Raw genomic sequence first — 227,972 nt, 5'->3', positions numbered from 1 at the left:
CGACCCAGTAGTTCGGATCGCCGTGCGGCGCGAGATGCACGATGACCGGATGATTCGCCGGCCTACCCTTCGCCGCGTAAATCCGCGCAACCGCGTCGGGATTCTCCGCGTCGCCGCCGAGCCCGTACACCGTCTCCGTCGGAAAAGCGACCAGCTCTCCCGCGTCGAGCAGAGCCGCCGCGTGTTCGATCTGCGTGGCGCTCACAGGCAATGCGCCTTCGACGGGTTTCTGTTGATCCGGCATGGCGCTCGTGTCAGCCCGTGATGATATGCAGGAGACGCGCGCAATCGCGCGCAGCCGTGCGAGCTTCTTCGAGCGTAGCCGCCGTGAAGTTCACGTGACCCATCTTCCGGCCACAACGCGCCTCCTCCTTGCCGTACAGATGCAAACGCGCGGCCGGCATCGCGGCGACTTCCTGCCACGGCGGCGTGACAGCCGGGCGCTTCGGGCCGTCCGGAAACCACACGTCGCCGAGAATGTTCAGCATTACGGCCGGCGAGTGCTGGCGCGTGTCGCCAAGCGGCATGCCGGTCATGGCGCGCACCTGCTGCTCGAACTGGCTGGTCGCGCAGGCGTCGACGGTGTAATGGCCGGAGTTGTGCGGACGCGGCGCCATTTCATTGGCGACTAGCGAACCGTCTTCGAGGATGAAAAACTCGACGCACAGCACGCCCACGTAGCCGAGCTTGTCGGCGATTTGCAGCGCGGCCTGTTGCGCTTGCTGGACCAGTGTCGGGCTCGCGTCCGGCGCCGGGACGATGGTGTGCGACAGCACGCCGTCGCGGTGCGTGTTCTGCGCAAGCGGATAGACCACCGAGGCGCCACTCGCCGCCCGCGCGATCAGCGCGGACACTTCGAACTTCAACGGCAAGCGCTTTTCCAGCACGCAGGGCACGCCGGCGAGCGAAGCATGCGCCTCGCGCACTTCCTCGGCGTTGCGCACGCGAATCTGGCCTTTGCCGTCGTAGCCGAGGCGCGCGGTCTTGAGAATACCCGGCAGCACGGCTTCGAGCCTGGCGTCGTCGAGCGCGGCCAGCGCGTCCGACGATTCGATCACCACGTGTGGCGCGACCGTCACGCCCGACGAGGCGATGAAGCGCTTCTCGGCAATGCGGTCCTGGGCCACGGCGACGCAGCGGCCAGCCGGACTCACGAAGGTGGTCCGGGCGAGGAAATCGAGGCTCGCGGCCGGCACGTTCTCGAACTCCGTGGACACTGCGGCGCACAGCCGCGCGAGTTCGGTCAGCGACGCTTCGTCGGTGTATGCCGCGCGCAGATGGCGATCGGCGACGGCGCCCGCCGGACTGTTTTCGTCCGGATCGAGCACGGCGACGCGATAGCCCATGGCCTGAGCGGCAAAACAGAACATGCGGCCGAGCTGGCCGCCACCGACCATGCCAAGCCATGCGCCGGGCAGAATCGGTGAAACGGGTGTGTTGTCTGGGTTCATCTTAGTGGTCGGTCGCGGCCGGGTGCTGTGTGCAATGCTTGCTTGCAATGCGATGGCAGGCACCCGGCCGGGGGTCGGACAGGGAACGTCTTCAAGCAATCCATCTGTGCGCTTACAGCGCTGGCAGCACCATGGCGTGGGCCGCTTCATTCTGGCGCGCGCGGAATGCAGCCAGCTTTTCCGCATACTCGTTGCTCGTGCCGCTCAGGAGCGACACGGCGAACAGCGCCGCGTTCGCCGCGCCGGCTTCACCAATCGCAAACGTGGCAACCGGCACGCCCTTGGGCATCTGCACGATCGAATGCAGCGAATCGACGCCCTTCAGGTACTTGCTCGCCACCGGCACGCCGAGCACCGGCACCGTGGTCTTGGCGGCCAGCATGCCCGGCAGGTGCGCCGCGCCGCCCGCACCCGCGATGATCGCGCGAATGCCGCGCTCGCGCGCGCTTTCAGCATAGGCGAACATTTCGTCGGGCATGCGGTGCGCGGACACGACCTTGGCTTCGTAGGGCACGCCGAATTCCTGCAGAATGGCCACGGCGTTTTTCATGACTTCCCAGTCGGAACTGGAGCCCATCAGCACGCCGACAACCGGCGCGCCATGCGTGTGGGCGGTTTGAGCTTCACTCATCTTACGGCTTCCTTGTTTCTTGAGAGCGCCCCCGGAACCGTCGCTTCGCGCCGGGTTCCGGGAGGGCGATCCCTCAATCCCTCAAGGCGTTTTCCTTCGGGGCGAGGGACTTTCTTTGGCGAGGGACTTCCCGCGCAGCGGCACCCCTGGGCCGGCCTTTTCTCAGGCTGCGCAAATCCAGGCGGTGCGCGTAATCAGGCGAGCTTATGTCCGGTCAGGCGCTCGAGCGCTTCCTGATACTTCTCGCCCGTCTTGGTGACCACCTCGTCTGGCAGCTTGGGCGCCGGCGGCTCTTTCTTCCACGGCTGGGTTTCGAGCCAGTCACGCACGAACTGCTTGTCGAACGACGGCGGGTTGGTGCCGACCTGGTACTGGTCCGCCGGCCAGAAACGCGACGAATCCGCGGTCAGCGCCTCGTCCATCAGGTACAGCTTGCCGTGGTTGTCCAGACCGAACTCGAACTTCGTATCCGCGATGATGATGCCGCGCGTGGCCGCGTAATCAGCGGCTTCCTTGTACAGCTTGATCGAGATGTCGCGGATCGTGGCCGACAGTTCGGTGCCGATGCGGCGCTCCATCTCGTCGTATGTGATGTTTTCGTCGTGGTGGCCCATTTCGGCCTTGGCCGCCGGCGTGAAAATCGGCTCGGGCAGCTTCTGCGCGTTCTGCAGACCCGGCGGCAGTTCGACGCCGCACACCGAACCGGTTGCCTGGTAGTCTTTCCAGCCGCTGCCGGCCAGATAGCCGCGCACCACGGCTTCGACGAGGATCGGCTCGAGGCGCTTCACCACCACCGCGCGGCCCTTGACCTGCTCGACTTCGTCTGCCGCCACCACGGATTCGGGCGCGACGCCCGTGAGGTGGTTCGGCACCACGTGCTTGAGTTTTTCGAACCAGAAGTTCGCCATTTCGTTGAGCACGCGGCCCTTATTCGGAATCGGCTCGCCCATGATGACGTCGAACGCCGACAGACGGTCGGTCGTGACGATCAGCAACTGGTCGTTGCCCACCGCATAGTTGTCGCGGACTTTACCGCGGCCGAGCAACGGCAGCGAGCGGAGCGTGGATTCGTAGAGGGTAGACATCGTCGTGGTTCGCTAAAAGTGAGGCAAAAAGTGTGACCGGAACAAAAGGGAAACGCCGTTCCCCGGATGATGCGGGAACGGCGATCTAACGACAACCTGGCCAAACGGCCAGGTGCAGCGCATGTTGATAGCTTAGCGGACGACTTGCGCGAGCTCGCCCGATTTGTACTTCTCCGCGATTTTATCAAGCGTGACCGGCTTGATCTTGCCGGCCTGGCCTTCACAGCCGAATTGCGTGTAGCGCTCGATACAGATCTTCATCGCCGCTTCGCGCGCAGGCTTCAGGTAGTCGCGCGGATCGAACTTGCCCGGGTTGGTCGCCATGTAGCGGCGGATCGCGCCGGTGATCGCCAGACGCAGGTCGGTGTCGATATTGACCTTGCGCACGCCGTTCTTGATGCCTTCCTGGATTTCCTCGACCGGCACGCCGTAGGTTTCCTTCATGTCGCCGCCGAATTCGCGGATTTCAGCCAGCAATTCCTGCGGCACCGACGACGAACCATGCATGACCAGGTGCGTGTTCGGAATGCGCTGGTGGATTTCCTTGATGCGCTGGATCGACAGAATGTCGCCCGTGGGCTTCTTGCTGAACTTGTACGCGCCGTGCGACGTACCGATCGCGATAGCCAGCGCGTCGCACTGGGTCAGCTTGACGAAGTCGGCAGCCTGCTCCGGATCGGTCAACAGTTGCTCGCGCGTCATCGTGCCTTCCGCGCCGTGGCCGTCTTCCTTGTCGCCCTTCATGGTTTCCAGCGAACCGAGCACGCCCAGTTCCGCTTCCACCGTGATACCGATCGAATGCGCCGCTTCCACGACCTTGCGCGACACCTCGACGTTGTACTCGTACGATGCGACCGTCTTGCCGTCGGCTTCGAGCGAACCGTCCATCATCACGCTGGTGAAGCCGCTGCGGATTGCGGCCATGCAGACCGCCGGCGACTGGCCGTGATCCTGGTGCATCACGACCGGAATATGCGGATACGATTCGACCGCGGCTTCGATCAGGTGGCGCAGGAACGCCTCGCCCGCGTACTTACGCGCGCCCGCCGATGCCTGCATGATGACCGGTGCGTTGACCTTGTCGGCCGCCGCCATGATCGCCTGCACCTGCTCCAGGTTGTTCACGTTGAATGCCGGAAGGCCGTAGCCATTTTCAGCGGCATGGTCCAGCAGTTGACGCATTGATACGAGAGGCATGCTTAACTCCTTAGATTGAAACGAATTCTTGTGCCGTCGGCATCTTTTGGGCGATTTTATCGCGAAGCAAGCCGCATACCCGTTCACACCTTCCCTAAAGCGCGGAGCGGTCCTACCCGCTGCGACGCGCGATTGGAGCCGGTGCGCCGCCTCTCGCGGGGCATGGCAGCCTGCTTCGCCCAATCAACTGCGTGCCGATCGAGCCATGTGGGTCGATCCGATCAATACGGCTCGCCCACCCGTACGATCTTCAGCGTATTCGTACCGCCGGCCTGCCCCATCGGCTCGCCGACAGTCAGCACCACCATATCGCCGCGCGACGCGTAACCCTTGCTCACCACGGTTTCCAACGCCTGCTGCAACGCCGTGTCGCGGTCGGTGTTGGTGTCCAGATGCAGCGACGTCACGTTGCGATACAGCGCCATGGCCCGTTCGCTGCCGACCCGCGGCGTGAGCGCGAAGATCGGCACGTGGGTCGAGTGACGCGACATCCACAGCGCGGTCGAACCGGATTCCGTCAACGCTACGATCGCCTTCGCGCCCAGATGGAACGCCGTGAAGAGCGCGCCCATGGCGATCGACTGGTCGATCCGCGTGAACGTGCGGTCGAGGAAATCCTTGTCCAGCTCCGACTGCTCCGACTTCTCGGCTTCGATACAGATCGCCGCCATGGTCTCGATGGTCTGCACCGGATACTTGCCCGCCGCCGATTCCGCCGACAGCATCACCGCGTCCGTGCCGTCCAGCACGGCATTCGCGACGTCCGACACTTCGGCGCGGGTCGGCACCGGCGCGTGGATCATCGACTCCATCATCTGTGTGGCGGTGATCACGAACTTGTTCGATTCGCGTGCCATACGAATCATGCGCTTTTGCAGCGCCGGAACTGCGGCATTCCCCACTTCCACAGCCAGATCGCCGCGCGCCACCATGATGCCGTCTGATGCGTCGAGAATCCCTTGCAGCGCCGGAATGGCTTCCGCACGCTCGATTTTGGCGATCATCTTCGGCTTGATGCCGAACGGCGCGCCGGCGATGTTCGCCAGCTGGCGGGCCATTTCCATGTCGGTGGCGTTCTTCGGGAACGATACCGCGACATAATCGACGCTGAGCGACATGGCGGTGCGAATGTCTTCCATGTCCTTGGCGGTCAGCGCGGGCGCGGACAGGCCGCCGCCCTGGCGGTTGATGCCTTTGTTGTTCGACAGCTCACCGCCGATCTTGACGACCGTGTGGATCTCGTTGCCGATCACGCGCGAGACGTCCAGCACGATCAGGCCGTCGTTGAGCAACAGCACGTCGCCCGGTTTCAGGTCGCGCGGCAGGTCCTTGTAGTCGAGACCGGCGCGTTGCTCGTTGCCGAGTTCGCAGTCCGCGTCGAGCACGAACGGCTCGCCGGCGACCAGCATGATCTTGCCGTTTTCAAATTTGCCGACCCGGATCTTCGGGCCTTGCAGGTCCGCCATGATGGCGACTTCGCGGCCGGCCTGGCGGGCCGCCTCGCGCACGAATTCGGCGCGCTGGCGGTGGTCGTCGGCGGTGCCGTGCGAGAAATTGAGCCGCACCACGTCCAACCCTGCCTGAATCATTTGCAGCAGGATTTCCGGCGTATTGGAAGCCGGTCCGATGGTAGCGACAATCTTGGTGGCGCGATGCATGAGTCTCCTCGTCTGGGTGAGATCGCTGGAAAAAGCGCTGCGAGTCGGATGCGGAGGCTGCGCACCGAAGGATGCTGCCGGGGGCTGCGCGCCGGTTGAAACCAGCGTCGCTTTATGGGGTGAAGCGGTATTCGAGACCAGCACGGGGCGCGCTGGTGGGGGGGCGAGTTCTTCATCGGGGAGTTCTGCGGACGGCGAGGCGGTCTCTCCAGCATCTGCGCTGGACAATTCTGCTGCCTCACTGACAGTGGTCAACTCCGCGAACGCGAGGGACGCCCCGGATACTTCTTGCTGCTGGCTAGCTGAACCGACCGCGACATCAACCGCGGACTCGAGCGCTGCCGGCGTGGCGGCGGAGCGCGCCGCGCGCTCCCCTGCCGATTCTGCCGCGAGATTGCGCGGCTTGCCGCCGCGCGCTTTTGCAGACTTTGCCGTTGGGGAGCGCGTCGCCACGTTAAGCCCGCGATTCCAGAACTTCGACCGCCGGCAGCTTCTTCCCTTCGAGGAACTCGAGGAAAGCGCCGCCGCCTGTCGATATATAGCTGACCTTGTCGTGGATGCCGTACTTGGCGATCGCAGCGAGCGTATCGCCGCCGCCGGCAATCGAAAACGCCGCCGATTTGGCGATGGCGTCCGCCAGCGTCTTCGTGCCGTTGCCGAACTGGTCGAATTCGAACACGCCGACCGGACCGTTCCACACGATCGTGCCGGCCTTTTCCAGTTGCGCGGCGAGCACCTTGGCCGTTTCCGGCCCGATGTCGAGGATCAGGTCGTCGTCCTGAACGTCGGCGACTGCCTTGACTTCGGCCTTGGCGGTCGGCGAAAACTCCTTGGCCGTGACCACGTCGGTCGGGATCGGCACGGAAGCGCCGCGGGCTTTCGCGGCGTCGATGATGGCTTTGGCTTCGTTCACCAGATCGGCTTCGGCGAGCGACTTGCCGATTTTCAGGCCCGCGGCCAGCATAAACGTGTTGGCGATGCCGCCGCCCACGATCAGCTGATCGACCTTGTCGGCGAGCGACTTCAGAATCGTCAGCTTGGTCGACACTTTCGAGCCGGCGACGATCGCCACCAGCGGACGCTTCGGCGCGCCGAGCGCCTTGCCGAGCGCTTCGAGTTCGGCCGCGAGCAGCGGACCGGCGCACGCGACGGGCGCGTACCTGGCGATGCCATGGGTAGTGGCTTCGGCGCGGTGCGCCGTGCCGAATGCGTCGTTCACGTAGATATCACAGAGCTTCGCCATTTTTTGCGCGAGCTCGTCGGAATCTTTCTTTTCGCCCTTGTTGACGCGGCAGTTTTCCAGCAGCACGACCGAGCCCGGCGCGACGTTCACGCCGTTTTCGACCCAGTTCGCCACCAGCGGCACGTCACGACCGAGCAGTTCGGCCAGACGCCTGGCGACCGGCGCGAGCGAATCTTCCGGCTTGAAGTCGCCTTCGGTCGGGCGGCCCAGGTGCGACGTGACCATCACGGCGGCGCCTGCGTCGAGCGCTGCCTTGATAGCCGGCACGGAGGCGCGGATACGGGTGTCTTCGGTGATGTTGCCTTGATCGTCCTGCGGCACGTTCAGATCGGCGCGGATGAACACGCGTTTGCCGGATAGCTTGCCTTCGGCGATCAGGTCGGAGAGACGCAATACCTTGTTCATGGGCGTGTGTGTGCGAGTTGATGGAAAGGCGTTGGCGGACGGCGCGCGGCACTCGAACGCGGCGAACTCCAGCGCTCAGGCACGGTAGCGGCTCCACTGAATCGGGTGCCGGCGGCTGGGCCGCGGCTTCGCGCGCCTTGCAGTGGCGCGGTTATCCCGGAAACGACCATTTTAACTGATCCACACTGCCTTCTGACCCGCGACTCGGCGAATGTCCCGTATTTGAAGGATGCGACGCGCATGCCGCGCTGCAACATTTCCTGCCTCGCCAGCTACATGAAGAGGCGCAATAAGGTGAACACGACCATTCCGACGACAATCGTGCCGAGCATGGTGCGCCGCCACAAAAACCACGCGAGACCCGCCAGCGTGGCGTAGAACTCATGGTTCGACAGCGCGAAAGATAGGCCGTCGGGCGTTGCCAGCACATCCGGCAACACCACGGCGGCCAATGCCGCCGCCGGCGCATAGCGCAGCATGCGCTGAACCCGCGCCGGCAAAACGGTGCGCTCGCCGCCGATTAGAAACATCGCGCGTGTCACGGCGGTGACGAAGGTCATGCCGAAAATGGCCAGCCAGATCTGCGTGGACGTCATTGGGAACCTCCGGCGCTGTTGCGAATGCGGCGCAGGTCCGCGCGCTCGACCATCAGGTCGGCGGCGCTGCCCGCGACGATCGCCGCGATCACCGCGAGCGGCAGCGCGAGCCGGTACGGCAGGTCGAACGCGAGCAGCGACACCACGCCGGCAATCGTGACCGCGACCAGCGTGGAGCGCGTCGCGATCGCCGACACCATGATGGGCAGCAACGCCAGCGTGCCCGCGAGCGCGAGGCCCCAGTTGTCCGGAATCAGGCTCGCCAGCAGAATCCCGGCGATCGACGACACCTGCCACGACAGCCAGCTGCACAGCGCCATGCCCCAGTAGTACGCCTCCTTGCCGGGCACGTATCCGGTCGGAAAGCTTTTCTTCTGGAACAGCAGGTAGATCACGTCACCGTTGAAATAGCCCAGCACGATGCGCCGCCACATCGACAGATAGGAAAAATGCGGCGCCAGACCGACGCTGAAGATCACGAAACGCGTATTGACCATCGCGGCGGTGAGCAGCACGGTCCAGACCGGCAGCTTGGCGGCGAGCAGCGGCAGCACCGCCAGTTGCGACGAACCGGCATAGCACAGCAGCGACATGGTGAGCGCCTGCGGCAGCGTCAGCACCGACTTGCTCATGGCAATGCCGGTGACGAGGCCCCAGGAGAAAATCGCCATCAGCGTGGGCGAATAGTCGCGCGCGCCCTGGCGGAAGGCACGGCGATCTGTTTCTGACAGGCGAGCGAGCATCAAGCGAAACGCGGGCGCCAAAGGCGTCGCAATGAAGGGAAGTCGGCGCCAGGTCGTCAAGCACCCGCTGGCGCATCCGGATTTGATTTATGCGTGCGCTGGATTATAGCGTCCGGAATGCGCCCAAATGCCCGTTCCGTGTGCAAAAGACGCTAAAATGCTGGTCTTGGCGATACCTGCCATAGCTACGCCTAACAACGCACCTGCTGGAGAATCGTATGTCAATGGCCGACCGTGACGGCAAGATCTGGATGGATGGCAAGCTCATCGACTGGCGCGATGCCAAGATCCACGTGCTCACCCATACGCTGCACTACGGCATGGGCGTCTTCGAGGGCGTACGCGCCTACAAAACGGTAGACGGCAGCACCGCGATTTTCCGGCTGCAGGAACACACCAAGCGTCTGCTGAACTCGGCCAAGATCTTCCAGATGGACGTGCCGTTCGACCACGCAACGCTCGCCGCCGCGCAATGCGAAGTGGTTCGCGAAAACAAGCTCGAGTCCTGCTATCTGCGCCCGATCATCTGGGTCGGTTCGGAAAAGCTCGGCGTGTCGGCCAAGGGCAACACCATCCACGTGGCGATCGCGGCCTGGCCGTGGGGCGCGTACCTCGGTGAAGACGGCATCGCCAAGGGCATTCGCGTGAAGACCTCGTCGTTCACGCGCCATCACGTGAACGTGTCGATGGTCCGCGCCAAGGCGTCGGGCTGGTACGTGAACTCGATCCTCGCCAACCAGGAAGCGATCGCCGACGGTTACGACGAAGCGCTGCTGCTCGACGTGGACGGCTACGTGTCGGAAGGCTCCGGCGAGAACTTCTTCCTCGTGAACAACGGCAAGCTGTACACGCCCGACCTGGCGTCGTGCCTCGACGGCATCACGCGCGACACGGTCATTACGCTGGCGCGCGACGCGGGCATTCAGGTGATCGAAAAGCGCATCACGCGCGACGAAGTCTATACCTGCGACGAAGCGTTCTTCACCGGCACCGCCGCCGAAGTCACGCCGATCCGCGAACTCGACAACCGCACGATCGGCTCGGGCGCACGCGGGCCGATCACCGAAAAGCTGCAATCGGGCTTCTTCGACATCGTGAACGGCAAGAGCGACAAGTACGCGCACTGGCTCACCAAGATTTAACGCGCGCGGCGCCGGTGCGAACCGGCGCAACGCACGCCCCCTGCATACAACGAGAATCCCTCATGAGCGAAATCAAGGAAATGCCGCTGGTCGAACTGTCGGCAAAAGACCTGCCGGCTTACTGCCCGAACCCGGCCATGCCGCGCTGGAGCGCCCATCCGCGCGTCTTTATCGACGTCACGCACGGCGAAGCCAAATGCCCGTACTGCAGCACGCGTTACAAGCTGCGCGACGGCGAAGTGGTCAGGGGTCATTGAACACGGCGCACTGAGCATTGATTGCTTGTGGCGCTGCTTGCCCGGCCGAGCGCCCGCTTCGTTGCGCGCGAGGTGGCAGGCGGTCTGGCGCGATTGCGCTGCGGGGTTCGCTTCGTAGCCGGCTGCACGTCTCACGATCTCGTTCGTGGTTCGACGGGCCCGCGCCGGTCATGCAAGCGACGGTGACCACGCCGGCGCGAACGCGCGGCCCGGGCCGAAAGCAGGCACGCCACAGCAGGGCCGCCGCCGCGGTGCTTCCGGCCATGCCGGAAGCACGCCACGCGGTTCGCGGCCTTTCCCTTTTTACCTATCCGAATGCCACGCGCACAATTCGCGCGGGGCTTCGTTTCGACACCGGACACTCATTCTGATGCGTCGCGCGTTGGTTATCGCACCGAACTGGATCGGTGACGCATTGATGGCGCAGCCGCTGTTTGCGCGCCTCGTTAAATTGCATCCGCGCATCGTCATCGACGCGGTCGCGCCCTCGTGGGTCGCGCCTGTCCTTGAACGCATGCCGGAAATCCGCGACGTCTACGCCACCGATCTCGCGCACGGCAAGCTGCAAATGCTGCGCCGCTGGCAGTTGGCGAGCGACCTGCGCGACGTGGGCTACGACGCCGCCTACGTGCTGCCTAACTCGCTCAAATCGGCGCTGATTCCGTGGATGGCGGGGATCGGGCTGCGCATCGGCTACACCGGCGAAAGCCGCTATGGCCTGTTGAACGTGCGCCACGCGAATCCGCGCAAGGACGAGCGCCCGCCCATGGTCGGCCAGTACGCCGCCCTCGCCTACGCGCCCGGCGCCAAGTTGCCCGACGACCTGCCGATGCCGCGCCTCGACGCGGACCTGAACGAAGCGTCGCGCGTCTCGGCGCGCTTCAATCTGGATACGCGCGTGCCGCTGCTGGTGTTCTGTCCGGGCGCCGAATACGGCCCCGCCAAGCGCTGGCCGCCCGAGCACTTCGCGGCGCTTGCGCAGATGGTGGGTCAGTCGTTCCCCTACACGCAGATCGTCGCGCTCGGTTCGCCGAAAGATGCGCCGCTCGCGCAGGCTATCGCCGAGAAAGCGCCTAACGTGCGCAACCTGTGCGGCCAGACCGCGCTGGGCGAGGCATGCGCGCTGATTTCGCGCGCCAATGCGGTCGTCACCAACGACTCCGGGCTGATGCACGTGGCCGCCGCGCTGCGCCGGCCGCTGGTGGCCGTGTACGGTTCGACCGATCCGCGCCACACGCCGCCCTTGTCCGAGCTTGCGAAGGTACAATGGCTTCATCTCGAATGCAGCCCCTGTTTTGAGCGCGAGTGTCCGCTCGGTCATCTGAACTGCCTGAAGCAGTTGAGCGCCGAGCAGGTATTTGGCGATTTGCGCGGCATGTTGCTGGCGCAACGCTAAACGCCGCTGATACTTGCACGCAACACCGCACGCCCCTGAGCGCGTCGCGTCATGTTCGCGCCTTGCGGCGCGGGCATTCTGGCGCTCGGGTGCGATTGTCCGGTTCCGGGCTGTCCCGCTGACCGCTGCCTTGCAACCGCGCGCCGCGCACAAGAGACTGACGAGCCATGCCACGTTTTGCCCATATCTTCGAAGCCGCCGCCGATACGCTGAACGCCTATTACCAGGCCGTCGCCGAGGTCAATATCGACAGCTTGATGGGTCTGTGGATCGATGAAGAGTTCGTCAGTTGCATCTGCGCCGACGGTTCCCACCTGCACGGCCTCGACAGCATTCGCGCAGGCTTGCAGGTCCAGCTCGAAGCCGCGCCCGTTTCCATCGAACCGCTCGACATCCGCGTCTACGACAGCCTCGGCACCGTGGTCTACGCGATTGCCGAAGCGCACCGCCCGGCCGATCCGAAGGCCACGCCCGCCATGGTGTTCACCACTTACGTGATGGTCCACGAACGCGGCGAATGGCGCATCGCGCATATTCACGCGAGTCCTATGCCCAATGAGGCCGCCAGCCAGTTCGCCACGAAAATGCGGCATGGCCAAGGGTCACTGCACTGACGCGCGCCGCGCGTTTTACTTTTCGCGTTTTGAAGCAGGTATGAGCACGCCCCGCAGGCAGTCCCCGGCACCGACGGAAGTCCCCTCGCGCAATTCGGGAACGGCGCACGATAAATCCGCTTCTTCCGGCACCGCGCGCGCCTCGGCCGCCGTCGAGGCTGCCGTTGACGCCGCGGTCGAGGCCACCGTCGAACTGCTCTACCGTGCGCCGCTCTGGCTGCCGAACCGGCACGCGCAGACTATCGTCCCGTCATTGTTCGCCCGCCGCCCCGCGGTCTCGTTTCGACGCGAGCGCTGGGACACGCCCGACGGCGACTTCATCGATCTCGACTGGGTGGAGCACGACGCGCAGGCCCGATCAGCGCTCGCGCCCGGTGCTGCGCGTCGGGTTCCCGCCGACACCGCCCCTCTCTTTGTGCTGTTTCACGGTCTGGAAGGCAGTTCGGGTTCGCACTACGCCGCCTCGTTGATGGCGGCCGCGCGCGAGTGCGGCTGGCACGGCGTCGTGCCGCACTTTCGCAGTTGCAGCGGACCGCTGAACCGGATGCCGCGCTTCTACCATCTCGCCGACAGCAACGAAGTCGATTGGATTCTGCGGCGTTTGCGCGCCGCGCATCGCGGGCCGGTCGTTGCGGCCGGCGTGTCGCTCGGCGGCAATGTGCTGCTGCGCTGGCTCGGTGAGCGGCGCGAAGACGCGGCGTCGGTAATCTCGGCCGCAGCGGCGATTTCGACGCCCATCGACGTGCATGCCGGCGGCCGCGCGTTGTCACAGGGCTTCGGGCTCGTCTACACGCGCAGCTTCCTGAAAACGCTCAAACAGAAGGCCGAGCAGAAGCTGATCCAGTTTCCGGGTCTGTTCGACCGTGACGCGATGCTGGCGAGCCGCACCATGTACGAGTTCGACAACGTGGTGACCGCGCCGCTGCACGGCTTTCGCAATACCGATGAGTACTGGAGCACGGCGACCACGCGCCCGTTGCTGCCGCATATTCAGGTGCCGACGCTGGTGCTGAATGCGCGCAACGACCCGTTCCTGCCGGCTGAAGCATTGCCGTCGCGGCATGAAGTGTCGGCGGCGGTGGAACTCGACCAACCCAGGCACGGCGGCCACGCCGGCTTTATGACCGGGCCGTTCCCGGGCCGCATCGACTGGCTGTCGCGGCGCGTGTTCGGCTATCTGGAGCGGCACCTCGATCATGGATGACATCGTCAAGCAGGCCTTGGCCAAGTGGCCAAACGTACCGAGTTGCACTGGGTGGCTGATGCTGGATAGGCGCGGCAACTGGCGCATGCGCGACGAGGCCGCCCAGGCAAGCGGAACGCCCGGCACGCCGATTCGCCACGAAGCGTTGCTCGGGTTCATCAACCGCAATTACGCCGCCGACGAGCAAGGGCAGTGGTTCTTCCAGAATGGCCCGCAGCGCGTGTATGTCGAACTGGGCTATACGCCGTGGGTGGTGAGGTTGTCGGCCGATGCCGGCGGTGCGCTCGCATTGCAGGATCAGGCCGGCGGCGCTTTCGAGCCCGCAGCCGTGTTCGTGGATGAAGAAGGCGGGATTCTGTTCACCGACGGCTCAGCGCCACCGAAAGTCGCTGTCTTGCACGATCATGATCTGGAGGTATTCTCCGATCATGCGACGTTGGCGGATGACTCGATGAGCGGCGAGTTTCGCTGGAACAATCAGGTCGTTTTGCCGTTGCAAGCGGTAAGGCGGGGCGATGTCGCCGGGCACTTCGGGTTCGTGCCGAGTCCGGCCGCCTCAGCCGCTTAAGCACCCTACCGGCTCGCGCCGCAGCTGATTCCTGCGAGCGAGGCCGGATCAACGCGGCGAAGCTCAAGCAAGACCTAACTCTTTTCGTCCAGCCGCTCCTCCTTATAGCGGCTCTCCATCTCATGCAGTCGCGCGTCGACGGTTGCGAGGTCGTAGTAGCCAATCGCCTTCAGATCGCGCGCGTCCTTCAGTTGGCGGATCGCAGAAGGCCACGCGCCCTCCAGCGCGAACTTCTCAGCCATCGCGCGATGCTGCGTCAACGCATCGCCCGTGCCGGCACTGGCCTGCGCGAGGTAGAGCCACCAGGCAGGCTGATCGGGCTGGGCCCGCGTCTCTTTCTGCGCGAGCGCCTGGGCATCGGCAAAGCGGTGCAACGTCAGCAAGGTGCGGATATGCATGTCGATCGCGGCGTTCGACTGCGGCCAGCGTTTCTGCGCGAACTCGGCCAGACGAGCGGCCTCGTCGTCGCGCCCGGCACGCCGCGCGATGTCGGCGGCCAACACGTCGAGGCTCGGCGAACTCCGCGCAACTCCGCCCTCGGCCCGCTCGCCTGCCGCGAACGTGGCGCGACACGACGCCAATGACACCGCTGCATCGTCGTAACGCTCAAGCAGCATCTGCCCATACGCAATGCCGTACCAGTTCGCCGCCACGTTGACCGCCGTGCGGTCCTCGATCTCGGAACGCAAGCGCGAAATCTCATCCCCGTACTCGCTGCGCGACTGGTCTTGCAGCAAACGCGAGCGAGCGCGCACAAAACCGTACTCGGCCGATTGATGCGGTTGCCGGTAAGGCGCGCGGCGCGCACGGTCTTCCATGTCGGCGATCCGTTCGCCGGTCAGCGGATGAGTCCGCGCGTAGGCCGGCACGCCGGTGTCGCTCATTGCGGCGCGATCAAGGCGGCTGAAGAAGGTCGTCATCGCGTAGGGATCGTAGCCGGCGCCGGCGAGCAGCAGAAAGCCGACGCGATCCGCCTCGTGTTCGGCGGAACGCGAGAAACGCAACTGGTTGTCGACCGCATACGCCTGGCCGCCGATCGCGATTGCGCTGCCCAGATCGCCACTATGCGCGAGCACACCGGCGAGCACGCCGAACAGGAGGCCGGCGAGCGCCGCGTAGGTGCTGCGTTCGCCGGCCGTGATCATGCGCGAAATATGGCGCTGCAAGACGTGTCCCATTTCGTGGCCCAACACCGACGCGAGTTCGGATTCGGTCTGCGTCGCCACAATGAGGCCGGTGTTCACGCCGATAAAGCCGCCCGGCAGCGAGAACGCGTTGATCTGCGTGTCGCGCACCGCGAACAGATCGAAGTCGGGACGATACCCGCCGATATAGAGCGCGCTCGCCGCCGCGGCAAGTTTCGCGGCGACTGAGTTCAGGTAGTCGCGCACCAGCCAGTCGTCGAGATAGTCGGGGTCGCGGCGCAGTTCACGCATCACGCGCTCGCCGAGCTTGCGTTCAGCCTGCGGCGTGAGCGAGCCTGAACCACCGTTGCCGAGATCGGGCAATTGCTGCGTGACGATCGGCGCCCGCCAACTGGTGTTCGCACCGGAATTGCCGGACAAGCGGCTCTGCGCCCCGCCGTACACGCCGAACACGCCTTGCGCGATATCGGACGGAATGAGCGGATCGCCGTAGACATCGGCCGGGCCGCTGACCAGCGGCGGCTCGGCGGATAGCGTGCTGGGCGCCAAGCCCGAAACACCCTGAGATTGCGCAAACGCGCCCGGCGCCGTCGCCAGCGCGACAGACAGCAACGCAGCAAGGAACCGTTTCGGACGCATCACGAGGTCGATATGACGAGGTCGAAAAACGAAGCCCGCCGCTCGGACTAAGATAGCGGGCATAGAACGATTGTAATCAGTCGTCACGCGAATTCGGGTGATTCACGTCAGGTGATTCGCGCGGACCTGGCGCTCCCAACCGCTCGCTGGGCGGCATAATCAGCATGACTGTCGCCGATGACACCCTTGCATATCGGCCCGCACAAACCCGCTGCGGCCGCCGTCGGGCTGGCCCGCTGCTATGATAGGCGCCCTCTGAAGGAGCCCAACCATGCCTGAACTCACTCATTTCGACGCCGCCGGCCAGGCGCATATGGTGGACGTCGGCGGCAAGCAGGAGACCAAGCGCATTGCGGTTGCGCGCGGCTCGATTCGCATGCTGCCGGAGACGTTCGCCCTGATCCGCGACGGCAACGCCAAGAAAGGCGACGTGATCGGTATCGCGCGAATCGCCGCGATTCAAGGTTCGAAGCGCACCGCCGATCTGATCCCGCTCTGTCATCCGCTCGCGCTGACGCGCGTGAAAGTGGATTTCGAACTCGATGAAACGCTGCCGGGCGTGCATTGCACGGTTCAGGCCGAAACGCTTGGGCGAACCGGCGTAGAGATGGAAGCGCTGACCGCCGTGCAGGTCGGGCTGCTGACGGTGTACGACATGTGCAAGGCGGTGGATCGGGGGATGACGATTACTGACGTGAAAGTGCTGGAGAAGCACGGCGGGAAGTCGGGGGATTGGGTGGCGGGGAGTTGACGCCTGTTGCCGGCGGCGCGACCCTGAAAATAGAGAACTCAATATTTTGGAATATCCATAAGCCGCTGAAAGCTTTTCTCGTAGCAAGCGGCGATTGCTTCTTGAGTTGCAGACGCAATATGAAGATTCTTTCTCGCAGGACCGCTTGATGGCGACCACATTTTGTCATGTTTGATATGCCCAGCCGCAAGTCCCAGTTTGTCGTCATCGCAATTGGCGCGACGCAAACCAAAACATTGGTCAATCAGATTAGCGGGTAACAGATCGACAGAAGTCTCCCATGGGTCTTCCACGGTGCCAGCATCGGCATCGATCACTCTCGTAACTAGAATTTTGCGCCAGCTATCTTCGGGGTTGGCGTTCGATGTAATTCGGTGAACGACTGCGCAACCGGCATAAACAACAAACGGCAATGGATTTTATTTTCATGGTGGCGCCCGAATCTGGTTTGAATTGTCGTCAGGTAAGGCGCATATCATTGAAAGAGCAATCTGCCACCACTGATTTGTCAGTTAAAATTAGCTGATCAATCGAACGGGTTTCGAACATGCCGGTTTCTTGCCCTAGCTTCAAAGACGCGTTTCAGAAGAACATGGCAACACTAAACCTGCCCGCTCCCGACAGTCTGTTCTCGACCTACACCACAGCAATGACTAACTTGTCGGCGATGCTGAATGCACTGGCCAAACTTGGTCCTGGTGCAACGGCCGCGGAAATGATTGGTGCAACGACAGGACTGGAAATTCTCGCCGCAATAGCCGGGATCACGGCAGCGGCTTATACAGGTGCGGTGATTGGCAGCCTGATCGTTGCCGCAAACTCATCATCGGTCTGCACAACAAGCGCCCAAGTCGCGCCGACCGTATGTCGATGGGCGGCTAGCAACGGCATTCGCATTTCCCCAGTTATGCTGACATTCTTGCAACGCCACCCAGAAGTCATGATCGCCGGTTCTCCGGCGCGGATGAACTACGCTTTCCGCAATCGCGTGACAAGAGCGACGCAAAAGGCGGCGACAGCATGAACTGGATTCTCGACCGTATAGCATTGCTGCTGGCTGCTGTCGCCTGTGCAGTCGGTGCATGGACGTTCTACCGGTACACCGGAGAATGGTCGGGTGCGATCATCATGACGGCGGTGATTATCGGGCTGTTTGCCGAGAACCATCGTCTTCGCAAGTTACTGACGGAACATGGCATTGAATCTCGCCCGCGTCGGCGTCGCAACACGTAACAGGGTCGTCACACGAGGCGACGACTGAGGATTCAGACATGTGCGAGGCGGTGGATCGGGGGTGACGATCACCGACGTGCGCGTGCTGGAGAAGCACGGCGGGAAGTCGGGGGATTGGGTGGCGGGATGACGACGTGCACGTCATCATCCCGCTCGACCTTTGATGCTAAGAAGCTATGAAGCTGTGAAACGAACGCAGCGGCTCAATCCTCGTCACTATCGTCGTCTTCATTCACGTCGCCCGGCGGCATACCGTAGCGCTTGACCAGTTCCGCCTTGAAACCGGTCAACGTTTTCTGCTCGTCGCAGAGCTGGTAGAGATAGCCCAGTTGCGACGGCCAGTCCTTCAGTTCCATCGCAAAGATCTTCAGGCGTTCGACGGTGTCGAACGCTGCCGCCTGATCGCCGCTCAACGCCTGCAGCACCGCATAGCGGCGCAACACCGTTTCGCCCGGTAGCAGCGCGATCGCCTGCCTATGCATGGCGAGCTTATGTTGCAAGTCCATCGAATTCATCGGCAAAAGCGTCGCCATGCCATAGCCGCCCCACGCCTGGAACAGGAACGACGGGTCCGCTCGATACTGGTCGGCGGGACGCGAGCCGTAGTACAGCACCTCGGCGCGCGCGTAATCGCGATACACCGGATACAGCGCCGCCAGTCCGCCGAACACCACCACGGCAAACGCGCCGAACGACACGCGTGCCGGCACGAGGCGCAGCGACCGGGTTTCCAGCAGGCCAAACACGAACATGGCCGGCAACAGGAAGAACATGTATTGCTGCGGATATTCGACCAGTGCGTGCATGACCAGCACACCGATCAGCGCAATGCCAAACACGCGCGCTGAGCTTTGCGGAGCGCGCACCACCCGCACGAGCCATGTGATCAGACCGAACAGCACGATTGCCAGACCGATCAGGCCGGTCTTCGCGAGCAGGTCGATGAAGATGTCGTGTGAATTGTTAGCGATCTCGACAGCGCCCAGCGATTTCACGAACTCGTACTGGTAGCTCGGAAATTCACCCCAGCCGACACCCAGCAACGGATGCGTCTTGAACATCGTCCAGCCGTACTTCCACAACGCGAGACGCGGCGCGATCTGCCCGGCGTCCTTGAAACGTTCTGCCGCGGACTGCCCAAGCTCCAGGTGATAGCGAACATTGGCCCAGCGAATCAGCGCATTGACCACGAAAAACAGCACGGCCAGCGCGATCGGAATGATCCACTCGCGATTGCTGCGGCGCAGTTGCAGCTGATTGCGGGTCTGCGCGAAGGCCATCCAGAAACCCGCCACCACGATCACGCCCATCTGCAGCCACGGACCCCGCGAGACGGTCAGGGCAAGGCCAACCGCGAAAATCGTCGACACGAGAAACCAGATGCTGACGGCAATTCGCCGCGTCTGCACGAGGAACAACGCGCCCGCCATGGCGAATGCGATATAGGTGGCGAGGTGATTGGCCTGAGCCATATTGCCGAACGGCCGGCGCTCGACGGTCACGTTATAGGCGACGACGAGGGGCGAGACGCGCGTTTCGAGGTGAAACAGCTGGATAACCTGGCAGAACACCGCAAACAGCCCGCCGACGATCAACGCGCCGGCCGCCCAGCGCAACGCGGTCTCGTTGAGTTTGACTCGCGTGAACCCATAACCGGCATGCGTCGCCATGAAGGCCGCTAGCAGATAGCCGCCGCCGAGCCAGTTCATCGACGGCTGCGAGACCGGCAATAGCACCGATTGCGCCACGAGCAACAGCCCGAACAGCAACGGCACCAGCGCGACTACCGGCGACGCGAACGTCACGCGCGGCCTCGCGCTCGCGATCAGCAGCACGACACCCGCGCCGGTCAGCAGATACAGCGCGAGTGCGGTGAATTCGGCGTAAAAGGTCGGAATCGGATACGTATGGTTGACAACTGCATAAGGCAGCACCAACGCGAGAGCCAACAGAATGAAAGACAGGTAGCGCGCGAAAGGGGTGGGCATCGAGTAACCGGTGGGCGTCAGCAACCGGCGCACTATACAAAAAAATTCTCCTGCTGTGCGCCGGCCGGGCTGAAATATCCCGGAAATCAGCCTTTTACGTGCGAGCGAATACGATTTGGCCCGCGCTGCCCATCATTTCGCCGTTACTCAAGAACGGCACTCCGGCGGGGCGAGATTCGACGCCAGGCTAGGCGCATCGGTGGGTGCCGGTCCGCCACCCGGCGCCGGCAGCGAGGATACCGTTTTACCGCCCGCGAAACATTCCCACGTGAGCGCTCCCGCCTGCACCGCGCCCTTGCTCAGCGCCACGCGCGCAGTCGGCGCGTCCGCATTGTCAGGAACCGATGGCACGAGCGTGAGCGTGTTCGAACCCGCGGGCGCAACTCGCGTCGTGAAGGCGACGGTAATCTGGCCGGTGTCGTCGTCGACCCGGATCGACTCGACATTGCGGGTGGCAGGCGGCGACGCGTAACCGCCACTGAACGCATTGCCGCTCGCAGCGTTTTCAGCCACGGCCAGCCGCGCGGACGCCGCCAGCGAAAGCCCTTCGCCGACGCGGCTGCGCGCCAGATAGTCCTGATACGCGGGAATCGCATAGGCGGCGATCACGCCGACGATTGCCAGCACGATCATCAGTTCGATCAGCGTGAAGCCGGAACAAAGGCGTCGGCAGGCACGCGCCAGCCGCGCAGGCCAGCCCGCCCGGCCGAATCGCGCGCGCGAGGACAGCAAGGACTGGGAGTAAGGGGAATACGGCAAAGTAACGATCATCGGCAGGCTCCTGAAACGAAAAACGCCTGCTCCGCGGATTGGGAACAGGCGTTTCAATCGTAGCCAGCAGCGCTCTCGTCACACAGTCAGCCGAACGGCTAACGTTGCGGCGTGGTCCGGTTCAGCTTCGCAGCGGCGCGTGAGACGCGCTCGCATGGGCGCCGAAGACTCACGCCGCCGCGCGATTGGCATTGCGACGCTTGAGCAGATAACCGAGGATCACGACGAATAACGCACCTGCGATGCTCATGCCGTATTCGGCCCACGGCGTATCGAGGATCGGCCAACGGTCGCCGGCCGGGTCGTTGATGATCAGGCCGCCCGCAATCCAGCCCAGCAACGCGGCGCCGAGTGTGATGACGATCGGGAAGCGATCGAGCAGTTTGAGAACCAGCTGACTGCCCCACACGATCAACGGAATGCTCACCACGAGGCCGAAAATCACCAGCGCGAGACGGTGTTCGGGATCAGCGGACTCGGCCGCGCCCGCAATCGCGATCACGTTGTCGAGGCTCATCACCGCGTCCGCGACAATGATGGTCTTGATCGCCGACATCAGCTTGTCAGCCGGCTTGACGTTTTCATGCGCGTCGTGCGCCGGCGCCATCAGGCGCACACCGATCCACAGCAGCAACAGGCCACCGGCGAACTTCAGCAACGGCACATCGAGCAGCACGACTGCGAACGCGATCAACGCCACACGCAGCACGATTGCGCCTGCCGTCCCCCACAACACGCCCTTCGTGCGCTGCGACGGCGGCAAATTGCGGCAGGCCAGCGCGATCACGACGGCATTATCGCCACCCAGCAGGATGTCGATGACGATGATCTGAATGACAGCGCCCCAATGGAGCGTGGCGAAGAACTCGAGCATGGTTGAAAGAATAAGAAAAAGTCCGGCGCGCGGCCAATAAAAAAGCGGAGGAGTCTACACTCCCCCGCTTTTTGAACCGCACGCTCACGAAAGGGTTTCGTAAGCGTATCAAAAAACACGCCGTGACTGCGCGTGAATTTCGACTTACAGCATTGCCTTCAGAAGACGCGCCATTTCCGACGGGTTCTTCGTGACCTTGATGCCGCACGCGTCCATGATTTCCAGCTTCGCTTCGGCCGTATCCGCACCGCCCGAGATCAGCGCGCCAGCGTGGCCCATGCGCTTGCCCGGAGGCGCCGTGACACCAGCGATGAAGCCGACCACCGGCTTCTTCATGTTGTCCTTGATCCACTCAGCAGCATTGGCTTCGTCCGGACCACCGATCTCGCCGATCATGATGACGGCGTCCGTTTCCGGATCGTCGTTGAACATCTTCATCACGTCGATGTGCTTCAGACCGTTGATCGGGTCGCCGCCGATACCGACTGCCGACGATTGGCCGAGGCCGATCGCCGTCAATTGGCCGACTGCTTCGTACGTCAGCGTGCCCGAACGCGACACGACGCCGATGCGGCCCTTGCGGTGGATGTGACCCGGCATGATGCCGATCTTCAGTTCGTCCGGCGTGATCGTACCCGGGCAGTTCGGACCGAGCAGCAGCGTCTTGCGGTTTTCAGCGCGCATACGAGCCTTCAGCTCGATCATGTCACGGACAGGAATGCCTTCCGTGATACAGATCGCCAGATCCAGATCGGCTTCGACCGCTTCCCAGATCGCAGCAGCAGCGCCTGCCGGCGGAACGTAAATCACCGACACGGTTGCGCCCGTTTCAGCCTTGGCTTCAGCGACGCTAGCGTAGATAGGAATACCTTCGAAGTCTTCGCCTGCGCGCTTCGGGTTCACGCCTGCAACGTACGCTTCGCGGCCGTTTGCATATTCACGGCAAGCACGCGTGTGGAACTGGCCGGTCTTGCCGGTGATGCCCTGCGTGATGACCTTGGTGTCTTTGTTAATCAGAATCGACATGTATTGACCTCTGTTCGTTTGGCGTCGCGCCATTGCGCCGCGCGGCAAGGCATTCTTCGCCCGCGCCGCTCATGCGCCATTCACGCGCCGCCATTCGTAATCCTGGTAAACGCGCTCGGGACGAGGCTTACGCCTTGCCCGCAGCGGCCGCGACGACCTTCTGAGCCGCTTCTTCCATGCTGTCTGCCGCAATGATCGGCAGGCCGGATTCAGCGAGCATCTTCTTGCCGAGGTCTTCGTTCGTGCCCTTCATGCGGACCACGAGCGGCACCTTCAGCGAGACGGCCTTCGACGCCGCGATCACGCCTTCCGCGATCACGTCGCAGCGCATGATGCCGCCGAAAATGTTGACCAGAATCGCGGTCAGGTTCGGGTTCTTCAGCATGATCTTGAACGCTTCCGTGACCTTCTCGGTCGTGGCGCCACCGCCCACGTCCAGGAAGTTCGCCGGTTCGCCGCCGAACAGCTTGATGGTGTCCATCGTTGCCATTGCGAGGCCGGCGCCGTTCACGAGGCAGCCAATGTTGCCGTCGAGCGAGATGTACGCGAGGTCGAACTTCGAGGCTTCGACTTCAGCCGGATCTTCTTCGTCCAGATCGCGATACGCGACGATTTCCGGGTGACGGAACAGTGCGTTCGAATCGAAGTTGAACTTGGCGTCCAACGCGATGACCTTGCCGTCGCCGGTCAGGATCAGCGGGTTGATTTCCGCGAGCGATGCGTCGGTTTCCCAGAATGCCTTGTACAGGCCTTGCAGGATCGCGCGCGCTTGCGGCAACGAAGCGGCGGGCACACCGATCTTCGTGGCCAGTTCGTCGGCTTCAGCGTCTTTCAGACCGGTTGCCGGGTCGACAGCGATCTTGTGGATCAGCTCAGGCGTCTTTTCCGCGACTTCTTCGACGTCCATGCCGCCTTCGCTCGATGCCATCACGACGATCTTCTGCGACACGCGATCGATCACGAGGCCGACATACAGTTCCTTCTTGATGTCAGCGCCTTCTTCGATCAGCAGACGATTCACCTTCTGGCCTTCCGGGCCGGTCTGGTGCGTGACGAGCTGCATGCCGAGGATCTGTTCCGAGTACTCGCGAACCTGATCCAGCGACTTGGCGACCTTCACGCCGCCGCCCTTGCCACGGCCACCCGCATGGATCTGAGCCTTCACGACCCATACCGGGCCGCCGAGCTCTTCCGCGGCCTTGACCGCATCATCCACCGAGAAGACCGGCTTGCCGCGCGGTACCGCGACGCCGAATTTCCGCAGGATTTCCTTACCCTGGTACTCGTGAATCTTCATGCGTGATTCCCTTCAGTCTGAGAGTTGGATTGAACTTCGTTTCCGCTGCCGTCGTTCATGCCGGACGCGTTGCCGCCCTCGCCTGCCTGGCGGACTGCCCCGTCGCCTGACGATGCCGCGCGATCCGCTGTATACGGAGCGCGGCCATACCAGCGCGGATAAAACTGCTGCACCGCCTCGCCGTCGAAACGCAGCGCGTGGCAGCGTCCCAGCTGGAATGGCGGTTTGTCGTTGGAATGCTCGCCTGTGCTGTTAGACGATTCGCCCCCTGAACCCGCGTTCGCGCCCGGCGTGCTGTCACCGGTGTTCCACACGTCGCCGGCGAATGCCTGAATCGCGGCGGTCGGCAGGATCGCGCACAACTCGGTGAGATGCGTGCAACCCACCGTGCCGCCGAGCAAACGGGCAGATTCACGACGGAAGTTTTGGCGGAGATTGAGCCCGATGAGGGCACGGTAGGCGGGATTGCTGGCTTGGCACAACCCTGGATAGGGCACCCAGTCGGACGACGCCTCGGCGTCGACGACATTGAGCTTGCGATCGATGGTGATGCGAAGCCAGAGTTCATGGATCGGCTGACCATTGGGCCGGACGCCCGACGCAAGCACCACATCACGCGGTTTTTCGTCGGTCAAGCACGCTTCCACATCCCACAGGCCATCGGCTCGCTCGTAGGCTTCCGCTCTGATTGCGCGACGATGGCGCAACTGACGGGACACTGGCGGGGAGAGCGGCATGCGGGAAGGAAAGGCCGGATTGGAAAACCCATGAATTTTAGCATACTGGGTATTTGAGACAGGTCGGAATGCGCGGCGGCGCGCCACAGGCGGCTGAGCGCGGAAGACGCCGTCCCACCGGGCCTGTACGCGGGGCACAGACCGATGCGGCTAGTCGCCGGCCCACTCCTCGTCGATCCCCTTGAGGATTTTGCCGATCGTGGCGCCCGAAAACCCACGCGAGGCCAGAAAGCGCGCCTGTTTTGCCCGCTCGGCTGGCGTTTCGGGAAGCCGGCCGAATTTCTTGCGCCAGACGGCTTGGGCACGCGCGAGTTCGGTTTCGCGCAATTGCGCACTCGCCTCTTCGACGAGCATCTGGTCGACCGCATGTTGCTTCAGTTCGCCGACGATACGGCTCGCACCCAGCCGCGACGAGCGGCGATGGATCAGGCTTTCGGCGAAGCGCGAATCGGACAGCCAGTTTTCGGCTTCGAGCGAATCGAGCAAAGTATCGAGCGAATCGGTTTCCTCGACGAACGGCTTCAGCTTGCGCGCGAGTTCGGTGCGGCTGTATTCGCGGCGGGACAAATAGCCGAGCGCGCGCCCTTTCAGCGACCGTGCCGGACGTTGGGATTTTTTGGCTTCGTCTTGCCCGGGTTTCGCCTCACCTGGAACGCGACGCGAGCGGGTGTAGGTGGTCTCGGAGGGATCCGAGCCGGATGGCGGGGAGGATTCAAACTGAGCGCGCTGTGGGCTACGGCCCGCAGCGCGATCGTGTGCGTCGAACGATTCGAATGGATCGAACGACTCGTTGTCTTCATCACGCGGGCCGTCCGCGTGGCGTCCGGTATCGGACAACGGCCGGCCCTTGCGTATCACGTGATGGTTACTCTTCTTCGTCTGCGACTTCTGCGCCTGCGCCGGTCACCGCTTCAGCCATGGCATTCACGCCCAGCGACTCACGGATACGGTTTTCGATCTCGCGAGCGATATCCGGATTTTCGCGCAGGAATTCACGCGCGTTGTCCTTGCCCTGACCAATACGTTCGCCGCTGTAGCTGTACCACGCGCCGGCCTTGTCGACGATCTTGGCCTGCACGCCCAGGTCGATGATTTCGCCCTGACGCGAGATGCCTTCGCCGTACAGAATGTCGAAAATTGCTTCCCTGAACGGTGGCGACACCTTGTTCTTGACAACCTTCACGCGCGTTTCGTTGCCGATCACTTCGTCGTTCTTCTTGATCGAACCGATACGGCGAATGTCCAGACGCACCGACGCGTAGAACTTCAGCGCGTTACCGCCCGTGGTGGTTTCCGGATTGCCGAACATCACGCCGATCTTCATGCGGATCTGGTTGATGAAGATGACGAGGCAGTTCGTGCGCTTGATCGTGCCGGTGAGCTTGCGCAGCGCCTGCGACATGAGACGCGCTTGCAGACCCGGCAGCGAGTCGCCCATTTCACCTTCGATTTCAGCCTTCGGCACGAGTGCCGCGACCGAGTCGATCACGATCATGTCGATCGAGCCCGAACGCACCAGTGCGTCCGCAATTTCGAGCGCCTGTTCACCTGTGTCCGGCTGCGACACCAGCAGGTCGTTCACGTTCACGCCGAGTTTGCCCGCGTACTGGATGTCCAGCGCGTGTTCCGCGTCGATAAAGGCCGCCGTGCCGCCGATCTTCTGCATTTCGGCAATGACTTGCAGCGTCAGCGTGGTTTTACCGGACGATTCCGGGCCATAAATTTCGACCACACGGCCACGCGGCAAACCGCCGACGCCCAACGCGATGTCGAGGCCGAGCGATCCGGTTGAAACCACCTGGATGTCTTCGACTACCTCACCTGCGCCGAGCCGCATGACCGACCCTTTGCCGAACTGCTTTTCGATCTGCGCGAGTGCGGCAGCGAGTGCCTTGCTCTTTTCAGCAGTCAGTCCAGCCGAGCCTTTCTTGCTTTCTTCCATGAATCGTCCTTTGCTATGATGAACGGCGTCTGAGGCAGATGTGCAGGTCACTTTTGAAGGACAGCACACGAAACTCAGACACTGTATAAAAAAACAGTAGTTTTGGCAAGCGCGATTCTCATGCGAACACGCATTTTTACCGTCGCGCCAACCCACTACCCACAATAATTTTCGGAGACCGCTGTGCGCCGGGGGACATCCCACGGTGCCGGCAAGGCCAGGCTGGCGCACCATGCGAATTCTGATTGCCGAAGACGACAGCATACTCGCGGACGGTCTGGTTCGATCACTCCGCCAATCGGCCTATGCCGTCGACCACGTGAAGACCGGCGTCGAGGCCGACACCGCGCTGTCCATGCAAACTTTCGACCTGCTGATCCTCGATCTGGGCCTGCCGCGCATGTCCGGGCTGGAGGTGTTGCGCCGCCTGCGCGCGCGCAACTCCAATATGCCGGTGCTGATTCTGACCGCCGCGGACAGCGTCGACGAACGCGTCAAGGGTCTCGACCTCGGCGCCGACGATTACATGGCGAAGCCCTTCGCGCTGAACGAACTCGAGGCACGCGTGCGCGCCTTGACGCGGCGTGGCGCGGGCGGCGGCCCGACGGTCGTGCGGCACGGATCGCTGTCGTTCGATCAGGTCGGCCGGATCGCCTACATCAACGAGCAGGTGATCGACCTGTCCGCGCGCGAGCTGGGATTGCTCGAAGTGCTGCTGCAACGGATCGGCCGGCTGGTCTCGAAGGAACAGCTCGTCGATCACCTGTGCGAATGGGGCGAGGAAGTCAGCAACAACGCCATCGAGGTCTACGTACACCGCCTGCGCAAGAAAATCGAGCCGAGCGGCGTGCGCATCATCACCGTACGCGGGCTGGGCTACTGCCTCGAGAAAGCGGCTGCGCCGGCTAACGCGAGCACCAACGCCATGAGCACGTCCCCGCCCGCCGAGCCTGAACCGCCCGCCTCGCCGTCGTCCGGCTCGATGCCGGCGAGCCACCACTACAAATAGAAGACGCCCATGTCCGCACGCGCAGACCGCGCTACGGCGCACGCGGCGGACCTCGACGAGGCGCGCGACGAGCGCTACGCCAACCCGTTCGCCCCGCCCGACGAAACCGAAGCCGCCGCCGAAGCACGCCCGCGCTCGCTGTTCGGCGAGATTCTAGACTGGATGCTGGCGCCGCTTCTGCTGCTTTGGCCGATGAGCCTCGCCGTCACGTATCTGGTCGCCAAGTCGATCGCGAACGGCCCGTTCGACCGCGCGCTCGAAACCGACGCTTACGTGCTCGCCCGCCAGATCCATCCGGTCAACGGCGTGGCCGAGCTATCGCTGCCCGATTCCACTCGCGATTTTCTGCGCACCGACAATGTGGACAGCGTGTTCTACCAGGTGCTCGGCACGCGCGGCGAACTCGTGGGCGGCGAGCGCGATATGCCGCTGCCGCACGAGGAAGACCGGCCGCAGCCGGGTCTCGTCGAATTCCGTGACGACGTGCTGCGCGGCAACGACATTCGCGTCGCCTACACCACGGTCGAGTTTCCGCAGACGCCGGGTGCGCAGCCGGTACTGGTGCAGGTCGCCGAGACGCTCGACAAACGCAGCCAGCTCGCCAACGACATCATCAAGGGCGTGATCCTGCCGCAGTTCGTGATTCTGCCGCTCGCGATCCTGCTCGTGTGGTTCGGCCTCTCGCGCGGCCTCGCGCCGCTGCACGCGCTGCAGGCGCATATCCGCGCGCGCCGCCCGGACGATCTTTCGCCGCTCGAAGCGCGCCGCGCGCCGCCCGAAATCGAGCCGCTCGTCACCTCGTTCAACGATCTGCTGACGCGCCTCGAACAGAACATGGAGCTGCAAAAGCGCTTTATCGCCGACGCCGCGCATCAAATGAAAACGCCGCTTGCCGGCCTGCGCACCCAGGCCGAACTGGCACTGCGCCAGGACGCCTCCGCCGAAGTTCACCGCTCGCTCGAACAGATCGCCACCAGTTCGGAGCACGCCGCACGGCTCGTCACGCAGTTGCTGGCGCTGGCGCGCGCGGAGAACCGCATGTCGGGCCAGATTTTTACGCCGGTCGAAGTGACGGAAGTGGCGCGCAGCGCGGTGCGCGACTGGGTTCAGGCCGCGCTCGCAAAGGAGATGGATCTCGGCTACGAGGGGCCAGACGAGCTCGTCGAAGTCGACGGCAATCCGGTCATGCTGCGCGAAATGCTGTCGAATCTGATCGACAACGCCATCCGCTATACGCCGCCGGGCGGGCGCATCACCGTCAGGGTGCGGCATGATGCGCCGGCCCGCCTCGTCCATCTGGAAGTCGAGGATACGGGGCTCGGCATTCCGGTCGCCGAGCGTTCGCGGGTGATCGAGCGCTTCTACCGGATTCTCGGCCGAGAAGGCGACGGCAGCGGCCTCGGGCTCGCGATCGTGCGCGAGATAGCGACCATGCACGGCGGCGAGCTGACGATCGACGATAACGTGTATCAAACCTCGCCGCGGCTTGCCGGGACGCTCGTACGTGTCAGCTTGCACATTCACGAGCGGGACGGGACTTACCCTAACGCCTCCTGAAAGCGCACACGCGCTATCTCAATATTAAGAAACGTTGACTGTGCATTGCGCGATTTTGAATATTAATTGACGCGCGTTGAATGAAATCGCGCTGCACGCCGCAAGCTGCGATTTCACCTCCCCACGTCAGTACACCGTAAGTTTCCACTCCAATAATCGGTTTCACGGGAACGCCGTTACCGGCGGACCGCGTGCATATCAATATTGGAGACGACATATGGCTACCGTTGGCGGGCAAATCTCGCACGTGCCGATGACGAGTGAAGAGAAACGGGTGATCTTCGCATCGTCGCTGGGTACGGTTTTCGAGTGGTACGACTTCTATCTGGCCGGCTCGCTCGCGGCCTTCATCAGCAAGAGCTTCTTCTCCGGCGTCAATCCGACGGCCGCCTTCATCTTCACGCTACTCAGCTTCGCCGCCGGCTTCGCGGTCCGGCCGTTCGGCGCGATCGTGTTCGGGCGGCTCGGCGATCTGGTTGGGCGCAAGTACACGTTCCTCGTGACGATCGTGATCATGGGCCTGTCGACGTTCCTCGTCGGCTTTCTGCCGGGCTACGCATCGATCGGTATCGCCGCGCCGGTGATCTTCGTCGCCATGCGGATGCTGCAAGGTCTGGCGCTCGGCGGCGAGTACGGCGGTGCCGCCACGTACGTGGCCGAACACGCGCCGGCGGGTCGCCGCGGCTTCTACACGGCCTGGATCCAGACGACTGCTACCCTCGGCCTGTTCCTGTCGCTGCTGGTGATTCTCGGCGTGCGCACGGCAATGGGCGAAGAAGCGTTCGGCGACTGGGGCTGGCGCATTCCGTTTGTCGCGTCGATCCTCCTGCTGGGCGTGTCGGTGTGGATTCGTCTGCAACTGCATGAATCGCCGGTGTTCGAGCGCATCAAGGCAGAAGGCAAGACCTCCAAGGCGCCGCTGACCGAAGCTTTCGGCCAGTGGAAAAACCTGAAGATCGTGATTCTCGCGCTGATCGGCCTGACCGCCGGCCAGGCGGTGGTCTGGTACACGGGCCAGTTCTACACGCTGTTCTTCCTGACGCAGACGCTGAAGGTGGACGGCAGCAGCGCCAACATCATGATCGCGATCGCGCTTCTGATCGGCACGCCGTTCTTCCTGTTCTTCGGCTCGCTGTCGGATCGTATCGGCCGCAAGCCGATCATCATGGCCGGCCTGCTGATCGCCGCGTGCACGTACTTCCCGCTGTTCAAGGCGCTGACGCACTACACCAACCCGGCGCTGGAAACTGCAACCGCGAAGGCGCCGATCGTCGTGATTGCGAATCCGGACGAGTGCTCGTTCCAGTTCAACCCGGTCGGCACCTCGAAGTTCACGAGTTCCTGCGACATCGCCAAGAGCGCGCTCTCGAAGGCCGGCCTGAACTACGAGAACGTCGCCGCGCCGGCTGGCACGCTGGCGGAGATCAAGGTCGGCGATACGGTGATCAACACGTATGACGGCAAGGCCGCCGACGCCAAGGATCAAGGCAAGGCGTTCGACAAGACGCTCGCGACGACGCTGAAGACCGCGGGTTATCCGCCGAAGGCCGATCCCTCGCAGATCAACTGGCCGATGAGCGTGGTGATCCTGACGATCATGATGATCTACGTGACGATGGTCTACGGCCCGATCGCGGCGATGCTGGTGGAGATGTTCCCCACGCGCATTCGCTATACGTCGATGTCGCTGCCGTATCACATCGGCAACGGCTGGTTCGGCGGCTTCCTGCCGGCGACCGCGTTCGCGATCGTGGCGGCGAAGGGCAATATCTTTTCGGGACTGTGGTATCCGATCGTGATCGCGCTCGTTACCTTCGTGATCGGCATGCTGTTCGTCAAGGAAACCAAGGACTCGGACATCTACGCGAAGGACTGAAACGCCTGATAGCCGCGGCAACTTGAAAAAGTTGTGCGCCGGGGGTTGACAGCCTCCGGCGGCGTCCGCATAATCTCGCTTCTTTCGGCGAATTAGCTCAGTTGGTTAGAGCGACGGAATCATAATCCGCAGGTCCGGGGTTCGAGTCCCTGATTCGCCACCAGTTGCAAGAAAAAGCCGCTGATCCGCAAGGTTCAGCGGCTTTTTTGTTTTGGCTTTCCAAACTGCAACTACAGCAACTTCAAGGAGGTTTCTTGATGACGTTCCGCACCGCCACACTTGCCGTGGCCACCGCTTCCATCGTGCTTCTCGGCGGCGCTGCCGCGTCGGCCGTTCAGGCCCAGACCCCGTCCGACAGCCAATGGCGCACGAGCGCGACCACGCTATCCACGCTGCTGCAGAACGGCTACAAAATCGTCGCTGTCGTGAACGGCGCTCAAGGCAGCGCCGGCCTGGCCGACACGATTTTCGTCCAGCGCGATCAGAGCGCCTTCAAATGCTTCGACCCGCAGCAGCCTGACGCGAAAACGAAAACGTCTGTCGCGCCGCCTGCCTGCTTCGAACTGGTTCCGCCGTCTGGAGCGACGGGGACTCCCGAGTCGAAGTAGCCGTCGCGCGGGGCAACCGCATGCCTCGCACGGCCGTCGTGCGGGAAAACGCAATGACCTGATTCATGTGGCGCCCCTGATCGCGGGGCGATCGCGACGCGGGCGCCACCGCCCGACCAGGGCACCGCTCCGTTGCGCCATGTCGTGCATCCGCGCGACGATCGGGTCGAACGGCTCGGTGCCGCGCGTCGCGGATCCCTCGATCGAGCCGCGATATCAATGCATCACCGGTCCACCAACCGGCTCAGATTGCCCCGCACCCGCTGCAACAGGGCGATCAACTGCTTCGCTTCTTCATCGGTGAAACCGCTCAGCGCTTCGAGCGCAACTTCGTCGCCGACCTTGCGCGCCCGGCCGAGGGTGCGCTCGGCCTTCGGCGTCATGCGGACCTGCCGTTCGCGGCGGTCCTGCGGGTTGGCGATCCGCTCGATCCAGCCACCCTCTTCCATGCGGTCGAGCAGACGGCCCGCCGATATCGGTGCGACCTCGAGCAGGTCAGCAAGCCGAGCCTGATTGGTGTCGCCGTAATGCGCGAGATAGGCGAGTACGCGACATTGCGCGCGCGTCAGGTCGACTGAGGACTTCGCAAGGTCGTCGAAACGCTTGCCGGTCAGACGGCCGACGTCGGAAATCAGAAAGCCGAAGCGCTCATCGAGTTGGGTTTTCATGGGCGGATTATACGAAAGGCCGCCGTTTTTCAGCGCTGAAGCCCGCGCAATTCAGGCTCCGCATAATTCCCGATGGCGCGCACTTGCGCAACCGATATACTAAGCATGCTTACTATATCGACGATCCTCGCTCATTCATGTCTTCCAATACCCCGGCGGCAAACACCGCCGCGCCGCTCAACCGATCGATGATCACCATTTCGATCATGCTGGCGACGCTGATCCAGACGCTCGACAGCACGATCGCCAACGTGGCGCTGCCGCACATGCAGGGCACGCTGTCCGCGTCGCAGGATGAGATCACGTGGGTGCTGACTTCGTACATCGTCGCCGCCGCGATCGCCACACCGCTCACGGGCTGGCTCTCGGACCGGTTGAGCGTCAAGCGGTTGCTGATCGTCGCGATCGGCGGCTTCACGGTGTCGTCGGCACTGTGCGGATTGTCGGAGACGCTCACGCAGATCGTGGCGTCGCGCTTGTTGCAAGGCGTTTTCGGCGCGTCGCTGGTGCCGTTGTCGCAGTCCATCCTGCTCGATATCAACCCGCGCGAAAAGCAGGGCCAAGCCATGGCTGTGTGGGGCATGGGCGTGATGGTCGGACCGATTCTCGGGCCGACGCTCGGCGGCTGGCTCACCGACAGCTACAACTGGCGCTGGGTGTTTTTCATCAACGTGCCGATCGGCGCGTTCGCGTTGTTCGGCGTGGCGACCTTCCTGCCTTCGCGCGAGCCGAAGCACGACGTGAAGTTCGATGCGTTCGGCTTCGCCACACTTGGTCTTGCCATCGGCGCATTGCAAGCCATGCTCGATCGGGGCGAGCAACTCGATTGGTTCGGCTCGAACGAAATCGTCATCGAAGCGCTACTCGCCGCGATCAGCTTCGCGTTCTTTCTCGTGCATACGGCAACGGTCGGCAAGAAGTCGTTCTTCAAGTATGAGCTGCTGAGGGATCCGAACTTCGCCACCGGCACGTTCTTTATCTTCGTGATCGGCGCGGTGATGTATGCAACGCGCGCCTTGCTGCCGCCCATGTTGCAAAACCTGATGAACTATCCGGTCGCGACCACCGGGCTCGTCACGGCGCCGAGCGGCGCCGGCACGATGGTCGCCATGCTGTTCGCCGGGCGGCTGCTGAAGCGGATCGACGCGCGGATCTTGCTACTCGCCGGCTTCCTGATCTCGGCGTTCGCGCTGTGGCAGATGATGCATTACACGATCGTGCTGTCGGCGTCGGATATCGTCTGGCCTGGCGTGATTCAAGGTTTCGGCCTCGGCCTCGTGTTCGTGCCGCTGAGCGCTTTGACCTTCTCGACGCTCACTCCCGAACTGCGCGCGGACGGCACCGCAACGTACAGCCTGATGCGCAATATAGGCAGCAGCATCGGCATTTCGATCGTGCAGACGCTGATGACCCGCAACACGCAGGTCTCGCACGCCGACCTTGCGGCCAATATCTCGGCGTTCAATCCAGCGGTCCAGCCCATGCTCAATAGCGGCTCGAACTACGACATGGCCGCGCTGAACGTCTCGATCACCCAGCAAGCGTCGATGATCGCGTATCTGAACGACTTCAAGCTGATGTTCATGGCGACGCTGCTGGTCATTCCGCTCCTGCTGCTGATTCGCCCGTCGCACAGGGCGCCGGATGCGTCGGTGGCGCACGCCGCGATGGATTGAGGCGCGGCGGCTGGCATGTCGCCGCGAGTCCGGCGGGCTCCGAACCGGCAACCGAGGAACGTTATGGCGCGGCCGCTGAACCATCACCGCCGCGCGACCCTACATGCAGCGCCGCGGGCCGCCTAGGCCTCGATCCGCGCGCGTGTCACACCTAACAGTCCCGCCATCGCCGCGCGCGCCGCGGCGGCATCGCGATCACGAATCGCTTCGAATACCGCCGTGTGCTCGGCCAGCGATGCATTGAACACGTCCGCGCGTTTTGCATTCAGACGCAGTTGCGCTTCGAGCGTGCGCTCGATCAGCGTACCGAGCGGAATCAGCAACTCATTGCTGCACGCAATCAGCACGCTCAAATGAAACTGCAGATCGGCGCGCACCCATTCGTCGACATTGCGCGCGGACACCATGGCCGCATGAGCCGCCGCGAGTGCGTGGAAGGTGACGTCCGTGTGCGAGTCCGCCGCGAGGCCCGCAGCATACGGCTCGATCATCTCGCGCATTTCCTGCAGCTTGAGTGCGAACGCCATCGGCTCGGCGACCCGCGAGTACCAGTCGAGCACGTCGACATCGAGCAGGTTCCACGCATGTTTCGGACGCACGCGCGTGCCCACGCGCGGACGTGATTCGATCAAGCCCTTCGAAGTGAGCGTGCGCAACGCCTCGCGCAACACCGTGCGACTCACGCCGAAGGTCTCCATCAACTCCGCTTCGCGCGGCAGGATCGAATCGGGCGCGTAATCTCCGCGCAGAATCGCGGTGGCCAGCAGATGGGCCACACGCCCATGCAGATCATGCTGAATAGCTTTCTCCCAGCGGCCTTGCGGCGCTATCGATATTGGAACTGAGCCCGGAAAAGAGCGCGATTATCGGGTATCTCCACCTTGATATCACCTGCTTCGGCTACGTCGTGTCGAGGCGGGGTCTCTCCACTATCTGGCGAATAGTACTATTAATAGTACTTAAATGCGCTTTTGTTGTAGCATGTGAATCCTCAAATATTCCGCACGGGATGAGGGAGCGCTAAAGCGCTAACTCCGGCCGACACACAGGAGACGTACACCATGAAAATCACCAAGCTCGAAACCTTCATCGTTCCGCCGCGCTGGTGCTTCCTGAAAATCGAAACCGACGAAGGCATCGTCGGCTGGGGCGAGCCGGTGGTGGAAGGCCGCGCGCATACAGTGGCGGCCGCCGTGGAAGAACTGTCCGACTATCTGATCGGCAAGGATCCGCTGCTGATCGAAGACCACTGGCAGGTGATGTACCGCGCAGGCTTCTACCGTGGCGGTCCGATCACGATGAGCGCGATCGCCGGCGTCGACCAGGCGCTGTGGGACATCAAGGGCAAGCATCACGGCGTGCCGATTCACGCGCTGCTCGGCGGCCAGGTGCGCGACAAGATCAAGGTGTATTCGTGGATCGGCGGCGACCGTCCGAGCGACGTGGCCAATAACGCGCGTGCCGTGGTCGAACGCGGCTTCAAGGCCGTGAAGATGAACGGCTCCGAAGAGTTGCAGATCATCGACACCTTCGACAAGGTGCAAGGCGTTATCAACAACGTGGCGGCGGTGCGCGAGGCGGTCGGACCGAACATTGGCATCGGCGTGGACTTCCACGGCCGCGTGCACAAGCCCATGGCGAAGGTGCTGGCGAAAGAACTCGACCCGTACAAGCTGCTCTTCATCGAAGAGCCGGTGCTGTCGGAAAACGCCGAGTCGCTGCGCGACATCGTCAACCAGACCAACACGCCGATCGCGTTGGGCGAGCGCCTGTATTCGCGCTGGGACTTCAAGCACATTCTGTCGGGCGGTTACGTCGACATCATTCAGCCGGACGCGTCGCACGCGGGCGGCATTACCGAGTGCCGCAAGATCGCATCGATGGCCGAAGCCTACGATGTCGCGCTCGCGCTGCATTGCCCGCTCGGCCCGATCGCGCTGGCAACCTGCCTGCAGATCGACGCGGTGAGCTACAACGCGTTCATCCAGGAACAGAGCCTCGGCATCCACTACAACCAGGGCAACGACCTGCTGGACTACATCAAGAATCCGGAAGTCTTCAAATACGAAGACGGCTTCGTGTCGATTCCGCAAGGTCCGGGCCTCGGTATCGAGGTCAACGAAGAGAAAGTGCGGGAGATGGCGAAGGTCGGCCATCGCTGGCGCAATCCGGTGTGGCGCCATGAGGACGGCAGCGTCGCCGAATGGTAATCGCATGACGCAACGCCGCCCCAGGGGCGGCGTTTTTGATTTGCGCGGACGCGCTTTGGTATTCGCACTCTTGCCTTTGCGCTTTCGTATTTGCGTTTCGCCCTTCGCGCCGCCATGAGACACGGTTGACGCGTTACGTCGACGTGACGCGCACAGCGTCGCAGTAACGTAACATCCCGGACCGAACGGACTGAAACAGGCGTTTTGCGGCCCTTTCCCACCCTGCCACCATCCTCGCAAAGCCTTATCCAGAAAGGCTTTCACGCGATCTGTTCGGCATCGGACATACGCATGGCCCACTCCTTGCTCAAATGCATTCAAACGACAAATGCATCGGGGTACATCATGGGCGAATTCCTTCCGGACTATCTGCTGCGCGAACAGGCCGCCGTCGGCGCGCTGGTGATGTTCGGCGTGCTGCGCATTATCGGCGCGGCGCTGGCATACGAACGCGGCTGGCGCATCTCGGTCGTCGAGAAATGCTTTATCGGCGCCGCGGTCGTCTACTGCCTGCCGCAACTATTCGATCTCATGACGCATACATACGGTATGCGCGCCGCGGGAGCCGAACTCGAAGGCAAAGCCGCGGGCTGTGCCATCGCACTCTTTTGCGCGCCAATCCTCGGACATCGGCTCGGCCTCGAATAATCGGAGGCTGATCATGCGGCTGGCCAAGCGGCTCACGAGGCGGGCGAGACCCGCATATCGAGCGGGCGACGTGCTGAAGCTCAAATCGGGCGGCCGTCCGATGACCGTGACCTGGAGCGGGCCGGTACTGTTCGCGTCGGGCAACTGGCTGATCTGCCAGTGGTTCAACGCGGCTGGCGACTTGCAGCAGGAGATGTTTCCGGAGGAGACCCTGGAACGGGCGAGCCACGCGCTGGCCGCCTGAAGAGCAGTAGCGGATTGCCGGCCAGCGCCGGGCGACCGTGTGTATTGCGCCGCACGCTTTTAACGTGCGGCGCTTTTTTTGACGTTCAGGGCGCCTGCGGGACGTCGCAGACTTGAGTCACCGTGGACACGCACGGCGCTCAGATGGCGGCAGCCGCGGCGCTCGTTTTGCGGCTCGTTTTGCGGCTCGTTTTGCGGCTCGACTGGCGGCTCATCCCGCGCCGAGGGGTCAACCGAGCGCGGCAAACGCCGGCACGCTATGCGACAGCGCGGCCGCCGCGACGAACGCGCCGATCATTGCCAACGCTTCCAGATACAGGACGTTGACGAAGGTATGGGCGTCCATTGTCGAGGCCGTCCGGCGTAGACGCGGCAGCGCCGAAAAGCGGTTGAGTCCGCCGAGGACCAGCGCGAGTGCGATGAGCGCGAGCTTGAGCATCAGCACATGACCCCACGTGCTGAGTTCGATCGCCTCGAACGAGCCGCCCGAACCGCGCACCGCGTTGAAGATGCCGGAGAGCAGCACCAGCGCGACCGCCACCACCGATACATTCGACACCTGCGTCGCCGTGCGGATCAACAAACCGCGCGCGGTCGAGGTGCCGAGCGCCGGCAGAACCGCGAGCCCCGCCGCCATGGCCAGCCCGCCCCACACGGTGGTGACGAGCACGTGCAGCGTTTGCATGGCGACAGCGGCCGAGGCCGGCCCGGCATCGGCCGCATGCCCGAGCGACGCCTTGCCCGCGGCCACCGCGATCACGGCCAGCCACAGCAGCGCGTTGCGCAGCATGCCGGTATGACTGGTCATGGCCGTGCCGAGCAGCACCAGCGCGCCGGCAAACGCAAGGCTCCAGCCATAGCCGACGTGGGTTTGCATGAGCACGGTCGGCACCACGCCGAGCGCGGCCGGCAAGCCGACGCCGCTCATCGATGCCGCCTGATACAGGAGCCAGCCGAGATCCGCAAGCACCAGCACGACCGTGGCGGTCAGCATCGAGCGTTGCGCGCGCAACCATGCGAGGCGCGCGGGCGAGACCTTCTGCTGGGCGTCCTTCGCGAGCCACGCGCCGAGCAACGCCGAACCGACGGCAAACGCGAACGCAACGTTCATGAGCGCGGCCATGGCGACCTGCCCGATCCAGAGTGCGTCGATGCTCATTTGACGATGAACGTAAAGTTGCCCTGGGTACGGTGGCCGTCTGTGGCTACCGCTGTCCAATGCACCGCATAGCGGCCTGCGCTCAACTGCGGCAGCGGCAAACGCATGACCTTGGCATCGCTCCCGTCGACTTGCGACGAAACCTGCGCGGCCGCGTTACCGCTCGCGTCGGCAAGGGCGATCTTGCTGAAAGCCGGCTCGAGCGGCTCGGTGAAACGGATCGTCACTTCGGTGGGCGCAACGACTTCGGCGTTTGCCGCCGGCACGCTCGATGCCAGGTGCGCATGGGCGAATGCGGTGGACGCCGCAACCAGCGCCGCGACGCCGAGCATCGACGCTCGTAGCGCCGGACGGGAAAAATGGAGTAGCTTCATGTATGGCCGATAGCGGATCATCAGGAGAACGGTGGGCGCAAACCCGGGCGCATCCGGGCCGGATAGGTCCGGCGCGCCCGGAAGTGTACGCTTCGATGGTTCGCGCGGGCGTCGGTTCAACCCGCTTTGAGAATAGATCGCCCGCGTTAGCCGCTTGTGCCCTTGATTGCTCAGGCAAATTTGAGATGATCGACAGGCAGTCCGAAGCAGCCCTGCGCGTCAAACTGTCGCATGGTGGTGACAGCCGGAACCTTCTCTAATGTCTCAAATAGTCACCATCACCCTTCGATGATAGAATGCTGCGTCGCCGCAGCGCCGGCTGCCCTTCACACCGAGCCGCTCGAAGTTCGGTCAGGTCCCCGATTTTGATGGAGTTACGCGTGTCTTCAAGACGCATTTTCCGCCCGCTGCTCGCCCTTCTGCTGATCGGCTCCGCGGGTGTCTATAGCGCTGCGAAAGCGCAGACTCAACCGAAGGCCCCCGACACGATGGAAGCGCGCGTGCAAGGCTGCACGGCCTGCCACGGCACTCACGGCCAAGGTACCGACAACGACTACTTCCCACGCCTCGCGGGCAAGCCGGCCGACTATCTGTACAACCAGTTGCAGAACTTCCGCGAAGGGCGCCGCAAGTATCCGCCCATGAACTACCTCGTCACGTATCTCTCGGACGACTACCTTCATCAGATCGCCACGTACTTCTCGCAGCAGCGTCCGCCGTATCCGCCGCCGGCCAAGCCGACGGTGTCGTCGAGCACGCTCGCGCGCGGCCAGCAGATCGTGCTGAACGGCGACGCCTCGAAGCAGATTCCGGCTTGCGCGGCCTGCCACGGCAAGACGTTGACCGGTATGCAACCCGCTATTCCGGGTCTGGTTGGCCTGCACTCCGACTACATCAGCGCGCAGCTGGGCGCATGGCGCTCGGGCTCGCGTCACGCCATTGCGCCTGATTGCATGCACACCATCGCCACGCGCCTGACTGACGAAGACGTGAACGCCGTTGCCGCATGGCTTTCCACGCAACAGGCTCCACAAAACCCCGTGCCGGCTCCGGCCCGCTCGATGAAGACTCCGCTTGCCTGCGGCAGCGAACCGCAATAAGGCACCGGGAGAGACACTCAAATGAAACGCAAGTCTTTGTTCGCCCTCTCGGCAGTCGTCGTCGTTGCGGCTGCCGCACTCGTTCCCGTCCTGTGGTCGGGCGGCGACAACCTGCATAACGGCTCGGCCATGGCGGCAACGCCCGCCGACCAGGCCGCGCTGATCAAGAAGGGCGAGTACCTCGCCCGCGCCGGCGACTGTATCGCCTGCCACACGGTGCGCGGCGGCAAGCAATTCGCCGGCGGCCTGCCCATGGCTACGCCGTTCGGCACGATGTTCACGCCGAACATCACGCCTGACGACCAGTACGGTATCGGCAAGTGGACGCAGGACGACTTCTACCGCGCCATGCACACCGGCCGTTCGAAAGACGGCAGCCTGCTGTATCCGGGCTTCCCGTTCACGAGCTACACGAAGGTCACGCGCGCCGACTCGGACGCGATCTACGCGTACCTGCGTTCGGTCACGCCGGTCAACGTGGCGAGCCGTCCGCACGAACTGAAATTCCCGTTCAACCAGCGCAACATGCTGATCGGCTGGCGTACGCTGTTCTTCCGTGAAGGCGAGTACAAGCCGGATCCGACCAAGTCGGTCGAATGGAACCGTGGCGCCTACCTGATCGAAGGCCTCGGCCATTGCGGCATGTGCCATACGTCGATCAACGCCATGGGCGGCCCGGTCAATTCGGCGGCATTCGCCGGCGGCCTGATCCCGCTGCAGAACTGGTATGCGCCGTCGCTCACGTCGAACAAGGAAGCCGGCCTCGGTGACTGGGAAACCAAAGACATCGCCGATCTGCTCAAGACCGGCGTGTCGAACCGCGGTGCGGTGTTCGGCCCGATGGCTGAAGTGGTTCACAACAGCCTGCAGTACATGTCGGACGAGGACATCAACGCGATGGCCACGTACCTGAAGACGATTCCGCAAAAGAGCGAAGCACCGGAACCGCTGCAGCTCGAAACGTCCGAGAAGTTCGGTGGCGAACTGTTGAAGCAAGGCCAGAAGATCTACGCTGACAACTGCGCGAAGTGCCACGCGGAAAATGGCCTCGGCATGCCGCCGGCCTTCCCGCCGCTCGCGAACAACCAGTCGATCCAGATGCCTTCGGCGGTCAACCCGATCCGTATGGTGCTGAACGGCGGTTACCCGCCGAGCACGGACGCCAACCCGCATCCGTACGGCATGCCGCCGTTCGCGCAAGCGTTGTCGAATCAGGAAGTGGCTGCCGTTGTGACGTACATCCGTATGTCGTGGGGCAACCACGGTACGGCCGTGTCTCCGCAACAAGTGTCCGATCTGCGCTCGGCGCCGCTCGACTAAGCAGCGTTCGTCGCACCCGGGGCGCGGCCAGCGAAATTCGCGGCCGCGCCCTTCGTTTTTTCAGGACCGGTATCATGTGGACGTTCTGGTCCTTATGAACCGCGCAGGAGGAAAGAGTCGTGCATGTCGGTGAGCGTTTCAACAGCATTACCCACCTCGTCGGCGCCGTGCTGTCGGTGGCGGGTCTTGCAACGCTCGTCACAATGGGCGCTCTCGACGGCGACGCATACAAGGTGGTCAGCTTCAGCGTCTACGGCGCGATGCTGTTCGTGCTGTATGCTATCTCCACGCTTTATCACAGCGTGCGCAGTCCGCGCGTGAAAGCGGTGCTTCAGAAGTGCGACCATTCGGCGATCTACCTGCTGATCGCCGGCAGTTACACTCCGTTCACGCTCGTTACTTTGCGCGGACCGTGGGGCTGGTCGCTATTCGGCGTAAGCTGGGGGCTTGCCGCTCTCGGCATCGTGCAGGAACTGACGCTCGGGCGACGCACCCGCAGCGTTTCGATGGTGCTGTATGTATTGATGGGATGGCTCGCGCTCGTTGCCGTCCGCCCGCTGGTGCAAGCCTTACCGGCAGCGGGTACCGCCTGGCTCGTGGCCGGCGGGATCATCTACAGCGCCGGCATCTACTTCTTCATCAACGACGAGCGCATCCGGCACGGACATGGTATCTGGCACCTGTTCGTACTGGCGGGCAGTCTGTGTCAATTCGTCAGTGTTGCGCGCTACGTCGCGTGACATCCCACGGCGGCGAAATGCAACTTAAGGCCAGTCAACGTGTCTGCATAGCGCGTTGAAGCATTCGGCACGCGCTTCCCGCGTGCCGCCGATTTCTCTGCGACCGGGAACTGGGCTTCGGGCCTCGAACATGCCATGTGGGTGTGTTCATGCCGCGTTGATGCCTGCCTGGGCCCATGTGCGCCGTTCGCGAAACTGCATTGCAAAGAGCTTTTATGTCTTTTGATTCTCTCGGCTTGTCCGAACCGTTGGTCCGCGCTGTCCACGAACTTGGCTACACCACGCCGACTCCGATCCAGACGCAAGCGATTCCCGCCGTGCTCAATGGCGGCGACCTACTGGCCGGCGCGCAAACCGGCACCGGCAAGACCGCCGGTTTCACGTTGCCTATCTTGCAACGTCTGAACTCCATGCCCGCCGTTGCGACCGGCTCGGGCAAGCGCGCGGTGCGCGCGCTGATCCTCACGCCCACGCGTGAGTTGGCCGCACAGGTCGAAGAAAGCGTGCGCGCCTACGGCAAGTATCTGAAGCTGAAGTCGACCGTGATGTTCGGCGGCGTCGGCATCAATCCGCAGATCGGCGCGTTGAGGAGCGGTGTGGATATCGTCGTCGCGACGCCGGGCCGTTTGCTCGACCACATGCAGCAGAAGACCATCGATCTGTCGCATCTCGAGATTCTCGTGCTCGACGAAGCCGACCGCATGCTCGACATGGGCTTCATCCATGACATCAAGCGCGTGCTCGCCAAGCTGCCGCCAAAGCGTCAGAACCTGCTGTTCTCGGCCACCTTCTCCGACGAGATCAAGACGCTCGCCGACAATCTGCTCGACTCGCCGGCATTGATCGAAGTCGCACGCCGCAATACGACGGCGGAAACGGTCGCGCAGAAGATTCACCCGGTGGATCGCGACAAGAAGCGCGAACTGCTCACGCATCTGATCAAACAGCACAACTGGTTCCAGGTGCTGGTGTTCTCACGCACCAAGCACGGCGCCAACCGGCTTGCTGAACAGTTGACGAAGGACGGCATCAACTCGCTGGCGATTCATGGCAACAAGAGCCAGTCGGCCCGTACCCGCGCGCTCGCCGAGTTCAAGGACGGTACGCTGCAGGTGCTGGTGGCGACCGACATCGCCGCGCGTGGTATCGATATCGATCAATTGCCGCACGTGGTCAACTACGATCTGCCGAATGTACCGGAAGACTACGTGCACCGCATCGGCCGTACGGGCCGCGCAGGCGCGACGGGCGAAGCGGTTTCGCTGGTGTGCGTCGACGAACTGCAATTGCTGAAGGACATCGAGAAGCTGATCAAGCGTCCGGTGCCGCAGGAAGTGATCGCCGGCTTCGAGCCGGACCCGACCGCGAAGCCGGAGCCGATCCTGCGCCGCGGCCAGGGTGGTGGTGGCGGCGGTGGCGGTCGTTCGCCGCGCCAGGGTCAAGGCACACCGAAGCGCGACGACGCACGGCGCGATGGCGGCGGTGCTGCGAAACCGGCACAACGCTCGGGTCAACGCCCGGCGAACGGTCAGCAGCAACCGAAGCCGCAGGGTGCGAAGCCGACCGGCAACGGCGGCCAGGCACGTCGTGACGGTCAGCGTCACGACGATCGGCCCCGTGCCGTCGCGCATGAAGGCAGCGCCGCGCAGCATGCGCCGCGTAAGCCGCAGGGCGCGAAGCCGCAAGGCGGCAATCCGGGTGCGTTGCTGGGTGGCGCGAAGCCGCGCAACGACGCGCCGCGCGGTGGCCAACCCACGCGCAGCGGCCAGCGCGGGCGTTGAGGTTTTGCGTTGAGGTTTTGCGTTGAGGTTTTGCGTTGAGGTTTTGCGTTGAGGTTTTGCGTTGAACCTCTGCGCCAAGCCCCTGCGCCAAGCCTCCAAGCGGCGGCCACATCGGCCGCCGCCTTCTCGCAAACAACGACTAGCGGCCAGCAGCAGCCGCAGCTTGCTTCAGGTGTTCGATCTGCCGCTCCCATCGGTCGAGCACCGCCTTTCCCTCCCCTTCCAGGGCGAACGTAATGCCGCTAGTCAGGCGCGCATAACGAACGCTTTGCGCCTCAGCCGTGTCAATCGAACCGTGCAGATAGACGAGCCCGCTGGCATCGCCGGCAACACTCGCTAGCGGCGTCATCAGCAGCTGCACCTGATAAAACGCTCCGTCGCAAACAAAGGTAAGTGCCGCCCGGCCGCTTTGCGTAATCGCGCGCGTCGCCCTAGCTTGCGGCCACAACGCGATGCATAGCGTGCGCGAATCAGGCGCATACAACTCGCCGACGCCAAGCAGCGACGTGCGCACATGGCCATTCGTATCGACGCTCAGCAGCGACGCCGTAAACCCCGTCTTACTCGCAAGCGATGAACCGTCGAACAACGCGCGCACGGCGTCGGGCCATTCATCGAACACGTTGTGTTCAAGCGGGCGTTCGGAGGCGGGGGAATCGCTCATCATGTCGATCCGGTTGGAAGTGGCCAATCACGCATCATGCCTTGAAAAACAAATGGCCCGCACGAGCGGGCCATTTTCAAAGCGAGCCGTTGACGCAGGCCGACGGCAGGCCGATCCGCGCGGTCAGCGGAAAAATACGTGCTGCGTAATCTTGGCGAGTGGGTAATGCACGCCCGGCTGAATCCTCGCCGGCAGATCGAGCGGCTTGAGCAGCATCTTCACGCACATATCCGCCGACAGGTTACGCCGCACCAGCGCATTGATACGCGCTGCGCGTTCGCGGTTATAGGCCGAGTCATGCACGCGTTCCGGATAACGAACCGCGAAGACATGCCGCAAAGCGATCTCCGAGTCTTCGTTCTTGATCTCCATTACGCGGCGCATCAGCGCGCCCAGCACTGCGAGACGGCCGTTGCCTTCGATCCTGTTGTACTTCTTGAAGTACTTGAAAAAGTGCTTGTAGTGACGGACTTCGTCGGTGCGAATGTTGTCGGTGATCTGCTTGAGCACCGGCTCGTCCGAGCACTCGCCGATCGCGCGATACAGCGTAGCCGTGCCGGTCTCCACCACGCAGCGCGCGACCATTTCGAGCGCGCGGGTCTTCTCGAAGTCCTCCACCGAACAGGTCAGCGAGTACTCTTCCATGAAATTGCGAAATGCCGTGTCCCAGTCGAACTCCGGCCACACGTAAGCGATATACGTCTTGAGCGCGCGGCCATGCTGCAACTCTTCCGGCTCCCACTCCTGGTTGAGCCAGGCCGAGACTTCAGGATCGCCGTTAAAGAACGTACTCAGATTGCTGGTGTAAAGATCGGAGCCGCTTTCAATAAACGAAGACGCGCACAGCAGCAGCAGCAAATCTTCGTTAGCGACGGCCTTTTGCCGATCAATGCGGGTGAGGTCGATATCCTCGATCCGCCAGGGCATGACATGGTTCAGCTCTGTGTGCATCGTGTCTTGCTCCGAAAACTGTATCGACTCGTGGAGCATGCTCGAAACAGCCCGCTCTCGCCCGAGCGGTCCGCCGTGTCAGATACAGCGCCTTGATTAGAGTTAACCCCTTGTATCTTGCATCTTAGCCGGTGTTTCGCAACTCTGCAGATAACCCAGCACAGACCATGCCGAGACGCGGCAGTTCCAATTTTCGGGTAGTCAAAACATTCGGTCGGATAAAAGCGCGGCGCGCGAGGCAGAAAAAAAGCCAGCTCGAAGAGCTGGCTCAAGTCTGCGACGATCATCGTCGATGAGGCCTGGCAGGAGCGGGCAATGTGCCGATTCGAAGCAACCGGCCCTGGCCGGTCAGGCAGGCTGAACACCTTGCGGCGCACGGACGCGGCGCACGCGCCAGGCCACGACGATAAGCGAGAGACCCGACAGCACCGCGGCAATCAGCACGTAGTAGCTGGGCGCGAGTTTGTCGCCGGTCAGGTGAATGAACGTTTCGACGATCGTCGGTGCGAAGCCGCCGAAGATCGTCACGCCGATGCTGTAAGCGATTGAAAGACCGGTCGAGCGCACCTGCGTTGGAAAGATCTCGGACATCAAGGCGGGCATCGGCCCGGAATAGGCGGCCTTGAAAATGCCCGCCGTGCCTTGCAACAGCAGCAGCCAGCCGATGGTCGGATGAGTCTGCAACAGTGCGAACATCGGATAGATCAGCGCCCCCATCAGGATCGACGTGGTTAGCATGATGCGAATCCGGCCAATGCGATCGGACAACGCACCCATCACCGGCGAAAGCAGAAACTGCAGGCCGCCATTGAGCACCACCACGCCGAACGATGCCGCCGCCGGCATATGCAATTGCTTGACGGCGTACATCGGCATATAGAGTTGGAGCACGTACACGCCCACCGTGGATTGCGCGACGATGCCAACGGCAAGCAGCAGGTTGACCCACTGGCTGGAGAACGACGCGTCCTTCTCTTCGCTCGCCGCCGCGCGAGTGCCGCGCGCCTCACGCGCGGCGCGCAGCGCCAGAAATTCGGGCGTCTCGTCGAGGTGCGAACGGATGTAATAGCCCACCGGGCCGACCAGCAACCCGAACACGAACGGAATGCGCCAGCCCCAGTTATTCAGTTGCTCGGGCGGCAGCCACGCGGTCAGCAGCGAGCCGAACGCGGCCGCGGTGATCGCGGCGAGCCCCTGGCTCGCGAACTGCCAGCTCGCGTAATAGCCGCGGCGCGACGCGCTATGTTCGACCATGAAGGCCGTCGCACTGCCGAACTCGCCGCCCACCGCGAAGCCTTGCACGAGCCGCGCGAGCAGAATCAGGATCGGCGCCGCAATGCCGATCGACGCGTACGGCGGCATCACGGCCATCGTGAAGGTGCCGACCATCATCAGCGCGATGGCGAGCGTCAGCGCGGCCTTGCGTCCCTTGCGGTCGCCGTAGATGCCCAGCACCACCGCGCCCAGTGGCCGCATGAGGAACGAGATGCCGAAGGTGGCGATGGCGAGCAGCGTGGAGAGCCACTCGTCCTGCATCGGGAAAAACTGTTTGGCGATGATGGTCGCGAAGTAGCCGTAGACCAGAAAGTCGAACCACTCGAGTGCATTGCCGACCGACGACGAAAACACGATCCGCCGCACCATCGCTTTGGAAAGCGGCGCCGATGGAGAATGAGCGGAAGTTGTCGCCGTGGGCGACGCGGGGGTCTGCATGAAGTCTCCTGCCTGTCTGAGGTCTGATGCCCGATGCCGGGTGTGCCGGAAGCGCCGTTGGCGTCCGGCAATTCTGATTGTTGCGATGCCGTGAAATGGCAGTCGGTCACGCGCGCCGCCGACTCCGCGCACGTTGCCGCGCGTGCGTGGCTGCGCGCGTAGCGACGCGGCCGGCTCGATGGGCGGCCGCCGCGCGCGTGGATGCTTCTAGAACCCGGCGGCCAGCCCGTCACGGCGGCTGTCGCTCGCCGCCACATAGCCGCGCTCCGGATCGTTGCGATCGAGCTTCCAGATGTACTGGCCGGAGCCGAAGTCCATGTACGGATCGTCCACCGATTTGATGACGTGGCCGCGCTTCTGCAAGGCCTCGGCGGTCTTCGGATCGAGCGTCGACTCGATGTCGATCGTGAAGTCGCGATTGACCTTCCAGCGCGGCGCGTCGCACGCGGCCTGCGGCTGCTGACCGTAGTCGAGCATCCGCACGACGGATTGCAGATGACCTTGCGGCTGCATGTCGCCGCCCATCACGCCAAAGCTCATCACCGCTTCCTGCTGGCCGTTCACCTGCTGCGTGAGGAACGACGGAATGATCGTATGGAACGGACGCTTGCCGCCTTCCACCACGTTCGGCGACTTCGGGTCCATGGAAAAACCGCAACCGCGGTTCTGCATGGCGATGCCGCTGTCCGGCACCACGATGCCCGAGCCGAAGCCCATGTAGTTCGACTGGATGAAGCTGACCATCATGCCGCGCTCGTCCGCCACCGACATGTAGATCGTGCCGCCTGCCTTCGGCATGCCGAAGTCGAACTGTGTGGCGCGCTTGTGATCGATCAGCTTGGCGCGCGAGGTCAGGTACGCGTCGTCGAGCATCTGCTCGGGCGTGACTTCCATCGAACGCGGATCGGCCACGTAGCGATAGACATCGGCGAACGCGAGCTTCATGGCTTCGATCTGCAAGTGCGGCGACTCGACGTTGTCGACCGCCAGTTCCTTCACATCGAATTTTTCGAGGATGCCCAGCGCGATCAGCGCCGCAATGCCCTGCCCGTTCGGCGGAATCTCGTGCACCGTGTAACCGCGATAGTCCTTGCCGATCGGCTCGACCCAATCCGCTTTGTAGTTGCGCAGATCGTCGGTGGTCAGCGCGCCGCCGCCTTCGCGCGAAAACGCGGCGATCTGCTCGGCGATCTCGCCCTCGTAGTACGCGCGCGGGCCCTGCTCGGCCAGCTTGCGCAGCGTCTTCGCGTGGCCGGGAAAGCGCACCAGCTCACTTACTTCGGGCGCGCGGCCGCGTGGCATGAAGGTTTGCGCGAACCCCGGCAGGTCCTTCAGTTCCGGCACGGCCGCCGCCCATTTATAGGCGACGATGCTTGCCACCGCATGACCGCGCTCGGCGATCTCGATGGCCGGCTCCATCAGGTCGGCGAACGGCAGCGTGCCGAATTTCTGATGCAGCGCTTCCCAGCCGGCAATCACGCCCGGCACCGTCACCGCGTCCCAGCCACGCGTGGGCTGCTTCGCGAGACCGTTTTCCTCGCCGTACTTGCGCTTGAAATAATCGACGTTCCATGCCGCCGGCGACACGCCTGACGCGTTCAGGCCATGCAGCTTCTTGCCGTCCCACACCAGCGCGAAGGCGTCGCCGCCCAAGCCGCACGATACCGGTTCGACCACCGTAATAGCGGCCGCTGCCGCAATGGCCGCATCGACGGCATTGCCGCCCTTCCAGAGCATGCGCAGCCCGGCTTGCGCCGCGAGCGGATGCGAAGTCGAAACGATGTTGCGCGCGAATACAGGAAGACGCGGCGTCGGATAAGGGTTTTGCCAGTTGAAGCCAGTCATGTCGAACACTCTTGAAAGCGCGGCCCGGCTTGCGGAACGCGGAACCATCGGAAACGGGCGAATCAGGAAAACGCCGGCGAAGCACGAATCAAACGAAGAACCCGGGATTGCATCGTGATCCGACCCAAAAAACAAATTCATTTATGAACTGAATAAATGCGTAAACAACCTGAATGCGTCTCGCCGAGCCGCCGCACCGTCGTCTCACATCTTATGCATGTCGCACGAGTTGGCAGACAAGGCGCGCGATGGTCTTACAATACGCTCACCCCGTTCACGCCCCGTTCACGCATTACCCGCTTACTGGCCAAGCCTGACGCGCCGGCGGCGGGTCACGCAGACAAAAATCCCACGAACCGAGACACATGACCCGAGACCCCCGCCTGACTCTCAATGCCCGGCAACAGGAACTGCTGGAGTGGGTGCAACGCGACGGCTTCGTGACCGTGGACGACCTCGCAGCCCACTTCGACGTGACGCCGCAGACGATCCGCCGCGACGTCAACTGGCTCGCCGACATGAACCTGCTGCGCCGCTATCACGGCGGCGCCAGCCTGCCGACCAGTTCCGAGAACGTCTCCTACACCGCGCGTCAGCGCATGTTCCATGAAGAGAAGCGGCGCATCGCGGCGCTAGTGGCCACTCACATTCCCGACCAGGCGTCGCTCTTCATCAACCTCGGCACCACCACCGAAGAAGTGGCGCGCGCGCTCAACCGCCACCGCGGCCTGCGGGTGATCACCAACAACCTGAACGTCGCCAGCATGATGAGCGGCTATCCGGATTGCGAGGTGCTGGTGACGGGCGGCATCGTGCGGCCGTGGGACAAAGGGATCGTCGGCGAACTGGCGATCGATTTTATCCGGCAGTTCAAGGTGGACTTCGCGATCATCGGCACGTCGAGCATCGAACCCGACGGCACGCTGCGCGATTTCGATACGCGCGAAGTGCGCGTGGCCGAGGCGATCATCCAGCATGCGCGCACCGTTTTCCTCGCCGCCGACAACTCGAAATTCGGCCGGCCCGCGTTGGTCCGTCAAGGCCATCTCGATCAGATCGACGCGTTGTTCACGGACATGGCGCCGCCTGTCGAGATGACCGAGACGCTCACCGCCGCCAACTGCCAGGTGTATGTCGCCGAGTAATTCCAGGCGTTCTCCGCCATGTTGCAGCGCACGCGAAACCTCGAGTGAAATCAAGAATCTGGCCGCGACTCCCAACCGCCGCTGAGGCGCCCAATTGTCAAAGGGAGAATTTACTGGGGCCGATTTGGTGTTTAACGTGCGGTTGACTACACTCCAGTTCCCCGGCGTGCATTGCGCGTTCCGCGTAGCGCCGGTTGCGTGAAACTGTCGTGTTAGCCGTACCTCCCGCCTGATTCTTTGCGGACTTCACTGGTTTGAGCCAGTCGCCGGCAAGGCCGTCCGCGTTTGCTTGACATGGAGAGAACGATGCTGAGTCCGCATGAATTCGCCACGTTGTTGCTCGTCAAGGACGCTCCCAATCAAGTCGACATGGAGCGAGAAGAACTCGACGCACTGCTGGAACGCCAGCTCGTGCAACTCGAACGGCTCGCGTCGGGCAACGAACAATGGCGCGTGACTGAAACGGGCGATAGCGCATTGCGAGCCATCAAGCGACTTTCCTAGTTTTCCCGGTCTTACCGCGATTTAACGGGTTTTACCGCGTCTCACCGCCGGACTGTCAGTCGATGTCCGGCGCGGTGACGCGGGCAAGCGGCGCGTGCATGCGGTGCGGTGAGATCTCGCCCGAATACCATTCGAGTGAAAGGCAGGACGCCGTCCCGCGTCCGCTTTATTGTGCGCAACTCATTTACGCAGTAAATTGACGCGACGGACTTCTCGCCTTCGCGCATGCCCAAAACGCTTTCCCCCGACGACATCCAGCAATTTCGCGAGGCCATGCGGCGCGTGGCCGAGAACGCGTTTGCCACGCGCGGCGCGGAGGGCGTGACGATGCGCGAACTGGCCAAGGAGTTGGGGTGCAGCGCCATGACGCCCTATCGCTACTTCCGCGACAAGGACGAGATTCTCGCGATGGTCCGCGCGGCCGCCTTCAATCGCTTCGCAACGCGCCTCGAAGCGGCAGCCAAAGCCGCCCCGGAAACGGATCATTCTTTGGTGAGCGAAGCCTACGTCGCTTTCGCACTCGACGAACCGCATGCCTACCGTTTAATGTTCGATTTGACTCAACGGGACAGCGTCTACCCGGAACTCGCCGCCGCCTCGCAGCGCGCGTGGCGCATGCTCGGCGCACACTTCGAGCGGCTCGTGGCCGCGGGCATTCTGGAAGGCGATCCCCAGTTGATCGGCTACGCCTACTGGGCGAGTCTGCATGGCTTCACCATGCTGACGCTAGCCAATCAGTTGCCGCTGCCTCAGGCGCAGCAACCGGCCGTCCACGATACGCCGACGCGCGAAGCCGTATTCGCTCAGATTCGCCGCATGTTATGGCGCGGCGCGCAGCCGCAGCGCGGCTAGCGCAGACCACACTTGCATCCGTTCAGCCGCCGGCAGCAAACGTTGTGGAAGACAGCCCCCCGCATGAAGCTCAGCCGTTGCGCAAAGTCGGATCGACAGCCGCGCGCCAGCTCAACGCGCGGGCCCGCTGGTCGGTGAAGAACGTCACCCACTGATTGCGTACTTGCGGGTCCGCGCTCATGCCCTGGCTCGTGTAACGCTGCGCGATCGACGTCTGGAACGCGCAGAAATCGTCCTTCGACAACTTGCCATGCCGGTTCGCCACATAAGCATCGAACATGGCCGCGTAGACGCCTTGCGCGTCGTTGCCGTAGTCGACCGTCTGGGCACTGCACATCTGTTGCAACGACACGAACGACGGTGCGCCCATTGTTCCCGTCAGGCTCGGCGAGCTGACGCATCCCGGCAGAAGCGCTGCGGCGCCGATCATCAAAAGTCCACGCATGAATTCACCTCGAAATGGCTGCTGCCGAGAGTATCGTCCGTGGCCGCGCGTTGCGCCACTACCCGCACACCGGTTAGAGGGTCAGCCAAACGATCCGAACTTTACTTTTTCGAATATGTTCATTAAAGTTCGAAAACGAACACTATCGATTCGATAGATTTTCCAAACGGCTTTTCATATCTCAGATACACAGCGCAGGGGACACAGCAGGTGACGCAAGGCTCAAGATACGATTTGCTCGTCGTGGGCGGTGGGATCAACGGCGCCGGCATCGCTCGCGATGCGGCAGGCCGCGGCCTGTCGGTGCTGCTGTGCGAACAGGACGACCTGGCGGCGCACACGTCGTCGGCCAGTACCAAGCTGATTCACGGCGGCCTGCGCTATCTGGAATACCGCGAGTTCGGGCTGGTGCGCAAAGCCCTGCAGGAGCGTGAAACGCTGCTGCGCGCCGCGCCGCACATCATGTGGCCGCTGCGCTTCGTGATGCCGCACATGCCCGATCTGCGCCCGGCCTGGCTGATCCGCGCCGGTCTTTTCCTGTACGACCATCTCGCCAAACGCGAACTGCTGCCGGGCTCGCGCGGCATTGTGATGCGCAACCATCCGGCGGGCGTACCGCTGGTCGATTCGATCAAGCGCGGCTTTGTGTACTCGGACGGCTGGGTCAACGACGCGCGTCTGGTCGTATTGAACGCACTGGACGCCAAAGAGCGCGGCGCGAAAATCCTCACGCGCACGAAACTGCTGAGCGCCGTGCGCGCCGGCGGCGAATGGCGCGCCCAGCTCAAGCGCGACGACGGCACGATTCTGGACGTGCGCGCCGCATCCATTGCGAACGCCGCGGGCCCGTGGGTCGGCGAACTGCTGCAAGGCGCGCTCGGCCGCGCGGCGTCGCACAGCGTGCGGCTCGTCAAAGGCAGTCACATCGTCACGCGGCGGCTGTTCGAGCACGATCACGCGTATATCTTCCAGAACCCGGACAAGCGCATCATCTTCGCGATTCCCTACGAACACGATTACACGCTGATCGGCACGACGGATCTCGAGTATCGCGACGACCCGTCGAAAGTAGCGATCAACGTGGAAGAAACGCAGTACCTGTGCGACTCGATCAACCGCTATTTCAAGCAGAAGATCTCGCCCACCGACGTGCGCTGGACCTATTCGGGCGTGCGTCCGCTGCTCGAAGAGGAAGGCGCGGACAACCCGTCGGCGGTCACGCGCGACTACTCGCTCGAACTCGACGCGCCTGCCGGTGAAGCGCCATTGCTGTCGGTGTTCGGCGGCAAGATCACGACCTTCCGCAAACTGGCGGAAGAAGCCGTCGACAAACTCGCGCAAGCGCTGCAAAACGGCGCGTCGTCATGGACGGCCGGTGCGCCGCTGCCCGGCGGCGATATGCCGAACGCCAACTTCGAGCGCTTTCTCAGCGAATTCAAGCAGCAGCATGCGTGGCTGCCGGCCGATCTGGCGCGCCGTCTTGCCCGCGCCTACGGCACACGTGCCAAGCATGTCATCGGCGACGCGCGCTCCGTGGCCGATCTCGGCCGCGCTTTCGCGCCCGGCCTGTACGAAGCGGAACTGACTTATCTGCGCGACACCGAATGGGCGCGCAGCGCGCAGGACGTGCTGTGGCGCCGTTCGAAACTCGGCTTGCATGTCGAACCGGGCACGCTCGATTCGATCACACGCGATATCGATACGTGGTTCGCCCGCGAATCCGCGCGACAGAGCGCATAGTCAGATATCGCTACGCAGCGCACCGCTGCATCCGAAGGAACCGGATCGCTTCACCTCTCGGCTGGACCAGGCTGGGCCGCATCGTCACACGTGTTGCAGCCCGCTTAAAACAACAAGCCGTTCCCGTCGCCGGCTACCCGTCCGGCGATTCATAAAACGCATGGAGAAGAGACAATGCAGGATCAGTACATCCTCGCGCTTGACCAAGGCACCACCAGCTCGCGCGCGATGCTGTTCGACCGGCTCGGCAATATCGTGTCGACCGCTCAAAAGGAATTCCAGCAAATCTACCCGCGTCCGGGCTGGGTCGAGCACGATCCGCAGGAAATCTGGTCGACTCAGGCGGGCGTCGCCGCTGAAGCCGTGACGCGCGCCGGCATGAACGGCACCTCGATCGCCGCGATCGGCATCACCAATCAGCGCGAGACCACCATCGTGTGGGATCGCGAAACCGGCCATCCGATCTATAACGCGATCGTTTGGCAGGACCGCCGCACTGCCGACTTCTGCGACCAGTTGAAGGAGCAGGGTCTCGAAGAAAAAGTCCGCGCGAAAACCGGCTTGCCGATCGACTCGTATTTCTCGGCGACCAAGATCCGCTGGATTCTCGACAACGTAGAAGGCGCGCGCGAAAAGGCCAAACAGGGGCGCCTTGCATTCGGCACCGTCGATAGCTGGCTCGTGTGGAATTTCACCAAGGGCGGCCTGCACGTCACCGACGTCACCAACGCGTCGCGCACCATGCTGTTCAACATCCACTCGCTGAAATGGGACGACGAGCTGCTCGAAGCGCTCGACATTCCGCGCAGCATGCTGCCGGAAGTGCGGGCTTCGTCGGAAGTGTATGGGCCGACCAAGACCACCGTGTTCGCTTCCAAGATTCCGCTCGCGGGCATCGCCGGCGACCAGCACGCTGCCCTCTTCGGCCAGATGTGCACCGAGTCGGGCATGGTGAAGAACACCTACGGCACCGGTTGCTTCCTCGTGATGAATACCGGCGACAAGCCGATCGAATCGAAGAACAATCTCGTCACCACGATCGCCTGGCAGATCGGCGATCAGATCAATTACGCGCTGGAAGGCAGCATCTTCATTGGCGGCGCCGTGGTGCAATGGCTGCGCGATGGCCTTGGCATCATCAAGAACGCCGCTGAAATCGAAACGCTGGCACGCAGCGTGCCGCATTGCGACGGTGTGTATCTGGTGCCCGCCTTCGCCGGTCTCGGCGCGCCGCACTGGAACGCACGCGCTCGCGGCACGCTGTTCGGCGTGACGCGCGGCACGTCGTCGGCGCATATCGCACGCGCCGCGCTCGACTCGATCGCCTATCAATCGCTCGACGTGTTGAAGGCAATGGAAGCCGACTCCGGCATTCGCATCGGCGAATTGCGAGTGGACGGCGGCGCCTGCGCGAACAATCTGCTGATGCAATTCCAGGCGGACATTCTCGGCGTCGACGCCGTGCGCCCCAAGGTATCGGAAACGACCGCATTGGGCGCGGCTTATCTGGCCGGTCTTGCGGTCGGCTACTGGAAGGATGTCGACGAACTGCAAAGCCAATGGAAGCTCGACCGCCGCTTCACCCCCGCGCTGCCGCATGCCGACGTGAAGGAATGCCTCGACGGCTGGATGCGCGCGATCCGCGCCGCAAAGGCCTGGGCCGACACGCCCTGACAAGGTTTTCTAACACTCGCCTCTCGACATAAAGAAGCCGCTTATCCCGCGGCTTCCCTGACAACTATATTTCGGATACCCAACGATGCATCCTTACATTGCAGAATTCATCGGCACGGCGCTCGTGGTGCTGCTCGGCGACGGCGCCGTCGCCAACGTGCTGCTCGCGCGGACCAAAGGCAAAGGCGCGGCCCTGATCGTGATCGTGATGGGCTGGGCGATGGCCGTGTTCATCGCCGTCTATGTCACCGCTTCGTTCAGCGGCGCGCACCTGAATCCTGTCGTGACCGTCAGCCTCGCGCTGGCCGGCAAGTTCGCGTGGGCCAAAGTGCCGGGCTATGTGGCCGCGCAGATGCTCGGCGGCATGGCCGGCGCGCTGCTCGTGTGGGTCGCGTATCGCCAGCACTTCGCGAAAGAAGGCGATGCCGACGTGAAGCTCGGCGTGTTCTGCACCGCGCCGGCGATTCGCAGCGTGCCGCATAACCTGCTCACCGAAATGATCGCCACGTTCGTGCTGATTCTCGGCGTGCTGTATCTGGCGTCGCCTCAAGTCGGCCTCGGCGCGCTCGACGCGCTGCCGGTCGGCCTGCTGGTCCTCGGCATCGGCATCTCGCTCGGCGGCCCGACCGGCTACGCAATGAGCCCCGCGCGCGACCTGTCGCCGCGTCTGATGCATGCGCTGCTGCCGATTCCGGGCAAGCGCGACAGCGACTGGCACTATGCGTGGATTCCGGTGTGCGGTCCGTTGCTGGGCGGCGCGGCGGCTGCGTGCCTGTATCTGTATCTGCACGCGCATTGATCTGACGGCGTAGTCAAGAACCGCAGCGGCAAGAGCCGCCTCGAACGCCCACCCAGGACGTTCCGAAGCCGTGACGGAGAACGGCGGCGCCGCGCAGGCGCCGCCAAAGCACGTATCATGACGCTTTCACTCTCCGCGCATAAGCTTGCAATTGCCTGCCCATGCGCTTCGCTTTCCGTTTTCAGCCATGATCGACCACCTCATTTGCGACTGCGACGGCGTGCTCGTCGACAGCGAAATCATCGCTGACCGCGTCATGTTCGAAACGCTGACCGCCACGTTTCCCGGCCTCGATTTCGAACCCATCGTCAAAACGGCTTTTGGCCAGCAAACGTCGCGTTTTCTCGAAGGCATCGAGAAGTCGTTCGACATCACGCTCCCCGCGAATTTTTTCGACACCATCGAACACAACGTCGAGATTGCGCTTGCAGCCTCGCTCAGCCCGATCAACGGCGTGCGCGATGCCTTGCAACGTGTCACGTTGCCGGCCGCCGTCGTCTCGAACAGCCGCATGGCGCGCGTGAACGCGTCGGTACGGCGCGCGGGTTTGCAGCAGATTTTCGGCGAGCGTATTTTTAGCGCGGAACAGGTGGCCCGGCCGAAGCCTTATCCCGATGTCTATCTGTTCGCCGCTCAGACGCTGGGTGTGGAGCCGTCACGCTGTGTGGTGGTGGAGGATAGCGTGGCGGGTTTGAATGCCGCGCGTGCGGCGGGTATGAAAACGATCGCCTTCGTCGGCGCGAGCCATATTCCCGATGGCTACGCGGACGCGCTTCGCAAGATGGGTATGACTCGCATCATGCAGCATATGGACGAATTGCCCTCGCTGGTCGAAGCCGGCGTACGCGGCGAGTTCGGCGACGTGCAGTCGTAGTTTGTTCGCGTCAATCGGGTATGCCGGCTGTCGAGCCGGCATACGCGGCGACGTACGAACGTAGGCATTTGCGGCAACTGGAAAGCCGGCTGGAAGAGCCGGCTTTTTTGCGTCCGAACTGGAGCGAGTGCGCGCCTCACCTCACGCGCGCGCACCCTTCCCGCACTAAGCCTCGTCAGCCACGCATTCGCGCGCTTGCGCCAACGCCTGACGAAACTCCACCAGTTCGGCAATGGTCAGCATCGGCAGATTGTGTTGCGCGGCGAAGCGCTCCACGTCCGCGCCGCGCGTCATCGTGCCGTCCGGGTTCATCAGTTCGCACAGCACACCGGCCGGCTTGAGACCCGCGAGAATAGCCAGGTCCACCGTGCCTTCGGTATGGCCGCGACGGGCGAGCACGCCGCCGGGTTGCGCACGCAACGGGAACACATGGCCCGGGCGCACGATATCGGCGGGCTTGGCCGTATCGGCGATCGCGGCGCGAATCGTCGTCACGCGATCGAGTGCGGATACGCCGGTGGTCACGCCGTCGCGCGCTTCGATCGAGACGGTGAACGCGGTGCCGTGACGGCTTTCGTTGTTGACAGCCATTGGCGGCAATTCAAGCGCGCGGATCTTCTCGTCCGGCAGGCACAGGCACACGATGCCGCTACACTCGCGAATCAACAACGCCATGGTTTCGACGGACAGACGCTCGGCGGAGACGATCAGATCGGCTTCGTTCTCGCGGTCGTGGTCGTCTTGCAGCACGACGGCGCGGCCATCGCGCATGGCTTGCAAGGCGGCGGCAATACGTGGCGGAACGGGCTCGGTGTCGAGCAAGGGGAGATCGAGGAATGCGCTATCCGCAATCGTCGACGGAGCAGGAAAAGTAGCAAAAGACATAGTTGAAACGCTCATCGCAAAAGTTGGGCGAAAAACGTTTCAGGGCATTGCAAACAGACAAAGACGCGCCGCTGAACGCCGCTTCAGGCGGCGTTCGCGCACCGCCCGGACCTGCAAGCGGCGCCACGGAAACGAACATGACTATCTGCACATCTTCTTCCATCCGGACTCTAACCGTCGGCTCTGGCTTCTCACCAGATCTGCTGACCCCATGTCGACCAGCGTGATCGCTTTGGCGATTACGCTGGTCCCATGCAACGCAGTTGCACAGGTCCAAACACACTGACGACGCGGGCGCTCGCGGGCTCACCGGCTCACGCTTTCGCGCTGCCGGCATACCGCCGGTGGGGAATTTCACCCCGCCCTGAAGACGCACTGATTACCGGATCGACCGGCTGGCAAAGCATACAACAGCCGCGCCGCCCATGCAGCGCAACCCTACTGATCAGACGGAAATCCCCAATTCCTGGCTCACCCGTCTGCGAAACGTGATCAAACCGGCGCGGCCTCGCGCGCGGTCTCGCCGTGCGCGGGCACGTCCCAGCGCGGCGGCGTCTCCGCCTTCAGCGTCACGCGAAACGCGCGCGCTTCCGTGTCTCCGGGATTGCGCAGGCTGTGCGGCTGGTCGGCGTCGAACACGATCGCGTCGCCGGTGGCCAGCAACTGGCGCTGATCGTGCACGCTGACTTCCAGCGTGCCTTCGCTCACCACCAGATTCACCGTCGTGCCCGGCGCGCGGCGCGTGCCGGCCTCGGTGTGCAACGGCGCGATACGCAGTTCGTGAAACTCGGCGGCGGTCGGCTCGGCGTCGGGATAAAGCGGCCGGGCCGAATAGCGCCCGTTCGAGCTGACGACGCGCGACGAGCGCTCCGCCGGCAAATGCTCAAAGCCGTTAGTCGCATGACGGCGCAAGAAAGCCGCGACCGACACCTTCAACGCAGCCGCCACCTTGCACAGCACCTTGATGGACGGCACGCTGCGCGCCGACTCGATTTGCGCGAGCATCGCGCGCGACACGCCGGACGCGCGGGCCAAAGCGTCGAGCGACAGTTGCCGTTCGGCGCGCAAGCGGGCGAGATTCACGCCGACCAGATGTTCCAGTGCATCGAAGGGTTCTGCGGCACGCGGCGACGCATCGGTGTCAGCCGTGGGATCGCGAACCAGCGCAAGCGGGGAATGCATGATTGCCTCCAGAAGCGCCGCCGGACGGCGGGCAAGCGGTTAGTGCAAGCACGATAGCATCGCGTCCCGCCGCGCCCAACGAAGTTATCTTCACACTGTTATCAGCATTGCGGAGGACGTTTTCCGCAATGCTTGTGCGAATTTTTCATAAGGGCGCGCACGTGCGCCGACTCGCCGGCTGACACACCCACACCTTCACGCGCGCTGCACCGCGCTCGAGGCCGGTGCGTCCATGCGCGCCGCGAACCACGTGAGCAGCAGCGCCGCCACGCTGACCGCCGCCGCGACCCACGGCAGGGTATCGAGCGAATGGCCATGGTTGATCACGAGCCCGCCGAGCCACGCGCCGCCCGCATTGCCGACGTTGAACGCACCGATGTTCAGCGTCGAAGCCAGATTCGGCGCCGCAGCGGCCTTCTCGACCACGCGCATCTGCAAAGGCGGCACCGTTGCGAAGGCGGCAATACCCCACACGAAAATCGTGATCGCCGCGGCCACTTGCGAATGACTGGTGCGCGCGAAAATCGCCATGACCACCGCCAGCGCGACCAGAATGCCCATCAGTGAGGGCATCAGCGCGCGATCCGCCAGCTTGCCGCCCACCGTGTTGCCGATTGTCAGGCCCACGCCGAACAGCACCAGGATCAGCGTGACGCCGCGTGGCGAGAAGCCGCTCACCTGTTCGAGAATCGGCGCGATATAGGTGAACACGACGAACACACCGCCGAAGCCGAGCACCGTCATTGCGAGCGCGGTCCAGACTTGCGGGTCCTTCAGCACACGCACTTCATGACGGAGACCGATCGGGCCGGCGTCGTGACGATTCGGCAACAGCGCCGTGATGCCCGCGAGCGACAGCACGCCGAATGCGCTGACGATCCAGAACGCCGCGCGCCAGCCGAACTCCTGCCCGATGAACGTGCCGAACGGCACGCCGAGCACGTTCGCGAGCGTCAGGCCGGTGAACATCAGTGCAATCGCGCTCGCGCGCTTTTCCGCCGGCACGAGCGACGCCGCCACCACCGCGCCGATGCCGAAGAACGAACCGTGCGCGAACGAAGTGACCACCCGCGCGACCATCAGCACGGAATAGCTGGACGCGATCGCGCACAGCGTATTGCCGACGATGAACACGCCCATGAGCAACTGCAACGCCAGCTTGCGCGGCATCTTGCTGGTCACCACCGCGAGCAGCGGCGCGCCGACGGCGACGCCGAGCGCGTAGCCGCTCACCAGCAAGCCCGCTGATGGAATCGACACGGCCAGATCGTGCGCGACCTCGGGCAGCAAGCCCATGATGACGAATTCGGTCGTGCCGATCGCGAATGCGCTGATCGCCAGCGCCAGTAATGGAATGGGCATTTTTCTACTCCAGCAATTAAGGTTGAGCGTGATGCAGCGCCGTCACGAATTCGACGACGACGCCCGGCGCGAGCGCCACGAAGAGTTGCGCCTGAGCTTCCTGCGGGCCCATCTGCGGCACATGCGCCGTTTGATAGTCCACGCCGTGCGCACGCAGGCGGCCGAGTAGCGCCTGCCATTCGGCGGCGCTCTCCATGCGGAACGCGATGTGATCGATACGCGGCGCCATCCTGCCGGCAGCGGCAGGCACCGTCGCGTCGATCAGATGAATCAGCGGGCTGCCGTTCGCATACAGCCAGTAGCCGCCGACTGAAAACGGCGGACGCGCACCCTCGGTCAGCCCGGCGACATCGACGAAGAGATGTCGGGCGGAATCGAGGTCGGCGGTGACGATCGTCGCGTGATCGAGGTGCATGGTTCGGGCGGCATCAGGGATTTCGATGCTGGGATTGTCGAGGACACGCGTCGATTTGATAATTGGCGTAGCATTTGAAGCATTTTCAAATCTGATTTGAAAGAACTGCCATGGACAACCTCGGTGACATTCGCCTGTTCGTTGAAGCGGCGCAGCAAGGCAGCCTGTCGGCGGCGGGCCGCAAGATGGGCCTGACGCCAGCCGCCGCCAGCGCGCGCCTCGCCAAGCTCGAAGCCGGCCTCAAAGCGCGCCTGTTCGAACGCACCACCCGTCAACTCCGACTCACCGACGAAGGCCGCTTGTACCTGAATTGCTGCCGTCAGGCGCTGCAATCGCTCGACGACGCCGAAGCCGCCCTGCAAGCCGGCCAGGGCGTGGTGCGCGGCAAGGTGCGGGTGTCGGCCACCTCGGACTTCGGCCGCAATCTGCTGATGCACTGGCTCGACGAGTTCAACGCGCTCTATCCGGAAGTGACCTTCGCGCTAACGCTCTCGGACTCGCTGTCGAATCTGGTGCAGGAGGATATCGATCTGGCGATCCGCTTCGGCGTGCCGCAGGACAGCTCGCTGGTCGCCCGCAAACTGGCGCCGAACCGCCGCGTGCTGTGCGCGTCGCCGGACTACATCGCACGCAAGGGCGAACCGAAGGATCCGCACGATCTGGCGAATTTCGACTGCATCGTGCTCGGCACCGCATCCGGGCCGGTGAACGAATGGCGCTTCACACGCGGCGACGAGGTGCAGCACTACACCGTGCCGTTCGAAACCGCCCGTGAGACCAACGACGGCGCGGTGGCCCGCGAATGGGCGCTGCGCGGTTACGGCATCGTGATCAAGTCGATGTGGGACGTGGAAGCCGACCTGCGCGCCGACGGCCTGAAAATCCTGCTGCCGGAATGGCATTATCCGGATGCGCCACTGCACGCGCTCTACCATCGCAACCGCTTCATGGCGCCGCGTGTGCGCGTGCTGCTCGACTTCCTGAGTGAACGCTTCGCGCGGGTGTCGGATGAACTGGAAGGGTTGCTGGGCTTGCCGCCTGAGCCGGCGGGCCGCAAGGCGGCCACGGAAACCGCATCGCGCGAAGGGCTATAATATTGAGCTACGCTGCAAACGTGCCCCGAAACCCGCCCGCCAGTGGCCGAAAGCGCCGCCACTCGGCCCGCGCGCACGTTTCGCCCCTCTTCACCTTTTAAACGACGCCCCCAGGTTAACCACTGCGACCGGCGAAATTCGATGACCAAGAAAGTTTATGTAAAGACCTTTGGCTGCCAGATGAACGAGTACGACTCCGACAAAATGGTCGACGTACTCGGCGCGGCTGAAGGACTCGTCAAGACCGACACGCCGGAAGACGCGGACGTCATTCTGTTCAACACGTGCTCGGTGCGCGAAAAGGCCCAGGAAAAAGTTTTCTCCGACCTCGGCCGCGTGCGCGAGCTGAAAGAAGCGAATCCGAATCTGATTATCGGCGTGGGCGGCTGCGTGGCGAGCCAGGAAGGCGCGTCGATCGTTGCGCGCGCACCGTATGTCGATCTGGTGTTCGGCCCGCAAACGCTGCACCGTCTGCCGCAAATGATCGACAAGCGCCGCGAAAGCGGCCGCGCACAAGTGGACATCACGTTCCCGGAAATCGAAAAGTTCGATCACCTGCCGCCGGCTCGTGTGGACGGCCCGAGTGCATTCGTGTCGATCATGGAAGGCTGCAGCAAGTACTGCAGCTATTGCGTCGTGCCGTACACGCGCGGCGAAGAAGTGTCGCGCCCGTTGGACGACGTGCTGACCGAAATCGCCGGCCTCGCCGATCAGGGCGTGCGCGAAGTCACGCTGCTCGGCCAGAACGTGAACGCCTACCGCGCCGGTCTCACGCTCGGTTCGTCGGAAATCGCCGACTTCGCCACGTTGATCGAATACGTCGCGGATATTCCGGGCATCGAACGGATTCGCTACACCACGTCGCATCCGAAAGAATTCACGCAGCGCCTGATCGACACCTACGCGAAGGTGCCGAAGCTCGTCAGCCACCTGCATCTGCCGGTGCAGCACGGCTCGGACCGCATTCTGATGGCCATGAAGCGCGGCTACACGGTGCTCGAATACAAGTCGGTGATCCGCAAGCTGCGCGCGATCCGCCCCGACCTGTCGCTCTCCACGGACATGATCGTCGGCTTCCCCGGTGAGACGGAAGAAGACTTCGACAAGATGATGGCGCTCGTGCACGAGATGAAGTACGACACCAGCTTCTCGTTCATCTACAGCCCGCGCCCCGGCACGCCGGCCGCGAATCTGCACGACGACACGCCGCGTGAGGTGAAGCTCAAGCGTCTGCAGCATTTGCAGGCCACCATCGAGGAAAACGTGCAGCGCATTAGCGATTCGATGGTCGGCAAGATCGAGCGCATTCTGGTCGAGCGCCCGGCGCGCAAGGACCCGAATGAACTCGCGGGCCGCACCGAAAACAACCGCGTAGTGAATTTCCCGGCGCCGGTCGCGTCGCACTCGCGGCTGATCGGCCAGATGGTGGACGTGAAAATCGTCAAAGCGTACCCACATTCGCTACGTGGCGAGCTCGTGCTGGTGCATGACGACGCACCGGCCACGACCCACTGAGCGACGCCAACCCGCGACGCAAATCCGCGAAGTAACCCGCGTATCGAAACCGACAGGATCGAACCACCGCCTTGAAGACCACTCAGCAGCATCTGGAATTCACCGCACCGCGTGAAGACAACGCGCGGCTCGCCAACCTCTGCGGCCCGCTCGACGAAAATCTGCGCCAGATCGAGCAGGCGCTCGACGTGACGCTGCAACGCCGCGGCCACCGCATTACGATTCGTGGACGCGGCGCGAAACTCGCGCTCACCGCACTCGAAAAGTTTTACGACAACTCACAGAAGCCGCTGTCGGTCGACGACATCCAGCTCGCGCTCGTTGAAGTGCGTCAACCGGCACGGCATCGCGCGAACGGCAACGGACACGGCACGGAAGCGATCGACCCGCGTTTCCCGGGCAATCCGGATCATCCGTTCGACCAGCCCGCCGACGCCGTGGACGACGACGTCGAAGAACTCGGCCCGAAGCTGTACACGCGGCGCGCGGATCTGCGCGGCCGCACGCCGGCGCAGCGCGAGTATCTGAAGCAGATCATCTCGCACGACGTGACCTTCGGCATCGGCCCGGCCGGCACCGGCAAGACCTATCTGGCGGTGGCCTGCGCGGTGGACGCGCTGGAGCGCGATCAGGTCAAACGCATCGTGCTGACGCGTCCGGCTGTGGAAGCGGGCGAGCGCCTCGGCTTCCTGCCGGGCGATCTGGCGCAAAAGGTCGATCCGTATCTGCGTCCTTTGTACGACGCGCTGTACGATCTGCTCGGCTTCGACAAGACCGCCAAGATGTTCGAGCGGCAGATGATCGAAATCGCGCCGCTCGCGTACATGCGCGGCCGCACGCTGAACCACGCGTTCATCATTCTCGACGAGGCGCAGAACACCACGCCCGAACAGATGAAAATGTTCCTCACGCGGATCGGCTTCGGTTCGAAGGCGGTCGTGACCGGCGACACGACCCAGGTCGACTTGCCGCGCGGCCACAAGAGCGGTCTGATCGAAGCACAGCAGGTGCTCGCCGACGTACGCGGCATCGCGCTCACACGCTTTACGAGTGCGGACGTGGTGCGGCATCCGCTGGTCGCGCGAATTGTGGAGGCGTACGATGCGCATTCGCAGAAAACCGCCAGTCCGGCGGATTCGCGCTAATCGCCCGCAACCGCAACGAACGCAAAAAACGCAACACGACGAAAACGCATGAGCCGCGCCCCGAAACTGACGTTGAACCTGCAATTCCCCGCTGCCAAGGCCTGGCCGGAACACAAGGCGCTGCTGCCGCGCGCCACCGTGGCCGGCTGGATCAAGGCAGCGCTCTTTGCGGACGGTGAACTGACCGTGCGTTTCGTCGACGCCGAAGAAGGCCGCACGCTGAACCGCACCTATCGCGGCAAGGATTATTCGACCAACGTGCTGACCTTCGCCTACGCCGAGTCGGAAGACGATCCGGTGACGGGCGACCTGATCCTGTGCTGCCCGGTGGTCGAGAAGGAAGCCGCCGAGCAGGGCAAGCCGCTCGTCGCGCACTACGCGCATCTGCTCGTGCACGGCACGCTTCACGCCCAGGGCTACGACCACGAAGTTGAGGAAGAAGCCGAGGAAATGGAAGCGATCGAAACGGAAATCCTCGGCAAGCTCGGGTTTCCCGATCCGTACCAGTAGGCGCAGCTCAATAACGCGCCGCCAACGCCCAACCCGCACAAAAGCCCATCGTGAGCACCTCGTCCCCTGAAGCCGACACCCGAACGCCCTGCCCGGACTATCCACCGGTGCTCGGCGAATCGCGGCTGCTGACAGACGAGGAACTGCGCGCATCGCTCGATTGCACGCTGCGCGACTGGGACCGCAAGAGCGATCTATGGCTGTTCGGCTATGGGTCGCTGATCTGGAATCCCGGCCTGCCCACCGTCGAAGCAACCCGATCGCGAGTTCACGGCTACCATCGCGGACTCTATCTCTGGTCGCGCGTGAATCGCGGCACGCCCGAACAGCCGGGCCTCGTGCTCGCGCTCGATCGCGGCGGCTCGTGCACCGGCATCGCGTTCCGGCTCGCGGCCGAAGGCTCGGCGCCGCATCTCGAGGCGCTCTGGCGCCGCGAAATGGCAATGGGCTCGTATCGGCCGGCGTGGCTGCCATGCGTGCTCGCCGACGGCCGGCGCGTCGACGCGCTGGCGTTCGTGATGCGCCGTGACGTGCCGAGCTACACGGGCAAGCTGCACGACGACATCGTCAAAACCGTGTTCGGTTGCGCCAGCGGTCGCTACGGCACTACGCTCGATTACGTTAGCCGCACCGTGCATGCGCTGCGTGAAAGCGGCATGCCTGACCGCGCGCTCGAAGCGCTGCTCGAACGATGCCGCGAGGAAAGCCGCGAGGCGGACCTGAAGGCGGGCCGGAAAGTGGGCGCGAAGGCGGACGCCAAAGCTAACGTCAAAGCGGACCTCAAGACCGACCAGGAATAATCGTCACGAACGGCGCTTTTTTTCCTGGAAACGCTTTTCCGCGCGTAATCAGTTAGGATTGACCCACGCCCGCCCTTCACGGCGAAGCCGCTTCACCCCAGCTTCACTCATCGCCCAGCCCGGCGGGACACGGTCCTGCCATGTGCCTGGTGTATCCTTAATGCTCTGCAACAGCGCGCCCAGTCTTGCCGGGCGCACTACCATGAACGACACGTATCCCAGTCGACGCCATACCGACAAACCGCAGGAAAAGCGCTCACTCCTCGAGCGTCTGACCGACTTCATCTCGCCTGAGCCCGACTCGCGCGCCGAACTCCTGGAAATTCTGCAGGACGCGCACGAACGCAACCTGATCGACGCCGACTCGCTGTCGATGATCGAAGGCGTATTCCAGGTCTCCGAACTCAGCGCGCGCGACATCATGGTGCCGCGTGCGCAAATGGACGCGATCAACATCGCGGACAATCCCGCCGAATTTATCCCGTACGTGCTGGAAAAAGCGCACTCGCGCTATCCGGTCTACGAAGGCAATCGCGACAACATCATCGGCGTGCTGCTCGCCAAAGACCTGCTGCGCTACTACGCCGAAGAAGAGTTCGACGTGCGCGGCATGCTGCGCCCGGCCGTGTTCATCCCCGAGTCGAAGCGTCTGAATGTGCTGCTGCACGACTTCCGCGTGAATCGCAATCACCTCGCGGTGGTGGTCGACGAATACGGTGGCGTGGCCGGCCTGATCACGATCGAAGACGTGCTGGAACAGATCGTCGGCGATATTGAAGACGAATACGATTTCGACGAGGAAAGCGGCAACATCATCGCCTCGCCGGACGGACGTTTCCGCGTGCGCGCGCTGACCGAAATCGAACAGTTCAACGAAGCCTTCGGCACCCATTATTCAGACGACGAAGTCGATACGATCGGCGGACTGGTCACGCATCACTTCGGACGGGTGCCGCATCGGGGCGAAAAAGTCCGCCTCGACGATCTGATCTTCGAGATTCTGCGCGGCGACGCCCGCCAGATTCACATGCTGCTGGTGCGCCGCGATCCGCTCGCCGGCCAGCGCGAGCGCGAAGCGCAGCACGTGCAAACCTGATCCGGTTGCGGCCGGTTTTCTCGCCGCTTCTTCAGGTCGCTTTTCGGCTTGCTGCTCGACCCGCTTTTCAACCCGCTTTTCAACCCGCTTCTCAACCCTTCACGCCGACCGCGCAACAATGGCCGACCCGATGACTTCCCGTTCGCGCCGCGGCGTGAACGCTTCTGCCGCCGAGCAAGTTCGCGGCCGCACGCTGCCTCGCTGGCACTACCTCGTCGCGCTGGCCGCCGGCGCGGCCAACACGCTTTCGTTCGCGCCGACGCCGCACGGCGGCTGGCTCGAACTCGCGATCTTCGCGTTCTTCTTCGCCTGGCTCACGCGCACCACCGGCTGGAAAAGTGCCGCTCTGACGGGCGGCGCATTCGGCTTCGGCAATTTCGTGACCGGCGTATGGTGGCTCTACGTCAGCATGCATTTTTACGGCGGCATGGCGGCGCCGCTCGCCGGCGCGGCCGTGGTGCTGTTCTCGCTCTATCTGGCGATTTATCCGGCGCTGGCGGCCGGTGTCTGGTCGTTCTGCGCCGGTCACGCGCGCAATGGCGCAGCCGCGGACGACACACCGTTCTCGCCCACATGGCACGGGGCGCTGGCGTTCGCGAGCGCATGGGCGATCGGCGAATGGCTGCGCGGCACGGTGTTCACGGGCTTTCCGTGGCTTGCCAGCGGTTACGCTCAAGTGGACGGCCCGTTCGCCGGTTTCGCACCGGTGGCGGGCGTATACGGCGTCGGCTGGATGCTAGCGCTGGTGGCTGCGCTGATCGTGCAGGCGCTGCTGCCGCTACTACGCTCGCGCAAGCCGCGCGGCAACGCCGACGGCGACGCCGGCCGCAACGGCGCGAACCCGGGTGTGTCGCGCGTCGCCGCGCCTGGCGCGATCGCGCTGGCGCTGATCGCGGCCGGACTGCTGCTGCCGCTCGTGCAATGGACCGTGCCGGCCAACGCCCCGCTGACCGTGCGCCTGCTGCAAGGCAACGTCAAACAGGAAATGAAGTTCGAGGAATCCGGCATGCGCGCCGCGATCGACCAGTATCAGCAGATGATCACCTCGAAGCCGGCCGATCTGATCGTCACGCCGGAAACCGCTATTCCGGTACTCGCGCAACAATTGCCGGCGCCCTTCGCGTCGGCGGTGCGCAACTTCTCGGACACGACGGGCAGCACAATCCTGTTCGGCGCGATCGGCGGCACGATCACGCCGGAGGGCCAGGTGATCGACTATACGAATAGCCTGTTCGGCGTCACGCCCGGCACGCGCGACGTCTATCGCTACGACAAACACCACCTCGTGCCGTTCGGCGAATTCGTGCCGTGGGGCTTCCGCTGGTTCGTCAACCTGATGAGCATCCCGCTCGGCGATTTCTTCCGTGGCGCGCCGGTGCAGAAGCCGTTCATGGTCCACAACCAGCCGGTCGCGGTGGACATCTGCTACGAGGATATTTTCGGCGAAGAGATTGCGCGGACCATTCGCGAAAGCGACACGCCCGCCGGGGTGTTGGTGAATTCGACCAATCTGGCCTGGTTTGGCGACACGATCGCGCTCGACCAGCATCTGCAGATCGCGCGCATGCGTTCGCTGGAAACCGGCCGCCCGATGCTGCGCGCGACCAACACCGGCATGACCGCCGCAATCGATGCCAACGGCAAGGTGCTCGGGCGCCTGACGCCCTACACGGTCGGCTCGCTCGACCTCACGGTGCAAGGCACTTCCGGCAGCACGCCGTATGTCACGAGCGGCAACAACACCGTGCTGGCGGTTTCACTGTTTCTGCTGGCGTTCGGCTTTGCGTTCGGGCCGGGTATCAGGCGTCGCAAGAACGGCAAGCAGTAAGACGCCGGCCTAGTTGACGGGCACCGTATCGATGAACGACTGGCGCAGCGAGAGCTTCTGGAAGTGTTTGTCCAGATTCGGGTACGGCTCGCGCCAGTTCAATTCGGGCATGCGGAAATCCAGATAGCCCAATGCGCAGCCCACCGCGATGTCGGCGAGCGTGTAGTGATTGCCTGCGCACCAGGTCTTGCTGCCTAATCCCTGCGCCATTGCGATCAGGGCTTCGTCGATCTTGCGCTGCTGGCGGGCGACCCACGCTTCCACGCGCTGCTCCGGCGCGCGCTGCGTGCCTTCGAGGCGAATCAGCACTGCTGCGTCGAGCGCGCCGTCGGCGAGCGCTTCCCAGCAACGCACCTCGACGCGCTCACGTCCCGACTGGGGAATCAGCTTGCCGACCGGCGACAGCGTATCCACGTATTCGCAGATCACCCGCGAGTCGAACACCGCTTCGCCATCTTCCATGACGAGGCACGGCACCTTGCCGAGCGGATTGAAGGTGTGAATCCGGGTGTCCGGCGCCCAGACATTCTCGGGCACCAGTTCGTAGTCGATTTTCTTGTCGGCCAGCACGATGCGCGCTTTGCGCACGAAGGGGCTGCCGAGCGAACCGATGAGTTTCATCATTACCATCTGCCTTTTCCTGAATCCGGCGAAAGTATAAGTGCTCGGCGGCTTTAGCGAGCGTTCACGCGCGTCGTGGCGACGCTTCGCGAGCCGCATGCAGCCTCGCTGTGGGCGGGTTGCAACGGCGCCGCGGACACCTTCGCCCCCGCTCGCGTCAGTATCCCGCGCAAAATAACTCCGTGCATGGGCGCTACAATCGCACGATGAACCAGCCGACCGAACCCACCATCGCCATCGACGTCTACCGCACGCGCCGTGAGCGCGTACTCGCCGCGCTTCGGGCGGCGGGCGGCGGCGTCGCCATCGTCCCCACCGCACCGGAAGCGCTGCGCAACCGTGACGCCGATTATCCCTATCGGCACGACAGCTATTTCTACTACCTGACCGGCTTCACGGAACCCGAGGCGTTGCTGGTGCTCGACGCCAGCGCCGCGCCCGGCGCGCCGGCTTCGGTGCTGTTTTGCCGCGAGAAGAATGTCGAGCGCGAGACGTGGGAAGGTTTCCGCTTCGGCCCGGACGGCGCGCGCGCGGCATTCGGTTTCGACGCGGCGTTCGCCGTCGGCGAAATCGACACGCAGCTGCCGCGTCTGCTCGCCGACAAGCCGGCGCTGCACTATGCGCTCGGCACCTCGCCGCAACTGGACGAACGGGTGCGCGGCTGGCTCGACGCGGTGCGCGCTCAGGCGCGCGGCGGTGTCGCCGCACCGGCCGCCGCCCACGATCTCGTTCCGTTGCTCGATGACATGCGGCTCATCAAGGACGACCACGAACTCGCCATCATGCGCCGCGCCGGGCAGATCTCGGCCCACGCGCATCGTCGTGCAATGGCCGCGTGCCGTCCCGGCGTGCGTGAATATGAACTCGAAGCCGAACTGCTCTACACGTTCCGCAAATTCGGCGCGCAGGCGCCGGCTTATACGTCGATCGTCGCCGCCGGCGCGAACGCCTGCGTGCTGCACTACCCGGCGGGCAGCGCCATTGCACAGGACGGCGACCTGATCCTGATCGACGCGGCCTGCGAACTCGACGGCTACGCCTCCGACATCACGCGCACCTTCCCCGCGAGCGGCCGCTTCACGCCGGCGCAGCGCGAGCTGTACGACATCGTGCTGGCCGCGCAGCAGGCCGCCATCGACGCCACCCGCGCCGGCGCCACCTTCGACGACCCGCACCAGGCCGCCGTGCGCGTACTGTCGCAGGGCTTGCTCGACATCGGCATCATCGAGCGCGCAAAGTTCGCCTCGCTAGAAGACGTGATCGCGGAGCGCGCCTACGCGCCTTTCTACATGCACCGCACCGGCCATTGGCTCGGCATGGACGTGCACGATGTCGGCGACTATCGCGAACGCGGCGCGCCGCGCGACGAAGCGGGCGCGTTGCCGTGGCGCACGCTGCAAGCATCGATGACGCTGACCATCGAGCCCGGTCTGTATATCCGGCCGACCGAAGGCGTGCCCGAGCGCTACTGGAACATTGGCATCCGCATCGAGGACGACGCCATCGTCACGCCCACCGGCTGCGAGCTGATAACGCGCGAAGTGCCGGTCGCCGCCGACGAGATCGAAGCGCTGATGCAGGAAGCCCGCGCGGCTCGCGAAACAAGCAAGTAATAGGGAAGTAATCCGCAATGAACGATGTTTCCCAGTCGACGGTGATCCTGAAGCCCGCCGCGGCCGGCCAGCCTTTCGATTTCGACGTGACGATCGTCGGCGCCGGTCCGGTCGGGCTGGCGCTGGCCGGCTGGCTGGCGCGCCGCAGCGCGACACGGGAGCTGAAAATCGCGCTCATCGACGCGCGCGAGCCGGAAGAGTCGATCGCCGATCCGCGCGCCATCGCCGTATCGCACGGTAGCCGGATGATCCTGGAGCCGCTGCGCTGGCCCGCCGACGCCACAGCGATCCAGCGTATCCACGTCTCGCAGCGCGGCCACTTCGGCCGCACGCTGATCGACCACAGCGAGCACGGTCTGCCGGCGCTCGGCTACGTGCTGCGCTACGGCTCGATCGTCCACGGTCTCGCCGAGGCGGTGCACGCCACCTCCGTGCACTGGTTCCGCTCCACCTCGGCCGGAGCGCCGACGCAGGAACGCGACGGCGTCACGCTGCCGATCGAAACCGCGGGCGTCACGCGGCAGTTGCGCACGCGCATTCTGGTGAATGCCGAAGGCGGCCTGTTCGGCGACCAGAAGTCAGGAAAAGGCCCAGTCAAACGGAACGACCAGGGAGCCGGCGTGAATGTGGGCGAGCACGCCGGCCACCATGCGAACGGCGAAACTCGCGACAACCGAGCCGCCGGCACCGAGGCGACAAGCGCCGGTCAGCATACCGGCCGGAACGGCGCGGCCGCACGGCGCGCTGGCCGAGCCGCGGTCGAACCGGGCTCGCGGGACTACGGCCAGACCGCACTCGTCGGCACGGTGACCGTGTCGGCGCCGCAACCGCACGTCGCGTGGGAGCGCTTCACGTCGCAAGGTCCGATCGCGTTGCTGCCCATGGGCGGCGTGCGCGGCGCCGATTACGCGCTGGTCTGGTGCTGCGCGCCCGAGGAAGCCGCGCGCCGCGCGCAGCTCTCCGACGAAGCCTTCCTCCAGGAACTCGGCGCCGCGTTCGGCGACCGCATGGGCCGTTTCACGCATATCAAGGGACGCGCGTCGTTCCCCTTGGGACTGAACGCCGTGGAAACGCTCGTCAACGGGCATATCGTCGCGATCGGCAACGCGGCGCAGACGCTGCATCCGGTGGCGGGTCAGGGGCTGAATCTGGGATTGCGCGACGCACACTCGCTCGCCGACGCCCTCTCGGCGGAAGGTCCGACGCCGCTCGCGCTGGCCACCTTCGCGCAACGCCGCGCGCTCGACCGCCGCATGACGATCGGCGCCACCGACACCCTCGCGCGTCTCTTCACCATCGACTTCGCGCCGCTCGCGATCGTGCGCGGCCTCGCCCTGACGGCGCTCGAATTCCTGCCACCGGTGAAAACCGCGCTGGCACGGCAAATGATGTTCGGACAACGCCGCTAGGCGCGCTGCTCGCCTGCGCCGCGCCGCCTTTTTGCCACACGCGGAAAGTGTCGCGCGGGCGGCGCCGGTTCTATGAATCGGCGCACTTTCATAGAAGATTTAATGGGTTACGACAGACACATGTCGGGTACCGGCTATCCGTTAACGCTAAAATAGCGGTTTTCCCTCGCATTTCGCGAGTGCTCCGATTGACAGAAACTGAACAATCGGCCGCGCGCGCGTTCACGTCATGCCCACTCTCGGCTCCCACAATCTGCGTAATAACCTGTTCGTCGCGCCCATGGCCGGCGTGACCGACCGTCCGTTCCGCCAGTTGTGCAAGCGGCTGGGCGCGGGCTATGCGGTGTCGGAAATGGTCGCCTCGAACGCGCAGTTGTGGAAAAGCGAGAAGACCATGCGGCGCGCCAATCACGCGGGCGAGGTCGAGCCCATCGCCGTGCAGATTGCCGGCGCCGATCCGGCCATGATGGCCGAAGCGGCCCGCTACAACGTGGCGAACGGCGCGCAGATCATCGACATCAACATGGGCTGCCCGGCCAAGAAGGTGTGCAACGTGGCGGCGGGTTCGGCCCTGTTGCAGAACGAGCCGCTGGTGCAGCGCATTGTCGAGGCGGTGGTCGGCGCGGTGGGCGTCGGCCCCGACGCGGTGCCCGTCACGCTCAAGATCCGCACGGGCTGGGATCGCGAGAACAAAAACGCGCTGAACGTCGCGCGTCTGGCCGAATCGGCCGGTATTTCGATGCTGACCGTGCACGGCCGCACGCGCGCCGACCTGTATCACGGCGACGCCGAATACGAGACCATTGCCGCGGTGAAAGCGGCGGTGCGCATTCCGGTGGTCGCCAACGGCGACATCACGTCACCGCACAAGGCCCGCGAGGTGCTGGCCGCGACCGGCGCCGACGCCATCATGATCGGCCGCGCTGCGCAGGGGCGCCCGTGGCTGTTCCGCGAGATCGAGTATTTTCTGCAAACGGGTGAAATGCTGCCGCCGCCGCGCATCGACGAAATCCAGCAGGTGATGAACGAGCATCTCGAGGATCACTACGCCTTCTACGGCGAATTTACGGGCGTGCGCACTGCGCGCAAGCACATCGGCTGGTACACTCGCGGCCTTTCTGGCGCCAACGTGTTCCGGCATCGCATGAATACGCTGGACACCACGCGCGAACAACTCCTCGCCGTCAACGAGTTCTTCGACGCACAAAAGGCGATCTCCGACCGCCTCGTCTATGTCGACGAAACGCTCAACCCGGGCGAGGACCCAACCGACCGACTAGCAGCATGAGCAAGAACAATATCGAACAATCTGTCCGCGACAGCCTGGGGATATATTTCCAGGACCTCGACGGCTCCAATCCGCACGACGTCTACGATATGGTGATTTCGTGCGTGGAAAAACCCCTGCTCGAAGTGGTGCTCGAGCAGGCTGGCGGCAATCAGTCGCTGGCCGCCGAGTATCTCGGCATCAACCGCAATACGCTGCGCAAGAAGCTGCAACAGCACGGTTTGTTGTAGCGCGTTGTAGTTTCTCGCGCCCTGCCACGTTTCCCTTCGGCTTTTCGTCTTCATCATGATCAAGCAAGCGCTCATCTCCGTTTCCGACAAGTCCGGCATCGTCGACTTCGCCAAATCGCTGTCGGACCTCGGCGTCAAGATCCTGTCGACCGGCGGCACCGCGAAACTGCTCGCGGACGCAGGTCTCTCCGTCACCGAAGTCGCCGATTACACGGGCTTCCCGGAAATGCTGGACGGGCGCGTGAAAACGCTGCATCCGAAGGTGCACGGCGGCATTCTCGCGCGCCGCGACCTGCCGGAACATATGGCAGCGCTTGAAAAGCACGACATTCCGACCATCGACCTGCTGGTCGTGAATCTGTACCCGTTCGTGCAGACCGTGTCGAAAGAGGAATGCTCGCTGGAAGACGCGATCGAGAACATCGACATTGGCGGTCCGACCATGCTGCGCTCGGCCGCGAAGAACCATCGCGACGTGACGGTGGTGGTCGATCCGGCCGACTACGCGGTCGTGCTCGACGAGATGCGCGCGAACAGCAACGCCGTGTCGTACAAGACGAACTTCCGCCTCGCCACCAAGGTGTTCGCGCACACCGCGCAATACGACGGCGCGATCACGAACTACCTGACGAGCCTGACCGACGAGTTGCAGCATTCGTCGCGCAACGCTTACCCGGCCACGTTCAACCTGGCGTTCAACAAGGTGCAGGACCTGCGCTACGGCGAAAACCCGCATCAGAGCGCGGCGTTCTACCGCGACCTGGCGGTGCCGGCGGGCGCCCTGGCGAACTACAACCAGTTGCAGGGTAAGGAACTGTCGTACAACAACATCGCGGATTCCGACGCAGCGTGGGAATGCGTGAAGACCTTCGACGTGCCGGCGTGCGTGATCGTCAAGCACGCGAATCCGTGCGGCGTGGCAGTCGGCGCGGACGCCAACGAAGCGTACGCGAAGGCGTTCCAGACCGATCCGACCTCGGCGTTCGGCGGCATCATCGCCTTTAACCGCGAAGTGGATGAGGCAGCGGCGCAAGCGGTGGCCAAGCAGTTCGTCGAAGTGCTGATCGCCCCGTCGTTCAGCGCCGCAGCGCGCCAGGTGTTCGCGGCGAAGCAGAACGTGCGTCTGCTCGAAATCGCGCTGGGCGAAGGCCATAACGCATTCGATCTGAAGCGCGTGGGCGGCGGCCTGCTGGTGCAGTCGCTCGACTCGAAGAACGTGCAGCCGCGCGAATTGCGCGTGGTCACGAAGCGTCACCCCACGCCGAAGGAAATGGACGATCTGTTGTTCGCATGGCGCGTGGCGAAGTACGTGAAGTCGAACGCGATCGTGTTCTGCGGCAACGGCATGACGCTCGGCGTCGGCGCGGGCCAGATGAGCCGCGTGGACTCGGCGCGCATTGCGAGCATCAAGGCGCAGAATGCCGGTTTGACGCTGGCGGGTTCGGCCGTGGCGTCGGACGCGTTCTTCCCGTTCCGCGACGGCCTCGACGTGGTGGTGGCGGCGGGCGCGACCTGCGTGATCCAGCCGGGTGGCTCGATGCGCGACGACGAAGTGGTCAGCGCGGCAGACGAGCACAACATCGCGATGGTGCTGACGGGCGTGCGTCACTTCCGGCATTGATTTGGGGTTGAGCGGCGGTGCGTGTTTCTTGGTGAAACTGCGTTGCTGGGTCAGCTCTAAGTTTTAGAAAAAACGGCCTGGCGGATTTTCCGCCAGGCCGTTTTTTTCGGATGCAGCGTTTGTGACGCGCCTGTGCCTGTGCCTGCCTGTGCCTGCAACGCTGTACCGCGTCTAGCCCGTTGCCTGTGCCGCGCACGTGCCACATTCGCGCCGCCCCCTCACGCGCCGCTTAGTCGTCAACTTCCTTTCTCGCATAACCTCCGTTCACCTCCGCGTGCTGGCTGATATAAGTGCCGAGCCCCTGCCCACGCCGCGCAAGACGCTTGAGCGCGGCAACGTGCCATTCGCCGACACTCGCTTCCGTGTACCAATACACAACCCCCGGCCTGAAGCGGACCGCGACAAAATCGTCGCCGATTTCATAAGCCTCGACGCCCGAGTCGCCGCTGAGATTCCGATAGCGCTCCATTCGCGAATACCTCCCTCCACGCCGCCTTACACCACACACAGCAGTTTTTATTCCGCTGACATCGCCGCGCGCCGTCCGCCGCGCAGCGCGCGTGTTGTAGTATCGCAAGCACCTGGTTTTTACCGCTCCTGCGGCACCTCATGAGAATTCTCGGCATCGACCCCGGCCTGCGCGTGACCGGCTTCGGCGTGATCGACCAGAGCGGCCACACGCTCAGCTATGTCGCAAGCGGCGTCATCAAAACCGCCGACGCCGATCTGCCCTCGCGTCTGGGCACCATCTTCGAAGGTATTTCGACGCTCATCCGCCAGCATTCGCCGGATCAGTCGGCAATCGAAAAAGTGTTCGTCAACGTCAACCCGCAGTCCACCTTGCTGCTTGGCCAGGCGCGCGGCGCGGCCATCTGCGGACTGGTCGCGGGCGGCGTGCCGGTTGCCGAATATACAGCCCTGCAATTGAAGCAGGCTGTGGTGGGCTATGGCCGCGCCACCAAGGAGCAGATGCAGCAGATGGTGGTGCGCCTGCTCAATCTCTCCGGCGTACCCGGCACCGACGCCGCCGACGCGCTCGGCATGGCGATCTGCCATGCGCACGGCGGCACGACACTGAGCACGTTGGGCGGCATCGCGCCTTCGCTGGCCAAGAAAGGTTTGCGCGTGAGACGCGGACGCCTGGTCGGATAGCGGCCGATGCGGCATCGCGCACATCAACCGCGATTGCGCATCACTCGCAGGCCACTCGCCGCTCACTCGCTGCGCTACACTCGCCCTTTCTCTCAAGATTGAATCCGCCATGATCGGTCGCATTGCCGGCGTTCTGCTGGAAAAAAACCCGCCGCATCTGCTCGTCGATTGCAACGGCGTCGGTTACGAAGTCGATGTGCCGATGAGCACGTTCTACAACCTGCCCTCAGCCGGCGAACGCATCGTGTTGCTCACGCAGATGATCGTGCGCGAAGACGCGCACCTGCTGTACGGATTCGGCACCGCGGAGGAACGCTCGACTTTCCGCGAACTGCTGAAGATCTCCGGCATCGGCGCGCGCATGGCGCTGGCGGTGCTGTCCGGCATGAGCGTTCACGAGCTCGCACAAACCGTCACGATGCAGGACGCGGCGCGTCTAACGCGCGTGCCGGGCATCGGCAAGAAAACGGCGGAGCGGCTGCTCCTCGAACTGAAGGGCAAGATCGGCGCCGACCTTGGGGCGATGGCGGGTGCGGCGTCGGCATCCGACCACGCCTCCGATATCCTGAACGCACTGCTCGCATTGGGTTACTCCGAAAAAGAAGCATTGGCGGCCGTCAAAAACGTGCCGGCCGGCACCGGTGTTTCCGAAGGCATCAAGCTGGCGTTGAAGGCGCTGTCCAAGGGCTGACGTTCGACCGTCGTATTCGGCAACGAGGCAACGAGTGAAGCTTCGCACATGCCGGCGAGCCGCGCACCCTGGCCATTCGGCCGAGTTTCGCGGCGAGCGGCTCGCGGTACAATGACCGCATGATCGAAACCGACAAACTCGCCGCCGAGCGCATCATCGCGGCCACGCCCGTCTCGCCGAACGAAGAAGCGTTCGAGCGCGCGTTGCGCCCGCGCCAGCTCGAAGAATATGTCGGGCAGGAAAAAGTCCGCGGCCAGCTGGAAATTTTTATCGAGGCCGCCAAACGCCGCTCCGAATCGCTCGACCACGTCTTGCTGTTCGGGCCGCCGGGCCTCGGTAAGACCACGCTCGCGCACATCATCGCGCGGGAAATGGGTGTCAATCTGCGGCAAACGTCGGGGCCAGTGCTTGAGCGCGCTGGCGACCTCGCCGCGCTACTCACCAATCTCGAAGCCAACGACGTTCTGTTCATCGACGAAATCCACCGGCTCTCGCCGGTCGTCGAGGAAATTCTGTATCCGGCGTTGGAGGATTATCAGATCGACATCATGATCGGCGAAGGGCCGGCCGCGCGCAGCGTGAAGCTGGACTTGCAGCCGTTCACGCTGGTCGGCGCGACCACGCGCGCGGGGATGCTGACCAACCCGCTGCGCGACCGCTTCGGTATCGTGGCGCGGCTCGAGTTTTATAACGCCGAGGAACTGGCGCGCATCGTCACGCGTTCTGCGTCGTTGCTGAATGCGCAGATCCATCCGGACGGCGCGTTCGAGATCGCCAAGCGCGCACGCGGCACGCCGCGGATCGCGAACCGCCTGCTGCGGCGCGTGCGCGACTTCGCCGAGGTGAAGGCAGACGGCAACATCACCGCGCAGGTGGCCGACGCCGCGCTCAAGATGCTCGACGTGGACGCGGTCGGCTTCGACCTGATGGACCGCAAGCTGCTCGAGGCGATCTTGCACAAATTCGACGGCGGCCCGGTCGGCGTCGACAATCTGGCGGCGGCGATCGGCGAGGAGCGCGACACGATTGAAGACGTGCTCGAACCGTATCTGATCCAGCAAGGCTTCCTGCAGCGCACGCCGCGCGGCCGCGTCGCCACGCTGCTCACCTACCGGCATTTCGGCCTTGCCGCGCCCGACTCGTCGAGCGCGCTGCCCAGCCTGTGGGATTCGGCCGCGACCTGAGCCGACACGCGTAGCGCGAGACCGAATCAGGATGTCCGACCAAACCAGGCAGCCCAACTCGCGTAGCGGTTTCTCGCAGTTTCTCACCCGCAGGCTCCGCTCGAAGCTGGCAGCCGGTGTCACGCATCTGACTAGCGGCAGCGGCCCCACGCTCGACTATTCGTCGCCTCCGGGCGACCCCGGCCTGTTCGGCCCGGAATCCGTGTGCTGGAAAGTCCACGCCGATTTCACGTCGATGATGACGGGCGGCATCAGCGCGCTCCTGCTTCAGGCGTTGCATCCGCTCGCGCTCGCGGGCGTGTGGGACCATTCGTCGTTTCGCACCGACATTCTCGGCCGCCTGCGGCGCACCGCGACTTTCATCGCGGGCACGACGTATGGCAACCGGCACGACGCGCTGGCTCTGGTGGAACGTGTGAAGCGCATCCATCTCGGCGTCAGCGGCGTTGCGCCCGACGGCCGGCCATATCGCGCGAGTGAGCCAGCGCTGCTCACATGGGTGCATGTCGCCGAAGTGTCGAGCTTCATGACCGCGCACTTGCGCTATGTGAATCCGCTGCTGCCCATTGCTGCGCAAAATCAGTACTTCGCGGAAACCGCACGGATTGCCGAAATGCTCGGCGCGTCCAACATTCCTCGCTCGCGAGCGGAGATCGACGCTTACTTGCTGGCAATGCAGCCGGAGCTTGCGGCGAGCGAGCGCACACGTGAGGTCGTGAGGATTTTGATGAACACGCCCGCCCCGAGTGCGTCGATGCGGCCGGCCGGCGTGTTGATGCTCAACGCCGGCGTCGACCTTCTGCCCGACTGGGCGCAGGCAATGTTGGGGCTACAGCGCTACGCGGCACTGCGCCGAGCGGTGGCAAGGCCCGGCGTGCGGCTGGTCGCGCCGGTGATCCGCTGGGCGCTGGTGAACGGCGTGTCAAAGCGGGCGCGCCGCCGGGCGGCCGCGGGTGGGCGCGAGCCGGAATAACGCGGCCGGACGCGGCTCGCACGAGCGCAAACAACTCACGTCGGCAGGTTGAGTCTCGCCGATGGAATATGTGCGCAAACCGCGAGTCGATGGCCAGCTCAGCGAACCGCGACCGGCTCGCATGCAAGCTGACTCACGCGGATGGGATACGCGTGCAAACCGCGAGTCGATGGCCGGCTCAGCGAACCGCGCACGGCACGCATGCAAGCTGACCTGCGAACGCTTGGCAACGCCAATGCGCGCCGGGTTCGCGAACGGTCCAAGTCGGCCGCCGCGCAAACTCACACCACCCAACCGGGCACGCGCCGATCAACGCCCCGGCTCTGCCGGCTTCTTGAAGCTGTCGTCCTCGCTCGGCGCGTCGAGATGCGAGACATCCGCCCATGCCACGATCGTCGCGTGGCCGTCGCTGAAATCCACCGTATTCACGCTCGTGTTCAGCAGCGGGTAGTCACGCGGCGCATCGAGCGGCAGACCGCAGGCAAAGCGCCGCACGCAATCAAGCACACCGCCATGCGCGACGCAGGCAATCCGCCCACCAGGATGCGCGGCCACCAGCGGTTCGATCGCGTGCAGCACGCGATGGTAAAGCGCGCGTTGCGACTCACCGTCCGGCGGTGAGAAGCCAGGATCGCGAGTTTGCCAGTGCGCGTATTCGTCGGGGAAACGCAGCGCGATCTCGTCGCTGTCGTGGCCCTGGAAAGCACCATACGAACGCTCGCGCAGGCCTTCGCGCAACTGCAGCGGCAAGCCCAGTGTGTCGGCGACCGGCTGCGCGGTTTGCTGCGCGCGTTGCAGGTCGCTCGAATAGATCGCGTCGAGCCGCGCGCCCTGCTTCGCCTCATGAGCGAAGCGGCGCGCGAGTCGTTGCGCCTGTGCGAGGCCCGTCGTTGCAAGCGGAATGTCGATGTGACCTTGAATGCGCTTGATGCGGTTCCAGTCGGTCTCGCCGTGCCGGATGAACAGAATCTGCGTCGTCATGGGATGAAAGTGGGCGCCATTGGCCGGTTATGCCGAGCCGCTATTGTCGCAAAAAGCGGCTGGAGGGCTGAAAGGTCGCTGCGCGCCGCAGCACGCATGCGGGAACGACGGCAGAAGATCAGGCGTTGGTCTGCAACCAGAACGTGACCGGCCCGTCGTTGACGAGCGACACCTGCATATCGGCGCCGAATTCGCCGGTCTCGACGATCGGATGTTTCGCGCGCGCTACCGCGACGAAATAATCGAAGAGGCGCTTGCCTTCATCCGGCGGCGCGGCCGGCGTAAAGCTCGGACGCAGGCCGCTGTTGGTATCCGCGGCCAGCGTGAACTGCGACACGAGCAGCAGGCCGCCCGCGCGCCCGGCGCCGTCGAGATTTTGCACGGAGAGATTCATTTTGCCGGCCGCGTCGCTGAAGACGCGGTAGCCGAGCACCTTGGCGAGCAGCCGGTCGGCCGCCGCCTCGGTATCGCCGCGTTCGGCGCATACCAGCGCCAGCAGGCCGGCCTCGATCGCGCCGGTCACCCGGTCGGCCACGCGCACTTCCGCGCGCCGCACGCGTTGAATCAGCGCGATCATCGGTTCGACGCCAGAGGCGATACTCGACTCATCATGCCGTCAGCGTAACGCGGGCAAAACGGCGTTTGCCGACCTGCACGACGTACTCGCCGGCTTCGACTTTCAGGCCCTTGTCCGACACGGTCGTGCCATCGATCTTCACGCCGCCCTGCTCGATGTTGCGCAGCGCTTCACTCGTCGACGGCACGAGGTTGGCCTGCTTGAGCAGTTGGCCGATCGCGAGCGGTGCGCCCGCGAGCGTCACGGCCGGGATATCGTCCGGCACGCCACCCTTCGCACGATGGTTGAAGTCTTCGAGCGCGCGTTCGGCGTCGGCTTGCGAGTGGAAGCGCGCAACGATTTCCTGGCCGAGCAACACCTTGAAGTCGCGCGGATTACGGCCGGCTTCGATTTCCTTCTTGAAGCCGGCGATTTCCTCCATTGGCCGGAACGACAGCAGTTCGAAGTAACGCCACATCAGCACGTCGGAAATGCTCATCAGCTTGCCGAACATGTCGGTCGGCTTTTCGCTGATGCCGATGTAGTTGTTCTTCGACTTCGACATTTTCTCGACGCCGTCCAGCCCTTCGAGCAGCGGCATGGTCAGAATGCACTGCTGTTCCTGGCCGTATTGCTTCTGCAATTCACGGCCGACCAGCAGGTTGAACTTCTGGTCAGTGCCGCCGAGTTCGAGGTCCGCATTCAGGGCGACCGAGTCGTAGCCTTGCATGAGCGGGTACAGGAACTCGTGGATCGAGATCGGCACGCCGCCCTGAAAACGCTTGGTGAAATCTTCGCGTTCCAGAATCCGCGCCACCGTGTAGCGCGACGCGAGCTTGATCATGCCGTCGGCGCCGAGCGGCATCGACCATTCGCTGTTGTAGCGAATCTCGGTCTTGTCGCGGTCGAGCACGAGCGCGGCCTGCTCGAAATACGTCTTGGCGTTCGATTCGATCTGCTCGCGCGTGAGCGGCGGGCGCGTGGCGTTACGGCCCGACGGATCGCCGATCAGCGACGTGAAATCGCCGATCAGAAAAATCACCGTGTGGCCGAGATCCTGCAACTGGCGCATCTTGTTCAACACGACCGTGTGGCCGATGTGGATGTCCGGCGCGGTCGGATCGAGCCCGAGTTTGATACGCAGCGGCTTGCCCGTCGCCGCGCTCTTCGCGAGTTTTTGCGCGAATTCGTCTTCGATCAGCAGTTCGTCGACCCCGCGCTTGGTGACGGCGAGGGCGTGACGGACTTCGTCGGTGATCGGGAAGGCAGGGCTGGGCTTGGTGGACTCGGTGCTCATGCTGGAAACTTGAAGTCGCGAAAAAAGGAGATTGTCCCATAGATGCGCGCCGCCGCGCCCATCGACGCAGCCGCAGGCGGGCCGCGGACACGCGATTTCCGCGTCCGGCGCCGTGCCGCCGGCATTGCTGCGCTTTATATTCGGCCGCGCTTCACCCGATAATCTGCTACAACGGATCGCAACGAACCATCGAGAGGAGCAGCAACGTGGCGCAAGACCCCGCAGACGGCGTCTACTTTGGATTGATGTCCGGCACGAGCATGGACGGCGTGGACGGCGTGGCCGTCAGGTTCGCGCAAGGCAAGCCGCCCGTCGTGCTGGCCGAAGCGTTTGTCGGCTTTGCCGCGGGCCTGCGCGAGGCATTGTTCGCGCTCCAGCAACCCGGAGACAACGAGATCGAGCGCGAGGCGCTGGCCGCCAATGCACTCGCCACGCGTTACGCGGTGTGCTGCCACGAACTGCTGCACGGCAGCCGCGTACCCGCCGCGGAGGTGCGCGCGATCGGCGTGCATGGGCAGACGGTGCGGCATCGGCCGGAAAAGGGTTACACGCGGCAAATCAACAACCCGGCGCTGCTCGCGGAAATGATGCATATCGACGTGATCGCCGATTTCCGCAGCCGCGACGTGGCGGCCGGCGGCCAGGGCGCGCCGCTCGTGCCGGCGTTTCACGCCACCGTGTTCGGCGCGAAGAACGAAACACGGGTGGTCTGCAATCTCGGCGGGATCAGCAATATCACGATTCTGAACGCGACCGGCAGCGTGCGCGGCTTCGATTGCGGGCCGGCTAACGCACTCCTCGACGAATGGGCGCAGCGCCATCTGGGCAAACCGTTCGACGAAAATGGCCACTTTGCGGCGGGCGGCCAGGCGGATCGCACGCTGCTGAACGCCCTGCTCGACGAGCCCTTTTTCAGCCAGCAGCCGCCGAAAAGCACCGGCCGCGACCTGTTCAATGCGCAATGGCTCGACGCGAAGCTGCAGCCGTTTGGCGCGCTTGCTCCCGCCGACGTTCAAGCGACGCTGGTTGCGCTTACCGCGGTGACGGTCGCGCGCGAAATCGAGCGGCATGCGTCGGACGCGCGAGCGGTCTATGTGTGCGGCGGCGGCGCGCGCAATCCGGAGATCATGCGGTCCTTGCAGCAGGCACTGGAGGACAGCGGCGTGAGCGGCGTTCCCGTCATGACGACCGAAGCGCTCGGCGTGCCGCCGAGCCAAGTGGAGCCACTGGCGTTCGCGTGGCTCGCGATGCGCTGCGTGGCGCGTCGTCCGGGCAATTTGCCGGCGGTGACGGGCGCGTCCGCCGAGCGCGTACTCGGGGCAATCTACCCGCGTTGAGCGCGGCGCAGACTTTAGCGCAGGCGATAAAAAACGGGGCCGAAGCCCCGTTTTTCACAATCTGATGCTCGACAAGCGGCCGTTAAACCGAGAACGATGAACCGCAACCACAGGTGGTCGTGGCGTTCGGGTTCTTGATGACGAACTGCGCGCCGTTGATGTCGTCCTTGTAGTCGATCTCAGCGCCCACCAGATACTGGTAGCTCATCGAATCGATCAGCAGCTGGACGCCGCTCTTGTTCATGACGGTGTCGTCTTCATTGACGGCTTCGTCAAAAGTAAAACCGTACTGAAAGCCCGAGCAGCCGCCGCCCTGCACGAAAACGCGCAGTTTGAGGTCCGCATTGCCTTCTTCTTCGATCAGTTGCTTGACCTTGTCAGCCGCTGCGTCGGTAAAAACGAAGGGGGCGGGCATCTCGGTCACGGGTGTATCGGTGACTGCGTTCATTCGAACTCTCCAAAAAGCTTCTAACCGCTATTGTAGGGCTGATCTCGATATCGTGCCGAAGCCCACAAAGTCAATGGGTTCTTACAGAAATCAACGACAGGCGCATTTGCCCCCACCAGCCCGTCAGAGCGGGATAAATCGCCACTCCGGCGACGAGTTCGTTGCCGCAATTACCGCACCAGCAGCGAGCCGCGAACCCATGAAAAAAGCCGCCTTCGCGAAAGCGTTGGCGGCTTTTGCAGCGCACCGGCCCGAAAGCCGGTTTGCACCCGAAACGATTAACGCTTCGAGAATTGCTTCCGGCGACGTGCCTTGTGGAAGCCGACCTTCTTACGTTCCACTTCACGAGCGTCACGCGTGACGAAACCAGCTTTCGACAGTTCCGGCTTCAGCGTTGCGTCGTAGTCCATCAGCGCGCGAGTGATGCCGTGGCGAACCGCACCGGCTTGACCCGTTTCACCGCCACCCGTCACGTTGACCTTGATGTCGAACGTAACGCCGTGGTTCGTGAGTTCCAACGGCTGACGCACGATCATCAGCGACGTTTCGCGCGAGAAGTAATCGGCGATAGGCTTGCCGTTCACAACGATATCGCCCTTGCCTGCCTTGATGAAGACGCGTGCGACGGCGCTCTTGCGGCGGCCCGTGCCGTAATTCCAGTTACCGATCATGTGGGCTCCCCTTAGATCTCGAGCGCTTTCGGCTGTTGTGCCGAATGCGGATGCGTTGCTTCAGCGTAGACCTTCAGCTTCTTGATCATCGCGTAGCCGAGCGGGCCCTTCGGCAGCATGCCCTTGACCGCTTTCTCGAGCGCACGGCCCGGGAAGCGTTCTTGCATCTTGCCAAACGTCGTTTCATAGATACCGCCCGGGTAGCCCGAGTGGCGGTAGTACTTCTTGTCAGTAGCCTTGTTGCCCGTGACCTTCAGCTTGCCGGCGTTGATAACGATGATGAAATCACCGGTGTCGACGTGCGGAGTGAATTCAGGCTTGTGCTTGCCGCGAAGACGGTGTGCCACTTCGCTGGCGACACGCCCGAGAACCTTATCCGTCGCGTCAATCACGTACCATTCACGCGTAACCTCATGGGCTTTTGCGGAAAACGTCTTCATGATCGATCCAAAAAAATTGCTGCGCCCAATGTGTTTTTTCCTGCTTGTAGTGTGCGCATCGAGGCGCGTGCAGGCTCTCCCTGGTTCTTCCTCCGCGGGCGCGGATGCGGAAAAGCCCTGAATTATAAAGGAATTTGCTACGGCAAGTCAAAACGTACGGGACTTTGCGTGAGATTCCCGGCAATCCGGCAGCCGGGGAGCGCGTTTCGGAGCCCTTTCGTGCCTGATTCGGCTTGCCCGGAAGGGACAAGACGCGGACGTCATGCGGCCTCTCGGACGAAACGCGCGGGCGAAAAAAAACCCGAACTAGCGGTTCGGGTTTAATCCACCAAAGGAGGAGGTGGAGGAGACAGATCGAATTATATGAGCGCACCTTGTGCGACGCAAGAACATTTGCATTGCGAAATGCTATTTCATAATGCGGCAATTATCATTCTCAGCCTCAAAGCAACGAATTCTCTTTTAAATCAGTCACTAAAGGTGGGCCGACCTGATATTCAGGTAGACATCGTCTAGAGTAAAACCCCTAAACTCGTCAGGGCATTCCCGAATCGGCTGAACATGCCGCAGCGCAACACGCAAGCCGTCATCACGCATAACTTTCGACAAAAGTCGCCTCGGGCGGACGCTCAAACACCGGGCTACAATGCCGTCTCGATATAGCGAAGCGCGGTGGAGCACAGCATGGAATGCAAAGTGAGCTGGATGGGGCAAGACGGGATGGCGTTCGCAGCCGAGACGGGCAGCGGCCATCTGGTGGCGATGGACGGCGCGCCCGAAGGCGGCGGCCGCAACCTCGCGCCGCGTCCGATGGAAATGGTTTTGCTCGGGACGGGCGGCTGCACCGCCTACGACGTCGTGATGATCCTGAAGAAAAGCCGTCAGGAAATCAGCGATTGCTCGGTGACGCTGAAGGCCGAACGCGCCAGCGAAGACCCAAAAGTGTTCACCAAGATTCATTTCCACTTCACCGTGACGGGCAAGAACCTGAACCCGGCCACCGTGGAACGCGCAATCAACCTGTCGCACGACAAGTACTGCTCGGCGTCGATCATGATCGCGAAGACCGCTGAGCTGACGCACTCGTTCGACATCGTGGCGAACTGAGCGCAGAGCTGCGGCTGCGGCGCGGGTTCAAACGCGCGCCGCCCGAAAACGGCCTGATAAAAGAAAAATGCCGGCGTCCAGAAGGACGCCGGCATTTTTTGTTGGGTGGCAAAGCAGGCCGATAAGCCGGATTCTGTGCACGCGCCACGTCCGAAGACGCAACACGCGTGGCAGCCATTCCTCTAGGCGCGCCATTGCTGACGCGCTCAAGCTTCCTACCCGCAGACGTGACGGGGGCCCCGCCCTGCATCTCGAAGATGCTAGCCTGCCTACTTGGAATTGCTCCGGGTGGAGGTTACCGTGCCGGTCTGCCTTGCAGCAGCCGCGGTGCGCTCTTACCGCACCGTTTCACCCTTACCTGATCCCGGCTTGCGCCGGGCCATCGGCGGTTTGCTTTCTGTTGCCCTGTTCCGCGTGTCGCCACGGATGGCCGTTAGCCATCACCCTGCCCTGTGGAGTCCGGACTTTCCTCGCCCTCGTTGGCCGAAACCTCGGAGGCCGCGACTGCCTGGCCTGCTTTGCTGCGGCGGATTTTAACACCTGCGGGAGCCCCGAGCCGAGCCGACGGCTGAAATAGCCGAATGGCCAAGATTAGATGCGACCGAACCCAACGCGCTCAACGCGCGCGCCGCCCGCAGCGAAATACGGTAGTGTCGTCGTAGAACGCGGGAGATTCGTTCTCCGGCCACCAGCCCGGAATGCCCAGCACTGGAAGCGGCGCGAACATGCGGCTCGTGAGTGCGTCGGTATTGAGCAGCGCTTCGGCGACGGACTTGTCGAGCCACGCGTCCCGTTTCGTCGCGTCCCATTCAAAATACGCAGCCGGCACATCGACGATCCACGCGTGGCCCGTGCAGGCCTTGAACGGCGCGATCAGCTTTTCCAGCAACGCATGGCCGAAGCAGCGCACTTCGCAACTCGTGCCCCACGCATCACGCCGCGCCACCAGCAGCGTGTGCCAGTCGAAACCGCGCAAGGCCGCGCTCAACGCGGGATCCGCGCATGCGAACAGCAGCGCGTTCTCGTCGAACAGGGTCAGCGTATCGCGCACGCCGCCGCGGGTCGGGCCGACGCCCAGCACGTCGATGGCCGCCGACTGACGCACGTTCAGCGCCGCCTTGATGCGCGGAAACGCAAACCACATCGACGCATTGAAGAAGTCGTGCAGATTGTGGCGGGTCGGCACGCAGCCGGTGGACGCGATATGCGCCTCGTACGCCGCGCCTGGCGGCAGATCGTCCTGTGCGATGAACGCAAGGCGCTGGCCACGCCCCGTGGTTTGCCGCGTTTCACCGGCATCGGCGTTCATCTCGGCGAGCAGGGTCTCGTAGCCCGTCAGCGCGGCCTGCTGCCAGCGCCTGCCGCGTGCGGCGAACGGCGCGAACCACGGCCTTGCCCAGTCGATAGCGGCGAAGCCCGCCGGCTTCGCCTCATGCGCCTGCATCTACCGCAACCTCAAACGAGACGCCAGCCGATCGACTCGCCACCGCGCAACGGCACGACCGGCGTGTCGCCAACCGGCAACTCGGCCGGCAGCGTCCATTCCTCGCGACGCAGCGTGACCTTCTCCTCGCTGCGCGGCAGACCGTAGAAGTCCGCGCCGAAGAAGCTCGCGAAGCCTTCGAGCTTGTCGAGCGCGTTGGCTTTGTCGAACGCTTCCGTGTACAGCTCCAACGCGTGCAGCGCCGTATAGCAACCCGCGCAGCCGCAAGCGTGCTCTTTCAGCCCCTTCGGATGCGGCGCGCTGTCCGTGCCGAGGAAGAAGCGCGGATTGCCCGACGTCGCCGCCTCGACCAGCGCCACGCGATGCGTCTCGCGCTTCAACACCGGCAAGCAGTAATAATGCGGACGAATGCCGCCCTGGAAGATCGCGTTGCGGTTGTACAGCAGGTGGTGCGCGGTGATCGTCGCGCCCAGCAGCCCCGGCGCCACGCCGGCTTCGCGGATGTAGTCGACCGCGTCTTTCGTGGTGATGTGCTCGAACACCACCTTTAGCGCCGGAAACGCGCGGCGCAGCGGCGTCATGACCCGGTCGATGAACACCTTCTCGCGGTCGAACAGGTCGATCGACGAATCGGTCACTTCACCGTGCACCAGCAGCGGCATGCCCACTTCCTGCATCACTTCGAGCGTTTTGGCGCACTTCATGATGTCGGTGACGCCCGCGTCCGAGTTGGTCGTCGCGCCCGCCGGATACAGCTTCACGCCATGCACGAAGCCGCTTTCGCGCGCACGGCGGATTTCGTCGGGCGGCGTGTTGTCGGTCAGGTACAACGTCATTAGCGGTTCGAACTTCGCGCCTTCGGGAATCGCCGCGACGATCCGCTCGCGATAAGCCTGCGCCATCGCGGTGGTCGTGACCGGCGGCTTCAGGTTCGGCATGATGATCGCACGGCCGAACTGGCGCGCGGTGTCCGGCAGCACGGCGGCCAGCATCGCGCCGTCGCGGACGTGCAGATGCCAGTCGTCCGGGCGGGCGAGCGTGATGGAGTCGAGGGAAGCGTTGGAAGCAGTCATGGCGGCAGGGGACGAGATTCGACGACAAAAGCCAATCTATGCGGTCAAACCGCAACGTTGCGGCATAAACACACGTCAATTTTGCTATTTGGCGTTTCTGGCTCGGTGATATGCTTGGAAAATCATCATTGTAACGGCTCGACCCGTTCACAGGCTTACCCGCAACATGTGCCAACTACTCGGAATGAACTGCGCCGCGCCAACGGACGTCACGTTCTCGTTCACCGGCTTTGCGGCGCGCGGCGGCGTCACCGATCACCATGCCGACGGCTGGGGCATCGCCTTCTTTGAAGACAAAGCCTGCCGCCTGTTCATCGACCATCAATCGTCGGCGACCTCGCCGATCGCCGAGATGGTCAAGCGCTACCCGATCAAATCAAAGAACACCATTGCGCATATCCGCAAGGCGACGCAGGGGCATATCCTGCTGGAAAACTGCCACCCGTTCATGCGTGAATTGTGGGGACGCCACTGGATCTTTGCGCACAACGGCGACCTCAAGGATTATTCGCCGGTGTTATCAGGCGTGTATCAGCCGGTCGGCACGACCGACAGTGAGCTCGCTTTCTGCGCGCTGCTCGAAGGTTTGCGTAAGGCTTTTCCCGGCGCGCAGCAGCCGCCGCTCGACGAACTGTTTGCCGCGCTCGAAACCCTCACGCGCGAAATCACGCAGTTCGGCGTGTTCAATTTCCTGATGTCGAACGGTCAGGCGCTGTTCGCGCATTGCTCCACGCATCTGCACTACATTGTGCGGCGCTGGCCGTTTTCCACCGCGCATCTCGTCGATGCGGACGTGTCGATCGATTTCGCCAAGTACACCACGCCGGAAGACCGCGTCGCGGTCATCGCCACCAAGCCGCTCACCGACAACGAAGTCTGGAGCGCATTCGAACCGGGCGATCTGATGATGTTCCAGCACGGCGAGGTGATTGGCCGCGTCAACGTGCCGGTGCCGGCTTCGGTACTGGAAAAGCTGCGCAATCCCGCTTTGGATGCGTCGGCTTCGGCCAGCACGATCGCGGCTTCGATCGAGCCCATGCCCGAGCGGGACGCCGAGGTGGACCTCGAAGCTGCGGACGACGCGGCAGCGTTCGAATCATGAGCGCTTGCGCACATCACCTGACCATTTAAAGCCCGCTACCTTCGCTCAAGCCGGATCGCCATACACAGAAAAGCCGCTCTTTCAGAGCGGCTTCTTTTTGCCAGTGTCGTAGCACCGCGCCGCCTGAACGGCGCAGCTTCAAAACACACTCAATGCAGGATCTTGGCCAAAAAGTCCTTCGCGCGATCCGACTTCGGATTGGCGAAGAAGTCTTCCTTGCGGTCGTCTTCCACGATCAAGCCCTTGTCCATGAAGATCACGCGATGCGCGACCTTCTTCGCGAAGCCCATTTCGTGCGTGACGCACATCATGGTCATGCCTTCCTGCGCGAGTTCGACCATCACGTCGAGCACTTCGTTGATCATTTCCGGATCGAGCGCCGAGGTCGGCTCGTCGAACAGCATGGCGATCGGGTCCATCGACAACGCGCGGGCAATCGCCACGCGCTGTTGCTGACCGCCCGACAACTGCCCCGGGAATTTGTCCGCATGCGCGCGCAAGCCCACGCGATCGAGCAGTTTCAGCCCTTTCGCCGTGGCTTCGTCTTTCGAACGGCCCAGCACCTTCACCTGAGCAAGCGTGAGGTTCTGCACGATCGACAGATGCGGAAACAGTTCGAAGTGCTGGAACACCATGCCGACCTTGGAGCGCAGCTTCGACAGATTGGTTTTCTTGTCGGTCAGCGACTGACCGTTGATGATGATCTCGCCCTTCTGGAACGGCTCGAGGCCGTTGACGGTTTTGATCAGCGTGGACTTGCCCGAGCCCGACGGCCCGCACACCACCACCACTTCACCCTTTTTGACTTCCGTCGTGCAGTCGGTCAGCACTTGAAACTGGCCGTACCACTTCGAAACATTCTTGATAGAGATCATCTTGCGACCTTTTTCTGAAGACCTTTGACGAGGCTCGACGCGATCACGCAGATCACGAAATAACACGCGCCCGCGAACAGTACCATCTCGACATTCGTACCGTCACGGTCGCCAATATTCGTGGCGGTGCGGAAGAAGTCGGCGAGGCTGATCACGTAGACGAGCGACGTATCCTGAAACAGCACGATACCCTGCGTGAGCAGCAGCGGAACCATGGCGCGGAATGCCTGCGGCAGCACGATCAGGCGCATGGCCTGCGCGTAGTTCATGCCGAGCGCGAATGCCGCGTTGACCTGCCCGCGCGGCACGGCCTGAATGCCGGCGCGGATGATCTCCGAATAGTACGCCGCCTCGAACAGCGAGAACGCGACCATGGCCGACGCGAGGCGAATGTCGATATCCGCCGACAACCCGAGCACGTTCTGCAGCACTTGCGGCACGATCAGGAAGAACCACAGCAGCACCATCACCAGCGGGATCGAACGGAAGATCGTTACGTAGCCCTTCGCAAACCACTCGAACGGTTTGAACGACGACAGCCGCAACATGGCGAGAACCGTGCCCCAGACAATGCCGAACACGATCGCAATCAGCGTGATCTTGAAGGTGACGACAGCGCCGGTCCACAGCGTAGGCAATGCGCCCGGAATACCGCTCCAGTCGAAATGGTGCATTACTTGCCTCCGATATAGCCGGGCAACCGGGTCCTGGCTTCGACCCAGCGCATGAGTTGCATCACGACCAGATTGATCAGCATGTACGCCAGCGTGACCGCGATAAACGACTCATACGTCTGCGACGTGTAGTCGACCAGTTGGCGCGCCTGAGCGGACAGATCGAGCAGACCGATCGTCGACGCCACCGCCGAGTTCTTGAAGATATTCAGAAACTCGGACGTAAGCGGCGGCACGATGATCCGGTACGCGACCGGCAGCAGCACATAACGATACGTCTGCCACTGCGTGAAACCCATGGCCAGACCCGCGGCGCGCTGGCCGCGCGGCAGTGCGTTGATACCCGAGCGCACCTGCTCGCACACGCGCGCGGCGGTAAAGAGCCCGAGACAGATGATCGACGACGAAAAGAACTGCGCGCTCGGCGGCAGTTGCTTGAACCAGTTGCCCACCGAAACAGGCAGCAACTCCGGTATCACCAGATACCAGATGAAGAACTGCACGATCAGCGGAATGTTTCGGAAAATCGCGACATAGACCGTGCCGATACCCGACGCCCACTTGTTCGGCACGGTGCGCAGCACGCCGAACAACGACCCGACGATCAGCGCGATCACCCATGCCGACAGCGACACGGTGATCGTCACCCAGAAGCCCGACAACAACCAGCCCAGATAGGTGGTCGGCTCGCCGGTGGAGACCGGACTCAGCAAAATGCCCCAGTTCCAGTGATATGACATGACCAAGACTCCAGCAAAAAGAAACGGAAGAAGCGCGTGGCCCCTTCCGTTTCGTTCAGCGTTTCAAAAAAACAGCTAAGGTTTAATCGATTGCCTTGTCATTCGGGCTCTTGTAGAGCGCCTTGATGTCATCGCTTTCCGGGAAGTTCAGATTCAGGCCCTTCGGCGGAATCGGCGATTCGAACCACTTCTTGTAGATCGCGTCGGCCTCGCCCGAGGTTTCGACCTTGGCGATTGCCTCGTCGACCACCTTCTTGAATTCCGGATCGTTCTTGCGAATCATGCAGCCGTACGCTTCATGCGATTGCGGCGCGCCGACGATCACGAAATCGCCCGGATTGTTCGACTTGGCGCGTTCGCCCGCGAGCAGTGCGTCGTCCATCATGAAGGCAGCGGCGCGGCCCGTGGAGAGCGTCAGGAACGACTCGCCGTGGTCCTTCGCGCTGATGATGTTCATGCCCATGCTCTTGTCCTGATTCATCTTGCGAAGCAGGCGCTCGGAGGTCGTGCCGGCGGTCGTGACGACCGTCTTGCCCTTCAGGTCGGCCCAGTCCTTGATGCCGGAGTCTTTCTTGGTCATGAGGCGCGTGCCGATCACGAAGATCGTGTTCGAGAAGGCAACCTGCTGCTGACGTTCAGCATTGTTGGTGGTCGAGCCGCATTCCATGTCGACGGTGCCGTTCTGCACCAGCGGAATACGGTTTTGCGACGTGACCGGCGTGAGCTTGACCTTCAGGCCAGGCATGTTCAGCTTCTGCTTCACCGCTTCCACCACTTTCAGGGCGAATTCCTGCGAGTAGCCGATAACGTTCTGCTTGTCGTCGTAATACGAAAACGGGATGGACGATTCGCGATGGCCCAGCGAAATGACGCCCGTATCCTTGATCTTTTTCAGCGTACCAGCGTCTTGCGCATGCGCGCCAACCGTAAACAGTCCGAGAGTCGCGAGCAGCAGCGCAGCTTTTTTAACCTTCATTTTTGATCTCCTTGGCAAGAACCGGCGCCAGTTTAGCAAAGTAATTATTCTGAAAGTATCGCTATAAACCATGTTGTTGCGTGGCCGCCGCTACTGCTTCGCGGCCCTTCGGGACGGTCGGTCAACCTTTCCGCATATAGAAAGGCGGGCGGCATCGATACGATGCTGCCCGCCGGGTCCAACACGCCGTCTTGTGGACCGCGTTGAAGCAAGGATTGCCGGCGGATCCGCGCGATAACGGAGCCGCCGTTCGAACCGCAAAGATCAGGGATACAGGCCGCGCAGTTCGCGCGCTTCCAGGATCCGCTTACATGCGACGATAAACGCCGCCGTCCGCACGGACACCTTTTGCTCGCTCGAAACCTGCCACACGGCGGCGAATGCTTCACGCATCACACGCTCCAGACGCTGGTTGATCTCGTCTTCCGTCCAGAAGAAGCTCGAGAAGTCCTGCACCCATTCGAAGTAAGACACGGTCACGCCGCCGGCGTTGGCCACCACGTCCGGAATCACGAGAATGCCGCGATCGTGCAGGATGTCGTCCGCAGCCGTGGTGGTCGGGCCGTTGGCGCCTTCCACGACGATCTTCGTCTTGATCTTCGCCGCGTTCTTTTCGGTGATCTGATTTTCCAGCGCGGCCGGAATCAGAATGTCCGATTCGACGGTCCAGAATTCTTCATTGCTTACGGCGTCCGCTTCCGGGAAGCCGCCCACGCCACCATGTCTGGCCACATGTTCGAGCAGTGCGACGGCGTCGATACCCGTCGACTTGTACAGCGAACCGGTGTGATCCTGCACCGCGACCAGCTTCGAACCCGCTTCCTGGAACAAACGCGCCGCGATGCCGCCCACGTTGCCGAAGCCCTGCACCGCGATGCGCGCGCCTTCGATTTCCACACCGATACGGCGTGCGGCTTCGGAGGCCACCACGAACACGCCGCGGCCCGTTGCCTCGCGGCGGCCGAGCGAACCGCCCAGCGTGATCGGCTTGCCCGTCACGACGCCCGTGGCCGTTTGGCCCTGGTTCATCGAGTATGTGTCCATCATCCACGCCATGATCTGCTCGTTCGTGTTCACGTCCGGCGCGGGAATGTCCGTATTCGGTCCGATGATGATGCCGATTTCGCTGGTGTAGCGGCGCGTCACGCGCTCGAGCTCACCACGCGACAACGTGCGCGGGTCGACACGGATGCCGCCCTTCGCGCCGCCGTACGGCACGTTGACCGCAGCATTCTTCACGGACATCCACGCCGACAAGGCCATCACTTCCGACAACGTCACGTCCTGGTGATAACGCACACCGCCCTTGCCCGGACCGCGCGACACGTTGTGCTGCACGCGATAGCCTTCGAAGTGAGCGACCGTGCCGTTATCGAGTTCGATAGGCACGTCGACGACCAGAATGCGCTTCGGGCGCTTCAGGGTTTCGAGCCAGCGGGACAGGGAGCCGAGGTACGGCGCGACGCGATCGACCTGGCGCAGGTAGTTGCCCCACGGGCCGAGGTCGTCTTTATTCAGGTAGGAAGGAACCGACTGCAACGTTGCTGCGGATTGTGCGACTTGTGCTGCCTGTTGCTGGGATGACATGAACGCTCCGGCGTTGATCGAATGACAGCATTGTCGAAAAACGCCGATTTGAAATCCAATGCCGTTTCCTTATCCGATTATGTTTTTTTTGCATAACCATCAAGAAGCCGCAAATTCGCGTCGTAGGGAGGCAGGATTTCAGGCCGCGCCTTGCGCCAGTTCCTCCGAGACCACGTCCCACAACTGACGCACGAGTATCTGTCGCGCATCGTCGCTCTTCGCCGCGAGCTTGTCGCGATAGAGACGAATCTCCATGGTCAGCGTGAGCTGGCCCTCGGGCGTGCCGCGTGTCGCGCGGTCGAGGCGGATCAGCTTGCCGTCGGCGACCGCATCTTCCACCGCGCTATGCGGCAGGAAGGCGATGCCGTGGCCGGCCAGCGCCATCGCTTTGAGTCCTTCGGCCATGTCGGTTTCATACAGCCGGTCGAGATACAGACGCTCCGGCGCGTTGGCCAAGATCACTTCGGTCATGCGGCCCAGATAGGCGTTCGGCGTATAGGACAGGTAAGGCGTGGGCGCTTCGGCGGTGCCCGGCAGCGTATGACGCGGCCGGCCGGCACGGCCGGGCGCCGAGAACGGACTGATCGGCTCGATGCCGAGCGTCAGCATGTCGTAGCGGCCCGGATCGAGCGCGACCGGGTGACTCGGGTGGTGATAGCCCATCATCAGATCGCAGCCGCCTTCCACCAGCGAGAGCGCCGCGTCGTGCACATTCAGCGCGCGCAGCCGCGTGTGGATCGGACCCATCTGCGCTTCGATACGCTGCAGCCAGCGCGGAAAGTAAGTCAACGACAGCGTATGCGGCACCGCGAACTCGATGGTTGCCTGCGGCGTCGCCGTATGGCCGCGCAGCAGCGCGCGCGCTTCATGGAACTGCGACAGCATCGCGAGCGCCTGCTCGTTGAACACCTGACCGGCCGCCGTCAGCCGCGTCGGGTAAACCGAACGGTCGATCAGTTCCGTGCCGAGCCACGCTTCCAGGGCCTGAATCCGCCGCGAGAATGCCGGCTGCGTCACATGACGCAGTTCGGCCGAACGACTGAAACTACGCGTTTCCGCGAGCGAAACGAAGTCTTCGAGCCATTTCAGTTCCATGCGGGGCCTGCCACCAGCGGAGGAGAGAAGTCAGCATTCTAGATGGTGTCGCGAAGCGGACCCGCCTGACTGCGGAAATCGGGGCTGTCGGCGTCCGGTGGTAAAATTCGCGTTTTCCCGCAGTTTGTTCCGCGTTTTCACCCTTGCGCTTAGCCCTCACCCGGCCCCCATCATGTCCGACACCCGCCCCGACACTCTGTTCGCGCTGAACGCGCTCTCCCCGCTCGACGGCCGCTACGCCTCGAAAACCGAAGCCCTGCGCGACTGGCTCTCGGAAGCCGCGTTCATGCGCAATCGCGTGACGGTCGAAATCCATTGGCTGATCGCGCTTTCGCACGCCGGCTTCGCCGAAGTGCCGCGTTTCTCCGCAGCCTCCGAACAATTCCTGCTGCAACTGGCCGAGCGCTTCACCGCGCACGACGCCGCGCGCATCAAGGAAATTGAACGCGTGACGAACCACGACGTGAAAGCGGTCGAATACTGGCTGAAGGAATCGGTCAAGGGTCAGGAAGAACTGGAACGCGCGAGCGAGTTCATCCACTTCGCCTGCACTTCGGAAGACATCAACAACACCTCGCACGGCCTGATGCTGGCGGGCGCCCGTGAACACGTGATCCTGCCGGCGCTGCGCTCGGTGCATCAGCGTCTCGTCGCACTGGCTCACGCGCACGCCGATCAGGCGATGCTGTCGCGCACGCACGGCCAGCCGGCCAGCCCGACTACGCTCGGCAAGGAAATCGCCAACGTCGCGGCGCGTCTGGAACGCGCGATCGACCGCATCGCGAAGGTCGAACTGCTCGGCAAGATGAACGGCGCGGTCGGCAACTTCAACGCGCATCTGTCGGCGTATCCCGAGTTCGACTGGGAAGCGTTCTCGCGCGAAGTGGTCGAGCAGCGCCTCAAGCTCACCTTCAACCCGTACACGATCCAGATCGAACCGCACGACTACATGGCGGAGCTGTTCGACGCCGTGTCGCGCGCCAACACGATCCTGCTGGATCTGGACCGCGACGTGTGGGGCTACATCTCGGTCGGCTACTTCAAGCAACGCACCAAGGCCGGTGAAATCGGTTCGTCCACGATGCCGCACAAGGTCAATCCGATCGACTTCGAAAACTCGGAAGGCAACCTGGGTCTGGCGAACGCCACGCTGCGCCATCTCGCCGACAAGCTGCCGGTGTCGCGCTGGCAGCGCGACCTGACCGATTCGACGGTGCTGCGCAATATCGGCGTCGCGTTCGGTTACTCGCTGCTTGCGTACGACTCGCTGATCCGCGGCCTCGACAAGCTCGAAGTGAATGCGCAGCGTCTGCACGAAGACCTCGACAACTGCTGGGAAGTGCTAGCCGAACCGGTTCAAACGGTGATGCGCCGTTACGGCATCGAGAATCCGTACGAACAACTGAAGGAGCTGACGCGCGGCAAGGGCATCACGCGTGAAGCGCTGCAAACGTTCGTCAGCGGCCTGGCGATTCCGCAGGACGCGAAAGATCGCTTGCTCGCCATGACGCCGGCTTCGTATATCGGTAAAGCTGCAGAACTGGCCAAGCGCATCGCCTGATCTGCGTTGGCCGCTACTGACCTCGTTGCACGAGGCATAAAAAAACCGCTCCGAGGAGCGGTTTTTTTATCTGCAGCGACCGGGCAAATTCACTTACGCGCTTCGACCTGGATCAACACGCTTTCGACGATCTCTTCCGGCGACAGTTCGATGCTCACCGTGATCGCCTCATCGGCGCCCGGCTCTTCGAGCGTATCGAGCTGGCTTTGCAGCAGCGACGGATCGAAGAAATGGCCGGTGCGCGTGGTCAGCCGTTGCTCCAGCACCTCACGCGAACCCTTTAGGTAGACGAAGCACACGTCCCTGTCGCCATCGCGCAGAATGTCGCGATACGAGCGTTTCAGCGACGAACAGGTGAACACCGCCGTCTCGGCCGCCGTCTGCTTCTCCTCGATCGCGGCGCGGATCGTTTTCAGCCACGGCCAGCGGTCTTCGTCCGTCAGCGGAATGCCGTGGTGCATTTTCTCTTTGTTGGCGGCGCTGTGAAACGCGTCGCCGTCGGTGAACGCGCAGTGCAGGCGCTCTGCCAGCATTTCGCCAATTCTCGTCTTGCCGGCGCCCGACACGCCCATTGCGATCAGAATCATCAAAAACTCCTTACAAGACCGCCGCGAGCGCGAAGGTCAAACCCAATCCCATCAGCGAGATGATGGTTTCGAGGAGCGACCATGTCTTGAAGGTCTGCCCCACCGTCATCCCGAAGTACTCCTTGATCAGCCAGAAACCGCCGTCGTTCACGTGCGAAAAGATCAGCGAACCCGAACCCGTGGCCAGCACCAGCAGCTCCGGCTTCACCTGCACCGCGCCCGCTGCCGCGATCGGCGCGACGATGCCGCAAGCGGTGGTCATCGCGACCGTCGCCGAACCCGTTGCCAGACGAATCAGCGCCGCGACGAGCCAGCCGAACAGCAACGGCGACAGATGCGCCGATGTCGCCGCATTGACGATTTCCTTCGAAATGCCGCTATCCATCAGCACGCGGCCGAACCCGCCGCCCGCGCCGACGATCAGCGTAATGCCCGCGATCGGCGCGAGACACTCGCCGCAGAATTTCTGGATCTGCTCGCGATTGAAGCCGCGGCTTGCGCCGAAGGTCCAGAAGCTGACAAGCACGGCGATCAGCAGCGCCACATCCGAATTGCCGGCGAAGCGCAGCAGATCGTTCGGCAAGGTTTTCGGCGTGAACACGAGGTCGGCCCAGCTGCCGACCAGCATCAGGATAACCGGCAACAGGATCGTGAACAGCGTGATGCCGAAGCTCGGCAGTTCACGCCTGGGCGCCGCCTGTTGCGCACCGTTGTTCGCGCCATTCGCGTCGCCAGCGCCGAGAAACTGCGAAGCGAGCGCGTTGTCTTTCGGCAGCTTGATATAGCGGCTGATCAGCAACGCAAACAGCGGACCCGCGACGATCGCGGTCGGCACGCCGACGATCAGGCCATACGCAATGGTCCGGCCGATATCCGCGTGATACGCCTGCACCGCGAGCATCGCGGCCGGGTGCGGCGGAAGCAGGCCGTGCACGACGGACAGACCCGCGACCATTGGCAAGCCGACTAGCAGCAACGATTTGTTGGTGCGCTTCGCAACGTTGAAAGCGATCGGAATCAGCAGCACGAAACCGACTTCGAAGAACACCGGCAAGCCGACGATGATCGCCACGATCATCATTGCCCAATGGATGTTCTTCTCGCCGAAGAAGTCGATCAACGTAGTGGCAATGCGCTCGGCGCCGCCCGATTCGGCCATCATCTTGCCGAGCATCGTACCCAGACCGACCACGATGGCGATGTGCCCAAGCGTATTGCCGTTACCCGTTTCGAACGATTTGACGATGGTGCCGATCGGCATGCCGGATGCGAGCCCGAGCAGCAGCGACACGATGATCAGAACGAGGAAAGGGTAAACCTTGTAGCGCGTGATCAGCAGGATCAGCAATGCGATGGCGATCACCGCGAAGACCAGCAGCGTGCTGCCGTGGACAGCTTCCATGAAGCTCCTCCTTTTGCGTTATTGATTTGAGTGCCCCCAACCTGGCGCTTTGCGCCAGCCCCCGAGGGGGCCGCAAAAAACTTGGGGCGGCCCAGCGTTTTCTTGTGAATGCGGACAACGGTCAGCACCCTGTCTCACGGCGACCTGTGCGGCGCCTCGAAACCGGGCTGACCGCACGGACGCTGAATTTTACTGTGTGTTGCAGACCCACGCGCGCCGCTCGCGTATGCATATTGAAAAAAGAGCCTCGCCGCGACAGCTCAGGTGGCTGTATCGACGAGGCTCCTTTTGCGTAGGGCCTTGAAGACCGCTTAACGTGCGGGCCGCTTCGACTTAATGGGCGGGCGCGGCCAACTGGCTCGCGGCGCGCGCGAGACGCGTGATCTCTTCCCAGTTGTGCGAAGCAAGCGCGGCTTTCGGCGTGAGCCACGAACCGCCGACGCACACCACGTTCGGCAGCGACAGGAAAGTCGAAGCCGATTCGGCCGTGATACCGCCGGTCGGGCAGAATTTCAGATTCGGGAACGGGCCGTGGAAAGCTTGCAGCATCGGCACGCCGCCGGCCTGCTGGGCCGGGAAAAACTTCACGATCTCGTAGCCGAGTTCGAGCGCCGTAATGATGTCGGTCGGCGTCATCACGCCCGGCAGCAGCGGCAAGCCTGCGTCCTGTGCGGCCTTGTGCATGTCTTTCGTCAGACCCGGCGAAACGCCGAATTGCGCGCCCGCCTTTTTAGCCTGAGCGCAGTGCTCGGGCTTCGTAATCGTGCCGACACCGACCACGATGTCTTCAGCCAACTGGCTTGCGCGTTCGATCGCTTCCAGACCGGCGGCGGTGCGCAAGGTAATTTCCAGCACCTTCACGCCGCCTGCATGCAGCGCGCGCGACACCTGCTCACCCTGTTCGACCGAGTCGAACGCGAGCACCGGAATCACCGGGCCGAGGCGCACGATATCGCTTACTGTTTTCGACGTCATAGTCAGACTCCTTAATCTGCAGCGCTTAGCTGGCTTGAGTGGTGCTTGTATGTTTTCCGGTGTGAGCTTTGGCCGCTTCGCCGTGATGCGCCGCATGCTCGCCCACCATCGCGCCGAATACCGACGCACCCTGCTCCGCCGGCGCCGCCGCCGCGCGAAACACGCCGAACAATTCCCGGCCGAAACCCACTTCGTTTGCCGCCTGATGCAGCGGCACGGCGTTCGGCCGCGCGGCCCATTCGGCCGCTTCGATTTCTATGTCGAGCACGCCGGCTTCGGCGTCGATCACCAGCATGTCGCCTGTGCGCACCTTGCCGATCGGCCCTTGCAGCAAGGCTTCAGGCGACAGATGAATCACCGCCGGCACCTTGCCCGACGCGCCGGACATACGGCCGTCCGTGACCAGTGCGACGTGGAAACCCTGATCCTGCAACACACCGAGCAGCGGCGTCAAACGATGCAGCTCGGGCATGCCGTTTGCACGCGCGCCCTGGAAGCGCACCACAGCGATGAAGTCGCGCTTCAGTTCGCCTTTGTCGAACGCTTCCTGCACGGCTTCCTGCGAATCGAACACGATCGCCGGCGCCTTCACCTTGCGATGCGCCGAGGCGACCGCCGAAATTTTGATCACGCCGCGGCCGAGCTTGCCCTGCATCAGACGCAAGCCGCCATCCGGCTGGAACGGTTCCTTGATGCCGCGCAGCACCGCCGTGTCTTCGCTCGCTTGCGCGCCCGGCACCCATTGCAGCTTGCCGTCGATCAGCTTCGGCTCTTCGGTGTAGTGCTTGAGTCCCTTGCCCGCCACCGTGTTGACGTCCTCGTGCAGCAAGCCGCCTTCCAGCAGGTTGCGCACCAGGAACGCCACGCCGCCGGCCGCGTGGAAGTGGTTCACGTCGGCCTTGCCGTTCGGATAGATCTTCGCGAGCAGCGGCACGGCTTGCGACAGCGCGTCGAAGTCGTCCCAGTCGATCACGATGCCCGCCGCGCGAGCAATCGCCACTAGGTGCAGCGTGTGATTGGTCGAGCCGCCCGTCGCCAGCAACGCGACGATGCCGTTGACGATCGCTTTTTCATCGACCACGTGGCCGATCGGCGTGTAGTTGCCGCGCTCCACCGTCAGGTCGAGCACGCGGCGCGCGGCCTGCGCGGTCAGCGCGTCACGCAGTGGCGTATGCGGATGCACGAAAGCCGAACTCGGCAGATGCAAACCCATCACTTCCATCAGCATCTGATTGCTGTTGGCCGTGCCGTAGAACGTGCAGGTACCGTGGCTGTGATAAGCGGCGGCTTCCGCTTCGAGCAGCGCGTCGCGGCCGCATTGGCCGGTGGCGAAGAGCTGGCGTGTCTTGGCTTTGTCGTCGTTGGACAGGCCGCTGCCCATCGGGCCGGCCGGCACGAAAATGGTCGGCAGATGTCCGAATTGCAGCGCGCCGATCAGCAGACCCGGCACGATCTTGTCGCAAATGCCGAGGCACAGTGCCGCGTCGAACATGTTGTGCGTTAGCGCGACCGCCGTGCTCATCGCGATCACTTCTCGCGAGAACAGCGACAGTTCCATGCCCGCATTGCCTTGCGTAATGCCGTCGCACATGGCCGGCACGCCGCCCGCGAATTGCGCGACGCCGCCGTTTTCACGCGCGGCCTGCTTGATGATGTCCGGGTAGTTTTTGTACGGCGCGTGGGCCGACAACATTTCGTTGTACGAGGACACGATGCCGATGTTCGGCTCGCGAATCTGTTTGATGACGAGCTTGTCGTTGCCTTCGAGCCCGGCGAAACCGTGGGCCAGATTGGCGCAGGAGAGCGCGCCGCGCGCCGGGAACCGGCCTTGCGCCTGATCGATGCGGGCCAGATACGCCTCGCGGGTGGGCTTGCTGCGCTCGACCACGCGTTGCGTGACCTTCAACAATTGCGAATGCGGGGAAACCATCGGAGCTCCTTCGTCGCTGGCGGGGGCGGGCGCGCACTGTGCCAGGTAGGTATCGCGGGGTGTCGGATCAACTGACTGACGCCATCTTAGTAGAAAAACTACACGATCGCAACGACGAACCCTGCTGCGCTGCGGCATACGGAGACAGCCGGAAACGCCCGACCAGCCTTGCTCTTGCATCCAACGACCGAAACCTAGGGATTACACCTACCGCCTCAAATGTAGTTTTTGTACATCTTCAGCAATCAGATATAGTCCACGCATTCTTCAGCATAGTGCGAGTTTTCCAATGATGCTGTCCCAGGTGGAAGAGATGCGCGACCAGTTGCGGCCGTCCGAGCGCAAACTGGCCGACTACGTGATTGAAGCGCCGCGCGAAGTGCTCGATCTTTCCATGACGGAAGTGGCCGCCCGCGCAGGCGTGAGCCAGCCGACCATCGCGCGGTTTTGTCATGCGCTCGGCTTTTCGGGGTTTCGCGAATTCAAGATCCGGCTTGCGCAAGGGATTGCGTCGGGTGTGCCCACCGTCTATCGGGACGTGCGGCCGGACGAAGGCGCTCCCGGCCTCATCGCGAAGGTATTCGACCGGACCATCGGCACGCTGATCGAAGTGCGCAACAGCCTGTCGCCGGATAGCGTCGAAGCGGCCGTCGTGCTGTTAGCGAACGCGGCGCGCATCGAGTTCTACGGCGCGGGCGGCTCGGGCATCGCCGCGCAGGATATTCAGCACAAGTTTTTCCGCCTCGGCATGCCGAGCGTCGCCTACTCCGATCCGCATACCTATTCGATGTCGGCGGCACTGCTCGGCCCCGGCGATGTGGTGGTGGCGGTATCGAATACCGGCCGCACCCGCGACATCATCGAAGCCGCGCGTTCAGCGCTCGCTCGTGGCGCGAAAGTGATCGCGATCACGCATGGCAGCTCACCGCTCGCGCGGGTCGCGTCGATCTGTCTGTTCTCGAACGTGGCCGAGGAAAACGATGTGTTTTCGCCGATGACATCGCGCATGTCGCATCTGGCGATCGGCGACATTCTGGCGGTCGGCGTCGCGCTCAAGCGTGGTCCCGAGTTAGTGGAGCGCGTGGGACAGGCGAAAGGCGTGATCGGCCGGCTGCGGGTCGACGACGAGGCTTGAGGCGTTGCAGATGAAAAAGGCCTGCGCGATGGCAGGCCTTCGTGGTCGAGCGATGTGTGCTGCGCGTTACTCGGCGAATACGCGGACGTCGACGCGGCGGTTCTGCATGCGGCCTTCGGGCGTCGCATTCGACGCGACCGGATCAGTACTGCCCAGACCTCGTGCGACGAACTGCTCGGCGTGGAGGCCACCATCACGCAGGTATTGTGCGACGGCGTCGGCGCGAGCCTCGGACAAACTCAGGTTATGGGCTTGCGAGCCTGTCGCGTCGGTGTAGCCCACCACCGTCACGCGATGCAGATTCACGCCCCGGTTCACGCTCATGAAATGGTCGAGATTCCTCTTTGCAATTGAGCCAAGCACCGCGCTATCCGTCGCGAAGTTCGCGTTGCCTTGCAGCAGCAGGCGAACCTGCGGCGCCACCTGTTTTGCTTGCGGCTGCGCAGCGGGCTGTTGCACCGCCGGCTGCTGGGGGAGCTGCTCTGCAACAACCGGTTTGCCGCACATGAAGGTCAATTCGCGCGCATCCTTCTTCAGCGCGCCGTCGCTTACGCGATCAACGGCTTCGAGCCATGTCACCGGTTGATTCTTGCAGGTCTCCCCCGCCACACGCACGCAACTCTTCGAGCTTTCGAAGAGTCCTTCGCAACTGACCCGATAAATCGGCGCCTGCTGATTCGGCACGCTCACCGCGTGAAGCGTATAGGTTGGGCCGGACTGCGTGCTACACGCAGCGAGATACATCACACTCGCGCCGAGCAATAGCGCGCGCGAAGACTTGGAAAGCGTTAAGTTCATTTTCAGGGATTCAGTCAATTGAGGCGGCGCCCCTGCCATGTGTTCCTCGGACAAGGGCGCGCAAGCGGTTGAGTCAAAACAGATCTGGCTGACGGACGAGGCTCACGCCCCATCCGTCATGGCACTTACCACTGGTAGGAAGCACCCACGCCCACCGTCGTGCCTTGCGAGCTCGTACCTGCGCCGGCCTTCATCTTCAGGTTCTGGGTGATGCGTGCCGAGACGCCGAGCGCCACGGCCTGCGAACCCTTATACGAGCCGCCGCCGACACCGACCGCGATCGTCTTGCCTTGATCGACGTCCGGGATCATCGTCAGTGCCGTAGCGGCCGCGATACCTGCGTACGCATTTTTCGCGACCTGGTTCAAGCCGTTCTGCACCGCGTTGATCTGCTGGTCCGTGTAGTCCTTCGCCGAGGTACCGGCCGGCAGGTTGCCGACCGACGCGCCGATCGCTTCGTTCAACTGGCCGACGTTGACTGCGTCGGTGGTTGCCGTGCCGGCCGCGACGTTGGTGATCTGGCGTTCGTTGCCCGCCGAACCCACCGACACCGTGTTCTCGCGATCCGCCACCGAGTTCGCACCCAGCGCCACCGAATTCGCCGCGCTCGCCTTCGCGTTCGCACCCATTGCCGTGGCGTGCGTGCCGCTGGCAACGGCCGATTCCGTGTCACGGTTGCCGTCTGCCGCGAACATCGGGTTGCCGGCCGAACTGATGATATTCGTGACGTTGGAGATGGCCGCGTTCATCTGGCTGACGTTGACCGCATCGTCAGCGGCCGTGCCTGCCGCCACGTTGCGGATCGTCGTGCCGCCCGCCACGCCGTTACCCATTGTGACGCTGCTGTAGTTCGCCGACCCGTCAGCGTTGTGGTCGTACGTCACGGCAGCGTTGGTCGTGCCATCCGTATTGATCACGCCCGACGCCTTCAACTGCGCGACGTTCACCGCGTCCGTATCCGCCGTACCGGCCGCCACGTTGGTGATCTGGCGTTCGTTGCCCGCCGAACCCACCGACACCGTGTTGGCACGGTTAGCGACGGAGTTCGAACCCAACGCGACCGAGTTCGCTGCCTGCGACTGCGCGTTACCGCCGATCGCCACCGACTCCGCACCGCTTGCCTGCGAATCGGCCAGGGCCGAGTTCACGTGGACGTACATGACGCCACCGCCGGTGGTGATGCTGTTCAGCGTGTTGTTGATCGTGCTGATATTGGTGGTGTTCTGCGTCACACGGTTGTCGAGGTTGGTGATCGCGTCGCCCGCGTTGTGGACGGTCGCGCCGTTCACAACGTAAGTCGGGGCCGAGATCGAGCCATCCGTGTTCACCGTCGAGCCACCGCCGATCGCATCCGCCACGCTCTGCGACACGCCGTAGAGCTGCGCGCCGTTCACCGCATCCACGCTTGTCGCGGTCACTGCGCCGGCGGCCACACCCGTCAGCTGACGCGCGCCTGCTGTCCCGGCAAAGTCGACCAGCGCGCCGTCGGTGCCCTTCGCGACCGTGATGGTGCGCGACGTCGGGTCCTGCTGCACCAGGCCGACCGAACCGTTGTTCATGTTGTTCGTCAGGTTGATGATGTCCGCGGTGTTCTGCGTCACCTGCTGGTTGGTGGCAAACAGTTCGCTGCCGTTGACCGCATCCGTGCTCGTCGCGCTCAGGCGGCCAGCCGCCACGTTCGTGATCGTGCGCTCGCTGCCCGATGCACCCACGCTCACCGTGCTCGACGGAGCCATGCCTGCAAACGTGTAGGTGATGCCGCCGATCGTCGTGCCGGAGGTGGCGACCGCCGTTGTGGTCGTCGAACCTGCGCCTAGTGCTACTGCGCCAGCGTTGGACGCTTTCGCGCCGTTACCCAGTGCGACTGCGTCCGTGGCGGCCGCCAACGCCGCCGGGCCGGCTGCCAGGCTGTTGGTGCCCGTTGCCGATGAATCCGCCAGCGACGAGTTCGCGTGGAAGTACTTGATGCCGTTGCCACCGTTGGTGATGTTGTTCACGGTGTTGCTGATGTTGGTGACGTTGCCCGCGATATTCGTGACGTTGTTGCTCAGGTTGGTCACGTTGTTGTTGATCGTGTTGACCTTCGCGTCTTCCGACTGCAACTGGCTGACGTTCACCGCGTCCGTCGCGGCCGAACCGGCTGCCACGTTGGTGATGCGGCGTTCCTTGCCTGCTGCGCCGACCGACACTTCACCATTGGCTGCCGATGCCGTGCCCAACAGTGTTGCCGTGCCCGGGTTGTAGCCCGTTGTCGACAGGTTTGCCGTCGTCACCGAATTCGAGCCCAGTGCGACCGAGTTCGCTGCCGTTGCCTGAGCGCTGCCACCAATGGCGACTGCATCCGTACCCGTTGCCGACGAATCCGCCAGCGTCGAGTTCGCGTGGAAGTACTTGATGCCGTCACCACCGTTGGTGATGTTGTTCACGGTATTGTTGATGTTCGTGACGTCGTTACTCAGACTGTTGACCGTGTTGCCGACGTTCGACACATTCTGGTTCGTCGCATACAACTGCGAGCCATTCACCGCATCCACGCTCGTTGCGCTCACATCACCTGCCGACACACCCGTCAGCTTGCGCGTTCCCGCCGTACCCGAGAAGTCCACCGCCGTGCCGTCGCTGTCCTTCGCCACCGTGATGTTGCGTGAAGTTGCATCCTGCTGCACGAGACCGACTTCACCGTTGTTGATGTTGTTGGTCAGGTTCGTGATGTCAGTCGTGTTCTGCGTCACGCGACCGTCGATGTTCTCGACCACGTCGCCCACGTTGTTGAACGTCTTGCCGCCATTCAATACATACGTCGGGTTGGTGATCGCACCCGTCGTCGTGTTGTAGGTAGAACCGCCGCCCAGTGCAGCCGCTGTGCCTGAACCCGCGGCATTGACCTTTGCGTCTTCCGATTGAAGCTGGCTCACGTTTACTGCGTCCGTTGCGGCTGAACCGGCTGCCACGTTGGTGATACGACGTTCTTTGCCTGCGGCGCCCACCGACACCTCGCCATTAGCTGCCGATGCCGTGCCGGACAGAGCCGTCGTGCCCGGGTTGTAACCGGCGGCAGATAAGTTTGCCGTGGTCGTCGCGTTCGAACCCAGTGCGACAGAGTTCGCTGCCGTCGCCGATGAATTGCCACCAATGGCGACTGCATCCGTACCCGTTGCCAACGAGTCAGCCAGCGTCGAGTTCGTGTGGAAGTACTTGATGCCGCTTCCACCGTTCGTGATGTTGTTCACCGTGCTGCTGATGTTGGTTACGTTGCTTGCGATGTTCGTGACGTTGTTGCTGAGGTTGGTCACGTTGTTGTTGATCGTGTTGACCTTCGCGTCTTCCGACATCAACTGGCTGACGTTCACCGCGTCCGTTGCGGCCGCGCCCGCTGCCACGTTGGTGATACGACGTTCCTTGCCTGCGACGCCCAACGACACCTCGCCATTAGCTGCCGATGCCGTGCCGGACAGAGCCGTCGTGCCCGGGTTGTAACCGGCGGCAGATAAGTTTGCCGTGGTCGTCGAGTTCGAACCCAATGCAACCGAATTGGCCGTCGTCGCGCTCGCACCGGAGCCGATTGCTACCATTTTCCCAGAATTGGCAAACGCGTTTTCGCCAACGGCGATTGCACCACCGACGCCGCCTGTAATAGCTGAATAGCCGAGCGCAATGCTGTTCGTACCATACATGTTGATTGTGGCGTTCTGGCCCATCGCGATCGCGCCGGAGCTGTAGGGGTTTATTGTTGCGCTCTGGCCGATCGCAATCCCGTTGGTCGAAGATCCTGGTGTGGTATTGCCCGTTCCGATCGCGATTCCGTTGTTCGAATCCACCCGTGTGGCGCCGCCGATCGCAATCGAGTCTATGCCGTTCGCGGCAGAGTCCGCCAGCGTCGAGTTCGTGTGGAAGTACTTGATGCCACCACCATTGCTGATATTCGTGATGCTGGTGCTCAGGTTGTTCACGTTGTTATTAACCGTGTTCACCTTCGCGTCTTCCGACATCAGCTGGCTCACGTTCACCGCGTCCGTCGCGGCCGAACCGGTTGCCACGTTCGTGATGCGACGTTCCTTGCCCGCCGAGCCTACCGACACTTCACCGTTGGCTGCCGAAGCCGTACCCGACAGGGCCAACGTACCCGGGTTGTAACCCGCTGCCGACAGGTTTGCCGTCGTCGTCGAACCCGAACCCAGCGCCACTGAATTGGCCGCCGACGCGGTCGAGTTGAAGCCCAGTGCAACTGCGCTAGTTCCCGTTGAAGTCGAGATCTTGCCCATTGCCAGCGAATAGTCGCCAGTCGCGGTCGAGCCGTTGCCCAGTGCTACCGCCGACTCTCCCTTCGAATAGGTGGCATTGCCCAATGCGACACCGCCAGACCCCACCACCGTCGAGGTATAACCCAATGCTGTTCCGTTGGCCCCAGATACGTTAGCGCTGTTGCCCATCGCAACCGAGTAAGCAACCGATGCGGTTGCGTTATTACCCACTGCAATCGCGCTTCCTCCCGATGCATTCGCAACGGCACCAATCGCAACAGCGTTTGCCCCACTGGCTGAAGAATCTGCCAACGTCGAATTTACGTGGAAATACTTGGTACCCGTATTGGTGATGTTGGTGACTGTGGTGCTCAGGTTGTTCACGTTGTTATTAACCGTGTTCACCTTCGCGTCTTCCGACATCAACTGGCTTACGTTCACTGCATCCGTTGCGTTCAGACCTGCCGCCACATTCGTGATGCGGCGCTCCTTGCCCGCCGCGCCAACCGACACTTCACCGCCGAGCGCCGTGGCCGCCGAGATCGCCGTGCCGCCGACCGGCGTGAAGCCTGCCGTCGTCAGTGTCGTCGAATTCGCCACCGAGTTCGAGCCCAGTGCCACCGAGTTCGCAGTCGTCGCCTGTGAGCTATCGCCGAGCGCTGAAGACCATGCGCCAATCGCTTTTGCAGCCGAACCGAACGCGACAGAATCTCCGCCCGCAGCTGTAGCAACAGCTCCGACTGCGACATCAAAATAGCCGGCTTTCGCAGAAGAGCCGACAGCCGTTGCCCATGTATTCGTGCCGCTCGCACCGGAGCCGATTATCGTGCTGTCATTGCCGGCTGCCGCAGCCCCGCCCCCAATGACGACGGCATGCAGTCCCGTTGACGTTGCCCCTGTACCAATCGCAATCGACAGTTGATTTGTCGCCGTAGCGTTGTTGCCGATTGCGATACTTGCGTTATAGCTATCGGCGCTCGACGATACTGCGCCGGTGCCATACGCAAGGTCTAGGCTCTGGCTTACCGTGCCGCCGTCGAGCGCGCCCGCGCGTGCATCCATCGATGCCACGCTGCCAGCTCCAGCCGCCATGAGTGCCACCATAAGTGTTCTGGAAGAAGGACTCTTCTTCCCACGGCTCTTTGCTACTTCAGGTGCCGCGACGTAGGTACCGGTGGTCTCATTCCAGACTGTTTTGTATGATTTATTCACAATTTCGCCTATTTAATTTGCGGTGACATACTCAGCATTGCGTTGTCGCCTCTGAGGGTTGCTCGGACATCGACCAACAGCGGAAACGGTCTAAATTTCATCCGACCACCTCAATAAACCTTGAAGCAAGGTCGCAAATATAGGCACCGCCGAATAGGCGTTGAATAGGACACCTCCTAAACAACAGCGAATTTTTAAGACTTTCCGAATCTTCTCTAGGCGCTCTTAGCAGCGGATCACCTTCAGCAGCGGGAATTCCCACCACACAATACTTTCGCGCTCGCGATCTTGCATATTTATCAATAGCCGCAGACTAGCTAGATGGACTTCATCGTGAACGAAGAAATTAGGATTTCTCCTACAATCAAACCTCAACAAAAATACTAGAATTTTTACAATTGCTTGGTCTATCGCGCACTCCGCGCCTTTATTTTCTAAAGACCGCGAAAGCAATTTGCTTAATCATCGGATATCTTCGCAAAAGCGCATTTATCGTTCCAACGCCAATTAATATTGATAATTTTATCTATTATGAAATCCCGCTCCTATCTCGCGCTAACTCTCCTAACACTATGCTTTACCGCACCCCGCGCATTCGCTGCCGATAACGACGAAGCGACATTGAAGGCAATGGAGCAAACCTGGATCCAAGCAATCCTAACGACCAACCGCGCCACGATGGACAAGCTTCTTGACGATTCATTTGTGGAAACTTCTCCTAACGGCCAGCGCCGCAGCAAATCCGATGTGCTGCTCGCGCCGCCACCGCCGCAGGGGTCATCGCAAGTCTTGATGGATGTGGACGTGCATGTGAACGGCGACATGGCCATCGTCATCGGCACCAATCATTTCAAGCCGGGCCCTACCGTTCAGCCGGTGGACTATTCGTTTACCGATGTCTTCGTGCGCAGAGTCGATGGCTGGCGTGTCGTGTCATCGCAAATGACTCGTCGATGAGTCAAACGCGGCGGCCTGAGCGCCGCCGCAAAACCGATGCGCTTGTAGGTGGCGATCCAAGGTGATCTGGCAAACCAACCTAAGAGACCTAGAGTCGCCCATTCAGCGGATATAGATCATGAAACACCTACCTTCCTGGCTGTCCTCAGCCTATCATTCGCGGCGACCGCGCGACGCTCGACCAACTGCTCGACGATTCGTTCGTCGAGACGATGGCTAACGGTGCGCGTCGTACGAAGGCCGACGTCCTGCTCGCGCCGATGTTTCTGCCTAGGTCCGCGCAAAACGCTCGGCGAACTGAAGGTGCGAGTCTTTGGAAATGTCGCGATGGTTTCCGGAGTCAGCCACTACACACCGAGCGCCGGCATGAAAACAACCGCTAATGCTTTCACCAATCTGTATGTGCGACGCGGAGATGCATGGCGTGTGGCGTCGTCAACTACGACGCGCTGAGATAGCGCATAGGCGTTCAATAGCGCTGAGCCAAGGACCTAACAGGCGCGACCGGTCGCGCCTCTTTTCATTTATAGAGCTAATCGACAGTCAATCTCAGTGCGCCGTCACATCGGTTTTACTCTCCGCCGATCTGCGCGTCGCTGGCACGCCCCGTCCAACGATCGGCTTGTCTTTTTTCGGTTTCTGCCCCGCCTCCGCCAGCAACTTCGCCGCTGCACCCGCCGTAATCCGCCGATGCGCGACACCCTTCGCATCGAGCGCAATCACCTGATACAACTCGCGGTCGCCTTCCACTTCCCGCTCGTACTCCTCGCACGTTTCAACCAGCAGTTCGAGCAGCACTTGTCGGTTGCGTCGTTCGTGATGGGTCAATGCAGGATTCCTATATATCGAGGTCGCAAGCGTGGCCAAACGGTTAAGTTGAGTCAACTGCCGGTCGCAGGAACCGAATGCGGACAACGCGAGCTTTTCGTACTGCAAGGCATCGACTGGCGGGCGTGAGGCGGGTTGATTTTTGATGGACTTGCTCATGGTGCGATCTCCTGAAACTTAACTGGATCGCCCGACACTCGCTTGCAAGGAGGGTGAGCGGGCACGTAGCGGGTTAGCAGACCGGGCCAAAAACATACCGGCGAGCCTTTCGGCTCCCCACCACGGCCCGCCCATTGAAATTAGACGTGCAGAGGCAGACGCACGCCCGCCTGGGCGGGGTGCGGTTTTTGGCACTGGCTGCTAAACCAGACCATCGGTTGGTGCCAATGGTGCGGAAATTATAAATCAGCCCACACGCGCATTGGTCGTCCCAATATAGCCTCACAACTACGCTATCCGTTCAGCCTAAGACAATGCGTCGCACATCGAAACCAACAATAAAAAAAGGCGGTTTGCCGAACCCAGCAAACCGCCCTTCCACAATTCCGCGCCTGCAACCTGACCAACGCAGCGAACGCTCGCCCACGCGTTAAAACGGCTTGATCACCACCAACGCCACCGCCGCCAGCATCCCCAGCACCGGCAACTCGTTGAACATCCGATACCACTTGTCCGACCGACGATTCTCCCCGCGCTCGAACGTCCGCAGCAGCACGCCGCAATACGCGTGATAACCGATCAGCAGCACCACCACACCGACCTTCGCGTGAATCCAACCCTGCCCGCTGCCGATACCAATTACGAGCCACAGCCACAGTCCGCACGCCAGCGCCGGCACCGCGATAAACGTCATGAAGCGAAACAGCTTGCGCGCCATCGTCAACAGACGCGCCGTGGCCGCGGGTTCCGTTTCCATCGCCAGATTGACGAAGATGCGCGGCAGATAGAACAGGCCGGCGAACCACGAAGCAACCAGGACGATATGAAACGTTTTGACCCAAAGCATCGACGATCCTTGTGCAGCGTAGTGGCGTGAAGAGAAGCGCGCACATCAGCGCGATTCTACGAAAGACGAACCGGCGAAGCCGCCCTTATTGACGGCCTTCGCCGTGCCCGAGCACGACGTACTTCATCGACGTCAGCCCTTCGAGTCCAACCGGACCGCGCGCGTGCAGCTTGTCGTTCGAGATGCCGATCTCCGCGCCCAGACCGAATTCGAAGCCATCGGCAAAACGCGTCGACGCATTGACCATCACGCTCGCCGAGTCCACTTCGCGCAGGAAGCGCATCGCGCGATCGTGGTCTTCGGTGACGATCGCGTCGGTGTGCTGCGAGCTGTACTCGTTGATGTGCTCGATTGCCGCATCGAGATCGTCCACCACCTTGATCGCCAGCACCGGCGCGAGATATTCGGTGCGCCAGTCTTCTTCGGTCGCATCGACAAGCGGGCCCACGCCCGCATCCGCCAGCACGGCGCGCGCCGCGGCGTCCACCCGCAGTTCGACTTCCTTGTCGCGATACAGCTTGCCCAAAGGCGGCAGCACTTGAGCCGCGATACCGCGTGCGACCAGCAGCGTTTCCATCGTATTGCAGGTGCCGTAGCGGTGCGTCTTGGCGTTGTCGCAAACGGTCAGCGCCTTGGTCAGATCCGCGCGATCGTCCACGTACACGTGGCAGATGCCGTCGAGATGCTTGATCATCGGCACGCGCGCTTCGTTCATCAGACGCTCGATCAGGCTCTTGCCGCCGCGCGGCACGATCACGTCGACGTACTCCGTCATGGTGATCAGCTTGCCGACCGCCGCGCGGTCCGACGTGGCGACCACTTGCACGGCGTCCTGCGGCAATCCGGCGGCTTCGAGACCTTCGCCGATCAGCTTTGCCAGCGCCGTATTGCATTCGAGCGCTTCCGAACCGCCGCGCAGAATGGTGGCGTTGCCCGACTTGAGGCAGAGCGCCGCGGCGTCGATCGTCACGTTCGGACGCGATTCGTAGATGATGCCGATCACGCCAAGCGGCACGCGCATCTGACCGACCTGAATGCCGCTCGGCCGGTACTTCAGATTGCTGATCTCGCCGATCGGATCGGCCAGCGCGGCGACTTGCCGCAGACCTTCGACCATCGTCTTCAGCGCTTTGTCCGACAGCGTCAAACGGTCGATGAACGCGGCGTCATGGCCTTTCTCGCGAGCCTTGGCCACGTCGCGCGCATTCGCTTCTTTCAGCGAGGCGGCGTCGCGCTCGATCGCCTCGGCGACGGCTGCGAGCGCGGCGTTCTTCGCCGCCGTCGACGCCCGCGCCATCGCCCGCGATGCTTGGCGGGCGCGACGGCCGAGGTCGGTCATGTACTGGTCGATATCCATGGAAATTCTCGTGGTGCCGCGCACATCGAGGTGCGGCGGACGGACAGAATGAGCGAATGATTCAACGATTGTAAGTCGAGCGAAGGCGCTTTGCTTGCCGCCGGGCGGGTTGTTCTTCACCCCGGCGCACGAGGAACGTAGCAGGCTTGCCGGTTCACTCGCGCTTCAGGAAGACATCACGATGCGATCCAAGAGCGTCTCATGAGCGACTCAAAAGCGCCCCCACAGCTTGCCGGCTGGCCTGGCGTTGCCGTTCAGGCCGGCCTTCGTGCCGGTGCAGCAGTTCCGGGCCGAGGTCGTGGCGGTGGCACGGGCGATGTTTTCGGCGAAGCCACCGTCATGGCCAATTCGAACAGGCCATCCCACGGATCAGGCGGCGGATCGTTGCGATGATTGCCCGGCGTGCCGCCCGACAAACCTTTGACCTGCCGATCCAGCCGCGCCGCCAGCGCAAGCGCCTTTTCCAGCGCGCCCTCGCTGACCCGCGACAGGGCCGGACCGATCAACCGTTCGCGCGGACCCCATACGCGGTTCTCGCGCACCAGCACGGCAAGCGGCTTGCCGGCCGCTACGCCGCGTTTGATGCGCAGCAGCGTGCGGATTTCTTCCACCACGGCCCACAGCACCAGTACCGCGGCCTCGCCTTCACCGCGCAAGCCGTCAAGCATGCGCGACAGGCGGCCGACGTCGCCGGCCAGCATCGCTTCGTTCAACTTGAAAACGTCATAACGGGCGACGTTGAGCACGGCGTCCTGAACCTGCTCGAAGCTCAGCGACCCGGCCGGATACAGCAGCCCGAGCTTCTGGATTTCCTGATGCGCGGCAAGCAGATTGCCCTCCACACGCTCGGCGATAAAGGCCAACGCGCGCCGCCCTTCTTCTCCGGCGGCTACACGTTGCCCTTGGGCAGCGAGCCGCTGGCCAACCCAATTCGGCAACTGCGCACGCTCGACCGGATCGATTTTCAGCGCGACGCCCGCGTCGGACAACGCCGTGAACCACGCCGACTTCTGCGTGGCCGCATCGAGTCGCGGCAGCGTGATCATGGTGAGCACGTCGTCGTTCACGGCGGCGGCCAGCGCTTTCAGCGCGTCCGCGCCTTCCTTGCCTGGCTTGCCAGACGGAATGCGCAACTCGACCAGTTGACGGTCGCCGAACAGCGACATCGACTGGCTCGCGCCCAGCAGCGAACTCCAGTCGAACCCGCGCTCCACCGTGAACACCGAGCGATCGGTGAAGCCGGCCGCGCGCGCGGTGGCGCGAATCCGGTCGCACGCTTCCTGCGCGAGCAGGTGCTCGTCACCGTACACGACGTACAGTCCGGCAAGTCCCTTGGCGAGATGCGCTTCGAGCGCGTCAAGTCGCAGTTGCATGGCTACCGATCGGCGAGGTTGAACAGGTGCGGCACATTAAGCGAAACAAAGAACGCGGCACGACGCTCACAGCGGCGGCGGCGGCAACGGCGCGCGCGGCGCAATCGACGGCACTTCCTGGCCCGGCGCCGGATGCATCGTGCGAACGACAGACAGACGTCGCGTGAGCTGGTCGATCGCGTCGTTTTCCATATCGGCGAAGAGAATTTCGCTTTCGGCGGCTTTCGCTTGCGAATATTGATCGCTATAGGTCATCGCGCGGTTCAGCGCGATCACGCTCGGCGGAATCAGCAGCGTGCCGTCCTTGGCCGTTAGCGAATAGGTCATCGAAAGATTCAGTGCGTACTCTTCGACCGCGCCCAGCGAGTTCAGCGTCAGCGTGCTGGTGCCACGGCCTTCGGTGATCTGCAAGGTGGCGTCGGCATTCGCGACCGACGTGACCACGACCGTGTCGCTGCCGCCTTGCACGATACGCGTCAAGCGCGCGGCCGCCGATGGAGATCCGCCGGCGATAAAGAGGCGTTTGAATGCGTAGTCCTGCTGGCCGCGCAGCTGGAAGCCGCAGGCGGACAACATCAGCACGCTGCAAGCCAGCGTCAAAAACGATCTGCGAGTCACATTGGCTCCTGGTTCGCAGTAGATTCCGCAGCGCGGACAAGCGCCGCCGCGCGCGGCGGCGTCCTGCCTGCTGTCATGTCTTCGTTGATCCTCACACGACCACGTTCACGAGACGGCCCGGCACCACGATGATCTTCTTGGGCGCCTTGCCTTCGCTGAACTTGGCGACCATCTCGTGAGCGGCCGCAAGCTGTTCGATCGCTTCACGCGAGGCGTCTTTGGCCACCGTGATCGCGCCGCGCACCTTGCCGTTCACCTGCAGCACGAGTTCGATCTCGGACTGCTCCAGCGCCTTCTCGTCGACCTTCGGCCACGGCGCGTCGAGCAGCGAGCCGAGTTCGTCGGCGTAACCGAGTTCCTGCCACAACTGGAACGTGAGGTGCGGCACGACCGGATACAACACACGCAGCATCACACTGCAGGTTTCGCGCAGCACGGCCGGGCGGGCGCCCTTCGCGCTGTCGAGCGCGTTGAGCATCTTCATCGCGGCCGACACCACCGTGTTGTATTGCAGACGCTGATAGTCGAAGTCGGCCTGCTTCAGCACGCTGTAAATCTCGCGGCGCAAGGTTTTTTCGACGTCGCTCAGTTGCGCGGCGTCGAACGTGCCGCCCTGGCGCAACGCGGCTTCGTTCGTTTGACTGAAACTCCACACACGGCGCAGGAAGCGGCTCGCGCCTTCCACGCCCGAACCGGACCATTCGAGCGACTGCTCGGGCGGTGCGGCGAACATGACGAACAGACGCGCGGTGTCCGCGCCGTGCTGATCGATCAGCAATTGCGGATCGACGCCGTTGTTCTTCGACTTCGACATTTTCTCGACGCCGCCGAGCACCACCGGCTGGCCGTCCGCGTTGAGGATCGCGCCGACCGGGCGGCCCTTGTCGTCGAACGAGACGGTCACGTCGGCCGGGTTGTACCAGGTTTTCTTGCCCGCTTCGTTTTCACGATAGTAGGTTTCGTTGAGCACCATGCCCTGCGTCAACAGATTCTTGGCCGGCTCGCCGAACTTGATCAGACCGAGGTCGCGCATCACCTTCGCCCAGAAGCGCGAGTACAACAGGTGAAGAATCGCGTGCTCGATGCCGCCGATGTACTGATCCATCGGCGCCCAATAATCGGTGCGCTCGTCGACCATGGTCTTCGCACCCGGCGACGCATAGCGGTAGAAGTACCACGACGAATCGACGAAGGTGTCCATCGTGTCGGTTTCGCGTTTGGCCGCGCCGCCGCAGGTCGGGCAGGTGCAGTTCACGAACGCTTCGGACTTGGCGAGCGGATTGCCCGTGCCGTCCGGCACGAGGTCTTCGGGCAGCACCACCGGCAGATCTTTTTCCGGCACAGGCACGTCGCCGCACGTCGGGCAGTGAATGATCGGAATCGGCGTGCCCCAGTAGCGCTGGCGCGACACGCCCCAGTCACGCAGACGCCACGTGATCTGCTTGTCGCCGAGGCCGAGTTCCTTCAGGTCGGCGGCGATGCGGTCGACTGCCTGTTCGTAGTTGAGGCCGTCGTACTTGCCGCTGTTGATCAGCGTGCCGGTCTTCTCGCCGTACCATTCCTGCCAGGCATCGGTCGAGTAGTCCTTGCCTTCAATGGCGACCACCTGCTTGATCGGCAGACCGTATTTCTTCACGAATGCAAAGTCGCGCTCGTCGTGCGCCGGCACGCCCATCACCGCGCCTTCGCCGTAGCTCATCAGCACATAGTTGCCGATCCACACTTCGACCTGCTCCTGCGTCAGCGGATGCGTGACGGTGAAGCCGGTGGCCATGCCCTTCTTTTCCATGGTCGCGACGTCGGCTTCAGCCACGCCGCCGCGCTTGCATTCCTCGATGAAGGCCTGCAGTTCTGGCTTGTCTTGCGCAAGGCGCGTGGCGAGCGGATGCTCGGCGGCAATCGCGCAGAAGGTGACGCCCATGATCGTGTCGGCGCGCGTGGTGAACACGCGCAGCAGCTTCTGTTCACCGTCGATCTCATACGGGAAGCCGAAGTTCACGCCGAAGCTCTTGCCGATCCAGTTCTGCTGCATGATCTTGACGCGCTCGGGCCAGCCGAGGCCGTCGAGGTCGTTCAGCAGCTCGTCCGCGTACTGCGTGATGCGCATGTAGTACATCGGGATTTCGCGCTTTTCGACGAGCGCGCCCGAACGCCAGCCGCGGCCGTCGATCACCTGCTCGTTGGCGAGCACGGTCTGATCGACCGGATCCCAGTTGACGGTGCCGGTTTTCTTGTACGCGATGCCCTTTTCCAGCATCTTCAGGAACAGCCACTGGTTCCACTTGTAGTAGTCAGGGCTGCAGGTCGCGACTTCGCGCGACCAGTCGATCGCGAGGCCCATGGACTGCATCTGCTTCTTCATGTAAGCGATGTTGTCGTAGGTCCACTGCGCGGGCGGCACGTTGTTGGCCATCGCGGCGTTTTCCGCCGGCATGCCGAACGCGTCCCAACCCATCGGCATCAGCACGTTGTAGCCGTTCATCCGCAGATAGCGGTACATCACGTCGTTGATCGTGTAATTGCGCACGTGACCCATGTGCAGCTTGCCCGACGGGTACGGCAGCATCGAAACGCAATAGAACTTGGGCTTGTCGGTGACTTCCGTCGTCTTGTACGCGTCGATGGCGCGCCATTGCCCTTGCGCGGCGGATTCGACGTCGGAGGGAACGTATTTTTCGTGCATGGTGTGATGGGATCGCTGGGTTCGGTGCTTTCGCACCGGGCCTGGTGCTCTGCTGGATGAAATGGCGTTGATTCCCCTTCTGCGGGGGAAAGGGCTGATTATACCGTCCGCGGACGGGTACGCCGCGCCTACGGCTTGGCAGCCGGCGGCGGCGGGTCGGTCACGAAACCGATCCGCTCGAGGCCGGCCTGCTGCGCCGCGCCCATGACCTGCGCGATCACCTCGTAGCGCGTGGAGCGCTCGGCGCTCAGATGGATCTCTGGCTGGTCGCTCTGCTTGCCCGCTTGCGCGAAGCGCGCGCGCATCTGCTCAAGCGTGATGACGGTGCCGTTCCAATAGAGTTTGCCGGCGGCGTCGATGGAAAGGGAAATGGTTTGCGACGTCTCGCGCGCGGGCGCGGCCGCGACTTTCGGCAAATCGAGCCGGATCGCGTGCGTGAACAAAGGCGCGGTAATGATAAAAATCACCAGCAGCACCAGCATCACGTCGATCAGCGGCGTCATGTTGATCTCGGCCATGGGCGCGGCCGTCTGCTTTTTCTCGAGTCCGCCGAATGCCATGTCGCCTCCTTCTGCCTGAGCGGCGCGCCTAGTGGGTCGAGGCCTGGTGGGCGCGCGCGTGCGCTGGAACCTGTTCCGCTGGCGCGCACACGTAGGCGTGCAGGTCGTGCGCAAAGCCGTCGAGCTCTTCCGACAACTGCCGCACCAGCCGGCCGAGCACGTTGTACGCGAGCACCGCCGGAATCGCGACCACGAGGCCGAAAGCGGTCATGATGAGCGCCTCGCCGACCGGCCCGGCGACGTTTTCGATCTGCGCCTGACCGCTCGCCGCAATGCTGCCGAGCGCGTGATAGATGCCCCACACGGTGCCGAGCAAGCCGACGAAAGGCGCCGTGCTGCCCACCGAGGCCAGCAGCACCTGGCCGAATTCGAGCCGCCGCTGTGAAGCATTCAGCGCCTGGCGCAACGCCCGCAGCACCCGCTCGCCACGCTCGACGCGGGCGAGCAGCGCGCCCGGAATATCCACCTCAGCCGCATGAAGCGCCGCTTCGGCGAGCGGTGTGAAGACCCGTTCGCGGTCCGCGCGCCTGAGCGCCGCGACACCTTCGGACAACGTGGGCGCCTGCCAGAACTGCGCGATCGCGCGCGTGGCCTGACGTTTCGCGCGCGTGAGGATCCAACTTTTGACGATCAGAAAGCACCAGCTTGCAATCGACATGGCCAGCAGCACGTAAGCGACGCCATGCGTGATCGCGTCGCTGGTTTGCAGGTAATGGATGATGCCGCTGCTGCCTGCCATCTGACCTCGCCGTGGAGTAGTGATTTCAGGAGGGTGCCGGGAGACGTTGTGTTCCCGGCCTTCGCTCAGAATACGTCGGACACAGCGTTGAATTCAGCGTTCAACGCAGGCCGAGTACGTCTTGCATGTCGAAAAAGCCGGTGGAGTGGCCTTCGAGGAAACGGACAGCACGAAGCGCGCCTTGCGCATACGACAGACGGCTCGCCGATTTGTGCGTGATTTCGATGCGCTCGCCGATGCCCGCAAACAGCACCGTATGGTCGCCGACAATGTCGCCACCGCGAATCGCCGAAAAACCGATCGTGGACGGGTCGCGTTCGCCGGTGACGCCTTCGCGGCTGTAGACCGCGCAGTCGTCGAGATTGCGGCCGAGCGCGTTGGCGATCACTTCGCCCATGGTCAACGCCGTGCCGGACGGCGCGTCGACCTTGTGACGGTGATGCGCCTCGATGATCTCGATGTCGTAGCCCGTCGCGAAGTGCTTCGCGGCGTATTCGAGCAGCTTCAGCGTAACGTTCACGCCGACGCTCATGTTCGACGCAAACATGATGGCGATCTTGTCAGCCGCGGCGCGCAGTTGCGCCTTCTGTTCGTTGTCGAAGCCGGTGGTGCCGATCACCATTTTCACGTTGTGACGCTGCGCCGCTTCAAGATGCATCAGCGTGCCTTCGGGGCGCGTGAAGTCGATCAGGTAGTCGGATTCGGCGAATACGCGCTCGACATCGTCGGTTAGCATGACGCCCGTCTGTTTGCCGAGAAACGCGCCGGCGTCCTGGCCAAGTTGCGGGGAGCCCGCACGATCGAGTGCGCCGGACAGCGTGGCGTCGGTATCGTTGAGGACTGTTTCGATGAGCATGCGGCCCATACGGCCCGATGCGCCAGCAATGGCAATTTTCATGGCTACGAGGGTTCGAAAAGGCAAAACCCGGCAAAGGCGGGCGAAAGCGGCGGCGGGCAGCACCCGTGCGCCGCGCATGACTGAAAAAGCAGAGAACCGCACGAACACCGCGCACTGCGGCTGCCCGTGCGCGGCGTTCGTCTTAAGCGTGAGTCTTAAGGATGAGTCTTAAGACAGGGACAGCGCAATTAGCCGCCCGTTCCCGTAGACGATGACGAGGTCAGCGGCGCGTTGTGCGTCGGGCCGCCGTTGCTGCTCTGCGGGCCCGTCGGTCCGACCGGATTGCTGTTGTCCGTACCCGGATTCTGCGGCGGCGGCGGACGATGGAACTGGAACTGCGGCTGCCCATTGCCCGTGGGGCTTTGCTGCGGGATGCCGCCGCCGTTCGCCGTCGGCGCGCTCGGCACATTCGGACGCGCGGGCGACAGTTGCACCGCATTGGTCGCACGATTGGCGGCTTGCGCGGCTTCCGCGTTGGCGTCCGTTGACGGCGTTGCTGCGCCAGCAGCGCCGGGGACGGACGGCGAACGCACGGTGTCCAGCGTGACCGGCGCCGCGGCGGCGGCTGCACCGCTCGCGCCACTCGCGCCGCTCGCCACGGCTGTGGCGGCCTTCTTCTTGCCCAGCTTGTCGCCGTCGATTTCGGCCAGCAATTCGAGGTTGGACGGCAGATCGTCACCACCCGACCAGCTGGCGACGCGGTCGCCCGCGAACATGACCACGAAGTCGCGCTGCTGGACGACACTCGTCGAGCCGCGCTTGAAATAGAACACATAGTCCCAGCGGTCCGCGTGGAACATGTCGGTCAGGAGCGGCGTGCCGAGCAGTTGCTTGACCTGCGCGCGGGTCAAGCCGACCTGCATCTGTGCAGCCGCTTCTTTCGAGACGAAATTGCCTTGCACCACCGTGATACGGTACGGCGTGATGCTTTGGGCAATACGCTGTGTCAGGCTGTCGTAAGTGGAACATCCGGCAAGAACCGCGACAGTCGCAACAGCGATCAAGGTACCCCGCATGCGGCTCCCCCGGTAGATCAATTGAGATTTTGAAATCATTTCACTCACCGTGCGGGCCCGCTGACGAGCCGCGCGAGTTTCATTCCATCGAAGATGACCAGAACGCCAAAAACACATTACTATGAGAGCCCAGCATTGTACTCTAGGGATCCCTTGTCATGACCAATCCAACCGATCTCAAGAATATCGGGCTCAAGGCGACCCTTCCGCGCCTCAAAATCCTTGAGATTTTCCAGCACAGCCCGGTGCGTCACCTGACCGCCGAAGATGTGTACCGCAACCTGCTGCACGAAGAACTCGATATCGGGCTTGCAACCGTGTATCGCGTGCTGACGCAATTCGAGCAGGCCGGCCTGCTCTCGCGCAGCAATTTCGAGTCGGGTAAAGCGGTGTTCGAACTGAATGAGGGGTCGCACCACGACCACCTCGTGTGTCTCGATTGCGGGCTCGTCGAAGAGTTTTTCGACTCCGAAATCGAGAGCCGTCAGCAGTCCATCGCGAAGGAACGCGGCTTCAAGCTGCAGGAGCACGCGTTGGCTCTGTACGGTGCCTGCACCAAGGAGAACTGCCCGCATCGCAAGCATTGACGCGAGGCCGGCCGCGCTGGGGTGCGCGGTCCGGCGGGCAAAAAAGACCCGGCCGATGTAATTCGGCCGGGTCTTTTTGCATCTGCGACGCGATTCTGTACGCGCGCCGTTGACGCCCCTAGCCCACCAGCTCGGCGCTAGCTTCGAACGTCAGCCGCCACGGCTCTACCAATGACAATTCGTCGCAATTGGGCTGCTCGCCGCCCCGATCGACCACCACGAAATCGCTCACCCGATCGAGCGCGAGCAACGGGTGATGCCAGACGCCTTTCGCATAGTTCACACCCTGCCACGCATCGGTCCAGAAGGCGCGCATTTGCGACGGATCGAATTCGCCGGCCGGCGCGACCACCACCAGATAGCGGCCCGCCGTTAAGGGAATGAAAGCCTGGCTGCCGAGCGGATGCCGCTCCATCATCGTGATCTCGACCGGCAGCGCGCGCGGCTGCGCGCGAAACAGGTTGATCAGCGGCCGCCCGCCTTGCTCCGTCACGTCGACGCAGGCGAGGTCGTGATAACGCTCGGTCGTACCGCCGTTGATGGCGAAATGACGTGCGTTGTCCAGTTCGATAACGTCGCCGAACGGCGCGAAAGCCGCGCGCGTGAGCCGTTCCATCTGCAATGTCTTCATCGACGCCGCCCCTCCGCTATGCGATTTCGCCCCACAGGCGCAGACGCGACACGCCGCCGTCCGGAAAGATATTGAAACGCACATGCGTGACCGGGCCCAGCGACGCGAGGTTGTCCGCGAAGGTGTGGACGTGGTCCATCTGCAGTTTTTGCTCGCCGAGCAGCACCGGCCAGAACATCGCCTGCGTGACGAGCGAATCGTCCGTGCCGCCCGTCACCGACGCGGCTTGCAGCGAGCAGCGGTCCGGGAAATTGCCCTTGAAGTGCGCCGTATCCACTTCGATCTTGCGGATCACGCCCGGCCGCGCCAAAGCGACGATCGCCCAGTCGTTGCCCGGCTCGCGACGGCGCCGGGTTTCCCAGCCGTCGCCCATGTTGACGCCACGGCCCGGCATCAGCATCTGCGAGGCCGGCCCGAAATGCTGGTTGTTCGCGGCGACCAGATACGCGCCGTTTTCGATGGCGGCCAGGTCCAGCAGCGTGCCGCGCTCAACGCGCCCCCAATCGCGCTTAGGCTGGCCGTACACGCGCAGGCGGGCGAGGCCGCCGTCCGGGTACAGATTCACACGCAGATGAGTGAAGGCGCGTGCGTCGCTCACGTCGACGTAGTGGTGCTGGTTGCCCTGCAACGTGGTAGCCGGCACGAGCGTTTGCCAGTCGGCGTTGTCGGGCGGCACGTCGCCCTCCACGTAGCAGGCGTCGATCGATGCGGCCGGCGGAAAATTCCCGGTGAAGTGGCTCGTATCCAGATCCACGCCGTACACGACGCCCGGGTGCGCGAGGCGAATCACACAATAATCGTGACCGGTGGTGCGCTTGCGGCGGGTTTCCCAGCCGTCCATCCATTTGCCGTGGTCGTCGTACTTACCGGGAATGAACACCGCCGGTTGCGGTTCGAGCATGCGTTCTTTCGGCGCGAAGAATTCGTCGCTGGCGAAGAGCGCCTTCGCGCCCAGGCGCGGGTCGGCGAGGTTCATATAGCGACGGGTGAAAGCAGGAGCGTTGGGGTCGAGGATCGGATTAGCCATTGTCTCTAGTCTCGGTCAGGCGCGAAAAAGTGAAGGAGAGCCGGCATGTGCAGCCTCTGCCGGCGCAGAACGCGCGCTGCTGCGTGGGCGCGCGCGGATTCGGAAGCAGATTTCAGGCGGTTTAGACGGCAGGAGCGTGTTCGCCAGCGGCGGGCGCGGCGTCGTCGCCGGCCGGCACGTAGCGCAATGCCGCGTCGCGATTCAGCACGCGATGAGCGCGCGCCCGGTCGATATCGTTCTCCCACACGGCGACCACCACTGTCGCCACGCAGTTGCCGATCAGGTTGGTCAACGCGCGCGCAATGCCGACGAACCAGTCGACCGGCAGGATCAGCACGAGGCCGAGCACGGGAATCGCCGGAATCGCGGACAGCGTGGCGGCCAGAATCACGATGGCCGAGCCGGGAATGCCGTGCGCGCCCTTCGAGGTCACCAGCGAAACCAGCACCACCACGATCAGGTCGTGCATCGACAGCGGCGTGTTGGTGGCCTGCGCGATGAAAATCACGGCGAGCGTGAGGTAGATGGAAAAGCCGTCCAGATTGAACGAGTAGCCGGTCGGAATGACGAGGCCGACGGTCGAATCCTTGACGCCCATCCATTCGAGCTTGCGCATGATCTGCGGCAGCACGGCGTCGGACGAAGCGGTGCCGAGCACGATCGACAACTCTTCGCGCAGGTAGCGAATCAGCTTGAAGATGCTGAAGCCGGCCAGCCGCATGACGACGCCCAACACCACGACTACGAACACGAAGCAGCTCGCGTAGAACACGAGCACCAGCAAGCCGAGTTGCTTAAGCGATTCGACGCCGTACGTGCCGGTGGTGAAGGCGATCGCCCCCAGCACGCCGAGCGGCGCGAGCTTGATGATGAAACCCATCACGCGGAAAAACACTTGCGACAGTTCGTCGATCAGGCTGCTCACGCGCTGCGCCTTATTGCCGAGCAGCGACAGCGCCGAGCCGAACAGCACCGAAAACACCAGAATTTGCAGAATGTCGCCGGTGGCGAAAGCGTTGATCGCGGTGTCGGGGATGATTTTCAGCAGGAAGCCGGCCGTGTCCTTCAGGCTCTTGGCGTGCTCGGTGTATGTGGAGAGCGACGCGGGATCCAGCGAGCGAAGATCGATATTCATGCCGACGCCGGGACGCGTAACGTACGCCAGGACTGCGCCGATCACGAGCGCGATCGTCGTCATCACCTCGAAGTAGACCACGGCCTTCAGGCCGACGCGGCCCACTTTGCGCAAGTCGCCGGCATGCGCCATGCCGCTGACCACGACGCAGAAGACGATCGGGCCGATCACCATCTTGATCAGCTTGAGAAAGCCGTCGCCGAGTGGACGCAGCGATTGGGCGAAATGCGGGAATACGGCGCCGATCACGATACCGGCCACCAGCGCTATGACGACCCGGCCAAACAGCGAATTGAAAAATTTCAACACGGCTTCCTCCTGGTTACGATTCACATCTGTTCAGACTGGTCCGACCAGTGCTGTTATGTCGAATAGTAGGAAGCCGATATACTGACGTCAAGGTTTCATAAAACAGTGTTTACCCGCTGTTTTTGCAGCGGTTTTTGGCCGGATCGGCGTCAGCAGACGGTAAGCTGCACGAGCGTTCGGACCGCGTATTACAATGCTGGTCAGACCGCGATTCCACAGTGAGACAACGATGAAAAACGTCCCGCATACCGTCACCGATGCCGCGATCGCGACCATCCGCGAACGGATCGAAGCGGGCGTCTATCCGGTGGGCAGCTTGCTGCCGGCTCAGCGTCAGCTCTCCGAAGAACTCGCGATCAGCCGTGCTTCGTTGCGCGAAGCGCTCTCCACGCTCGAAGCGCTCGGTTTGCTGGTAATCAGGCCCGGCAAGGGTGTGTACGTGGAAAGCGCGCAGGCGTCGGCCGCGCAACCGTGGCGCTTCGCGGAGCAGTCGTCGCTGCCTGATACGTATCAGATGCGTTTCGCGCTGGAAGGCTTTATCGCGCGTATGGCGGCGCTCGCGGTCAGCGATTCCGACCTCGCGTGGTTCGAAGACAACATCACGGCCATGCAAACGGCGCTCGCCTGCGACGAACTCGATGAAGCCGCCCGGCTCGACTACGACTTCCACATGCGGATCGTCAGCATTGCCGGCAATGCTGCCATCGAGTCGATCCTGAGCAGCAGCGCGGAGATCATGAAGGAAAGCCAGCGCATGCCGTATTACCGGCGTGAACTGGTGCTATCCACGTACAACGAGCATCGCGTGATTCTGGATGCGCTGAAGGCGCGCGATTCCGCCGCGGCCGGCAAGGCCATCGAAACGCATATCTCGAACGCCGCGCAGCGCGCCGGCGTCTATTTCCCGACTCCGCAACCGCAGTAGGCGAAAAAAAACCGCTCCGAAGAGCGGTTTTTTTTCTGCCTCCGCCGACTCAAACCGGCTTTGGCAGGCATAGCTAGCGCACTAAGCGCTGTGATTTACTTCGCGTTAGCCAGCGCCACAGCCGTGTCCAGCATGCGGTTCGAGAAACCCCACTCGTTGTCGTACCAGCTCGACACCTTCACCAGACGGCCCGACACCTTGGTCAGCGTCGCGTCGAACGTCGACGAAGCCGGGTTGTGGTTGAAGTCGATCGACACCAGCGGTGCATCGTTGTAGCCGAGGATGCCCTTCAGCGAGCCTTCCGACGCTTCCTTCATGATCGCGTTGACTTCTTCGACCGTCGTGTCGCGCGCGGCGATGAACGACAGGTCGACGACCGACACGTTGATCGTCGGGACGCGAATCGCGTAGCCGTCCAGCTTGCCGTTCAGTTCCGGCAGCACCAGGCCGACCGCCGAAGCAGCGCCGGTCTTGGTCGGGATCTGGCTATGCGTGGCCGAGCGCGCACGGCGCAGGTCTTCGTGGTACACGTCCGTCAGAACCTGGTCGTTCGTGTATGCGTGGATCGTGGTCATCAGACCGTTCACCAGGCCGATCTTGTCGTTCAGCGGCTTGACGAGCGGTGCGAGGCAGTTCGTCGTGCACGAGGCGTTCGAGATGACCGTGTCCGATGCCTTCAGCACGTTGTGGTTCACGCCGTAGACGATCGTGGCGTCGACGTCTTTACCGCCCGGCGCCGAAATGATCACCTTCTTCGCGCCGCCCTTGATGTGCGCGCTCGCCTTTTCCTTGGTCGTGAAAAAGCCCGTGCATTCCAGCACGACGTCGACGTTCAGCTCGCCCCACGGCAGTTCAGCCGGGTTGCGGTTGGCCAGCACGCGGATCTTGTCGCCGTTGACGACCAGGTAGTCGCCGTCCACCGACACTTCGCCCGGGAACTTGCCGTGCGCCGTGTCGTACTGCGTCAGGTGAGCATTGGTCTTGGCATCGCCGAGATCGTTGATGGCGACGATTTCGATATCGTGCTTCTTGCCGTTTTCATAGAAGGCGCGCAGCGTGTTGCGGCCGATCCGGCCGTAGCCGTTGATTGCGACGCGAATCGTCATGGTCTATCTCCTGATGGCTAAAAAAATTCTTCCAGGTCCGTCTGACTGACAGCGTTGCCGCGCGTTCGCACGCAAACGGCAACGCTTGTCCAGGATCAGCCGAGTGCGGCTTTTGCCGTCTCCACCACGTGTTCGACGGTGAAGCCGAAATGCTTGAACAGCACGCCAGCCGGGGCCGATTCGCCGAACGTGTCGATACCGACCACGCCGCCTTCCAGACCCACGTACTTGCGCCAGAAATCCGAAACGCCCGCTTCGATCGCGACGCGGCGCACGCCTTGCGGCAGCACGCGCTCGCGGTATTCGGCGTCCTGCTTGTCGAACACAGTGGTCGACGGCATGGACACGACGCGCGCCGCGATGCCTTCGCGCGCCAGCGGCTCGACCGCGTTCAGCGCCAGTTCGACTTCCGAACCGGTGGCGATCAGGATGATCTTGCGCGCGACGATTTCGTCGTTCCAGTCGCGCAGCACGTAACCGCCCTTCTCGATGTTGGCGATCTGCGCGTCCGTGCGTTCCGAGAACGGCAGGTTCTGACGGCTGAAGATCAGGGCCGACGGGCCGTGATGTTCGACCGCGTGAGTCCAGGCCACCGCCGTCTCCACGGTATCAGCCGGACGCCACACTTGCAGGTGCGGAATCAGACGCAGGCTCGCAACATGTTCGATCGACTGGTGGGTCGGGCCGTCTTCGCCCAGACCAATCGAGTCGTGCGTGAACACGAAGATCGACGGCGCTTTCATCAGCGCGGCGACGCGCAGCGCGTTGCGGCTGTAGTCCGAGAACGTCAGGAACGTGCCGCCGAAGGCCTTGAAGCCGCCATGCAGCGCGACGCCGTTGATCGCGGCGCTCATGCCGAATTCGCGCACGCCGTAATTGACGTAGTTGCCGGCAGCCTTGCCTTCGGCGTTCACGCGCACCGGCTTGGCGGCCTTCCAGTTGGTCAGGTTCGAACCGGTCAGGTCAGCGGAGCCGCCGAGCAGTTCCGGCAGCACGGCCGACAACGCCTCGATAGCCTGTTGCGATGCCTTGCGCGTTGCGACGGTTTCCGCGCGCTCGTTCGCGCCGGCAATGATCGCCTTGGCCTTTTCCTTCCAGTCGGCCGGCAACTGCTTCGCATCGCGGCGCTTGAATTCAGCGGCTTCCTGCGGATATTTGGCTGCGTAAGCGGCGAACGCCTTGTCCCACTCGGCTTCGTTGCGTGCGCCGGCTTCCTTTGCGTCCCATGCGGAGTAGACCTCTTGCGGGATCACGAACGGTTCCCACTTCCAGCCGATCTTCTCGCGCGTGGCCGCGACTTCCTTGTCGCCGAGCGCCGAGCCGTGCGAATCGTGGCTGCCCGCCTTGTTCGGCGAGCCTTCGCCGATCACCGTCTTGCAGCAGATCAGCGTGGGCTTGTCGGATTGCTTGGCCTGCTTGATGGCTGCGTCGACTGCCTCGACGTCGTGGCCGACCACGTTCGGGATCACGTTCCAGCCATACGCCTCGAAGCGCTTCGGCGTGTCGTCGTGGAACCAGTGCACCACTTCGCCGTCGATCGAGATGCCGTTGTCGTCGTAGAACGCGATCAGCTTGTTCAGCTTCAGCACGCCCGCGAGCGAGCACGCTTCGTGCGAGATGCCTTCCATCAGGCAGCCGTCGCCGACGAACACGTACGTGTGGTGGTCGACGATGGTTGCGTCAGGCTTGTTGAACTCGGTCGCGAGCAGCGACTCGGCAAGCGCCATGCCGACCGCGTTCGCCAGACCCTGGCCGAGCGGGCCCGTGGTCGTTTCGACGCCCGGCGTGATGCCGTATTCCGGGTGGCCCGGCGTCTTCGAATGCATCTGGCGGAAGTTCTTCAGCTCTTCGATCGGCAGATCGTAGCCGGTCAGGTGCAGCAGCGAATACAGCAGCATCGAGCCGTGGCCGTTCGACAGCACGAAACGGTCGCGATCGGCCCATTGCGGGTTCTTCGGGTTGTGGCGCAGATGACGCGACCACAAAGCCACGCCGATTTCGGCCATGCCCATCGGCATGCCGGGGTGGCCGGAGTTCGCTTTTTGAACGGCGTCCATGGACAACGCGCGGATTGCGTTGGCCATCAAGGAAGTGGGTGCGGGAGACGGGGTCGTCATGTCGAGTCCGGAGACAGAGTCAGAAGGCGGTACGCGCTTGAGGCCCGGATGCTCGAATGCCAGCTCACTCGGGCGCACGGTGCGGCGCCACGAGACGCGAAACGGGCAGAGCAAACGGACAAGGCTGAAAGCGTGACATTCTAACAGAACGTTGCCCGCCCCCCGCCCCGAAAGCCGACGGGTCGCGCGGCTCGGTGCGTCCGCCGAGGCCGCGCCGTACTTCCCCCTTTACAATTGCACAACCTCAACCCACCGCGCTCCGCCCGGAGCCCGCCAGCCGTGAGCGCTCCGCTGCTGTTCCGACCGAGTCCCGACGCCGTCTACGGATTTCCGCATGCGAAGCGGGTGGCGCACGTCGATTCGCCTTTCCAGCGGATAGAAGTCTGGGATACGCCGCAGCTCGGCCGGCTCTTCACGCTCGACGGCCGTCCGATGGCGTCCGCCGGCGACGAGTTCATCTATCACGAATGCATGGTGCACCCGGCCGCGCTGGCGCATCCATCGCCGCAAGCGGCGCTCGTGCTGGGCGGCGGCGACGGCGGCGCCGCGCGGCAATTGCTGAGGCATGCGGGCATCGAACGGATCGTGGTGGCGGAGTTGGACGCCGAAGTGGTCCGCCTGACGCGCGATCATCTGCCGGAAGTGCACGGTGGCGCCTTCGACGACCCTCGTGTCGAACTGGTGATCGGCGACGCCGCGCATTACGTCGAAGCCGCGGCGCCGGCGCAATTCGATCTGGTCGTGTTCGACCTGACGCCGCCCGACTCACCCGCCGCAGGCCTTTACACGCAAGCCTTCTATCAGCAGCTCAAGCGGATCATGAGCCCGACGGCCGCCGTCTCCGTGCATCTCGGTTCGCCGTATTTTCACGCCGAGCGCATTGCGCGCCTGCTCGGCGACCTGCGCGCGGCGTTCGCCATTGTCCGCACCATGAGCACGTTCATCCCTCTGTACGGCTCGCTCTGGATGATGGCCACCGCCAGCGACACGCTCGACCCGGCCGCGCTCACCGCCGATACGCTCGCGGCCCGCCTCGCCGCGCGCCAGATCGACGACCTGATGCACTACGACACGGCCATGCACGCCGGACTGTTCTCGGCATCCCGCTCAGTGCGCGATAAACTAAGTCAATTCTTAAAGCCAGCAAGCTAACGCGTGGGCAAAATGCTCGGTTCCGTCGGACTGCGCTATCGGCATCTCGATGCGCGACCGTCCGCCTGGACTTGCTGCCTATGCCCGCCAACCCTTTGGATCCGGAGAACTCCATGACCGCCTCCCGCCCCGCCGGTGTGCCCTGGTTGACCCCCTATCTGACGGTGCGCGATGCACGTGCCGCGTCCGCGTTCTTCACGGCGGCGTTCGGCTTCGAAGTGCGCGACAGCGTCCAGGACGACGGTGTCGTCATGCATGTCGAGATGACCTACCAAGGCCAGTTGATCGTGATGTTCGCACCGGAAGGCGCGTTCGGCTCGGCTGCGAAAACACCGAAAAGCGCGGGCGCGATCGCACCGCAATCGTTCTATGTCTATGTCGACGATGTCGACGCGATTTACGCGCGGGCGCTGGCCGCCGGCGCAAAATCGCTGAGCGAGCCACAGGATCAGTTCTGGGGCGACCGCTTCGCCCAGGTCGAAGATCTGGACGGCTACCGCTGGGCGCTCGCTCGCCACCTTTCGTGAACCAATGAGTATTTTTCTGATGCCACGCTTCTTCGTCGGAACGCCCCTCCAACCCGACGACATCATGCAGCTTCCCGATGACGTCGTTCGGCATGTGCTCGTGCTGCGTTTGCAGCCCGGCGATTCGATCGTGCTGTTCAATGGCGAAGGCGGCGAATATAGCGCCGAACTCGTCGAGGTCGAGCGCCGCTCGGCCAAGGTAAGAATCCGCGAATTCCGCAATATCGAAGTCGAGGCGCCGTATCGCCTCACGCTCGCGCAGGGCATCGCCGGCGGCGACAAGATGGACTGGCTGATCGAAAAGGCCGTCGAACTCGGCGCGGCAGCCTTCGTGCCGCTGACCACCACCCGCAGCGTCGTGCGTCTGTCGGGCGAGCGCGCGCAGCGGCGCCATGCGCATTGGCAAGGGATCGTGCGGGCGTCGTGCGAGCAGTGCGGGCGCAATCGCCTGCCGGAAGTCATGCCGGTGCGCGAGATCGCCACCTGGCTGGGCGCCATGCCTCGCACGCCTGACGAAGGCGACTTGCGCATTCTGCTGTCGCCGCGGGCCAGTATCAGCTTTTCCGCGTTGCCCGCCGAGCCGCCAAAAGGCCGCGTAACAGTGCTGGTCGGCCCGGAAGGCGGCTTTTCCGCCGCAGAGGAAGCAGCCGCGACCGACCACGGATTCACCGCCGTCGGCCTCGGCCCGCGCGTGATGCGCACTGAAACTGCCGGCATCGCAGTGCTGTCGGCACTGGCGGCCGGCTGGGGCGGCTGGTAAGCCGTCTGCGTGCAGGGTTTGCCGAATGCATGGATCGGGGCGGCGGAGGTCACGTCGGCATCTGCCGCAGCAAAAACAAAGGCCCGCCATTGGCGGGCCTTTGTCACTTAGCCCAAGCAGGAAACGCCCGGGCAAAAATACAAACGAAAATCTCAGGCAAACGAGTAAAACACCCGGAACGCCACCTTGCGCTCGGCCCAGAACTCGGAGGCTTCGCGGAACACGTCCAGCAGCGTTTCGCGCCCTTCCTTGTCGAACTTCTGCGCCACCGGCAACTGCTCGAGGACGATCACGAAGCCCGGCTGCGCACCCGCCTTATGAACCAGATCGGTCAAACAGTCGTAAAGCGCGTCGTAATTCTTGCCGAAGTGTTTCGGAAACAGGAACGACGTCGCGATAGTCTCCAGCACTTCCTGTTTGGACTGCGCATTGGCGCAATACGCATACAGAAAATGCTGGCCGAGCTGGTTGGCCTCGTCGGCGAGATCCTGCACGCGGAACGCGCGGATCGACTGTACGATGTTCGGTCGTACGGTCTTGAAAAGACTCATGGGCTCCTCGTTCGATGAAACCACAGTGCCTGCTTCGCTCTGGTTCTCGCGGCCCTGATCGGCGGCTCGCATCTGCATGACGCGCTGGAACAGATTGCCGTCGCCGGCCGCGAAAAGATCCGTCGCGACTCCGGAGTCGTGCGCGTAGACGTTGTCGCTCATGCCGTTCATCCCGATGTCATTCAACAATACGATTAAAACTGGTGTAGTGGTCGTCCGAGTAGTAACAATTGTCGGTTCGCTTCAGCGGACCTCCGCAGACGATGCGACGCGCCCCGCGATTACGTGAGCGAGGCGTGGAAACGGTGTATTCGTGGTAATAGCCGCGCCGATGGGCCGGCAGCAACCGTTCGCGATTGCCGAATACGATGCCGTCCTTCTCATACGGGTAAGGCCCGCCTGCGGCAATCAAGTTCAATGTATTGACCGCTTCGCGTGGCAACTGCGCCAGCGCGATCGTGCCCTGAAACTGCGCGTTCGAGTCGGCGGGCGCCGTGGAGTCGCGTGCATACGCGCCAGGCACGGGGCCAGATAGAGCGCACAGCGTAACAGCACCGATCAGCACGCCTTTCATGCGTTGCCACTTGCGTGCCATGTATCAAGGTTCCCCGCTGTTAGATCACGAGTTTGACGACCATGAAAGACGTAAGGGTATCGCTAATGGCCCCCGGAATCAACGCTCGCCAGCCGAGCCCAAACTTGCAATCAGGCCGGAATGGCCCACCGGAGGGACTTTGACGACTTTTGACAGAAAAAATAGCTTAGTCAAGCTAAAATTTATTCTAACGGTGCGAATGGAGTGAAGGCGGGCGTGTGAGGGGTGGTCGGCAGGCCGCTGCGTCTGCGTCTGCAGGCATCTGAATGCGCCGTTGCAATGGCTTATAGCCGTTGAGCGCTCTTTGAAGGCGGAATTTTGTCTGACTTGCCGTTTTTAGGGTGAGGTATCCCCTGTTCACCCTGAGGCGTGCCCGTTGCGGGCACGCCTTTTTTTTGCGTGGCGCGGACGTTCCCGCGCCATACTTTGTCTCGATCGCGGATCAACGCGCCGCGATCACATCCGCCACCAGCAGCGCCGTCATGTTGACGATCCGGCGCACCGTCGCCGAAGCCGTCAGCACGTGTACCGGCTTGGCCGCGCCCAACAGCATCGGACCAATCGCGATGTTGTTGCCCGCAGCGGTCTTCAGCAGGTTGTACGAAATGTTGGCCGCGTCGATGTTCGGCAGCACCAACAGGTTCGCGTCGCCTTCGAGCGTCGAGTCGGGCATCACTTCGCGGCGCAGATTCGCGTCGAGTGCGATGTCGCCGTGCATTTCGCCGTCCACCTGCAGGTCCGGCGCGCGTTCGCGCAGGATGGCCAGCGTGTCGCGCATCTTCTGCGCGGTCGGCGCGTTGCTGGTGCCGAAGTTCGAATGCGACAGCAGCGCGATCTTCGGCTCGATACCGAAACGGCGCACTTCTTCCGCCGCCATGATCGTGATTTCGGCGAGTTGCTCCGGCGTCGGATCGACGTTCACGTGCGTATCCACGAGGAAGATCTGACGATTCGGCAAGACCAGCGCGTTCATCGCCGCGTAGACCTTCGCGCCTTCCTTCTTGCCGATCACCTGATCGATGAAGTGCAGGTGCCGATGCGTGGTCGACACCGTGCCGCAGATCATGCCGTCGGCTTCGCCCTTTTCCACCAGCATCGCGCCGATCAGCGTGGTGCGGCGGCGCATTTCGAGCTTGGCCATCTGCGCGCTGATGCCCTTGCGCGACATCATCTTGTGATATTCCTGCCAGAAGTCGCGGTAACGCTCGTCGTGGTCGGTGTTCACGACCGTGTAGTCCTGACCCGCGACCAGACGCAGACCGTAGCGCGCAATACGCTGCTCGATCACGGCCGGGCGGCCGATCAGAATTGGCTTGGCCAGCTTTTCGTCGACGATGATCTGCATGGCGCGCAGCACGCGCTCTTCTTCGCCTTCCGCGAACACTATGCGCTTCTTCTCCGGCTCGACGCCGCGCGCCAGCTGGAAAATCGGCTTCATGGTCGTGCCGCTGTGATACACGAACTGCTGCAGATGCTGTTCGTAAGCATCCATGTCCTCGATCGGACGCTCCGCGACGCCCGAATCCATCGCGGCCTTCGCCACGGCCGGCGCGACCTTGACGATCAGGCGCGGATCGAACGGCTTCGGAATCAGATACTCAGGGCCGAACGACAGGTCCTGAATGCCATACGCAGTCGCGACGATATCGCTCTGCTCCTGGCGCGCCAGTTCGGCGATCGCATTGACCGCCGCGATTTCCATTTCCCGCGTCACCGTGGTCGCGCCCGCATCCAGCGCGCCGCGGAACAGGAACGGGAACACCAGCACGTTGTTCACCTGGTTCGGGTAGTCCGTGCGGCCCGTGCACAGCACGGCGTCCGGACGCACTTCCAGTGCGAGTTCCGGCAGGATTTCCGGCGTCGGGTTGGCCAGCGCCAGAATCAGCGGCTTGTCCGCCATCTGCTTGACCATGTCCTGCTTGAGCACGCCGCCGGCCGAGAGGCCGAGGAAAACGTCCGCGCCGCCGATCGCTTCGGCAAGCGTGCGGGCGTCGGTTTCACGCGCGAAACGCTCCTTGTCCGGGTCCATCAGTTCGACGCGGCCCTTGTAGACCACGCCGGCCAGATCGGTGACGGTGATGTTTTCGAGCGGCAAGCCGATGTCGACCAGCAGGTCCAGACAGGCCAGCGCCGCTGCGCCCGCGCCCGAGGACACCAGTTTGACTTCCTTGATGTCCTTGCCGACCACCTTCAGACCGTTGGTGATGGCCGCCGCGACGACGATCGCCGTGCCGTGCTGGTCGTCGTGGAAAACCGGAATCTTCATGCGCTTGCGGCATTCGCGTTCGACGATGAAGCAGTCCGGCGCCTTGATGTCTTCGAGGTTGATGCCGCCGAAGGTCGGCTCCAGCGCCGCGATCACGTCGACCAGCTTGTGCGGGTCGGACTCGTTCAGTTCGATATCGAACACGTCGATGCCGGCGAATTTCTTGAACAGGACGGCCTTGCCTTCCATGACCGGCTTCGAGGCGAGCGGCCCGATGTTGCCCAGACCGAGCACCGCGGTGCCGTTCGTGACCACGCCAACCAGGTTGCTGCGCGCGGTGAAGCGCGCGGCGTTCAGCGGGTTCTCGACGATTTCCTCACACGCGAATGCCACGCCCGGCGAGTACGCCAGCGCGAGGTCGCGTTGGTTGATCATCTGCTTGGTCGGGGCGATCGCGATCTTCCCGGGGGTGGGGAACTCGTGGTAATCGAGGGCGGCTTCGCGGAGTTTGCTATTGACGGGAGTCGACATAAGGCGGGCTTCGAAGGGCAGATTAGAATAGACGTTCGACGGCATTGTAGCCCCAATTGCCGCCCCAATTCCTTCAATACGGGTACAACTGCCGCGACTGAAACAGAGCGAAAGGCTGGCGTAACCTGCTTGCGCCCAAACGTCGCCCATCTCGGAGTTGGCAGCGGATCGCGTCTCGATCCTTTGCCCACTTCGTACAATGCGCGCCGTTAGCCGAACTTCGCGGCATTTATCCGTTCATCTATCGCCACCATGCTCTCCGAGTTTTCGCTGATCGATCGCTTCTTCGCCCGCCGCGCTGCGGCGCGGCCCTCCGACGCCGCGGTCGGCACGCTCGGCATCGGCGACGACTGTGCGCTGCTCGCGCCGCCCGCAGGCGAATTGCTGGCGATATCGACGGACATGCTGGTCGAAGGCCGCCACTTCTTTCCTGACGTCGATCCCGAGGCGCTGGGTCACAAAGCGCTGGCGGTCAATCTGTCGGACCTCGCCGCCATGGGTGCCAAACCGCTGGCGTTCACGCTGGCGTTCGCCCTGCCGAAAGCGGATGAAGCGTGGCTCGCCGCGTTTAGCGAAGGGCTGTTCGCGCTGGCCGAACGCTACGGCTGCGAATTGGTCGGCGGCGATACGACGGGGGGCCCGCTGAATCTGTGCATTACCGTGTTCGGCAGCGTGCCGCCGCGCGCGGCGCTGCGCCGCGACGCCGCGCAGCCGGGTGACGATATCTGGATTTCCGGCACGCTCGGCGACGCGCGCGCCGGCCTCGGCGTGCGGCGCGGTGAGTGGTCCGCGGATGCCAGCGACGCTGCGACGTTTCGTCGCGCCCTCGAACGCCCGGAGCCACGTGTCGCGCTCGGGCTGGCACTGCGAGGCATCGCCCACGCGGCGCTCGACCTCTCGGACGGCCTCGCCGGCGACCTGCTGCACATCCTCGAACGATCGAATCTTCGAGCCGCCGTCGACGTCGACGCCGTGCCGCGCTCGGACGCGCTGCGCCGCCTCTCGCCCGAGATCCAGCGCCGCTGCACGCTCGCCGGCGGCGACGACTACGAGCTGTGTTTCACCGCGCCGGCCTCGGCGCGCGCCTCGGTCGAAGCGGCAGGTCGCGAGGTGGGTGTGCCGGTCACCCGCATCGGTACAATAAGCGCTCTCCAGGCGGCGGCCGAGCGCCCGGCGATCAGCTGGCACGACATCGCTGGCGCGCCGCTCACACTGACGTTGCAAGGCTTCGACCACTTTCATGCAGACTGATCCCCCGCTCGGCGCTGCCGACAAACTCATCGGCGGCGAACCGCCCCGCGCGCCGCGCGCGCCCGATCCGCGTCCGCCGGGCCGTCAGCCGCGCCGTGCCACCGCGCGCTTCATGCTATCGCATCCGCTGCACATCCTGTCGCTCGGGTTTGGCAGCGGCTTGTCGCCAGTCGCGCCGGGCACGATCGGCACGCTCTTCGCGTGGGCCTCGTTCGCCGTCCTGAGCCGCTACCTGACGGTGGTCGAATGGGGCGCGCTGATCGTCGCCGGCTTCTTCGGCGGGATTGCGATTTGCGGGTTTACCGCGAAGAAGCTCGGCATCGACGATCCGTCGCCCGTGGTGTGGGACGAAATCATCGCCTTCTGGCTGGTGCTGCTGATGGTCACGCCGGTCACGCTGACCGGCCAGCTGTGGGCGTTCATCGTGTTCCGCTTCTTCGACATGGTGAAACCGCCGCCCATCGGTTATTTCGATCGACGTCTGAAAGGTGGCTTTGGCATCATGTTCGATGACCTGGTCGCCGCGTTTTTCACGCTGCTCGTGATTGCGCTCTGGCGCATGTCCGTATAACCGTTGCCCGGCGGCCCGCGCGCCGCCGGGCAGCCACCGCCGGTCCCTGCTCTCCGGATTGACGCCATGCCTACCGATTCCGTCGTTCATCAGCTCGCCATTCGCGTGAGCAACCGTCTGCGCGACGAGCGCCTGATGCTCGTCACCGCCGAGTCCTGCACGGGCGGCATGGTGGCGACCGCGATCACCGACATTTCCGGCAGCAGCGGCTGGTTCGAGCGCGGCTTCGTCACGTATTCGAATCAGGCGAAGAGCGAAATGATCGGCGTGCCCGCCGAGTTGATCGAGAAGCACGGCGCGGTCAGCGAGCAGGTGGCGCGCGCCATGGCCGAAGGCGCGCTGCGCAATAGCCGCGCGCAGGTTTCGCTGTCGATTACCGGCGTCGCCGGTCCGGGTGGCGGCACCGAGACCAAGCCGGTCGGCATGGTGTCGTTCGGCTGGAGCAACCGGCTGCATACGTCGGTGGAAACGAAGATTTTCAAGGGCGACCGCGAAAAGATTCGCGTGCAGGCCGCCGCACATGCCTTGCGCGGGGTTCTCGCCTTGCTCGACGAGCGCGAGCATTAACCCTTCTTCAACGCGGGAAGCCCATGCCTGATTCGCACGCAGTCAAGGACGAACTGGTCCGCCGCCTCGATCTCAAGCCGCATCCCGAAGGCGGATTTTTTAGCGAAACATATCGGTCGGCGGAGCGCGTGATGCGCGACAAAAACGGCGGCGGTTCCACGGAAACCCGCTCGGCGTCGACAGCGATCTACTACCTGCTCAGTGACGGCGCGCATTCGGCGTGGCATCGGATCAAATCCGACGAGGTCTGGCATTTCTATGCGGGCGAGCCGTTGCACGTTCACGTGCTCGACGAAACCGGCGCGCTGGTGACGCACAGACTCGGCAACGCGCTGACGCATGCCGACGCTGTGTTTCAGGCCGTGGTGCCCGCAGGTTTGTGGTTCGCGGCGGAGTGCGCGGATCCGGCGACCTTCGCGCTGGTGGGCTGCACCGTCGCGCCGGGTTTTGAATTCAGCGAATTCGAGCTGGCGGATGTCGATGCGCTGAAAGCGCGGCATCCGCAGCATGCGGCGTTGATCGAGCGGCTAGGGCCCGTTTGAACCCCACCCGCTCGTGAAGCTGTCTTCGAAAGAACAGCCTGCGATTACCGGAACGCGTTGATCCGGTCGCGCGTTTCCATCGCGGCCTTCGCTGCGGCTTCGGCGAAATCGTCACCCTTGCCCGCGTAGATAATCGCCCGCGACGAGTTGATCAGCATGCCCGTGCCATTCGCGGTACGGCCGGCGTTGACCGTGGCTTGCACGTCGCCGCCTTGCGCGCCGATGCCCGGAATCAGCAGCGGCATATCGCCGACAATCCCCCGCACCACTTCGATTTCCTTCGGGAACGTCGCGCCGACCACCAGACCCAGTTGGCCGCTTGCATTCCATTTGTCAGCCGCCAGTTGCGCGACGACCTGATACAGCGGACGGCCGCCCGTTTCCAGGAATTGCAGATCGGAGCCACCCGCGTTCGACGTGCGGCACAGCACGATCACGCCTTTGCCTTCGTGCTCCAGATACGGCTGGATCGAATCGAAACCCATGTACGGATTCACCGTGACCGCGTCGGCCTGATAGCGCTCGAACGCCTCGCGCGCATATTGCTCGGCGGTGCTGCCGATGTCGCCGCGCTTCGCATCCAGAATCACCGGCAGCCCCGGATGGTTCGCGTGAATGTGGGCGATCAACTGCTCGAGCTGGTCTTCCGCGCGATGTGCCGCGAAGTAGGCAATCTGCGGTTTGAACGACGACGCATACGGCGCCGTTGCGTCGACGATCGTGCGGCAGAAGTCGAAGATCGCTTCGGGCCGGCCCGCGAGCGCGCCCGGGAATTTAGTGGGCTCGGGATCGAGGCCGACGCACAGCAGCGAGTTAGTGCGCTGCCAGGCGTCGTTGAGTGTCTGGATGAAATTGGACATGGTGGGTCTCGCGGCGAGCAGGAAAACGGAAGAGGCGCGTATTTTACCCGTCCTGCGGGGCGGTCCGCGCTGCGAGCGTGCGCAGCGTTGGTCCGGAGCGAGATGCGGACAGGCGAGGCTAGCGTCCGCAACGCGCCCTAGGTGCGCACGGCATCGGCCTGGCGCTCGCGAAGCGTGCGAGCCGATTGCCCGCAGCGCACCAGGGCATGCACACGTCCGCCCTGTCGCGCCACCCTCGCCCGCTACTGCTTGCGCTTCGAGCCGCGCGCTCCCGGCATCGAGCGCAAACCGGTGCGCTCGACGGTGAAGCGGAACGTGCGCGTGAGACGTTCGCCGCGTCCCAGCAAGGTCATGCCGTTTTCACTCGCGCCGCCGGCCAGATTCATCGCGTTGATCGGATGATCGACGGGTTCGAAGCAGAAGAAGTCTTCGCCCGGCGGCGTGTACAGCACGTAGTAATCGGTATCGGCGGCAATGTTCAGCGACAGGCGGCGCTTGGGCCACACCACCGCCGCCTGGCCGCTCCAGCCGGTGAAAGCGTGATTGACGATGGTTTCCGGCAGCGGATACGCCACGCCGAATTGCCAGGCGGGCGGCGCCGGCACGTGCCGCACGGGTAGCCAGTCGTCGCCGGAGAGCCACAGGCCGCCGGCCGCCGCCGACAACTCGGTGTCCGCGTCACGCACGAAGAAGGGATGCACGCCCAGCCCGAAAGGCAGCGCTTCACGTCCGGCGTTTTCGATTTCGAGCGTCACGACGAGCGTCGGGCCGTCCAGCGTATAGGTTTGCGTCGCACTGTATGCGTAGGGCTTGCCATCGCGACGATCGAGCGTGAGGCGGACGTTTTCACGGTCCGACTCGGCGACCTGCCAGGCCGATTGCCAACCGTCGCCGTGAATCGGCAGGGGTTCGTCGGCGCGATTGCGCGGCACCTCGACGCGACGGCCCGCCACGTTGAAATGCCCGCCGCCGATCCGGTTCGAATACGGCAGCAGCGGATAGCAGGCGAGTTCGTTCGGCTGCGTATCGACCCCGACATGGCGGCAGCGCCGGAAGATCGGCGTGAGCGCGCCGTCGTTGCGCCAGTCGAAACGGGTGACGCCGCCGCCGAGCGTCGGCGCGACATCGAGACGCAAATGCGCATTGGCGAGCGTAATGCACGCGACATCGCCGCCGCTGGTTTCGCCGACGGCCACCGCCGACGTACTGGGACCCGGAAGCACCGGATTGGCCGCGGCGGCGAGTCGCGAGCGCCGGCTCTGAGAGGTCTGCGGAGAGGAGGAAACGAGATTCGCAACAGTCATATCTGGCTCCATCGAGAGGCTTGGGACGTTACCGTCATTGCTGACGGATGCTGTAGGGCGATTTTCTTGAACGGGTCGCCTCTGGGTCCGAACTGCATGCTGCCGATTTGCTGCCACTGGTATTGCAACATCAACTTGCGACTCACTTTCAGATTCATTGCCTCACTGCGCTTCGTTGCTGCGTTGCTTCGTTGCGGCCTCGAGACCGAGGCAGCGTCATTCTGCGCTAAGCAGGCGCACCTTGGAACACCGGTTCCGGCAAACCACGCCGTCCGGGCGTCGCGATGAACACGCCGCCCGCCCGCGTATCGTCGGCGAGCGCCGCCGCATCGAGGTCGCAACGCGCGCTCGTAATGTACAGCGTGCCGAGTTGCGCCCCGCCCAGCGCGACGCAACTGGGCTGCGCGGTCGGCACGTCGACGCGCTCCGTTTCCACGCCGTCCGGGCCGTAACGCACCACCCGCCGCCCGCCCCACTGCGCGTTCCACAGCCCGCCGTCGCGATCGACAGTCGAGCCGTCGGGTTCGCCGGTGGCGTCGGTCAGGCGCGTGAAGAGGCGATCGTTGGCGACGCTGCCATCCGCACGATAGTCGCAAACGCGGATTTCGCGCGTGGGCGAATCGCAGTAGTACATCGTCGCGCCGTCGGGACTGAACGCGATGCTGTTCGAGATCGCCGGCGCGGGCAGCGGCAAACGCTCCAGCGACAAATCGTGATTGAGACGGTAGAACCCGCCGACGGGCTGCACCGGCGCGCTCTCATCTTTGGTCCCGAACACAAAGCGGCCCTGACGGTCGCAGCGGCCGTCGTTCACGCGCGTGTTCAAACCGGGTTCAACGTCGACGATGCGCCGCGTCTCGCCGGTAGCGAGATCGAAGAACGCGAGATGCGTGGCAAGACCAAGCAACAGGTGATGCGGATCGGCGCACAGCGCAAACGTGGCAAGCCGCTCGGGCATCCGCCAGAACGTGCTGCGGCCGTCGCTCGGGTCATAGCGCCACAGGCGCGCGCCTTCGATATCCGTCCAGTAGAAGCGGCCGGTTTGCGCGCACCATGTCGCGCCTTCGCCGAGCGTGCACTTCGTGTCGAGCAGCAGCGCCGCGCGCTGTGCAGCCGCGCCTGACGAAGCGTTCGCACTCACGCCCAGCCTCCGTCGACGATGATGTCCTGCGCGGTGATCATCTTGCTGTCGTCGGCGGCGAGGAAGAGCGCCATGCGGGCGAGGTCGGCCGGTTCCAGCTCGGCGTCGATACACTGCCCTTCCTTGATCGAGCGACGGCCCGCGTCGTCGAGCCACAGGCGCTTCTGCTTCTCGGTCATCACCCAGCCCGGCACGAGCGTATTGACGCGGATATTGAAGTGACCGAGGTCGCGCGCGAGACCGCGCGTCAAACCCTGCACCGCCGACTTCGACATGACATACACCGGATAGCCGCCGTTCTTCAACATCCAGCTGATCGAACCGAGGTTGATGATCGAGCCGCTGTTGGCCGCCTTCATGTCTTCCATCACCGCTTGCGCCGCGAAGAACTGGTGACGGATATTCACCGCGATGCCAGCGTCGAACGACTCGCGCGTGACTTCGCCGATCGTGTGGCGTTTGTCATTCGCGGCGTTGTTCACCAGCACCTGAATGGGCCCAAGCGTGGCCTTCACGTCGGCGATCGCTTTTTGCAGCGCGTCGATATCGGTGAGATCGCACGGCAAAAACAGCGGCTTGTGCTTCGAATCGCCGAGTTCGTCGGCGAGCGCTTCACCGGCGCTCGCATCGATATCGAAGAACGCGACGCGTGCGCCTTGCGCCGCGAAATGCTCGACGAACGATGCGCCGATGCCGGTCGCGCCGCCCGTGATCAATACCGTGCGATCCACAAGACTCGGATAACGCGCGAAAGCGCTGTCCACGAGACGGGCGTTTGCATTGGCCGGAGACGACATCGTTCGATTCCTTTTTGAGCAAGTGAGTAGGTCGCGCGTTTAATCCCGCGAGCCGCGGTTCTTCAACTGGTCGAGCAGCACGGCGGCGAGCAGGATCGCGCCACGCACGAGGTACTGATAGAACGCGTCGATGTTCATCAGGTTCATCACGTTCTCGACCGTACCCATGATCAGCACGCCGATCACGACGCCGGAAATCGTCGCGCGGCCGCCGAGCAGCGAGACGCCGCCCAGGACGCACGCCGAGATCACGTTCAGTTCGAAACCTTCCGCGGCATTCGGCTGACCGGACGTGATACGCGAGGCCAGAATCACACCGGCCAGCGCGGTCACCGCGCCCTGAATCAGGAAGATGTAGACGCGCGTGCGTTCCACGTTGATACCGGCCAGACGCGACGCTTCCGGATTGCCGCCGATGGCGAGTGTATTGCGGCCGTACACGGTCTGGTTGAGCATCACGCCGAACACGATGAAGCACAGCAGCGTGACCCAGATCGGCAGCGACACGCCGAAGAAGCTCAAGCCGCCCAGCGCGATGAACGTGTCCGACGACACGCCGACCGCCTGACCGTGCGAGACGATAAAGCCGAGACCGCGGACGATTTCCATCGTGGCGAGCGTGGTGATCAGCGCGTTGATGCGCAGATACGCGATCACCGCGCCGTTGACGAAACCGATCACCGCGCCCGCCGCCACCGCCGCGATGATCGCGATGAACGTGTTGCCCGTGGCGTTGAGCACCATCGCGCACAGCACGCCGGCGAACGCGACCGTCGAACCGACCGAGAGGTCGAAGTCGCGCGAGGCCAGACAGAACATCATCGTGCACGCGACCATGCCGATCTGCGAAATCGACAGCGCGAGGCCGAGCATGTTCTCGATCGAGAAGAAGTGATCGACGGTCAGCGACATCGTGATGAACATCACGACAAAGATCACGATCAGGCTGTACTCGGTGATCTGCTGCCACCATTTCGCCTTGTCGTTGGACTGCGGAATCAGCGCATCAGCGGCGCTCTTGGCGGCCTGTTGCGCGAGGTTTTCTCTGGCTTGCATGTTGAAGACTCCTCCCGTTCCCCACGGGTTGCCGGACTTTCGTCCGAATGATGTTCAGGCCGCCTGTTGGGCAGCAGTTTCGGGCAGCGCGGTCGAGCTTTGCGGCAGCGCGAGGCTCAACACCGATTGTTCCGTTGCATCCTTGCGCGCCAGCTCGCCGGAAATCCGGCCCTGGCGCATCACGACGATCCGGTCGGACACGCCGAGCACTTCCGGCAGCTCCGACGAAATCATCACGATCGCGCAGCCGCGTTCGGCAAGCTGATAGATCACGTTGTAAATCTCGTGCTTCGCGCCGACGTCGATACCGCGGGTCGGCTCGTCGAGAATCACCACTTTCAGATCCGGCTCGGCCAACCAGCGCGACAGAATCGCCTTCTGTTGATTACCGCCCGAGAGGAAGCGAATTTTCTGGCGGCGGCTCGGCGTCTTGATCTTCAAGAGCTTGATGAAACGGTCCGCGGTTTCCGCTTCCTTCTTGCGATCGAGGAATATCCCCGCGCGCAGATAGTGACGGCGGCAACTGATGTTGATGTTCTCCGACACGGTCGCCATCGCGACGATGCCTTCTTCCTTGCGGTCTTCCGGACATAGCACGATGCCGTGCCGGATCGCTTCGCCCGCGCTGCGCACCTTGATCGGCTTGCCGTCGAGCACCAGCTCGCCGCCCTTCTTGTGATCTGCGCCGTACACCAGATGCATCAGCTCGCTGCGGCCCGCGCCCACCAGACCGAAGAAGCCGACGATCTCGCCGCGCCGCACTTCGAAGCTGGCCGGTTGCGCGAGCGCGTGGCCTTCGATTGCTTTCGCCGCGAAGCGCACTTCGCCGAGCGGCCGCGCCGAATAGTTATAGATGTCCGAAATTTCCCGCCCCACCATCTCGCTGACGATGGTGTCGCGCGACACGCCTTCGAGCGTCGGGTGCGACGCAATCTTGCGGCCGTCGCGGAAGATCGTGCAGGCGTCGCATAGCTCGTAGATTTCGTCCATACGGTGCGAGATGTAGATCATCGCGCGATTGTCGGCGCGCAGGTCGCGCACGAGCTTGAACAGCACCTCGGTCTCGCGGTGCGACAGCGAGCTGGTCGGCTCGTCCAGGGCGATCACGCGCGCGTTGCGCAGCAGCGCCTTGCAGATTTCCACCATCTGGCGTTGCGCGATCGAGAGCTTGCGCAGCTTCGCGTTCGGATCGAGCGCCACGCCCATCGCTTCGAGGCGTTCGCGCACGAAGCGTTTGGCTTCGCGCTTGTTGACCCAGCCGAGCGAGTTCGGCAACTGGCCAAGCAGCAGGTTTTCCGCGACCGTCAGATCGGGCACGTATTGCAGTTCCTGGTGAATCACCGCGATCCCTGCCGCGATCGACGACGCCGCGCTCGAGAAGCGCACCTCGTTGCCGTCGATCATCACGCGGCCCGAGTCGGGCTGATATTCACCGCCGAGAATCTTCAGCAGGGTCGATTTCCCTGCGCCGTTCTCGCCCATCAGGCCGTGCACCTGGCCGACGTTGACGTCGAAGGACACACCGTCGAGCGCGCGCACGCCTGGAAAGACCTTGCCGATATTGTCAAAACGTAGCGTCGCTGACACTTCGCCTCCTAATGCTTCGTGTGAACCGTCTGTCTCTACTGCCGATCTTTTATGGCTGCTGCCGGCGCGCCGATCTTTGGCAAAAGGCGCGACGGCAGTTCACTTCATTTCACCGCGTACTGAATCACCCGGCTCAATTCGCCGCGAGGCCCATCTTCTGGCGCACATCGGCAACGTTGTCACGCGTGGCCAGCATGCCGCTGGTCAGCGTCAGTGCCGGCGGTGCCTTGCCTTGCGTGATCCAGTCGTACATCAGCGTGGAGGTTTCTTCGCCATGGCGCTTCGGGCTGATGATGACCGTGCCGTAGAAGCCCGTCGGCGACGGCTTCTTGAACTCGTTCAGCGCCGATTCCGATCCGCCGATGCCGATACCGATCATGTTGTCCGCCTTGAAGCCGCGGCCTTCTGCTGCGCGCACCGCGCCGAGCACGCCTTCGTCGTTCAGTGCGTAGGCCACCCAGTGCTTGAAGTTCGGATTCTTCGTCAACGCGATGTTGGCGGCGTTGAACGCGTTTTCCGTGTCGGTCTTCGCTTGCGGCGCGGCGATGATGTTCGCCTTCGGGAAGCCGGCGGCAATCAGGGCGTCAGTCGCGCCGCTCGTGCGGTCATGCGCGGTCGGCAGCTGTTCGTAGGTCACGTCGATCGCGCCCACGTCCTTCATGTCCCAGCCGCGCTTCTTGATTTCCGCCGCCAGGCCGTCGCCGACCTGCTTGCCGATGTTGTATGCCGAGATGCCCATATGCGGCACCGACGCGATCGGCTTGCCCGCGCCGTCGACCAGACGGTCGTCCACCGTCATCATCTTCAGGCCGTCGGCCTTCGCTTTCGCGACGATGCCCGGTCCGAGCTTGACGTCAGGCGTGCAGATCACGAAGCCTTGCGCCTTCTGCGCCGACAGGTTGTCGATTGCGCTCATCACCTTCTCGCCCGACGGCGCGCCGATCTTCACCAGCGTGAAGCCCTTCTCCTTGGCGGCGATTTCGGCGAACTTCCACTCGTCCTGGAACCACGGCTCTTCCGGCTGCTTCACGAGGAAGCCGATCTTCACCGGATCAGCGGCTTGCGCGACCGGTGCGTTGAAGAGCACACCCGTCGCCGCTGCTGCCAGCGTGAGGAAAATTCTACGTTTCATGATGCGTGTCTCCTGACTAATTGGTAACGAGAAGGTATCGGCCGCGTCTTCTTGTACCGGTTGTGACACACGCGGCCAGCGCGTCGTCCGGTGTACTCCTTGCGCCCCTGCGCAATCCGAGTCTTGCAAAAATCAGTCGTGATACAGCGCCGAGCGCCCACCATCCACGGTGATGCAGGTGGCGTTGATGAACGGCGCTTCGTCCGAGGCGAGAAACACCGCCGTCATCGCCACCTCTTCCGGGCGGCCGATGCGCTTCATCGGTTGCAGATCCAGCGTCGCCTGCTGCGCGGCGGCCGGATCGGCCTGTTCGTTCCACCAGTCCTGCGTCAATTGCGTTTCGATGTAACCCGGCGCGATCGCGTTGACCCGCACGTTGCGCGGCGCGTATTCGATGCCGAGCGCGCGGGTCAGGCCAATCACACCGTGCTTGGCCACCGGATACGGAAAGCAGCCCGGAATGATCTTGAACGAATGCGTCGACGCGATATTCACGATGCTCCCCGCGCCGCGTTCGACCATGCCCGGCAGCACCGCGCGGCAACCGTTCCACACGCCGTCGAGATCGACGGCGAAGCAACGGCGCCAGTCGTCGTCGGTCATGGTCAGCGGGTCGCAGAACACGTTGATGCCGGCGTTGTTCACCAGCACGTCGACCGAGCCGAATGCGCGTTCGGCTTCGCTCACCGCGCGCTGAACCGAAGCCGCCTGCGTCACGTCCGTAGGCACCGCGAGCACGCGCGCGCCGGTTTGCGACTTGATATGCTCCGCCGTCTGCTGCGCGGTTTCGATGTCCAGTTCGGCCAGCACGACTGCCGCGCCCTCGCGCGCGAACGCATGCGCGATCGCCGCGCCGATGCCGCGACCGGCTCCGGTGACGAGAGCAACTTTGCCGGCGAGTCGCTTCATTTCTTCGCACCCGCGCGGGCAATGCGCAAACCGTTGATGAACGCCTTCGCGTGCGATGCGGTCACGGCCGCGCTCTGACCCGGCTTGTACAGCGCCGAGCCGAGGCCGAAGCCGTTCGCGCCCGCGCTGAGAAACGGCCCCATGTTGTCGGGCGTGATGCCGCCGACCGGCACCAGCGGCACTTCCGCCGCGATCACCGCGCGCCATGCCTTCACGACCTGGCAGCCGAGTTGTTCGGCGGGGAACATCTTCAGCACGTCGGCGCCGTTCTTCAGCGCGATGAACGCTTCCGTCGGCGTCGCGACGCCCGGCGCGCAGGCCATGCCTTGCGCTTTCGCGGCGCTGACCACTTCCGGATCGCTATGCGGCATGACGATCAGTTCGCCGCCCGCCGACTTCACGTCGTTGACGAAGCTCGGATGCAGCACCGTGCCCGCGCCGACGATCGCATCCGCCGGCAACACCTTGCGGATCGCAGCGATGCTGTCGAACGGCTGCGGCGAATTCAGCGGCACTTCGACGATCCGGAAGCCGGCTTCGTAAAGCGCCTGGCCGTGCTCGGCGGCATCGGCGGGCGTCAAGCCGCGCATGATCGCGATCAGCGGACAGGCCTCGAACGCCGCGATCAAACCCGCGTGCGGCATGTACGGAGCGGGCAGATTGATGTGAGGTTGCATGTCGGTTCCTTGTTTCGTAAGCGGCGGCGTTGCCGGTTAGCCGGCGCGTGCCGCGTGAGCCGCCGGATTGACCAGCCCTGCCTGTGAGGCGACGCGCCACAGGCCGCGCTCGGTGGCGTGCTTGACCAATTCCGCCTGAGTGCAGCCGAACTGCGCCAGCGCGAGACGGTAGCGCTCGCACAGCGCTTCGTTGCCGATCAGGCGCAGGCTCTGCCCGGCGAGCGTGCTTTGCTGTTGCGTGAGCACCGCGTCGAGGCCGGCCAGTTCGTGCCCGATCAGCAATCCCGACAGATAGTCGGGCTGTTGTTCGCGCGAAAGTTGTCCGGTGAGGCCGAGCGTGCGCGAGCTGAATATGGTCGCGAGCACACCCGCCTGACCCTTTTCCCGCGCGATGTTCACGCCGTGCAGGAATGCGCCGGTGTCCGGCAGATCCGGCGTGAGCATCGTGCGGCCGAGGATCGTGTGCTCGCGCAATGCCGCGAACACTTCGCCGGTCATGAAGGTGTGAAAACGTTCGATCCGGCCCGCCTGCACCACCGCCCATTTCGCATGAGTGCCGGGCAAACCGATCAGGGCGCGCTTGCTGTCGGCGGGATGGGTGGCGTTCGTGGCGTTCGTCACGTTCGCTTCTTCGCCGAGCGCGCCAAAAATCTGCGTTTCTTCGCCGCGCATGACGTTGGGCAGTTCGCCGCGCTGCAGGACGCCCGGCACGATATGCAGCGTCACACCGCAGGCTGCCTCGACGCGGACGATGCCGGCCACCAGCGCATCGGCGCTCGCCGGCGTATCCACATAAGGCGCTTCCAGCCAGCCTTGCGCGCTGCCGACCATCCCTGCCGCGATCACCGGCACGCCGGGCGCATCTGCGAGCCAGGCGCCGCAGACGTCCTCGAAAGCCGCGTCGAAGCCGCCCTGCTCCGCGCTGCGCGGCAGATTCATGATGCCCGCCGTCGATGCGCGCGTGGCCAGCACATTGCCGGACGCGTCATACAGATACGCGCGCAGCGAGGTCGTGCCCCAATCGAGCGCGATCAGCGCGGCATGCGCGTGCGTGGTGTCGACTGCGCCTGCTGCGGCGTGGCTGGCTGCCGGGGGGGGAGAACCCGCTTGCTTCATCGCTTGATCCTGCGGGTTGCCGGTTGCGGGGCGCGCCAGCCGAGTTCTTCCGAGATCGCGCGCGCTTCGCGCTGCACGACCGGAATCAGTTCGTCCATGCGTTCGAGCGACATATACGGAATCGTGCTCGCCACCGAGAGCGCCGCCACCACCGCGCCCGACGCATCGCGCACCGGGGCCGCGACGCAGCGGATCGACGCCTCGTTTTCTTCGAGGTCGAAGGTGTAGCCGCCGGCGGCGTAGTTGGTCATGCGCTGCATGAAGGTTTGCGCGTCGGGACGGTTATCCGGCTTGAAGCTGACGCCGGCGAGCGCGCGACGCGATGCATCGAAAAGCGACTGCCAGACGTCCGGCGTGAGATCGAGCATCATGGCTTTACCGATTCCCGTCGACGCCAGCGGCATGCGGTGCCCGACGCGCGAGCGCATTTCGAGTCCACGCGTGCCGGGGATCTTGTCGATGTACAGCACGTCGTCGCCATCGCGCACGCCGAGGTGGATCGTGTCGAGCGTCTGTTCCGCGAGCGATTCGAGATGCTGACGCGCGACCGCGGTGAGCGGCATCTGTTCGAGCGCGATCGTGCCGAGTTCGATCAGCTTCGGGCCGAGCAGGTAGCCGCCTTGCACCTGGCGGAGATAGCGGGCCTGCACGAGGCTGCTCACCAGCCGATGCGTCGTGCTGCGGGTCGTGCCGAGCGCGGCGCCGAAGGTGCGCAGGTCGCGCACGCCGGCCGCGGCTGCCTCCAGGATCGCCAGGCCGCGCAGGAGCGTTTGCGTGCCCGCTTGCTGTGGTGTGATGTCGAGCAGCGTGCTGGGTAAGGCGATTCCGTCGACCGGCGCCGGTTGGACAGCGGCGCTGGCGCGGGGCGCTTTCGTGGCCGGCGCGGGGCGCGGCGCGGCGCGGGTCGCTTGATCGGCGGATGACGCCAGATCGGCTTCGGGCGCGGACGCGGCGTGAGTGGGCATCGCTTTGTTCATGGCGATTCGCTTTTCGGTGGTTTTTTTGCGCTTACAGCGCGGGGCCGGAGAGGGGGCCTTGGGTGCTCGCCGTGCGCGCCGTTCTGGCGATGCTTTGGGCGATGCTTTGGGCGATGCTTTGGGCGATGCTTTGGGCGTCGTGATGCTGCCTTTTTGCCTTGGGCATGGTTGGCTTTGTCTCCGGTTTTTTTGCTGTCGCTTTCGCGCTGCGTGGGCTTTTTTTTGCCGTTGCTTTGTTGCGCTTTGCGTGTTGGTTCGGATTGTAGGGCGGTTTTTGGGAAACCTCCAATATGTGAGTGGTTGGTCCATATAATGGGAAGATTGGTGCGTTGGTTTTTTTCTGGCCGCTTTGGGTTTTTGGCCTTTCCTTGCTTTGTTAGTGGTCTATTGGCGTTGCCCCTGTGCGGGGCGGCACCTACTTTCTTTGCCGCGGCAAAGAAAGTAGGCAAAGAAAGCCGCTTTACACCGCCAGCCCATAAGCGGGTCCCCCGCACAGTCACGGTAGTGGCGCATCTGGAATCGGTGTTCTCGCACATTCGGCGCGAGTGACAAGGCCGTCATACCTCCCGACTCGCGATGCGCTCGCCGGAACGGTCTGCCGTGTAGTGGATTTATCTGTGCGCCGGGGGCCGTCGGCTTCGCCTCGGCGTGATGCCAATCATTGAAATGTCAACGCCGGCGATCCAATCGCCAGCGGTCTGACACACCGTGCTGTTCCTTCGGGCGGTTACGCCCTGCCAAGCCTGGCCGCGCCCTCGCGGACGCGATCGCGGCCACGGAGTTGATCGCCATGTGCGTGATGGCCAACAACACCATTTCTTGATGCATTCGCTTCGGAAGTTACTTAGTGCGGTCGCCGCGATTCCGACGAAGTGCCTAGGAAATTTCGGAAATGATGGCGGCGCGCACCTTTTAGCTTGGGTAGGTGGTCACTGTCGGCGCGACTTGTCTAAACTTGCTTTGCCGCCGCGATTGCGATGGTTCAGGTTCGACAGCCTGATGCGTAGAGTAGAACCCGCGCGTCTGTATCGCAGGCGCGCGTTAGCTTACGCACGCCTCCTTTCCATGGGCGGGCCTTGGCATGGAGACCTACGGGTCTGCCGGTTTGGTTCTACGCCGGTCTGTCGACCTGTCACTGTGCCCGCTCACCCCCCTCCACGCGCGTGACGGGCGATCCAGTCAAGTTTCAGGGAGATCGCGCCATGAGTAAATCCATCAAGAATTCTCGAATCACGTCGCGCCCACCCGTTGACGCACTTCAATACGAAAAGCTCGCCCTACCCGCTTTCGGTTTAGTTGAAAGGCAACGAGACCAACTGGACAAACTGATCAAGCTTGCGGCCTCAATAGTTAGGAGTCCGGCAATGACGCGAGATGAGAGACATAGTCAGCGGAAGTTGCTGGAACTGTTAATCGACACTGGGGAGGATTACCAGCGCGAAGTCGAAATCGACCGTGAGTTGTATGAGGTCATCGCGCTCCACGCGAAGGGCGTTGCTCAAGCCGCATCACAGCGCGACACGCAGCGGACCTTCTCTCGAAGGCTACGCAGACTGCATCAGAAAAGCGCGAACGCATTGGTGCCACGAGAAAGCTGGAGAACGGACGGCCCCGCTTCCGAACGATCGCGCGAGCAACTACCACGGCACATTGACGGCGCAATGCCCCACTACGACAGGCACCTGAAAAGCTAGAAGCACCGCGTCGCCAAAAGCTGAAGCATCGCGTCGCTACGTGACGAAGCCGCCACCTACGCGCCCTAATCGTCTAGAGGGCACTGCGACACTAACCGAAGCGCGAATCATGCGTCCACCATGAGCGCCTGGTGAACACCAGTGCGGAGCCGCATCAAAAAAAGCGAGATGCACTACGGCATTTCGCCGAGGCGAAGCCGACGGCCCCCAACAGCGCGCAAACGCGACCAATGTTTTTGAGCAGACCGTTCCGGCGAACGCGTAGCGTGAGGCGGGAAGCATGACGGCCTTGTCACGAAGGCTGAGTGTGCGAGAACGCCGATTCCAGATGCACCACTACTGCAACTGTGCGGGGGACCCGCTTATGGGCTGGCGGTGTAAAGCGGCTTTCTTTGCCTACTTTCTTTGCCGCGGCAAAGAAAGTAGGTGCCGCCCCGCACAGGGGCAACGCCAATAGACCACTAACAAAGCAAGGAAAAGCCAACAAACCCAGAGAACACAGACACGAACACGCCGCAAAGGCAAAAAAAAGCTAATCAGGCAACTCCGCCGCCCCCATCCTGCGAGCAATAACCCGCGACCGCTGCGCAAGATAAGGCGACCCTCGATGCTCATCAAAATACTTAGGCTGCGGCAACATAACAGCCAACCGGGCCGACTGCGCAGCAGTCAACTTACTCGCTGAAGTCTTATAGTAATAACGAGCCGCGGCCTCAGCCCCATAAACCCCATTCCCCCACTCAACGGAGTTGAGATAAATCTCAAAGATCCGTTCCTTATCCATCAAGGCCTCAAGCATCCACGTAATGATGAGTTCCTGCCCCTTGCGGATATAACTCTTCTCCCGCGACAAAAACAGATTGCGCGCCAACTGCTGAGTAATGGTCGACCCACCGCGCACAATCTTGCCCTTGGCCTTATTCCGCTCCCAGGCCTGCAAGATAGCGTCCGTCTCATACCCATTGTTATTGACGAAATTCGCATCCTCGGAAGCGATGATCGCGCGCTTCAGATTGCGCGAAATCTGGTCATACGGCACCCACGTATGCTGCACGGAAAGATCCGGCCGATCCTGCGACAAGCGCCACGCGTCCGAGCGCATAAACGCAGTGCTGCGTGGATTGACGTAATTCCAAACGGCGATCTGCGCGAAATAAAACGCCTGCGTCGCAATCCATGCGATCGCCACCACCGCGCCCAGATAGACGATCCATCGCACCGGACCTGGCCGGCTCACGCGCCGCGTTGCTGTCATCGTGCTCCAGGTCCTCGTGTCGGTGAATTCGGCAAGGTAAGACGCAGCATTTGCGTGACGCGGTTAAGCGTGCGGCGGCGCAACCAACTGCGCACGCAATTCGGCCAGCACCGGCGCGCCGTCGGGCCGCACGCCGCGCCAAACGTAAAACGACTCGGCCGCCTGCTCGACCAGCATGCCGAGTCCATCGGCGCCGCGTGCACCCAGCTTCCGCGCGTGCTCCATGAATACCGTCGGATGCGCGCCGTACATCATGTCGTAGGCGAGCGTGCCGCTGCCGAACGCGCGGTCGTCGCACTCGGGCAACGACGCGTCCAGGCTACCCGCCGTCGCATTGACGATCACGTCATACGCGCTCGCTTCGATCACCCGCGCGCTACCACCGCTCAGACGACACGAGGCGTCACTCGCGGCCTGCGCGAACTGGCCGACCAATGCGTCGGCCTTCTCCGGCGTACGATTGACGATGGTCAGCGTATGCGGCGCGCGCTCGAGCATCGGCAGAACCACGCCACGTGCGGCGCCGCCCGCGCCCAGCAACAGAATGCGCGCGCCCTTCAGCGACACGCCGAGATTCACCTCGATATCGCGCACGAGACCGAAGCCATCCGTGTTGTCGCCGAAAATACCGTTCGCGTCGACGCGCAACGTATTCACCGCGCCCGCAGCCGCCGCGCGCGGCGACAACGTGTCGGCCAACGCATGCGCTTCGAGCTTGAACGGCACGGTGACGTTCAGCCCGCGCCCGCCTGCCTCGATGAAGGCCCGCACATGCGGCACGAACGCATCCACCGGCGCGAGCAGACGGCCGTACTCGACCGGCTCGCCGGTCTGCTCGGCAAAACGTCCATGAATGAACGGCGACTTGCTATGGCCGACCGGATTGCCGATGACCGCATAACGGTCGAGTGAATCGTTGGCGCTCATCGTCCGGGCTCCGCAATCTGCTGTTGAGTGGCGGGATCGTTCGCGCCATCGCCATTGGCGGCGTCGCTCGGCGTGGCCGCCTCGTTGCCCTCGAGTTCGGCTTCGGCCTGAGCCTCGGCTTCGCCTTCGGCGCTCTCGTCGGGAGCGTCGATGATTTCCTCTTCGCTCTCGTCCGCTTCTTCAGCCTCGCTGCCGCTCGTCACGGTCGGCGCGTCGAGCACGTGCAGGAGACGCACGGACGCTTCGACGGTCAACTCGTCGATCGACATCACTTCCATCTGCAAGCGCGTGCCGCGCGCGTGCACGCCGAGACCCGGCACGTGCAGCAGCAACGGAATCTCTTCGAGACGCACCAGATCGCCCTTCACGACCGAGGCCACCACCTGCTTCCTGTTTTCCTGCTTCAGCCAGCGCAAACACCAGAAGTACTCCATGCGGCGCTGATGATCGGCGTACGCGGTGTAGGTATCGTCGAAACCTTGCACGACGGCGAACAGGTCGGCGTCTTTCGGCTTGAACGGTGCGGCTAATTTGGCGGTCACGCCGTGCTGCACACAGGCGATCAACTGCCACTGGTTTACCAGGTCGACATAACGGCGCAGCGGCGACGTGCTCCACGCGTACTGCGTGACGCCGAGGCCTTCATGCGGCGCGGCGTTGGTTTGCATGCGCGTGCGCTTCGGGCCGGTCGGGGCGCCGAACGCGCGCTGCGTGCGATAAATACCCGGCACACCATGATCGTGCAGGAACGCGCCCCACGACGAGTTGGCGAGAATCGCCAGCTCGGCGACGATCGTGTCGAGCGGCGAACCGCGCCGGCGCGGCGTGATCGTGATGTGCTCGCCTTCCACGTAGAAGTTGAAATCCGTATTGCGCTGCACTTCGCGACGCAAACCGTAACCGGCGCGCGCGGTCTGACGCTTTTCGAACAGCGCCTGCGCGAACGGCCACAGCACGGCGATGTCTTCCTTGTGCGGATAGTCGCCGGTGCCGGCGGCGAGCGCCTCTTCGGTCACCAGTTCGTCGAGCGTGTTGTGGCGCAGATTGTTCTTCACGAACACGCGCTCGGCGCGCGTTTCGCTCGCGACGATCTCCTGTGTCTCGCGATTGACGATCACATACAGCGAAAGCGCGGGGCGCAAGCCACCTTCGGCCAGCGTGAACGCTTCGACGACGCTGTCGGGCAACATGGTGATCTTGTCGCCCGGCATGTACACGGTCGACAGGCGTGTGCGCGCGATTGCATCGACCTCGTCGCCGCGCTGAATACCGAGCGCCGGCGCGGCAATGTGCACGCCGATCCGCACACGGCCATCGGCCAGATGCTCGACGGAAAAGGCGTCGTCGATTTCGGTCGTGGTGATGTCGTCGATCGAGAACGCCTGCACGTTCGCTTCGGGCAGATCTTCGGGCAACGCGCCGACGGTGACCGGCGGAAAACCGGTGCCATGCGGGAAAAACTCCGAGAGGAATTTCGCCTCGTGCAATGCGCGCGCCGACGGAATGGCGCCGCATTCGAGCATCAGGCGCGCTTGCGAAATGCCGCGCGCCGCCGCCGCGCCTTCGAGCGCCTTGTATTCGATCGTGTTCTTGTCGGGCTTGGTCAACAGCGCCAGCGCCTTGCTGCCGGTGAAGGCTTCCGGCAAACGGCCGGCCTTCAGCTCTTCCTCATAGCCGGCCTGCACCAGCGCCTGCTGACGCTTGCGCTCGAGTCCGGCAAGCGCCATCTTCAGTTGTTCTTGCGGCGCACGCTGATACATGCCGCGGCCCTTGCGGCGGAAGTACACCGGCGAGCCGTGCATGCGCAACACCAGCGCGGCGCGCTCGATCGAGCCGAAGCGCTCGCCGAAATACTCGGCGCCGAGCGTGGCGAACGGGAATTCGTCGTCAGGCGCGCATTCCCACAGGAAATCCAGGTCGATCTCCTGCGCGGCGGCGTCGGCCTGTTGCATCAACTCGGCCGCAGTCGGCTTTTCGAATTCGATCAGCACGTCTTTCGCGCGCACCTTGGCGCGGCGTCCGCCCGGCAGTTCGACCTGAAACGCATCGCCCTGGCGCGACAGCACGCTGCCCGCCTTGAAACTGCCCGATTCCTCGAAGAAAACGTTCACTCAATACTCTCGTTCTGACTTGCATCTGCCGGCGCGCCCGATCTTGCTCTGCGATCGGTCACTGCATGCGCGGCACGGCAACGTGTTCGTGGTAGTGGATCCGCGACGCGTTACACGCGCGCCGGCGGCATGAATCTGATCAGCAGCCAATGTCTCGCTGCTGGAAAGCCCGGCCTGGCCGACTCTACGCGGCTTCGCGCGGGGCGGGCGGTTCGACGTCTTCCGCGTCGCAAAAGGCCAGCACCTCGTCGACGTATTGCGCGAACTCGCTGATCGCGTGGTCGCTCCCTTCGATCAGCGTAGTGCGTGCGCCGGGATAGTGCGCGAGCATTTCGCGGTAGTCGAGCACTTCGTCGCCGGTCGCGGCCATCAAATAATAGCGATCGGGCCGCGTGATCGACGCGACGCCGAGCGCGCGCAATTCATCCAGATGATGCGGCTCGACGACGATGCTGCCGCCGCCGTGCCACAACGGCTGCTCGCCGAGATAGGCGCTCAGGTCGCGCTGCGGCACGACTGCCGGGTTGAGCAGCACCGCGGGCCAGCCATGCTTCTCCGCCAGATAAGTGGCGAAATAGCCGCCGAGCGAACTGCCGATCAGCGTGACGTTTTTCGGCTTGGCTTCGGCCACCAGCGACTCGGCGAGCGCCACCGTCTCGAACGGCGAGACCGGCAGCATCGGACAGCACCATTCGTCGCTGCGGCCGAGTTCGACGAGCCGCGCCGCCAGCACGCGCGCCTTGAACGAATTGGGTGACGAGCGGAAACCGTGTAGATAAAGGATCACGAAGTGCCTCGCGCGGAAAGAGCGTCGAGCAGTTTCTGGTGCACGCCGCCGAAGCCGCCGTTGCTCATCACCAGAATCTGATCGCCGGGGCGCGCGGCGTGGACTACCGCTTTGACCAGCGCGTCGAGATTGTCGAAAGCCTGCGCCTTGCCGCCGAGCGGCGCGAGCGCCTCGCCGAGATTCCAGCCGAGCGCGTCGCGGCCGGTCGGCGCGCCGTAGCCGAACACGAGATCGGCGTCGGCGAGGCTGGCCGGCAATTGCGCTTTCATCACGCCGAGCTTCATGGTGTTGGAGCGCGGCTCCAGCACGGCGAGAATGCGCGTGTTCTCGCGCCCTACGCGTGCGCGCAGCCCCGCGACGGTCGTGTCGATGGCAGTGGGATGGTGCGCGAAATCATCATAGACCGTCACGCCGTCCACGCTGCCGCGCACTTCCATGCGGCGCTTGACGTTGCGAAAGCTCGCCAGCGACCTGGCCGCCTGCGCCGGCGGCACGCCGACGTGGCGCGCGGCGGCGATCGCGGCCAGCGCGTTCATGCGGTTGTGCTCGCCTTGCACCTGCCACTCGACCACGCCGACGCGCTCACTGTTGTGATTGACGGCGAAACGCTCGTCGACCGGCACGCCGTCTTCCGCGGGCAAGGTTTCCCAGCCGCCCTGCACACCAAAACGCTCCACTTCGCTCCAGCAACCGCGCGTCAGCACGCGCTCGAGCGCGTCTTCACGGCCGTTCGTCACGATGCGGCCAATGCCCGGCACGGTGCGGATCAGGTGATGGAACTGCGTTTCGATCGCGGCCAGATCCGGGAAAATGTCCGCGTGATCGAATTCGAGGTTGTTCAGCACGGCGGTTTTGGGCCGGTAGTGGACGAACTTCGAGCGCTTGTCGAAGAAGGCCGTGTCGTACTCGTCGGCTTCGATCACGAAGAAGCTCGAATCGGTCAGCCGGGCCGACACGCCGAAATTCAGCGGCACGCCGCCAATCAGAAAGCCCGGATTGAGGCCGGCGTCTTCGAGCAGCCAGGTCAGCATGGAGCTGGTGGTCGTCTTGCCGTGCGTGCCGGCCACCGCCAGCACCCATTTGCCGTTCAGCACGTGCTCGCCGAGCCATTGCGGGCCGGAGGTGTACGGCAGACCGCGGTCGAGAATGGCTTCCATCAGCGGGTTGCCGCGAGAGACCACGTTGCCGATCACGAACAGGTCGGCATTCAGACCGTTCAACTGGTCCGCGTCATAACCTTCGATCAGACGAATACCCTGTGCCTCGAGCTGGGTGCTCATGGGCGGATAGACGCCGGCGTCGCAACCCGTCACGGTGTGGCCCGCGCCGCGCGCGAGGACCGCGAGACCGCCCATGAACGTGCCGCAGATACCGAGGATGTGGATGTGCATAAGCCTGTCGTGCCGCGCGGGCGTTTTTTCTGGAACGACCCCCTAAACCTGCCGCTTCGCGCCAGGCCCCCAGAGGGGCAAGAAAACTTGGGGCGGGCCGGCGTTTTCCTGAGAGGGATGGGAGCGCAGAAGAGCGGCCGAATCGACCGTCTGCAAAGGACGCTATTGTAACCGACGCCTCCCGATCGCCCTATGAACGCTTGCCCGTACTACCCGTGCCCGGCCGCGCGGTGCGACCCGCCAGGAAAGGCTGTCATCAATCTCTAGTATGATCGGGGGATGGTTCGCAAATCACATTTCGATCCGCAGCGCGTGCGCGAGGAAATCGCCATCGCGGCTGCGCGCATGATCGCCGAAGACGGTCTGGACTACGCCACGGCGAAGCGCAAAGCGGCCCGGCAAGTGGTCGGCGAGAGCCGTGTTGCCGGCGAATGGCTGCCGGATAACGACCAGATCGAAGAAGAAATCCGGGAATATCAGTCGCTGTTCCAGGGCGACAGCCAGCCTGCTCTATTGCGGCGCCTGCGCCGTATCGCGGTCGACTGGATGGAGCGGCTCGCGCCGTTCAACCCCTATCTGACCGGCGCGGTGCTCGGCGGCACAGCCGGCGAACACTCGGACATTCACCTGCAGGTTTTCTGCGACAACCCGAAAGAAGTCGCGATCTACTTCCTGAACGCGAACATCCAGTACGACGTTTCGGAAACGCGGCATTTCGCCGGCCGCGGCTATGTCGAGACGCTCAGCTTCCTGTGGCGCCCTACCAATGAAGGGCGCGAGGCGGAACCGGTCGGCGTGCACGTCGCGCTCTATGAAACGGACGACCTGCGCGGCGCGGTACGGGCCGACGCGCGCGGTCGTACCGCGCGCGCGAATCTGCAAGCCGTACAGACGCTGCTCGACGGCAACGACGTCGCCCCATCAACTAACTAGACTGACAAGATGAACACGAGACGGATTCTGGCGGGCGCGCTTGTCGCGATCGTCGCCGCGGGCGGCGGTGTGCTGGCGAGCCACTGGCTGAACGGCGGCAAAACCGAAGTCGCGGCCAATGCACAGCCGGTTTCCGGCGAAAGCGCTGTCGCCCAACTGTGGAGCGCTCCGGTGACCACCGTGGACGGCAAGCCGCAAACCCTAAGTTCGCTGAAAGGACACCCAATCGTCGTCAACTTCTGGGCCTCGTGGTGCGGGCCTTGCGTCGAAGAAATGCCGGCGTTGTCCCAGCTTCAGCGCGACTACGCAGGAAAAGGCATCCAGTTCGTCGGACTTGGCGTCGATTCGGACAAAAACGTTCAGGCGTTCCTGCAGAAGGTGAAAGTGGCCTACCCGGTGTATGTCATGGGCTTCGGCGGGGCCGACCTCGCGCGGGCCTTCGGTAATTCGGCGGGCGGCCTGCCCTTTACCGTCGTAATCGACGCAAAAGGTGAGATTCGCTCGACAAAATTAGGACAAATCGATCCGCAAGCGCTGAAAAAGACCCTCGACGCGCTTTAAATTTCACATTCTTTTGACACTCAAATACTCGCAGAACGCGCAAAAATGCGCGCAAATCGCTCGGATTTGAGAGAAGATGGGCGCCCGGCGCGGCGGCAAAATGCCGCCGCAATCTAACCGTACGTTCGGGAAACTAGACAAGTTTCTCTAATCAGCGCTAAAGTGCGCCCAATTCCACGGAAAAAGAAGCGACCATGACGCGACTGCTGGTACTGCACGGACCCAACCTCAACCTTCTCGGCACCCGGGAACCCGAGGTCTACGGTCGCGTGACCTTGCCGCAGATCGATCAGGCGCTGGCGGACCGCGCAGCGGACGCCGGCGTCGAACTCGCGTCGTTCCAGAGCAACCATGAAGGCGCTCTGGTGGACCGCATCCAATCCGCCCGGACTGAACAGACCGATTTCATATTGATCAATCCCGCCGCGTACACGCACACGAGCGTGGCAATTCGGGACGCACTGGCGGGGGTCGGCATCCCGTTCGTCGAGATTCATCTGTCGAACGTGCATCGTCGTGAACCGTTCCGGCATCACTCGTATTTTTCCGACCAGGCGGAAGGCGTCATTTGCGGCCTCGGCTGGAAGGGTTATCTGTACGCGCTCGAATTCGCGCTCGACCGGCTCGCCGCCGGCTCGTCGCGCGGCTGATTCCAAACACGTCTAATTTGCGCCGGCTGCGTATGCACCGGCACTTTTCGCATTGAAAGGGGCTTCCTGATGGATCTTCGTAAACTGAAAACTCTGATCGACCTCGTCTCGGAGTCCGGTATTTCCGAACTCGAAGTGACCGAGGGCGAAGGCAAGGTTCGCATCGTCAAGAATGCGCCGCCGGTTTACGTGCAACCGTCCGCCTCGTATGCGCCGCAATACGCGCAACCGGCGCCGGCCATCGGCGGCGAAGCGCCGGCCGCTGCCGCAGCTGCGCCGGCCACGCCGGCCGCCGCCGCGCCGCAAGGCCACGTGGTGACCTCGCCGATGGTCGGCACGTTCTACCGCGCGCCGTCGCCGGGCGCCGACCCGTTCGTCCAGGTGGGCGACACGGTCAAGGAAGGCCAGACGATCTGCATCATCGAAGCGATGAAGCTGCTCAACGAAATCGAGTCGGACAAGTCCGGCGTGGTGAAGGAAATCCTCGTCGAAAACGGCCAGGCGGTCGAGTACGGCCAACCGCTGTTCGTGGTCGGCTGACGCGGCACGCTTAGCGCTTCGTTTTGCGCATGCCGCCCGCGCGCCCGCAGTCTCCAAGGCGCGCGACCGATCCTCTGAGGCAGCCGGCGTTGTGATCAACCCGGCGCCCATTGATGAGTCGAAAACCCGCTATGTTTGAAAAAATCCTCATTGCCAATCGTGGCGAGATCGCGCTTCGTATCCAGCGCGCTTGCCGCGAGCTTGGCGTCAAGACAGTCGTCGTCTATTCGGAAGCCGACAAGGAAGCCAAGTACGTGAAGCTCGCCGACGAGGCGGTCTGTATCGGCCCGGCGCCTTCCAACCTGAGCTATCTGAATATGCCCGCGCTGATCAGCGCGGCGGAAGTCACCGACGCCGAAGCGATCCACCCCGGCTACGGCTTCCTCTCGGAAAACGCCGACTTCGCCGAGCGCGTCGAGCAGTCCGGCTTCACCTTCATCGGCCCGCGCCCGGAAACGATCCGGATGATGGGCGACAAGGTCACGGCCAAGCAGACCATGATCAAGACCGGCGTGCCGTGCGTGCCGGGTTCGGAAGGCGCGTTGCCGGAAGATCCGAAAGAGATCGTGAAGATCGCCCGCCAGGTCGGCTACCCGGTTATCATCAAGGCCGCCGGCGGCGGTGGTGGCCGCGGCATGCGCGTGGTTCACACGGAAGCGGCGCTGGTCAACGCGGTCAACATGACGCGCGAAGAAGCCGGCCGTGCGTTCGGCAACCCGCAGGTCTACATGGAGAAATTCCTGGAGAACCCGCGGCACATCGAAATCCAGGTGCTGGCCGATTCGTTCAAGAATGCTGTCTGGCTGGGCGAGCGCGATTGCTCGATGCAGCGCCGTCACCAGAAAGTGATCGAGGAAGCGCCGGCGCCGGGTATCGCGCGCCGTCTGATCGATCGCATCGGCGATCGTTGCGCGGACGCCTGCAAGAAGATGGGCTATCTTGGCGCGGGTACGTTCGAGTTCCTGTACGAAAACGGCGAGTTCTACTTCATTGAAATGAACACGCGCGTGCAGGTCGAGCACCCGGTGACCGAACTGATCACGGGCGTCGACATCGTCCAGGAACAGATCCGCATTGCGGCCGGCGAAAAGCTCGCCTTCCGTCAGCGCGACATCGTGTTCAAGGGTCATGCGATCGAATGCCGGATCAACGCGGAAGATCCGTTCAAGTTCACTCCGTCGCCGGGACGTTTGACGTCGTGGCACATGCCGGGCGGCCCCGGCATCCGCGTCGACTCGCACGCCTACAATGGCTACTTCGTACCGCCGAACTATGATTCGATGATCGGCAAGCTGATCGCTTATGGCGCCACGCGCGAGCAGGCGATCAAACGCATGCGCATCGCGCTGTCGGAAATGGTGGTGGAAGGCATTCAAACCAACATCCCGTTGCACCGCGAGCTGATGCTGGACGCGAAGTTCGTCGAAGGCGGCACCAGCATTCACTACCTCGAAAACCGGTTGGCCGCGAAGCAGCAGGCCGCGCCGGAAGAAGCGTAAGTCATGAGCTACCGGGAACTGATCGCCGAGTTGGCACGCGAGCACGCGGAGGAATTCTCCGACGCGCTGCTCGAGTTGGGCGCGCTGTCCGTATCGGTCGAAGATGCGGACGCCGACACGCCCGACGAGCAGCCGCTGTTCGGCGAGCCCGGTCTCACGCCGGATCGCACGGCGTGGCAGCGTTCGCGCGTGATCGCACTGCTCGCGCCGGAACACGAGCCGGCAGTGCTGCTGACCGCAGCAGCCAATGAAATCGGCCTGGAGACTGCGCCGTCATTCAGCGTGCGTGAAGTCGAGGATCAGGATTGGGTGCGGCTCACGCAGTCGCAGTTCGATCCGATCAAGATCGGCGAACGTATCTGGGTCGTGCCGTCGTGGCACGACGCACCGGACCCTGAAGCACTCGTGCTGGAGCTCGATCCTGGCCTCGCGTTCGGCACCGGCAGCCATCCCACCACGCGGCTTTGCATGGAATGGCTGGAGCAATCGGTGAAGCCCGGGCAGTCATTGCTCGACTACGGCTGCGGCTCCGGCATCCTCGCGATTCTGGCGAAGAAGTGTGGCGCCGATCCGGTGTACGGCATCGACATCGACCCGCAAGCGGTCGAGTCGGCGCGTCACAACAGCGAGCGTAACCGCGCGGACGTCACGTACGGTTTGCCCGACGAATGTCCCACTGGCGAGTTCGATATCGTGGTCGCCAACATTCTCTCCAACCCGCTCAAGCTGATGGCGTCGATGCTCTCGTCGAAGGTCAAGCCGGGTGGCCGGATCGCGCTGTCCGGCATTCTGGCTCGGCAAGCGGACGAAGTCGCGCAGGTCTACGCACGATGGATCGATATCAGCGTATGGCGCGAACACGAAGGTTGGGTATGTCTGTCGGGAACGCGCCGCGAAAGCCATTAGAATAAGGCGTATTGTCCAACCAACGGCCTTCCGGCTTATCGGCTCAATATGCTCCTGGCGACGCGTTGCCCCTTCTGTGAAACCGTCTTCCGCCTGCAAACGGAACAGCTCGCGCTACGCCGCGGGCTAGTCCGCTGCGGGCATTGCCACGAAGTATTCGACGCGTCGAGCAGCCTGTTCGACATCACAGAAGGCGGTGATTTCTCCTCCGCCAAACCGGTCGCCGCTGCCGCGGCGATCGAAGCACTGTCGGGCGTGCGTCCGAAAGGCCCGGACTTCAGCGCAGAAGCCTGGGATCCGTGGGCGCCGACACCCGACGCCGCCATCGACAATCGTCTGCGGCACAATGCCGGCAATGTGCCGCTCTCGCCGGTCTCCACCGACGCAGGCGTCGCGGTCACGCCGCGCCACGCCGCGGAGCCCGAACTGCCGGCCGGCGCATTCACCGCGCCCATTCCACCCGACCACGAACCGATTCTGGCGGACGCGCCGCTCGACCCGTTCGCGTATGACGTCGATCCGCCCGTAGAAGAAGCGCCGCGCGTCTGGCATAAGACCGAGCGCGCGTCTGACGCGCCGCTCGAAGAGCCGGTCCTGGATGAATCGGCCACTTTGCATGGCATCCCTGACAATGAGCCGCGCTTCGGCGCGGCCGGCGTAGGTGCAGCCGGTGTAGGTGCGGCCGGCGCAGGCGCAGCGAGCTTCGGTGGTGCCGGCGCGGCCGCTACCGCCGGCCCGGTTCCGGCAAGCGGCGAGCCCTTCTCCGTCCAGCCGGTCAACGACGGCGCCGAGCCTTTCCCCGTCGTGCGTGAAACGCGCCCGGCCGAGCCGCGGCGCACGGGCTGGATCATCGTCGGTTCGGTGGTGGCGGGACTGTTGATCATTGCGCTGCTCGCGCAACTCGCCTGGTGGCAGCGCGAAACGGTGATGGTGTACTTGCCGCGCTCCCAGACGCTCTACGCGAAGGCCTGCGCGACGCTCGGCTGCCTCGTCACGCCACCGCACGATATCGACGGCTTGCAGGTCGAACCTTCCGATCTTCGGCAGATCGACGGCCCACACAAGCTCGAACTGAAGATGCCGCTGCGCAACCGCTTCAACATTGCGCTCGCCTATCCGGCCATCGAGCTCACCCTTTTGGACGATCAGAACAATGTCGCGGTACGCCGCGTGCTGTGGCCGCAAGACTATGTCCCGCCCGGCACGGCCATTGCGGCCGGCCTGCCCGCCCACACGACTCAGACCATGATCGTGCATCTCGACACGGGCAATGCGGTCGCTTCCAATTTCCGCGTACAGATTTTTTATCCGTAACGCATTCTTGCGTGCCCGGCACCGACCGGGTACGTCCACCGTCATTACTGACGAATTTTCGGAGCACAACAACATGAGTCAAGTCACGCTGGGTGGCAACCCGATTGAAGTAGCCGGCACGTTCCCGTCGGTCGGCCAGGCCGCTCCCGCTTTCTCGCTGGTCGGCAAGGATCTGAAGCCGGTGTCGCTGGCCGATTTCGCCGGCAAGCGCAAAGTGCTGAACATCGTCCCGAGCCTCGACACGCCGACCTGCGCCACCTCGACCCGCAAGTTCAACGAAGCCGCCGCCAAGCTGACCAACACGTCGGTGATCGTCGTGTCGGGCGATTTGCCGTTCGCCGCATCGCGCTTTTGCACGACCGAAGGCATTGAGAACGTCGTCACGGCATCCACGTTCCGTGGCCATGAGTTCGCGCAAGCCTACGGCGTCGACGTGACGAGCGGCCCGCTGACCGGCCTGACGGCTCGCGCCGTGGTGGTGATCGACGAGAACGACAAGGTCGTTCACGCTGAACTGGTCGGCGAAATCAAGAACGAACCGAACTACGACGCAGCACTCGCCGCGCTGAAGTAAACCCTTCGCGTACGAACTCCGGCGCCGCGCTTCATGCGCGGCGCTGTCGCATCGACGCTCCCTTTTCCCTTATCGTTTTTACAGGACGCTCGCCTTGGCTACGCTCATTTGCGGCTCGCTCGCCTACGACAACATCATGACTTTCGAAGGCCGCTTCCGGGAGCACATCCTGCCGGAGCAGGTCCACATCCTGAATGTGAGCTTTCTCGTGCCGACCATGCGCCGCGAGTTCGGCGGCTGTGCGGGCAACATCGCCTACTCGCTGCATCTGCTCGGCGGCGACGCGCGCATCATGGGCTCGCTGGGCTCGGTCGACGCGCAACTCTATATGGACCGGTTCAAGCAACTCGGCCTGTCGACGCAAAGCGTGCTCGTGGTGCCGGACACCTATTCCGCCCAGGCGATGATCACCACGGATCTGGAAAACAATCAGATCACCGCGTTCCACCCCGGCGCGATGATGCAGTCGCATCTGAACCGGGCCGATCAGGCCAGCGGAATCACGCTCGGTATCGTCGCACCCGACGGCTACGACGGCATGATCCAGCATTCGGAGCATCTGGCGGCTGCGGGCGTGCCGTTCATCTTCGATCCGGGCCAAGGTTTGCCGCTCTTCGACGGCGAGTCGCTGCGGCGCATGATTGAACTCGCTACGTATGTAGCGGTCAATGACTACGAAGCCAAACTGGTCAGCAACAAAACGGGCTGGTCGATCGAAGAAATCGCCGGCAAGGTCGAAGCGCTGATCGTCACGCTCGGCGAGCAAGGCGCGCAGATCCATCACGCGGGCGGCGTCGAAGACATTCCGGCGGTCAAGGCACGGCAAGTGCTCGATCCCACAGGCTGCGGCGACGCATTCCGCGGCGGCCTGCTGTACGGCATCGAGAACAAGCTTGGCTGGGCCACCACCGGCCGTCTCGCGAGCCTGATGGGTGCGCTGAAGATCGAACACCAGGGCCCGCAAAACTACGCGCCCAGCCGGGCGGAGATCAACGAGCGGTTCAAGCAGGCGTTCGGATACGACCTGCCGTAATACCGAGAGCTATTGGAGTTTAGGGAATGAGAACAACGAGTCGCCTGATAGTGGCCGCCTTGATCGCCGGTTCGCTTGCCATGTCGGGCTGTGCGTACAACAGCAGTTCCGCCGACGTGTACACGGCGTCGCAGGCACAGCGGGAAGAAACGGTCCGCATGGGTACGGTCGACAGCGTGCGCGCGGTGAAGATCAGTTCGAACAACGGTCAGCCGAGCGGTATCGGCGCGATCGGCGGCGGCGCGCTGGGTGCGGTGGCCGGCAGCAGGATCGGCGGTGGCACCGGCGCGATCGTCACGGGCATCATCGGCGGTCTCGCGGGCGCGATAGCCGGCAACTCGATCGAGAACGGCGTGGCTGTGCACGATGGCCTCGAGATCACCGTGCGGCTCGACAACGGCGACATCCGTGCCATTACCCAAAGCGCCACGGGCGAGATCTTCCGCGCCGGCGAGCGCGTGCGGCTGCTCTCCAGCGGTGGCGTCACGCGCGTCACCCACTAGGTTTCCCCTCTCGCGCGGCGAGGCTTTACGCCGCCGCGGCGACCTCACACGCATGCCCTCCCCTGTGCATGCGTTTTTTTTCGCCTGCGGATGTTGAAGCGCTTCTCGTAGCCGGCGCCTTCACCGGGGCAAAAAAAATCCCGTCGCCAGAAACCCGGCAACGGGACCCTGACCGAGTAGCGCTTGGTCATGCTGCTGAAGCGCTACTCGATCATCGACACAAGATACGACGTGCCGAAGTACTTCTACGGCTTACGGACGGCTGCCCGTCGGGAACGGCCATGCCGCTGCCGGGTTCAGCGCGGTCTTCACCGTCGCCGCCGGTGCGCTCGAGACAGAAGTCGCAGCGGGTGCAGGAGCCGCCTTCTTGGCGACAGCCTTCTTCGCAGGGGCAGCCTTCTTGGCAGGAGCAGCGGCCTTCTTCGCGGCAGCCTTCTTGGCAGGCGCAGCCTTTTTAGCGGCAGCCTTTTTCGCGGGCGCAGCCTTTTTAGCAGCAGCCTTTTTCGCAGGCGCAGCCTTCTTCGCAGCAGCCTTCTTAGCCGGTGCAGCCTTCTTCGCTGCAGCCTTCTTGGCCGGCGCTGCCTTCTTTGCTGCAACCTTCTTCACTGCGGCTTTCTTAGCCGGCGCTGCCTTCTTGGCCGGCGCCTTCTTCGCTGCAACCTTCTTCGCCGCAACCTTCTTCACTGCGACTTTCTTGGCGGCGACCTTCTTGGCCGGCGCAGCTTTCTTCGCTGCAACCTTCTTAGCCGGTGCTGCCTTCTTCGCTGCAACCTTCTTCACTGCGACTTTCTTTGCAGCGACTTTCTTTGCCGGTGCGGCCTTCTTAGCCGGAGCAGCCTTCTTTGCTGCGGGCTTCTTAGCAGCCGCTTTCTTGATAGTTGCCATCATTTTCTCCTTCAGGTTTTCAGATGAGAGTCAGTTCAAACTACACCCTTCGTCAAAACCCGCTTCCCGCGGACGCTTCTCAGGGCGCGCGCTACGAAGCGGGCTATTCATCGGCGTACGCAGGTGCTGCGCGCTTACGCTAATGAATGCGGTAAGGCGCGCCGTGCCACAAGGCACCGCGCGCCAGATCTGATCGGCGTTGATACTCAACGCCGGCAATTGCTTGATCGAGCCGCCGGCGATCGCGCCAGCGGCTTTTTCCGGGGGGAAGTTTGCCCATCCCACTGAAGGGTTCGCAAAGTGCCTGTCATAGTTGTGGGCCGCGAAGGCACGCGGCGCACCGGGCATGCTTTGCATCAGGCGGTTCTGCTCCTAGCCAAAATTGCCGCGGCCCAAGCCAACGGCATCCCCATCAAAGAATGCATCTGCAGCACGAACCCGGATCACTCCCAGGTCAGCGCGCCGCCAGTCTGATATTCGATCACTCGCGTCTCGAAGAAGTTGCGTTCCTTCTTCAAATCGATCATCTCGCTCATCCACGGGAACGGGTTTTCCTCGTTCGGGTACAGCGGATCGAGACCGATCTGCTGGCAACGGCGGTTGCAAATGAAGCGCAGGTAGCTCTTGAACATCGACGCATTGAGGCCGAGCACCCCGCGCGGCATCGTGTCTTCTGCGTAACGATATTCGAGTTCGACTGCCTGCTGGAAGATCTCGCGGATTTCCGCGCGGAATTCAGCCGTCCAGAGTTGCGGGTTTTCGAGTTTGATCTGGTTGATCAGGTCGATGCCGAAGTTGCAGTGCATCGACTCGTCGCGCAGGATGTACTGGTACTGTTCCGCCGCGCCGGTCATCTTGTTCTGGCGACCCAGCGCCAGGATCTGGGTAAAGCCGACGTAGAAGAACAGGCCTTCCATCACACAGGCGAACACGATCAGCGAGCGCAGCAGCGTCTGGTCTGCCTCGAGCGTGCCGGTCTTGAAGGCCGGATCGGTCAGCACGTGGATGTACGGAATCAGGAATTCGTCTTTCGCGCGGATCGAGGAGACCTCGTGATACGCGTTGAAGATTTCGCCTTCGTCGAGGCCCAGCGATTCGACGATGTACTGGTAGGCGTGCGTGTGGATCGCCTCTTCGAACGCCTGGCGCAGCAGGAACTGGCGGCATTCGGGCGCCGTGATGTGGCGGTAGGTGCCCAGCACGATATTGTTGGCGGCGAGGGAATCGGCCGTCACGAAGAAGCCCAGGTTGCGCTTGACGATGCGGCGCTCGTCTTCGGTCAGACCGTTCGGGTCTTTCCAGAGGGCGATGTCGCGCGACATGTTCACTTCTTGCGGCATCCAGTGGTTGGCACAACCAGCCAGATACTTTTCCCAAGCCCACTTGTATTTGAACGGCACCAACTGATTGACGTCGGTCTGGCCGTTGATGATGCGCTTGTCGGCGACGTTGACTCGCGCTTCCGAAACGGCAGCCGTTCCGGTAGCAGCATGAGCGACGGGAGCGACAGCAATGTCGTTCGCGAATACGTCTTGAGCCGAGGGAGCATGAGGAGCGGAACGCGTTCCGACTTGCGAACCGACAGCCGATCCCGCAGCGTTGCGCAACACATTCTGTTGCGTAGCGCTCGAGGGAGTTACGGCAGTGATCTCGTCATCCCAGTTGAGCATAAATGTCACCATCAATTTAGAACGGTTTGTACCATCTTTTCACGAGCGATAAAAGAGTTCGCTGATGAAAAATCCTGTTTTCGATTCGCGTTGCTACGTTCATACAACACTTTGTTCAACAGAGTGTGTGCGTCACCTCATGTGAAGCGTGTTGAACGAGTGTCGTCGAGGTGCTTCGCGAGCTCGAAGAGCAACGTGTCGATGCGACGTTTCGCTGCTCTATCTATCTGTATTGCGGAGCGTGCTTGTATCGTCTTGCGATTGCTGACTGCTCACTTGCGTGGCTCGTCGCGTTACTCGTCGCGGTGGTCCGCGCTTGCTTCGCGCTTGCCCTACGTGTGCTTCGCATGTGCCTCGCATCTGCTGCTTCGTCAGTGCTGGCGAGGTGAAGTTCAATGCCATGTCGAGCGATGCATCGGGCCGGCTGCGTTGATCGACCCATCGATCGAAGCGTTTGCTGCGCGCACTGTGTCGCGCGCTTCGTCTGGTGCTGCCGACTGCTGACTGCCGATTGACCGCGTCACGATGGCCGGGTCACGATGACCGCGTCACGGCTTCAGTGACCTGCACTGCTTCGCTGCGTTGCGATGAGCGGCGCGCTTCCTGTTTTACTCGCTGCGCCGCTCATCCACTTCACTTCCACTTCTCTTCCATCTGCTTCGCCGCTCGCTGCATGCGGGTCATTACCTACTACCCGTCAGCAAGCAGCGATCCTGCTGCTTGCCCGCTACTTACTGACAAGCTTCGCACTCGTCGAAGCCAGGGTCGCCCGGACGCATCATGCACACCGGACCATCCGCTTCCGGCGCTGCTTCAACCGCGACTGCTGGCGCGGCCGCTGCAGCCTGAAAGCCACCTGCGGCACCGCCAGCCGCGCCGTTGTTCGCACCGAAACCACCTGCCGCGCCGCCCGCTGCGCCACCCGAACCTTCGCCGCCGCCCGAACTCACCGCGTTCAGCGCGCCGTGCGCCACCGTCGACTTCTCGACGTGGGTCGCCGCCATCGTGCGGAGGTAGTAGGTCGTCTTCAGGCCACGCACCCAGGCGAGCTTGTAGATCTCGTCGAGCTTCTTACCCGACGCGCCGCCCATGTAGATGTTCAGCGACTGCGCCTGGTCGATCCACTTCTGACGACGCGACGCTGCTTCGACCAGCCACTTCGGATCGACTTCGAACGCGGTGGCGTAGATCGCGCGCAGGTCGGCCGGAATACGGTCGATGCGCGAGAGCGTGCCGTCGAAGTACTTCAGGTCGGCGACCATCACTTCGTCCCACAGACCGCGCGCCTTCAGGTCGCGCACCAGGTAGTCGTTGACCACCGTGAATTCGCCCGACAGATTCGACTTCACATACAGGTTCTGGAAGGTCGGTTCGATGCAGGCCGACACGCCGATGATGTTCGAGATCGTCGCCGTCGGCGCGATCGCGACGCAGTTCGAGTTGCGCATGCCGTACTGGGCGATGCGCGAACGCAGTTCGGTCCAGTCCATCGACTCGCTCGAATCGACTTCGACATAACCGCCGCGCGCTTGCTCCAGCAGCTTCACCGAGTCTTGCGGGAGGATGCCGCGATCCCACAGCGAGCCACGGTAGCTGGAGTAACGGCCGCGCTCCTGCGCCAGTTCCGTCGACGCGTAGTAAGCGTAGTAGCAAACCGCTTCCATCGACGTGTCCGCGAACTTGACGGCTTCTTCCGACGCGTACGGCGTGCGCAGCAGATGCAGGCAGTCCTGGAAGCCCATGATGCCCATGCCGACCGGACGGTGCTTCAGGTTCGAGTTACGCGCCTTGGCGACCGCGTAGTAGTTGATGTCGATCACGTTGTCGAGCATGCGCATCGCCACGCTGACGGTGCGCTTGAGCTTGTCGTGGTCGAGCACGAGCGTGCCGTCGGCCTGTTCCTTCAGGTGGGCGACGAGGTTCACGGAGCCCAGGTTGCAGACGGCGATTTCGGCGTCGCTGGTGTTGAGCGTGATTTCCGTGCACAGGTTCGACGAGTGGACGACGCCGACGTGCTGCTGCGGCGAGCGCACATTGCACGGATCCTTGAACGTGATCCACGGGTGGCCGGTTTCGAACAGCATGCCCAGCATCTTGCGCCACAGTTGCGCCGCCGGGATCTTCTTGAACAGCTTGATCTCGCCGCGCGCGACCTTGTCTTCGTAAGCCGTGTAAGCCGTTTCGAACTCGGCGCCGAACTTGTCGTGCAGGTCCGGGCAGGTGGACGGCGAGAACAGCGTCCAGTCGCCGCCTTCCATCACGCGCTTCATGAACAGGTCGGGAATCCAGTTCGCCGTGTTCATGTCGTGCGTACGACGACGGTCGTCGCCGGTGTTCTTACGCAGCTCGAGGAATTCCTCGATGTCCAGGTGCCACGACTCCAGGTACGCGCACACCGCGCCCTTGCGCTTGCCGCCCTGGTTCACGGCGACTGCCGTGTCGTTGACCACCTTCAGGAACGGCACGACGCCTTGCGACTTGCCATTGGTGCCCTTGATGTGCGAACCCAAAGCACGCACGCGCGTCCAGTCGTTGCCCAGACCGCCGGCGAACTTCGACAGCAGCGCGTTTTCCTTCAGTGCTTCGTAGATGCCGTCGAGGTCGTCGTCGACCGTGGTCAGGTAGCACGACGACAGTTGCGAGCGGCGGGTGCCCGAGTTGAACAGCGTGGGCGTGGACGACATGAAGTCGAAGCTCGACAGCACGTTGTAAAACTCGATCGCGCGCGCTTCACGGTCGATCTCGTTGAGCGACAGGCCCATCGCGACACGCATAAAGAATGCCTGCGGCATTTCGATACGCACGCCGTCGTGATGCAGGAAGTAGCGGTCGTACAGCGTTTGCAGACCGAGGTAGCCGAATTGCAGGTCGCGGTTGTTGTCGAGTGCTGCGCCGAGGCGCTTCAGGTCGAACTGCAGCAGCTTGTCGTCGAGCAGCTCGGCTTGCACGCCGCGCTTGATGAACTGCGGGAAATATTCGGCGTAACGCTCGCCCATTTCCGTTTGCGTGACTTCCTCTTCGAGGATCTCACGGCGAATGGTATGCAGCAGGATGCGGGCGGTGACCTGGCTGTAAGCCGGGTCCTTTTCGATCATGGTGCGGGCAGCCAGGATGGCCGAGTCGTAGACCTGGCTCATCGGCACGCCGTCGTACAGATTCTTGACCGTTTCCGCGATGATCGGATCGGCGCTCACGGCGTCGCCCAGGTTCGAGCAAGCCAGTTCGATGACACCGCGCAGCGCAGCCAGATCGAGCGGACGCGTCACGCCGTTGTCCGTGACGTTCAGGCCCGGCGCGCTGGCGGCCACCTGGTCGTCATGGCCGCGAGCCTGCGTGCGTTTCTCGCGATACAGCACGTACGCACGTGCGACGTTGTGTTCGCCGCCGCGCATCAGCGCGAGTTCGACCTGATCCTGAATGTCTTCGATATGGAACGTGCCGCCGTTCGGGCGGCTGCGCACGAGTGCGCGCACCACGTTCTGCGTGAGTTGTTCGACCAGCTCGCGCACACGCGCCGACGCGGCGCCTTGACCACCGTTGACGGCCAGAAATGCCTTCGTCACGGCGATGGCGATTTTCGACGGCTCGAACGACACGACGCTGCCGTTACGACGGATCACCTTATAGTCGGCGAAGGTCGCTTGCGGCGCGAGCGCTTGTGCGCCTTGTGCCTGGCCGAAGGCCTGGCCAGTCGGTGAGCCCTCATACCGGGTCGTCACGTTGTCGGTGGTTTGCATGTGCAAAGCTCCTGGTCCTGGAAATGTTGCGGGAAGATCCGCGGATTAAAACGAACGCTGCGCCGCCGCGTGCGCAAGCGATGGGGTGCAGAAAAAAGGCCGGCTAAGCCGGGTGGCGGGATGCGACAGCGATGAAGCCTGATTCGAATTGATAACGGTCTTCGTCGTGTGTGTCGCGATCACTGGCTGAGCCCTTTTCCTGAATGTTTTCTGGATGCCGCCGGTGGTCAATCCGGCCGCGCCACAGGAATTTTTTTCGCTGCCTGGAATGCTTGCGGCGCCATGCTCGGGAGCGGGGCGCCGCGGACTTATACACTCGGTTATGCACTCAGTTATTCACACGGTTATGCACAGCCGAACACAAGATGTAGTGCAGAACCGAATTTCTGGCACCAAGTATAGTGGAGATTCGAGACAGGTCAAATCGTTTTATTTGCTTTCGAAGTCTTGACTTTTGGATAGCGCAACGCGAACAAGGCGCGCAGCCGACTCCCCGGAGAACAAGGCAGCGCCTTGCTCTCCTCGCATCACGCGAAGTCGCGCGAAGAGTCGCGAAAGGGTCGTTACGGCGTTTTGGAAAACTTGAGATAGGGGAAATACTGAGCACTGAGCGAAGTGTCGCGCTGCAGACGCGGCCACTCGAAATGCGGACCTGGATCGGTCTTGCGACCGGGAGCGATATCAGAGTGACCGGCGAGCGCCTCGACCGGATAGCGCGCCTTGAGCGCGTTCACAAGCGCGCCGAGCGTGCGGTATTGCGCCGCTTCGAAAGGCGTGGTGTCACTGCCTTCCAACTCGATACCGATCGAGAAATCATTGCAACGCTCGCGGCCGAAAAAATTCGACGGACCGGCGTGCCACGCGCGCTCGTTGCATGACACGAACTGCTCGAGCGCGCCGTCGCGATGAATCACGAAATGCGCCGACACCCTCACGCCGCGCAGGTGCGAGTCGTAGTACGGGTGAGCGTCGCAATCGAGCGTGTTGAGGAACAGTTCGGCAATCGCGGTGCCACCGAACTCGTTGGGCGGCAGGCTGATGTTGTGGACGACGATCAGCGTCGGCACGGCCTCTTCGGGTCGTGCTTCGAAATTCGGCGATGGCAGTTTGCGTGCGGCAGCGACCCAACCGTCGGCATCGACGGTGAACTCGACGCTCATCGAGCGTCGCGGCCCGTAGGTCGTGCGCCGTGACGCTGCGCGTGCGCGGCGCTGCAGAACGGCTGCCCCGCCACCACCACGGAATCGCTTTTCGGCGCGTGCACGCCGCATTCGACGCAACGGATCATCGGCTCGGCGAGTTGCGCCGGCGCGGGAGCGGACGCGCGCGCGCCGCCGTTCGAACCATTCGGGCCTTTCGCACCCGCGGCGCCATTAGCGCCGGTGCCGCTGCGTTGAGACGCCTGCGCGTCATGACGACGTAGCGCCTTCACCAGCCACTGGCCGACGATGAACAACAGGATCAACAGAAATATTTGTCGCATGGGACACGCTCACACTACAGCACGGTGCAACAGCACCTCGAAGACAAAACGGCTGCCGACGTACGCCAGCAACAGCGCGACGAACGACGCCAGCACCCAGCGCAATGCCGCACGGCCGCGCCAGCCGGAAACCTTGCGCGCGGTCAGCAGCGCGCCGAACATCACCCACGAAAGAATCGCGAACACGGTCTTGTGATCGAGTTGCAACGCACGGTCGACCAGTTGCTCGCTGAACAGAATGCCTGACACGAGCGTGAGCGTCAGCAGAACAAAACCCGCGCCGATCAGACGGAACAGCAGTTTCTCCAGCGTGAGGAGCGGCGGCAGCGTATCGAGCCAGCTCGATAGCCAGCCATTGCCCGCCGCGGCCGTATGCCGCTGCGCAATGCCACCGCGCATGGCATGCAGACGCCGCTCGACCAGCAGCATCAGAACAGCGTGCAGCGCCGCGATCGCGAACAGGCCATACGCAATATTGGCGATCAGAAAATGCAGCTTGAACATCGGCGCGGCGGAATACGGCAGCACGCGCACGCCGTTGAACGCCAGCGGCAACAAGGAAGCGATGCAGGCGAGCGGCAAGACCAGCAGGCGCAGACCGTCGAGCGGAAAGAAAAAACTCTCGATCCAGTAGATGCCGGCGCCGAGCCAGAACATGGCCGACAGCGCGAACGCGAAACCGAACACCATCGCGTTCTGTGGAAAGATGGTGGTATGCAGCAGTACGCCATGAGCGAGCAGCGCCACGAACAGCAGCGCGCGGCCCGAGCCGCTCATGCCCGAAGCGGCCGGCGGTGCCGACAGAGGCGCCGCGGCGGCCGGCACCGCCGGCACGCTTTCGAGCATGGGGCGCACGGCGGCGTGCCGGTGCGAGCGCCAGCCGGCCACGGCTAAACCGCCGTAGAGGAGCGCAGTGAGGGCATACAGTACAATATCCATATTCGAAGTTTACACTAGGCCCCTACTCCGCGACGTCTTCCGCTTCGCGCGCTGCCCGGGCCGCACTGTTCATCGCTCCCCATGCTCGACAATCTGACTCAACGGATGGCGCGCGTCGTCAAGACGCTGCGCGGCGAAGCCCGGCTCACCGAGGCGAACACCCAGGAAATGCTGCGCGAGGTGCGTCTTGCGCTGCTCGAGGCCGACGTGGCGCTGCCCGTCGTGCGCGAGTTCATCGCCAAGGTGAAGGAAAAGGCGCTCGGCGAGGAAGTCATCAGCAGCCTGTCGCCCGGCCAGGCGTTGGTTGGCGTGGTGCAGCGCGAGCTGACCGCGATCATCGGCGGCGACTACGAAGGCAAGGCAGTCGAACTCAACCTCGCCGTCACGCCGCCGGCCGTCATCCTGATGGCGGGCCTGCAAGGCGCCGGTAAGACGACCACCGTCGGCAAGCTCGCCAAGCTGCTGCGCGAGAAGTACAAGAAAAAAGTACTGACCGTGTCGTGCGACGTTTACCGCCCTGCCGCTATCGCGCAGCTGAAGACGGTGACCGAGCAGGTCGGCGCGGATTTCTTCCCGTCCGAGCCGGATCAGAAGCCGGTCGACATCGCGCGCGCCGCCGTGGACTGGGCCAAGCGCCACTATCACGACGTGCTGTTGGTCGACACGGCCGGCCGTCTCGGTATCGACGAAGCGATGATGAAGGAAATCACCGCGCTGCACACCGAGCTGAAGCCGGCGGAAACGCTGTTCGTGGTCGACGCGATGCTCGGCCAGGACGCGGTGAACACCGCTAAGGCCTTTAGCGACGCGCTGCCGCTCACCGGCGTGGTCCTCACCAAGCTCGACGGCGACTCGCGCGGTGGCGCGGCGCTCTCGGTGCGTCACGTCACGGGCAAGCCGATCAAGTTCGTCGGCGTCGCGGAAAAGCTCGACGGCCTCGAAGTCTTCTACCCGGACCGCATGGCGAACCGGATTCTCGGCATGGGCGACATTCTCGCCCTCGTCGAAGAAGCACAACGCGGCGTGGACGTGCAGGCCGCGCAGAAGCTCGCCGACAAGGTCAAGAAAGGCGGCGACTTCGATCTGAACGATTTCCGCGCGCAACTCACGCAAATGAAGGGCATGGGCGGCCTGTCGTCGCTGATGGACAAACTGCCCGCGCAATTCCAGCAGGCGGCCGCCGGCGCCGACATGGGCCAGGCCGAAAAGCAGATGCGTCGCATGGAAGGCATCATCAATTCCATGACGCCGCTGGAGCGCGCGAAGCCCGATCTGATCAAGGCCACGCGCAAACGCCGCATTGCCGCGGGCGCGGGCGTGCAGGTGCAGGAAGTCAACCGCATGCTGAATCAGTACGACCAGATGCGCACCATGATGAAAAAGCTCAAGGGCGGCAATCTGCAAAAGATGATGCGCGGGATGAAGGGCATGTTGCCCGGCATGCGCTAAGCTTTAGCAAGACGGCGGCGCGCGGCTGACTTCAGCTTGTGCGGGTTTGCTCTGTACCGCGCGCCGCCGATCTCACTCACACTATGTATACAGTTACCGCCCGTCAGACGTCATGAACCGCGAAGAAGCCCTCCACATTTTTAGCCACTCCGAAGAAATCGTTTCGGCCGAAGACGTCAACGCGTCGATCAGCGGCATGGCGGCCGCCATCCGCGACGAGATGAGCGAGGACTTTCCGCTCGTGCTGTCGGTCATGGGCGGCGCGGCGGTGTTCACCGGCATGCTGTTGCCGCACCTCGATTTCCCGCTCGAGTTTGACTACATCCATCTGACCCGTTACCGCAACACCACCAAAGGCGGCAACGAGATGCAATGGCGCGTGGCGCCGGCGGAGTCGGTGAAGGATCGCGTCGTGCTGGTACTCGACGATATTCTCGACGAAGGCGAGACGATGGCCGCGATCCGCGATCGTATCCTCGCCATGGGCGCGAAGCGCTTCCTGAGCGCGGTGCTGTGCGAGAAGATCATTCCGAAGGCCAAGCCGCTGCGCCCGGATTATTGCGGGTTCGAAGTGCCGGACCGTTATGTGTTCGGCTGCGGGATGGATGCGAAGGGTTACTGGCGTAACCTGCCCACGATTCGCGCGCTGACAGAAGGCGCGTAAGTTACCTGATTTTCTCGCCGCCGCGAGGTGTATCGCGGCGTGACGAGGAAACGAAAAAGCGGCCCTCACGGGGCCGCTTTTTTTTCATGGGAGATCGCGGGGCTTTGCGCTGCGCTGTCCGCGTTGTGTTGTGTTGCGTTGCGCCGAGAGTTGCGACGCGCGGATCACCTCGCGCGACAGCGAGCGCCTTTCACAGTTGATGCACGAATGACCGGATACCTCCGAGCATCATCTCAACTGAAATCGCCACCAGCACGAGGCCCATCAAGCGTTCGAAGGCCATCATGGCACGCTCGCCGAGCCACGCCTGAATGCGCTCCGCCAGCATTAGCACGATCGCGCAGACGACCATCGTGACGGTTAGCGCGCCAATCCACTCGAACATCTTGCCGGGCGCCTGGGATGTCAGCAGCATCACGGTGGCAAGCGCCGAGGGTCCCGCGAGCGCCGGAATGGCGAGCGGCACGATCAGCGGTTCTCCGCCACGCGTGTCGCCGCCGAATGGACCATCCGGATGCGGAAACACCATTCTGAGCGCAATGAGGAACAGCACGATCCCGCCACCGATACGCAGCGACTGGTCGGTCAGGCTCATCATGCGCAGAAAGCCGTCGCCGACCACCATGAAGATCAGCAGGATCGCAAAGGCGATCGCCACCTCGCGGAGAATGACGATCGTGCGCCGCTTCGGCGACACCCCGCGCAGACAACTGATAAAGAGCGGAATGTTGCCGAGCGGATCCGTGATCAGAATCAGCAGGATGGTCGCGGACAGGAAGGTGTACTCCACCGTCCGCTCCGCTTAGCTCGCCAACGCTGCGCGAACCTTCGCGATCACCGCTTGCGCGGCCTCTTCGACCGGCAGCAGCGTCGCCTCGGCGTCGCGGCGGCCCTGGTATTCAAGCTTGCCGTCCTTGAGGCCACGGTCGCCGATCACGAGACGATGCGGCACGCCGATCAGCTCCCAGTCGGCGAACATCACGCCGGGGCGCTCCCCACGGTCGTCGAGAATCACGTCGATGCCCGCTTCGACCAACGTTGCGTACAGCTTGTCGGCCGCTTCGCGCACGGCTTCGCTGCGGTCATAGCCCATCGGGCACAGCACGACTTCGAACGGCGCGATCGATTCCGGCCAGATAATGCCCTTGTCGTCGAAATTCTGTTCGATCGCCGCGCCCAGAATACGCGTGATACCGATGCCGTAGCAGCCCATTTCCATCGGCCGCGGCTTGCCGGTTTCGTCGAGGCACGTTGCGTTCATGGCTTCGGAATACTTGGTGCCGAGCTGGAACACGTGGCCCACTTCAATTCCGCGGCAGATGTCGATCACGCCCTTGCCGTCCGGCGACGGGTCGCCCTTTTTCACGTTGCGAATGTCGGCGACGACCGGTTCCGGCAGATCGCGGCCCCAGTTCACACCGGTGGTGTGGTAATCCACCTCGTTCGAGCCGACCACGAAGTCGCTCATGTTCGCGACCGTGCGATCCGCCACGACCTTCACCGGCTTCTTCGTGTTGATAGGACCGAGGTAACCCGGAGGCGTGCCAAACGTTTCGATGATCTCAGCCTCGGTCGCCATGCGGAAGTCGGCCAGACCCGGCAGCTTGCTCGCCTTGATCTCGTTCAGATCGTGGTCGCCGCGCAGCATCAGCAACCAGATGGTCGGCTCCGCGCCTTCGTTCTCCGTGGCGAGGATGATCGACTTGATCGTGCGCTCGAGCGGAATGTTCAGCAGTTCGGCCACCGCTTCGCACTTCGCCTTGCCCGGCGTGGCGGTCTTCTTCAGCTCCTCGGCCGGCGCCGCGCGTTCCGCGTAGAGCGGCAGCGCTTCAGCCGCCTCGACGTTCGCGGCGAATTCGGAGGTCGGGCAATAGGCGATCGCGTCTTCACCGGTCTCGGCGATCACGTGAAATTCGTGCGAACCGCTGCCGCCGATCGAACCGTTGTCCGCCGCCACCGCGCGGAAGTCGAGGCCGAGGCGCGTGAAGATGCGCACGTACGCGTCGTACATCTTGCGATACGACTCGCGCAGACCTTCGATGTCCTTGTCGAACGAGTACGCGTCTTTCATGATGAACTCACGGCCGCGCATCACGCCGAAACGCGGACGGATCTCGTCGCGGAACTTTGTCTGGACCTGATAGAAGTTCACCGGCAACTGGCGATAGCTCTTGATCTGATTGCGCGCGATGTCCGTGACCACTTCTTCGTGGGTCGGTCCCAGCACGAAGTCGCCTTGCCTGCGATCCTTGAAGCGCAGCAGCTCGGGACCGTATTTTTCCCAGCGGCCCGATTCCTGCCACAACTCGGCCGGCTGCACCGACGGCATCAACAACTCGATCGCGCCTGCCCGGTTCATTTCTTCGCGCACGATGGCTTCCACCTTGCGGATCGAGCGCAGGCCGACCGGCAGGTAGTTATAGATACCGCCGGCGACACGCCGGATCATGCCGGCGCGCACCATAAGCTTGTGGCTGACGATCTCTGCGTCGGCGGGAGCTTCTTTCAGGGTACCGATAAAGAAACGGGAAGCTTTCATTCAGATTTTCCAAAAGCGGCGGCTCCGGAGGGACCGCCCGAAAGGTGAAAACGGTGGGGGAATCGGCACAGACCCGGCTCAGAGCCGGCACGGTTCGCCTGACATCGGCACACGCGCTACCCGAGCGCGATGCCGAAGCCACCGCGCAAAGCCTTTGCACAAGGGATAAGGCACGGAAAGACTGTCAGGCTACCGCAAACGCGGGCCTTTTGCGGCGAATCGTTCCATTCTGGTGCGAATCGGTGCGTCGGGTCCGTTATCTGTTTATAATCAAAGCAATTTTAAAGGATTCGAAGGTGGTTGTATGCTGGATCGTGAAGGCTTTCGCCCGAACGTCGGCATCATCCTCTTGAACGCGCACAACGAGGTGTTTTGGGGCAAACGGCTCCGTGAACATTCCTGGCAGTTTCCGCAAGGGGGCATCAAGTACGGAGAGACCCCCGTGCAAGCGATGTATCGGGAGTTACACGAAGAAACCGGGCTGCTTCCTGAGCACGTCAAGGTGATCGGTCGCACGCGCGACTGGTTGCGTTACGAGGTGCCTGACAAGTTCATCAAGCGCGAAGTACGCGGTCATTACCGCGGCCAGAAACAAATCTGGTTTTTGCTCCGGATGGTTGGACGCGACTGCGACATCTGTTTGCGCGCCACCGACCACCCTGAGTTCGATGCATGGCGCTGGAACGAGTACTGGGTGCCGCTCGACTGTGTGATCGAGTTCAAGCGGGATGTATATCAGTTGGCGCTGACGGAGCTATCCCGTTTCATGCGCCGGGCTGCGCCGCGTGCGGAAAAACCTGGCGGGCACCATGGGCCGCGTTATCCCCGGATAGCGTCGTCAATGGAAAGTCCGCCGGATTCCACGGTAATGACGGTGACTTCTGTGACCACCGTCAGTATCGAAACATCGGTTCACGTAGCGATCGCGTCCGATTGCGGTCCGGGTTCCGGGGCAACGGCGGAAGTAGGCGCTGCGCCGGAACACGAAGACGAATCGGCAGGCGAAACGGCCGGCTCGTTGTTCCGCCCGGGCGTGCGCAATTAACAACTCTGTGCGGCTGTCCACGCCGCCTCTCCCTGGCGCGGCTCGTCGAGCCGCGCCAGTGCTTCGAGGAAATCATATTGAAAGCACTTGCTCTCGTCGTGGCGTGCGTCGCCACCGGCGCCCTGCTGGCTGGCTGTTCGAGCGCCGGCAAACCTACCAATAAAGACGACAGCGCGTTCACGTATTTGCTGGACCGCCAAGGCAACTGGGTAGAGAACAAGGTGGACACGCTCCCCCCGCTGCCGCAAGACTCGAATCTGCTGCCTTTCGAAGTCTCCGGCAATACGCCGTTGCAGTTCGCGGTCGACCGGAATTCGCTCAGCGTCGGAACGGACGGAGTGGTTCGCTTTACCGTCGTCGTGGCAAGCCCGAGCGGCGCTCGTAACGTAATCTACGAAGGGATTCGCTGCGACACGTATGAGTGGCGCCAGTATGCGGGCCTGAATTCGGATCACGACGGCTGGGACACGACGGTCGCGAACGATTTCACGCGCATCGAGAACGGCGCGCTGAACGCCTATCAGGCGGCGCTGTATCAGGATTATCTGTGCGCGAACAAGATGCCGATGGGGAATGCGAAGTCGATTCTGGAGAACATCCGGTACAAGCGTACGGCGAGTTCGTTGATTCACTGAGGCGCTTTGCTGAGCGCGCTTTGAATTTGAGCGCGCTTAAGTCGTAGACAAGAAAAAGCCGTTCCAGCTTCCGCTGGAACGGCTTTTCTGTTTGCCGTGCTTGTGCGTGCGCCCTGCGCCTGCGCCGGTTACTAACTCAGACCAGCACCAGGTTGTCGCGATGAATCAGCTCCGGCTCCAGCATATAGCCGAGCACCGACTCGATTTCGCCACTCGGACGACGTTGAATCAGCTTGGTTTCAGCACTGCTGTAGTTCGTCAGGCCGCGCGCGACTTCACGCCCCGCGGCGCTCAGACAAGCAATCACCTCACCGCGCGCAAACGCGCCCTGAACGCCGACGATACCAATGGGCAGCAGGCTCTTGCCGCCTTCGGTCAGTTTTTCGACCGCGCCGTCGTCGATCACGACATGGCCGCGCACTTGCAGGTGATCCGCCATCCATTGCTTGCGCGCCGCCATCCGTGCGGTGCGCGCGATCAACTGCGTGCCGATCGCCTCGCCTGAGGCCAACCGTGACAACACGTCCGCTTCGCGCCCGCTTGCGATGACGGTATTTGCGCCACTGTGGGCCGCGCGCTTGGCGGCGAGAATCTTGGTCAGCATGCCGCCGCGCCCCAGACTCGAGCCCGCGCCGCCCGCCATTGCTTCGAGTTCCGGCGCGCCGGCATCGGCCTGCTGGACGAGCGTGGCGGCCGGATCCTTGCGCGGGTCGGCGGTGAACAGCCCTTGCTGATCGGTGAGGATGACGAGCGCATCGCCCTCGATCAGGTTCGCGACGAGCGCGCCTAACGTGTCGTTGTCACCGAATTTGATTTCGTCGGTGACGACCGTGTCGTTCTCGTTGATGATCGGCACCACGCCCAATCGAAGAAGCGTGAGCAGCGTGGAGCGCGCGTTCAGATAGCGTTCGCGGTCGGCCAGGTCGGCGTGAGTCAGCAGAATCTGCGCGGTCTGGATGGAATGCTCGGCAAAGCGGCTTTCGTAGACCTGCGCGAGGCCCATCTGCCCGACAGCCGCGGCCGCTTGCAGTTCGTCGATCTCGCGCGGCCTTTTGGTCCAGCCGAGCCGTTGCATTCCTTCGGCGATGGCACCCGAACTGACGAGCACCACTTCCTTGCCTTGCGCGCGCAGGGCGGCAATCTGTGCGGCCCAGCGGCCGATAGCAGCATGATCGAGGCCGCGCCCGTCATTCGTGACGAGGCTCGAACCGACTTTCACTACCAATCGCCGTGAATCTGCGATGACGGAACGCATTGTGCGCGGTCTCCAAGATGACGCGTGTGCAGACCGGCAGCCCTTTCGGGCGCCGGCGCTCGAGCTTCTTATTCCTGCGGGTCGATGCTGGCGTTGTCCGCCGCGGGCGGGGCTTCCGGCTTGTCGCGAAAACGTACGTCGGCGGCGAGATCCTCGGCTTCAGCCGCGCGCTGCGCGTCCGAATGCGCGGCGATGTGGTCGAACACCGCATAGCAAAGGTTTTCACAACCCTGCCCGGTCAACGCCGAGATTTCGAACACCGGACCGTCCCAACCGAAGCCTTCGAGGAATGCCGACACACGCGCTTCGCGCTCGTCTTCCGGCACCATATCCAGCTTGTTCAGTACCAGCCAGCGCGGTTTTTCATACAGCAGCTCGTCGTACTTGCGCAGTTCGTTGACGATCGCCTTGGCTTCCGCGACCGGATCGACCGATTCGTCGAACGGTGCGAGGTCGACGATGTGCAGCAACAAGCCCGTGCGCTGCAGGTGACGCAGGAACTGATGGCCGAGGCCCGCGCCTTCCGCCGCGCCTTCGATCAAACCAGGAATGTCCGCAATAACGAAGCTGCGGCTCGGTCCGACACGCACCACGCCGAGATTCGGCGCGAGCGTCGTGAACGGATAATCGGCGATCTTCGGCCTTGCGTTCGACACTGACGAGATAAAAGTCGACTTGCCGGCGTTCGGCATGCCGAGCAGACCGACGTCCGCCAGCACCTTCAATTCGAGGCGCACCATGCGGCGCTCGCCCGGCTTGCCGTCTGTCTTCTGACGCGGCGCGCGGTTCGTGCTGGACTTGAAATGCAGGTTACCGAGACCGCCCGCGCCGCCCTGAGCAATCTGCACGCTCTGGTTGTGCTCGGTCAGATCGGCGATCAGCTCGCCGGTCTCCATGTCGGTGATGGTGGTGCCGACCGGCATGCGCAGCGTAATGTCGTCGCCGCCCTTGCCGTAGCAGTCCGCGCCGCGGCCGTTTTCGCCGTTGCGCGCCAGGTGTTTCTTCGCGTAGCGGTAGTCGATCAGCGTGTTGATGTTGCGGTCCGCGACCGCGATCACGCTGCCGCCCCGCCCGCCGTCGCCGCCATCCGGGCCGCCGAACGGAACGAATTTCTCGCGGCGCATCGACGCGCTGCCATCCCCTCCGTCGCCGGCGATGACTTCAATCCTCGCTTCGTCAATGAACTTCATGCGTAACTCCGTCCCGTGGTGTGCTGCCAGATAGTGCTGCTAAATTTGGTTGCTACTGGATGATGCTATTTTGCCGCGCCCGCCGGGCGCTGATCAATCGGCCGAACAGCATAGGCGCGCGGCATGGGCGCATGCATTCACGCCCATCTCGTCCGGCAAAAACCGCCGGAATAAAAAAAGCCCCGCTAACTTCGCGGGGCCTTTTTCCGGTCCTGAAGCCCGTGCCTGAGTAAACTCAGACTGCTGCCGGGACGACGTTGACCATGTGCTTCTTCGCTGCGCCCTTCGTCGAGAAATTGACGTGGCCGTCCGTCAGCGCGAACAAGGTGTGATCCTTGCCGATACCGACGTTTTCGCCCGGGTGCATACGCGTGCCACGTTGACGAACGATGATGCCGCCAGCGTTGATAGCCTGACCGCCGTAGACCTTCACGCCAAGGCGCTTCGATTCGGAGTCGCGGCCGTTGCGGGATGATCCGCCTGCCTTTTTGTGTGCCATTTGATTTGCTCCTTAACCGGTGCGCTTACGCGTTGATCGCGTCGATGCGCAGTTCGGTATAGTTCTGGCGGTGGCCGCCATGCTTCTGGTAGTGCTTCCGGCGACGCATCTTGAAGATGGTCACTTTTGCGTGACGACCTTGCGACACGACGGTAGCCTTGACGGAAGCCCCACTGACCAGCGGCGTACCGAACTTAATCGATTCGCCTTCGCCCACTGCGAGAACCTGGTCGAGCGTGATTTCAGCGTCAATGTCTGCCGGTATCTGTTCTACTTTAAGTTTTTCGCCGACGGCAACTTTATACTGCTTGCCACCGGTTTTTATGACCGCGTACATTGAGAACCTCACTCTGTGTTCATTTTTCCCACGCACCGCGCGCGGAAACCCGTGATTATACATAGAGTTAGCTGCTCGGTCAAAACTCATTGAGCGCCGCCGCGCCGAGCGCCCGGCGCCTTGCCGCACGCCCCGGCGCGCGGCTCTGCCACAGCCCCGGAACGCGCCGCGCCGCAGCCAGCGACCCGGAACTGTCGCGATTCGCCTTATAATTCGCGGCACTACCCAATTCAGCCATCATGTCGTCGACTGCCACCCCCTCCTCCAACGCCGCCAGCCTGCTTGCTCCGATCGCCGAAGACATGCAGCAGGTGAATCGCGTCATTCGGCACCGTCTTGCGTCCGACGTGATGCTGATCAACCAGATTTCCGAGTACATCATCAGTGCCGGCGGCAAGCGGCTGCGGCCGGCGTTGCTGTTGCTGGTGGCCGGCGCGCTGGGTGAAACCACGGGGCACCGGCACGAACTGGCGGCGGTCGTCGAATTCATCCATACGGCTACGCTGCTGCACGACGACGTGGTCGACGAATCCGACCTGCGGCGCGGTCGCCAGACCGCCAACGCGCTGTTCGGCAACGCCGCGAGCGTACTGGTGGGCGATTTCCTGTATTCGCGTTCGTTCCAGATGATGGTCGGCGTGGGCAAGATGCGCGTCATGGAAATTCTGTCCGAGGCGACCAACATCATCTCCGAAGGCGAAGTGCTGCAACTCCTCAACATGCACGACGCCGACGTGGACGAAGCCCGCTACATGCAGGTGATCCGCTACAAGACCGCCAAGCTGTTCGAGGCAGCCGCCCAACTCGGCGCCGTGCTGGCCGGCTCGGACGCGAAAACCGAAGCGGCCGCGGCGGAATTCGGCCGGCGCATCGGCACCGCGTTCCAGATCATGGACGACTGGCTCGACTACACGGGCACGGCGGAATCAATGGGCAAGAACGCGGGCGACGACCTTCGCGAAGGCAAACCCACGCTTCCGTTGATCTATCTGATCGAACGCGGCACACCGGAACAATCGGCGCTCGCGCGGGAAGCAATCGAACAAGGCGGCACGGACCGGTTCGACACCATTTTCGAGGCAATCACGCGTTCCGGCGCGCTGGATCACACGCTCGAATGCGCGAAGCAGGAAGCTCAGGCAGCCGCCGCAGCAATTTCTTCGTTTCCTGATTCCATTTTCAAAGATAGCCTGCTAGAATTATGTTCTTACTCGACGGCAAGACAGTCTTGAACGAGACTGAAACGCTGACTTAGTCTGAATCGAGTTCGCAGTACAAATCGGGGTGTAGCTTAGCCTGGTAGAGCGCTACGTTCGGGACGTAGAGGCCGGAGGTTCGAATCCTCTCACCCCGACCAGATTCGCCTTGTTAGTTCAAGGCTCAAAAAACCGCCCAGCTTGCTCGGCGGTTTTTTGTTTTGGGTCGCGCATATTGCTTCGCTTCACAACCGCGCTTGCCCTGCAGCGCCACTACCGCCGCCAGTCCTGTCTTCAGCCGCCAAGCCCGGCGGCTCGCGCAAGTCCCTCTGCTATATTCTCTCCATCCTTTCCCCTATCCTTCACGACGCGTGGAACAACTTCCCTTATGGGCGCAGATCGGCGCCGTCTTTCTGCTGCTCATCTGCTCGAGTTTCTTTTCGAGTTCCGAAACGGCCATGATGGCGATCAATCGCCATCGCCTGAAACATCTTGCCAACCAGAATGCGCTCGGCGCAAAGACCACTCAGGGGTTGCTCGCTCACACCGATCAACTGCTAAGCGTCGTGCTGATCGGCAACAACCTCTTCAATACGATCATTCCGGTGCTCACCACCTCGATCGCGCTGCACACGTTCGGACGTAACAACCTGGTGCTGTCGATCGCGACCGGGATCGTCGCGTTTCTGATCATCGTGTTCGCGGAGATCACGCCGAAGATCATCGGCGCGACGTTCCCGGAAAAGGTCGCCCTGCCGGCCAGCCTGCTGATCGCGCCGATGATGCGCGTCGCCAAACCGCTCGTCTGGTTCGTCAATCTGTTCGCGAACGGCATCTTGCGCGTGTTGCACATCAATACGAAAGGCGGCCACGATCAGCGGCTGTCCACCGAAGAACTGCGCACCATCGTCCTCGAGTCCGGCAGCTTCATGCCGACCAAGCACCGCAGCATTCTGCTGAACCTGTTCGATCTCGAAAACATTTCCGTCGACGACGTGATGATCCCGCGCCGCCGTATCGAGGCACTCGACTTCGACGCGCCGTTCGAACAGATTCTGCATCAGCTGGAAACCTGCTATCACAACAAGCTGATCGTCTATCAAGGCGATATCGACCGGGTGCTCGGCGTGCTGCACGTACGCAAGACGCTGGCCGCGCTGCACAACCAGGAACTCGAGCGCGAGACGCTGCGCGAATTGCTGGCCGAACCTTACTTCGTGCCGAGCGGCACACCGGTGTTCCAGCAACTGCAATACTTCCAGGAGAGCCGTCATCGCACGGCGCTGGTCGTCAACGAATACGGCGAGTTGCAGGGCCTCGTTACGCCGGAAGACATCATCGAGGAACTGATCGGTGAATTCACCACGTCGATTCCGCGGAGCGCCAATTCGCGCGGTGGCTGGAACGAGAACGGCGAATGCATCGTGGCAGGCAGCATGCCGCTACGCGAGTTGAACCGCTGGCTACATCTCACGTTGCCCACCGACGGGCCGAAAACGCTCAATGGCCTGATCCTCGAAATTCTCGAAGACATTCCCGACGGCGACGTGTGCGTACAGATCGGCGAAGTCAAACTCGAGGTCATGCGCAGCGACGATCAGGCGATTCGCACCGTCAAGCTGTTCAGGCCGCCGGTGCGCGCAAAAACCGGCAAAGTGTTGCGCGGCTAAGCGACACAGCCAGATACGACACACAGCAGCATCGCACACAGGCGCAACGTGCGCCATTAGCCGAATGGCCGAATGGCGGCGCCCGCCGCCGTACCGGAAGATGAAGCCGTCCGTGTTCTACAGGCGGCTCATCACCGGTCCCTCATGCAAGCTTCGATTCAACCCGCAACGCCGTCGCCGCGTCCCATCTCAAGCGCTCACGAGAACGCTGCCCAGGCAAAGCCGAAGGCATTCGCACGCGACGCTGGCACCGCAAATTTCGCCAGTTCCGAGGACGCCCCCGCCGTGCGTCTGCTGACCGACACGTTGCAGGAAGCCACCCGCCGCAACGCGTCGGACCTTCACATCGAACCGGCGGAACACGGCTGGCGCGTGCGCTTGCGTATCGACGGCGTGCTGCACGAGATCCCGCGGCCGCCCGCGCATCTGCGCGATGCCTTCATTACTCGCGTGAAGGTGCTCGCTCGCATGGATATCGCCGAGCGGCGCGTACCGCAGGACGGGCGGCTGCGCATTTCCACCTCGCCCGGCCGCGTCGAGGACTATCGCGTCAATTCGCTGCCTACGCTGTTCGGCGAAAAGCTCGTACTGCGAAGACTCGATGCGCTGCCCGCGAATCTTTCTCTCGACTCGCTCGGACTCGATGCGCGCCAACGCGCAACTGTCGACGCCGCGATTCGCGCGCCGCACGGCCTCGTGCTCGTCACGGGGCCGACAGGGAGTGGCAAGACGCTGTCGCTCTATTGCTTCCTGAATCTGCTCAACGGCGAGGCGCGCAATCTGTGTTCCGTGGAAGATCCCGCTGAGATCCAGTTGGCCGGTATCAATCAGGTCAGCGTGCGCGAGAAAGCCGGCCTGACCTTCGCGGTGGCGTTGCGCGCCTTTCTCCGCCAGGACCCCGACGTCATCATGGTTGGTGAAATTCGCGACGAAGAGACCGCCGACGTCGCGGTGAAAGCCGCGCAAACGGGCCACCTCGTCCTGTCGACGCTGCATACGAACGACGCGCCCGCTGCAGTCGCGCGCCTGATCGATATTGGCGTAGAGCCATACAACCTCGCGGCCGCGTTGCGGATGGTGACCGCACAACGGCTGGTGCGGCGCCTCTGCGCTGCGTGCCGCGTGCCTGCGCCGCAGTCGGCGGCGGCGCTTCGGGCAGCGGGCTTCGGTGAGCATCAACTCGACGGCTGGCAGCCGTTCGCCGCCTGCGGATGCGCGGCGTGCCACGGCATCGGCTATCGGGGCCGCGTCGGCGTTCATCAGGTGATGCCCGTTTCCGATGCGATGCGCGAGTTGATCGTGGCCAGCGCCGGCACGCACGAACTCGCGCGGCTCGCGCAGACCGAACAGGTGGCCACCCTGCGTGACGCCGCGTTGGCGCGTGTGCGCGACGGCACTACCAGTCTCGCCGAAGCACTCGCCGCCACCGAGGTCGCATGAACCTGGCCACGACCCATCGACCGTTGCCCGCCGACACGCGTTTCAAATGGCGCGGCGTCGACGCCAACGGCGTGCGAAAAAGCGGCGCGCTGATTGCGCCGGACGCAGCCACCGCACGCACGCTCCTCAAACGCGACCATCTCTTTGTCATCGAGTTGACGGCGCATGGCGCCGCACCTCGCCCGACCGCACGCGCAGCGGACATCACGCTATTCACCCGGCAACTCGCCAGCCTGCTGCGCGCCGGCCTGCCACTCGCGCCCGCGCTGGACCTGCTCGCACAAGCGCAGACTTCTCGCCATCAGGGCATGCCGCGGATCGTCGGCGCTTTAGCGCGCGACATTACCGGCGGGCTGCGTTTTTCGGCGGCGTTGCAGCGGCATCCCGCGCAGTTCAACGCGCTGTACTGCCAGCTCGTCGAAGTCGGCGAGGCAGCAGGCGCGCTCGCAGCCGTCCTCGCTCGCATCGCCGAGGACCGCGAACGCGCCGCCGCGCAGCGTGCGAAAGTGCGCGCGGCACTGACCTATCCGGTCGCGATACTCGTGCTGGCCATAGCGATTACCGCCGCATTGCTCGTGTGGGTCGTGCCGACCTTCAAGCAGATTTTCGACGGCTTCGGCGCCAGACTGCCCGCGCCGACGCAATTCGTGCTGGCGTTGTCGTCCGGCGTGGCGCGTTGGAGCATACCGGCACTCGCCATGACTTTCGCCACCGGTTCGGCAGTGACATTTCTGCTGCGACGTTCCGAAGCGGCGCGCATCCGGTTCGCGCGCGTATCGCTGACAATACCGGTTGCCGGCCCGCTGCTGCGCACTCTGTGCGCGGCTCGCTGGAGCCGCGCGCTAGGCACGTTGCTATCGGCCGGCACACCGCTGGCCGACGCATTCGACTCACTGACTCACGCCACCGGCAACGCCTTCTTCGACCGCGCCACCGTGGAAATCGCCGCGCGGCTGCGGCGCGGCGAACGGCTCGCGGCCGCCATGCGCGGGGCGCGCTGCTTCCCGCCCGAGGTCGTGCAACCGATTGCGGTTGCCGAGGAGTCCGGAGCACTCGACACCATGTTGATCGACGTAGCGTCGCTCGCCGATCGCCAGGTAGACGAGAAGATCGGCACGCTGTCGAGCCTGTGCGAGCCGCTCGTCATCATCGTGCTGGGCGCGCTGGTCGGCGGCCTCGTGATCGCGATGTATCTTCCCATTATTCAACTCGGCAACGTGGTGTAGGATCGCAGCCGAATCCATCCCTTATCCATGCGGGCGACAACTCTTCTCGTGCCAGACACCTCTTCCAGCCTGCTGCCGGGCTTACTGCCCGGCCGTATCGATCATTTCGCAACCGGTCTCGGTTTCGCGTTCGGCAGCTTGCCCACGGGCCTGCAGATCACGTTTGCCATCGTGTTCGGCCTCGTGATCGGCAGCTTCCTGAACGTGGTCGTGCATCGGCTGCCCATCATGCTTGAACGCGCATGGCGAGCGGAAATCAGCGAGGCCGCCGGTGAACCGATGGAACAGGACGGCCTGCCGGCGCGCTACAACCTGTGGGTGCCGCGCAGCGCGTGCCCTCACTGCGGCCACGTATTGAGCGCGTGGGAAAATCTGCCGGTGCTGAGTTACGTGCTGCTGCGCGGGCGCTGTTCCGCCTGCAAGGCGCGTGTGAGCCTGCGCTATCCGTTGCTCGAAATCGCTAGCGCGGGGTTCGCGGCCGGCTCGCTTGCACTGTTCGGCCCAACCCTCACGGCGCTCGCAGCCTTCGGACTGTGCGCGGCGCTGCTCGCCATGAGCGCGATCGACATCGACACCCACCTGCTGCCCGACTCGTTGACGCTGCCGTTGCTGTGGGCCGGCATCATCGTCAACTTCAACGGCATGTTTGCGAATCTCCACGACGCGGTGCTCGGTGCGATCTTCGGCTACCTGGTGCTGTGGGTTGTCCATTGGCTGTTTCGCCTGGTGCGCGGCGTCGAAGGCATGGGTTACGGCGATTTCAAGCTGCTCGCGGCGCTCGGCGCGTGGCTCGGCTGGGCGGCGCTGCCGCAGATCGTGCTGATCGCGGCGGTGGCCGGCGCCGTAGTCGGACTGCTGGCAACATGGCGTGGCCGCATGCGCTTCGAAGAGCCGTTGCCTTTCGGGCCGTTCCTCGCGGCAGGCGGCGCACTGACGCTGTTTCTCGGCACACCGCTTTATCTGGCTCTGGGAGGCTGAAGCATGTTCGTTGTGGGACTCACCGGTGGCATAGGCAGCGGCAAATCGACTGTCGCCGACCTTTTTGCGGCGCACGGCGTGCCGCTGGTCGACACCGACCTGATCGCGCATCGCATCACCGCGCCGCATGGCGTGGCGATGCCGCAGATCGCCACCGAATTTGGCGAGGCGTTCGTCGCCGCTGACGGCTCGCTCGACCGCGCCCGCATGCGCACGCTCGTATTCAGCGACGACAGCGCGCGCAAACGCCTCGAGGCCATCACGCATCCACTGATTCGTGCGGAGACCGAACGTGAGCAGCGCGAAGCCCAAGGGCCTTATGTGATCGTGGTAGTGCCGCTGCTGGTCGAGTCCGGCAGTTGGAAAACCCGCGTAAATCGCGTGCTGACGGTCGATTGCAGCGTGGAAACGCAGATTTCGCGCGTGATGAGCCGCAACAATTTCAGCCGCGAACAGGTGCTGGCGATCATCGCCCGCCAGGCCACGCGCGAAGCACGCCTCGCCGCAGCCGACGACGTGATCGACAACGACAACACGCCGCTCCACGCGCTCAAGGCGCAAGTCGACGCGCAGCATCGCGTGTATCTGTCGCTTGCCGGAGCATGAGGCCGGCGCGTCACCTCGGGAAATCCCGGTTGAACTTCACAGCGACGCGCATGCCAAAAGCGCGTTGAAAACCGCCTGAAACACGTGAAAAATGTTGCGAATGCGCGCTGAAAAAGTGCGTGATTGCTAGGGTAGTCTCACGGCATTAGAATGTTCTGCATTCCCGTCACCGACCACGCCCGAGGCGAGCCCGCTTGATCCTTTACGAGTATCCCTTCAACGAGCGAATCCGGACGCTGCTGCGCCTCGAAGATCTGTTCGAGCGCTTCACGTTCTTTCTGACTCAGGAAGACGCCAGGGAACATCACGTCGCACTGACCACGCTGTTCGAAATCTCAGAGGTTGCGGGTCGCGCGGATCTAAAGTCGGATCTGATGAAAGAACTCGAGCGCCAACGGCAAACACTGGCGCCGTTTCGCGGCAATCCGGGAATCGAGCAGAACGCGCTCGAGGCCGTGCTCGGCGAGATCGAGCAAACGCTCGCGGGGCTTTCGCAGATGCAAGGCAAAACCGGCCAGCACCTTGCGGACAACGAATGGCTCGCCAGTATCCGCAGCCGCGCGATCATTCCGGGCGGCACCTGCAAGTTCGATTTGCCGTCCTACTATGCCTGGCAACAGATTCATCCCGATCAGCGCCGCCAGGACATCGCCAAGTGGGTGACGCCGCTGCTGCCGCTGCGCGACGCGGCCACCATCGTTCTGCGGTTGGCGCGTGAATCCGGCCAGGCGTCCAAGGTCATGGCCATGCAGGGCAGCTATCAGCAAATGCTGTCCGGCCGTTCGTATCAATTGATGCAGGTGCGGGTGGCGCCGGAATTGCGCGTGATCCCCGAGGCCAGCGCCAACAAGTACATGCTGTGGGTGCGCTTTACCGTGCAGGACGGCGATCTGCGTCCGCGCGCGGTAGATGTCGACGTACCGTTCCAGCTCACGCTTTGCAGCCTGTAACCAGCAGCGCTCACAAGTCTGTCATGTTTGCCGGGTAAATCCGGACCGAAGGAAGGGCACGCCTTTAAAGCGGCGAGAAATGCCCCTATATTCGTTACTTATTCCGTTTGCGATTGACTGCCTGACCGTATGCCTACTGTCGTCAAATGCCCCACTTGCGGAAAGGACGTCCGCTGGACACCTGAAAACCGCTTCCGCCCGTTCTGCTCTGACCGCTGCAAGCAGATCGATCTCGGCGCCTGGGCCGCTGAGAAGTACAAGATTGGTGGATCCGAGCAGGAAGCGTCGTCGGACGAGACGCCTGGCGGGGATTACAGCGCGCATTGAAGGTGGCACGCTGTCCACGTCGCGTTGTTCGGGTCGCGCGGACCGGTGCCGCGTTGACCGGGTCGTGCGGTCCGGTCACGCTGACCGGCTCCGTTAGCGCAACGCCTACGACGGCGCGCGCAGCCTGACTGAGCCTGCCAAGGGTAGCGCGCCTCAGCCAGGCGCACAGCGTTTTCCCCTTCTCTTTCCCTGTCAGTTCTTTTCCGCCGCCAGCCACTCCAGCACGGGAATGGTCGCCGGCAAGAGCGGCTCGACATCCGCAGGCAGCGTCTGCCAGACAAAAGCCTGACCTTCGCGGCCGTGCGGTTCGCCGGACCACTGCGTCACCTTGCAGAAAAAGAGCCGCACGTAGGCGTGCGGGTAATCGTGTTCGAGCGTGTGCCACAGATGGCTTGCCGTCACGTCGATACCCAGTTCCTCGTGCAACTCACGGGCGAGCGCTGCCTCGACCGACTCGCCCACTTCCAGCTTGCCGCCCGGAAACTCCCAGTACCCCTCGTACGGCTTGCCGGCCGGGCGCTGCGCCAGCAGATAACGCCCATCGGGTTGAACCAGCACGCCGACGGCGACTTCCGTCACCTTGCGGCCTGCGGCGTTCTTCTGCGTGTCGTCGCTCATGCCGGGGCTCACGCTGAGGTCTTGCGGCCGGACCAGTCGCGCGCGAACTGCCACGCGACACGTCCTGAACGCGAGCCGCGCTCCAGTGCCCACACCAGCGCATCGCCGCGCGCCGCTTCGATTTCGGCGTCGTCGCAGCCAAAATGCCGCAGCCAGTGGGCGATGATCGACAGGTAGTCGTCCTGCTTGAACGGATAGAAGCTGACCCACAGCCCGAAACGCTCGGACAGCGAGATCTTCTCTTCCACCAGTTCGCCAGGGTGAATCTCGCCGTCGGACGTGTGCTTGTATGTCTCGTTGTCGCTCATATACTCGGGCAACAAATGACGGCGATTCGACGTCGCGTAAATCAGCACGTTGTCCGACTGCGCAGCGATCGAGCCGTCGAGCGCGACCTTCAGCGCCTTGTAGCCCGATTCGCCGTCTTCGAACGAGAGGTCGTCGCAGAACACAACGAAGCGCTCCGGCCTCTGCGCGATCAGGTCGACAATATCGCCGAGGTCGTGCAGATCGTCCTTGTCCACTTCGATCAGACGCAGGCCGTCTTTTGCATAGGCGTTCAGACACGCCTTGATTAGCGACGATTTTCCGGTGCCACGGGCGCCCGTCAGCAGCACGTTGTTGGCCGGCTGCTTATGCACGAATTGACGCGTGTTCTGCTCGATCAAGCCTTTCTGGCGATCAATGTTCTGCAGGTCGTCGAGCGTGATCGCCGAGATAGCCGGCACCGGTTGCAGGTAACCGCGCCCCTGGCGCTTGCGCCAGCGGAAGGCGACTGCGGCCGACCAGTCGATATCCGGTGCGGCGGGCGGAAGCATGGCCTCCAGGCGGACGAGCACGGCTTCGGCCCGCGTCAGAAACTGTTCGAGTTTGTCCATGGCTGTGTGGAGAGCGGCCCGCAGGCCGCCTTAAAACCCCAATGAGAAACCTGGTTACGAACGATAGTCGGCGTTGATGCTCACGTAGTCGTGCGAGAGGTCGCAAGTCCAGATCGTGGCTTGCGCATCGCCGCGCCCGAGTACGACACGAATGCCGATCTCGCTCTTTTTCATGACGCGCTGGCCGTCTTCTTCACGGTAGGCCGGATTGCGGCCGCCGGCAGTGGCAACCAGCACGTCGTCCAGATACAGATCGATCTTGCCGACGTCGAGATCGTCCACGCCGGCATTGCCGATGGCCGCGAGAATGCGGCCGAGATTCGGGTCCGATGCATAGAAGGCCGTCTTCACGAGCGGCGAGTGGCCGATCGCATACGCGATCTGGCGGCATTCGCCGACGCTCGAGCCGCCTTCCACCTGCACGGTCATGAATTTGGTCGCGCCTTCGCCATCGCGCACGATCAGTTGCGCGAGAGTCTGGGCGACTTCGGTCACCGCGTCGCGCAGCGCTGCATAAGCGGGCGAATCGGTGGACGTGATCGCCGGCAGGCTCGATTTGCCCGACGCGATCAGGATGAACGAATCGTTGGTCGACGTATCGCCATCGATCGTGATGCAGTTGAACGACCGATCCGCCACGTGCTTGACCAGCGCATCGAGCACCGGCTGGGCGACGGCGGCGTCGAACGCGAGGAAGCCCAGCATGGTCGCCATGTTCGGCTTGATCATGCCGGCGCCCTTGCTGATGCCGGTCAGCGTGACCGTGTGGCCCTCGATCGTGACATGGCGCGACGTGGCCTTGGGCAGCGTGTCGGTGGTCATGATCGCCTGCGCGGCGTCGTACCAGTTCGCTTCCTTGCGGTTGGCCAGCGCAGCCGGCAGACCCGCCTTCAGACGATCGACCGGCAGCGGTTCCAGAATCACGCCCGTCGAAAACGGCAGCACCTGTTCCGGCGTAATGTCCGCCAGACGCGCAAGCTCAGCGCAGGTTTCGCGCGCCGCCACGAGGCCCGGTTCGCCCGTGCCCGCGTTCGCATTGCCGGTGTTGATCACCAGCGCGCGAATCGGCTTGCCGCCTGCGCGCACGCGTTCCAGATTCTCACGGCACACCGTGACGGGCGCCGCGCAAAAGCGATTCTGCGTGAACACGCCGCCGACCGTGGCGCCTTCGCCCACGGAAATGACGAGCACGTCCTTGCGGTTCGGCTTGCGGATATTCGCCTCTGCCCAGCCAAGCGAAACGCCGGCGACGGGGTGGAGTTGAGCGGGATCGATCGAGGGGAAATTGACAGCCATGGTCGCGACCTGTCGAAGAAAATGCCGGCAGGCGCCGGCATCGAGGGAAACGGAAACTGATGGCCCGGGCATGTTGCCGAACCACCGCGAAATCAAGACAAAGTACCGCGTAAAACGACGCGGCGCGCCTCTGAGCGCGCCGCCTTCGGCATTACACGATCTTGCCGTGGCACTGCTTGTACTTCTTGCCGCTGCCGCACGGGCACGGGTCGTTACGGCCGACCTTCGGCACGTTGTCCGCGCTCACGTTCGCTGCCACCGGTTGCGACGAGCCGTGGCTCATCGCGTCGCCGATCATGGCGGCCGTGGCCGCCTCAGCGGCAACCGGCGCCGCCGCTGCGGCTTCGGCAAATTCAGCGTGGCGGAACTCGACGTTTTCGAGGTGGCTGCCCTGCTCTTCCAGCTGTTCAGCGGCCTGTTCCAACTGTTCCGGCGACTGGATCTGCACGTTCATCACCACGCGGGTGACTTCGAGCTTCACGGCGTCGAGCATCGCGGCGAACAGTTCGAACGCCTCGCGCTTGTATTCCTGCTTCGGGTTCTTCTGCGCATAGCCGCGCAGATGGATGCCCTGGCGCAAGTGATCGAGCGCGGCCAGATGTTCGCGCCAGCTGCGGTCGAGCGTTTGCAACATGATCGAGCGTTCGAACGCGCTGAACGACTCGCGGCCGACCAGTTCGACCTTCGCTTCATAGGCTTCGTCGGCGGCGGCTTCAACCGCTTCTAGAATCTCGTCTGCGCTGATCGAGTTCGACTCGTTGATCATTTCCTGGATCGCGAGGTCGAGCTGCCATTCGTTGCGCAGCACCTCTTCCAGCTCGGGCACGTCCCACTGTTCTTCAATGCTGCCTGCCGGCACGAACTGGTGGACGATATCGGCGATCACACTCTGGCGCATCGCACCGATGGTCTCGGTGATGTCGTTCGCTTCGAGCAATTCATTGCGCTGCTGATAGATCACCTTGCGCTGATCGTTCGACACGTCGTCGTATTCGAGCAATTGCTTGCGAACGTCGAAGTTGCGTGCTTCCACCTTGCGCTGCGCCGATTCGATGGAGCGCGAGACGATGCCTGCCTCGATCGCTTCGCCTTCCGGCATTTTCAGGCGGTCCATGATCGCGCGCACGCGGTCGCCGGCGAAAATGCGCAGCAGAGGATCTTCCAGCGACAGATAGAAGCGCGACGAACCCGGGTCGCCCTGACGGCCGGCACGGCCGCGCAACTGGTTGTCGATCCGGCGCGATTCGTGACGCTCGGTGCCGATAATGTGCAGACCGCCCGCGGCCTTCACCTGATCGTGCAGCGCTTGCCATTCGTCGTGCAGCTTCTGGATGCGGCGCTGCTTGTCGTCTTCGGCCAGCGTTTCGTCCAGTTCGAGGAACGACGCCTGCTTTTCCGCATTACCGCCCAGCACGATGTCCGTACCGCGGCCGGCCATGTTGGTGGCGATCGTGATGCGCTTCGGACGGCCGGCTTCAGCGACGATCTCCGCTTCACGCGCGTGCTGCTTGGCGTTCAGCACTTCGTGCGGCAACCCGGCCTGCTTCAGCAGATGCGACAGCAGCTCGGAGTTTTCGATCGACGTCGTGCCGACCAGCACCGGCTGACCGCGCTCATAGCAATCGCGGATGTCGCGGATCACCGCGTCGTAGCGTTCCTTGGCGGTCTTGTAGATCTGATCCTGCTTGTCGATCCGCTTGGGCGGACGGTTGGTCGGGATCACGACCGTTTCGAGACCGTAGATCTCGTTGAATTCGTACGCTTCCGTGTCCGCCGTACCGGTCATGCCGGACAGCTTCGCGTACATACGGAAGTAGTTCTGGAACGTGATCGACGCGAGCGTCTGGTTCTCGCTCTGAATCTTGACGTGTTCCTTCGCCTCGACCGCCTGGTGCAAGCCGTCCGACCAGCGGCGGCCCGACATCAGGCGGCCGGTGAATTCGTCGACGATCACTACTTCGCCGTTTTGCACCACGTAATGCTGGTCCTTGAAGAACAGCGTGTGTGCGCGCAGCGCGGCGTACACATGGTGCATCAGCGTGATGTTCTGCGGCGCGTACAGGCTTTCGCCTTCACCGATCAGGCCCCACTCGGCGAGCAGGCGCTCGGCCTTTTCGTGGCCCGATTCCGTCAGGAACACCTGGCGGCCTTTTTCGTCCAGCGTGTAGTCGCCCGGCTTTTCGACGCCGGTGCCGTCCGCTTTCTCTTCGCCGATCTGGCGTTCGAGCAGCGGCGGCAGCGCATTCATGCGCACGTAGAGTTCGGTGTGATCTTCGGCCTGGCCGGAGATGATGAGCGGCGTACGGGCCTCGTCGATGAGGATCGAGTCGACCTCGTCGACCACCGCGAAATTCAGGGCTCGCTGCACGCGCGCGTCGGTCTCGTAGACCATGTTGTCGCGCAGGTAGTCGAAGCCGAATTCGTTGTTGGTGCCGTACGTGATGTCTGCCGCATAGGCTTGCTGCTTGGACTCGTGGTCCATCTGCGACAGATTGATACCGACCGACAGCCCGAGGAAGTTGTACAGACGCGCCATCCATTCGGCGTCGCGCTGGGCGAGGTAGTCGTTGACAGTAACCACGTGCACGCCGCGGCCCGACAGCGCATTCAGGTACACCGGCAGCGTGGCGACGAGCGTCTTGCCCTCACCGGTGCGCATTTCGCCGATCTTGCCGTAATGCAGGACCATGCCGCCGATCAGCTGCACGTCGAAGTGGCGCATTTTCAGCACCCGCTTGCTCGCCTCGCGGCACACGGCGAAGGCTTCCGGCAGGAGCTTGTCGAGCGACTCGCCGCTCGCGACGCGCTGGCGGAATTCACCCGTTTTGGCGCGCAGTTGATCGTCCGTCAATTGCTCGATCTGCGGCTCGAGCGCATTGATCGCCGCGACGGTCTTTTGATATTGCTTGACTAGCCGCTGGTTGCGGCTGCCAAAAATCTTCTGTAGAAAACCGGTGGTCATCGGATCGGTGTCTGCGTCGCGGCTTCGGCTGGGTCGCACCGTGCGGGTCGTGCACGTGCGCTCCGGGGTCGGAAGGGCCTCGGCGGCTTAGTCCAAGAGTGAATTCGAATCGGGCATTTTAGCACGCGCCCCCGCCCACGCCTGTGTCAGCGAAGCGACGGCGGCCGGGCCTCCGAAGCCCGCCGCAGCGGCCCCGGACAGTCCGCATTGAGGCCGGCCTGCGTGCATCCCGCGCGGTACAATCGCGGCGTGAACGCGCATTGGGTGCGAACACGCCGCTACCCACCGAACATGAGCCGCTTTCCTTCCTTTTCAAGGCCGCCGCCCCAGCAGTTCAAGGCGCGCCGCCCGCAGCCGGTCGCCGAGGTGCTCAACCGCACGGACGCGTTCGCGGCCCTGCGCGCGGGCGTCGAGCAGATTGCGGCGCTGGAGAAGGATTTGCGCGCGCTTCTGCCCGACTATCTGGCAACGAGCGTCGAGCCCAGCTTTATCAAGGAAGGCGTGCTGGCGCTGTTCGCCGGCCATAACGCGCTGGCGGCACGTCTCAGGCATCTGGAGCCGCGGCTGCTGTCGGATCTGCAGCAGCGCGGCTGGCCGGTCAATGCACTGCGCATTCGAGTGCGGCCGCAGCCGGTCAAGGAGCCGCCGCCGGTCAAGCAGGCGCGCATGACGCCGGCCGGCGCGGACGCGCTCCATGCGCTGAGCGAATCGCTCGCGCCGTCGCCATTGCAGGAAGCCTTGGCGAAAATGGCGGCCCGGCATCGGAGAAATCGCTGAGCGAAAAAAAGCGGCCCGTCAGGGCCGCTTACTTTTCATGCACTCGCCGCGGACATTTCCGCGAAAGCGTTAGGCAAACGCCGTCTGCGTTTCGTAGGCAAATCCGCGCGGCGCTTTCTGCGTATCGTCGAAGGTGACGATTTCGTACGAATCTTCATGCGCCAGCAGTTCGCGCAGCAGCGCGTTGTTCAGGCCGTGGCCCGACTTGTACGCGTTGTACGACGCCAGCAGCGGATGACCCACCACATACAGGTCGCCGATCGCGTCGAGCATCTTGTGCTTCACGAACTCGTCGTCGTAGCGCAGGCCGTCGTTGTTCAGAATCCGGTACTCGTCGAGCACAATCGCGTTGTCCATGCTGCCGCCGCGTGCGAGACCCAGTTCGCGCATCATTTCCACTTCATGCGCAAAACCGAAGGTGCGGGCACGCGCGATTTCGCGCACGTAAGACGTATTGGCAAAATCCACTTCCAGCGCCTGACCGGTCTTATCCACAGCCGGGTGACGGAAATCGATCGTGAATTTGAGCTTGAAACCGAAATACGGGTCGAGACGCGCGAATTTATCGCCGTCACGAATTTCGACCGGTTTGGTGACCTTGATGAATTTCTTCGCCGCGTTCTGCTCTTCAATCCCTGCCGATTGAATCAGAAACACGAACGAACCGGCACTGCCGTCCATGATAGGAATTTCTTCGGCGGTGACGTCGACATAGAGATTGTCGATGCCAAGACCGGCGCAGGCGGACATCAGATGCTCGATGGTCGAGACGCGCGCGCCGTCTTTCTGCAAAACGGAAGCCAGACGCGTATCGCCAATCGCCATCGCCGACGCGGGAATGTCCACCGGCGTAGGCAGATCCACGCGCGAAAACACGATGCCCGTGTCCGGCGCGGCCGGACGGAGCGTCAGTTCGACCTTACGGCCCGAGTGCAGGCCGATGCCGACTGTCTTGACGATTTGTTTGATTGTGCGCTGCTTCAACATGGTGATCTTCTATTCGATTGAAAATCCCAATCGGGACTTTTTATTCCATAGCGCGAAGTATACTCCAATACCCTAAGGAGCGTCTTTGCGCGGAACGTATCAATCTGTTTCGCTACGTTACCCTCGGGCGCCCGTCAGGGAAGCGTGACGGGCCGATGTCCCGGAACGGAGGCGTTTCCGGTCATCGGCCCGCGTAACGGCCTGTCACAAAAGCGTCTTATCGACCGTTGCCCAGTCACAACGCGCGTACCGCGCATGCACCAAGGCGAAGGCCACGACGCCGCGTGCTTAGCTCAACGTAGCGAGAATACTCCCTGCATCGCTGACTTCGAATTTGCCGGCAGCCTCGACGTTCAACGTCTTGACCACGCCGTCGTCGACAACCATCGCGTAGCGCTGGGAACGGATTCCCATGCCGCGCGCCGACAAATCCTGCTCGAGACCGAGCGCTCGTGTGAAAGCCGCACTGCCGTCCGCCATCATGCGCACCTTGCCCGAGGCGTGCTGATCGCGTCCCCACGCGCCCATTACGAACGCGTCGTTGACGGACACGCACCAGATCTCGTCGATGCCAAGCGCGCGCAACTGCTCGGCATGCTCGACATAACCCGGTACATGTTTGGCTGAACAGGTCGGCGTGAACGCGCCCGGCAATCCGAAGATCACCACGCGCTTGCCCGCCGTCTGCTCGCGCACGTCGAAGCTGTTAGGCCCGATCGTGCAGCCCGCCCGCTCGTCTTCGATCAACTCGAAGAGCGTTGCGTCGGGCAGCTTGTCACCTGCTTGAATCATGCTCAGTCCTTTGCATCGATGCGAAGCACACTCGCACGTCGTCGTGTCGCAGTGAAAAATCCGGCGTGGGCACCCACCACTGCATGCTCCGCCGTCCGGCGACAGTCGCCCATTCCGCTTCGCGAAACCGAAGAGGGCAGTTGTCCTTGCCGCGAATCTTCAAAGATACGCGACTTGTTTGCCGTTCACCCGCCACGCTCGTGCATTCGTCCGCCAACGCTGCACTGCTCGACAAACGCAGCGCGGCAACGAAAGCCTGCTCGTGCGCTCAGTCCGCCTGCTTGCGCAGGAATGCCGGAATGTCGTACGTGTCGACGCCCTTTTCCTGCAGCGCCTGCACATGCGAAGCGGCCGTATCGCGCGAGGTGCGCCACACTGCCGGCGTATCCAGCGCGCCGTAGTCGGCGGTGCTCGCGTGCGACGTTTGCGGTGCGTAAGCAGCGTGCGCGTTGATCGGCTGGTTGTCGGTGCCGGTGCGCAGCAGCGTCATCGGTGCCGATTGCTGCTTCTTCGCCGCACGGCCCAGACCCGTTGCCACGACCGTCACGCGCAGCGCGTCGCCCATTGCATCGTCGTACACCGCGCCGAAGATCACGGTTGCGTCTTCTGCGGCATAGCTCTTGATGGTGTTCATCACTTCGCGCGTTTCCGACAGACGCAGCGAACGGCTCGACGTGATGTTCACCAGCACGCCACGCGCGCCCGACAGATCCACACCTTCCAGGAGCGGGCTGGCGACAGCCTGCTCAGCAGCGAGGCGTGCGCGATCGACGCCGGCAACCGTCGCCGTGCCCATCATCGCCTTGCCCTGCTCGCCCATCACCGTCTTCACGTCTTCGAAGTCGACGTTCACCAGACCGTCGACGTTGATGATTTCCGCGATGCCGGCAACTGCGTTGTTCAGAACGTCGTCTGCGCACTGGAAGCACTTGTCCATCTCGGCGTCATCGCCCATCACCTCGAACAGCTTGTCGTTCAGGACGACGATCAGCGAGTCGACGTGATCCTCCAGTTGCTGCGAACCGGCTTCCGCGACGCGCATGCGCTTGCCGCCTTCGAATTCGAACGGCTTGCTGACCACGCCAACGGTCAAGATACCCATTTCCTTGGCGATTTGCGCAACCACGGGTGCTGCACCCGTGCCCGTGCCGCCGCCCATGCCGGCCGTGATGAAGACCATGTGCGCGCCGCGCAGTGCATCGGCGATACGCTCACGTGCTTCTTCCGCTGCGGCGCGGCCCATTTCCGGCTTCGCGCCGGCGCCCAGACCCGTGTTGCCGAGCTGGATCACCGCGGAGGCGCGCGAACGCGACAGCGCCTGCGCGTCCGTGTTCATCACAATGAAGTCGACGCCTTGCACGCCTTTGTTGATCATGTGCTGAACGGCATTGCCGCCAGCGCCACCTACTCCGATCACCTTGATGATGGTGCCGTTCGTTTCGGTTTCCAGCATTTGGAAATCCATGATGCCTCCGTCAAGATAAAAATTTACAGCCACTTCGGCCGTTATTCGGCAGGAGATCGGGCAACCCCCTGTCGCGCGCCGGCCGCCGGCACCAGCGCGTATTCCTAAAACCCGGTTGAAACCTGTTCGACAACCCGTTCTGTGCAGCGGTGCTACGAATGCTTTAGAAGTTGCCGAGGAACCAGTCCTTCATGCGCGTGAACACCTGGCCCATCGAGCCCGACTGCACCGCCACCTTGCGGCCGCGCATGCGTTGCGAGCGTCCTTCGACGAGCAGGCCCATCGCCGTCGAGTAGCGCGGGTTGCGCACCACGTCGGCGAGACCGCCCGCGTATTCCGGCACGCCGATGCGCACCGGCTTCAGGAAAATGTCCTCGCCGAGTTCGACCATGCCGAGCATCATCGACGCGCCGCCGGTCAGCACCACGCCGGAGCTCAGCAGTTCCTCGTAACCCGACTCGCGCACCACCTGCTGCACGAGCGAAAACAGTTCTTCGACGCGCGGCTCGACCACCGCCGCCAGCGCCTGGCGCGACAGCGTGCGCGGGCCGCGCTCGCCGAGTCCCGGCACTTCGATCATTTCGTCCGGATCGGCCAAAGCCTGCTTGGCGATGCCGTAATCCACCTTGATGTCTTCCGCGTCCGGCGTCGGCGTGCGCAGCGCCATGGCAATGTCGCTCGTGATCTGGTCGCCGGCGATCGGAATCACCGCCGTATGCCGGATCGCGCCTTCGCTGAAAATCGCGATGTCCGTCGTGCCGCCGCCGATATCGACCAGCACCACGCCGAGTTCTTTTTCGTCTTCCGTCAGCACCGCGAGCGACGACGCCAGCGGCTGCAGAATCAGATCGTTCACTTCGAGCCCGCAACGGCGCACGCACTTCACGATGTTCTGCGCCGCGCTCACCGCGCCGGTGACGATATGCACCTTCACTTCGAGACGAATACCGCTCATGCCGATCGGCTCGCGCACATCTTCCTGACCGTCGATGATGAATTCCTGCGTCAGGATATGCAGCACCTGCTGATCGGTCGGGATGTTGATCGCCTTCGCCGTTTCGATCACGCGCGCCACATCCGTCTGCGTGACTTCCTTCTCCTTGATCGCCACCATGCCGCTGGAGTTGAAGCTGCGGATATGGCTGCCGGCAATTCCGGTAAATACGTTGGTGATCTTGCAGTCGGCCATCAGCTCGGCTTCTTCGAGCGCGCGCTGAATGGACTGCACGGTGGCTTCGATATTCACCACCACGCCTTTCTTGAGCCCCTTCGATTCGCTCTGGCCGAGGCCGATCACCTCGTAGTGACCTTCGCCCTTCAACTCGGCGACGATAGCCACGACCTTCGACGTCCCGATGTCGAGGGCGACCAGCAGATCTTTATAGTCTTTACTCATAGCGTGCTCATTGCGTGTGATGTCCGTTTACTTCTTGCCCTTGTCGGGTTCGCTGATGAAGCGCATGCCAGCGGCACGAATCGCGAAACCGTTCGGATAGCGCAAGTCCGCATACTCGATATCCTTTCCCCAACGTTGCGTCACCGCGTGCCACGCCGCGGTCAGGCGGCGGCTCCGATCGAGCAGCGTGTCCTGATTGCGTTCGCGCCCAAGTTCCACCTGCGTGCCGTTCGAGAGCTTCACCGTCCACGCGTAGCGCGGCGACAGCGTCACTTCTTCGGGCGTCGCGCCCAACGGCGCGAACCATTTCTGAAAATCGTGATAGCGCGTGACCACTTCTTTTGCCGTGCCGTCCGGACCGTCGAAGGCGGGCAGATCCTCTTCGAGCTCGCCCTGATTCGCCGTGAACAACTCGCCGTCCACGCTCACCAGCTGATCGCTGCCCCACGTCCCCAGCGGTTTGTACTCCTCGAGCGTGACAGCCAGCGCATTCGGCCAGACGCGCCGCACGCTCGCATGACGCACCCACGGCATCTGCTCGAACGCCTGACGCGCCACGTCGAGGTCCACCGTAAAAAAGTTGCCCTTCAACCGACCCACGACACCCGCGCGCACCGTCGGCGAATTGATGTGCTCGGTATCGCCGTCAATCTGGATTTCACGCAGCGCGAAATTCGGGCGCTGGATCAGCCAGTAACCGCCTGCCGCCAGCAGCACGAGCACCAGCAACACATGCAATGCGTTGGCGGCGAAATTGAGCTGGCGAACGTTGTTCCACATGGAGTTGCTTTCGGGTCGCCCCGGTTAGTCCTTAAGCGTCAGCGCCAACACGCCGACAACCAGTTCCTGATAGCCGATGCCCACCGCGCGCCCCGCTTTCGGCGGCAGCGAGTGATCGGTCATGCCGGGCGCCGTGTTCACTTCGAGGAAATACGGCTTGCCGTCGGCGTCGAGCATGAAATCCGCCCGGCCCCAGTCGGTGCAACCGAGCACGTCGAAGGCGCGGCGCGCCAGCACCTTCAGATGCGCTTCCTCGTCCGCCGCCAGACCGCACGGGATCAGATACTGCGTGTCGTTCGCGATGTACTTCGCGTGATAGTCGTAAAACTCGCCGGCCGGCACGATGCGGATCACCGGCAGATCGAGATTGCCGGCAATGCACGCGGTGTATTCGCCGCCGCCCTCGATGCTCTTTTCGACCACCACGATCTTGTCGAACTTGACCGCTTCGAGCAGCGCGGCCGGCAGTGCGTCGGCGCTCTTCACCTTGATCACCGCGACGCTCGAACCTTCGCTCGCCGGCTTCACGAAGAGCGGCAAACCGAGCTTGGCGACGATCTCTTTCGCGCGCGCTTCGTAGTCGTCGCCGCGCAGCACCGCTTCGAACGGCGGCGTCGGAATGCCGAGCTGCTGCCACACGAGCTTGGTGCGGAACTTGTCCAGACCGAGCGCCGAGCCGAGCACGCCGCTGCCCGTGTACTTGATGCCGTAAAAGTCGAGCGCGCCCTGAATCTGGCCGTTCTCGCCGTAGCCGCCATGCAGCGCGTTGAACGCGCGCACGAAACCCTCTTCCTTCAACGCGGCGAGCGGACGCTCGGCCGGATCGAACGGATGCGCGTCGATACCGGCGTCGCGCAGACCTTGCAACACGAGACGCCCGGAATTGAGCGACACCTCGCGCTCCGCGGAATTGCCGCCGAGCAAAACTGCCACTTTGCCGAATTGTTTAGGGTCGATACTGCTCATCTCACACCTTCGTTTCCTGAGCGAGGCGACCCGGCACACCGCCGATCGAACCCGCGCCCATCGTGATCACCACATCGCCGTCGCGCACAATCGCTGAGAGCGCGTCCGGCACTTCGTCCACCGTATCGACAAACACCGGTTCGACCTTGCCCGCCACACGCAGCGCACGCGCGAGAGCACGGCCGTCCGCGGCGACGATCGGCGACTCGCCGGCCGAATAGACTTCGGTCAGCACGAGCGCGTCGACGGTCGACAGCACTTTCACAAAATCCTCGAAGCAGTCACGCGTGCGCGTGAAGCGGTGCGGCTGGAACGCCAGCACCAGACGCCGGCCCGGAAATGCGCCGCGCGCCGCCGCCACCGTGGCCGCCATTTCGACCGGGTGATGACCATAGTCGTCCACCAGCGTGTAGGCGCCCAACGCTTTGCCTTCGGTGAAAACCGGCACTTCGCCATAGCGCTGGAAGCGTCGGCCCACGCCGTTAAAATCCGCCAGCGCTCGCTGGATATCGGCATCTTTCACTTCAAGTTCAGTCGCAATTGCAATTGCGGCCAAAGCGTTCTGCACGTTGTGCTCGCCCGGCAGGTTCAACACGATGTCGAGCGGCGCGGCATCTTCACGCATCGCGGTGAAATGCATCTTGCCGCCGAGCGCTTCCACATTGACCGCGCGCACTTGCGCATCCGGCGCGAAGCCGTAGCGGATGATCGGCTTCGACACGAACGGCAGGATTTCCTTCACGTTCGGATCGTCGACGCACAGCACCGCGATGCCGTAGAACGGCAGACGGTGCGTGAACTCGATGAACGCCTGCTTGAGCCGCGCGAAGTCGTGGCCGTAGGTGTCCATGTGATCGGCGTCGATGTTCGTGATGACTTCGATCACCGGGAACAGATTCAGGAACGACGCATCCGACTCGTCGGCTTCCGCGACGATGAAGTCGCCCGTGCCCAGGCGCGCATTCGCGCCCGCACTGATCAGCCGGCCGCCGATCACGAAGGTCGGGTCGAGTCCACCCGCCGCGAGCACGCTCGCCACCAGCGAGGTGGTCGTGGTCTTGCCGTGCGTGCCGGCAATCGCAATGCCCTGCTTCAGGCGCATCAGCTCCGCGAGCATCACCGCGCGCGGCACGATCGGAATGCGCCGATGACGCGCGGCCAGCACTTCCGGGTTGTCGCTGCGCACTGCCGTGGAAACGACCACTGCATTCGCGCCTTCGATGTTCTCCGCCGCGTGACCGATCGCGATCCGCGCGCCGAGTGCGGCGAGGCGATCGGTGATCGCGTTGCTCGACAGATCCGAGCCGCTCACCTGATAGCCGAGATTGACCAGCACCTCCGCGATGCCGCTCATGCCGACACCGCCGATGCCGACAAAGTGAATATGTTTGACGATGTGTTTCATTACTTTCCTTCTGGGCTCGCGCCCGAAATCGAACCCGCCACGGTCGCGCAAATCTGCGCGACTTGCTCCGTGGCGTCGGGTTTCGCGAGCGAGCGCGAACGCTCCGCCATTTCCGCGAGAGTCTCCCGCGTCTGGCTGCGCAACCAGTCGGCGAGGGTTTCCGCCGACAGATCGCGTTGCTGCACGACCAGCGCCGCGCCGTTATCGGCGAGAAACGCTGCATTAGTGGTTTGGTGATCGTCTACCGCATACGGGAACGGCACGAACAGCGCCGCCACGCCTACTGCCGAAATCTCTGAAACCGTCATCGCGCCGGAGCGGCAAATCACCAGGTCCGCGTTTGCGTAAGCGCTCGTCATGTCGTCGATGAACGGCACGAGTTCGACGTCGGCGCCCGCTTGGAGACCCGCCGCCGCGTAGTTCTCGCGCAGCGCCTCGATGTGCTTCGCGCCCGCCTGATGCACGATGCGCGGACGCTCGTTCGGCGCCAGCAAAGCCACCGCGCGCGGCACGACTTCATTCAATGCCGCCGCACCCAAACTGCCGCCCACCACCAGCACATTCAACGGACCGCTGCGCTGCGCGTAGCGTGCTTTGGGTGCAATTGCGCGCGCAAGTTCCGCACGAATCGGGTTTCCTGTCCATTCGCCGTGCGGCAGTGCATTCGGGAACGCAACCAGCACGCGTTTGGCGACTTTCGCAAGCACCTTGTTCGCGAGACCGGCAATCGAATTCTGTTCATGCAGCACGAGCGGACGGCCGCACAATGCGGTCATCAGGCCGGCCGGAAACGTGATGTAGCCGCCCATGCCGAGCACGACGTCCGGCTTAACGCGGCGCAGCACACTCAAGCTTTGCGTACATGCGCGCAGCAGATTCAGCGGCAGCATCAGCTTGGTCTTCAGGCCCTTGCCGCGCAGCCCGCCAAAGCGCACGTATTCCATCGGGATACCGTGCTTCGGCACCAGCGTTGCTTCCATGCCCGCGGGATTGCCGAGCCATACGACCTTCCAGCCCCACGCCTGCATCAGATGAGCGACCGCGAGCCCCGGGAACACGTGTCCCCCGGTGCCACCGGCCATCACCATCAGCGTGCGTTGCGGCAGAGCGGTCATACCTTTCCTCCACGCATCAGCACCCGGTTCTCGTAATCGACACGCATCAGCACGGCGACAGCCACACAGTTCAGCAAAATGCCGGAGCCGCCATAACTGACGAGCGGCAACGTGAGACCTTTGGTCGGCAGCAAGCCGAGGTTCACGCCCATGTTGATGAAGGTCTGCGCGCCGAACCAGATGCCGATGCCCTTCGCCACCAGACCCGCGAACGTGCGGTCGAGCGCGAGCGCCTGACGGCCGATCTCGAACGAGCGGCGCACGATCCAGTAGAACATCAGGATCACGACCAGCACGCCGACAAAACCCAGTTCCTCGCCGATCACCGCGAGGATGAAGTCGGTATGCGCTTCCGGCAGATAGTTGAGCTTCTCGACGCTGCCGCCGAGTCCCACGCCGAACCACTCGCCGCGCCCGAACGCGATCAGCGAGTGCGTCAATTGATAAGCCTTGCCCTGCGCGTAACGGTCGTCCCACGGATCGAGGTACGCGAAAATCCGCTCGCGACGCCACGGCGACGCCCACACCAGCAGGCTGAATGTACCGACCGCGGTCGCCACCAGACCACCGAACAGCTTGCCGTTCACGCCGCCGAGAAACAGCAGACCCATCGCGGTCGCCGCGATCACCATGAACGCGCCCATGTCCGGCTCGAGCAGCAGCAACGCACCGACGAGGCCCACGGCGACTGCCATCGGCAAAAAGCCTTTGGCAAAGCTGTGCATGTATTCCTGCTTGCGCACGGTGTAATTCGCCGCGTAGATCGCCACCGCGAGCTTCATGATTTCCGACGGCTGCATGTTCGTGATGCCGAGCGGAATCCAGCGGCGCGCGCCGTTCACGCCCTTGCCGACGTGCGGGATCAGCACGATCACCAGCGCGACCAGCGAAATCAGAAACAGCTTGGGCGCGTACTTGTCCCACGTCGCGATCGGAATGCGGAACGACACGATGCCGACCACCGCGCCCATCACCACGAAGATGATCTGGCGCACGAGGAACGCGTAGTCACGGTACGACGCATACTTCGGCGAATCGGGCATGGCGATCGACGCCGAATACACCATCACCACACCGAGACCGAGCAGCGCGACGACCACCCACAGCAGCGAGTGATCGTAGTCGAGCATGCGCGAGCGCAGCGGACGCACGCCGTTGACGGCGCTCGCAAGACCACTGCCGCCCGAGCGGCCGCCGGCGCGAGCCGAAGCGCCCGAAGCACCCGCGTCTCCCGCAGCGGCCTGACGTGAACCGAAACGCTCCGACCAGCTCATATCATCGTCCCCCGTTCGGCCGCGATGTCTTCCACCGTGCTGCGGAACACCGCGGCGCGATGCGCGTAACCCTTGAACATGTCGAAGCTCGCGCAAGCCGGCGAGAGCAGCACGGCGTCGCCCGGTTCCGCGAGCGCGGTTGCGGCGCGCGTCGCTTCTTCGAGCGTGGCGTGGTCCGTTATGGCAATGCCGGTGTCTGCCAGCGCGGCGCGGATTTGCGGCGCGTCGCGGCCGATCAGCATCACCGCGCGGCACCAGCGCATGACCGGCGCGGCGAGCGGTTCGAAATCCTGACCCTTGCCGTCACCGCCGGCGATCAGCACGATGCGCTGCGCCAGACCGTCGAGCGCGGCGACCGTCGCGCCGACGTTGGTGCCCTTGCTGTCGTCCACATAGTCGATACCGTCGATCGACGCGATCAATTCCACGCGATGCGGTTCGCCGTGATATTCGCGCAGACCGTGCAGCAGCGGCGCGCCCGGCAGGCCGACCGCGCGCGCGAGCGCGTAAGCGGCGAGCGCATTGGCCGCGTTGTGCAAGCCGCGAATGCGCAAGGCGTCGGCCGGCATCAGGCGCTTGAGCGCGATGTTCGGCGGCGTCACGACTTCGTTCTTGCGGCGGCGCTTCGGCACCGGTTCGTCGCTCGCGTCGCGGTCATGCGCTTCGACGAGCCAGATCATGCCGTTGTCGCGCAGCAAGCCGTAGTCGCCGTCGTTCTTCGGCTCGGTGACGCCGAATGTGACCACCTCGGCTTCGCTGTCTTCGGAAGGCGCGAGCTTCATGACGCGCGAGTCGTCGCGATTCAACACGCGCACGGTTTGTGTACCAAAGATGCGGCCCTTCGCGGCAGCGTATGCATCGAGACCGCCGTGCCAGTCGAGGTGATCCTGGGTGATGTTCAGCACGACCGCCGCGTCGGGCGTAAACGTGTGCGCGGTTTCTAGCTGGAAGCTCGACAGCTCCAGCACCCACACATCCGGCAACGCGGTGTTATCGATCGCTTCCGTTAGCTTGTCGAGCAGCGCCGGGCTGATATTGCCCGCCACCGCGACCTTCTTGCCCGCGCGTTCGCACAGCAGGCCGGTGAGGCTCGTGGTCGTGGTCTTGCCGTTGGTGCCGGTGATGGCGATCACTTTCGGCGCATAGCCGCTTTCGCCGAGCGACTTCAGTGCCTGGGAGAAGAATTCGAGTTCGCCCCACACGGGGACGCCCTGCTCGCGCGCCGCCGAGATTAGCGGCAACAGATCGGCGGCAAGCGGCGACAAACCCGGGCTGATGGCGACCAGTTCGATACCTTCGAGCAGTGCCGGCGAAAACGGGCCGCCGACGAATGCGGCGTCGATGCCGTGCGCTTCCAGCGCGTGCAGGTTCGGCGGCACCTCGCGCGTATCGGCCACACGCAGCCGACAGCCGTGCCGCGCGCACCAGCGCGCCATAGCGAGACCGGATTCACCCAGTCCCAGCACGAGCACCATCGGCTTTTGCCGATCCCGAAACTTCTCGCCGAACATCGCCTGCTTCCTTAATGACCTGCTGCTTAACGCAGTTTGAGCGTGGACAAACCAAAGAGACACAACATCAGGGTGATGATCCAGAAGCGCACGACCACCTGCGTTTCTTTCCAACCCGACAATTCGAAATGGTGATGCAGCGGCGCCATCTTGAAGAGACGCCGCCCTTCACCGAAACGGCGCTTGGTGAATTTGAACCACGTGACCTGCAACATCACGGAGAGCGTCTCCGCGACGAAAATGCCGCCCATGATGAAGAGCACGATTTCCTGACGCACGATCACCGCGACCGTGCCGAGCGCGCCGCCGAGCGCGAGCGCGCCGACGTCGCCCATGAACATCTGCGCCGGGTGCGTGTTGAACCAGAGGAACGCGAGTCCCGCGCCGCCCATCGCCGAACAGAAGATCAACAACTCGCCCGCACCGGCGATATGCGGAAACAGCAGGTATTTCGAATAGACCGAGCTGCCCATCACATACGCGAACACACCGAGCGACGCACCCACCAGCACGACGGGCATGATCACGAGCCCGTCGAGACCGTCGGTGAGGTTGACCGCGTTGCTCGCACCGACGATCACCAGATACGTCAGCACGATGAAGCCCCACACGCCGAGCGGATAGCTGATCGACTTGACGAACGGCAGCATCAGGTCGGCGTGGGGAGGCAGGCCCATCGAGAGGCCGCTCCTCACCCACGCCATGAACAGGTCGAACACGCGCACATTGCTCGCTTCGGACACACTGAATGCGAGATACACGGCAGCGAACAGACCGATCACCGACTGCCAGAAATACTTTTCGCGCGACGACATACCGCGCGGATCCTTGTAGACCACCTTGCGGTAATCGTCGACCCAGCCGATCACACCGAAACCGAACGTGACCAGCATCACGATCCAGATGAAGCGGTTGGTCAGGTCGGCCCACAGCAACGTGGCCACGGCGATGCCGAGCAGAATCAGCACACCGCCCATGGTCGGCGTGCCGGATTTCACGAGGTGAGTTTGCGGACCGTCTTTACGAACGGCCTGACCGACCTTCATGGCCGTCAGCTTGCGAATCACCGCCGGGCCGCAGACGAGCCCGATCAGCAGCGCGGTGATGGTCGCCATCACCGCACGGAAAGTCAGATAACTGAACACGCGCAAGAAGCTTGCGTCATTCTGCAGCCATTGCGCCAGCGCCAGTAGCATGCTTCGGTCCTTCTATTTCAATGTGCCGCGGGCGTACTGCCCGCTGCGTTGGGTTGTGGACTCGTTACGGCGTCCACCACGCGCTCCATCTGCATGAAGCGCGAGCCTTTCACGAGAAGCGTTGCGGCAGGACCGAAACCGGCCTGCTGCAATTGCGCGACCAGCGTGCCGATATCGGCGACGTGATGCGCGCTCGCGCCGTACGCGGTGCAGGCGTCGCGCGAGGCGTCGCCCATGGCGTATAGCGCGTCGATACCGCGTTCCTTGGCGTAAGCGCCGATTTCGCGGTGAAACGCCGGACCGTTGTCGCCGACTTCGCCCATGTCGCCCATCACCAGCACGCGCGGCGCGGCGCGGGAGGCGAGCACGTCGATCGCGGCGCGCATCGAATCGGGATTGGCGTTGTAGGTGTCGTCGATCACGGTCGCGCCGGCGAGCGTGCCGAGGACGGCTTGCTTCACCTGCAGGCGGCCCTTCACGGCGTCGAACGATTCGAGACCGCGCTTGATCGCGTCGAGCGAAACGCCCGCAGCCAACGCGGCCGACGTTGCGGCCAGCGCGTTGTGCGCGTTGTGGTTGCCGAGCACTTGCAGCGTGACTTCGATTTGGCCTTCCGGCGTGTTGATGCTCAACACGTTGCCGTCGAACGTGCCTTTCACCGCGGCTTCGGTGATGCGCTCGGCGGAATTCAGCGCGAAGTCCATGATGCGGTTGCCGGTCGCGGCTACGCGCCAGATGCTCGCGTAGGCGTCGTCGGCCGGGAACACCGCGACGCCTTCCGGCGACAGCGCGTGAATCACGCTCGCGTGTTCGAGCGCGACGGCTTCGACCGTCGCCATGAATTCCTGATGCTCGCGCTGCGCGTTGTTCACCACCGCGACCGTCGGCTCGGCGATCTTCGCGAGCTCCGAGGTTTCGCCCGGATGGTTCATGCCGAGTTCGACCACCGCCAGCTGATGCGCGGCGTGCAGACGGAACAGCGTGAGCGGCAAGCCGATGTCGTTGTTGAAGTTGCCCGCAGTAGCGAGGCGCGCCTCGGCACCGACCGCAGCGGCGAAGATCGACGCGATCATTTCCTTGACCGTGGTCTTGCCGTTGCTGCCCGTCACCGCGACGAGCGGCATGCTGAACTGGCGGCGCCAGCCGCGCGCGAGCGCGCCGAGACCCACGCGCGTGTCGGTGACTTTGAGCGCCGGCACACTCCAGTCTTGCGGCGTACGCGTGACGAGAACAGCCGTCACGTTGCGGGCGGCGACGTCCGGCAGGAAATCGTGCGCGTCGAAACGATCGCCCTTGATCGCGACGAACAGGTCGCCGGGGCCGGCGCTGCGGCTGTCTGTACAAACGCGTTCGAACGCAACCGTCTCGTCGCCGAGCACGGTCGCGCCCGGGATCAGCGCGGCGGCTTCACGCAGCGAAAACATGCTCATTCGCCACCTCCGCGTGCGTGCGTCGCGCGCGCGGCCAGCGCAAGGCGAGCGTGATCCTGGTCGGAGAAAGCGCGTTTCTTACCCATGATTTCCTGTGTTGCTTCGTGCCCCTTGCCGGCCAGCACGATGACGTCTTCGCGCGCGGCGCTGCGGATCGCTTGCAGGATCGCGCTTGCGCGGTCCTCGATACGGCGCGCCTTCGACGCGTCCTTCATACCCGCCGCGATCTGCTCGATGATCGATTGCGGATCTTCGCTGCGCGGGTTGTCGCTGGTCACGACCACGCCGTCGGCGATCTTCTCGGCGATCGCGCCCATCAGCGGGCGCTTGGTCGCGTCGCGGTCGCCGCCGCAGCCGAACATGCAGATCAGTTCGCCGCCGCGTGCGGTTGCCATCGGGCGCAGCGCTTCGAGGGTTTTTTCCAGCGCATCCGGCGTGTGCGCGTAATCGATCACGACGAGAGGCTCGTCGTTCTGCAAGCGGCCACCCAAACGCTGCATGCGGCCGTTCACCGATTCGAGCTTCGCCAGTTCGGCCAGTGCGGCTTCGAAAGGCACGTCGGCGGCGAGCAACGCGCCCAGCACGCCGAGCAGATTGCTCACGTTGAACGCGCCGAGCGTCTGCACTTCGACTTCGGCATTGCCCCAGTCAGAAGTGCTCAGATGGAACGCGGTGCCCGTGGCGGTGGCGCGCACATTCGAAGCGAGCAGCAATGCGTCGGCTTGCGGAGCGTCTTTTTGCAGGTCGCCCAACCCGTAGGCGATCGTGCGCGCGTGGCCTTGCGTGCTGGCGAGCAAACGGCGGCCGGCCGCGTCGTCGCGATTGATCACGGCCGCGCGCAGTTCCGGCCAGGCGAAGAGGCGGGCCTTCGCAGCTTCGTAGGCTTCGAACGTGCCGTGGTAGTCGAGATGGTCTTGCGTGAGATTCGTGAACACGGCGATGTCGAACGCCGTGCCGTTCACGCGCCCCTGGTGCAGCGCGTGCGACGACACTTCCATGGCGACCGCCTGAGCGCCCGCGTCACGCAACTGCGCGAGGCTGCGTTGCAGCTGCGGTGCGTCGGGCGTCGTAAAGCCGGTGTGCACCAGTTGGCCGGGCAGACCCGTGCCGAGCGTGCCGATGATCGCGCAACGCGTGCCGAGCGCGGTCAACGCCGCCGAGATCCATTGGCTACACGAAGTCTTGCCGTTCGTGCCGGTGACGCCGAGCGTCAGCATGCTGTCGCTCGGATCGTTGTACCAGCCGCTTGCGATCGAACCCGCGAGTTCGTTCAACGCCGGCACGGCGAGCGTGTTCGACGGATCGATCGCACCGCTGAAACCCTCGGGCTGAACCAGCACGGCGGCGGCGCCACGTTCGATCGCACCCGGGATGAACGGGCGGTTGTCCGCGCCGTCCACTGCGTAGGCGAAAAACGCGTCACCGGCCGCGAGCGAGCGAGTGTCGGCGTGCAGATGCGCGCCTGGCTGCACGTGAGCGTGCAGCCAGTTGAGGGCGTCGGCGATTTGCCGCTGCTCGGGATGCTTCTCGCGCAGCGCGCTCATCGCACGACTCCCGGGTGGCTTTTCGCGTTCGCGGAAATCGTCATCTTCTTGGCGCCGGCGCTGGTGGATAGTTTCTTGGCCGTGGCTGGCGTGGCGGGCGCGCCCGGCGCGACCGGGGCCGAGTCGTCGGACACCACCATCTGCTTGACCGGCATGTCCGGCGGCACATTCAACGAACGCAACGTATCGCCGACGATCGCCGAGAACACAGGACCCGACACCTGGCCGCCGAAGTGGCTGCCCGCCGTCGGCTCGTCGACCGAAACGGCCACGACGATGCGCGGATTCGGCATCGGCGCCATGCCGACGAACGACGCGCGATACTTGGAGTGGTCGTAACCGTGCGCGCCGTGCTTGTACGCCGTACCGCTCTTGCCGCCGACGCGATAGCCCGGCACCGCCGCATCCGGCGACGTTCCGCCAGGCGCCGTGACGGTTTCGAGCATCGCGCGCACTTCGCGAGCCGTGGTCGGCGCGAAGATTTGCGGACCGGTGGCCGGCTGATCGCCCGGCGTGCGGAAGATCGACACCGGCATGATTTCGCCGTCATGCGCGATCGCGGTGTAAGCGCGGCCCAACTGGAACAGGGAGACCGACAGACCGTAGCCATACGACATGGTCGCCTGTTCGATGCGGCGCCAGCCTTTCCACGGGCGCAGACGGCCCGCCGCCGCGCCAGGGAAGCCGACCTTCGGCGCCTGGCCGAGACCGATGCTGGTGTACATGTTCCACATCTCTTCGGGCTTGAGCTGCATGGCGATCTTCGTCGCGCCGATGTTGCTCGACTTCTGGATCACGCCGCCCACCGTCAGCACGCCGAACGCGCTGTCGTCGGTAATCGGCGCACCGTCGAGCACGAAACGGCCGCCGCCTGTATCAACCAGTGTAGTCGGCGTGACGCGGTGCAGATCGAGCGCGAGCGAGACGGTGAACGGCTTCATGATCGAGCCGGGCTCGAACGTGTCGGTTAGGATGCGATTGCGCAACTGGTCGCCGGTCAGGTGGGAACGGTCGTTCGGGTTGTACGTGGGGTAATTCACGAGCGCCAGCACTTCACCGGTACGCACGTCGATCACCATCGCCGCGCCGGCCTTCGCCTTGAATTTTTCGACGGCCGCCTTCAGATTCGTATAAGCGATGTACTGAATCTTGCTGTCGATCGAAAGATCCACGTCCTGGCCGTTGTGCGGCACGACCTGCTCGTCCACGTCCTCGATGATGTGGCCCATGCGGTCCTTGATCACGCGGCGGCTGCCCGACATGCCGGCGAGCAGCTTCTGGTCGCCGAGTTCGACGCCTTCCTGGCCTTCGTCTTCCACGTTGGTGAAGCCGATCAGGTGGGCCGTGATCTCGCCTTCCGGATAGAAGCGCTTGTACTCGTCGCGCGCGTAAATGCCGGGGATGTCGAGCGCCGTGACTTTTTCCGCGATGTCCACCGGCACCTGGCGCTTCACATAGACGAAGGTTTTGTCCTCCGACAACTTGGCGCGCAGTTCCTTGTTCGTCATGCCGAGCAATTTGCCGAGCGAAGTCAGCTTGTCGGCGCCGAGGTCGTCCGGCACCGATTCGGGGATAGCCCAGATCGCGCGCACCGGCAAACTCGTGGCCAGCACGAGCCCGTTGCGATCGAGAATCTTGCCGCGCGTGGCCGGCAATTCGAGGCGGCGCTGATAGCGGATTTCACCCTGCTTCTGATAGAACGCGTTGCCCGGGCCCTGAATCCAGAACGCGCGCGCGGTGAGCGCGACGAACGCCATGAACAGCATGAACACGACGAGCTTGGAGCGCCACATCGGCAAGCGCACCGACAGGATCGGATTGGCCGAGAAAGCCACGCTCTTGCGAGCCGACGATTTTTTCATCGCACGCCTCCGCGACGGGTCGCCACCGGCGCCGAGGCCGGGCCGGAAGTCGGGATCGGCGCGTCTTCAGCCTTTGCCGCGCCCGGATCGAGCGTGAGGTACTGGGTACGGCCGGTCGTAACCGATTGCATCTTCAGGGAATCAGTGGCGATCTGCTCGATGCGCGACGTTTTCGACAACGCGCTCTGCTGATATTGAAGTTGCGAATAGTCCTGCTGCAGCTGGCGCTCCTGCGATTGAGCGCGCTGCAACTGGATAAAGATCTGACGCTGCTGATTGGTCGCGTTGACGACAGACAAGGCGCAGCCCATCACGATCATCAACAGGAAGATATTGAGGCGGTTCATGGTGCGATCCGCTCCGCCACGCGCATCACGGCAGAACGGGCGCGCGGGTTCGCGGCGACTTCAGCGTCGCTCGCGAACACGCGGCCGATGATCTTGAGCGGAGGGCTCGGCAGATCGACTGCGCGAATCGGCAGACGGCGATCCACCGCAGGCGTACTGGCGTGCGCCTGCATGAATCGCTTGACGATCCGATCCTCGAGCGAATGAAAGCTGATGACCACCAGCCGCCCCCCTTGCTCCAACAGCGACAACGCTGCTTCTAAAACGACTTGCAGCTCCGCAAGCTCTTGATTGATGTGAATCCGTATAGCTTGAAAGGTGCGGGTTGCCGGATCCTTGCCCTTCTCACGGGTTTTGACGACGTTAGCCACGATTTGGGCAAGCTCGCCCGTGCTGACGAGAGGCCCAAGACGGTCGGACTCTGCCCGGCGAGCAACAAGCGCCTTTGCAATCTGAAAAGCAAACCGTTCTTCCCCATAATCTCGTATCACCTCCGTCAATTCCTGCACCGTGGCCCGCGCCAGCCAGTCAGCAGCCGATTCGCCGCGCGTCGGGTCCATCCGCATATCGAGCGGGCCGTCGGCGCGGAAGCTGAAGCCCCGCTCCGGATCGTCGACTTGTGGCGACGACACGCCCAGATCCAGCAAAACGCCCGACACCCGTCCTACGCCGCGCTCCGCAATCGCGGTGCGCAGTGAAGCAAAACTCTCGTGCACGATGCCAAAGCGCGGATCCGTGATTTGCTGAGCCGTGGCGATGGCGAGCGGGTCTTTGTCGAAAGCGATCAGACGTCCCGACTCACCCAGCTTCTCCAACACCAGCCGGCTATGCCCCCCGCGCCCGAACGTGCCGTCCACATACACGCCGTCCGCGCGTGTGACCAGCGCTTGAACCGCTTCTTCCAGCAACACCGTGCGATGCTGCAATTCATTTCCCATCGCAGGCGCCATATAAGTAAACCGCGATCAGAACGTGAAATCTTTCAGGGCGTCGGGCATGCCCTCTGCCATTGCCGCCTGTTCCTTCGCGGCATAAGTTTGTGCATCCCATAACTCGAAGTGACGACCCATGCCGAGCAAGGTCACTTCTTTTTCCAAACCACCGGCCGTGCGCAATTCCGGCGACACGAGCACGCGCCCTGCGCCGTCCATATCGACGTCCATTGCATTGCCGAGAAAAATGCGCTTCCACCAGGTCGCGTTCATGGGCAGCTTGTCGACCTTGTCGCGAAAGATTTCCCACTCCGGGCGCGGAAAGAGCAACAGGCAGCCGTCCGGGTGCTTGGTGATCGTCACCCGGCCCTCTGCCTGTGTTTGCAGCGCATCCCGATACCGAGAGGGAATAGACATCCGCCCTTTCGCATCGAGCGTCAGCGCCGACGCCCCTTGGAACACTTCGCTCTCCCCTGTGGCGCGTTTGCGCCCGCTGCCCGATTCGTGAAAATCTACCCGAAACCGCCTGCGAGATCACACAAAAATACACTTTCTCACACTGTCTCCCACTTTAGAGGAACGCTAAACAGGGGTCAAGGGAGATGCACGGTTTTCCGACGAATTTTGTTTGTTAGAACAAGGACTTAGCGCGACTCCTTCACATCGGACATAAAAACGGAAAACCGTTATAAATGAATGAGCTAGTGCAACTTGTGAAGGTGATACGTGAAAAGTGCGAGGGAAAGGCGCGGAATGAAAGAGATCGTCAAGCGGGATCAGGCGGTGTGGGATGGCGTTTCCGGGTACTTCAGGTGGACGACGCCCGATGCGCCGTTCCACTTTCAGGAGGTACGTAAATAGAGGACGCGAACTTATATGTAATAGGCAGTGCGAGTCATGACTTTCGACACAGCGCGCATGAGTGCGCGCGCGGGGAATGGCAACTCGACCCCGCCGGCGTCCATTGCGGCCTTGCCATGCTCCACCTCGTCCACGCGCATCTGCTCGACGATCGCGCGAGACTCCCGGTCGGCTGCCGGCAGTTGTTCCAGATGGCTATCGAGATGCTGCTCCACCTGACGCTCGGTTTCGGCCATGAAGCCGAGGCTGACACGGTCGCCCATGCGCCCTGCCGCGAGGCCGATTGCCAGCGCGCCGGCATACCACAGCGGGTTCAGCAGACTGGGACGCGAATCGAGCGCTTCGAGCCGCTTGGAAGTCCACGCGAGATGATCCTCCTCCTCGATCGCAGCGCGATTGAACACGACACGCAACGAAGGAGACTTGGTCGCAAGTTTCTGTGCCTGATAGAGCGCCTGGGCGCATACCTCGCCGACGTGGTTCACGCGCATCAACCCAGCCGAGTGTGCACGCTCGGCCGGTGAGAGTTCGGGCGTCGCATCCGTCACCGCGGATTCGTGCGGAACCGGCAGCGGGCGACTCATTCGCGACACACCGGTCATTGAGCGTAAACCCCGATCAAACTCGCTAATCAACTCATCCAGAAACATTCCGCGCTCCCTCGTTCAACAGCCGCCTCATCGATCCAACTGGTCCGCGCCATAAGGCTTTACGGCGCAAAACCGGCTTCGCGAAAAGCTTCAAACCGGGTGAATCCGGCAGCCAATTTCTGATTTTAGACCATGTTGCGTAAACGAAACAGGAGCCTTCCTGTCCCGCTCCTTTTTCTTTGTCCCATGTAGGCCTTTTGTTACATTACGTGCAACTTCTCGCGAAGTTGGACAAGCAAGGCCTCAACGCTAGATAAATATTCTGCCTTGTACAAAAGATTCGTAATCCTTGGAGATCATTCGATGAAAAAGTCGCTTCTCGCTCTCGCAGCACTGGGCGCATTCGCAGGCGTCGCACATGCTCAGAGCAGCGTGACCCTGTACGGTATCATTGACGAAGGCTTCAACATCAACACCAACTCGGGTGGCAAGCACCTGTACAACCTGTCCAGCGGCGTTATGCAAGGCTCGCGTTTCGGCCTGCGTGGCACGGAAGATCTGGGCGGCGGTCTGAAGGCAATCTTCGTGTTGGAAAACGGCTTTGACGTGAACAACGGCAAGCTGGGTCAAGGCGGCCTGATGTTCGGTCGTCAAGCTTACGTCGGCCTGTCGAGCCAATTCGGTACGGTCACGCTGGGTCGTCAGTACGACTCCGTCGTCGACTACGTTGGTCCGCTGGAAGCCGGCGACCAGTGGGGCGGCTACATCGCTGCTCACCCGGGCGACATCGACAACTTCAACAACGCATACCGCACGAACAACACGGTCAAGTACACGAGCGTTGATTACGGTGGCCTGAAGTTCGGCGGCACGTACAGCTTCGGCGGCGTTGCAGGCAACGTCACGTCGAACCAGATCTGGTCGTTGGGCGCTGGCTACAACAACGGTCCCCTCGTTCTCGGCGTTGGTTATTTGAACGCACGCAGCCCGGCAGCTTCGGGTGGCCTGTTCAACAACGGCGGTACGGCTGCAGCACCGGCCGCTGCTGTGAGCTCGCCGGTCTACGCTGGCTTCGCATCGGCTAACACGTACCAGGTCATCGGTGCAGCCGGCGCATACACGTTCGGCGCAGCAACGGTCGGCGTGACGTACTCGAACATCCGCTTCGGCAACCTGGGCGCTTCGTTCGCATCGCCGTTCAAGGGCCAGTCGGCTACGTTCAACAACGCGGAACTGAACTTCAAGTATCAGTTGACCCCGGCATTGTTGGTCGGCGCAGCGTATGACTACACCCGCGGCGCGGAAATCAACGGCAACTCGCGTGCTCAGTACCACCAAGGCGCGATCGGCGTGGACTACTTCCTGTCCAAGCGCACGGACGTGTACGTGATCGGTGTGTACCAACACGCTCTGGGCGACACGGTCAACGCAGCAGGCGCTACGGTCGACGCAACGGCAGGCATCAACGGCCTGTCGGGTTCGTCGAACCAGAACCAACTCGCAGCTCGCGTCGGTATCCGCCACAAGTTCTAATAAGTCGTAATAAAGCAGTTTGCCTCAAAGGCGCCTTCGGGCGCCTTTTTTTATGGCTTGCGGCGCATCGCCGATTGGCCGACTTTAAATGGTGACGGCGGTGGCATAAATGGAAAAAAGCCCGGCAGACTTTCTTCTGCCGGGCTTTTGCTTTTTTTCGCTAATGCACCACTTCGTGCCTGCTTCGTACGTGATTAGCGCTCGATTCTGCTGGCCTATGCTCGCCCGTCGCGCAACTCCCGGCGCAGAATCTTGCCGACATTGCTCTTCGGCAATTCAGTACGGAATTCGACGATCTTAGGCCGCTTGTAGCCAGTCAACTGCTGCTTGCAGTACGCGAAGATGTCGGCGTCGGTGAGGGCCTGGTCCTTCTTCACGACAAACAGCTTCACCGCTTCGCCGGAATGCTGATCCGGTACACCGACCGCGGCGACTTCGAACACGCCCGGCAGTTTGGCCACGACGTCTTCGATTTCGTTCGGATAGACGTTGAAACCCGACACGAGAATCATGTCTTTCTTACGGTCGACGATCTTGACGAAGCCACGTTCGTTCATCAGGCCGACATCGCCCGATTTGAAGAAGCCATCCGACGTCATCACTTTCGCCGTTTCGTCGGGCCGGTTCCAGTAACCCGCCATGACCTGCGGACCGCGGATGCAGATTTCGCCCGGCTGGCCGAGCGGCACTTCGTTGCCTTCGTCGTCACGAATCGAGATTTCCGTCGACGGCAGCGGCAAGCCAATTGTCCCGCTGTATTCGGTGACGGTCACCGGATTGCAGGTCACGCACGGCGACGTTTCCGACAACCCGTATCCTTCGATGATCGGGGTGTGCGTATGCTCGTACCAGCGCTTGGCAACGGCCTCCTGCACCGCCATTCCGCCACCGTTCGCGGCGATCAGCTTCGAAAAATCGAGCTTATGGAAATCCGGGCTATTCAACATCGCGTTATACAGCGTGTTGACGGCGGGAATTGTCGTGATCGCATACCCTTCGAGCGCCTTGATCATGCCCGGAATGTCGCGCGGATTCGGGATCAGCACGCCGAGGCCGCCGGTTCGGATGGTCAGCAACCCGCAAACCGTCAGCGCAAATACGTGATACAGCGGCAATGCAACGACGGTGATGAACTGATCGATGTCCGTACGATTCGCGCGAACCGGATCGAGCCAGATCTCGGACTGCAGCACATTGGCGATCAGATTCCGATGCAGTAGCGTCGCGCCCTTGGCTACGCCTGTCGTGCCGCCCGTGTATTGGAGAAACGCGACATCGTTCGGGCCTTGCTGCACCAGATTGAATTTCTGGCGTCCGCCCTCCGCGATCGCGGTATTGAATTTGACGTGACCTGGCAGACTCCATGCCGGCACCATCTTCTTCACCTTGCGCACGACGAAGTTCACAAGTGTGCCCTTGATCCCCATCAGATCGCCCATCGCCGCCACGACGACATGCTTGACCGCGGTGTTGCGTACGATCGCCTGCAGCGTGACTGCGAAGTTCTCGAGCAGAATGATCGCTTCCGCGCCGCTGTCCTTGAGCTGATGCTCCAATTCGCGTGGGGTATAAAGCGGGTTCACGTTCACGACCACGTAGCCCGCACGCAGGATAGCGGCAATCGCCACCGGATATTGCAGCACGTTCGGCATCATGATCGCGATGCGCGTACCGCGGGCAAGGCCCTTCGACTGGAACCAGGCTGCCAGCTTGCGCGAAAGCGCGTCGAGCTCGCCATAGCTGATCGTCTTGTCCATGCAGACGAACGCCGGTTTCGCGCGGTGTTCGCGGAAGGCTTCTTCCAGCAGTTCTCCGAGCGACGAATAGCGGGTCGGGTCAATCTCTGCGGGAACGCCGGGTGGATAAGATTTCAGCCAGATTTTGTCCATGCAGCGTCTCCTCCTTTTATTTTCGAATGGTCGTGCTAAAAACGCATCGTAGCATGGGCACCTGGGTGTTAATCGCGAAAAGCGGCCGGGTTAGACTGCAACCTCGAACCTCCAAAACGCGAGCATCGCGGAATGATTGAGCGTGATTCAGACGCGCTCGACTTCGACCAGGCAGTCGTAGAAAGTTGCCGATCCGCCCAGATCGGTGAGCGCCTGGCTGGTGACCTGATTGGCATTGCGACCGTCCGGCGCAAGTTTCTTCCACCAGATCGACAGGCCGACCACGAGTCCCTCGCGTGCCTTATCGGTAACGCGGACGCGCGCCTGCATCGAGCCGCGATCGTTAAAAATACGCACTTGATCGCCATCGACGATCTCTCGCGATTGCGCGTCGGCCGGATGCATGTCGAGATGCGGTTCGCCTTCGGTGGAACGCAGGCTTTCGACGTTCACGAACGTGCTGTTCAGGAAGTTGCGGGCCGGCGGAGAGATCATGGCCAGCGGATATCGGGCGGCAAGTTCAGGTGCGCCGTCGGCGGATTCGTGGGGCGGCAGATAGTCGGGCAGCGGGTCGAGTCCCTGCTGGGCGAGGCGCTCGCTGTAGAACTCGCATTTGCCGGACGGTGTTCGGAAGCCACCCTCGGCAAACGGCGCATCGGGAAGGTTCAGCTTGGCCCAGCCAGTCTTCTTCAGGCTCTCCCAGTCGACGCCTTCGAGCATCCTGTCTTGCCAGCTGAACGCCGCCTGTGCGACGGCCTCGTCGCTCTCGAATAGCGCTGGCTCCTCGAGCCCCATATGACGCGCGATACCCCGGAAAATCTCTGTGTTCGGAACCGCGTGGCCGACCGGGGCGATCGCCGGCAGGTTGACCATTACGTGTGTATGGCCGTAGGACTTGTGGACGTCGAGGTGCTCGAGTTGGGTCGTCGCGGGGAGCAGCAGATCGGCGTAGTCGGCAGTGTCGGTCTGGAAATGTTCGAGGACGATTGTGAACAGATCTTCGCGCGCGAAACCTGCGGCGACCCGCTCGGAATCTGGCGCGACCGCCACGGGGTTCGAATTGTAGACGACGATAGATTCGATTTTCGGACCGAATGCCGCGTCGCCCTTGTGCAGCAACGCGTCGCCGATTGCGTTCATATTGATGACGCGGCTCGTCCTGGTCGGCCAACCCGGCATCAGATCCGGCCGCTGCAACGCATGTGAGTCAACCGGCGCCCACCCACCCGACGACAGCAACGCACCGCCCGCTCGCTCCCGCCACGCACCCGTGAGCGACGGCAGGCAGGCGATCGCGCGCACGGCGTTACCGCCGCCACGTACCCGTTGCAGGCCGTAGTTCATGCGAATCGCAGCTTTTTTCGTGCCGCCGTACAGTCGCGCAAGATCGACGATCACGCTCGCATCAATACCGCAGATGTCGGCAACACGCGACGGCGAGTAGCTGAGCGCACGGGCCTTAAGTTGGTCGAAGCCTAACGTATAGGCCGCGATGTATTCGTGATCGAGCAGATTTTCCGTGATCAACACATTGATCACGCCGAGCGCCAATGCGCCGTCGGTGCCGGGTTTCAGGGCAATGTGCTGATGGCATTTTTCAGCCGTCAGGGAGCGGTATGGATCGATCGCGATCAGCCGTGCACCGCGACGCTTGGCCTGCTGGGCGCGTGTCCAGAAATGTAGGTTCGACGCTATGGGATTCGAACCCCAGATCAGGATGACCTCGCTCTCGTCAAAAAACTCGGTGAGCATGCCAAGGCTCGCGCCATAGGTGTACTTCAGCCCGGCCGCGCCGGCGGCCGCGCAAATCGTGCGATCCAGTTGCGATGCGCCGAGCTTGTGGAAGAACCGCTGCGCAATGCTGTCCCCTTGAACCAGCCCCATCGTGCCGGCGTAGCTGTACGGGAGGATCGCGTCGGGCGCGCGGCCCGCAATCTCCGAGAGGCGGCGAGCAGCGAGTTGGTACGCCTCGTCCCAGCTGATCGGCTCAAAGTGGCCTTCGCCCTTCCGGCCGACGCGCTTCATGGGTGCCGTCAATCTCTGCGGATGATGCACGCGCTCCGCATAGCGGCTGACCTTCGTGCATAGCGCACCTTGCGTAGGAGGGTGCTCGGGATCCGCGAAGACCTTGATCGCGCGACCGGCCTCGACCGTCACGCGCATCGCACAGGTGTCGGGGCAGTCGTGCGGGCAGACGACGCGAGCGTGTTCAGTCGGAGCATTCATCGGCGGTCCGTTCGAGGGAGCAGTAGAGCAATGCGGGATTCTATTACGTCAATTGCCTGTCGACTTGCACCGTGCCGCCAAAAAGGCCTTCGGCGTAGAATCGATTATCACCGTGCCCGGACCAATGTGGCCCCGAGCGATTCCACGCAAGCCAAAGCACACACGCATCATCACTCCATCATGAAACTTATCCCAGAAATCCAGGCCGCTCACGGCGAAATCCAGACTCTCCGACGAACGATCCACGCCCATCCGGAACTGCGATACGAGGAAACCGCAACAGCAGATCTGGTCGCACGAACTCTCGAATCGTGGGGTATCGAAACGCATAGAGGATTGGGCAAAACCGGCGTGGTCGGTGTACTGAAACGCGGCAACGGCTCACGCTCCATTGGTTTGCGCGCCGATATGGATGCGCTGCCGATTCAGGAACTGAACAGCTTCGACCATCGGTCGAAAAACGATGGAAAAATGCACGCCTGCGGTCATGATGGGCATACCGCGATGCTGCTCGGTGCTGCGCGGCACCTGGTCAAACATGGCGAATTTGATGGCACGATCGTGTTCATCTTTCAGCCCGCCGAGGAGGGCGGCGCAGGCGCGCAGGCCATGATCGACGACGGCCTGTTCGTAAAGTTTCCGGTCGACGCGGTGTTCGGGATCCATAACTGGCCGGGCATGAGGGCGGGTCAGTTCGGTGTAACCGAGGGCCCGATCATGGCTTCGAGTAACGAATTTCGTATTGAAATCACAGGCGTAGGCTCGCACGCGGCTATGCCGCACAACGGTCGCGATCCTGTTTTCACAGCGGTACAGATCGCGAATGGACTGCAGAGCATCATTACGCGGAATAAGAAGCCGCTCGACACCGGAGTGCTGTCAATTACACAGATTCACGCCGGCGACGCCGTCAATGTCGTCCCGAACAATGCGTGGATCGCTGGCACGGTGAGGACATTTACAACAGAAACTCTCGATCTTATCGAAGCGCGCATGCGCAAGATCGCAGAGAGCACTGCCGAAGCCTACGACTGCTCCGTCGACATTCAATTCCACCGAAACTATCCGCCCACGGTCAACAGTCGCGAAGAGGCTCGCTTTGCGGCGACGGTCATGAAGGAAATTGTCGGCACGGAAAACGTCGACGATGCGGTCGAACCGACGATGGGCGCGGAAGATTTTTCCTTCATGTTGCTTGCCAAGCCGGGCTGCTACGCATTTCTGGGCAATGGCGACGGTGGCCACCGGGATTCGGGTCACGGCGCCGGTCCGTGCATGCTGCATAACGCGAGCTATGACTTCAACGACGAGTTATTGCCGATCGGTTCGACATACTGGGTGCGACTTGCCCAGCGGTTCTTGGCGCAAGAGAAATAGAATTCTCTCGGGGTTCGGGGTGGTGATTAATTCGCCGCCTGTTGTGTCGTCGCATTAGGGATACGAATGCGACACTTGAACCCGCATAGGCGCTTCGGCGCCTATGCGCGAGGTTGAGTAGTGGTAACTCCGGGCGACGGCCGTAAACGCAGAAACCCCACCTTTATGGGGTGGGGTTTCTGATGCTGCTGGGGAGCCTGACGATTACCTACTTTCACACGGGAATCCGCACTATCATCGGCGTGGAGTCGTTTCACG

At 63.0% G+C, this 227,972-nt stretch carries 212 protein-coding genes, 2 tRNA genes, 1 other RNA gene, 2 pseudogenes and 1 riboswitch (1 of these 218 running past the window's edge); of the genes and pseudogenes, 88 read left to right on the top strand and 129 right to left on the bottom strand.

Translation table 11 applies throughout. The annotated features are described in order from the left end of the window. From AC57B1_RS33425 to AC57B1_RS33385, 9 genes are all read right to left on the bottom strand, one after another. On the bottom strand, positions 1-244 hold the 5' portion of the coding sequence (locus AC57B1_RS33425; protein WP_496419863.1) for an L-threonylcarbamoyladenylate synthase. Its footprint begins 797 nt before the window's first position; 244 of the gene's 1,041 nt are visible here — the first part of the coding sequence; it begins with the start codon at positions 242-244; its stop codon lies beyond the left edge, outside the window. A gap of 10 nt (positions 245-254) precedes the next feature. Next, on the bottom strand, positions 255-1,451 hold the full coding sequence (locus AC57B1_RS33420) for a 5-(carboxyamino)imidazole ribonucleotide synthase (protein ID WP_091799393.1): 1,197 nt from the start codon (positions 1,449-1,451) through the stop codon (positions 255-257). A 112-nt stretch (positions 1,452-1,563) separates the two neighbouring features. After that, positions 1,564-2,082 (bottom strand): 5-(carboxyamino)imidazole ribonucleotide mutase, encoded by a 519-nt coding sequence (purE, locus tag AC57B1_RS33415; protein WP_496419862.1) that lies wholly within the window; start codon positions 2,080-2,082, stop codon positions 1,564-1,566. Between the two features lie 194 nt (positions 2,083-2,276). Next, positions 2,277-3,167 (bottom strand): phosphoribosylaminoimidazolesuccinocarboxamide synthase, encoded by an 891-nt coding sequence (locus AC57B1_RS33410; RefSeq protein ID WP_091799390.1) that lies wholly within the window; start codon positions 3,165-3,167, stop codon positions 2,277-2,279. Positions 3,168-3,299: 132 nt separating this feature from the next. Continuing rightward, positions 3,300-4,364 (bottom strand): class II fructose-bisphosphate aldolase, encoded by a 1,065-nt coding sequence (gene fba / locus AC57B1_RS33405; protein ID WP_091799387.1) that lies wholly within the window; start codon positions 4,362-4,364, stop codon positions 3,300-3,302. Between the two features lie 221 nt (positions 4,365-4,585). Continuing rightward, on the bottom strand, positions 4,586-6,022 hold the full coding sequence (gene pyk, locus AC57B1_RS33400; RefSeq protein WP_091799384.1) for a pyruvate kinase: 1,437 nt from the start codon (positions 6,020-6,022) through the stop codon (positions 4,586-4,588). A gap of 454 nt (positions 6,023-6,476) precedes the next feature. Next, a complete protein-coding gene (locus AC57B1_RS33395; RefSeq protein ID WP_496419861.1) occupies positions 6,477-7,670 on the bottom strand; it encodes a phosphoglycerate kinase in 1,194 nt (397 codons plus the stop codon). A gap of 272 nt (positions 7,671-7,942) precedes the next feature. After that, positions 7,943-8,266 (bottom strand): AzlD domain-containing protein, encoded by a 324-nt coding sequence (locus AC57B1_RS33390; RefSeq protein WP_091799378.1) that lies wholly within the window; start codon positions 8,264-8,266, stop codon positions 7,943-7,945. Continuing rightward, entirely contained in the window at positions 8,263-9,009 is a 747-nt protein-coding gene (locus AC57B1_RS33385) for an AzlC family ABC transporter permease (protein WP_091801038.1), read from the bottom strand. Before AC57B1_RS33385 ends, AC57B1_RS33390 begins: the two co-directional genes overlap by 4 nt. Positions 9,010-9,227: 218 nt before the next feature. Between AC57B1_RS33385 and AC57B1_RS33380 the strand changes: the two genes are divergently transcribed. The 6 genes from AC57B1_RS33380 (at position 9,228) to AC57B1_RS33355 (ending at position 14,190) form a co-directional block, all read left to right on the top strand. Beyond that, positions 9,228-10,151, top strand: a complete 924-nt coding sequence (locus AC57B1_RS33380; RefSeq protein WP_408186551.1) for a branched-chain amino acid transaminase — start codon at positions 9,228-9,230, stop codon at positions 10,149-10,151. 62 nt (positions 10,152-10,213) lie between these two features. Beyond that, positions 10,214-10,408, top strand: a complete 195-nt coding sequence (locus AC57B1_RS33375) for a zinc-finger domain-containing protein (RefSeq protein WP_042321180.1) — start codon at positions 10,214-10,216, stop codon at positions 10,406-10,408. A 370-nt stretch (positions 10,409-10,778) separates the two neighbouring features. Next, on the top strand, positions 10,779-11,804 hold the full coding sequence (gene waaF / locus AC57B1_RS33370; RefSeq protein WP_408351617.1) for a lipopolysaccharide heptosyltransferase II: 1,026 nt from the start codon (positions 10,779-10,781) through the stop codon (positions 11,802-11,804). 167 nt (positions 11,805-11,971) lie between these two features. Then, positions 11,972-12,418, top strand: coding sequence for a nuclear transport factor 2 family protein (locus AC57B1_RS33365; protein ID WP_091799370.1), 447 nt, complete (start codon positions 11,972-11,974; stop codon positions 12,416-12,418). A gap of 40 nt (positions 12,419-12,458) precedes the next feature. Next, a complete protein-coding gene (locus AC57B1_RS33360) occupies positions 12,459-13,622 on the top strand; it encodes a YheT family hydrolase (RefSeq protein WP_496419860.1) in 1,164 nt (387 codons plus the stop codon). Then, positions 13,615-14,190 (top strand): DUF2946 family protein, encoded by a 576-nt coding sequence (locus AC57B1_RS33355; protein ID WP_408351623.1) that lies wholly within the window; start codon positions 13,615-13,617, stop codon positions 14,188-14,190. Before AC57B1_RS33360 ends, AC57B1_RS33355 begins: the two co-directional genes overlap by 8 nt. 74 nt (positions 14,191-14,264) lie before the next feature. Here the strand turns inward: AC57B1_RS33355 and AC57B1_RS33350 are convergent, their stop codons facing one another. After that, a complete protein-coding gene (locus AC57B1_RS33350; RefSeq protein WP_496419859.1) occupies positions 14,265-15,974 on the bottom strand; it encodes a M48 family metalloprotease in 1,710 nt (569 codons plus the stop codon). 271 nt (positions 15,975-16,245) lie between these two features. On the opposite strand from AC57B1_RS33350, the gene moaC (AC57B1_RS33345) reads away from it, so the two are divergent. Further along, the gene (moaC, locus tag AC57B1_RS33345) at positions 16,246-16,725 is read left to right on the top strand and encodes a cyclic pyranopterin monophosphate synthase MoaC (protein ID WP_408351629.1); all 480 of its coding nucleotides are present in this window, start codon (positions 16,246-16,248) and stop codon (positions 16,723-16,725) included. Positions 16,726-16,763: 38 nt separating this feature from the next. Here the strand turns inward: moaC (AC57B1_RS33345) and AC57B1_RS33340 are convergent, their stop codons facing one another. Further along, on the bottom strand, positions 16,764-17,138 hold the full coding sequence (locus tag AC57B1_RS33340) for a hypothetical protein (protein ID WP_496419858.1): 375 nt from the start codon (positions 17,136-17,138) through the stop codon (positions 16,764-16,766). A 179-nt stretch (positions 17,139-17,317) separates the two neighbouring features. Between AC57B1_RS33340 and AC57B1_RS33335 the strand changes: the two genes are divergently transcribed. The 3 genes and pseudogenes from AC57B1_RS33335 to moaC (AC57B1_RS33325) all read left to right on the top strand — a co-directional run. Next, a complete protein-coding gene (locus tag AC57B1_RS33335) occupies positions 17,318-17,749 on the top strand; it encodes a hypothetical protein (protein WP_408351638.1) in 432 nt (143 codons plus the stop codon). Next, entirely contained in the window at positions 17,746-17,958 is a 213-nt protein-coding gene (locus AC57B1_RS33330; protein WP_408351641.1) for a hypothetical protein, read from the top strand. The genes AC57B1_RS33335 and AC57B1_RS33330 overlap by 4 nt, the downstream gene beginning before the upstream one ends. Positions 17,959-17,993: 35 nt before the next feature. Continuing rightward, a pseudogene (gene moaC, locus AC57B1_RS33325) lies at positions 17,994-18,088 on the top strand (cyclic pyranopterin monophosphate synthase MoaC); the annotation flags it as partial. Positions 18,089-18,161: 73 nt separating this feature from the next. Here the strand turns inward: moaC (AC57B1_RS33325) and AC57B1_RS33320 are convergent. The 8 genes from AC57B1_RS33320 to recA form a co-directional block, all read right to left on the bottom strand. Next, positions 18,162-19,946 (bottom strand): PglL family O-oligosaccharyltransferase, encoded by a 1,785-nt coding sequence (locus tag AC57B1_RS33320; protein WP_496419857.1) that lies wholly within the window; start codon positions 19,944-19,946, stop codon positions 18,162-18,164. A 147-nt stretch (positions 19,947-20,093) separates the two neighbouring features. Then, a complete protein-coding gene (locus AC57B1_RS33315) occupies positions 20,094-20,717 on the bottom strand; it encodes a pilin (RefSeq protein WP_408351647.1) in 624 nt (207 codons plus the stop codon). A 169-nt stretch (positions 20,718-20,886) separates the two neighbouring features. Next, the gene (locus tag AC57B1_RS33310) at positions 20,887-21,591 is read right to left on the bottom strand and encodes a TerC family protein (RefSeq protein ID WP_408351650.1); all 705 of its coding nucleotides are present in this window, start codon (positions 21,589-21,591) and stop codon (positions 20,887-20,889) included. 144 nt (positions 21,592-21,735) lie between these two features. Next, positions 21,736-22,617, bottom strand: coding sequence for a succinate--CoA ligase subunit alpha (gene sucD / locus AC57B1_RS33305; protein ID WP_091799342.1), 882 nt, complete (start codon positions 22,615-22,617; stop codon positions 21,736-21,738). A gap of 127 nt (positions 22,618-22,744) precedes the next feature. After that, positions 22,745-23,914 (bottom strand): ADP-forming succinate--CoA ligase subunit beta, encoded by a 1,170-nt coding sequence (gene sucC, locus AC57B1_RS33300; RefSeq protein ID WP_012434252.1) that lies wholly within the window; start codon positions 23,912-23,914, stop codon positions 22,745-22,747. Continuing rightward, positions 23,911-24,651, bottom strand: a complete 741-nt coding sequence (locus AC57B1_RS33295; RefSeq protein ID WP_091799338.1) for a DUF2889 domain-containing protein — start codon at positions 24,649-24,651, stop codon at positions 23,911-23,913. Before AC57B1_RS33295 ends, sucC begins: the two co-directional genes overlap by 4 nt. A 150-nt stretch (positions 24,652-24,801) precedes the next feature. Next, entirely contained in the window at positions 24,802-25,509 is a 708-nt protein-coding gene (recX, locus tag AC57B1_RS33290) for a recombination regulator RecX (RefSeq protein ID WP_408351653.1), read from the bottom strand. Positions 25,510-25,516: 7 nt separating this feature from the next. Then, entirely contained in the window at positions 25,517-26,593 is a 1,077-nt protein-coding gene (gene recA, locus AC57B1_RS33285) for a recombinase RecA (RefSeq protein WP_042321135.1), read from the bottom strand. 232 nt (positions 26,594-26,825) lie between these two features. Between recA and AC57B1_RS33280 the strand changes: the two genes are divergently transcribed. The 5 genes from AC57B1_RS33280 (at position 26,826) to AC57B1_RS33260 (ending at position 31,643) form a co-directional block, all read left to right on the top strand. Beyond that, positions 26,826-27,602, top strand: a complete 777-nt coding sequence (locus AC57B1_RS33280) for a response regulator (RefSeq protein WP_496419856.1) — start codon at positions 26,826-26,828, stop codon at positions 27,600-27,602. Between the two features lie 9 nt (positions 27,603-27,611). Continuing rightward, positions 27,612-29,159, top strand: a complete 1,548-nt coding sequence (locus tag AC57B1_RS33275; RefSeq protein WP_408351656.1) for a sensor histidine kinase — start codon at positions 27,612-27,614, stop codon at positions 29,157-29,159. Positions 29,160-29,376: 217 nt separating this feature from the next. Further along, the gene (locus tag AC57B1_RS33270) at positions 29,377-31,035 is read left to right on the top strand and encodes an MFS transporter (RefSeq protein WP_408351659.1); all 1,659 of its coding nucleotides are present in this window, start codon (positions 29,377-29,379) and stop codon (positions 31,033-31,035) included. Between the two features lie 86 nt (positions 31,036-31,121). Continuing rightward, positions 31,122-31,198 (top strand) — tRNA-Met (locus tag AC57B1_RS33265). Positions 31,199-31,292: 94 nt separating this feature from the next. Further along, the gene (locus AC57B1_RS33260; protein WP_091799322.1) at positions 31,293-31,643 is read left to right on the top strand and encodes a hypothetical protein; all 351 of its coding nucleotides are present in this window, start codon (positions 31,293-31,295) and stop codon (positions 31,641-31,643) included. A gap of 224 nt (positions 31,644-31,867) precedes the next feature. Here AC57B1_RS33260 and AC57B1_RS33255 read toward each other — a convergent pair whose 3' ends face one another. Then, positions 31,868-32,311 carry a MarR family winged helix-turn-helix transcriptional regulator gene (locus AC57B1_RS33255; RefSeq protein ID WP_091799318.1) on the bottom strand — a complete coding sequence of 148 codons (444 nt, stop codon included), beginning with the start codon at positions 32,309-32,311 and terminating at the stop codon, positions 31,868-31,870. A gap of 137 nt (positions 32,312-32,448) precedes the next feature. Between AC57B1_RS33255 and AC57B1_RS33250 the strand changes: the two genes are divergently transcribed. Further along, positions 32,449-33,987, top strand: coding sequence for a DHA2 family efflux MFS transporter permease subunit (locus AC57B1_RS33250; protein WP_496419855.1), 1,539 nt, complete (start codon positions 32,449-32,451; stop codon positions 33,985-33,987). Between the two features lie 122 nt (positions 33,988-34,109). On the opposite strand, the gene AC57B1_RS33245 is transcribed toward AC57B1_RS33250, so the two are convergent. Then, complete coding sequence (locus tag AC57B1_RS33245; RefSeq protein WP_408296469.1) at positions 34,110-34,787, bottom strand: FadR/GntR family transcriptional regulator; 678 nt, start codon at positions 34,785-34,787, stop codon at positions 34,110-34,112. Positions 34,788-35,048: 261 nt separating this feature from the next. On the opposite strand from AC57B1_RS33245, the gene dgoD reads away from it, so the two are divergent. From dgoD to AC57B1_RS33230, 3 genes are all read left to right on the top strand, one after another. Then, the gene (dgoD, locus tag AC57B1_RS33240; RefSeq protein ID WP_496419854.1) at positions 35,049-36,197 is read left to right on the top strand and encodes a galactonate dehydratase; all 1,149 of its coding nucleotides are present in this window, start codon (positions 35,049-35,051) and stop codon (positions 36,195-36,197) included. A gap of 345 nt (positions 36,198-36,542) precedes the next feature. Continuing rightward, entirely contained in the window at positions 36,543-36,845 is a 303-nt protein-coding gene (locus AC57B1_RS33235) for a hypothetical protein (RefSeq protein ID WP_408295927.1), read from the top strand. Between the two features lie 70 nt (positions 36,846-36,915). Beyond that, positions 36,916-37,089, top strand: coding sequence for a YodC family protein (locus tag AC57B1_RS33230; protein WP_286162025.1), 174 nt, complete (start codon positions 36,916-36,918; stop codon positions 37,087-37,089). A gap of 228 nt (positions 37,090-37,317) precedes the next feature. On the opposite strand, the gene AC57B1_RS33225 is transcribed toward AC57B1_RS33230, so the two are convergent. After that, a complete protein-coding gene (locus AC57B1_RS33225) occupies positions 37,318-38,247 on the bottom strand; it encodes a CopD family protein (RefSeq protein ID WP_496419853.1) in 930 nt (309 codons plus the stop codon). Continuing rightward, positions 38,244-38,621 (bottom strand): copper homeostasis periplasmic binding protein CopC, encoded by a 378-nt coding sequence (copC, locus tag AC57B1_RS33220; RefSeq protein ID WP_408351671.1) that lies wholly within the window; start codon positions 38,619-38,621, stop codon positions 38,244-38,246. The genes AC57B1_RS33225 and copC overlap by 4 nt, the downstream gene beginning before the upstream one ends. A 368-nt stretch (positions 38,622-38,989) precedes the next feature. Here copC and AC57B1_RS33215 point away from each other — a divergent pair, with 368 nt between their 5' ends. The 4 genes from AC57B1_RS33215 to AC57B1_RS33200 all read left to right on the top strand — a co-directional run bounded on the left by AC57B1_RS33215 (position 38,990) and on the right by AC57B1_RS33200 (position 43,562). Further along, positions 38,990-39,721, top strand: coding sequence for a c-type cytochrome (locus AC57B1_RS33215; protein WP_012434267.1), 732 nt, complete (start codon positions 38,990-38,992; stop codon positions 39,719-39,721). Between the two features lie 21 nt (positions 39,722-39,742). Further along, positions 39,743-41,041 carry a c-type cytochrome gene (locus AC57B1_RS33210; protein WP_408351674.1) on the top strand — a complete coding sequence of 433 codons (1,299 nt, stop codon included), beginning with the start codon at positions 39,743-39,745 and terminating at the stop codon, positions 41,039-41,041. Between the two features lie 119 nt (positions 41,042-41,160). Beyond that, positions 41,161-41,781, top strand: a complete 621-nt coding sequence (trhA, locus tag AC57B1_RS33205; protein WP_408352102.1) for a PAQR family membrane homeostasis protein TrhA — start codon at positions 41,161-41,163, stop codon at positions 41,779-41,781. A gap of 215 nt (positions 41,782-41,996) precedes the next feature. Next, a complete protein-coding gene (locus AC57B1_RS33200) occupies positions 41,997-43,562 on the top strand; it encodes a DEAD/DEAH box helicase (RefSeq protein ID WP_496419852.1) in 1,566 nt (521 codons plus the stop codon). A 139-nt stretch (positions 43,563-43,701) separates the two neighbouring features. On the opposite strand, the gene AC57B1_RS33195 is transcribed toward AC57B1_RS33200, so the two are convergent. The 4 genes from AC57B1_RS33195 to ggt form a co-directional block, all read right to left on the bottom strand. Beyond that, entirely contained in the window at positions 43,702-44,226 is a 525-nt protein-coding gene (locus AC57B1_RS33195; RefSeq protein ID WP_496419851.1) for a hypothetical protein, read from the bottom strand. A 123-nt stretch (positions 44,227-44,349) separates the two neighbouring features. Further along, positions 44,350-45,177 (bottom strand): ferritin-like domain-containing protein, encoded by an 828-nt coding sequence (locus tag AC57B1_RS33190; protein WP_091801020.1) that lies wholly within the window; start codon positions 45,175-45,177, stop codon positions 44,350-44,352. Positions 45,178-45,525: 348 nt separating this feature from the next. Beyond that, positions 45,526-46,890, bottom strand: a complete 1,365-nt coding sequence (locus tag AC57B1_RS33185; RefSeq protein ID WP_496419850.1) for an MFS transporter — start codon at positions 46,888-46,890, stop codon at positions 45,526-45,528. A gap of 207 nt (positions 46,891-47,097) precedes the next feature. Then, positions 47,098-48,735, bottom strand: a complete 1,638-nt coding sequence (ggt, locus tag AC57B1_RS33180; protein ID WP_496419849.1) for a gamma-glutamyltransferase — start codon at positions 48,733-48,735, stop codon at positions 47,098-47,100. A 365-nt stretch (positions 48,736-49,100) separates the two neighbouring features. On the opposite strand from ggt, the gene AC57B1_RS33175 reads away from it, so the two are divergent. The 3 genes from AC57B1_RS33175 to AC57B1_RS33165 all read left to right on the top strand — a co-directional run bounded on the left by AC57B1_RS33175 (position 49,101) and on the right by AC57B1_RS33165 (position 51,236). Beyond that, the gene (locus AC57B1_RS33175; protein ID WP_496419848.1) at positions 49,101-49,880 is read left to right on the top strand and encodes a DeoR/GlpR family DNA-binding transcription regulator; all 780 of its coding nucleotides are present in this window, start codon (positions 49,101-49,103) and stop codon (positions 49,878-49,880) included. A 306-nt stretch (positions 49,881-50,186) separates the two neighbouring features. Next, positions 50,187-50,384, top strand: coding sequence for a hypothetical protein (locus AC57B1_RS33170; RefSeq protein ID WP_177205069.1), 198 nt, complete (start codon positions 50,187-50,189; stop codon positions 50,382-50,384). 225 nt (positions 50,385-50,609) lie between these two features. Further along, positions 50,610-51,236 (top strand): TetR/AcrR family transcriptional regulator, encoded by a 627-nt coding sequence (locus AC57B1_RS33165; protein WP_408301261.1) that lies wholly within the window; start codon positions 50,610-50,612, stop codon positions 51,234-51,236. A 70-nt stretch (positions 51,237-51,306) separates the two neighbouring features. On the opposite strand, the gene AC57B1_RS33160 is transcribed toward AC57B1_RS33165, so the two are convergent. Beyond that, positions 51,307-51,681, bottom strand: a complete 375-nt coding sequence (locus AC57B1_RS33160; protein ID WP_496419847.1) for a hypothetical protein — start codon at positions 51,679-51,681, stop codon at positions 51,307-51,309. A 210-nt stretch (positions 51,682-51,891) separates the two neighbouring features. Between AC57B1_RS33160 and glpD the strand changes: the two genes are divergently transcribed. From glpD to AC57B1_RS33140, 4 genes are all read left to right on the top strand, one after another. Continuing rightward, positions 51,892-53,421, top strand: a complete 1,530-nt coding sequence (glpD, locus tag AC57B1_RS33155) for a glycerol-3-phosphate dehydrogenase (protein WP_496419846.1) — start codon at positions 51,892-51,894, stop codon at positions 53,419-53,421. Positions 53,422-53,595: 174 nt separating this feature from the next. Continuing rightward, positions 53,596-55,095 carry a glycerol kinase GlpK gene (gene glpK / locus AC57B1_RS33150; protein ID WP_496419845.1) on the top strand — a complete coding sequence of 500 codons (1,500 nt, stop codon included), beginning with the start codon at positions 53,596-53,598 and terminating at the stop codon, positions 55,093-55,095. A gap of 85 nt (positions 55,096-55,180) precedes the next feature. Then, a complete protein-coding gene (locus AC57B1_RS33145; RefSeq protein WP_496419844.1) occupies positions 55,181-55,894 on the top strand; it encodes an MIP/aquaporin family protein in 714 nt (237 codons plus the stop codon). Between the two features lie 187 nt (positions 55,895-56,081). Next, positions 56,082-56,768, top strand: a complete 687-nt coding sequence (locus AC57B1_RS33140; RefSeq protein WP_408352116.1) for an HAD family hydrolase — start codon at positions 56,082-56,084, stop codon at positions 56,766-56,768. A 165-nt stretch (positions 56,769-56,933) separates the two neighbouring features. Here the strand turns inward: AC57B1_RS33140 and ribB are convergent, their stop codons facing one another. From ribB to AC57B1_RS33115, 5 genes are all read right to left on the bottom strand, one after another. After that, entirely contained in the window at positions 56,934-57,653 is a 720-nt protein-coding gene (ribB, locus tag AC57B1_RS33135; protein ID WP_091799263.1) for a 3,4-dihydroxy-2-butanone-4-phosphate synthase, read from the bottom strand. After that, positions 57,610-57,816, bottom strand: coding sequence for a hypothetical protein (locus AC57B1_RS33130; RefSeq protein WP_177205068.1), 207 nt, complete (start codon positions 57,814-57,816; stop codon positions 57,610-57,612). The genes ribB and AC57B1_RS33130 overlap by 44 nt, the downstream gene beginning before the upstream one ends. Beyond that, positions 57,801-58,029: riboswitch (FMN riboswitch) on the bottom strand. (Overlaps the previous gene by 16 nt.) Positions 58,030-58,145: 116 nt before the next feature. After that, complete coding sequence (locus AC57B1_RS33125; protein WP_091799260.1) at positions 58,146-58,835, bottom strand: helix-turn-helix domain-containing protein; 690 nt, start codon at positions 58,833-58,835, stop codon at positions 58,146-58,148. A 195-nt stretch (positions 58,836-59,030) separates the two neighbouring features. Further along, complete coding sequence (locus AC57B1_RS33120; RefSeq protein ID WP_496419843.1) at positions 59,031-60,197, bottom strand: MFS transporter; 1,167 nt, start codon at positions 60,195-60,197, stop codon at positions 59,031-59,033. 16 nt (positions 60,198-60,213) lie between these two features. After that, complete coding sequence (locus AC57B1_RS33115) at positions 60,214-60,612, bottom strand: VOC family protein (protein WP_496419842.1); 399 nt, start codon at positions 60,610-60,612, stop codon at positions 60,214-60,216. 110 nt (positions 60,613-60,722) lie between these two features. On the opposite strand from AC57B1_RS33115, the gene AC57B1_RS33110 reads away from it, so the two are divergent. The 7 genes from AC57B1_RS33110 (at position 60,723) to lnt (ending at position 68,600) form a co-directional block, all read left to right on the top strand. Then, positions 60,723-61,706 (top strand): LysR family transcriptional regulator, encoded by a 984-nt coding sequence (locus tag AC57B1_RS33110; protein ID WP_496419841.1) that lies wholly within the window; start codon positions 60,723-60,725, stop codon positions 61,704-61,706. A 141-nt stretch (positions 61,707-61,847) separates the two neighbouring features. Beyond that, positions 61,848-63,221: a tRNA (N6-isopentenyl adenosine(37)-C2)-methylthiotransferase MiaB gene (miaB, locus tag AC57B1_RS33105; RefSeq protein ID WP_408186175.1), complete on the top strand. Its 1,374-nt coding sequence runs from the start codon at positions 61,848-61,850 to the stop codon at positions 63,219-63,221. A 71-nt stretch (positions 63,222-63,292) separates the two neighbouring features. Continuing rightward, the gene (locus tag AC57B1_RS33100; RefSeq protein ID WP_095418276.1) at positions 63,293-64,366 is read left to right on the top strand and encodes a PhoH family protein; all 1,074 of its coding nucleotides are present in this window, start codon (positions 63,293-63,295) and stop codon (positions 64,364-64,366) included. Between the two features lie 48 nt (positions 64,367-64,414). Further along, positions 64,415-64,876 carry an rRNA maturation RNase YbeY gene (gene ybeY, locus AC57B1_RS33095; RefSeq protein ID WP_091799244.1) on the top strand — a complete coding sequence of 154 codons (462 nt, stop codon included), beginning with the start codon at positions 64,415-64,417 and terminating at the stop codon, positions 64,874-64,876. Between the two features lie 50 nt (positions 64,877-64,926). Continuing rightward, the gene (locus AC57B1_RS33090) at positions 64,927-65,676 is read left to right on the top strand and encodes a gamma-glutamylcyclotransferase (protein WP_408352126.1); all 750 of its coding nucleotides are present in this window, start codon (positions 64,927-64,929) and stop codon (positions 65,674-65,676) included. Between the two features lie 202 nt (positions 65,677-65,878). Continuing rightward, the gene (locus AC57B1_RS33085) at positions 65,879-66,772 is read left to right on the top strand and encodes a CorC family transporter (protein ID WP_408186172.1); all 894 of its coding nucleotides are present in this window, start codon (positions 65,879-65,881) and stop codon (positions 66,770-66,772) included. A gap of 118 nt (positions 66,773-66,890) precedes the next feature. Then, complete coding sequence (lnt, locus tag AC57B1_RS33080; RefSeq protein WP_496419840.1) at positions 66,891-68,600, top strand: apolipoprotein N-acyltransferase; 1,710 nt, start codon at positions 66,891-66,893, stop codon at positions 68,598-68,600. A gap of 9 nt (positions 68,601-68,609) precedes the next feature. Here lnt and AC57B1_RS33075 read toward each other — a convergent pair whose 3' ends face one another. Further along, complete coding sequence (locus tag AC57B1_RS33075) at positions 68,610-69,224, bottom strand: glutathione S-transferase family protein (protein ID WP_177205067.1); 615 nt, start codon at positions 69,222-69,224, stop codon at positions 68,610-68,612. A gap of 203 nt (positions 69,225-69,427) precedes the next feature. Between AC57B1_RS33075 and AC57B1_RS33070 the strand changes: the two genes are divergently transcribed. The 5 genes from AC57B1_RS33070 to purH all read left to right on the top strand — a co-directional run bounded on the left by AC57B1_RS33070 (position 69,428) and on the right by purH (position 75,382). After that, the gene (locus AC57B1_RS33070) at positions 69,428-70,834 is read left to right on the top strand and encodes an aminopeptidase P N-terminal domain-containing protein (protein WP_496419839.1); all 1,407 of its coding nucleotides are present in this window, start codon (positions 69,428-69,430) and stop codon (positions 70,832-70,834) included. A 17-nt stretch (positions 70,835-70,851) separates the two neighbouring features. Beyond that, positions 70,852-72,243 (top strand): UbiH/UbiF/VisC/COQ6 family ubiquinone biosynthesis hydroxylase, encoded by a 1,392-nt coding sequence (locus AC57B1_RS33065; protein WP_408352132.1) that lies wholly within the window; start codon positions 70,852-70,854, stop codon positions 72,241-72,243. Between the two features lie 229 nt (positions 72,244-72,472). Further along, complete coding sequence (gene dusB, locus AC57B1_RS33060) at positions 72,473-73,531, top strand: tRNA dihydrouridine synthase DusB (RefSeq protein ID WP_091799223.1); 1,059 nt, start codon at positions 72,473-72,475, stop codon at positions 73,529-73,531. Beyond that, complete coding sequence (locus AC57B1_RS33055) at positions 73,528-73,761, top strand: Fis family transcriptional regulator (protein WP_006049915.1); 234 nt, start codon at positions 73,528-73,530, stop codon at positions 73,759-73,761. The genes dusB and AC57B1_RS33055 overlap by 4 nt, the downstream gene beginning before the upstream one ends. A 55-nt stretch (positions 73,762-73,816) precedes the next feature. Next, entirely contained in the window at positions 73,817-75,382 is a 1,566-nt protein-coding gene (gene purH / locus AC57B1_RS33050; protein ID WP_408301235.1) for a bifunctional phosphoribosylaminoimidazolecarboxamide formyltransferase/IMP cyclohydrolase, read from the top strand. A gap of 229 nt (positions 75,383-75,611) precedes the next feature. On the opposite strand, the gene AC57B1_RS33045 is transcribed toward purH, so the two are convergent. Further along, positions 75,612-75,851: a hypothetical protein gene (locus AC57B1_RS33045; RefSeq protein WP_091799217.1), complete on the bottom strand. Its 240-nt coding sequence runs from the start codon at positions 75,849-75,851 to the stop codon at positions 75,612-75,614. Positions 75,852-75,991: 140 nt separating this feature from the next. Here AC57B1_RS33045 and ruvC point away from each other — a divergent pair, with 140 nt between their 5' ends. The 4 genes from ruvC to AC57B1_RS33025 all read left to right on the top strand — a co-directional run bounded on the left by ruvC (position 75,992) and on the right by AC57B1_RS33025 (position 79,382). Continuing rightward, positions 75,992-76,534 carry a crossover junction endodeoxyribonuclease RuvC gene (ruvC, locus tag AC57B1_RS33040; protein WP_007180437.1) on the top strand — a complete coding sequence of 181 codons (543 nt, stop codon included), beginning with the start codon at positions 75,992-75,994 and terminating at the stop codon, positions 76,532-76,534. Positions 76,535-76,643: 109 nt separating this feature from the next. Beyond that, positions 76,644-77,225 (top strand): Holliday junction branch migration protein RuvA, encoded by a 582-nt coding sequence (gene ruvA / locus AC57B1_RS33035; protein ID WP_091799214.1) that lies wholly within the window; start codon positions 76,644-76,646, stop codon positions 77,223-77,225. A gap of 119 nt (positions 77,226-77,344) precedes the next feature. Next, positions 77,345-78,409, top strand: coding sequence for a Holliday junction branch migration DNA helicase RuvB (gene ruvB, locus AC57B1_RS33030; protein ID WP_095418265.1), 1,065 nt, complete (start codon positions 77,345-77,347; stop codon positions 78,407-78,409). A gap of 31 nt (positions 78,410-78,440) precedes the next feature. Further along, complete coding sequence (locus AC57B1_RS33025; protein ID WP_496419838.1) at positions 78,441-79,382, top strand: oxygenase MpaB family protein; 942 nt, start codon at positions 78,441-78,443, stop codon at positions 79,380-79,382. 309 nt (positions 79,383-79,691) lie between these two features. Here the strand turns inward: AC57B1_RS33025 and AC57B1_RS33020 are convergent, their stop codons facing one another. From AC57B1_RS33020 to tyrS, 3 genes are all read right to left on the bottom strand, one after another. Continuing rightward, entirely contained in the window at positions 79,692-80,363 is a 672-nt protein-coding gene (locus AC57B1_RS33020) for a histidine phosphatase family protein (RefSeq protein WP_496419837.1), read from the bottom strand. 118 nt (positions 80,364-80,481) lie between these two features. Beyond that, a complete protein-coding gene (gene dtd, locus AC57B1_RS33015) occupies positions 80,482-80,940 on the bottom strand; it encodes a D-aminoacyl-tRNA deacylase (protein ID WP_496419836.1) in 459 nt (152 codons plus the stop codon). Between the two features lie 31 nt (positions 80,941-80,971). Further along, positions 80,972-82,216 (bottom strand): tyrosine--tRNA ligase, encoded by a 1,245-nt coding sequence (gene tyrS, locus AC57B1_RS33010; RefSeq protein ID WP_408186165.1) that lies wholly within the window; start codon positions 82,214-82,216, stop codon positions 80,972-80,974. A gap of 206 nt (positions 82,217-82,422) precedes the next feature. On the opposite strand from tyrS, the gene AC57B1_RS33005 reads away from it, so the two are divergent. Continuing rightward, positions 82,423-83,553 (top strand): anhydro-N-acetylmuramic acid kinase, encoded by a 1,131-nt coding sequence (locus tag AC57B1_RS33005; protein ID WP_496419835.1) that lies wholly within the window; start codon positions 82,423-82,425, stop codon positions 83,551-83,553. An 82-nt stretch (positions 83,554-83,635) separates the two neighbouring features. On the opposite strand, the gene erpA is transcribed toward AC57B1_RS33005, so the two are convergent. The 3 genes from erpA to rplM all read right to left on the bottom strand — a co-directional run bounded on the left by erpA (position 83,636) and on the right by rplM (position 85,112). Further along, on the bottom strand, positions 83,636-84,001 hold the full coding sequence (gene erpA, locus AC57B1_RS33000; protein ID WP_007180424.1) for an iron-sulfur cluster insertion protein ErpA: 366 nt from the start codon (positions 83,999-84,001) through the stop codon (positions 83,636-83,638). Positions 84,002-84,279: 278 nt separating this feature from the next. Then, positions 84,280-84,672 carry a 30S ribosomal protein S9 gene (rpsI, locus tag AC57B1_RS32995; protein ID WP_011489810.1) on the bottom strand — a complete coding sequence of 131 codons (393 nt, stop codon included), beginning with the start codon at positions 84,670-84,672 and terminating at the stop codon, positions 84,280-84,282. Positions 84,673-84,683: 11 nt separating this feature from the next. After that, positions 84,684-85,112 carry a 50S ribosomal protein L13 gene (rplM, locus tag AC57B1_RS32990; RefSeq protein WP_020069304.1) on the bottom strand — a complete coding sequence of 143 codons (429 nt, stop codon included), beginning with the start codon at positions 85,110-85,112 and terminating at the stop codon, positions 84,684-84,686. Positions 85,113-85,796: 684 nt separating this feature from the next. On the opposite strand from rplM, the gene AC57B1_RS32985 reads away from it, so the two are divergent. Further along, a complete protein-coding gene (locus tag AC57B1_RS32985; RefSeq protein WP_408352147.1) occupies positions 85,797-86,219 on the top strand; it encodes an OsmC family protein in 423 nt (140 codons plus the stop codon). Between the two features lie 106 nt (positions 86,220-86,325). Here the strand turns inward: AC57B1_RS32985 and rnpB are convergent. From rnpB to pyrC, 3 genes are all read right to left on the bottom strand, one after another. Further along, positions 86,326-86,739, bottom strand: an RNA gene (rnpB, locus tag AC57B1_RS32980) — RNase P RNA component class A. A 96-nt stretch (positions 86,740-86,835) separates the two neighbouring features. Further along, the gene (locus tag AC57B1_RS32975) at positions 86,836-87,663 is read right to left on the bottom strand and encodes a DUF3025 domain-containing protein (RefSeq protein WP_496419834.1); all 828 of its coding nucleotides are present in this window, start codon (positions 87,661-87,663) and stop codon (positions 86,836-86,838) included. Positions 87,664-87,674: 11 nt separating this feature from the next. Beyond that, positions 87,675-88,736 carry a dihydroorotase gene (pyrC, locus tag AC57B1_RS32970; RefSeq protein ID WP_408352151.1) on the bottom strand — a complete coding sequence of 354 codons (1,062 nt, stop codon included), beginning with the start codon at positions 88,734-88,736 and terminating at the stop codon, positions 87,675-87,677. A 166-nt stretch (positions 88,737-88,902) separates the two neighbouring features. Here pyrC and AC57B1_RS32965 point away from each other — a divergent pair, with 166 nt between their 5' ends. Beyond that, positions 88,903-89,838: a class II glutamine amidotransferase gene (locus tag AC57B1_RS32965; protein ID WP_408186161.1), complete on the top strand. Its 936-nt coding sequence runs from the start codon at positions 88,903-88,905 to the stop codon at positions 89,836-89,838. A 149-nt stretch (positions 89,839-89,987) separates the two neighbouring features. On the opposite strand, the gene AC57B1_RS32960 is transcribed toward AC57B1_RS32965, so the two are convergent. From AC57B1_RS32960 to AC57B1_RS32935, 6 genes are all read right to left on the bottom strand, one after another. Then, a complete protein-coding gene (locus AC57B1_RS32960) occupies positions 89,988-90,713 on the bottom strand; it encodes an amino acid ABC transporter ATP-binding protein (RefSeq protein ID WP_007180417.1) in 726 nt (241 codons plus the stop codon). Further along, the gene (gene gltK / locus AC57B1_RS32955; RefSeq protein WP_408352153.1) at positions 90,710-91,387 is read right to left on the bottom strand and encodes a glutamate/aspartate ABC transporter permease GltK; all 678 of its coding nucleotides are present in this window, start codon (positions 91,385-91,387) and stop codon (positions 90,710-90,712) included. The genes AC57B1_RS32960 and gltK overlap by 4 nt, the downstream gene beginning before the upstream one ends. After that, complete coding sequence (locus AC57B1_RS32950; protein WP_408352155.1) at positions 91,387-92,127, bottom strand: amino acid ABC transporter permease; 741 nt, start codon at positions 92,125-92,127, stop codon at positions 91,387-91,389. The genes gltK and AC57B1_RS32950 overlap by 1 nt, the downstream gene beginning before the upstream one ends. Before the next feature lie 82 nt (positions 92,128-92,209). Further along, positions 92,210-93,103: a glutamate/aspartate ABC transporter substrate-binding protein gene (locus tag AC57B1_RS32945; RefSeq protein WP_091799176.1), complete on the bottom strand. Its 894-nt coding sequence runs from the start codon at positions 93,101-93,103 to the stop codon at positions 92,210-92,212. Positions 93,104-93,367: 264 nt separating this feature from the next. Continuing rightward, positions 93,368-94,690: a Glu/Leu/Phe/Val family dehydrogenase gene (locus AC57B1_RS32940; RefSeq protein ID WP_091799172.1), complete on the bottom strand. Its 1,323-nt coding sequence runs from the start codon at positions 94,688-94,690 to the stop codon at positions 93,368-93,370. A gap of 138 nt (positions 94,691-94,828) precedes the next feature. Continuing rightward, positions 94,829-95,785, bottom strand: a complete 957-nt coding sequence (locus AC57B1_RS32935) for a LysR family transcriptional regulator (protein WP_091799169.1) — start codon at positions 95,783-95,785, stop codon at positions 94,829-94,831. A gap of 172 nt (positions 95,786-95,957) precedes the next feature. Between AC57B1_RS32935 and purB the strand changes: the two genes are divergently transcribed. After that, positions 95,958-97,346 (top strand): adenylosuccinate lyase, encoded by a 1,389-nt coding sequence (gene purB / locus AC57B1_RS32930; protein WP_091799166.1) that lies wholly within the window; start codon positions 95,958-95,960, stop codon positions 97,344-97,346. Positions 97,347-97,435: 89 nt separating this feature from the next. Here purB and AC57B1_RS32925 read toward each other — a convergent pair whose 3' ends face one another. From AC57B1_RS32925 to edd, 4 genes are all read right to left on the bottom strand, one after another. Further along, on the bottom strand, positions 97,436-97,933 hold the full coding sequence (locus AC57B1_RS32925) for a gluconokinase (RefSeq protein ID WP_496419833.1): 498 nt from the start codon (positions 97,931-97,933) through the stop codon (positions 97,436-97,438). A 10-nt stretch (positions 97,934-97,943) separates the two neighbouring features. Next, positions 97,944-99,335: a GntT/GntP/DsdX family permease gene (locus AC57B1_RS32920; RefSeq protein WP_496419832.1), complete on the bottom strand. Its 1,392-nt coding sequence runs from the start codon at positions 99,333-99,335 to the stop codon at positions 97,944-97,946. Between the two features lie 333 nt (positions 99,336-99,668). Further along, entirely contained in the window at positions 99,669-100,310 is a 642-nt protein-coding gene (gene eda, locus AC57B1_RS32915) for a bifunctional 4-hydroxy-2-oxoglutarate aldolase/2-dehydro-3-deoxy-phosphogluconate aldolase (RefSeq protein WP_091799159.1), read from the bottom strand. A gap of 25 nt (positions 100,311-100,335) precedes the next feature. Continuing rightward, entirely contained in the window at positions 100,336-102,240 is a 1,905-nt protein-coding gene (gene edd / locus AC57B1_RS32910) for a phosphogluconate dehydratase (RefSeq protein WP_496419831.1), read from the bottom strand. A 289-nt stretch (positions 102,241-102,529) separates the two neighbouring features. Between edd and AC57B1_RS32905 the strand changes: the two genes are divergently transcribed. Continuing rightward, positions 102,530-103,375 carry a MurR/RpiR family transcriptional regulator gene (locus tag AC57B1_RS32905; RefSeq protein WP_408186157.1) on the top strand — a complete coding sequence of 282 codons (846 nt, stop codon included), beginning with the start codon at positions 102,530-102,532 and terminating at the stop codon, positions 103,373-103,375. A gap of 66 nt (positions 103,376-103,441) precedes the next feature. Here the strand turns inward: AC57B1_RS32905 and AC57B1_RS32900 are convergent, their stop codons facing one another. Beyond that, entirely contained in the window at positions 103,442-104,173 is a 732-nt protein-coding gene (locus tag AC57B1_RS32900) for an OmpA family protein (RefSeq protein ID WP_496419830.1), read from the bottom strand. Between the two features lie 125 nt (positions 104,174-104,298). Further along, on the bottom strand, positions 104,299-109,626 hold the full coding sequence (locus tag AC57B1_RS32895; protein WP_496419829.1) for a YadA-like family protein: 5,328 nt from the start codon (positions 109,624-109,626) through the stop codon (positions 104,299-104,301). 531 nt (positions 109,627-110,157) lie between these two features. Here AC57B1_RS32895 and AC57B1_RS32890 point away from each other — a divergent pair. Continuing rightward, positions 110,158-110,583 (top strand): nuclear transport factor 2 family protein, encoded by a 426-nt coding sequence (locus AC57B1_RS32890; RefSeq protein ID WP_408352167.1) that lies wholly within the window; start codon positions 110,158-110,160, stop codon positions 110,581-110,583. Positions 110,584-111,132: 549 nt separating this feature from the next. Here the strand turns inward: AC57B1_RS32890 and AC57B1_RS32885 are convergent. The 10 genes from AC57B1_RS32885 to AC57B1_RS32840 all read right to left on the bottom strand — a co-directional run bounded on the left by AC57B1_RS32885 (position 111,133) and on the right by AC57B1_RS32840 (position 121,661). After that, positions 111,133-111,570: a hypothetical protein gene (locus AC57B1_RS32885; protein WP_496419828.1), complete on the bottom strand. Its 438-nt coding sequence runs from the start codon at positions 111,568-111,570 to the stop codon at positions 111,133-111,135. Between the two features lie 430 nt (positions 111,571-112,000). Then, positions 112,001-112,417, bottom strand: a complete 417-nt coding sequence (locus tag AC57B1_RS32880; RefSeq protein ID WP_007180398.1) for a CopD family protein — start codon at positions 112,415-112,417, stop codon at positions 112,001-112,003. Between the two features lie 85 nt (positions 112,418-112,502). Continuing rightward, a complete protein-coding gene (locus AC57B1_RS32875; RefSeq protein WP_091799142.1) occupies positions 112,503-113,774 on the bottom strand; it encodes a glutamate-5-semialdehyde dehydrogenase in 1,272 nt (423 codons plus the stop codon). 254 nt (positions 113,775-114,028) lie between these two features. Then, positions 114,029-115,147, bottom strand: a complete 1,119-nt coding sequence (gene holA / locus AC57B1_RS32870) for a DNA polymerase III subunit delta (RefSeq protein ID WP_496419827.1) — start codon at positions 115,145-115,147, stop codon at positions 114,029-114,031. Positions 115,148-115,213: 66 nt separating this feature from the next. After that, a complete protein-coding gene (locus AC57B1_RS32865) occupies positions 115,214-115,765 on the bottom strand; it encodes an LPS-assembly lipoprotein LptE (protein ID WP_091799135.1) in 552 nt (183 codons plus the stop codon). A 91-nt stretch (positions 115,766-115,856) separates the two neighbouring features. Beyond that, positions 115,857-118,448: a leucine--tRNA ligase gene (gene leuS / locus AC57B1_RS32860; protein WP_496419826.1), complete on the bottom strand. Its 2,592-nt coding sequence runs from the start codon at positions 118,446-118,448 to the stop codon at positions 115,857-115,859. Positions 118,449-118,576: 128 nt separating this feature from the next. Further along, positions 118,577-119,008 carry an ExbD/TolR family protein gene (locus AC57B1_RS32855; RefSeq protein WP_091799129.1) on the bottom strand — a complete coding sequence of 144 codons (432 nt, stop codon included), beginning with the start codon at positions 119,006-119,008 and terminating at the stop codon, positions 118,577-118,579. A gap of 28 nt (positions 119,009-119,036) precedes the next feature. Next, the gene (locus AC57B1_RS32850) at positions 119,037-119,747 is read right to left on the bottom strand and encodes a MotA/TolQ/ExbB proton channel family protein (protein WP_408301197.1); all 711 of its coding nucleotides are present in this window, start codon (positions 119,745-119,747) and stop codon (positions 119,037-119,039) included. A 100-nt stretch (positions 119,748-119,847) separates the two neighbouring features. After that, on the bottom strand, positions 119,848-120,645 hold the full coding sequence (dapB, locus tag AC57B1_RS32845; RefSeq protein WP_091799121.1) for a 4-hydroxy-tetrahydrodipicolinate reductase: 798 nt from the start codon (positions 120,643-120,645) through the stop codon (positions 119,848-119,850). A 188-nt stretch (positions 120,646-120,833) separates the two neighbouring features. Next, entirely contained in the window at positions 120,834-121,661 is an 828-nt protein-coding gene (locus tag AC57B1_RS32840; RefSeq protein ID WP_408352178.1) for an outer membrane protein assembly factor BamE, read from the bottom strand. Positions 121,662-121,819: 158 nt separating this feature from the next. Here AC57B1_RS32840 and fur point away from each other — a divergent pair, with 158 nt between their 5' ends. Continuing rightward, the gene (gene fur, locus AC57B1_RS32835) at positions 121,820-122,248 is read left to right on the top strand and encodes a ferric iron uptake transcriptional regulator (protein WP_012434340.1); all 429 of its coding nucleotides are present in this window, start codon (positions 121,820-121,822) and stop codon (positions 122,246-122,248) included. A gap of 118 nt (positions 122,249-122,366) precedes the next feature. Here fur and AC57B1_RS32830 read toward each other — a convergent pair whose 3' ends face one another. From AC57B1_RS32830 to AC57B1_RS32820, 3 genes are all read right to left on the bottom strand, one after another. Continuing rightward, positions 122,367-122,879 (bottom strand): ureidoglycolate lyase, encoded by a 513-nt coding sequence (locus AC57B1_RS32830; protein ID WP_496419825.1) that lies wholly within the window; start codon positions 122,877-122,879, stop codon positions 122,367-122,369. A 16-nt stretch (positions 122,880-122,895) separates the two neighbouring features. After that, positions 122,896-123,906 carry an allantoicase gene (alc, locus tag AC57B1_RS32825; protein ID WP_496419824.1) on the bottom strand — a complete coding sequence of 337 codons (1,011 nt, stop codon included), beginning with the start codon at positions 123,904-123,906 and terminating at the stop codon, positions 122,896-122,898. 121 nt (positions 123,907-124,027) lie between these two features. Then, entirely contained in the window at positions 124,028-125,350 is a 1,323-nt protein-coding gene (locus tag AC57B1_RS32820; protein ID WP_408186907.1) for a C4-dicarboxylate transporter DctA, read from the bottom strand. A gap of 229 nt (positions 125,351-125,579) precedes the next feature. Between AC57B1_RS32820 and AC57B1_RS32815 the strand changes: the two genes are divergently transcribed. After that, a complete protein-coding gene (locus AC57B1_RS32815) occupies positions 125,580-126,275 on the top strand; it encodes a FadR/GntR family transcriptional regulator (RefSeq protein ID WP_496419823.1) in 696 nt (231 codons plus the stop codon). Between the two features lie 95 nt (positions 126,276-126,370). Here the strand turns inward: AC57B1_RS32815 and gap are convergent, their stop codons facing one another. Together gap and tkt are read right to left on the bottom strand one after the other, a co-directional pair. Beyond that, positions 126,371-127,381: a type I glyceraldehyde-3-phosphate dehydrogenase gene (gene gap / locus AC57B1_RS32810; protein WP_408182856.1), complete on the bottom strand. Its 1,011-nt coding sequence runs from the start codon at positions 127,379-127,381 to the stop codon at positions 126,371-126,373. A gap of 95 nt (positions 127,382-127,476) precedes the next feature. After that, positions 127,477-129,498 (bottom strand): transketolase, encoded by a 2,022-nt coding sequence (gene tkt / locus AC57B1_RS32805; RefSeq protein WP_091799099.1) that lies wholly within the window; start codon positions 129,496-129,498, stop codon positions 127,477-127,479. Between the two features lie 279 nt (positions 129,499-129,777). On the opposite strand from tkt, the gene speE reads away from it, so the two are divergent. The 3 genes from speE (at position 129,778) to AC57B1_RS32790 (ending at position 131,937) form a co-directional block, all read left to right on the top strand. Continuing rightward, positions 129,778-130,650, top strand: coding sequence for a polyamine aminopropyltransferase (gene speE, locus AC57B1_RS32800; protein ID WP_496419822.1), 873 nt, complete (start codon positions 129,778-129,780; stop codon positions 130,648-130,650). Positions 130,651-130,763: 113 nt separating this feature from the next. Beyond that, positions 130,764-131,177: a VOC family protein gene (locus AC57B1_RS32795; RefSeq protein ID WP_011489849.1), complete on the top strand. Its 414-nt coding sequence runs from the start codon at positions 130,764-130,766 to the stop codon at positions 131,175-131,177. 19 nt (positions 131,178-131,196) lie between these two features. Continuing rightward, on the top strand, positions 131,197-131,937 hold the full coding sequence (locus AC57B1_RS32790) for a 16S rRNA (uracil(1498)-N(3))-methyltransferase (RefSeq protein ID WP_408186917.1): 741 nt from the start codon (positions 131,197-131,199) through the stop codon (positions 131,935-131,937). 152 nt (positions 131,938-132,089) lie between these two features. Here AC57B1_RS32790 and AC57B1_RS32785 read toward each other — a convergent pair whose 3' ends face one another. The 3 genes from AC57B1_RS32785 to AC57B1_RS32775 all read right to left on the bottom strand — a co-directional run bounded on the left by AC57B1_RS32785 (position 132,090) and on the right by AC57B1_RS32775 (position 135,865). Further along, positions 132,090-132,650, bottom strand: a complete 561-nt coding sequence (locus AC57B1_RS32785) for a barstar family protein (protein ID WP_091801013.1) — start codon at positions 132,648-132,650, stop codon at positions 132,090-132,092. Between the two features lie 16 nt (positions 132,651-132,666). Then, positions 132,667-133,083, bottom strand: coding sequence for a ribonuclease (locus AC57B1_RS32780; RefSeq protein ID WP_091799089.1), 417 nt, complete (start codon positions 133,081-133,083; stop codon positions 132,667-132,669). 442 nt (positions 133,084-133,525) lie between these two features. Further along, entirely contained in the window at positions 133,526-135,865 is a 2,340-nt protein-coding gene (locus tag AC57B1_RS32775) for an NADP-dependent malic enzyme (RefSeq protein ID WP_091799086.1), read from the bottom strand. A 207-nt stretch (positions 135,866-136,072) separates the two neighbouring features. Here AC57B1_RS32775 and thiL point away from each other — a divergent pair, with 207 nt between their 5' ends. From thiL to AC57B1_RS32755, 4 genes are all read left to right on the top strand, one after another. Beyond that, positions 136,073-137,071: a thiamine-phosphate kinase gene (gene thiL, locus AC57B1_RS32770; RefSeq protein ID WP_408352185.1), complete on the top strand. Its 999-nt coding sequence runs from the start codon at positions 136,073-136,075 to the stop codon at positions 137,069-137,071. Next, a complete protein-coding gene (locus AC57B1_RS32765) occupies positions 137,061-137,642 on the top strand; it encodes a phosphatidylglycerophosphatase A family protein (protein WP_177205066.1) in 582 nt (193 codons plus the stop codon). The genes thiL and AC57B1_RS32765 overlap by 11 nt, the downstream gene beginning before the upstream one ends. A 66-nt stretch (positions 137,643-137,708) precedes the next feature. After that, complete coding sequence (locus tag AC57B1_RS32760; RefSeq protein ID WP_091799080.1) at positions 137,709-138,209, top strand: CinA family protein; 501 nt, start codon at positions 137,709-137,711, stop codon at positions 138,207-138,209. Positions 138,210-138,232: 23 nt separating this feature from the next. Beyond that, positions 138,233-138,751, top strand: coding sequence for a cupin domain-containing protein (locus AC57B1_RS32755; RefSeq protein ID WP_408301182.1), 519 nt, complete (start codon positions 138,233-138,235; stop codon positions 138,749-138,751). A 44-nt stretch (positions 138,752-138,795) separates the two neighbouring features. On the opposite strand, the gene pyrF is transcribed toward AC57B1_RS32755, so the two are convergent. From pyrF to AC57B1_RS32695, 12 genes are all read right to left on the bottom strand, one after another. Continuing rightward, on the bottom strand, positions 138,796-139,611 hold the full coding sequence (gene pyrF, locus AC57B1_RS32750) for an orotidine-5'-phosphate decarboxylase (RefSeq protein ID WP_091799074.1): 816 nt from the start codon (positions 139,609-139,611) through the stop codon (positions 138,796-138,798). A 242-nt stretch (positions 139,612-139,853) separates the two neighbouring features. Further along, positions 139,854-140,915: an aldose 1-epimerase gene (locus AC57B1_RS32745; protein WP_091799071.1), complete on the bottom strand. Its 1,062-nt coding sequence runs from the start codon at positions 140,913-140,915 to the stop codon at positions 139,854-139,856. A 226-nt stretch (positions 140,916-141,141) separates the two neighbouring features. Further along, positions 141,142-142,056 carry an SMP-30/gluconolactonase/LRE family protein gene (locus tag AC57B1_RS32740; RefSeq protein ID WP_091799068.1) on the bottom strand — a complete coding sequence of 305 codons (915 nt, stop codon included), beginning with the start codon at positions 142,054-142,056 and terminating at the stop codon, positions 141,142-141,144. Then, positions 142,053-142,853: an SDR family NAD(P)-dependent oxidoreductase gene (locus tag AC57B1_RS32735; RefSeq protein ID WP_496419821.1), complete on the bottom strand. Its 801-nt coding sequence runs from the start codon at positions 142,851-142,853 to the stop codon at positions 142,053-142,055. Before AC57B1_RS32735 ends, AC57B1_RS32740 begins: the two co-directional genes overlap by 4 nt. A 39-nt stretch (positions 142,854-142,892) precedes the next feature. Then, the gene (gene araH / locus AC57B1_RS32730; RefSeq protein ID WP_408301174.1) at positions 142,893-143,909 is read right to left on the bottom strand and encodes an L-arabinose ABC transporter permease AraH; all 1,017 of its coding nucleotides are present in this window, start codon (positions 143,907-143,909) and stop codon (positions 142,893-142,895) included. Between the two features lie 54 nt (positions 143,910-143,963). Then, positions 143,964-145,496, bottom strand: a complete 1,533-nt coding sequence (gene araG / locus AC57B1_RS32725) for an L-arabinose ABC transporter ATP-binding protein AraG (protein ID WP_091799058.1) — start codon at positions 145,494-145,496, stop codon at positions 143,964-143,966. Between the two features lie 133 nt (positions 145,497-145,629). Further along, positions 145,630-146,628 (bottom strand): arabinose ABC transporter substrate-binding protein, encoded by a 999-nt coding sequence (locus AC57B1_RS32720; protein ID WP_091799055.1) that lies wholly within the window; start codon positions 146,626-146,628, stop codon positions 145,630-145,632. A 132-nt stretch (positions 146,629-146,760) separates the two neighbouring features. Continuing rightward, positions 146,761-147,537 (bottom strand): SDR family oxidoreductase, encoded by a 777-nt coding sequence (locus AC57B1_RS32715; RefSeq protein WP_496419820.1) that lies wholly within the window; start codon positions 147,535-147,537, stop codon positions 146,761-146,763. After that, positions 147,534-148,214, bottom strand: a complete 681-nt coding sequence (locus AC57B1_RS32710) for a 2-dehydro-3-deoxy-6-phosphogalactonate aldolase (RefSeq protein ID WP_496419819.1) — start codon at positions 148,212-148,214, stop codon at positions 147,534-147,536. Before AC57B1_RS32710 ends, AC57B1_RS32715 begins: the two co-directional genes overlap by 4 nt. Before the next feature lie 36 nt (positions 148,215-148,250). Further along, positions 148,251-149,330 (bottom strand): 2-dehydro-3-deoxygalactonokinase, encoded by a 1,080-nt coding sequence (locus AC57B1_RS32705; protein ID WP_496419818.1) that lies wholly within the window; start codon positions 149,328-149,330, stop codon positions 148,251-148,253. Next, positions 149,327-150,307 carry an IclR family transcriptional regulator gene (locus AC57B1_RS32700; protein WP_408482562.1) on the bottom strand — a complete coding sequence of 327 codons (981 nt, stop codon included), beginning with the start codon at positions 150,305-150,307 and terminating at the stop codon, positions 149,327-149,329. Before AC57B1_RS32700 ends, AC57B1_RS32705 begins: the two co-directional genes overlap by 4 nt. 31 nt (positions 150,308-150,338) lie before the next feature. Beyond that, positions 150,339-150,596: a hypothetical protein gene (locus AC57B1_RS32695; protein ID WP_496419817.1), complete on the bottom strand. Its 258-nt coding sequence runs from the start codon at positions 150,594-150,596 to the stop codon at positions 150,339-150,341. A gap of 913 nt (positions 150,597-151,509) precedes the next feature. Between AC57B1_RS32695 and AC57B1_RS32690 the strand changes: the two are divergent. Beyond that, positions 151,510-151,961: pseudogene (locus AC57B1_RS32690) on the top strand (hypothetical protein). A 572-nt stretch (positions 151,962-152,533) separates the two neighbouring features. Here the strand turns inward: AC57B1_RS32690 and mtgA are convergent. The 5 genes from mtgA to mpl all read right to left on the bottom strand — a co-directional run bounded on the left by mtgA (position 152,534) and on the right by mpl (position 158,472). After that, entirely contained in the window at positions 152,534-153,256 is a 723-nt protein-coding gene (mtgA, locus tag AC57B1_RS32685) for a monofunctional biosynthetic peptidoglycan transglycosylase (RefSeq protein WP_091799039.1), read from the bottom strand. Positions 153,257-153,319: 63 nt separating this feature from the next. Next, positions 153,320-154,183: a shikimate dehydrogenase gene (aroE, locus tag AC57B1_RS32680; RefSeq protein ID WP_496419816.1), complete on the bottom strand. Its 864-nt coding sequence runs from the start codon at positions 154,181-154,183 to the stop codon at positions 153,320-153,322. After that, positions 154,180-156,294, bottom strand: coding sequence for a ribonuclease catalytic domain-containing protein (locus AC57B1_RS32675; RefSeq protein ID WP_408352207.1), 2,115 nt, complete (start codon positions 156,292-156,294; stop codon positions 154,180-154,182). The genes aroE and AC57B1_RS32675 overlap by 4 nt, the downstream gene beginning before the upstream one ends. A gap of 184 nt (positions 156,295-156,478) precedes the next feature. Next, positions 156,479-157,081, bottom strand: coding sequence for a YqiA/YcfP family alpha/beta fold hydrolase (locus AC57B1_RS32670; RefSeq protein WP_091799030.1), 603 nt, complete (start codon positions 157,079-157,081; stop codon positions 156,479-156,481). Further along, positions 157,078-158,472 (bottom strand): UDP-N-acetylmuramate:L-alanyl-gamma-D-glutamyl-meso-diaminopimelate ligase, encoded by a 1,395-nt coding sequence (mpl, locus tag AC57B1_RS32665; protein WP_496419815.1) that lies wholly within the window; start codon positions 158,470-158,472, stop codon positions 157,078-157,080. The genes AC57B1_RS32670 and mpl overlap by 4 nt, the downstream gene beginning before the upstream one ends. A 279-nt stretch (positions 158,473-158,751) precedes the next feature. Here mpl and AC57B1_RS32660 point away from each other — a divergent pair, with 279 nt between their 5' ends. From AC57B1_RS32660 to AC57B1_RS32615, 10 genes are all read left to right on the top strand, one after another. Then, positions 158,752-159,405, top strand: a complete 654-nt coding sequence (locus tag AC57B1_RS32660; RefSeq protein ID WP_408301159.1) for a UDP-N-acetylmuramate--alanine ligase — start codon at positions 158,752-158,754, stop codon at positions 159,403-159,405. A gap of 9 nt (positions 159,406-159,414) precedes the next feature. Then, positions 159,415-159,966, top strand: coding sequence for a TlpA family protein disulfide reductase (locus AC57B1_RS32655; protein WP_496419814.1), 552 nt, complete (start codon positions 159,415-159,417; stop codon positions 159,964-159,966). A gap of 194 nt (positions 159,967-160,160) precedes the next feature. Next, positions 160,161-160,616, top strand: coding sequence for a type II 3-dehydroquinate dehydratase (aroQ, locus tag AC57B1_RS32650; protein WP_091799017.1), 456 nt, complete (start codon positions 160,161-160,163; stop codon positions 160,614-160,616). 69 nt (positions 160,617-160,685) lie between these two features. Then, positions 160,686-161,156, top strand: coding sequence for an acetyl-CoA carboxylase biotin carboxyl carrier protein (gene accB / locus AC57B1_RS32645; protein WP_012434379.1), 471 nt, complete (start codon positions 160,686-160,688; stop codon positions 161,154-161,156). A gap of 131 nt (positions 161,157-161,287) precedes the next feature. Beyond that, positions 161,288-162,655, top strand: coding sequence for an acetyl-CoA carboxylase biotin carboxylase subunit (gene accC / locus AC57B1_RS32640; RefSeq protein WP_091799014.1), 1,368 nt, complete (start codon positions 161,288-161,290; stop codon positions 162,653-162,655). A 3-nt stretch (positions 162,656-162,658) separates the two neighbouring features. Further along, positions 162,659-163,561: a 50S ribosomal protein L11 methyltransferase gene (gene prmA / locus AC57B1_RS32635; protein WP_408352213.1), complete on the top strand. Its 903-nt coding sequence runs from the start codon at positions 162,659-162,661 to the stop codon at positions 163,559-163,561. 48 nt (positions 163,562-163,609) lie between these two features. Continuing rightward, positions 163,610-164,875 (top strand): zinc-ribbon and DUF3426 domain-containing protein, encoded by a 1,266-nt coding sequence (locus AC57B1_RS32630; RefSeq protein WP_496419813.1) that lies wholly within the window; start codon positions 163,610-163,612, stop codon positions 164,873-164,875. Positions 164,876-164,948: 73 nt separating this feature from the next. Next, complete coding sequence (tpx, locus tag AC57B1_RS32625) at positions 164,949-165,449, top strand: thiol peroxidase (protein ID WP_091799005.1); 501 nt, start codon at positions 164,949-164,951, stop codon at positions 165,447-165,449. 94 nt (positions 165,450-165,543) lie between these two features. Then, a complete protein-coding gene (locus tag AC57B1_RS32620) occupies positions 165,544-166,482 on the top strand; it encodes a carbohydrate kinase family protein (protein ID WP_496419812.1) in 939 nt (312 codons plus the stop codon). A 26-nt stretch (positions 166,483-166,508) separates the two neighbouring features. Further along, a complete protein-coding gene (locus AC57B1_RS32615) occupies positions 166,509-166,985 on the top strand; it encodes an outer membrane lipoprotein (protein WP_091798999.1) in 477 nt (158 codons plus the stop codon). 252 nt (positions 166,986-167,237) lie between these two features. On the opposite strand, the gene AC57B1_RS32610 is transcribed toward AC57B1_RS32615, so the two are convergent. The 7 genes from AC57B1_RS32610 to AC57B1_RS32580 form a co-directional block, all read right to left on the bottom strand. Beyond that, the gene (locus AC57B1_RS32610) at positions 167,238-167,870 is read right to left on the bottom strand and encodes a histone H1-like repetitive region-containing protein (RefSeq protein ID WP_408186857.1); all 633 of its coding nucleotides are present in this window, start codon (positions 167,868-167,870) and stop codon (positions 167,238-167,240) included. A gap of 30 nt (positions 167,871-167,900) precedes the next feature. Further along, the gene (locus AC57B1_RS32605) at positions 167,901-168,227 is read right to left on the bottom strand and encodes a hypothetical protein (RefSeq protein ID WP_091798993.1); all 327 of its coding nucleotides are present in this window, start codon (positions 168,225-168,227) and stop codon (positions 167,901-167,903) included. Between the two features lie 86 nt (positions 168,228-168,313). Beyond that, positions 168,314-169,540 carry a ribonucleotide-diphosphate reductase subunit beta gene (locus AC57B1_RS32600; RefSeq protein WP_091798990.1) on the bottom strand — a complete coding sequence of 409 codons (1,227 nt, stop codon included), beginning with the start codon at positions 169,538-169,540 and terminating at the stop codon, positions 168,314-168,316. A gap of 731 nt (positions 169,541-170,271) precedes the next feature. Further along, complete coding sequence (locus tag AC57B1_RS32595) at positions 170,272-173,277, bottom strand: ribonucleoside-diphosphate reductase subunit alpha (RefSeq protein WP_496419811.1); 3,006 nt, start codon at positions 173,275-173,277, stop codon at positions 170,272-170,274. A 563-nt stretch (positions 173,278-173,840) separates the two neighbouring features. Then, a complete protein-coding gene (ampD, locus tag AC57B1_RS32590) occupies positions 173,841-174,437 on the bottom strand; it encodes a 1,6-anhydro-N-acetylmuramyl-L-alanine amidase AmpD (protein ID WP_496419810.1) in 597 nt (198 codons plus the stop codon). Then, positions 174,434-174,760, bottom strand: a complete 327-nt coding sequence (locus AC57B1_RS32585) for a PP0621 family protein (protein ID WP_408352221.1) — start codon at positions 174,758-174,760, stop codon at positions 174,434-174,436. The genes ampD and AC57B1_RS32585 overlap by 4 nt, the downstream gene beginning before the upstream one ends. A gap of 9 nt (positions 174,761-174,769) precedes the next feature. Beyond that, a complete protein-coding gene (locus tag AC57B1_RS32580; RefSeq protein ID WP_496419809.1) occupies positions 174,770-175,699 on the bottom strand; it encodes a cytochrome C assembly family protein in 930 nt (309 codons plus the stop codon). Positions 175,700-175,780: 81 nt separating this feature from the next. Here AC57B1_RS32580 and ffh point away from each other — a divergent pair, with 81 nt between their 5' ends. Then, positions 175,781-177,148, top strand: a complete 1,368-nt coding sequence (gene ffh / locus AC57B1_RS32575; RefSeq protein WP_091798975.1) for a signal recognition particle protein — start codon at positions 175,781-175,783, stop codon at positions 177,146-177,148. A 112-nt stretch (positions 177,149-177,260) separates the two neighbouring features. Beyond that, positions 177,261-177,812 carry a hypoxanthine-guanine phosphoribosyltransferase gene (locus tag AC57B1_RS32570; protein ID WP_091798973.1) on the top strand — a complete coding sequence of 184 codons (552 nt, stop codon included), beginning with the start codon at positions 177,261-177,263 and terminating at the stop codon, positions 177,810-177,812. Between the two features lie 190 nt (positions 177,813-178,002). On the opposite strand, the gene AC57B1_RS32565 is transcribed toward AC57B1_RS32570, so the two are convergent. Beyond that, positions 178,003-178,602: a MarC family protein gene (locus AC57B1_RS32565; RefSeq protein WP_408186848.1), complete on the bottom strand. Its 600-nt coding sequence runs from the start codon at positions 178,600-178,602 to the stop codon at positions 178,003-178,005. Between the two features lie 12 nt (positions 178,603-178,614). After that, positions 178,615-180,351: a proline--tRNA ligase gene (locus tag AC57B1_RS32560; protein WP_408352224.1), complete on the bottom strand. Its 1,737-nt coding sequence runs from the start codon at positions 180,349-180,351 to the stop codon at positions 178,615-178,617. Positions 180,352-180,655: 304 nt separating this feature from the next. Between AC57B1_RS32560 and AC57B1_RS32555 the strand changes: the two genes are divergently transcribed. Both AC57B1_RS32555 and AC57B1_RS32550 read left to right on the top strand, forming a co-directional pair. Beyond that, entirely contained in the window at positions 180,656-181,396 is a 741-nt protein-coding gene (locus tag AC57B1_RS32555) for an RNA pyrophosphohydrolase (protein ID WP_408186850.1), read from the top strand. Between the two features lie 77 nt (positions 181,397-181,473). Further along, positions 181,474-182,031 carry a CNP1-like family protein gene (locus AC57B1_RS32550; RefSeq protein ID WP_091798956.1) on the top strand — a complete coding sequence of 186 codons (558 nt, stop codon included), beginning with the start codon at positions 181,474-181,476 and terminating at the stop codon, positions 182,029-182,031. 136 nt (positions 182,032-182,167) lie between these two features. Here AC57B1_RS32550 and proB read toward each other — a convergent pair whose 3' ends face one another. The 5 genes from proB to AC57B1_RS32525 form a co-directional block, all read right to left on the bottom strand. After that, positions 182,168-183,286 carry a glutamate 5-kinase gene (gene proB / locus AC57B1_RS32545; protein WP_091798953.1) on the bottom strand — a complete coding sequence of 373 codons (1,119 nt, stop codon included), beginning with the start codon at positions 183,284-183,286 and terminating at the stop codon, positions 182,168-182,170. A gap of 68 nt (positions 183,287-183,354) precedes the next feature. After that, positions 183,355-184,476 carry an Obg family GTPase CgtA gene (gene cgtA / locus AC57B1_RS32540; RefSeq protein WP_408482545.1) on the bottom strand — a complete coding sequence of 374 codons (1,122 nt, stop codon included), beginning with the start codon at positions 184,474-184,476 and terminating at the stop codon, positions 183,355-183,357. A gap of 235 nt (positions 184,477-184,711) precedes the next feature. Continuing rightward, entirely contained in the window at positions 184,712-184,975 is a 264-nt protein-coding gene (rpmA, locus tag AC57B1_RS32535) for a 50S ribosomal protein L27 (RefSeq protein WP_007180330.1), read from the bottom strand. A 25-nt stretch (positions 184,976-185,000) separates the two neighbouring features. Continuing rightward, entirely contained in the window at positions 185,001-185,312 is a 312-nt protein-coding gene (gene rplU, locus AC57B1_RS32530) for a 50S ribosomal protein L21 (protein ID WP_007180329.1), read from the bottom strand. 79 nt (positions 185,313-185,391) lie between these two features. After that, positions 185,392-185,568, bottom strand: a complete 177-nt coding sequence (locus AC57B1_RS32525) for a hypothetical protein (protein WP_496419808.1) — start codon at positions 185,566-185,568, stop codon at positions 185,392-185,394. Here AC57B1_RS32525 and AC57B1_RS32520 point away from each other — a divergent pair. The 9 genes from AC57B1_RS32520 to yacG all read left to right on the top strand — a co-directional run bounded on the left by AC57B1_RS32520 (position 185,552) and on the right by yacG (position 193,705). Continuing rightward, complete coding sequence (locus tag AC57B1_RS32520) at positions 185,552-186,544, top strand: polyprenyl synthetase family protein (RefSeq protein WP_011489900.1); 993 nt, start codon at positions 185,552-185,554, stop codon at positions 186,542-186,544. The two genes, AC57B1_RS32525 and AC57B1_RS32520, sit on opposite strands and share 17 nt — an antisense overlap. A 48-nt stretch (positions 186,545-186,592) precedes the next feature. After that, a tRNA-Pro gene (locus AC57B1_RS32515) sits at positions 186,593-186,669 on the top strand. Positions 186,670-186,879: 210 nt separating this feature from the next. Continuing rightward, a complete protein-coding gene (locus tag AC57B1_RS32510) occupies positions 186,880-188,178 on the top strand; it encodes an HlyC/CorC family transporter (protein WP_177205063.1) in 1,299 nt (432 codons plus the stop codon). Between the two features lie 144 nt (positions 188,179-188,322). After that, entirely contained in the window at positions 188,323-189,618 is a 1,296-nt protein-coding gene (locus AC57B1_RS32505) for a GspE/PulE family protein (protein ID WP_408352228.1), read from the top strand. Beyond that, complete coding sequence (locus tag AC57B1_RS32500) at positions 189,615-190,844, top strand: type II secretion system F family protein (RefSeq protein ID WP_496419807.1); 1,230 nt, start codon at positions 189,615-189,617, stop codon at positions 190,842-190,844. Before AC57B1_RS32505 ends, AC57B1_RS32500 begins: the two co-directional genes overlap by 4 nt. A gap of 27 nt (positions 190,845-190,871) precedes the next feature. Continuing rightward, the gene (locus AC57B1_RS32495; protein WP_408352232.1) at positions 190,872-191,822 is read left to right on the top strand and encodes a prepilin peptidase; all 951 of its coding nucleotides are present in this window, start codon (positions 190,872-190,874) and stop codon (positions 191,820-191,822) included. 3 nt (positions 191,823-191,825) lie between these two features. Next, the gene (coaE, locus tag AC57B1_RS32490; protein ID WP_496419806.1) at positions 191,826-192,428 is read left to right on the top strand and encodes a dephospho-CoA kinase; all 603 of its coding nucleotides are present in this window, start codon (positions 191,826-191,828) and stop codon (positions 192,426-192,428) included. A gap of 194 nt (positions 192,429-192,622) precedes the next feature. Then, positions 192,623-193,378, top strand: a complete 756-nt coding sequence (gene zapD, locus AC57B1_RS32485) for a cell division protein ZapD (RefSeq protein WP_091798841.1) — start codon at positions 192,623-192,625, stop codon at positions 193,376-193,378. Between the two features lie 129 nt (positions 193,379-193,507). Then, the gene (yacG, locus tag AC57B1_RS32480) at positions 193,508-193,705 is read left to right on the top strand and encodes a DNA gyrase inhibitor YacG (RefSeq protein ID WP_091798839.1); all 198 of its coding nucleotides are present in this window, start codon (positions 193,508-193,510) and stop codon (positions 193,703-193,705) included. Between the two features lie 192 nt (positions 193,706-193,897). Here yacG and AC57B1_RS32475 read toward each other — a convergent pair whose 3' ends face one another. The 4 genes from AC57B1_RS32475 to secA form a co-directional block, all read right to left on the bottom strand. Then, positions 193,898-194,323: an NUDIX domain-containing protein gene (locus AC57B1_RS32475; RefSeq protein ID WP_408352236.1), complete on the bottom strand. Its 426-nt coding sequence runs from the start codon at positions 194,321-194,323 to the stop codon at positions 193,898-193,900. 8 nt (positions 194,324-194,331) lie between these two features. Further along, positions 194,332-195,201 carry an ATP-binding protein gene (locus AC57B1_RS32470; RefSeq protein WP_091798833.1) on the bottom strand — a complete coding sequence of 290 codons (870 nt, stop codon included), beginning with the start codon at positions 195,199-195,201 and terminating at the stop codon, positions 194,332-194,334. A gap of 54 nt (positions 195,202-195,255) precedes the next feature. Then, positions 195,256-196,497 carry a bifunctional glutamate N-acetyltransferase/amino-acid acetyltransferase ArgJ gene (gene argJ / locus AC57B1_RS32465; RefSeq protein ID WP_496419805.1) on the bottom strand — a complete coding sequence of 414 codons (1,242 nt, stop codon included), beginning with the start codon at positions 196,495-196,497 and terminating at the stop codon, positions 195,256-195,258. A 151-nt stretch (positions 196,498-196,648) separates the two neighbouring features. Next, positions 196,649-199,459, bottom strand: a complete 2,811-nt coding sequence (gene secA, locus AC57B1_RS32460) for a preprotein translocase subunit SecA (protein ID WP_091798827.1) — start codon at positions 199,457-199,459, stop codon at positions 196,649-196,651. 291 nt (positions 199,460-199,750) lie between these two features. Here secA and AC57B1_RS32455 point away from each other — a divergent pair, with 291 nt between their 5' ends. Then, on the top strand, positions 199,751-200,236 hold the full coding sequence (locus tag AC57B1_RS32455; RefSeq protein ID WP_408301129.1) for a DciA family protein: 486 nt from the start codon (positions 199,751-199,753) through the stop codon (positions 200,234-200,236). Positions 200,237-200,305: 69 nt separating this feature from the next. On the opposite strand, the gene lpxC is transcribed toward AC57B1_RS32455, so the two are convergent. From lpxC to coq7, 18 genes are all read right to left on the bottom strand, one after another. Further along, positions 200,306-201,223 (bottom strand): UDP-3-O-acyl-N-acetylglucosamine deacetylase, encoded by a 918-nt coding sequence (lpxC, locus tag AC57B1_RS32450; RefSeq protein WP_091798821.1) that lies wholly within the window; start codon positions 201,221-201,223, stop codon positions 200,306-200,308. A gap of 288 nt (positions 201,224-201,511) precedes the next feature. Next, positions 201,512-202,015, bottom strand: coding sequence for a peroxiredoxin (locus tag AC57B1_RS32445; RefSeq protein ID WP_012434415.1), 504 nt, complete (start codon positions 202,013-202,015; stop codon positions 201,512-201,514). Positions 202,016-202,283: 268 nt separating this feature from the next. Beyond that, complete coding sequence (ftsZ, locus tag AC57B1_RS32440; protein ID WP_091798815.1) at positions 202,284-203,480, bottom strand: cell division protein FtsZ; 1,197 nt, start codon at positions 203,478-203,480, stop codon at positions 202,284-202,286. A gap of 163 nt (positions 203,481-203,643) precedes the next feature. After that, positions 203,644-204,876 (bottom strand): cell division protein FtsA, encoded by a 1,233-nt coding sequence (gene ftsA / locus AC57B1_RS32435; RefSeq protein ID WP_007180311.1) that lies wholly within the window; start codon positions 204,874-204,876, stop codon positions 203,644-203,646. 27 nt (positions 204,877-204,903) lie between these two features. Continuing rightward, positions 204,904-205,656: a cell division protein FtsQ/DivIB gene (locus AC57B1_RS32430; protein WP_496419804.1), complete on the bottom strand. Its 753-nt coding sequence runs from the start codon at positions 205,654-205,656 to the stop codon at positions 204,904-204,906. 24 nt (positions 205,657-205,680) lie between these two features. After that, on the bottom strand, positions 205,681-206,622 hold the full coding sequence (locus tag AC57B1_RS32425) for a D-alanine--D-alanine ligase (RefSeq protein ID WP_496419803.1): 942 nt from the start codon (positions 206,620-206,622) through the stop codon (positions 205,681-205,683). 1 nt (position 206,623) lies between these two features. Continuing rightward, positions 206,624-208,027, bottom strand: coding sequence for a UDP-N-acetylmuramate--L-alanine ligase (gene murC, locus AC57B1_RS32420; protein WP_496419802.1), 1,404 nt, complete (start codon positions 208,025-208,027; stop codon positions 206,624-206,626). Then, positions 208,027-209,142: an undecaprenyldiphospho-muramoylpentapeptide beta-N-acetylglucosaminyltransferase gene (gene murG / locus AC57B1_RS32415; RefSeq protein ID WP_496419801.1), complete on the bottom strand. Its 1,116-nt coding sequence runs from the start codon at positions 209,140-209,142 to the stop codon at positions 208,027-208,029. Before murG ends, murC begins: the two co-directional genes overlap by 1 nt. Continuing rightward, the gene (gene ftsW, locus AC57B1_RS32410) at positions 209,139-210,416 is read right to left on the bottom strand and encodes a putative lipid II flippase FtsW (RefSeq protein WP_408352240.1); all 1,278 of its coding nucleotides are present in this window, start codon (positions 210,414-210,416) and stop codon (positions 209,139-209,141) included. The genes murG and ftsW overlap by 4 nt, the downstream gene beginning before the upstream one ends. Further along, positions 210,413-211,927, bottom strand: coding sequence for a UDP-N-acetylmuramoyl-L-alanine--D-glutamate ligase (murD, locus tag AC57B1_RS32405; protein WP_496419800.1), 1,515 nt, complete (start codon positions 211,925-211,927; stop codon positions 210,413-210,415). Before murD ends, ftsW begins: the two co-directional genes overlap by 4 nt. A gap of 26 nt (positions 211,928-211,953) precedes the next feature. Further along, entirely contained in the window at positions 211,954-213,123 is a 1,170-nt protein-coding gene (mraY, locus tag AC57B1_RS32400) for a phospho-N-acetylmuramoyl-pentapeptide-transferase (RefSeq protein WP_012434424.1), read from the bottom strand. Between the two features lie 17 nt (positions 213,124-213,140). Next, positions 213,141-214,553: a UDP-N-acetylmuramoyl-tripeptide--D-alanyl-D-alanine ligase gene (locus tag AC57B1_RS32395; protein WP_496419799.1), complete on the bottom strand. Its 1,413-nt coding sequence runs from the start codon at positions 214,551-214,553 to the stop codon at positions 213,141-213,143. Continuing rightward, positions 214,550-216,097, bottom strand: a complete 1,548-nt coding sequence (locus AC57B1_RS32390; protein ID WP_496419798.1) for a UDP-N-acetylmuramoyl-L-alanyl-D-glutamate--2,6-diaminopimelate ligase — start codon at positions 216,095-216,097, stop codon at positions 214,550-214,552. The genes AC57B1_RS32395 and AC57B1_RS32390 overlap by 4 nt, the downstream gene beginning before the upstream one ends. After that, positions 216,094-217,959 (bottom strand): peptidoglycan D,D-transpeptidase FtsI family protein, encoded by a 1,866-nt coding sequence (locus AC57B1_RS32385; RefSeq protein WP_408352246.1) that lies wholly within the window; start codon positions 217,957-217,959, stop codon positions 216,094-216,096. Before AC57B1_RS32385 ends, AC57B1_RS32390 begins: the two co-directional genes overlap by 4 nt. Then, complete coding sequence (gene ftsL, locus AC57B1_RS32380; protein WP_091798783.1) at positions 217,956-218,306, bottom strand: cell division protein FtsL; 351 nt, start codon at positions 218,304-218,306, stop codon at positions 217,956-217,958. The genes AC57B1_RS32385 and ftsL overlap by 4 nt, the downstream gene beginning before the upstream one ends. Further along, positions 218,303-219,256: a 16S rRNA (cytosine(1402)-N(4))-methyltransferase RsmH gene (rsmH, locus tag AC57B1_RS32375; RefSeq protein ID WP_091798781.1), complete on the bottom strand. Its 954-nt coding sequence runs from the start codon at positions 219,254-219,256 to the stop codon at positions 218,303-218,305. The genes ftsL and rsmH overlap by 4 nt, the downstream gene beginning before the upstream one ends. A gap of 15 nt (positions 219,257-219,271) precedes the next feature. Then, positions 219,272-219,700, bottom strand: a complete 429-nt coding sequence (gene mraZ, locus AC57B1_RS32370) for a division/cell wall cluster transcriptional repressor MraZ (RefSeq protein ID WP_091798777.1) — start codon at positions 219,698-219,700, stop codon at positions 219,272-219,274. 410 nt (positions 219,701-220,110) lie between these two features. Next, complete coding sequence (gene coq7, locus AC57B1_RS32365) at positions 220,111-220,749, bottom strand: 2-polyprenyl-3-methyl-6-methoxy-1,4-benzoquinone monooxygenase (protein ID WP_408352248.1); 639 nt, start codon at positions 220,747-220,749, stop codon at positions 220,111-220,113. Between the two features lie 303 nt (positions 220,750-221,052). Between coq7 and AC57B1_RS32360 the strand changes: the two genes are divergently transcribed. Next, positions 221,053-222,222, top strand: a complete 1,170-nt coding sequence (locus tag AC57B1_RS32360) for a porin (RefSeq protein ID WP_408352250.1) — start codon at positions 221,053-221,055, stop codon at positions 222,220-222,222. 215 nt (positions 222,223-222,437) lie between these two features. Here AC57B1_RS32360 and AC57B1_RS32355 read toward each other — a convergent pair whose 3' ends face one another. Further along, positions 222,438-224,111 carry a long-chain fatty acid--CoA ligase gene (locus tag AC57B1_RS32355; protein WP_496419797.1) on the bottom strand — a complete coding sequence of 558 codons (1,674 nt, stop codon included), beginning with the start codon at positions 224,109-224,111 and terminating at the stop codon, positions 222,438-222,440. A gap of 147 nt (positions 224,112-224,258) precedes the next feature. Continuing rightward, on the bottom strand, positions 224,259-226,337 hold the full coding sequence (locus AC57B1_RS32350) for a molybdopterin-containing oxidoreductase family protein (protein ID WP_496419796.1): 2,079 nt from the start codon (positions 226,335-226,337) through the stop codon (positions 224,259-224,261). 180 nt (positions 226,338-226,517) lie between these two features. Here AC57B1_RS32350 and AC57B1_RS32345 point away from each other — a divergent pair, with 180 nt between their 5' ends. Further along, on the top strand, positions 226,518-227,714 hold the full coding sequence (locus tag AC57B1_RS32345; protein WP_496419795.1) for a M20 aminoacylase family protein: 1,197 nt from the start codon (positions 226,518-226,520) through the stop codon (positions 227,712-227,714). Positions 227,715-227,972 lie beyond the last annotated feature (258 nt).

It is taken from the genome of Paraburkholderia sp. BGA-UO-ETr-F21 (assembly GCF_059567925.1).
Note: the sequence above shows the minus strand (reverse complement) of the source record. Positions and strands in the feature narration are given on the sequence as shown.

Bases quoted from the DNA above. Each gene is read 5' to 3' on its own strand.
- ggt (WP_496419849.1), bottom strand. From the start codon at position 48,735: ATGACTGGCTTCAACTGGCAAAACCCTTATCCGACGCCGCGTCTTCCT.
- AC57B1_RS32735 (WP_496419821.1), bottom strand. From the start codon at position 142,853: ATGTCGTCTCCGGCCAATGCAAACGCCCGTCTCGTGGACAGCGCTTTC.
- AC57B1_RS32890 (WP_408352167.1), top strand. From the start codon at position 110,158: ATGAAATCCCGCTCCTATCTCGCGCTAACTCTCCTAACACTATGCTTT.
- AC57B1_RS33020 (WP_496419837.1), bottom strand. From the start codon at position 80,363: ATGACGACGCAGATTCTGTTCATCCGGCACGGCGAGACCGACTGGAAC.
- ffh (WP_091798975.1), top strand. From the start codon at position 175,781: ATGCTCGACAATCTGACTCAACGGATGGCGCGCGTCGTCAAGACGCTG.
- ruvB (WP_095418265.1), top strand. From the start codon at position 77,345: ATGATCGAAACCGACAAACTCGCCGCCGAGCGCATCATCGCGGCCACG.
- AC57B1_RS33260 (WP_091799322.1), top strand. From the start codon at position 31,293: ATGACGTTCCGCACCGCCACACTTGCCGTGGCCACCGCTTCCATCGTG.
- AC57B1_RS32445 (WP_012434415.1), bottom strand. From the start codon at position 202,015: ATGATTCAAGCAGGTGACAAGCTGCCCGACGCAACGCTCTTCGAGTTG.
- sucD (WP_091799342.1), bottom strand. From the start codon at position 22,617: ATGTCGATTCTGATTAACAAAGACACCAAGGTCATCACGCAGGGCATC.
- secA (WP_091798827.1), bottom strand. From the start codon at position 199,459: ATGACCACCGGTTTTCTACAGAAGATTTTTGGCAGCCGCAACCAGCGG.
- AC57B1_RS32985 (WP_408352147.1), top strand. From the start codon at position 85,797: ATGGAATGCAAAGTGAGCTGGATGGGGCAAGACGGGATGGCGTTCGCA.
- AC57B1_RS33025 (WP_496419838.1), top strand. From the start codon at position 78,441: ATGTCCGACCAAACCAGGCAGCCCAACTCGCGTAGCGGTTTCTCGCAG.
- glpK (WP_496419845.1), top strand. From the start codon at position 53,596: ATGCAGGATCAGTACATCCTCGCGCTTGACCAAGGCACCACCAGCTCG.
- ruvC (WP_007180437.1), top strand. From the start codon at position 75,992: ATGAGAATTCTCGGCATCGACCCCGGCCTGCGCGTGACCGGCTTCGGC.
- leuS (WP_496419826.1), bottom strand. From the start codon at position 118,448: ATGCACGAAAAATACGTTCCCTCCGACGTCGAATCCGCCGCGCAAGGG.
- AC57B1_RS33395 (WP_496419861.1), bottom strand. From the start codon at position 7,670: ATGAACAAGGTATTGCGTCTCTCCGACCTGATCGCCGAAGGCAAGCTA.
- AC57B1_RS33055 (WP_006049915.1), top strand. From the start codon at position 73,528: ATGAGCAAGAACAATATCGAACAATCTGTCCGCGACAGCCTGGGGATA.
- AC57B1_RS33170 (WP_177205069.1), top strand. From the start codon at position 50,187: ATGCTGAGTCCGCATGAATTCGCCACGTTGTTGCTCGTCAAGGACGCT.
- AC57B1_RS33315 (WP_408351647.1), bottom strand. From the start codon at position 20,717: ATGATCGTTACTTTGCCGTATTCCCCTTACTCCCAGTCCTTGCTGTCC.
- AC57B1_RS33310 (WP_408351650.1), bottom strand. From the start codon at position 21,591: ATGCTCGAGTTCTTCGCCACGCTCCATTGGGGCGCTGTCATTCAGATC.
- purE (WP_496419862.1), bottom strand. From the start codon at position 2,082: ATGAGTGAAGCTCAAACCGCCCACACGCATGGCGCGCCGGTTGTCGGC.
- AC57B1_RS33330 (WP_408351641.1), top strand. From the start codon at position 17,746: ATGAACTGGATTCTCGACCGTATAGCATTGCTGCTGGCTGCTGTCGCC.
- tyrS (WP_408186165.1), bottom strand. From the start codon at position 82,216: ATGAGCACCGAGTCCACCAAGCCCAGCCCTGCCTTCCCGATCACCGAC.
- murG (WP_496419801.1), bottom strand. From the start codon at position 209,142: ATGACCGCTCTGCCGCAACGCACGCTGATGGTGATGGCCGGTGGCACC.
- rplU (WP_007180329.1), bottom strand. From the start codon at position 185,312: ATGTACGCGGTCATAAAAACCGGTGGCAAGCAGTATAAAGTTGCCGTC.
- dapB (WP_091799121.1), bottom strand. From the start codon at position 120,645: ATGAAAATTGCCATTGCTGGCGCATCGGGCCGTATGGGCCGCATGCTC.
- AC57B1_RS33375 (WP_042321180.1), top strand. From the start codon at position 10,214: ATGAGCGAAATCAAGGAAATGCCGCTGGTCGAACTGTCGGCAAAAGAC.
- AC57B1_RS33120 (WP_496419843.1), bottom strand. From the start codon at position 60,197: ATGCCCATTCCATTACTGGCGCTGGCGATCAGCGCATTCGCGATCGGC.
- holA (WP_496419827.1), bottom strand. From the start codon at position 115,147: ATGCAACTGCGACTTGACGCGCTCGAAGCGCATCTCGCCAAGGGACTT.
- ruvA (WP_091799214.1), top strand. From the start codon at position 76,644: ATGATCGGTCGCATTGCCGGCGTTCTGCTGGAAAAAAACCCGCCGCAT.
- AC57B1_RS33125 (WP_091799260.1), bottom strand. From the start codon at position 58,835: ATGCATTCCCCGCTTGCGCTGGTTCGCGATCCCACGGCTGACACCGAT.
- AC57B1_RS32900 (WP_496419830.1), bottom strand. From the start codon at position 104,173: ATGAACTTAACGCTTTCCAAGTCTTCGCGCGCGCTATTGCTCGGCGCG.
- AC57B1_RS32830 (WP_496419825.1), bottom strand. From the start codon at position 122,879: ATGAAGACATTGCAGATGGAACGGCTCACGCGCGCGGCTTTCGCGCCG.
- ftsL (WP_091798783.1), bottom strand. From the start codon at position 218,306: ATGAACCGCCTCAATATCTTCCTGTTGATGATCGTGATGGGCTGCGCC.
- ybeY (WP_091799244.1), top strand. From the start codon at position 64,415: ATGAGCCGCGCCCCGAAACTGACGTTGAACCTGCAATTCCCCGCTGCC.
- AC57B1_RS32500 (WP_496419807.1), top strand. From the start codon at position 189,615: ATGAACCTGGCCACGACCCATCGACCGTTGCCCGCCGACACGCGTTTC.
- AC57B1_RS33255 (WP_091799318.1), bottom strand. From the start codon at position 32,311: ATGAAAACCCAACTCGATGAGCGCTTCGGCTTTCTGATTTCCGACGTC.
- miaB (WP_408186175.1), top strand. From the start codon at position 61,848: ATGACCAAGAAAGTTTATGTAAAGACCTTTGGCTGCCAGATGAACGAG.
- AC57B1_RS32780 (WP_091799089.1), bottom strand. From the start codon at position 133,083: ATGGCACGCAAGTGGCAACGCATGAAAGGCGTGCTGATCGGTGCTGTT.
- ftsA (WP_007180311.1), bottom strand. From the start codon at position 204,876: ATGAGTAAAGACTATAAAGATCTGCTGGTCGCCCTCGACATCGGGACG.
- AC57B1_RS33275 (WP_408351656.1), top strand. From the start codon at position 27,612: ATGTCCGCACGCGCAGACCGCGCTACGGCGCACGCGGCGGACCTCGAC.
- erpA (WP_007180424.1), bottom strand. From the start codon at position 84,001: ATGAACGCAGTCACCGATACACCCGTGACCGAGATGCCCGCCCCCTTC.
- AC57B1_RS32505 (WP_408352228.1), top strand. From the start codon at position 188,323: ATGCAAGCTTCGATTCAACCCGCAACGCCGTCGCCGCGTCCCATCTCA.
- AC57B1_RS32755 (WP_408301182.1), top strand. From the start codon at position 138,233: ATGCCTGATTCGCACGCAGTCAAGGACGAACTGGTCCGCCGCCTCGAT.
- AC57B1_RS32560 (WP_408352224.1), bottom strand. From the start codon at position 180,351: ATGAAAGCTTCCCGTTTCTTTATCGGTACCCTGAAAGAAGCTCCCGCC.
- thiL (WP_408352185.1), top strand. From the start codon at position 136,073: ATGCTCTCCGAGTTTTCGCTGATCGATCGCTTCTTCGCCCGCCGCGCT.
- AC57B1_RS33350 (WP_496419859.1), bottom strand. From the start codon at position 15,974: ATGCGTCCGAAACGGTTCCTTGCTGCGTTGCTGTCTGTCGCGCTGGCG.
- AC57B1_RS33320 (WP_496419857.1), bottom strand. From the start codon at position 19,946: ATGCCCACCCCTTTCGCGCGCTACCTGTCTTTCATTCTGTTGGCTCTC.
- AC57B1_RS33335 (WP_408351638.1), top strand. From the start codon at position 17,318: ATGGCAACACTAAACCTGCCCGCTCCCGACAGTCTGTTCTCGACCTAC.
- fur (WP_012434340.1), top strand. From the start codon at position 121,820: ATGACCAATCCAACCGATCTCAAGAATATCGGGCTCAAGGCGACCCTT.
- AC57B1_RS32350 (WP_496419796.1), bottom strand. From the start codon at position 226,337: ATGAATGCTCCGACTGAACACGCTCGCGTCGTCTGCCCGCACGACTGC.
- AC57B1_RS33165 (WP_408301261.1), top strand. From the start codon at position 50,610: ATGCCCAAAACGCTTTCCCCCGACGACATCCAGCAATTTCGCGAGGCC.
- ftsW (WP_408352240.1), bottom strand. From the start codon at position 210,416: ATGAGCTGGTCGGAGCGTTTCGGTTCACGTCAGGCCGCTGCGGGAGAC.
- aroE (WP_496419816.1), bottom strand. From the start codon at position 154,183: ATGAGCGCCAACGATTCACTCGACCGTTATGCGGTCATCGGCAATCCG.
- AC57B1_RS33130 (WP_177205068.1), bottom strand. From the start codon at position 57,816: ATGGAAGAAGATGTGCAGATAGTCATGTTCGTTTCCGTGGCGCCGCTT.
- waaF (WP_408351617.1), top strand. From the start codon at position 10,779: ATGCGTCGCGCGTTGGTTATCGCACCGAACTGGATCGGTGACGCATTG.
- copC (WP_408351671.1), bottom strand. From the start codon at position 38,621: ATGAAGCTACTCCATTTTTCCCGTCCGGCGCTACGAGCGTCGATGCTC.
- mtgA (WP_091799039.1), bottom strand. From the start codon at position 153,256: ATGACAGCAACGCGGCGCGTGAGCCGGCCAGGTCCGGTGCGATGGATC.
- AC57B1_RS33380 (WP_408186551.1), top strand. From the start codon at position 9,228: ATGTCAATGGCCGACCGTGACGGCAAGATCTGGATGGATGGCAAGCTC.
- AC57B1_RS32925 (WP_496419833.1), bottom strand. From the start codon at position 97,933: ATGATTCTGATCGCAATGGGCGTGTCGGGCGCCGGCAAGACGAGAATT.
- AC57B1_RS32555 (WP_408186850.1), top strand. From the start codon at position 180,656: ATGCTGGATCGTGAAGGCTTTCGCCCGAACGTCGGCATCATCCTCTTG.
- dusB (WP_091799223.1), top strand. From the start codon at position 72,473: ATGCCCACTCTCGGCTCCCACAATCTGCGTAATAACCTGTTCGTCGCG.
- AC57B1_RS32875 (WP_091799142.1), bottom strand. From the start codon at position 113,774: ATGGATATCGACCAGTACATGACCGACCTCGGCCGTCGCGCCCGCCAA.
- AC57B1_RS32880 (WP_007180398.1), bottom strand. From the start codon at position 112,417: ATGCTTTGGGTCAAAACGTTTCATATCGTCCTGGTTGCTTCGTGGTTC.
- AC57B1_RS32790 (WP_408186917.1), top strand. From the start codon at position 131,197: ATGCCACGCTTCTTCGTCGGAACGCCCCTCCAACCCGACGACATCATG.
- AC57B1_RS32855 (WP_091799129.1), bottom strand. From the start codon at position 119,008: ATGGCATTCGGCGGACTCGAGAAAAAGCAGACGGCCGCGCCCATGGCC.
- AC57B1_RS32385 (WP_408352246.1), bottom strand. From the start codon at position 217,959: ATGAAAAAATCGTCGGCTCGCAAGAGCGTGGCTTTCTCGGCCAATCCG.
- AC57B1_RS33140 (WP_408352116.1), top strand. From the start codon at position 56,082: ATGATCGACCACCTCATTTGCGACTGCGACGGCGTGCTCGTCGACAGC.
- dtd (WP_496419836.1), bottom strand. From the start codon at position 80,940: ATGATCGCGCTGATTCAACGCGTGCGGCGCGCGGAAGTGCGCGTGGCC.
- AC57B1_RS33215 (WP_012434267.1), top strand. From the start codon at position 38,990: ATGGAGTTACGCGTGTCTTCAAGACGCATTTTCCGCCCGCTGCTCGCC.
- AC57B1_RS32580 (WP_496419809.1), bottom strand. From the start codon at position 175,699: ATGGATATTGTACTGTATGCCCTCACTGCGCTCCTCTACGGCGGTTTA.
- AC57B1_RS32920 (WP_496419832.1), bottom strand. From the start codon at position 99,335: ATGGAAGCTGTCCACGGCAGCACGCTGCTGGTCTTCGCGGTGATCGCC.
- AC57B1_RS32345 (WP_496419795.1), top strand. From the start codon at position 226,518: ATGAAACTTATCCCAGAAATCCAGGCCGCTCACGGCGAAATCCAGACT.
- gap (WP_408182856.1), bottom strand. From the start codon at position 127,381: ATGACGATTCGCGTCGCAATCAACGGCTACGGCCGGATCGGCCGCAAC.
- AC57B1_RS32745 (WP_091799071.1), bottom strand. From the start codon at position 140,915: ATGACTGTTGCGAATCTCGTTTCCTCCTCTCCGCAGACCTCTCAGAGC.
- AC57B1_RS33420 (WP_091799393.1), bottom strand. From the start codon at position 1,451: ATGAACCCAGACAACACACCCGTTTCACCGATTCTGCCCGGCGCATGG.
- mraY (WP_012434424.1), bottom strand. From the start codon at position 213,123: ATGCTACTGGCGCTGGCGCAATGGCTGCAGAATGACGCAAGCTTCTTG.
- coq7 (WP_408352248.1), bottom strand. From the start codon at position 220,749: ATGTTTCTGGATGAGTTGATTAGCGAGTTTGATCGGGGTTTACGCTCA.
- AC57B1_RS33280 (WP_496419856.1), top strand. From the start codon at position 26,826: ATGCGAATTCTGATTGCCGAAGACGACAGCATACTCGCGGACGGTCTG.
- AC57B1_RS32470 (WP_091798833.1), bottom strand. From the start codon at position 195,201: ATGGACAAACTCGAACAGTTTCTGACGCGGGCCGAAGCCGTGCTCGTC.
- AC57B1_RS33270 (WP_408351659.1), top strand. From the start codon at position 29,377: ATGGCTACCGTTGGCGGGCAAATCTCGCACGTGCCGATGACGAGTGAA.
- pyrF (WP_091799074.1), bottom strand. From the start codon at position 139,611: ATGTCCAATTTCATCCAGACACTCAACGACGCCTGGCAGCGCACTAAC.
- murD (WP_496419800.1), bottom strand. From the start codon at position 211,927: ATGTTCGGCGAGAAGTTTCGGGATCGGCAAAAGCCGATGGTGCTCGTG.
- AC57B1_RS33410 (WP_091799390.1), bottom strand. From the start codon at position 3,167: ATGTCTACCCTCTACGAATCCACGCTCCGCTCGCTGCCGTTGCTCGGC.
- AC57B1_RS33195 (WP_496419851.1), bottom strand. From the start codon at position 44,226: ATGAGCGATTCCCCCGCCTCCGAACGCCCGCTTGAACACAACGTGTTC.
- aroQ (WP_091799017.1), top strand. From the start codon at position 160,161: ATGACGCGACTGCTGGTACTGCACGGACCCAACCTCAACCTTCTCGGC.
- accC (WP_091799014.1), top strand. From the start codon at position 161,288: ATGTTTGAAAAAATCCTCATTGCCAATCGTGGCGAGATCGCGCTTCGT.
- tpx (WP_091799005.1), top strand. From the start codon at position 164,949: ATGAGTCAAGTCACGCTGGGTGGCAACCCGATTGAAGTAGCCGGCACG.
- AC57B1_RS32760 (WP_091799080.1), top strand. From the start codon at position 137,709: ATGCCTACCGATTCCGTCGTTCATCAGCTCGCCATTCGCGTGAGCAAC.
- AC57B1_RS33360 (WP_496419860.1), top strand. From the start codon at position 12,459: ATGAGCACGCCCCGCAGGCAGTCCCCGGCACCGACGGAAGTCCCCTCG.
- AC57B1_RS32700 (WP_408482562.1), bottom strand. From the start codon at position 150,307: ATGAACAAAGCGATGCCCACTCACGCCGCGTCCGCGCCCGAAGCCGAT.
- AC57B1_RS32615 (WP_091798999.1), top strand. From the start codon at position 166,509: ATGAGAACAACGAGTCGCCTGATAGTGGCCGCCTTGATCGCCGGTTCG.
- AC57B1_RS33075 (WP_177205067.1), bottom strand. From the start codon at position 69,224: ATGATGAAACTCATCGGTTCGCTCGGCAGCCCCTTCGTGCGCAAAGCG.
- AC57B1_RS32965 (WP_408186161.1), top strand. From the start codon at position 88,903: ATGTGCCAACTACTCGGAATGAACTGCGCCGCGCCAACGGACGTCACG.
- cgtA (WP_408482545.1), bottom strand. From the start codon at position 184,476: ATGAAGTTCATTGACGAAGCGAGGATTGAAGTCATCGCCGGCGACGGA.
- AC57B1_RS32945 (WP_091799176.1), bottom strand. From the start codon at position 93,103: ATGAAGGTTAAAAAAGCTGCGCTGCTGCTCGCGACTCTCGGACTGTTT.
- AC57B1_RS33200 (WP_496419852.1), top strand. From the start codon at position 41,997: ATGTCTTTTGATTCTCTCGGCTTGTCCGAACCGTTGGTCCGCGCTGTC.
- AC57B1_RS33355 (WP_408351623.1), top strand. From the start codon at position 13,615: ATGGATGACATCGTCAAGCAGGCCTTGGCCAAGTGGCCAAACGTACCG.
- AC57B1_RS32585 (WP_408352221.1), bottom strand. From the start codon at position 174,760: ATGCGACAAATATTTCTGTTGATCCTGTTGTTCATCGTCGGCCAGTGG.
- pyrC (WP_408352151.1), bottom strand. From the start codon at position 88,736: ATGACTGCTTCCAACGCTTCCCTCGACTCCATCACGCTCGCCCGCCCG.
- tkt (WP_091799099.1), bottom strand. From the start codon at position 129,498: ATGACGACCCCGTCTCCCGCACCCACTTCCTTGATGGCCAACGCAATC.
- alc (WP_496419824.1), bottom strand. From the start codon at position 123,906: ATGGCTAATCCGATCCTCGACCCCAACGCTCCTGCTTTCACCCGTCGC.
- AC57B1_RS33065 (WP_408352132.1), top strand. From the start codon at position 70,852: ATGAACGATGTTTCCCAGTCGACGGTGATCCTGAAGCCCGCCGCGGCC.
- proB (WP_091798953.1), bottom strand. From the start codon at position 183,286: ATGCGTTCCGTCATCGCAGATTCACGGCGATTGGTAGTGAAAGTCGGT.
- AC57B1_RS33145 (WP_496419844.1), top strand. From the start codon at position 55,181: ATGCATCCTTACATTGCAGAATTCATCGGCACGGCGCTCGTGGTGCTG.
- AC57B1_RS32430 (WP_496419804.1), bottom strand. From the start codon at position 205,656: ATGTGGAACAACGTTCGCCAGCTCAATTTCGCCGCCAACGCATTGCAT.
- AC57B1_RS32655 (WP_496419814.1), top strand. From the start codon at position 159,415: ATGAACACGAGACGGATTCTGGCGGGCGCGCTTGTCGCGATCGTCGCC.
- prmA (WP_408352213.1), top strand. From the start codon at position 162,659: ATGAGCTACCGGGAACTGATCGCCGAGTTGGCACGCGAGCACGCGGAG.
- purH (WP_408301235.1), top strand. From the start codon at position 73,817: ATGATCAAGCAAGCGCTCATCTCCGTTTCCGACAAGTCCGGCATCGTC.
- AC57B1_RS32940 (WP_091799172.1), bottom strand. From the start codon at position 94,690: ATGTCATCCCAGCAACAGGCAGCACAAGTCGCACAATCCGCAGCAACG.
- AC57B1_RS32570 (WP_091798973.1), top strand. From the start codon at position 177,261: ATGAACCGCGAAGAAGCCCTCCACATTTTTAGCCACTCCGAAGAAATC.
- AC57B1_RS33190 (WP_091801020.1), bottom strand. From the start codon at position 45,177: ATGCACACAGAGCTGAACCATGTCATGCCCTGGCGGATCGAGGATATC.
- fba (WP_091799387.1), bottom strand. From the start codon at position 4,364: ATGCCTCTCGTATCAATGCGTCAACTGCTGGACCATGCCGCTGAAAAT.
- AC57B1_RS33210 (WP_408351674.1), top strand. From the start codon at position 39,743: ATGAAACGCAAGTCTTTGTTCGCCCTCTCGGCAGTCGTCGTCGTTGCG.
- rplM (WP_020069304.1), bottom strand. From the start codon at position 85,112: ATGAAGACGTTTTCCGCAAAAGCCCATGAGGTTACGCGTGAATGGTAC.
- AC57B1_RS32395 (WP_496419799.1), bottom strand. From the start codon at position 214,553: ATGAGCATGTTTTCGCTGCGTGAAGCCGCCGCGCTGATCCCGGGCGCG.
- AC57B1_RS32905 (WP_408186157.1), top strand. From the start codon at position 102,530: ATGATGCTGTCCCAGGTGGAAGAGATGCGCGACCAGTTGCGGCCGTCC.
- AC57B1_RS32475 (WP_408352236.1), bottom strand. From the start codon at position 194,323: ATGAGCGACGACACGCAGAAGAACGCCGCAGGCCGCAAGGTGACGGAA.
- AC57B1_RS32950 (WP_408352155.1), bottom strand. From the start codon at position 92,127: ATGTCATATCACTGGAACTGGGGCATTTTGCTGAGTCCGGTCTCCACC.
- AC57B1_RS33365 (WP_091799370.1), top strand. From the start codon at position 11,972: ATGCCACGTTTTGCCCATATCTTCGAAGCCGCCGCCGATACGCTGAAC.
- AC57B1_RS33295 (WP_091799338.1), bottom strand. From the start codon at position 24,651: ATGCCGCTCTCCCCGCCAGTGTCCCGTCAGTTGCGCCATCGTCGCGCA.
- rpmA (WP_007180330.1), bottom strand. From the start codon at position 184,975: ATGGCACACAAAAAGGCAGGCGGATCATCCCGCAACGGCCGCGACTCC.
- sucC (WP_012434252.1), bottom strand. From the start codon at position 23,914: ATGAAGATTCACGAGTACCAGGGTAAGGAAATCCTGCGGAAATTCGGC.
- AC57B1_RS32795 (WP_011489849.1), top strand. From the start codon at position 130,764: ATGACCGCCTCCCGCCCCGCCGGTGTGCCCTGGTTGACCCCCTATCTG.
- AC57B1_RS32975 (WP_496419834.1), bottom strand. From the start codon at position 87,663: ATGCAGGCGCATGAGGCGAAGCCGGCGGGCTTCGCCGCTATCGACTGG.
- AC57B1_RS33070 (WP_496419839.1), top strand. From the start codon at position 69,428: ATGAACCAGCCGACCGAACCCACCATCGCCATCGACGTCTACCGCACG.
- rpsI (WP_011489810.1), bottom strand. From the start codon at position 84,672: ATGATCGGTAACTGGAATTACGGCACGGGCCGCCGCAAGAGCGCCGTC.
- purB (WP_091799166.1), top strand. From the start codon at position 95,958: ATGTCCGACACCCGCCCCGACACTCTGTTCGCGCTGAACGCGCTCTCC.
- AC57B1_RS33235 (WP_408295927.1), top strand. From the start codon at position 36,543: ATGGGCGAATTCCTTCCGGACTATCTGCTGCGCGAACAGGCCGCCGTC.
- edd (WP_496419831.1), bottom strand. From the start codon at position 102,240: ATGGTTTCCCCGCATTCGCAATTGTTGAAGGTCACGCAACGCGTGGTC.
- AC57B1_RS32765 (WP_177205066.1), top strand. From the start codon at position 137,061: ATGCAGACTGATCCCCCGCTCGGCGCTGCCGACAAACTCATCGGCGGC.
- AC57B1_RS33385 (WP_091801038.1), bottom strand. From the start codon at position 9,009: ATGCTCGCTCGCCTGTCAGAAACAGATCGCCGTGCCTTCCGCCAGGGC.
- mpl (WP_496419815.1), bottom strand. From the start codon at position 158,472: ATGCACATCCACATCCTCGGTATCTGCGGCACGTTCATGGGCGGTCTC.
- eda (WP_091799159.1), bottom strand. From the start codon at position 100,310: ATGACGTCGAAAACAGTAAGCGATATCGTGCGCCTCGGCCCGGTGATT.
- AC57B1_RS32595 (WP_496419811.1), bottom strand. From the start codon at position 173,277: ATGCAAACCACCGACAACGTGACGACCCGGTATGAGGGCTCACCGACT.
- yacG (WP_091798839.1), top strand. From the start codon at position 193,508: ATGCCTACTGTCGTCAAATGCCCCACTTGCGGAAAGGACGTCCGCTGG.
- AC57B1_RS33160 (WP_496419847.1), bottom strand. From the start codon at position 51,681: ATGCGTGGACTTTTGATGATCGGCGCCGCAGCGCTTCTGCCGGGATGC.
- AC57B1_RS32425 (WP_496419803.1), bottom strand. From the start codon at position 206,622: ATGAGCAGTATCGACCCTAAACAATTCGGCAAAGTGGCAGTTTTGCTC.
- AC57B1_RS32705 (WP_496419818.1), bottom strand. From the start codon at position 149,330: ATGAAGCAAGCGGGTTCTCCCCCCCCGGCAGCCAGCCACGCCGCAGCA.
- AC57B1_RS32610 (WP_408186857.1), bottom strand. From the start codon at position 167,870: ATGGCAACTATCAAGAAAGCGGCTGCTAAGAAGCCCGCAGCAAAGAAG.
- AC57B1_RS32360 (WP_408352250.1), top strand. From the start codon at position 221,053: ATGAAAAAGTCGCTTCTCGCTCTCGCAGCACTGGGCGCATTCGCAGGC.
- AC57B1_RS32600 (WP_091798990.1), bottom strand. From the start codon at position 169,540: ATGCTCAACTGGGATGACGAGATCACTGCCGTAACTCCCTCGAGCGCT.
- AC57B1_RS32775 (WP_091799086.1), bottom strand. From the start codon at position 135,865: ATGCCGTCGAACGTCTATTCTAATCTGCCCTTCGAAGCCCGCCTTATG.
- AC57B1_RS32495 (WP_408352232.1), top strand. From the start codon at position 190,872: ATGCGGGCGACAACTCTTCTCGTGCCAGACACCTCTTCCAGCCTGCTG.
- AC57B1_RS32715 (WP_496419820.1), bottom strand. From the start codon at position 147,537: ATGAAGCGACTCGCCGGCAAAGTTGCTCTCGTCACCGGAGCCGGTCGC.
- AC57B1_RS32660 (WP_408301159.1), top strand. From the start codon at position 158,752: ATGGTTCGCAAATCACATTTCGATCCGCAGCGCGTGCGCGAGGAAATC.
- AC57B1_RS32960 (WP_007180417.1), bottom strand. From the start codon at position 90,713: ATGATCTCTATCAAGAATGTTTCGAAGTGGTACGGCCAGTTTCAAGTG.
- AC57B1_RS33085 (WP_408186172.1), top strand. From the start codon at position 65,879: ATGAACGACACGTATCCCAGTCGACGCCATACCGACAAACCGCAGGAA.
- AC57B1_RS32785 (WP_091801013.1), bottom strand. From the start codon at position 132,650: ATGAGCGACAACGTCTACGCGCACGACTCCGGAGTCGCGACGGATCTT.
- dgoD (WP_496419854.1), top strand. From the start codon at position 35,049: ATGAAAATCACCAAGCTCGAAACCTTCATCGTTCCGCCGCGCTGGTGC.
- AC57B1_RS33225 (WP_496419853.1), bottom strand. From the start codon at position 38,247: ATGAGCATCGACGCACTCTGGATCGGGCAGGTCGCCATGGCCGCGCTC.
- AC57B1_RS32630 (WP_496419813.1), top strand. From the start codon at position 163,610: ATGCTCCTGGCGACGCGTTGCCCCTTCTGTGAAACCGTCTTCCGCCTG.
- moaC (WP_408351629.1), top strand. From the start codon at position 16,246: ATGCCTGAACTCACTCATTTCGACGCCGCCGGCCAGGCGCATATGGTG.
- accB (WP_012434379.1), top strand. From the start codon at position 160,686: ATGGATCTTCGTAAACTGAAAACTCTGATCGACCTCGTCTCGGAGTCC.
- gltK (WP_408352153.1), bottom strand. From the start codon at position 91,387: ATGCACCATTTCGACTGGAGCGGTATTCCGGGCGCATTGCCTACGCTG.
- AC57B1_RS32720 (WP_091799055.1), bottom strand. From the start codon at position 146,628: ATGAAACGTAGAATTTTCCTCACGCTGGCAGCAGCGGCGACGGGTGTG.
- AC57B1_RS32455 (WP_408301129.1), top strand. From the start codon at position 199,751: ATGAGCCGCTTTCCTTCCTTTTCAAGGCCGCCGCCCCAGCAGTTCAAG.
- AC57B1_RS32605 (WP_091798993.1), bottom strand. From the start codon at position 168,227: ATGCAAAGCATGCCCGGTGCGCCGCGTGCCTTCGCGGCCCACAACTAT.
- AC57B1_RS33390 (WP_091799378.1), bottom strand. From the start codon at position 8,266: ATGACGTCCACGCAGATCTGGCTGGCCATTTTCGGCATGACCTTCGTC.
- ftsZ (WP_091798815.1), bottom strand. From the start codon at position 203,480: ATGGATTTCCAAATGCTGGAAACCGAAACGAACGGCACCATCATCAAG.
- lnt (WP_496419840.1), top strand. From the start codon at position 66,891: ATGGCCGACCCGATGACTTCCCGTTCGCGCCGCGGCGTGAACGCTTCT.
- AC57B1_RS32850 (WP_408301197.1), bottom strand. From the start codon at position 119,747: ATGGCAGGCAGCAGCGGCATCATCCATTACCTGCAAACCAGCGACGCG.
- pyk (WP_091799384.1), bottom strand. From the start codon at position 6,022: ATGCATCGCGCCACCAAGATTGTCGCTACCATCGGACCGGCTTCCAAT.
- argJ (WP_496419805.1), bottom strand. From the start codon at position 196,497: ATGGCTGTCAATTTCCCCTCGATCGATCCCGCTCAACTCCACCCCGTC.
- AC57B1_RS32840 (WP_408352178.1), bottom strand. From the start codon at position 121,661: ATGCGGGGTACCTTGATCGCTGTTGCGACTGTCGCGGTTCTTGCCGGA.
- ribB (WP_091799263.1), bottom strand. From the start codon at position 57,653: ATGTCTTTTGCTACTTTTCCTGCTCCGTCGACGATTGCGGATAGCGCA.
- coaE (WP_496419806.1), top strand. From the start codon at position 191,826: ATGTTCGTTGTGGGACTCACCGGTGGCATAGGCAGCGGCAAATCGACT.
- AC57B1_RS32815 (WP_496419823.1), top strand. From the start codon at position 125,580: ATGAAAAACGTCCCGCATACCGTCACCGATGCCGCGATCGCGACCATC.
- AC57B1_RS32885 (WP_496419828.1), bottom strand. From the start codon at position 111,570: ATGAGCAAGTCCATCAAAAATCAACCCGCCTCACGCCCGCCAGTCGAT.
- AC57B1_RS32710 (WP_496419819.1), bottom strand. From the start codon at position 148,214: ATGCAACCTCACATCAATCTGCCCGCTCCGTACATGCCGCACGCGGGT.
- AC57B1_RS33250 (WP_496419855.1), top strand. From the start codon at position 32,449: ATGTCTTCCAATACCCCGGCGGCAAACACCGCCGCGCCGCTCAACCGA.
- AC57B1_RS33110 (WP_496419841.1), top strand. From the start codon at position 60,723: ATGGACAACCTCGGTGACATTCGCCTGTTCGTTGAAGCGGCGCAGCAA.
- rsmH (WP_091798781.1), bottom strand. From the start codon at position 219,256: ATGGCGCCTGCGATGGGAAATGAATTGCAGCATCGCACGGTGTTGCTG.
- lpxC (WP_091798821.1), bottom strand. From the start codon at position 201,223: ATGTTGAAGCAGCGCACAATCAAACAAATCGTCAAGACAGTCGGCATC.
- recA (WP_042321135.1), bottom strand. From the start codon at position 26,593: ATGGAAGAAAGCAAGAAAGGCTCGGCTGGACTGACTGCTGAAAAGAGC.
- AC57B1_RS32355 (WP_496419797.1), bottom strand. From the start codon at position 224,111: ATGGACAAAATCTGGCTGAAATCTTATCCACCCGGCGTTCCCGCAGAG.
- AC57B1_RS32935 (WP_091799169.1), bottom strand. From the start codon at position 95,785: ATGGAACTGAAATGGCTCGAAGACTTCGTTTCGCTCGCGGAAACGCGT.
- AC57B1_RS33185 (WP_496419850.1), bottom strand. From the start codon at position 46,890: ATGCAGACCCCCGCGTCGCCCACGGCGACAACTTCCGCTCATTCTCCA.
- AC57B1_RS33115 (WP_496419842.1), bottom strand. From the start codon at position 60,612: ATGCACCTCGATCACGCGACGATCGTCACCGCCGACCTCGATTCCGCC.
- AC57B1_RS32520 (WP_011489900.1), top strand. From the start codon at position 185,552: ATGTCGTCGACTGCCACCCCCTCCTCCAACGCCGCCAGCCTGCTTGCT.
- murC (WP_496419802.1), bottom strand. From the start codon at position 208,027: ATGAAACACATCGTCAAACATATTCACTTTGTCGGCATCGGCGGTGTC.
- araH (WP_408301174.1), bottom strand. From the start codon at position 143,909: ATGCAAGCCAGAGAAAACCTCGCGCAACAGGCCGCCAAGAGCGCCGCT.
- ampD (WP_496419810.1), bottom strand. From the start codon at position 174,437: ATGAGCGTCGAGTTCACCGTCGATGCCGACGGTTGGGTCGCTGCCGCA.
- AC57B1_RS33175 (WP_496419848.1), top strand. From the start codon at position 49,101: ATGACCCGAGACCCCCGCCTGACTCTCAATGCCCGGCAACAGGAACTG.
- AC57B1_RS33045 (WP_091799217.1), bottom strand. From the start codon at position 75,851: ATGGAGCGCTATCGGAATCTCAGCGGCGACTCGGGCGTCGAGGCTTAT.
- AC57B1_RS32390 (WP_496419798.1), bottom strand. From the start codon at position 216,097: ATGAGCGCGCTGCGCGAGAAGCATCCCGAGCAGCGGCAAATCGCCGAC.